The 230686-nt window shown below is 49.6% G+C and carries 203 protein-coding genes, 1 tRNA gene and 1 riboswitch (1 of these 205 only partly in view); of the genes, 156 read left to right on the top strand and 48 right to left on the bottom strand.

Features of this window, described 5'->3' with window-relative positions; translation table 11 throughout:
- From AC0YN0_RS16765 to AC0YN0_RS16750, 4 genes are all read left to right on the top strand, one after another.
- Positions 1–1248: the 3' portion of a Glu/Leu/Phe/Val family dehydrogenase gene (locus tag AC0YN0_RS16765; protein ID WP_475822280.1), read on the top strand. It extends 24 nt beyond the left edge of the window; only the last 1248 of its 1272 coding nucleotides appear in the window; its start codon lies off the left edge, out of view; it ends in the stop codon at positions 1246–1248.
- 46 nt (positions 1249–1294) lie between these two features.
- Complete coding sequence (locus AC0YN0_RS16760; protein WP_475822279.1) at positions 1295–2272, top strand: diaminopimelate dehydrogenase; 978 nt, start codon at positions 1295–1297, stop codon at positions 2270–2272.
- A 407-nt stretch (positions 2273–2679) separates the two neighbouring features.
- Complete coding sequence (locus tag AC0YN0_RS16755) at positions 2680–5649, top strand: choice-of-anchor I family protein (RefSeq protein ID WP_475822278.1); 2970 nt, start codon at positions 2680–2682, stop codon at positions 5647–5649.
- 223 nt (positions 5650–5872) lie between these two features.
- Positions 5873–7057, top strand: a complete 1185-nt coding sequence (locus AC0YN0_RS16750) for an acyltransferase family protein (RefSeq protein ID WP_475822277.1) — start codon at positions 5873–5875, stop codon at positions 7055–7057.
- A 56-nt stretch (positions 7058–7113) separates the two neighbouring features.
- Here the strand turns inward: AC0YN0_RS16750 and AC0YN0_RS16745 are convergent, their stop codons facing one another.
- A complete protein-coding gene (locus AC0YN0_RS16745) occupies positions 7114–7998 on the bottom strand; it encodes a helix-turn-helix transcriptional regulator (protein WP_475822276.1) in 885 nt (294 codons plus the stop codon).
- 175 nt (positions 7999–8173) lie between these two features.
- On the opposite strand from AC0YN0_RS16745, the gene AC0YN0_RS16740 reads away from it, so the two are divergent.
- From AC0YN0_RS16740 to AC0YN0_RS16730, 3 genes are all read left to right on the top strand, one after another.
- Positions 8174–9577 carry an MATE family efflux transporter gene (locus AC0YN0_RS16740; protein WP_475822275.1) on the top strand — a complete coding sequence of 468 codons (1404 nt, stop codon included), beginning with the start codon at positions 8174–8176 and terminating at the stop codon, positions 9575–9577.
- A 49-nt stretch (positions 9578–9626) separates the two neighbouring features.
- Positions 9627–10124 carry a translation initiation factor IF-3 gene (gene infC / locus AC0YN0_RS16735; RefSeq protein ID WP_475822274.1) on the top strand — a complete coding sequence of 166 codons (498 nt, stop codon included), beginning with the start codon at positions 9627–9629 and terminating at the stop codon, positions 10122–10124.
- A gap of 427 nt (positions 10125–10551) precedes the next feature.
- Positions 10552–12285: an ABC transporter ATP-binding protein gene (locus AC0YN0_RS16730; RefSeq protein ID WP_475822273.1), complete on the top strand. Its 1734-nt coding sequence runs from the start codon at positions 10552–10554 to the stop codon at positions 12283–12285.
- Between the two features lie 1247 nt (positions 12286–13532).
- On the opposite strand, the gene AC0YN0_RS16725 is transcribed toward AC0YN0_RS16730, so the two are convergent.
- The 3 genes from AC0YN0_RS16725 to AC0YN0_RS16715 are packed head-to-tail and all read right to left on the bottom strand — an operon-like array spanning position 13533 to position 15688.
- Positions 13533–14774 carry a cation:proton antiporter gene (locus tag AC0YN0_RS16725; RefSeq protein WP_442051880.1) on the bottom strand — a complete coding sequence of 414 codons (1242 nt, stop codon included), beginning with the start codon at positions 14772–14774 and terminating at the stop codon, positions 13533–13535.
- A gap of 2 nt (positions 14775–14776) precedes the next feature.
- Positions 14777–15268, bottom strand: coding sequence for a cation:proton antiporter regulatory subunit (locus AC0YN0_RS16720; RefSeq protein WP_442051881.1), 492 nt, complete (start codon positions 15266–15268; stop codon positions 14777–14779).
- Between the two features lie 48 nt (positions 15269–15316).
- The gene (locus AC0YN0_RS16715) at positions 15317–15688 is read right to left on the bottom strand and encodes a hypothetical protein (RefSeq protein ID WP_475822272.1); all 372 of its coding nucleotides are present in this window, start codon (positions 15686–15688) and stop codon (positions 15317–15319) included.
- Positions 15689–15917: 229 nt separating this feature from the next.
- Here AC0YN0_RS16715 and AC0YN0_RS16710 point away from each other — a divergent pair, with 229 nt between their 5' ends.
- Complete coding sequence (locus AC0YN0_RS16710) at positions 15918–16379, top strand: cupin domain-containing protein (RefSeq protein ID WP_475822271.1); 462 nt, start codon at positions 15918–15920, stop codon at positions 16377–16379.
- Positions 16380–16441: 62 nt separating this feature from the next.
- On the opposite strand, the gene AC0YN0_RS16705 is transcribed toward AC0YN0_RS16710, so the two are convergent.
- A complete protein-coding gene (locus AC0YN0_RS16705) occupies positions 16442–17968 on the bottom strand; it encodes an HD domain-containing phosphohydrolase (protein WP_475822270.1) in 1527 nt (508 codons plus the stop codon).
- Between the two features lie 220 nt (positions 17969–18188).
- A riboswitch (cyclic di-GMP riboswitch) is annotated at positions 18189–18276 on the top strand.
- A 53-nt stretch (positions 18277–18329) separates the two neighbouring features.
- Here AC0YN0_RS16705 and AC0YN0_RS16700 point away from each other — a divergent pair.
- The gene (locus tag AC0YN0_RS16700) at positions 18330–20237 is read left to right on the top strand and encodes a choice-of-anchor A family protein (RefSeq protein WP_475822269.1); all 1908 of its coding nucleotides are present in this window, start codon (positions 18330–18332) and stop codon (positions 20235–20237) included.
- Positions 20238–20319: 82 nt separating this feature from the next.
- Here AC0YN0_RS16700 and AC0YN0_RS16695 read toward each other — a convergent pair whose 3' ends face one another.
- A complete protein-coding gene (locus tag AC0YN0_RS16695; protein WP_475822268.1) occupies positions 20320–22098 on the bottom strand; it encodes a 5'-nucleotidase C-terminal domain-containing protein in 1779 nt (592 codons plus the stop codon).
- A gap of 395 nt (positions 22099–22493) precedes the next feature.
- Positions 22494–23321: a purine-nucleoside phosphorylase gene (locus tag AC0YN0_RS16690; RefSeq protein WP_475822267.1), complete on the bottom strand. Its 828-nt coding sequence runs from the start codon at positions 23319–23321 to the stop codon at positions 22494–22496.
- Positions 23322–23530: 209 nt separating this feature from the next.
- Here AC0YN0_RS16690 and deoC point away from each other — a divergent pair, with 209 nt between their 5' ends.
- Positions 23531–24220, top strand: coding sequence for a deoxyribose-phosphate aldolase (gene deoC, locus AC0YN0_RS16685; protein WP_475822266.1), 690 nt, complete (start codon positions 23531–23533; stop codon positions 24218–24220).
- 88 nt (positions 24221–24308) lie between these two features.
- Here the strand turns inward: deoC and AC0YN0_RS16680 are convergent, their stop codons facing one another.
- Positions 24309–25181, bottom strand: coding sequence for an aldose epimerase family protein (locus AC0YN0_RS16680; RefSeq protein WP_475822265.1), 873 nt, complete (start codon positions 25179–25181; stop codon positions 24309–24311).
- A 272-nt stretch (positions 25182–25453) separates the two neighbouring features.
- Here AC0YN0_RS16680 and AC0YN0_RS16675 point away from each other — a divergent pair, with 272 nt between their 5' ends.
- Complete coding sequence (locus tag AC0YN0_RS16675; protein WP_475822264.1) at positions 25454–25711, top strand: hypothetical protein; 258 nt, start codon at positions 25454–25456, stop codon at positions 25709–25711.
- An 81-nt stretch (positions 25712–25792) separates the two neighbouring features.
- Here the strand turns inward: AC0YN0_RS16675 and AC0YN0_RS16670 are convergent, their stop codons facing one another.
- Entirely contained in the window at positions 25793–25963 is a 171-nt protein-coding gene (locus AC0YN0_RS16670; RefSeq protein ID WP_475822263.1) for a hypothetical protein, read from the bottom strand.
- Between the two features lie 236 nt (positions 25964–26199).
- Between AC0YN0_RS16670 and AC0YN0_RS16665 the strand changes: the two genes are divergently transcribed.
- The 6 genes from AC0YN0_RS16665 to AC0YN0_RS16640 all read left to right on the top strand — a co-directional run bounded on the left by AC0YN0_RS16665 (position 26200) and on the right by AC0YN0_RS16640 (position 34354).
- Positions 26200–27819, top strand: a complete 1620-nt coding sequence (locus tag AC0YN0_RS16665; RefSeq protein ID WP_475822262.1) for a response regulator — start codon at positions 26200–26202, stop codon at positions 27817–27819.
- Complete coding sequence (locus AC0YN0_RS16660) at positions 27816–29588, top strand: cache domain-containing sensor histidine kinase (protein WP_475822261.1); 1773 nt, start codon at positions 27816–27818, stop codon at positions 29586–29588. The genes AC0YN0_RS16665 and AC0YN0_RS16660 overlap by 4 nt, the downstream gene beginning before the upstream one ends.
- A gap of 13 nt (positions 29589–29601) precedes the next feature.
- A complete protein-coding gene (locus AC0YN0_RS16655) occupies positions 29602–30585 on the top strand; it encodes a substrate-binding domain-containing protein (protein WP_475822260.1) in 984 nt (327 codons plus the stop codon).
- Positions 30586–30733: 148 nt separating this feature from the next.
- On the top strand, positions 30734–32242 hold the full coding sequence (locus AC0YN0_RS16650) for a sugar ABC transporter ATP-binding protein (RefSeq protein ID WP_475822259.1): 1509 nt from the start codon (positions 30734–30736) through the stop codon (positions 32240–32242).
- Between the two features lie 28 nt (positions 32243–32270).
- Entirely contained in the window at positions 32271–33269 is a 999-nt protein-coding gene (locus AC0YN0_RS16645; RefSeq protein ID WP_475822258.1) for an ABC transporter permease, read from the top strand.
- 50 nt (positions 33270–33319) lie between these two features.
- Entirely contained in the window at positions 33320–34354 is a 1035-nt protein-coding gene (locus AC0YN0_RS16640; RefSeq protein WP_475822257.1) for a substrate-binding domain-containing protein, read from the top strand.
- A gap of 79 nt (positions 34355–34433) precedes the next feature.
- Here the strand turns inward: AC0YN0_RS16640 and AC0YN0_RS16635 are convergent, their stop codons facing one another.
- The gene (locus tag AC0YN0_RS16635; RefSeq protein ID WP_475822256.1) at positions 34434–35600 is read right to left on the bottom strand and encodes a peptidylprolyl isomerase; all 1167 of its coding nucleotides are present in this window, start codon (positions 35598–35600) and stop codon (positions 34434–34436) included.
- Between the two features lie 295 nt (positions 35601–35895).
- On the opposite strand from AC0YN0_RS16635, the gene AC0YN0_RS16630 reads away from it, so the two are divergent.
- The 7 genes from AC0YN0_RS16630 to AC0YN0_RS16600 all read left to right on the top strand — a co-directional run bounded on the left by AC0YN0_RS16630 (position 35896) and on the right by AC0YN0_RS16600 (position 48784).
- On the top strand, positions 35896–37794 hold the full coding sequence (locus AC0YN0_RS16630; protein ID WP_475822255.1) for a putative bifunctional diguanylate cyclase/phosphodiesterase: 1899 nt from the start codon (positions 35896–35898) through the stop codon (positions 37792–37794).
- A gap of 144 nt (positions 37795–37938) precedes the next feature.
- Complete coding sequence (locus AC0YN0_RS16625; protein WP_475822254.1) at positions 37939–39384, top strand: HD-GYP domain-containing protein; 1446 nt, start codon at positions 37939–37941, stop codon at positions 39382–39384.
- A 101-nt stretch (positions 39385–39485) separates the two neighbouring features.
- A complete protein-coding gene (gene mgrA / locus AC0YN0_RS16620) occupies positions 39486–40481 on the top strand; it encodes an L-glyceraldehyde 3-phosphate reductase (protein ID WP_475822253.1) in 996 nt (331 codons plus the stop codon).
- A gap of 198 nt (positions 40482–40679) precedes the next feature.
- Positions 40680–44549 carry a response regulator gene (locus tag AC0YN0_RS16615; protein WP_475822516.1) on the top strand — a complete coding sequence of 1290 codons (3870 nt, stop codon included), beginning with the start codon at positions 40680–40682 and terminating at the stop codon, positions 44547–44549.
- 101 nt (positions 44550–44650) lie between these two features.
- A complete protein-coding gene (locus tag AC0YN0_RS16610; protein WP_475822252.1) occupies positions 44651–45379 on the top strand; it encodes a response regulator transcription factor in 729 nt (242 codons plus the stop codon).
- A gap of 284 nt (positions 45380–45663) precedes the next feature.
- Entirely contained in the window at positions 45664–47001 is a 1338-nt protein-coding gene (locus AC0YN0_RS16605) for a putative bifunctional diguanylate cyclase/phosphodiesterase (RefSeq protein ID WP_475822251.1), read from the top strand.
- Positions 47002–47047: 46 nt separating this feature from the next.
- The gene (locus tag AC0YN0_RS16600) at positions 47048–48784 is read left to right on the top strand and encodes a methyl-accepting chemotaxis protein (protein ID WP_475822250.1); all 1737 of its coding nucleotides are present in this window, start codon (positions 47048–47050) and stop codon (positions 48782–48784) included.
- 312 nt (positions 48785–49096) lie between these two features.
- Here AC0YN0_RS16600 and AC0YN0_RS16595 read toward each other — a convergent pair whose 3' ends face one another.
- The gene (locus tag AC0YN0_RS16595) at positions 49097–49315 is read right to left on the bottom strand and encodes a hypothetical protein (protein WP_442048130.1); all 219 of its coding nucleotides are present in this window, start codon (positions 49313–49315) and stop codon (positions 49097–49099) included.
- Between the two features lie 604 nt (positions 49316–49919).
- Here AC0YN0_RS16595 and AC0YN0_RS16590 point away from each other — a divergent pair.
- Positions 49920–50831, top strand: a complete 912-nt coding sequence (locus AC0YN0_RS16590) for a serine/threonine protein kinase (RefSeq protein ID WP_475822249.1) — start codon at positions 49920–49922, stop codon at positions 50829–50831.
- Here the strand turns inward: AC0YN0_RS16590 and AC0YN0_RS16585 are convergent.
- The 3 genes from AC0YN0_RS16585 to AC0YN0_RS16575 all read right to left on the bottom strand — a co-directional run bounded on the left by AC0YN0_RS16585 (position 50797) and on the right by AC0YN0_RS16575 (position 52908).
- Positions 50797–51432 carry a TraX family protein gene (locus AC0YN0_RS16585; protein WP_475822248.1) on the bottom strand — a complete coding sequence of 212 codons (636 nt, stop codon included), beginning with the start codon at positions 51430–51432 and terminating at the stop codon, positions 50797–50799. The genes AC0YN0_RS16590 and AC0YN0_RS16585 overlap by 35 nt on opposite strands.
- Positions 51433–51574: 142 nt before the next feature.
- A complete protein-coding gene (locus AC0YN0_RS16580; RefSeq protein ID WP_337104054.1) occupies positions 51575–52471 on the bottom strand; it encodes a manganese catalase family protein in 897 nt (298 codons plus the stop codon).
- 134 nt (positions 52472–52605) lie between these two features.
- A complete protein-coding gene (locus AC0YN0_RS16575) occupies positions 52606–52908 on the bottom strand; it encodes a hypothetical protein (RefSeq protein WP_475822247.1) in 303 nt (100 codons plus the stop codon).
- 200 nt (positions 52909–53108) lie between these two features.
- On the opposite strand from AC0YN0_RS16575, the gene AC0YN0_RS16570 reads away from it, so the two are divergent.
- A tRNA-Thr gene (locus AC0YN0_RS16570) sits at positions 53109–53183 on the top strand.
- Positions 53184–53221: 38 nt separating this feature from the next.
- On the opposite strand, the gene AC0YN0_RS16565 is transcribed toward AC0YN0_RS16570, so the two are convergent.
- Complete coding sequence (locus tag AC0YN0_RS16565; RefSeq protein ID WP_475822246.1) at positions 53222–54643, bottom strand: recombinase family protein; 1422 nt, start codon at positions 54641–54643, stop codon at positions 53222–53224.
- 55 nt (positions 54644–54698) lie between these two features.
- Positions 54699–55373 carry a stalk domain-containing protein gene (locus tag AC0YN0_RS16560; protein WP_475822245.1) on the bottom strand — a complete coding sequence of 225 codons (675 nt, stop codon included), beginning with the start codon at positions 55371–55373 and terminating at the stop codon, positions 54699–54701.
- 856 nt (positions 55374–56229) lie between these two features.
- Between AC0YN0_RS16560 and AC0YN0_RS16555 the strand changes: the two genes are divergently transcribed.
- Genes AC0YN0_RS16555 through AC0YN0_RS16545 form a run of 3 tightly spaced genes read left to right on the top strand, consistent with a single transcriptional unit; the run spans position 56230 to position 57194 of the window.
- Positions 56230–56706, top strand: coding sequence for an accessory gene regulator B family protein (locus AC0YN0_RS16555; RefSeq protein ID WP_475822244.1), 477 nt, complete (start codon positions 56230–56232; stop codon positions 56704–56706).
- Positions 56703–56825 carry a hypothetical protein gene (locus AC0YN0_RS16550; protein WP_475822243.1) on the top strand — a complete coding sequence of 41 codons (123 nt, stop codon included), beginning with the start codon at positions 56703–56705 and terminating at the stop codon, positions 56823–56825. The genes AC0YN0_RS16555 and AC0YN0_RS16550 overlap by 4 nt, the downstream gene beginning before the upstream one ends.
- Before the next feature lie 9 nt (positions 56826–56834).
- Positions 56835–57194 (top strand): hypothetical protein, encoded by a 360-nt coding sequence (locus tag AC0YN0_RS16545; RefSeq protein ID WP_475822242.1) that lies wholly within the window; start codon positions 56835–56837, stop codon positions 57192–57194.
- 238 nt (positions 57195–57432) lie between these two features.
- On the opposite strand, the gene AC0YN0_RS16540 is transcribed toward AC0YN0_RS16545, so the two are convergent.
- Positions 57433–57654 carry a helix-turn-helix transcriptional regulator gene (locus tag AC0YN0_RS16540; RefSeq protein WP_475822241.1) on the bottom strand — a complete coding sequence of 74 codons (222 nt, stop codon included), beginning with the start codon at positions 57652–57654 and terminating at the stop codon, positions 57433–57435.
- Positions 57655–57872: 218 nt separating this feature from the next.
- Positions 57873–58268 (bottom strand): helix-turn-helix domain-containing protein, encoded by a 396-nt coding sequence (locus tag AC0YN0_RS16535; protein WP_475822240.1) that lies wholly within the window; start codon positions 58266–58268, stop codon positions 57873–57875.
- A gap of 151 nt (positions 58269–58419) precedes the next feature.
- Here AC0YN0_RS16535 and AC0YN0_RS16530 point away from each other — a divergent pair, with 151 nt between their 5' ends.
- From AC0YN0_RS16530 to AC0YN0_RS16485, 10 genes are all read left to right on the top strand, one after another.
- Positions 58420–58644 carry a helix-turn-helix transcriptional regulator gene (locus tag AC0YN0_RS16530; RefSeq protein WP_475822239.1) on the top strand — a complete coding sequence of 75 codons (225 nt, stop codon included), beginning with the start codon at positions 58420–58422 and terminating at the stop codon, positions 58642–58644.
- A gap of 49 nt (positions 58645–58693) precedes the next feature.
- Complete coding sequence (locus tag AC0YN0_RS16525) at positions 58694–59359, top strand: Rha family transcriptional regulator (protein ID WP_475822238.1); 666 nt, start codon at positions 58694–58696, stop codon at positions 59357–59359.
- Positions 59360–60014: 655 nt separating this feature from the next.
- Positions 60015–60251, top strand: coding sequence for a hypothetical protein (locus tag AC0YN0_RS16520; RefSeq protein WP_475822237.1), 237 nt, complete (start codon positions 60015–60017; stop codon positions 60249–60251).
- Positions 60248–60436, top strand: a complete 189-nt coding sequence (locus AC0YN0_RS16515) for a hypothetical protein (RefSeq protein ID WP_475822236.1) — start codon at positions 60248–60250, stop codon at positions 60434–60436. The genes AC0YN0_RS16520 and AC0YN0_RS16515 overlap by 4 nt, the downstream gene beginning before the upstream one ends.
- A complete protein-coding gene (locus AC0YN0_RS16510) occupies positions 60433–60609 on the top strand; it encodes a hypothetical protein (protein WP_475822235.1) in 177 nt (58 codons plus the stop codon). The genes AC0YN0_RS16515 and AC0YN0_RS16510 overlap by 4 nt, the downstream gene beginning before the upstream one ends.
- Complete coding sequence (locus tag AC0YN0_RS16505) at positions 60599–60895, top strand: hypothetical protein (RefSeq protein ID WP_475822234.1); 297 nt, start codon at positions 60599–60601, stop codon at positions 60893–60895. The genes AC0YN0_RS16510 and AC0YN0_RS16505 overlap by 11 nt, the downstream gene beginning before the upstream one ends.
- A gap of 177 nt (positions 60896–61072) precedes the next feature.
- The gene (locus AC0YN0_RS16500) at positions 61073–61558 is read left to right on the top strand and encodes a siphovirus Gp157 family protein (RefSeq protein WP_475822233.1); all 486 of its coding nucleotides are present in this window, start codon (positions 61073–61075) and stop codon (positions 61556–61558) included.
- Positions 61559–61568: 10 nt separating this feature from the next.
- Positions 61569–62324 carry a hypothetical protein gene (locus tag AC0YN0_RS16495; RefSeq protein ID WP_475822232.1) on the top strand — a complete coding sequence of 252 codons (756 nt, stop codon included), beginning with the start codon at positions 61569–61571 and terminating at the stop codon, positions 62322–62324.
- A 916-nt stretch (positions 62325–63240) separates the two neighbouring features.
- Positions 63241–63531 (top strand): hypothetical protein, encoded by a 291-nt coding sequence (locus AC0YN0_RS16490; RefSeq protein WP_475822231.1) that lies wholly within the window; start codon positions 63241–63243, stop codon positions 63529–63531.
- 135 nt (positions 63532–63666) lie between these two features.
- Positions 63667–64314, top strand: coding sequence for a hypothetical protein (locus AC0YN0_RS16485; RefSeq protein WP_475822230.1), 648 nt, complete (start codon positions 63667–63669; stop codon positions 64312–64314).
- A 258-nt stretch (positions 64315–64572) separates the two neighbouring features.
- Here AC0YN0_RS16485 and AC0YN0_RS16480 read toward each other — a convergent pair whose 3' ends face one another.
- Positions 64573–64764: a helix-turn-helix domain-containing protein gene (locus AC0YN0_RS16480; RefSeq protein ID WP_475822515.1), complete on the bottom strand. Its 192-nt coding sequence runs from the start codon at positions 64762–64764 to the stop codon at positions 64573–64575.
- Between the two features lie 173 nt (positions 64765–64937).
- Here AC0YN0_RS16480 and AC0YN0_RS16475 point away from each other — a divergent pair, with 173 nt between their 5' ends.
- The 38 genes from AC0YN0_RS16475 to AC0YN0_RS16290 all read left to right on the top strand — a co-directional run bounded on the left by AC0YN0_RS16475 (position 64938) and on the right by AC0YN0_RS16290 (position 94301).
- Positions 64938–65081: a hypothetical protein gene (locus AC0YN0_RS16475; RefSeq protein WP_475822229.1), complete on the top strand. Its 144-nt coding sequence runs from the start codon at positions 64938–64940 to the stop codon at positions 65079–65081.
- A gap of 3 nt (positions 65082–65084) precedes the next feature.
- The gene (locus tag AC0YN0_RS16470; protein WP_475822228.1) at positions 65085–65924 is read left to right on the top strand and encodes a phage replisome organizer N-terminal domain-containing protein; all 840 of its coding nucleotides are present in this window, start codon (positions 65085–65087) and stop codon (positions 65922–65924) included.
- A gap of 11 nt (positions 65925–65935) precedes the next feature.
- A complete protein-coding gene (locus AC0YN0_RS16465) occupies positions 65936–67240 on the top strand; it encodes a replicative DNA helicase (protein WP_475822227.1) in 1305 nt (434 codons plus the stop codon).
- On the top strand, positions 67237–67560 hold the full coding sequence (locus tag AC0YN0_RS16460) for a hypothetical protein (protein WP_475822226.1): 324 nt from the start codon (positions 67237–67239) through the stop codon (positions 67558–67560). The genes AC0YN0_RS16465 and AC0YN0_RS16460 overlap by 4 nt, the downstream gene beginning before the upstream one ends.
- A 184-nt stretch (positions 67561–67744) precedes the next feature.
- On the top strand, positions 67745–67999 hold the full coding sequence (locus AC0YN0_RS16455; RefSeq protein WP_475822225.1) for a hypothetical protein: 255 nt from the start codon (positions 67745–67747) through the stop codon (positions 67997–67999).
- Positions 68000–68212: 213 nt separating this feature from the next.
- Positions 68213–68686 (top strand): YopX family protein, encoded by a 474-nt coding sequence (locus AC0YN0_RS16450; protein ID WP_475822224.1) that lies wholly within the window; start codon positions 68213–68215, stop codon positions 68684–68686.
- The gene (locus AC0YN0_RS16445; protein ID WP_475822223.1) at positions 68683–68832 is read left to right on the top strand and encodes a hypothetical protein; all 150 of its coding nucleotides are present in this window, start codon (positions 68683–68685) and stop codon (positions 68830–68832) included. Before AC0YN0_RS16450 ends, AC0YN0_RS16445 begins: the two co-directional genes overlap by 4 nt.
- Positions 68829–69197, top strand: coding sequence for a RusA family crossover junction endodeoxyribonuclease (locus tag AC0YN0_RS16440; protein WP_475822222.1), 369 nt, complete (start codon positions 68829–68831; stop codon positions 69195–69197). Before AC0YN0_RS16445 ends, AC0YN0_RS16440 begins: the two co-directional genes overlap by 4 nt.
- On the top strand, positions 69194–69352 hold the full coding sequence (locus tag AC0YN0_RS16435; RefSeq protein ID WP_475822221.1) for a hypothetical protein: 159 nt from the start codon (positions 69194–69196) through the stop codon (positions 69350–69352). The genes AC0YN0_RS16440 and AC0YN0_RS16435 overlap by 4 nt, the downstream gene beginning before the upstream one ends.
- 71 nt (positions 69353–69423) lie before the next feature.
- Positions 69424–69558, top strand: coding sequence for a hypothetical protein (locus AC0YN0_RS16430; RefSeq protein ID WP_475822220.1), 135 nt, complete (start codon positions 69424–69426; stop codon positions 69556–69558).
- 38 nt (positions 69559–69596) lie between these two features.
- Positions 69597–69776: a hypothetical protein gene (locus AC0YN0_RS16425; RefSeq protein WP_475822219.1), complete on the top strand. Its 180-nt coding sequence runs from the start codon at positions 69597–69599 to the stop codon at positions 69774–69776.
- Between the two features lie 86 nt (positions 69777–69862).
- Positions 69863–70018, top strand: coding sequence for a hypothetical protein (locus tag AC0YN0_RS16420; protein ID WP_475822218.1), 156 nt, complete (start codon positions 69863–69865; stop codon positions 70016–70018).
- Positions 70019–70107: 89 nt separating this feature from the next.
- Positions 70108–70320, top strand: coding sequence for a hypothetical protein (locus AC0YN0_RS16415; protein ID WP_475822217.1), 213 nt, complete (start codon positions 70108–70110; stop codon positions 70318–70320).
- A gap of 164 nt (positions 70321–70484) precedes the next feature.
- Complete coding sequence (locus AC0YN0_RS16410; RefSeq protein WP_475822216.1) at positions 70485–71528, top strand: hypothetical protein; 1044 nt, start codon at positions 70485–70487, stop codon at positions 71526–71528.
- Positions 71528–71713: a hypothetical protein gene (locus AC0YN0_RS16405; protein WP_475822215.1), complete on the top strand. Its 186-nt coding sequence runs from the start codon at positions 71528–71530 to the stop codon at positions 71711–71713. Before AC0YN0_RS16410 ends, AC0YN0_RS16405 begins: the two co-directional genes overlap by 1 nt.
- A gap of 233 nt (positions 71714–71946) precedes the next feature.
- Positions 71947–72420 (top strand): sigma-70 family RNA polymerase sigma factor, encoded by a 474-nt coding sequence (locus tag AC0YN0_RS16400; protein WP_475822214.1) that lies wholly within the window; start codon positions 71947–71949, stop codon positions 72418–72420.
- A 395-nt stretch (positions 72421–72815) separates the two neighbouring features.
- The gene (locus AC0YN0_RS16395; RefSeq protein WP_475822213.1) at positions 72816–72980 is read left to right on the top strand and encodes a hypothetical protein; all 165 of its coding nucleotides are present in this window, start codon (positions 72816–72818) and stop codon (positions 72978–72980) included.
- Positions 72981–72992: 12 nt separating this feature from the next.
- The gene (locus AC0YN0_RS16390; RefSeq protein WP_475822212.1) at positions 72993–73271 is read left to right on the top strand and encodes a hypothetical protein; all 279 of its coding nucleotides are present in this window, start codon (positions 72993–72995) and stop codon (positions 73269–73271) included.
- Between the two features lie 329 nt (positions 73272–73600).
- Positions 73601–74020: a hypothetical protein gene (locus tag AC0YN0_RS16385; RefSeq protein ID WP_475822211.1), complete on the top strand. Its 420-nt coding sequence runs from the start codon at positions 73601–73603 to the stop codon at positions 74018–74020.
- Positions 74017–75348, top strand: coding sequence for a PBSX family phage terminase large subunit (locus AC0YN0_RS16380; RefSeq protein ID WP_475822210.1), 1332 nt, complete (start codon positions 74017–74019; stop codon positions 75346–75348). Before AC0YN0_RS16385 ends, AC0YN0_RS16380 begins: the two co-directional genes overlap by 4 nt.
- Positions 75345–75647 (top strand): hypothetical protein, encoded by a 303-nt coding sequence (locus tag AC0YN0_RS16375; protein WP_475822209.1) that lies wholly within the window; start codon positions 75345–75347, stop codon positions 75645–75647. The genes AC0YN0_RS16380 and AC0YN0_RS16375 overlap by 4 nt, the downstream gene beginning before the upstream one ends.
- Positions 75644–75877, top strand: a complete 234-nt coding sequence (locus AC0YN0_RS16370; protein ID WP_475822208.1) for a hypothetical protein — start codon at positions 75644–75646, stop codon at positions 75875–75877. Before AC0YN0_RS16375 ends, AC0YN0_RS16370 begins: the two co-directional genes overlap by 4 nt.
- An 11-nt stretch (positions 75878–75888) precedes the next feature.
- A complete protein-coding gene (locus tag AC0YN0_RS16365) occupies positions 75889–76194 on the top strand; it encodes a hypothetical protein (RefSeq protein WP_475822207.1) in 306 nt (101 codons plus the stop codon).
- A gap of 16 nt (positions 76195–76210) precedes the next feature.
- Positions 76211–78367, top strand: coding sequence for a portal protein (locus tag AC0YN0_RS16360; protein WP_475822206.1), 2157 nt, complete (start codon positions 76211–76213; stop codon positions 78365–78367).
- A 98-nt stretch (positions 78368–78465) separates the two neighbouring features.
- A complete protein-coding gene (locus tag AC0YN0_RS16355; RefSeq protein WP_475822205.1) occupies positions 78466–79269 on the top strand; it encodes a hypothetical protein in 804 nt (267 codons plus the stop codon).
- Positions 79270–79281: 12 nt separating this feature from the next.
- The gene (locus AC0YN0_RS16350; RefSeq protein WP_475822204.1) at positions 79282–80466 is read left to right on the top strand and encodes a phage major capsid protein; all 1185 of its coding nucleotides are present in this window, start codon (positions 79282–79284) and stop codon (positions 80464–80466) included.
- Positions 80467–80536: 70 nt separating this feature from the next.
- Positions 80537–80923 carry a 2,3-dihydroxybenzoate--AMP ligase gene (locus AC0YN0_RS16345; protein ID WP_475822203.1) on the top strand — a complete coding sequence of 129 codons (387 nt, stop codon included), beginning with the start codon at positions 80537–80539 and terminating at the stop codon, positions 80921–80923.
- Positions 80920–81492: a phage adaptor protein gene (locus AC0YN0_RS16340; RefSeq protein ID WP_475822202.1), complete on the top strand. Its 573-nt coding sequence runs from the start codon at positions 80920–80922 to the stop codon at positions 81490–81492. The genes AC0YN0_RS16345 and AC0YN0_RS16340 overlap by 4 nt, the downstream gene beginning before the upstream one ends.
- 4 nt (positions 81493–81496) lie before the next feature.
- Positions 81497–83056 carry a right-handed parallel beta-helix repeat-containing protein gene (locus AC0YN0_RS16335; protein WP_475822201.1) on the top strand — a complete coding sequence of 520 codons (1560 nt, stop codon included), beginning with the start codon at positions 81497–81499 and terminating at the stop codon, positions 83054–83056.
- Positions 83057–83076: 20 nt separating this feature from the next.
- On the top strand, positions 83077–84489 hold the full coding sequence (locus AC0YN0_RS16330) for a hypothetical protein (protein WP_475822200.1): 1413 nt from the start codon (positions 83077–83079) through the stop codon (positions 84487–84489).
- A 4-nt stretch (positions 84490–84493) separates the two neighbouring features.
- Positions 84494–85159, top strand: coding sequence for a hypothetical protein (locus AC0YN0_RS16325; protein ID WP_475822199.1), 666 nt, complete (start codon positions 84494–84496; stop codon positions 85157–85159).
- Positions 85160–85215: 56 nt separating this feature from the next.
- A complete protein-coding gene (locus tag AC0YN0_RS16320) occupies positions 85216–85746 on the top strand; it encodes a hypothetical protein (protein ID WP_475822198.1) in 531 nt (176 codons plus the stop codon).
- 35 nt (positions 85747–85781) lie between these two features.
- Entirely contained in the window at positions 85782–87173 is a 1392-nt protein-coding gene (locus AC0YN0_RS16315; RefSeq protein ID WP_475822197.1) for a hypothetical protein, read from the top strand.
- A gap of 11 nt (positions 87174–87184) precedes the next feature.
- The gene (locus tag AC0YN0_RS16310; protein WP_475822196.1) at positions 87185–91585 is read left to right on the top strand and encodes an LPD38 domain-containing protein; all 4401 of its coding nucleotides are present in this window, start codon (positions 87185–87187) and stop codon (positions 91583–91585) included.
- A 126-nt stretch (positions 91586–91711) separates the two neighbouring features.
- Positions 91712–92242 carry a hypothetical protein gene (locus AC0YN0_RS16305; RefSeq protein WP_475822195.1) on the top strand — a complete coding sequence of 177 codons (531 nt, stop codon included), beginning with the start codon at positions 91712–91714 and terminating at the stop codon, positions 92240–92242.
- Positions 92205–92957: a peptidoglycan recognition protein family protein gene (locus tag AC0YN0_RS16300; RefSeq protein WP_475822194.1), complete on the top strand. Its 753-nt coding sequence runs from the start codon at positions 92205–92207 to the stop codon at positions 92955–92957. Before AC0YN0_RS16305 ends, AC0YN0_RS16300 begins: the two co-directional genes overlap by 38 nt.
- Positions 92958–93203: 246 nt before the next feature.
- The gene (locus tag AC0YN0_RS16295; RefSeq protein ID WP_475822193.1) at positions 93204–93590 is read left to right on the top strand and encodes a hypothetical protein; all 387 of its coding nucleotides are present in this window, start codon (positions 93204–93206) and stop codon (positions 93588–93590) included.
- Between the two features lie 549 nt (positions 93591–94139).
- A complete protein-coding gene (locus AC0YN0_RS16290) occupies positions 94140–94301 on the top strand; it encodes a hypothetical protein (RefSeq protein WP_475822192.1) in 162 nt (53 codons plus the stop codon).
- Positions 94302–94496: 195 nt separating this feature from the next.
- On the opposite strand, the gene AC0YN0_RS16285 is transcribed toward AC0YN0_RS16290, so the two are convergent.
- Together AC0YN0_RS16285 and mscL are read right to left on the bottom strand one after the other, a co-directional pair.
- The gene (locus AC0YN0_RS16285; protein WP_475822191.1) at positions 94497–95132 is read right to left on the bottom strand and encodes an NUDIX hydrolase; all 636 of its coding nucleotides are present in this window, start codon (positions 95130–95132) and stop codon (positions 94497–94499) included.
- Positions 95125–95556 carry a large-conductance mechanosensitive channel protein MscL gene (gene mscL, locus AC0YN0_RS16280; RefSeq protein WP_475822514.1) on the bottom strand — a complete coding sequence of 144 codons (432 nt, stop codon included), beginning with the start codon at positions 95554–95556 and terminating at the stop codon, positions 95125–95127. The genes AC0YN0_RS16285 and mscL overlap by 8 nt, the downstream gene beginning before the upstream one ends.
- 327 nt (positions 95557–95883) lie before the next feature.
- Here mscL and AC0YN0_RS16275 point away from each other — a divergent pair, with 327 nt between their 5' ends.
- From AC0YN0_RS16275 to AC0YN0_RS16265, 3 genes are all read left to right on the top strand, one after another.
- A complete protein-coding gene (locus AC0YN0_RS16275) occupies positions 95884–96654 on the top strand; it encodes a sporulation protein (protein WP_475822190.1) in 771 nt (256 codons plus the stop codon).
- 447 nt (positions 96655–97101) lie between these two features.
- Complete coding sequence (locus AC0YN0_RS16270) at positions 97102–98211, top strand: DNA alkylation repair protein (RefSeq protein ID WP_475822189.1); 1110 nt, start codon at positions 97102–97104, stop codon at positions 98209–98211.
- Between the two features lie 2 nt (positions 98212–98213).
- Entirely contained in the window at positions 98214–99254 is a 1041-nt protein-coding gene (locus AC0YN0_RS16265) for an FUSC family protein (protein WP_475822188.1), read from the top strand.
- Positions 99255–99317: 63 nt separating this feature from the next.
- On the opposite strand, the gene AC0YN0_RS16260 is transcribed toward AC0YN0_RS16265, so the two are convergent.
- The 6 genes from AC0YN0_RS16260 to AC0YN0_RS16235 all read right to left on the bottom strand — a co-directional run bounded on the left by AC0YN0_RS16260 (position 99318) and on the right by AC0YN0_RS16235 (position 103240).
- Positions 99318–99614: a transposase gene (locus AC0YN0_RS16260; protein ID WP_337104062.1), complete on the bottom strand. Its 297-nt coding sequence runs from the start codon at positions 99612–99614 to the stop codon at positions 99318–99320.
- A gap of 24 nt (positions 99615–99638) precedes the next feature.
- Complete coding sequence (locus tag AC0YN0_RS16255; RefSeq protein WP_475822187.1) at positions 99639–99782, bottom strand: hypothetical protein; 144 nt, start codon at positions 99780–99782, stop codon at positions 99639–99641.
- 79 nt (positions 99783–99861) lie between these two features.
- Entirely contained in the window at positions 99862–100221 is a 360-nt protein-coding gene (locus AC0YN0_RS16250; RefSeq protein ID WP_475822186.1) for a hypothetical protein, read from the bottom strand.
- 19 nt (positions 100222–100240) lie between these two features.
- Positions 100241–100846, bottom strand: a complete 606-nt coding sequence (locus tag AC0YN0_RS16245) for a TVP38/TMEM64 family protein (RefSeq protein ID WP_475822185.1) — start codon at positions 100844–100846, stop codon at positions 100241–100243.
- Between the two features lie 14 nt (positions 100847–100860).
- On the bottom strand, positions 100861–102054 hold the full coding sequence (locus AC0YN0_RS16240; RefSeq protein WP_475822184.1) for an MFS transporter: 1194 nt from the start codon (positions 102052–102054) through the stop codon (positions 100861–100863).
- Between the two features lie 16 nt (positions 102055–102070).
- The gene (locus AC0YN0_RS16235) at positions 102071–103240 is read right to left on the bottom strand and encodes an MGDG synthase family glycosyltransferase (protein ID WP_475822183.1); all 1170 of its coding nucleotides are present in this window, start codon (positions 103238–103240) and stop codon (positions 102071–102073) included.
- A 133-nt stretch (positions 103241–103373) separates the two neighbouring features.
- On the opposite strand from AC0YN0_RS16235, the gene AC0YN0_RS16230 reads away from it, so the two are divergent.
- Complete coding sequence (locus tag AC0YN0_RS16230; RefSeq protein ID WP_337104068.1) at positions 103374–104351, top strand: aldo/keto reductase; 978 nt, start codon at positions 103374–103376, stop codon at positions 104349–104351.
- A 93-nt stretch (positions 104352–104444) separates the two neighbouring features.
- On the opposite strand, the gene ilvA is transcribed toward AC0YN0_RS16230, so the two are convergent.
- On the bottom strand, positions 104445–105713 hold the full coding sequence (gene ilvA, locus AC0YN0_RS16225; RefSeq protein ID WP_475822182.1) for a threonine ammonia-lyase IlvA: 1269 nt from the start codon (positions 105711–105713) through the stop codon (positions 104445–104447).
- A 114-nt stretch (positions 105714–105827) separates the two neighbouring features.
- Between ilvA and AC0YN0_RS16220 the strand changes: the two genes are divergently transcribed.
- Positions 105828–106391 carry a hypothetical protein gene (locus tag AC0YN0_RS16220; protein ID WP_475822181.1) on the top strand — a complete coding sequence of 188 codons (564 nt, stop codon included), beginning with the start codon at positions 105828–105830 and terminating at the stop codon, positions 106389–106391.
- A 57-nt stretch (positions 106392–106448) separates the two neighbouring features.
- Here the strand turns inward: AC0YN0_RS16220 and AC0YN0_RS16215 are convergent, their stop codons facing one another.
- A complete protein-coding gene (locus AC0YN0_RS16215; RefSeq protein WP_475822180.1) occupies positions 106449–107300 on the bottom strand; it encodes an exosporium glycoprotein BclB-related protein in 852 nt (283 codons plus the stop codon).
- Positions 107301–107695: 395 nt separating this feature from the next.
- On the opposite strand from AC0YN0_RS16215, the gene AC0YN0_RS16210 reads away from it, so the two are divergent.
- The 6 genes from AC0YN0_RS16210 to AC0YN0_RS16185 all read left to right on the top strand — a co-directional run bounded on the left by AC0YN0_RS16210 (position 107696) and on the right by AC0YN0_RS16185 (position 111664).
- A complete protein-coding gene (locus tag AC0YN0_RS16210) occupies positions 107696–107878 on the top strand; it encodes a hypothetical protein (protein ID WP_475822179.1) in 183 nt (60 codons plus the stop codon).
- Between the two features lie 59 nt (positions 107879–107937).
- Positions 107938–108741: a hypothetical protein gene (locus AC0YN0_RS16205; RefSeq protein WP_475822178.1), complete on the top strand. Its 804-nt coding sequence runs from the start codon at positions 107938–107940 to the stop codon at positions 108739–108741.
- Positions 108742–108762: 21 nt separating this feature from the next.
- Positions 108763–109215 (top strand): flavodoxin, encoded by a 453-nt coding sequence (locus AC0YN0_RS16200; RefSeq protein ID WP_475822177.1) that lies wholly within the window; start codon positions 108763–108765, stop codon positions 109213–109215.
- Between the two features lie 25 nt (positions 109216–109240).
- Complete coding sequence (locus tag AC0YN0_RS16195; protein ID WP_475822176.1) at positions 109241–109915, top strand: hypothetical protein; 675 nt, start codon at positions 109241–109243, stop codon at positions 109913–109915.
- Between the two features lie 149 nt (positions 109916–110064).
- On the top strand, positions 110065–110916 hold the full coding sequence (locus tag AC0YN0_RS16190; RefSeq protein WP_337104075.1) for an AraC family transcriptional regulator: 852 nt from the start codon (positions 110065–110067) through the stop codon (positions 110914–110916).
- A gap of 76 nt (positions 110917–110992) precedes the next feature.
- A complete protein-coding gene (locus tag AC0YN0_RS16185) occupies positions 110993–111664 on the top strand; it encodes an SOS response-associated peptidase (protein WP_475822175.1) in 672 nt (223 codons plus the stop codon).
- Positions 111665–112148: 484 nt separating this feature from the next.
- On the opposite strand, the gene AC0YN0_RS16180 is transcribed toward AC0YN0_RS16185, so the two are convergent.
- On the bottom strand, positions 112149–113144 hold the full coding sequence (locus tag AC0YN0_RS16180) for an electron transfer flavoprotein subunit alpha/FixB family protein (RefSeq protein WP_475822174.1): 996 nt from the start codon (positions 113142–113144) through the stop codon (positions 112149–112151).
- 27 nt (positions 113145–113171) lie between these two features.
- Positions 113172–113993: an electron transfer flavoprotein subunit beta/FixA family protein gene (locus tag AC0YN0_RS16175; protein ID WP_475822173.1), complete on the bottom strand. Its 822-nt coding sequence runs from the start codon at positions 113991–113993 to the stop codon at positions 113172–113174.
- A 303-nt stretch (positions 113994–114296) separates the two neighbouring features.
- On the opposite strand from AC0YN0_RS16175, the gene AC0YN0_RS16170 reads away from it, so the two are divergent.
- From AC0YN0_RS16170 to AC0YN0_RS16105, 14 genes are all read left to right on the top strand, one after another.
- A complete protein-coding gene (locus AC0YN0_RS16170; protein WP_475822172.1) occupies positions 114297–116549 on the top strand; it encodes a heterodisulfide reductase-related iron-sulfur binding cluster in 2253 nt (750 codons plus the stop codon).
- Between the two features lie 360 nt (positions 116550–116909).
- Positions 116910–119339 (top strand): 3-hydroxyacyl-CoA dehydrogenase/enoyl-CoA hydratase family protein, encoded by a 2430-nt coding sequence (locus AC0YN0_RS16165; RefSeq protein WP_475822171.1) that lies wholly within the window; start codon positions 116910–116912, stop codon positions 119337–119339.
- Between the two features lie 33 nt (positions 119340–119372).
- On the top strand, positions 119373–120596 hold the full coding sequence (locus AC0YN0_RS16160) for an acetyl-CoA C-acyltransferase (protein ID WP_475822170.1): 1224 nt from the start codon (positions 119373–119375) through the stop codon (positions 120594–120596).
- Between the two features lie 31 nt (positions 120597–120627).
- Positions 120628–122430 (top strand): acyl-CoA dehydrogenase family protein, encoded by a 1803-nt coding sequence (locus AC0YN0_RS16155; RefSeq protein ID WP_475822169.1) that lies wholly within the window; start codon positions 120628–120630, stop codon positions 122428–122430.
- A gap of 15 nt (positions 122431–122445) precedes the next feature.
- Positions 122446–124269 carry a long-chain-fatty-acid--CoA ligase gene (locus AC0YN0_RS16150; RefSeq protein WP_475822168.1) on the top strand — a complete coding sequence of 608 codons (1824 nt, stop codon included), beginning with the start codon at positions 122446–122448 and terminating at the stop codon, positions 124267–124269.
- Between the two features lie 12 nt (positions 124270–124281).
- On the top strand, positions 124282–124710 hold the full coding sequence (locus AC0YN0_RS16145; protein ID WP_442048162.1) for a PaaI family thioesterase: 429 nt from the start codon (positions 124282–124284) through the stop codon (positions 124708–124710).
- Positions 124711–124846: 136 nt separating this feature from the next.
- The gene (locus tag AC0YN0_RS16140) at positions 124847–125065 is read left to right on the top strand and encodes a hypothetical protein (protein ID WP_442048163.1); all 219 of its coding nucleotides are present in this window, start codon (positions 124847–124849) and stop codon (positions 125063–125065) included.
- Between the two features lie 180 nt (positions 125066–125245).
- Positions 125246–125434, top strand: a complete 189-nt coding sequence (locus tag AC0YN0_RS16135; protein ID WP_307206031.1) for a hypothetical protein — start codon at positions 125246–125248, stop codon at positions 125432–125434.
- Between the two features lie 374 nt (positions 125435–125808).
- Positions 125809–126561, top strand: a complete 753-nt coding sequence (gene map, locus AC0YN0_RS16130; protein WP_475822167.1) for a type I methionyl aminopeptidase — start codon at positions 125809–125811, stop codon at positions 126559–126561.
- A gap of 798 nt (positions 126562–127359) precedes the next feature.
- A complete protein-coding gene (locus AC0YN0_RS16125; RefSeq protein WP_475822166.1) occupies positions 127360–129444 on the top strand; it encodes a hypothetical protein in 2085 nt (694 codons plus the stop codon).
- Positions 129445–129846: 402 nt separating this feature from the next.
- On the top strand, positions 129847–130770 hold the full coding sequence (locus AC0YN0_RS16120; protein WP_442048166.1) for an ABC transporter permease: 924 nt from the start codon (positions 129847–129849) through the stop codon (positions 130768–130770).
- A 12-nt stretch (positions 130771–130782) separates the two neighbouring features.
- Positions 130783–131676: a carbohydrate ABC transporter permease gene (locus tag AC0YN0_RS16115; RefSeq protein WP_475822165.1), complete on the top strand. Its 894-nt coding sequence runs from the start codon at positions 130783–130785 to the stop codon at positions 131674–131676.
- A gap of 65 nt (positions 131677–131741) precedes the next feature.
- The gene (locus tag AC0YN0_RS16110; protein ID WP_475822164.1) at positions 131742–133340 is read left to right on the top strand and encodes an extracellular solute-binding protein; all 1599 of its coding nucleotides are present in this window, start codon (positions 131742–131744) and stop codon (positions 133338–133340) included.
- Between the two features lie 326 nt (positions 133341–133666).
- Positions 133667–135499 (top strand): AbfB domain-containing protein, encoded by a 1833-nt coding sequence (locus AC0YN0_RS16105; protein ID WP_475822163.1) that lies wholly within the window; start codon positions 133667–133669, stop codon positions 135497–135499.
- 81 nt (positions 135500–135580) lie between these two features.
- Here AC0YN0_RS16105 and AC0YN0_RS16100 read toward each other — a convergent pair whose 3' ends face one another.
- Positions 135581–137824 carry a helix-turn-helix transcriptional regulator gene (locus AC0YN0_RS16100; RefSeq protein WP_475822162.1) on the bottom strand — a complete coding sequence of 748 codons (2244 nt, stop codon included), beginning with the start codon at positions 137822–137824 and terminating at the stop codon, positions 135581–135583.
- Positions 137825–138165: 341 nt separating this feature from the next.
- Between AC0YN0_RS16100 and AC0YN0_RS16095 the strand changes: the two genes are divergently transcribed.
- The 4 genes from AC0YN0_RS16095 (at position 138166) to AC0YN0_RS16080 (ending at position 145689) form a co-directional block, all read left to right on the top strand.
- A complete protein-coding gene (locus AC0YN0_RS16095; protein WP_475822161.1) occupies positions 138166–139293 on the top strand; it encodes a glycoside hydrolase family 88 protein in 1128 nt (375 codons plus the stop codon).
- 33 nt (positions 139294–139326) lie between these two features.
- Positions 139327–141213 (top strand): DUF2264 domain-containing protein, encoded by a 1887-nt coding sequence (locus tag AC0YN0_RS16090; RefSeq protein WP_475822160.1) that lies wholly within the window; start codon positions 139327–139329, stop codon positions 141211–141213.
- 15 nt (positions 141214–141228) lie between these two features.
- On the top strand, positions 141229–144270 hold the full coding sequence (lacZ, locus tag AC0YN0_RS16085; RefSeq protein WP_475822159.1) for a beta-galactosidase, LacZ type: 3042 nt from the start codon (positions 141229–141231) through the stop codon (positions 144268–144270).
- Between the two features lie 159 nt (positions 144271–144429).
- Positions 144430–145689 (top strand): molybdopterin-dependent oxidoreductase, encoded by a 1260-nt coding sequence (locus AC0YN0_RS16080; protein WP_475822158.1) that lies wholly within the window; start codon positions 144430–144432, stop codon positions 145687–145689.
- 254 nt (positions 145690–145943) lie between these two features.
- On the opposite strand, the gene AC0YN0_RS16075 is transcribed toward AC0YN0_RS16080, so the two are convergent.
- Positions 145944–147056: a metallophosphoesterase gene (locus AC0YN0_RS16075; RefSeq protein WP_475822157.1), complete on the bottom strand. Its 1113-nt coding sequence runs from the start codon at positions 147054–147056 to the stop codon at positions 145944–145946.
- 445 nt (positions 147057–147501) lie between these two features.
- On the opposite strand from AC0YN0_RS16075, the gene AC0YN0_RS16070 reads away from it, so the two are divergent.
- From AC0YN0_RS16070 to AC0YN0_RS16010, 13 genes are all read left to right on the top strand, one after another.
- Positions 147502–148248 carry a DUF975 family protein gene (locus tag AC0YN0_RS16070; RefSeq protein ID WP_475822156.1) on the top strand — a complete coding sequence of 249 codons (747 nt, stop codon included), beginning with the start codon at positions 147502–147504 and terminating at the stop codon, positions 148246–148248.
- A gap of 106 nt (positions 148249–148354) precedes the next feature.
- Complete coding sequence (locus AC0YN0_RS16065) at positions 148355–149926, top strand: ABC-F family ATP-binding cassette domain-containing protein (RefSeq protein ID WP_475822155.1); 1572 nt, start codon at positions 148355–148357, stop codon at positions 149924–149926.
- A gap of 122 nt (positions 149927–150048) precedes the next feature.
- Complete coding sequence (locus tag AC0YN0_RS16060; RefSeq protein ID WP_475822154.1) at positions 150049–152097, top strand: LuxR C-terminal-related transcriptional regulator; 2049 nt, start codon at positions 150049–150051, stop codon at positions 152095–152097.
- A 142-nt stretch (positions 152098–152239) separates the two neighbouring features.
- A complete protein-coding gene (locus AC0YN0_RS16055; RefSeq protein ID WP_475822153.1) occupies positions 152240–152926 on the top strand; it encodes a stalk domain-containing protein in 687 nt (228 codons plus the stop codon).
- A 260-nt stretch (positions 152927–153186) separates the two neighbouring features.
- Positions 153187–153870, top strand: a complete 684-nt coding sequence (gene biuH / locus AC0YN0_RS16050; protein ID WP_475822152.1) for a biuret amidohydrolase — start codon at positions 153187–153189, stop codon at positions 153868–153870.
- A 47-nt stretch (positions 153871–153917) separates the two neighbouring features.
- Complete coding sequence (locus AC0YN0_RS16045) at positions 153918–154928, top strand: ABC transporter substrate-binding protein (protein WP_475822151.1); 1011 nt, start codon at positions 153918–153920, stop codon at positions 154926–154928.
- A 12-nt stretch (positions 154929–154940) separates the two neighbouring features.
- Entirely contained in the window at positions 154941–155765 is an 825-nt protein-coding gene (locus AC0YN0_RS16040; protein ID WP_475822150.1) for an ABC transporter ATP-binding protein, read from the top strand.
- Positions 155762–156514, top strand: coding sequence for an ABC transporter permease (locus AC0YN0_RS16035; protein WP_475822149.1), 753 nt, complete (start codon positions 155762–155764; stop codon positions 156512–156514). The genes AC0YN0_RS16040 and AC0YN0_RS16035 overlap by 4 nt, the downstream gene beginning before the upstream one ends.
- Positions 156511–157584 (top strand): cyanuric acid amidohydrolase, encoded by a 1074-nt coding sequence (atzD, locus tag AC0YN0_RS16030; protein WP_475822148.1) that lies wholly within the window; start codon positions 156511–156513, stop codon positions 157582–157584. Before AC0YN0_RS16035 ends, atzD begins: the two co-directional genes overlap by 4 nt.
- Positions 157585–157628: 44 nt before the next feature.
- Positions 157629–158060, top strand: a complete 432-nt coding sequence (locus AC0YN0_RS16025) for a cupin domain-containing protein (RefSeq protein ID WP_337100498.1) — start codon at positions 157629–157631, stop codon at positions 158058–158060.
- A gap of 17 nt (positions 158061–158077) precedes the next feature.
- Positions 158078–159685, top strand: a complete 1608-nt coding sequence (locus tag AC0YN0_RS16020; protein ID WP_475822147.1) for a PucR family transcriptional regulator — start codon at positions 158078–158080, stop codon at positions 159683–159685.
- Between the two features lie 17 nt (positions 159686–159702).
- On the top strand, positions 159703–161454 hold the full coding sequence (gene atzF, locus AC0YN0_RS16015) for an allophanate hydrolase (RefSeq protein WP_475822146.1): 1752 nt from the start codon (positions 159703–159705) through the stop codon (positions 161452–161454).
- A 167-nt stretch (positions 161455–161621) separates the two neighbouring features.
- A complete protein-coding gene (locus tag AC0YN0_RS16010; RefSeq protein WP_475822145.1) occupies positions 161622–162476 on the top strand; it encodes a sulfurtransferase in 855 nt (284 codons plus the stop codon).
- A gap of 294 nt (positions 162477–162770) precedes the next feature.
- Here AC0YN0_RS16010 and AC0YN0_RS16005 read toward each other — a convergent pair whose 3' ends face one another.
- The 3 genes from AC0YN0_RS16005 to AC0YN0_RS15995 form a co-directional block, all read right to left on the bottom strand.
- Complete coding sequence (locus AC0YN0_RS16005) at positions 162771–163523, bottom strand: hypothetical protein (protein ID WP_475822144.1); 753 nt, start codon at positions 163521–163523, stop codon at positions 162771–162773.
- A gap of 103 nt (positions 163524–163626) precedes the next feature.
- Positions 163627–164127: a site-specific integrase gene (locus AC0YN0_RS16000; protein ID WP_475822513.1), complete on the bottom strand. Its 501-nt coding sequence runs from the start codon at positions 164125–164127 to the stop codon at positions 163627–163629.
- A gap of 661 nt (positions 164128–164788) precedes the next feature.
- Positions 164789–165661: a hypothetical protein gene (locus tag AC0YN0_RS15995; RefSeq protein WP_475822143.1), complete on the bottom strand. Its 873-nt coding sequence runs from the start codon at positions 165659–165661 to the stop codon at positions 164789–164791.
- A gap of 772 nt (positions 165662–166433) precedes the next feature.
- Here AC0YN0_RS15995 and AC0YN0_RS15990 point away from each other — a divergent pair.
- Entirely contained in the window at positions 166434–167582 is a 1149-nt protein-coding gene (locus AC0YN0_RS15990; protein ID WP_475822142.1) for a hypothetical protein, read from the top strand.
- 397 nt (positions 167583–167979) lie between these two features.
- On the opposite strand, the gene AC0YN0_RS15985 is transcribed toward AC0YN0_RS15990, so the two are convergent.
- Entirely contained in the window at positions 167980–168684 is a 705-nt protein-coding gene (locus AC0YN0_RS15985) for a MerR family DNA-binding transcriptional regulator (RefSeq protein ID WP_475822141.1), read from the bottom strand.
- Positions 168685–168842: 158 nt separating this feature from the next.
- On the opposite strand from AC0YN0_RS15985, the gene AC0YN0_RS15980 reads away from it, so the two are divergent.
- The 11 genes from AC0YN0_RS15980 to AC0YN0_RS15930 all read left to right on the top strand — a co-directional run bounded on the left by AC0YN0_RS15980 (position 168843) and on the right by AC0YN0_RS15930 (position 177373).
- The gene (locus tag AC0YN0_RS15980; RefSeq protein WP_475822140.1) at positions 168843–169337 is read left to right on the top strand and encodes a DUF6022 family protein; all 495 of its coding nucleotides are present in this window, start codon (positions 168843–168845) and stop codon (positions 169335–169337) included.
- Between the two features lie 14 nt (positions 169338–169351).
- Complete coding sequence (locus tag AC0YN0_RS15975) at positions 169352–169570, top strand: nuclear transport factor 2-like protein (RefSeq protein ID WP_475822139.1); 219 nt, start codon at positions 169352–169354, stop codon at positions 169568–169570.
- A gap of 89 nt (positions 169571–169659) precedes the next feature.
- Positions 169660–170496, top strand: coding sequence for a VOC family protein (locus tag AC0YN0_RS15970; protein WP_475822138.1), 837 nt, complete (start codon positions 169660–169662; stop codon positions 170494–170496).
- Complete coding sequence (locus AC0YN0_RS15965; protein WP_475822137.1) at positions 170496–171332, top strand: helix-turn-helix domain-containing protein; 837 nt, start codon at positions 170496–170498, stop codon at positions 171330–171332. The genes AC0YN0_RS15970 and AC0YN0_RS15965 overlap by 1 nt, the downstream gene beginning before the upstream one ends.
- Positions 171333–171506: 174 nt before the next feature.
- Positions 171507–172760: an FAD-binding protein gene (locus AC0YN0_RS15960; protein ID WP_475822136.1), complete on the top strand. Its 1254-nt coding sequence runs from the start codon at positions 171507–171509 to the stop codon at positions 172758–172760.
- A gap of 296 nt (positions 172761–173056) precedes the next feature.
- Positions 173057–173482, top strand: a complete 426-nt coding sequence (locus tag AC0YN0_RS15955) for a MarR family winged helix-turn-helix transcriptional regulator (RefSeq protein ID WP_475822135.1) — start codon at positions 173057–173059, stop codon at positions 173480–173482.
- A gap of 139 nt (positions 173483–173621) precedes the next feature.
- Positions 173622–174380: an SDR family NAD(P)-dependent oxidoreductase gene (locus AC0YN0_RS15950; protein WP_475822134.1), complete on the top strand. Its 759-nt coding sequence runs from the start codon at positions 173622–173624 to the stop codon at positions 174378–174380.
- 47 nt (positions 174381–174427) lie between these two features.
- Positions 174428–174829, top strand: a complete 402-nt coding sequence (locus AC0YN0_RS15945) for a hypothetical protein (protein ID WP_475822133.1) — start codon at positions 174428–174430, stop codon at positions 174827–174829.
- Between the two features lie 387 nt (positions 174830–175216).
- Positions 175217–175921 carry a DUF5713 family protein gene (locus AC0YN0_RS15940; RefSeq protein WP_475822132.1) on the top strand — a complete coding sequence of 235 codons (705 nt, stop codon included), beginning with the start codon at positions 175217–175219 and terminating at the stop codon, positions 175919–175921.
- A gap of 22 nt (positions 175922–175943) precedes the next feature.
- A complete protein-coding gene (locus AC0YN0_RS15935) occupies positions 175944–176693 on the top strand; it encodes an immunity 51 family protein (protein WP_475822131.1) in 750 nt (249 codons plus the stop codon).
- Positions 176690–177373 carry an imm68 putative immunity domain-containing protein gene (locus AC0YN0_RS15930; RefSeq protein WP_475822130.1) on the top strand — a complete coding sequence of 228 codons (684 nt, stop codon included), beginning with the start codon at positions 176690–176692 and terminating at the stop codon, positions 177371–177373. Before AC0YN0_RS15935 ends, AC0YN0_RS15930 begins: the two co-directional genes overlap by 4 nt.
- A gap of 328 nt (positions 177374–177701) precedes the next feature.
- On the opposite strand, the gene AC0YN0_RS15925 is transcribed toward AC0YN0_RS15930, so the two are convergent.
- From AC0YN0_RS15925 to AC0YN0_RS15915, 3 genes are all read right to left on the bottom strand, one after another.
- The gene (locus tag AC0YN0_RS15925; protein WP_475822129.1) at positions 177702–178076 is read right to left on the bottom strand and encodes a hypothetical protein; all 375 of its coding nucleotides are present in this window, start codon (positions 178074–178076) and stop codon (positions 177702–177704) included.
- A 201-nt stretch (positions 178077–178277) separates the two neighbouring features.
- Positions 178278–180266, bottom strand: coding sequence for an ABC transporter substrate-binding protein (locus AC0YN0_RS15920; protein WP_475822128.1), 1989 nt, complete (start codon positions 180264–180266; stop codon positions 178278–178280).
- A 146-nt stretch (positions 180267–180412) separates the two neighbouring features.
- Positions 180413–182389 (bottom strand): AraC family transcriptional regulator, encoded by a 1977-nt coding sequence (locus AC0YN0_RS15915; RefSeq protein ID WP_475822127.1) that lies wholly within the window; start codon positions 182387–182389, stop codon positions 180413–180415.
- A gap of 426 nt (positions 182390–182815) precedes the next feature.
- Here AC0YN0_RS15915 and AC0YN0_RS15910 point away from each other — a divergent pair, with 426 nt between their 5' ends.
- Entirely contained in the window at positions 182816–186340 is a 3525-nt protein-coding gene (locus tag AC0YN0_RS15910; protein ID WP_475822126.1) for a cadherin-like beta sandwich domain-containing protein, read from the top strand.
- 229 nt (positions 186341–186569) lie between these two features.
- The gene (locus tag AC0YN0_RS15905; protein WP_475822125.1) at positions 186570–187340 is read left to right on the top strand and encodes a class I SAM-dependent methyltransferase; all 771 of its coding nucleotides are present in this window, start codon (positions 186570–186572) and stop codon (positions 187338–187340) included.
- A gap of 81 nt (positions 187341–187421) precedes the next feature.
- Here AC0YN0_RS15905 and AC0YN0_RS15900 read toward each other — a convergent pair whose 3' ends face one another.
- On the bottom strand, positions 187422–188435 hold the full coding sequence (locus tag AC0YN0_RS15900) for a zinc-dependent alcohol dehydrogenase family protein (RefSeq protein ID WP_475822124.1): 1014 nt from the start codon (positions 188433–188435) through the stop codon (positions 187422–187424).
- A gap of 115 nt (positions 188436–188550) precedes the next feature.
- On the opposite strand from AC0YN0_RS15900, the gene AC0YN0_RS15895 reads away from it, so the two are divergent.
- Positions 188551–188949, top strand: coding sequence for a winged helix-turn-helix transcriptional regulator (locus AC0YN0_RS15895; RefSeq protein ID WP_475822123.1), 399 nt, complete (start codon positions 188551–188553; stop codon positions 188947–188949).
- 176 nt (positions 188950–189125) lie between these two features.
- Positions 189126–191162: a prolyl oligopeptidase family serine peptidase gene (locus AC0YN0_RS15890; protein ID WP_475822122.1), complete on the top strand. Its 2037-nt coding sequence runs from the start codon at positions 189126–189128 to the stop codon at positions 191160–191162.
- Positions 191163–191453: 291 nt separating this feature from the next.
- Here the strand turns inward: AC0YN0_RS15890 and AC0YN0_RS15885 are convergent, their stop codons facing one another.
- Complete coding sequence (locus tag AC0YN0_RS15885; protein WP_475822121.1) at positions 191454–192908, bottom strand: MDR family MFS transporter; 1455 nt, start codon at positions 192906–192908, stop codon at positions 191454–191456.
- A 527-nt stretch (positions 192909–193435) separates the two neighbouring features.
- Here AC0YN0_RS15885 and AC0YN0_RS15880 point away from each other — a divergent pair.
- The 5 genes from AC0YN0_RS15880 (at position 193436) to AC0YN0_RS15860 (ending at position 199239) form a co-directional block, all read left to right on the top strand.
- Complete coding sequence (locus AC0YN0_RS15880) at positions 193436–196507, top strand: glycosyl hydrolase family 95 catalytic domain-containing protein (RefSeq protein WP_475822120.1); 3072 nt, start codon at positions 193436–193438, stop codon at positions 196505–196507.
- Between the two features lie 176 nt (positions 196508–196683).
- The gene (locus tag AC0YN0_RS15875) at positions 196684–197454 is read left to right on the top strand and encodes a class I SAM-dependent methyltransferase (protein ID WP_475822119.1); all 771 of its coding nucleotides are present in this window, start codon (positions 196684–196686) and stop codon (positions 197452–197454) included.
- Positions 197455–197466: 12 nt separating this feature from the next.
- Positions 197467–197874, top strand: coding sequence for a VOC family protein (locus AC0YN0_RS15870; protein WP_475822118.1), 408 nt, complete (start codon positions 197467–197469; stop codon positions 197872–197874).
- 61 nt (positions 197875–197935) lie between these two features.
- Positions 197936–198286 (top strand): VOC family protein, encoded by a 351-nt coding sequence (locus AC0YN0_RS15865; protein ID WP_475822117.1) that lies wholly within the window; start codon positions 197936–197938, stop codon positions 198284–198286.
- Positions 198287–198381: 95 nt separating this feature from the next.
- Complete coding sequence (locus AC0YN0_RS15860) at positions 198382–199239, top strand: alpha/beta fold hydrolase (RefSeq protein WP_475822116.1); 858 nt, start codon at positions 198382–198384, stop codon at positions 199237–199239.
- 51 nt (positions 199240–199290) lie between these two features.
- On the opposite strand, the gene gntI is transcribed toward AC0YN0_RS15860, so the two are convergent.
- Entirely contained in the window at positions 199291–200154 is an 864-nt protein-coding gene (gene gntI, locus AC0YN0_RS15855; RefSeq protein ID WP_475822115.1) for a guanitoxin biosynthesis pre-guanitoxin N-oxide kinase GntI, read from the bottom strand.
- Between the two features lie 250 nt (positions 200155–200404).
- Between gntI and AC0YN0_RS15850 the strand changes: the two genes are divergently transcribed.
- The 11 genes from AC0YN0_RS15850 to AC0YN0_RS15800 all read left to right on the top strand — a co-directional run bounded on the left by AC0YN0_RS15850 (position 200405) and on the right by AC0YN0_RS15800 (position 215459).
- A complete protein-coding gene (locus AC0YN0_RS15850; protein WP_475822114.1) occupies positions 200405–202504 on the top strand; it encodes a GMC family oxidoreductase in 2100 nt (699 codons plus the stop codon).
- An 84-nt stretch (positions 202505–202588) separates the two neighbouring features.
- On the top strand, positions 202589–203749 hold the full coding sequence (trpB, locus tag AC0YN0_RS15845) for a tryptophan synthase subunit beta (RefSeq protein WP_475822113.1): 1161 nt from the start codon (positions 202589–202591) through the stop codon (positions 203747–203749).
- A 178-nt stretch (positions 203750–203927) separates the two neighbouring features.
- Positions 203928–204509: a TetR/AcrR family transcriptional regulator gene (locus tag AC0YN0_RS15840; RefSeq protein WP_475822112.1), complete on the top strand. Its 582-nt coding sequence runs from the start codon at positions 203928–203930 to the stop codon at positions 204507–204509.
- The gene (locus AC0YN0_RS15835) at positions 204506–204736 is read left to right on the top strand and encodes a hypothetical protein (RefSeq protein ID WP_475822111.1); all 231 of its coding nucleotides are present in this window, start codon (positions 204506–204508) and stop codon (positions 204734–204736) included. Before AC0YN0_RS15840 ends, AC0YN0_RS15835 begins: the two co-directional genes overlap by 4 nt.
- 174 nt (positions 204737–204910) lie before the next feature.
- Positions 204911–205933 carry an ABC transporter ATP-binding protein gene (locus AC0YN0_RS15830; RefSeq protein ID WP_475822110.1) on the top strand — a complete coding sequence of 341 codons (1023 nt, stop codon included), beginning with the start codon at positions 204911–204913 and terminating at the stop codon, positions 205931–205933.
- Entirely contained in the window at positions 205930–206739 is an 810-nt protein-coding gene (locus AC0YN0_RS15825; RefSeq protein WP_475822109.1) for an ABC transporter permease, read from the top strand. The genes AC0YN0_RS15830 and AC0YN0_RS15825 overlap by 4 nt, the downstream gene beginning before the upstream one ends.
- 1 nt (position 206740) lies before the next feature.
- Positions 206741–207544 (top strand): ABC transporter permease, encoded by an 804-nt coding sequence (locus AC0YN0_RS15820; RefSeq protein WP_475822108.1) that lies wholly within the window; start codon positions 206741–206743, stop codon positions 207542–207544.
- A gap of 327 nt (positions 207545–207871) precedes the next feature.
- Positions 207872–209686 (top strand): family 43 glycosylhydrolase, encoded by a 1815-nt coding sequence (locus AC0YN0_RS15815; RefSeq protein ID WP_475822107.1) that lies wholly within the window; start codon positions 207872–207874, stop codon positions 209684–209686.
- Positions 209687–209837: 151 nt separating this feature from the next.
- Entirely contained in the window at positions 209838–213950 is a 4113-nt protein-coding gene (locus tag AC0YN0_RS15810) for an S-layer homology domain-containing protein (protein ID WP_475822106.1), read from the top strand.
- A gap of 154 nt (positions 213951–214104) precedes the next feature.
- Positions 214105–214710: a DUF1349 domain-containing protein gene (locus AC0YN0_RS15805; protein WP_475822105.1), complete on the top strand. Its 606-nt coding sequence runs from the start codon at positions 214105–214107 to the stop codon at positions 214708–214710.
- Between the two features lie 194 nt (positions 214711–214904).
- Positions 214905–215459, top strand: coding sequence for a hypothetical protein (locus AC0YN0_RS15800; RefSeq protein WP_475822104.1), 555 nt, complete (start codon positions 214905–214907; stop codon positions 215457–215459).
- Between the two features lie 372 nt (positions 215460–215831).
- Here the strand turns inward: AC0YN0_RS15800 and AC0YN0_RS15795 are convergent, their stop codons facing one another.
- A complete protein-coding gene (locus tag AC0YN0_RS15795) occupies positions 215832–216716 on the bottom strand; it encodes a TetR/AcrR family transcriptional regulator (protein WP_475822103.1) in 885 nt (294 codons plus the stop codon).
- Between the two features lie 125 nt (positions 216717–216841).
- Here AC0YN0_RS15795 and AC0YN0_RS15790 point away from each other — a divergent pair, with 125 nt between their 5' ends.
- The 5 genes from AC0YN0_RS15790 to AC0YN0_RS15770 all read left to right on the top strand — a co-directional run bounded on the left by AC0YN0_RS15790 (position 216842) and on the right by AC0YN0_RS15770 (position 223997).
- A complete protein-coding gene (locus AC0YN0_RS15790; protein ID WP_475822102.1) occupies positions 216842–217624 on the top strand; it encodes an MBL fold metallo-hydrolase in 783 nt (260 codons plus the stop codon).
- A 224-nt stretch (positions 217625–217848) separates the two neighbouring features.
- The gene (locus AC0YN0_RS15785; protein ID WP_475822101.1) at positions 217849–220137 is read left to right on the top strand and encodes an AraC family transcriptional regulator; all 2289 of its coding nucleotides are present in this window, start codon (positions 217849–217851) and stop codon (positions 220135–220137) included.
- A 279-nt stretch (positions 220138–220416) separates the two neighbouring features.
- Positions 220417–221379, top strand: coding sequence for an ABC transporter permease (locus tag AC0YN0_RS15780; RefSeq protein ID WP_475822100.1), 963 nt, complete (start codon positions 220417–220419; stop codon positions 221377–221379).
- A gap of 14 nt (positions 221380–221393) precedes the next feature.
- Positions 221394–222293, top strand: coding sequence for a carbohydrate ABC transporter permease (locus tag AC0YN0_RS15775; RefSeq protein WP_475822099.1), 900 nt, complete (start codon positions 221394–221396; stop codon positions 222291–222293).
- A 39-nt stretch (positions 222294–222332) separates the two neighbouring features.
- A complete protein-coding gene (locus AC0YN0_RS15770) occupies positions 222333–223997 on the top strand; it encodes a type 2 periplasmic-binding domain-containing protein (protein WP_475822098.1) in 1665 nt (554 codons plus the stop codon).
- Between the two features lie 60 nt (positions 223998–224057).
- Here AC0YN0_RS15770 and AC0YN0_RS15765 read toward each other — a convergent pair whose 3' ends face one another.
- The 4 genes from AC0YN0_RS15765 to AC0YN0_RS15750 all read right to left on the bottom strand — a co-directional run bounded on the left by AC0YN0_RS15765 (position 224058) and on the right by AC0YN0_RS15750 (position 230049).
- Entirely contained in the window at positions 224058–226367 is a 2310-nt protein-coding gene (locus AC0YN0_RS15765) for a helix-turn-helix domain-containing protein (protein ID WP_475822097.1), read from the bottom strand.
- A gap of 143 nt (positions 226368–226510) precedes the next feature.
- Complete coding sequence (locus tag AC0YN0_RS15760) at positions 226511–228094, bottom strand: extracellular solute-binding protein (protein WP_475822096.1); 1584 nt, start codon at positions 228092–228094, stop codon at positions 226511–226513.
- A gap of 127 nt (positions 228095–228221) precedes the next feature.
- Positions 228222–229106, bottom strand: coding sequence for a carbohydrate ABC transporter permease (locus tag AC0YN0_RS15755; RefSeq protein ID WP_475822095.1), 885 nt, complete (start codon positions 229104–229106; stop codon positions 228222–228224).
- A 31-nt stretch (positions 229107–229137) separates the two neighbouring features.
- Entirely contained in the window at positions 229138–230049 is a 912-nt protein-coding gene (locus AC0YN0_RS15750) for an ABC transporter permease (protein ID WP_475822094.1), read from the bottom strand.
- Between the last annotated feature and the right edge of the window lie 637 nt (positions 230050–230686).

Raw genomic sequence — 230686 nt, 5'->3', positions numbered from 1 at the left:
ACAACGAAAGAAACGTTAAACCCTTACGAAATTGCTCAACAGCAAGTCGACACGGCTGCTGCTCTGCTGCAGCTTCCCGAGCATGTTACGAACATTTTGAAGCACCCAAGAAGAGTATTGTCCGTAAGTTTCCCGGTAAAAATGGACGATGGTTCGGTTCGTGTATTCGAAGGCTATCGCTCCCAGCATAATGACGCAATCGGACCAACAAAAGGCGGCATCCGGTTCCATCCGGACGTAACGCTTGACGAAGTAAAAGCGCTATCGATGTGGATGAGCTTCAAATGCGGCGTAGTCGGCTTGCCTTACGGCGGCGGCAAAGGCGGCGTTATTTGTGATCCGCGCACGATGAGCAAAGGCGAGCTTGAGCGCGTAAGCCGCGCATTCATGGAATCGATCGCTGACTTCGTTGGCCCGGACAAAGATATTCCGGCTCCGGACGTATACACGACTCCGCAAATTATGGGATGGATGATGGATACTTACAGCCGTCTTAGCGGAAAATATTCTCCAGGCGTCATTACGGGCAAACCGCTTATTATCGGCGGCTCCAAAGGACGCAATGAAGCGACGGCGCAAGGCTGCGTCTACACGATATTGGCTGCGCTTAAGGACAAAGGTCTTGCTGTTGAAGGCGCGACTGCGGCTATTCAAGGCTTCGGCAACGCTGGACGTATTGCGGCTCGCTTGCTTAGCGAAGCAGGATGCAAGATCGTAGCGGTGAGTGATTCCAAAGGCGGTATTTATAACGCAGAAGGCCTTGATGTAGAGTACATCGGCCAACTGAAGGATACGGCTTCGATTAGCGATTACGGCCAACAATATGCGATTTCGAATGAACAGATTTTGGAACTGGACGTTGACATTCTCGTTCCGGCTGCGCTGGAGAACGTGATTACATCCGCGAATGCAGACCGTATCCAAGCGAAAATTATTGCCGAGGCTGCTAACGGACCAACGACGCCTGAAGCGGATCGCGTACTGCATGCTAAAGGCATTACGGTCATTCCTGACGTGCTTGCGAATGCAGGCGGCGTAACGGTATCTTACTTCGAGTGGGTTCAGAACTTGATGAATTACTACTGGAGCGAAGCCGAGGTACTTGAGAAGCTGGAGACGAATATGATCTTGTCCTACGTAGCTGTTCGCGATTTGGCAGCAGAGCACAAGACCGACCTTCGTACGGCAGCATACATGATTTCGATTAAACGGATTGCGGCAGCAATGGAAGCTCGCGGCTGGATCTAATAATAGGCATCTTTTTACTCGAACATAATGAAGAGGTGAAGGCATCATGAAACAACAAATCCGTATTGGTATTGTAGGTTACGGTAACCTGGGCCGCGGGGTAGAGATGGCGATCAAGCAAAACCCAGACATGCGTCTGGACGGCATATTTACACGCCGCGACCCTGCAACGATTCCTTCCGAGGTTAAAGCTTTCCATATTGACGATGCTGAGAAGCTGACAAGCGAGTTCGACGTTATGATTTTGTGCGGCGGATCGGCTACCGACCTGCCTGAACAGGGGCCGCAGTTCGCCAAACTGTTCAACACCGTCGACAGCTTCGATACGCATGCGCGTATTCCGGAGTATTTCGAACAGGTCGATTCGGTTGCCCGCGCGAACGGTAAGGTGAGCGTGATCTCGACTGGCTGGGATCCGGGCTTGTTCTCTCTGAACCGTCTGCTGGCGGAGTCGATTCTGCCGGAAGGCAATGAATATACGTTCTGGGGCAAAGGCGTCAGCCAAGGCCACTCCGATGCGATTCGCCGCGTGAACGGCGTTAAGCATGGCGTGCAATACACGATTCCAAGCGATGAAGCGGTAGATCGGGTACGCAGCGGCGAAAATCCGGAGCTTGCAACACGCGAGAAGCATCTTCGTGAATGTTACATCGTTGCGGAGGAAGGCGCGGATCAAGCGGCGATTGCCGAGGAGATTCGTACGATGCCGAACTATTTTGCCGATTATAACACGACGGTAAATTTCATCGATGAAGCGACGATGAAGGCGGAGCATTCGACTATGCCTCACGGCGGCATGGTGCTGCGCAGCGGCAAAACAGGCGTGAACAGCACGCAAATCATCGAATTCGGCCTGAAGCTGGACAGCAACCCGGAATTTACGGCGAGCGTGCTCGTTGCGTATGCACGGGCAGTGTACAAGCTGGCCGCAGAAGGACAAGCAGGAGCAAAGACGGTATTCGACATTCCGTTCGCTTATTTGTCGCCGAAGTCCGGCGCAGAACTCCGCAAGGAACTGCTGTAATATTTTATAAGTAGAAACGAAGCGATTCGAAGGGAGCCAATTCACCTCGGGTCGCTTTTTTCATTCTTTACATAACGAATCCAGAACATCTTATTTGCATATTTCAACGGTTATTTGCTTTCTAACGAACTCAGTAAACCTTATTTAACCGAAATGAAGCGTAATGGAAAGGATTGAGGTGAAATAACAATACCCTGATTCGTAATTAATCGTTTCTGAGGAGGAAACAGTAAATAAGGGTTTGAGGATTCCCGGCGCGGCTTGAGTCTTTTACAAAAACTCTAAAAATCGCTTACATAGGCTTAATAGTTGGCTTGTACGATGGTATCGACCTAGGATGCGCTCGGCTCTAATCGGAGAGTATCGGATAGGTACATTCAGATCGGGAGATCGTAGGGGGAACTATTGTGAGCTTCGTACGCAATACTAACAGCACAAGCATTCGCAAAGCACTGCAGGTTGCTGCTGCAGGACTTATGGCATTTACATTAATCGGACCTGTTAACTTGAATAAGGCGGAAGCAGCCGCTGCAACGTTCTCGATGGCGAAAATCGCAGGTTACGACAGCGGAGCCGGCTATCTGAATGCCGGTACGGAAATCGTCGTATATGATTGGGAAGGCAAACGGGCATACTCGACTAACTCGGCTGAGAAAGCAATTGATATAATCGATCTCTCCAAACTCGGTCAAGAAGAAACGATTGAACGTCTTAACCGTGTAACGGTAGAAAGCTTCAATATTGAAGGCTTCACACCGGACGGCGTAACGAGCGTAGCTGTTCATCCATCAGGTAATTATATTGCGGCATCCGTGCCGGCAAGCCCTAAGACCGATCCGGGCAAAGTTGTATTCATGGACATGGACGGTACTCAGATTACTTCAGTGACGGTAGGCTCACTGCCGGATATGCTGACGTTCTCGCCGGACGGCAAACAACTGTTGGTCGCTAACGAAGGCGAGCCGAACGGGGATTATACGATTGACCCGGAAGGTTCGGTATCCATTATCGACGTAACAGGTGAAGTTGGAGCATTGACGGATGAGGATGTAGCAACGGCTGGTTTCGGCAGCGTTGCAATTCCTGAGGACGTGCGAATTTTCGGACCAGGATCTAGTGCAGCACAAGACTTGGAGCCCGAATATATCGTTGTGTCGGCTGACAGCAAGAAAGCATACGTATCCCTGCAAGAAAACAATGCAATGGCAGAGGTTAATCTGACGACGAAGCAAGTTACAAGTGTTCACGCTCTTGGCTTCAAAGATCATTCGTTGCCAGGGAATGGTCTAGATGCTTCCGATAAAGGCGGAGCTATTGATATTAAGCCGCAGCCAGTGCTGGGCATGTATTTGCCGGATGGAATGGCGATTACTAAATATGGCAGTAAGTCGTATATCCTTACAGCCAACGAAGGCGATGATAGAGAATATGATGGTTTTGCCGAAAAGAAAAGAATTAAAGCGATCAAGGACAATATCCACCTAGACGCGCAATATTACGAGGGTTTCACGCAGACGGAGCTGGATGCGTATGTTTCAAGCAATGCCTTCGGTACGGACAGCATGCTGGGGCGATTGAATGTCTCCGCGGTTGACGGTCTGAACGATGAAGGCGTCTACGACAGGCTCTACAGCTACGGCACGCGTTCGTTCTCCGTGTGGGATGCAGAGACAGGCGCTCTCGTATTCGACAGCGGCGATCAGTTCGAGCAGTTGACGAAAGATCATCCTTTCTTCAATGCGAATAACGAGGAAAGCAACGATAAAGACGTACGAAGCGCGGCAAAAGGACCTGAGCCGGAATACGTGGAAGTCGGCACAGTCGAAGGCAAGACGTATGCGTTTATCGGACTTGAGCGCATAAGCGGCGTCATGGTTTATGACATTACAAATCCGAAGAAACCGACTTACGTTACTTATATGACTTCCCGTGTGGATGGCGACATTGAAGCTAACGAAGCCGGCGATATTGCGCCGGAGGGATTGAAGTTCGTCCCGGCTGCGAAGAGCCCGACGGGCAAGGCGCTGCTGCTGGCGGCACATGAAGTGTCCGGCACGATTGCCGTATACGAGATTACGGCGCCGAAGCAGCCAAGCACGCCGTCAGTGCCGGAGGTAACGCCGGAGCCTAGCCCAAGCGCAACTCCGGAGCCAACTCCGACACCAACGCCTACGCCGGAAGTTAAGCCAGGCGAGTTGAACGTTACGGCAGAGCAATTCGCGGATAAGCTTGCTGGGCTTCCGGCGGGAACGAATGAACTTACGTTCGATGCGGGTACACCTGGCGATAACGGGATCTCGGTCGTACTGCCAGCGGGCGTGAAGAATGCGGCAACTGCGAATCCGAACTTAGTGATCGTCATTGAAGGCGATAATGTCAGCTATGAGCTTCCGATCTCGGCAATCAATTGGAGTGAGGTTAGCAAGCAGCTTGGCGGAGATGCGGCGAAAATTATCGTATCCGTTCGTCCGGCAAGCGGGGGTGCTAGCGAGCAGATCGAGCAAGCGGCCGTGGGTCAACAAGTTGATTTGCTCACAGGCGCATTGGAGTTCACTGTAGTTGCTGAAGGCGCTAATGGCAGCAAATATACGATTGCTTCTTTCGGAGCAACATATAACGATCGTACGATTACATTAGACGGTACTTCGGTTAACGGAAATACAGCAACAGCTGTACGCTTCGATGAAGCGACAGGCCGACTCGTATTCGTGCCATCCACGTTCACGGCGGCTGGCGGCGATACGATCGTTAACATGAAACGTAACGGAAACAGCGTATATACAGTCATTAACGGCAGCAAGACATTCGACGACGCGGCCTCCCACTGGGCGAAGCCGGCAATTGATTCGCTCGCATCGAAACTTATCGTAAGCGGCGTGGACGAGAATCATTTTGCGCCGAACAAATCGATTACGCGTGCAGAGTTTACAGCCATCATCGTTCGCTCGCTCGGTCTAAATGAAGCAGCGGCCGGCACCAGCTTCTCCGATGTATCGGCAAGCAAATGGTACGCGGGTGCGATCCAGACGGGCGTGCAAGCAGGCGTTATCAGCGGCTACAACGACGGAACATTCCGTCCGGAGCTGACGATAACAAGGCAAGAAATGGCTTCGATTCTGATGAAAGCCGTTCGTTACGCAGATGCCAATACGGCGGCAACGATAGCAGCGAAAGCTGAATCGCTGAACCCATTATCTGCTATTAAGGATGCTGGCTCGATAGCGGCCTGGGCGAAGACAGCTGCAGCTGAAGCACTGGCTGCAGGCATCGTGGAAGGCAAAGCTGTAGATACATTTGCGCCTGCTGCGAAGGCTACCCGCGCAGAAGCGGTAACGATGCTGCAACGAACGCTTAAACAGATCGGATTTATTAACTAACCATGGAATGAGTTAGACCTGAGACTCGGTCACCCGGGCAAGCGGATGAAGCTTGCTGCGGGTGACTGGGTCTTTTTTTAATTTGCCTCATGATTGCATATATGATCAGCGATTTCCAAATCGAGTGAAGGCAGGAAACAAAAAAATGCGGACAAACCCGCGCCAATCCGATATAATCGTCTAAGTCGATAATAAGAAGAACTGGAAATTGAGGTGCAGTCGTTTGCAGCAAAGGTATGACCAATTGGATTCGCTTAGAGGGTTGGCCGCATTGGCCGTCATGATCGGACATTTTTTCCTCGTATTCATGCCTATGGCTCAGAATACATCAAGTATGAGTTATTTGGAGTATCCGCTAAACGTGCTGAAATATTCGCCGCTGCATGCTTTTTGGGGCGGTCATGAAGCAGTGATTATGTTCTTCCTGCTCAGCGGCTTCGTATTGTCGCTTCCGTTCTATAGCAATAAAAAGCAATCCTACCCGAAATACGTCGTGAAACGGATTTGCCGCATTTATTTGCCGTTCGTGGTCGCTTTGTTTATCGCTATTTTATTCCGTGATGCGGTATTTCTGAAGAAGCTGTCGGATTTGACGCCTTACTTCAACAGCCTTTGGACGCGGTCGCCGGATTTTGCGTCGATTGGAGATCATTTGCGTTTCATTACCAACTACAACACGACAAAATACAATCCGATCATATGGACGCTTGTCCATGAGATGCGGATCTCGCTTGTATTCCCGTTCGCTATGTTCTTTGTGGCAAAATGGGGCTGGAAGGCTGGCGTGCCGCTCGCGATCGGGCTTTCGCTCGTAAGCATATATTTGCTGGGAGTCATCGAGACGCGCTACACAACAAACTATGTCATTTCGCTGCATTATGCTTCCTTCTTCGTCATTGGGGCGATGCTGGCCAAATATAGAGAGTCTCTTAAGCAATTGTATAACCGGATGAATGGTTGGTTTGCGGCCGCAGTCTTAGTCGCAGCGTTATTCAGCTATTCGTACAAATGGGTCATTTACAGCAAGTCGTTCGCTAAGCATGTTACAGAGATCCAAGGCGATTGGCTCATCGCGCTGGGCGCATCGATCTTTATCGTGGCAGCTATGTCATCGGCTCGCGCATTGAAGCTGCTGCATCTGAAGCCGCTATTATTCCTTGGAAAAATCTCTTACAGTCTCTACTTGTATCATATGATCATTTTGCTCACATTCTTGCATAAGTTAAACGGAACGATGGACCCGGCGTTTATCGCGATGATTGCATTCGTTGCTTCATTCGGAGCTGCGGCAGCCAGCTACTATTATGTAGAGCTGCCTTCGATCCGGCTTGGCAGGCTGCTTACTACTTCTCGCAAACAGCAGCAGACGCAAGTAGCCGCGAAAGGCAATACCTCGGCAAGCATGTAACTAAAATAAGAAAGCCGTCCTTCTCGTTTGAGGGGACGGCTTTTATTATTGTCCATTTAACCGTGCGAGAACTGCTGGCGGTATTTGCGAGGCGAGATGCCCTCGTATTTGGCGAAGCAGGAAGTGAAGTAAGCGGCGTGATTGAAGCCGACTTCCTCGGCAATGCGGGCGACCGCAAGATCGGTTTGCAGCAGCAGCAGCTTCGCTTGCTCGATTCGGAAGCGCAGCAAATAGTCGAAGGGCGCGCAGCCGAATTCCTTTTGCATGCAGCGGGCGATATAAACGGGGTGGAAGTTGATGCTCTCGCCGAGCTGCTGCGCCGTAATGTCCGAGCGGTAGTGCGCGCGCAGATAAGAAGCCGCCTTCTCCGCGCAGAGCGCTTGAGGGGACGGTCCGCTTAGCTCGATCGAGGCCGAGAGGTGCTCAATTACTTCTTGGAAAATAAGCTGCTGCTTCCAGCGGACACTCGGAATATGATCGTTCATATTAAGCTGGACGAGCCGTTGCAGCGAATCTGCCATTTTCGTAGGCTGAAGCAGCTTTGTGAACTGAGGGAGCTGCTTAATGAAGGTTTTTGTAGTGTAAATATTAGTTGTATGCGCTGTCATGGCAGGACTGTCTTCGGCGGGTCTTTCGAGTGCGTGCTCGACTACGCTCCAATCTCCTGCGGTCTGAAAATGAATCCAATAATACGTCGTATGCTCCTTATTCGCGTTTGTCGCATAATGGTGGGCATCGGGACGGAGGATAAGCGCGTGTCCGGCCTCCACGTCGAAATGGTTGTCCTCTTCCCCCATATAGAGACATCCATTAGTAACAATAAGCAAATCAAACACGCCAATGTTGCGTCTGCTAGGGTGCTTTCGCCCTGCGGGAGATACGGCCGGCCCCCCTGTAATGTAGTGGGGAAGCGGTGGAATCGTCATCTGAATAAGCGGCATAAGGGGGCGAGCCTCCTTGAATGTAATTGTTCGTGATCGAGGTTGGAATTTTTATAGTTTCGGTTGTAAAACTGATACATCAAGCTCAGTATAGCATCTATAATTTGAAAAGACGATGGTTGAGACTGATGAGGATGAGACCGCAGAAGGGCGGCTCGTGCAGGGGGATTATAGGATGGCGGATCACGGAAAGAAAATATCGTTATGGGTGCTTGCATGGCCTATTTTTATTGAGTTGTTTTTACAGTTTTTGCTTGGAGCGGCGGATACGCTCATGGTCAGCCGAATATCGGATGATGCGGTAGCTGTTGTCGGTTTCTCCAATCAGTTATTTCAAGCGGTAACGACGCTGCTTGTGACGGTAGCAAGCGGGGCGGGTATTTTGATCGCTCAGAAGCTTGGCGCCCGTCAAACCAGCGATGCGAGGACGATCGGCATTATGTCGGTAACGGTCAGCGCGGGTATCGGAATATTGCTCAGCGTTATGCTATACACTTTTCCGACGGAGATTGCTGCAATGCTGAAGCTGCCTGACACACTGCTTCCGCTTGCTCAGACTTATATATCGATTGTGGGCGGGGGCATGGTTCTTGTGGCGCTTATGTCCTCGCTGAGTACGGCGATTCGCAACACGGGCAACACCAAAGGGCCGATGTACATTGCGATTGGCATGAATGTGGTCCATGTTATTCTCAACTATGGATTTATCTTCGGAGCACTTGGTTTACCGAAATGGGGCTTGCTTGGCGTAGCGGTATCAACGTTGGTCTGCCGACTGCTTGCGTCAATTGTATTGTTCATTATGTTCCTGTATACATTCGAGCGCCGCATAGCGATTAAAGATTTCAAAACATTCAACGGCAAGCTGTTTCAGGAGATATTGCGCATCGGCTGGCCGCTGGGCATTAATATGTTCTGCTGGGTGTTCACGCAGCTGCTCATTTTCTCCTTCATAGCGATGCTCGGCACTAGTGAGTTGGCTGCAAGAACTTATATGAACACGCTCGAATCGTTTTGCTTCATGTTAGGTTATTCGATTGCGCTTGCCGTACAGATTCAGATTGCCCATCTGTTCGGTGCGGGCAAGATCAAAGAGGCTTATGGTACAGCTTATCGTGCGTTATGGATTGGGCTTGTTGTCGTCACCGTAAATGCTTTCGTCATTTATTTGTTCGGAAGGCACTTGCTTGGGCTATTCACGTCGAATGACGATATTATTGCGATCGGCGCATCGCTGCTTGGGATGAACCTGCTGCTGCAGCCGGGTAAAATGATGAATATGGCGCTTAGCAACTCCTTGAACGCGGTAGGGGATACGCGTTATACGATGTGGCTGGCCGTCTTCTCCATGTGGCTGATCGCGACGGCGCTTGCTTATTGGGTGGGCATCGAGCTGGGCTGGGGATTAATCGGCATTTATGGCTGCATGATTCTCGACGAGTACGTTCGCGGCATCTTCTCGCTGTTTCGCTGGCGCGGACGCAAATATTTGCGAATGGCCGAACAGAGGGAAGCGGACAAAGCAGCTGCAGCCTCGGTCGCGCCTGCGATTAGAAAACAAGCCGCTCCCGGCGTATAATAGACGTTAATAGATGATATAGATGAGGCGAAGGGGAGAACGTCAGCTTATGGCTACTGGTTTAGTAATGAATGAGAAAATAAGAGCATCCGAAGTTCAACTTACGGGACTGGACGGGGAGAATCTCGGCGTTATGTCGAGAGATGAGGCGCTGGCGCTCGCTCGTGAGCTTAAAGTCGATCTTGTGTGCACGTCGCTTATGAGCAGTCCGCCGCCCTGCAAGCTCGTCGGCAGAGGGCAAGCGAAGCAGCAGCAGAGCAAGGATGCCCGCGCGGAGCGCGTGAAGGAGCAGCCTGCCAAGGTGAAGGAGCTACGTTTGACGCCGCATATCGAAGAGCATGATTACGATACGAAGCTGCGCCAAGCGGAGAAGATGTTGCAAGCAGGGAATGCCGTTCAGCTAGTCGTTCGTATACAAGGCAAAGAGGGCGCGCAGGCGAAAGCGCTGCTGGAGCGTCTTGTAGCGGATTTGAAGACATCGGGCAAGAAACAGTCAGGCATTCAAACCAGCGGCAAGCAAGCGCAGGTACAACTGCTCCCTGTATAGGGATACGATATGCACGATGCATACGAATCGCAAACCGAGAGTGAGGAGACTCATTGTTATATGAGGCAAAACTCATTGATTAGAGCAGATTGACGCAGTTGTACGGAATTAGTGAGTCAAATCTCATTCGTCGTGAAGTTAGGTTCATGGGGAGTGAGGTTTGGCTCACTATTTTGTTATTCAGACATGAAATGATGCCGAAGATATGAGGTCAGCTTCATACTTAATGAGCTTAACCTCATTATTGATGGGCTGCAGTAACTTTTGTGAGTGTAGGGGATAATAAGGGGAGCGTGAGGCTTAGTAGGAGGAGTGAAGTCCGAAGTAAATAGGTTGACAGTATTGGAATCATTTAATATCATTTTTATGAAAATCATTATCAATTACATAAGCAATTAATGCTTATTCGACAGAAAAGGAGTTTCCGATGCTTCGTAAATTTTTTGCCTATTATAAGCCGTATAAGAAGCTCTTCTTCATCGACTTTTTCTGTGCGGTGCTGCTTGCTGTCCTTGAGCTTATTTTTCCGCTTGCGGTCAGCTATGTCATCAACACGCTTTTGCCCGACGAGAATTGGGGTCTCATTGTAACGGCTTGCGCGGTGCTGCTCGTCGTATATGCCATTAATACGCTGCTCTCTTATGTGGTCACCTACTGGGGGCATATGCTTGGTATCAACATTGAGACGGATATGAGGAAGCAACTGTTCGACCATATTCAGAAGCTTAGCTTCCGTTTCTTTGACAATACGAAGACGGGTCATTTGATTTCTCGGATGACGAACGATTTGTTCGAGATTGGCGAGGTTGCGCATCATGGTCCGGAGGACATGTTCATTGCCGCTATGACGCTCATTGGCGCGTTCGGTATTATGCTCTTCATTAATCCAGAGCTCGCTGTCATTACGTTTATCATTGTACCGATCATTATATGGCTCGTGCTGCTGTTCAATGGCAAGATGACGAAAGCTGCGAATCGACTTTTCTCGGATATGGCCGACTTCAACGCGCGGGTCGAGGATACGGTCGGCGGCATTCGCGTCGTGCAGGCGTTCTCGAACGAGAAGCATGAGAGAAAGTTGTTCAAAGTGAACAACTTGCGTTTCCGCGAGGCGAAGCTGATCTCGTATAAAATCATCGGCATGAACTCCTCCATCACGTATATGCTTATGCGTCTAGTTTCCGTATTCGTCTTGATCGCGGGAACATGGTATGTGTTGAAGGGCAGTCTGAATTATGGCGACTTTGTTGCGTTCGTTCTGTTGACGAATATTTTCTTCAAACCGATCGAGAAGATCAATGCCGTCATCGAGAGCTATCCGAAAGGCATCGCCGGCTTCAAGCGCTACACGGAGCTGATGGAGACCGAGCCTGATATTGCGGATAAGGCTAATGCGGTTGAAGTGGATGGGCTGCAGGGAGATATCGTCTACCGTAACGTATCGTTTGGTTACGAGGGCGTAGCGAAGGTGCTGGAGCATATCGATCTTACGATTCGTGCCGGCGAGACGGTTGCTTTCGTTGGTCCGTCTGGCGCAGGGAAGACGACGCTTTGCAGCTTGCTGCCGAGGTTTTATGAGATCGATGGAGGCAGCATTTCCGTTGATGGGTACGACATTCAGGATATTAAGCTGGAATCGCTGCGCAAGCAGATCGGGATTGTGCAGCAGGATGTCTTCCTGTTCGCGGGAACGATACGCGAGAACATCGCTTACGGCAAGCTCGGCGCATCGGATGAGCTGATCATGGAAGCGGCGCGGCGCGCGAAGCTGGAAGAGTTCATTCAGTCGCAGAAGGACGGACTGGATACGGTTGTCGGGGAGCGCGGCGTGAAGCTGTCCGGCGGGCAGAAGCAGCGTCTCGCCATTGCGCGGATGTTTTTGAAGAATCCGCCAATCCTCATTCTTGACGAAGCGACGTCAGCGCTGGATACCGAGACGGAAGCAGCGATTCAGCAGTCGCTGGCTGAGCTGTCCGTCGGCCGCACGACGCTCGTTATTGCTCATCGATTGGCAACGATCAAGAATGCGGATCGTATCGTCGTCGTCACCGAGGACGGCATCACCGAGCAAGGCCGTCACGACGAACTCGTGGAAGCGGGCGGCATCTATAGCCGCCTCCACAAAGCGCAGTTCGGCGGCGCAGGCGTAGGCGCCAGGTAATGAATATTAGGCAGTTCCGACGGGTCATAGACCGCGTTGGAACTGCCTTTTTTGATTGTGAGCATACGGCTGGGCAACTGAGCGGAATAGAGCTAATAAATAGCTCTATTCAACAAACCGTGGTGTGTTAGGGGCAGATAGAGATAGAAAGTATCTCTATCGGCAAGGGAGAGCGGCGAATGTGAGCATACGGCGGGTCTGCTGAGCAGAATAGAGCTAATAAACAGCTCTATTCAACAAATCGGGGTGTGTTAGGGGCAGATAGAGATAGAAAGTATCTCTATCGGCAAGGGAGAGCGGCGAATGTGAGCATAAGGCGGGGCAACTGAGCGGAATAGAGCTAATAAACAGCTCTATTCAACAAACCGAGGTGTGTTAGGGGCCGATAGAGATAGAAAGTATCTCTATCGCTAAGGGAAAGCGGCGAATGTGAGCATACGGCGGGTCTGCTGAGCAGAATAGAGCTAATAAACAGCTCTATTCAACAAATCGGGGTGTGTTAGGGGCAGATAGAGATAGAAAGTATCTCTATCGGCAAGGGAGAGCGGCGAATGTGAGCATACGGCGGGTCTGCTGAGCAGAATAGAGCTAATAAATAGCTCTATTCAACAAACCGAGGTGTGTTAGGGGCAGATAGGGATAGAAAGTATCTCTATCGGCAAGGGGGAGCGGCGAATGTGAGCATACGGCGGGTCTGCTGAGCAGAATAGAGCTAATAAACAGCTCTATTCAACAAACCGAGGTATGTTAGGGGCGGATAGAGATAGAAAGTATCTCTATCCGCAAGGGGGAGCGGCGAATGTGAGCATACGGTGGGACTGCTGAGCAGAATAGAGCTAATAAATAGCTCTATTCAACAAACCGAGGTGTGTTAGGGGCAGATAGAGATAGAAAGTATCTCTATCGGCAAGGGAGAGCGGCGAATGTGAGCATACGGCGGGTCTGCTGAGCGGAATAGAGCTAGAAAACAGCTCTATTCAACAAATTGAGGTGTGTTAGGGGCCGATAGAGATAGAAAGTATCTCTATCGGCAAGGGGGAGCGGCGAATGTGAGCATACGGCGGGACTGCTGAGCAGAATAGAGCTAGAAAACAGCTCTATTCAACAAACCGAGGTGTGTTAGGGGCCGATAGAGATAGAAAGTATCTCTATCGCTAAGGGAAAGCGGCGAATGTGAGCATACTACACAAGCACAAAGAAGAGGCAGGCGCGGCAGTCAACCTGACCTGTCGCACCTGCCTCTTTAGTTACCCGTTGCCGCCTTGCGGGGCAGGCGGGTCGGGCTCTTTCACGAGCTTTCGCTTCTCCCAGCGGAATATCATGTTCAGCCCTTTATAGATGAGCTTAGACTCCTTCGTGAGCAGCGGGCCTAATATGGCTAGGATCAGCACATATAGCGCAGCGAACGGCTGCAGCAGCTCCATCAAGCCGCCGGCTTTGCCCAGATTAGCCATAATGATCGAGAACTCGCCGCGCGACACAATCGTTAGTCCGATGTTGGACGATGCCTTAGGCGACAGTCCAGCGCTCTTGCCTGCGAACATGCCTGCAACGAAGTTGCCGAGCAGCGTAATGCCGACAGCGCCGAGTGACAGCCATACCGCGCCGCCGAGTGCGAGCGGGTCGATCGTGAGACCGAAGCTGAAGAAGAACAAAGCGCCAAAGAAGTCGCGGAACGGCAAAATCATATGCTCAATCCGTTTCATATGCGTCGTCTCCGCTAATACTAGACCAACGAGCAATGCGCCGATCGCTTCTGCGACATGAATCGTCTCGGAGAAACCGGCGACAAGGAACAAGAAGCCGAAGACGAGCAATAGGAATAATTCGTTGGAGCGAATATTGAACAGCTTATTAAGCAGCGGGGCAGCCTTCCTGCCGATAATGAGGAATAACAACATAAATCCAAGCGCATAAGAGGCCGAGAGCAGCACACCGCCAAGCGACGAAGAGTCGCTGAGCACAAGACCTGACAATACGGATATATACACCGCGAGGAAAATATCCTCGAACATTATGATCCCGAGAATCATCTCTGTCTCCGGGTTCGCCGTCCGTTTTAAGTCGACGAGCACCTTGGCTACGATTGCGCTGGATGAGATGGTTGTTATACCTGCAATGACCATCGTTTCCTCGATAGGAAAGTCGTTAACCCATCCGAACAATAAGCCGAGTGAAAAGTTGATTAAAATATAGATCGTTCCGCCAACCGCGATCGCTTTGCCCGACTTCATGAGTCGACCGACCGAGAACTCGAGACCTAGATAAAATAACAGGAAGAGCACGCCGAGGCGCCCCATGAATTCGATTAATTCAGCGCTGTGAATGAATCTGAAGTCTAGTATGCCGAAGTGCGGCGCATGAGGCCCGACAGCCATACCGATCAATATATAAAAAGGAATAACCGAAAAACGAATTTTTGAAGCTAACAGCCCGACCAAGGCGATGAGTATAACGGCGAGACCGATCTCCAGCACCATGTGGTCCATAATTAACGACTCCCGTTTTGGAGCATGAGCTTAAGCTGCTTAAGGTTCTGCCGTTCACCAGCCACAATAAGGGTCGAGTCTGCTTTGAAAACATAGTCGGGACCTGGATTAATATGCTTAGCTTCCTTCTCGACGGCAGCAATAATCGTTGCGCCGGTCGTTTGGCGAATATCCGCTTCGCCGATCGTTTTGCCGATGCAAGCGGCGTTTGGCTCGATTTTGTACCATTCGATCGTTAGATCATCCAGCGCTACTTCAATCGTCTCGAGCGCCTTCGGCTTGTAAGTCATTCCGCCGATAATAGCGGCAATCTGACGAGCTTCTTCATCCTCAAGCGTTACCATGGAGATGCTGTCATCCGGATCCTCGTAGTCAAAATGGTACATTTCACGTCGGCCGTCATCATGAATGATAATGACGAACTTATCGCCTCCGCGCGTAATAATCTGGTATTTGCGTCCGATTCCAGGCAAATCAGATTCTCTAATATTCATTGGGTTTGCCTCCTCATTTTTTTGTAGTTTGTACCAAAAAAATGGGTTCTAACCAATGTAGACCGATGTATATTTAATAGGCTTAAGCAGTAAACGCTTCAAGCGCTGCAGGATGGTCAGACTTAAGGGGGATAAATAAGCGGGCCGTCCATATAAGACGGCAAGTGATGCCTTATAAGCCGCGGGCTTGCGGCGAATAGGCTGAAGCAGCTTGCTCGGGGAGCGCCCGTTCAGAGCAGCGCAGGTCGTTGCGCGGGCAACAGGATTGAACCGGCTGGAGCCGGCCGTCAACTCGAAGTTGTTGCCTGCTTGGTAAGCAAACAGTGCAGTGAGCAGCAATGGCAAAATAATAAGCAGGTTAAAGAACCGTTTGCGAAACGCGGGTCTTTGGTTGTGCTTCATGCTTATCGTCAATCTCATCTGCTCACCTCCTGCGGCTATATTTATAAGTATATCTTATAAATGACCAAAATCATAGACAATTCCATTTTTTTGTTGGTCGAATAAGTGAACAATTCAAGGCTTATAACCGTGGGATCAATTAGCAACGATCTTTTTGCTATTAATCAGCGAACCGGCATTTCCGATATGATAGAATGAATGAAAGTTTTCAAATAGAATAGAGCATAACAGAGAGAGGTTGATTGGGATGGGAGCAACAGTGAAGGAGCTGTCGCCGCTTGTGCATGCGCTTGATCTTAAGCCGCATGTCGAAGGCGGATGGTACAAGGAAATTTGGAAAGCTAATTTTGAAATTCCGCAGCAGGTGCTAGGCGATCCGTATTCGGGACCGCGTTTTGCCGCATCGTCGATTTATTTCTTGCTGCATCCCGAGGAGTTCTCGGACTGGCATACGGTTTATTCCGACGAAGTATGGTTCTGGCATTCGGGAAGCCCGTTGCTGCTCACGCTTGGCGGAACTGAAGCTGACCCGCATACTCGCAAGGAGATTATTGTGGGCCCGGACATTGCCGCAGGACATCAACCACAGGCGCTTGTGCCGGCTAACGAATGGCAGATGGCGAGAGCGCTCGGCGACGAGCCGGTACTCGTATCTTGCGTCGTTGCGCCAGGCTTCCACTATGATGATTTCCGTCTGATCAAAAAATAGGCACGTTCCAATAAATAAGAGCTTCGCGCGTGGCATTATGCCCGGTCGCGAAGCTCTTATTTTTATGATTCGTTTTGCCGCAGCGAATTGATGAACAGCTCGGTTAAGGCGGGATCCCACTGTGTTCCCTTGCCTTCCTCCAGAATCGCGAGAGCGTGCTCGCGGGTCATTCCTTTACGATACGGCCGATCCGATGTCATCGCATCGAAAGCGTCGGCAATGGCAATAACTCGGCCAAGCAGAGGAATGTGCTCACCTGCGAGCCCGTCGGGATAACCGCGTCCGTCATAGCGCTCATGATGGGAGCGAACGCCCGGAAGCAGATCGGCCATCGCGTCGGCAGGCTCAATCTGCTTCAAAATATTTTCGCCCAGTCCCGGGTGCGCCTTAATCTGATCGAACTCCTCGTCCGTCAGCTTGCCATCCTTCAGCAGCACCGCGTCACGAATGCCGATTTTGCCGATGTCATGAAGCAACGCCGACTTGCGCAGCAGTTCAATCTCGGTTTGCGGCCAGCCAGCCTGCTCGCCGATCGCGACGGAATATTCGGCAACGCGTTCCGAATGACCCGCGGTATAGGTGTCGCGCGCGTCAAGCGCGGCAGCAAGCGTGAAGAAGTAGCTTTGGTGAAGCTGCTTATTGCGCTCATCCCTTTCCTGCAGACCTTCGATCATATGGTTGAAGCCTGCGACCAGCTTCGAGAATTCATCGGAATGAATATCTTCCGCGCGGGTGTCGTAATGGCCGTTCTGCACGGCAATCATCGCAGCTTGGAGCTTATGGATCGGATCCTCGATATTGCGGGATAGGAGCGAGGCGCCGAACAAGGAGAAGAAGACGCCGATAACGAGAATGATACCGGCCCATTGCCAATAAGCGGAGGTGCCCCCGCCGTCCAGTCCTTCAAGCCTGATCTGAGCCGCAAGACTATGCAAGAGCAGTGGAAGCGTACCGATTAAAAAAGCGCTTAGCAGAAACTTCGTGCGAATCGAAGCGAATACTTGGCCGCCGAGCGACAGATCCTGCCCATAGAGCTCTACATGTTTGTTGCGCATATAGGTGACAACAGGTCGAATGGCCCGTGCGGTCAGGAAAAATTCGATCATGGCATGCATGCTGGCAACGAGCAACGCGCCAACGGAAGCAAGTCCGATATAATAATAAGGGAACGAGAGCCATTCCATTCGGATGAAAAGATAGCTCATTGCAATAGCCGGCACCGATATGCCGAGCAAATGAGGTCCGAAAGTCCGCTTCAAAGACAGTACCGGAAAGCGGTGCGTTTGTATATAAGCTTTGCGAAGCTGCTCCGCTGTAGGCTGATCGGACAGGAAAGCGGCCTGAATCGGCTTCGCATGCCGATAGAATACGAACAGCTCGCAGGCAAGCATAATGAGCAAAGAAGCGAATAAGATGACACCGAGCACGAGGCCTTCGCCTTGGGGCAGCTTAAGCGTGGAGAAAATGATGATGCCCCCGACTCCGAGCACGGCGACGGCCGATCCAAATACATAGTTGTAGACGAGCTGGAGGAGGAAGGCGCGATATACGCTTGCGGGAGTTTGTTGGTGCGGATCTAGTAGCTTCAATGGGATCATTCCTCTTTTCGCAGCTTCATGATGTAGTTCCTATTACCTATATTAACAATCGGCATATGGAGAGCGGAATTGAAGTTCATTTCCATGTACATACATGGGTATATTTTACATGGGGTTAGATAATTTAGCGGATTGCGGTTGCGACCAAAATTAGCTAAAATAGGTATAGTTCCTTTTTGATAGAGTCATAGATTACGAACGAATTGTTCGATTATGCCAATAGCAAACCATTTGAAAGAGTGGGACGCAAAGTCTGGAGTCTACAGCGCCTAAGGCGCTATGATCGTCCGACCGCCATGAATCTCGTATTCGTGTGTGGTCTTTTTTATTTTTTTGATAGGGAGGGTATATCATGAGAAAAGCATTTCGTAAGAGCGCATCACTAGTCGTGACTGGGGTCATCGTTTTCGGCATTCTATGTAACGCTTTCGTATTTGGAGCAGGCGGAGGCAACAACTCTGTGCTCGGTACGGCAGGCAGTTACAACGTGTTCATGCTGGGTGACTTTAAGCTGTATTACGAGCAAGTCGAAGGTGGACTGGCGGCCGGAGGAGATATTGATATAACCGGATTTGGCGTCAATCGAGCGAATGCATCGGGAGACATTGGCTTAGTAGCGGGCGGAGAACTGAAGTTCACGAATGGTCAAATTGATTATGGCGATGCCTACTACGGAACGCTTCACTCAACATCGGCCTTCACGCTCGTAAGAGGCAAGAAGCATCAAGGGGCACCTATTGATTTTGAAGCAGAAGCTGAATATTTGTTGAATTTGTCCGCTGAGCTGGCAGCTTTGCCGACCAACGGCACAACAAGCAAAGATCAAAACAATTCGAATAAAACGACTTTGAAGGGAACAGACCCTCAGCTCAATGTATTTACAGTAGGTTATGATCTGAATGAGGTATGGCTGGACGTTCCGAATGGCTCGACAGTGATTATTAACGTTACGGGTGCGACTCGATCAATGGGGTGGCAAGGTTATTTTGGCTTTGACGGTAAAGACCGCCAGTCGAAAATATTGTTTAACTTCCCGGATGCTACGGCGCTGACGCTCGGCTATAGCGGGGTCAAAGGCAGTCTACTAGCCCCGCAGGCTGATATTACGGCAACGAGCGGCAATATCGACGGCATATTAATAGGCGCTTCGCTCACGAAAGGCAGAATTCAGCCGCATTGGGTACCTTTCGAGGGGGAGATACCGCTAGCGACGCCAACACCTAGCCCGTCGGCGACGCCTTCTCCGACACCAACGCCGACAGCAACACCGTCGGAGACACCGGCATCAACGCCGACGGCAACACCGACACCGTCGGAGACACCGACACCAACGCCGACAGCGACACCAACGGCAACACCGTCGGAGACACCGGCACCAACGCCGACAGCGACACCAACGGCAACACCGTCGGAGACGCCGACAGCAACACCGTCGGAAACACCGGCACCAACGCCGTCGGAGACACCGGCACCAACGTCGACAGCGACACCAACGGCAACACCGTCGGAGACACCGACACCGACACCAACGCCGACAGCGACACCAACGGCAACACCGTCGGAGACACCGACACCAACGCCGACAGCGACACCGTCGGAGACACCGACGGCAACACCGACACCGACAGTGATACCGTCGGAGACACCGACACCAACGCCGACAGCGACACCGTCGGAGACACCGACACCAACGCCGACGGCAACACCGACACCGTCGGAGACACCGACGCCGACACCAACGCCGACACCGACACCAACGCCGACGGCAACACCGACACCGTCGGAGACACCGACGCCGACACCAACGCCGACACCGACAGCGACACCGACAACAACACCGACAGCAACGCCGACGGAAGAACCGACGTCGACGCCAACGTCGACACCAGTCGTAACGCCATCACCGGCACCGACGCCGACGGGAACTCCAATACCGGAGGCAACAGTTACTCCTGAGCCTACTGTGTCACCTGATCCAACGCCGACGCCTTCCGATGAAGTAATTATTGATGAAGAAGAAGTGCCGGGCGGCTCACCGGATGAAGGCGGAGCGCCTGAAGATGGCGAGGAGCAAACTACGGATGACGAAGAAGTAACGGTAGACGATGAAGAAATAGGCTTAGGGACACCGGATGATGGTTCAGTGGATGTTGATACATTGCCTAAGACAGGCGATAGCAGCACTATGCCGTTCTACATGGCTGGATTGGTAATCGTAATGCTAGGATTTCTGATCCGCTTTTCTGCACAGAAGAAATAAGAGTAACGACTAATAATCAAAGGGCTGTTCCTTAAGCGGTTATCCGCTCGTGGAACAGCCCTTTGCATTTGTATAAGCTACATTATGAAGGCAATATGATCTTTTGACCCGGGAAGATGAGGTCTGCGTTCGTTAACTTATTAAGATCGCGAAGCACCTGCCATGTCGTTCCGTATTTCTTGGCAATCGCCCATAGCGTATCGCCTTTTACAACGATGTAGGCCGGAGCTGCAGGCTCGGGTTTTGGTTCAGGCTTCGGCTCTGGTTTCGGTTCAGGTTGCTCGGGCTCGGGCTTCGGCTCGGGTTCAGGGGAAGGAGTGACGGGTTTCACTCCTTCCGTAATGCGTCCCTCAATGGTTGGATTTGCTTTGCCAAGCTTCTGAATATAAGCGATGAGCGCTTCATCCAGCGCGCCGTACATGCCGGCTTGCGGATACTTGCCGAACATGGTGTATTCATCGCCGCCCGCAGCTATGAAGTCATTCGTGGCAAGGGTGTATGTCGCAGCTTCATCCAATGGTTTGCCGCCGATTGTGACGGAATGAACGCGCTCCCCTTTGACTGCTTCCTTGTCGATTTTGAAAGCGACGCCGGACACTTGCGGGAAAGCGCCCTTCGGATTCGGATAATCAGAGACGCCGTTCTCGAGCGCGGCTTTGATGTCTGCGCCGGTTACCTTAAGCGTCACAATCTGATTCCCGAACGGCAATACCGTAATGACTTCTCCTTTCGTAATCGGGCCTGCATCGATAGAGGCGCGAATGCCTCCGCCGTTCGTAAGCGCGACATCAGCTCCCGAGATGTCGGCCAAAGCGTCGGCAATCAGATTGCCAAGGTTCGTCTCGCTTGCGCGTACTTTCTCCCTTGCGCCTTCGAGAGCAACGGATGTTTCGCCAACTTGCTCTGCGAGAATCGTCTCTTGGCTCTTCAGCGTGGCTGCAACAAGCTCAGCGACTTCGGCGTTCGGTGTGATTTCCGCTGCCTCGGCTTGGTTGATAAGCGTCGCTTGCTTCTTAACGACAGCACCATTCTCGACCCAAAAGTCAACGACGCCGACGTATTTGGTATACTCGCCCGCGCTGACAATCAATGTGCCATTGTCGCCTACAAGGCCGTCTTCAAGAACAGTGTGACTATGTCCATCGACAAAGATATCGATGCCCGCTACGGCTTTGACGACCCGAAGACTCGTATCATAGCTGGACTTATCCTGTCCGAGGTGGCCGACCGCAATGATGACGTCGGTCTTGTCCTTTAGCTCGTCGACAATAGCTTGCGCTTCCGATGCGGAGTCGGTGAAGTGAAGTCCCGCCACGTTCTTCGGATGCGTCTTGTACACCGTCTCTGAAGTCGACAGACCGAAGATGCCGATCTTTACGCCGTCAATTTCTTTGATGATATACGGCTCGAAGATCCGTTTGGCGCCTAATCCTTTGATATTCGCGCTCAGCATTGGAAACTTCAGCTTGCCGGCAAGCTCGATCAATCTCGCCGAGCCGTAATTGAACTCATGGTTGCCTGGCACCATAGCGTCATAGCCCATCTTGTTCATCGCGGCTACGACACTTTCTCCGTTGACCAAAGTAGCGAAGGTCGTGCCGTGAATGGCATCTCCGGCATCAATGGCCAATGTATTCGGATTTTTGCTCTTGTAGTAATCGATTATGCCGGCTACCTTGGCGAAACCCATCTCGCCGCTCGTGGCCTCGACGGCACGAGCATGCATGTCGTTCGTGTGCAGCAGCGTGATATGTTTCCCTGTCTGTTCCGTCGCATCCTCTGCCGCAGCGCTGCCCATAAGTCCAAGCACCAAGGCGCTGGCGAGCAGTGCTGACGTCAACCATTTGAACCTTTTACGCATGATTTGCTCAATCCTCCATATCTATATATTTGGTTAAAGCCCACCAGTAATATTCTACATATTTCCACTAATTCCTTCGTTATTATCTGAAAATTCTGATTTATAAGCATGCCAATCCTATAACGCAAAGTGTTTGCTCTATTTTGAACTGATCGGATGTGTCGGGGCGGAATAGCGAAAACATATTACGTTATTTTTCTAAAGCGGAGGTGGACGGGGGACATTATGGCGGATCGGACTATAAATAACGAAACTTCTTTGCGTTATTTATAGGAAGGGTGACCGGACGCAAGCAATAGCGACAAATTTTTGCGCTATTTCTCCAAGCAGACAACTGAAAAAAGCGCCTCGGCCGCTCGAATGAGCAGTCAAGGCGCTTTTCAATCAAGATCAACCTACACTTGGAACGCGCGAACGGATGCTCTAACCAATGAAATGAAACGCGGGCGGGCTTGCTCGGCTACACGAACGACTTGCTCATGTGTGAGCGGCTCAAGCTCGTCGCTGATTGCCATATCCGTGATGCATGTAATGCCTACTGCGCGAATGCCGCAGTAGTTGGCTGCGATAACCTCTGGCGCGGTCGACATGCCCACGGCATCGGCTCCCCATCCAGCCATCATCGCGAGCTCAGCAGGGGTGCAATACGTTGGTCCGGATATGCTGACGTATACGCCCTGCTGCAATGGAATATCCAGCTCGGCAGCTTGGGCAGCAACGATGGAACGGAGCTCCCGGTTGTACGCTTGCGACATATCGGGAAAACGAGGACCCAGCTCGCCGATATTTGCTCCCATTAAAGGATTACTGCCTGTATTGTTAATGTGGTCGGTAATTAACATGAGATCACCGGCAGAGAAGGCGCGGTTCATGCCGCCGGCCGCATTCGTAACGAGCAGCGTTTCGATTCCGAGCTGCTTCATGACATAGACAGGGAAGACGACTTCTTTCATCGAATAGCCTTCATAATAGTGGAAACGGCCTTTCATGACGAGAACGGCTTTGCCTTCCAGCTCCCCGATGACAAGCTCGCCGGAATGCCCCTCAACCGTCGAGACCGGGAAATGCGGTATTTCACCATAAGGAATGACGATGGCGTCTTTCACTTCATCGGCCATTACGCCTAGGCCGGAACCAAGAATCATGCCGATCTGAGGCGGTGCTTGCAGCTTGCCGCGGATGTAGGCAGCCGCTTCTTTTATTTTGACTAACATATTGTCCATAGGGCTATAATGCCTCCTTACTCGATTTGGAATGCTTTGACAGCATCATTATCATAGCGTAACGCGCGAGTAAAAGTAAACCGCGGAGGAATGCAGGCCAGCCGCGTTGTTGTTTCGCTGAATCGTTCGTATTATGATAAGTAGCAGAAGTAGCAGACGTATCGAAACGCCGCCAATAGGGACAGGCTAGATGAATCGGAGGAATGACGATGAGCATACAAACGAATTATACACCGGAGCAAGTAGCTTCAATGATTGACCATACGCTGCTGAAGGCGGACGCGACTAGCAATGAAGTGGTTCAGCTATGCAAGGAGGCCAAGCAATATCAATTTGCAACCGTATGCGTAAATGCGGGCTGGGTGTCGCTTGCGGCTAGCGAGCTAGCCGGATCGGGCGTTGGAATTACGACGGTAGTCGGTTTTCCGTTAGGCGCGACAAGCACGGCATCCAAAGCGTTCGAAGCGAAACAAGCGATTGAGGACGGAGCGACAGAGGTCGATATGGTTCTTAATATCGGGCTGTTAAAGTCGGGGGACAACGATGGCGTGCGACGCGACGTTGAAGGCGTCGTCGCGGCATGCAAGGGGAAAGCGAAGCTGAAGGTGATTCTGGAGACGGGCTTGCTAACGGATGAAGAGAAGGTTACCGCATGCGAGCTGTGCAAGCAAGCGGGCGCTGACTTCGTGAAGACGTCGACGGGCTTCGGCAAGGGCGGAGCGACGGTGGAAGATATTGCGCTTATGCGTCGTACGGTCGGTCCGGATATAGGCGTTAAGGCATCCGGGGGAGTAAGAGACCTGGAAACTGCATTGCAAATGTTCGCGGCAGGAGCAACAAGAATCGGCGCCAGCTCGAGCATTGCCATTGTAACCGGCGGCAAGGGCGAGGGTTACTAAGATTCCAATCAGCGAATAATCAAAAAGGCAAACCGTCTCTATTCGAAGCTTGCTTCGAGAGAGCTCGGTTTGCCTTTTTTTCGTTATATTACGATTCGCAAGCGAACGTCAGATTAGCGTGAAGCTCCTGTCCGGCCTCCAGCAGCACAAGCTCCTCTTGGCGGTTAAGCTCACCCGTCATCGCCATCCAAGGTTCGACGCAGATGAACGGCTTGCCGTTCACCGACCATAGTACGACGTACTTGAATATATCGTCGTACGTCATTCTCACGCGAACATCGCCGGCAACCGGGAAGGCGATCTCGCGTTGCTTCGCATCGAGCAGCGTGACGGATTCAACCAAACCTTCCAGATCGAATTCGCCCTCGAACGGTTTAGTAACATTGTCATTATAGTCGAGATATTGCGTAGCATCCGTATCATATACAAGCGACTTGCCGCCCTCGATTGCAAAGTACGGGTGGAAGCCGGCATAGAACGGCATCGTTCTATCCGTGCTTAGATTGCGGTATTGCTGGCGCGTATGCAGCTTGCCGTCCTTGAGCGCATAAGTGAACAGCAGCTCGAATTCGAACGGGAAGGAAACAAGCGTCTGCTCATTGCTGCGCAGCCTGATCGTAATGGAGGCTTCGCCTTCCTCGCTCGTGCTGATAACATCCCAGGGGGACGTACGCGCTACGCCGTGATTGGCCATGCTGTAAGCTTGTCCATCCCACTCATAGGATTGATTCTCCAGTTGCCCGCAGATCGGGAATAAAATAGGGTTGCCGCCCCTAATGTTAGCGGTCGGATGCTCGAAGGTTGCTTTGTCCAAATAAAACAATTCATGGCCGTTCAATTGACAGCCGATAACGATTCCGCCTCGCTCCGGGCATACAATGATGCGCGATACCGTGCTTTGCTCTGTCAGCTCATAGATCGTATAGGTGTCCACGTAGCTGCGTACTCCATAGTTGCTCACTAACATAACCTCCATATGTACATGCTTAATGGGATAAAAAACGTATAGACAAAGCATACCATAGCATTGTTCTTGAACACCACATCACTCATGCAGCGAATGGCGGCTTCGCCTTCATGGACAGGAAACCTTCCCCTCTATTAGTCTGCATAGCTCTCACACATGGAATAAGGGTTTGAGATTGGACGTTTCTATTAAATCATTCATCTACGCCATTCCGAGTTACGAGAATAGTATGTTATTAGCTTCATGAGAAGGGCAGGTGAAAGATTATGTCAAACTGCAGACAATATGGTAACTCCGTCGCCGGCGTTGGTTCGAACAACTATGGATCTAACTCCAAAGTTAATTCGATTCTAGCTATTCTTCGCAATGTCAGCTTGGGACAAACGATCACAGTTGGAACAGACAGCGGCAACTTTACAGGCAGATTCGCTGGTATCGAGAACGGAAATGTTCTTTTAACAACTACAACTGGTGCTCTCGTTTTTATCCCTCTTCGCCAAATTAACTTTGTCTCTATCCCGTAATGATAACAATCGATCCCTGCATCTGAAAAAAACGGCATCCGTGCCGTCGCCCCTCCGAGCGACGGCGCGGTTGTTCGCCGTTCATACCTTAATGGCGGTAATCGAGGCCAAGCGTACATAAAATATTGCGTTTTTATCCGTTACGATCACGACCGTATCGTCTCGAACGCCCTGATATTTCCCTTCTACCGACGTTTTGCCGAAATAGACCCGTATCGTGCTTCCGAGCTTTACCCACTGCAATATTCTCACCTTAAGGCCTCCCGAGAAGGCATACGAGACAAGTGAGAGTATTTCGCATGCCTATTTTCATTTGTTGTATTGTATGCAGGCGGAGCCCGTATGCTCTTAGACGCTACGCTATATCGCGACCTCAGGAAATAATTCAACTAAAAAGCGATAATTACAAATGGGCAGAAGCGGGGGGACGGCCTTATAATGAGCTATAGAAGCAGAAGATACCCCTGAGACATTGAGGTGACGGCTCCATGTATAAGCTATTGATTGTGGATGACGAGGCGCTCGTTCGCGAAGCGATTCAGGAGGGCATGAATTGGGAAAGCATGGGGCTCGTCTGTGCGGGTACTTGCGAGGACGGCATTGAAGCGCTGGAATTCATCGAGCGCGAGAAGCCGGATATCGTCATGACCGATATCGGAATGCCGTTCATGAACGGCATCGAGCTGACGCGCGAGCTCTCCGTTCGTTACCCGGACATCAAGGTCATTATTCTAACCGGGTATGATGAATTCGAGTACGCCCAGCAGGCGCTTAAGATGAAGGTTGCCGACTATATTATGAAGCCGGTTACCGCTATGGAAATGGAAGAAATACTCGTCAGGATTGCCGGACTGATGGACATGGAGAATAAGCAAAAAAGAGATTACGAACGATTAGAGCAGCAATTGAATGAAAGCATGCCGCTCTTGAAGGAGCGGTTCCTCGAGCGGCTTGTCACCTCCTCGATGACGGCGAAGCAGAGAAGCGAGAGCTATGACTATTTTCAGATCGCTTGGAGCGGACCGTTCTTGGTCGAGCTGGCCATCGACGTCGACGAGCTTGAATTGAAGCTGCCGGCGACGCCTTCCGACGATGAGCTGTTCCGATTCGCCATCTATAATATTACGAAGGAAGTCATGGAGAGATATGCAGGGGCGGAGGTGTTTCGCGACCGCGAAAATCGTGTGCTTGTCTTGTTGGCGGGTTCCGATTCCGAGGCGCTCTGCGAGGAATCGGGCGCAGCGGCGGAACAGATTCATGCCGCAATTACCGCTTATTTGCCGCTTAAAGCGTCAATCGGAATCGGACATATATGCAAGCAAGAGAACAACATCGCGCTCGCCCATCGATCGGCGTTGTCCGCGCTCGTCTACCGCTTCGTTATCGGGACGAACGAAATCATTCGCATCTCGGACATGGAACGGCGGGAGAAGCCGGCGATGCTGTCCGCCGTCGCATGGGAGAATGAGCTCATTACGAAGCTGAAGACGGGGACGCCTCAGGATATGGAAGAGTGGATAAGCAGGCTGTTCGGCACGTTCCGGAGCCAGATTTTCTCGCTCGACGTTTGTTATATTTATTTGCAGCGCTTCGTGCTTACGCTTATGCATACGCTCTACGAGATGGGAGCCGATACCGATACGTTATTCGGGGAAGCGGGAAATCCGATTGCCGAGATGGGGCAGATTGCTTCATTGAATGAGCTCCAGAGCTGGATGAAGGAGCTGTGCGGCAAGTCGGTAACGATCATCCGCAGTATGCGGGAGGATCACAGCATGCTGCAGATCGAGAAGGCGATGGCCTACGTGAAGCAGCATTATACGGAACCGGAGCTTTCGTTAAAGACGGTATGTACTCATATTTCCATGAGCACGAGCTATTTCAGCACCCTTTTCAAAACAAATATGGGCAAGACGTTCGTGGAATACGTCATTCACGAGCGAATGGAGAAGGCGAAGGAGCTGCTTAAGCTTACCGCCATGCGAAGCTATGAAATCGCTTACGCGGTAGGCTACAGCGATCCGCAATATTTCAGCAGCGCGTTCAAGAAACATACGGGGGATACGCCGACGGAATTCCGCGGCAAGATGTCGGGAGGCGAAGGATGAAGCTCGCGTCCTTCTTGCGTTTTCGAAGCATGCAGACGAATATGGTGCTCGCGTTTGTGCTGCTCATTCTGATGACCATCGTGATTATGAGCGTTGTTTCTTATTTCCTGTCGGAGGATGCCGTACAATCGAATGCGAAGACCTATACGACGGAACTTGTGAAGCAAGTGAACAACAATATTAAATCGTACGTGAACAGCATGAAGTATATTTCCGATCTGGTCGACGGCAACCCGTATGTGCAGCAGTATATGTCGGGGCAGGCAGAGGACGACCCGGAGAAGGAGCGGGAGCACAAACAGGCTGTTGCCGATTTCCTCGAATCGATGGCTGTATCGCGCGCCGATATTTCGTCGGTGAGTCTATTCGGCTACAATGGACAATTCGTGCCTGGCAACAAGGAGCTGGAGCTCAACCCGTTCATAGATATTCCGAGTCTTACCTGGTACCGCAGCGCTCAGGAAGCGGGAGGCGAGTACGTCATTTCTCCTTCGCATGTTCAGCCGGTATTCAAGGATAGATATCCATGGGTCGTCTCATTGAGTATGGAGCTGACGAGCAGAAAGAGCGGAACGAGGTTCGGCATCTTCTTGATCGACCTGAACTTTAGCGTCATGAACGATATGCTGCAGGACATTCGACTGGGTCAGCGAGGGTATTTGTTCATCGTTAATTCGGAGGGACAGATCGTCTATCACCCTCAGCAGCAGCTTATCTACAGCAAGCTGAAGACGGAGAAGATTCAAGAGGTGCTCCAAATCGAGAACGGCACGTTCATGAGCGGAGAAGGCGGCAGCCGCAAAATGTACACGGTGCAGGAATCCGATTTCGGGTGGAAAATCGTTGGCGTCTCCTATGTCAGCGAGCTGGTCGGCAATCAGAATAAGATGCGGCTGTCCATCATTGTGCTGGGGCTCGTCTGCATTGTGATTGCCATCATCATTTCCTTGTTCGTGTCGCAGCGGGTAAGCCAGCCGATCAAGCAGCTGCAGGGCTATATGAAAGAAGTGGAGAAGGGCAACTTCGACATTCAAGTCCCCGTCCCGACGACAATCGAGATAGGCAGGCTGGCGAGGGCGTTCAATATGATGGTTGGCCGAATCAAGGAGCTGATGTCCCAGGTCGTCAGGGATCAGGAGCTGAAACGAAGAAGCGAGATCAATGCGCTGCAAGCACAGATCAATCCTCATTTTCTCTATAACACGCTGGATTCTATCATTTGGATGGCCGAGAGCAAAAAATCACAGGAGGTCGTGCTCATGACCTCTGCGCTTGCCAAGCTGTTCCGGGCCTCGATCAGCAAGGGGGAGGAGCTCGTCACGATCGAGACGGAGCTTGAGCATATTACGAACTACCTGAAGATCCAGAAGATGCGTTACAAGAACAAGCTGGACTATCGTATCGAGACGGATGAATCGGTGAGCCAGTACAAGACGATTAAGCTGATTCTGCAGCCGATTGTCGAGAACGCGATTTATCATGGGATTAAGATGAAGCGCGGTCCTGGACTCATCACCATATATTCGGAAGAGACCGCTACCGATGTGCTTCTGATCGTTGAGGACAACGGGAACGGGATGGAAGAGGAGAAGCTTGCTAAGCTGTTGACCCAGCAATACGAGGGAGAAGCGGGCAAAGGGGTTGGCGTGGGCAATGTACACGGGCGGCTCAAGCTTTATTTCGGCGCGCAATACGGGCTTTCGTATACGAGCAAACCGGGCGAAGGTACAACGGTAACGATACGGTTGCCTAAGCATCCCCCGTTATAGGAGGCAGCATAAGATGATCTGGAAGTATAAACGAACATTGGCCATTATTTTGCTGCTGCTGATAGCCGCAGCTGGTGTGGCTTACTGGGGGCAAGGATTGTCGAGCAGGGATCCGGTCGATATTACGGTCATTATTAAGTCGACGGACGCTTCGATTGAGTTCTGGGAGGTGCTGATCGACGGGGTTCAGGAGGCAGCCCAGGAATTCGAAGCGAATGTGAAGGTGACCGGTTCCAAAACGGAAACAGATGTCGATGAGCAGATTGCGCTCGTCGAGCAGGCGATTGGGGAAAAGCCGGATGCGATCGTGCTTGCCGCCAATGATTTTGACCGTCTAGTCCCTATAGCCGAGAAGGTCAGGAGCAAAGGAATCAAGCTCATCATTGTCGATTCGGGAATTAATTCCGATGCGGCCCATAGCAGCGTTGCGACGGACAACGTGAATGCCGGCCAGAAGGCAGGCGAGATGATGCAAAGCCAGATTAACGGGCAAGCCAAGGTCGCTATCATCAGCTATGTCAAAAATGCCGCCTCGCACATCGATAGGGAGAAGGGTGTCCGTTCGATTCTAGGGAACAATTCGAATATTGAATTGCTTCCTACGTATTATGTGGAGGGATCGGAGCAGAACGCTTACCTCATGGCCAAGGAAATCTTGCAGTCGCAGCAGGATGTCGTCGGCATCATTGGGTTGAACGAGCCGACGACGGTTGGTGCGGGCAGGGCTATCCAGGAAATTGGAGGGAAGGACAAGGTTACATTGGTCGGCTTCGACAGCTCGGTTAACGAAATTATGCTGCTGGACGAAGGCGTTATGAAGGCGACGGTTATCCAGCGGCCTTTTCAAATGGGATATTTGAGCATGAAGACGGCCATTGACGCGGTTAGAAATAAATCGGTGCCGAAGTCTATCGATACAGGCTCTTTGGTTATTACGAAACAGAATATGTACGAGGAGGAAAATCAGAAGCTGCTGTTTCCCTTCGTTACGAACTAGCAGAACCTTTTTTGGGGTTCTGTTTTTTTGTTTTTAACACCCAAAATTATTCGACTTTTACAGGAAGAAATCACATGTAAGGGGACGGTGAAGATATGCAAAAATAGAGACACATCAGGAATCAATTAGCGATAAGGAGGGGGCAGGGATGGAGCAGACGATTGTTCGCATGGAAGGCATAGAGAAGCATTTCGCCGGCGTTCATGCTTTGAAGGGCTGCCGATTCGAGCTTCGTGCCGGCGAGGTTCACGCGCTTGTCGGCGAGAACGGCGCGGGCAAGTCGACGATGATGAAGGTGCTGACCGGCGTCTACCGGATGGATGAAGGGAGCATCGTCTACAATGGCCAGGACGTGCAAATCGCCGATACGAGAGCTGCCCAGAAGCTGGGAATCGGAATGATTCATCAGGAGCTTAATCTGGCTCAAGATTTGACGGTAGCCCAGAACATTTTTATCGGCAAGGAGCCGCGAGGGAAGCTTCGCTTTTGGCTCGATGACAAGGAGATGAATAGGCAGACCGCCTTGCTGCTGAAGCAGATGAAGCTGGACATCGATCCGACGACGCCGGTGTCGAAGCTGACGGTAGCCAAGCAGCAGATGGTGGAGATCATCAAAGCGATCTCTTACGATTCTCAGGTGCTTATAATGGACGAACCGACGGCCGCGCTGAGCGACTCCGAGATCGATGAGCTGTTCCGCATGATTGCGCAGCTGAAGGAGAAGGGCGTAGGCATCGTCTACATCTCCCATCGGATGGCGGAGCTGAAGCGGATTACGGACCGGATTACGGTCATGCGTGACGGCACGTATATCGACACCGTCGATACAGCCGCTGTCAGTATCGACCGAATCATTGCGATGATGGTCGGGAGGGAAATCTATCAACCTGCGAGGCCAGACAAGCAAGCCGCAGAGCAGCTTGAGAAAGTGCTCGAGGTTAGGGGACTGTCGCGTAAGAACGTGCTTCATGATGTCAGTTTCTCGCTGGCTAAGGGAGAAATTCTGGGCGTCGCGGGACTGGTCGGAGCAGGCCGAACGGAGACCGCCCGCGCGATCTTCGGCGCTGATCCGATCGATGCCGGCGAAATCTATGTGCACGGCCGCAAGGTGCGCATAACCGGTCCGCATCAAGCGGTAAAGCACGGCATCGGTTATTTGTCCGAGGATCGGAAGCACTACGGCTGCCTGCTTGATATGGATGTGAAGACGAACATAGCGCTTGCGGCGCTTGGCCGATTCAAGAATGCGCTCGGCTTCATGAGCGACAGGTGGATGGCTCGAATATCAGATCAAGTCATCGACGATTTGCGCGTGAAGACGCCGGGAATCGCACAGAAGATGAAGTTCCTGTCCGGCGGCAACCAGCAGAAGGTTATTATCGGCAAATGGCTGACGCGGGATTGCGATATTCTCATCTTTGACGAGCCGACACGAGGAATCGATATTGGGGCCAAAAACGAAATTTATAAGCTGCTGGAAGGTCTAGCGGCGGAGGGCAAGTCGATTATTATGATCAGCTCGGAGCTGCCTGAGATTCTGCGGCTGAGTCACCGTATTGTTGTGATGTGCGAAGGCAGAATTACGGGAGAGCTTATGAATGATCAACATGCCTCGCAAGAAAGGATTATGACGTATGCGACAGATCGAGTCAGCTAAGCGCCAGGCAGAAGGGGGATATCTTGCAATGAGAAATGCTACAATGGCCGGCGGTGTCAAACCAAAGTTCGCCATTCAATCCGGACTGCAGCAATTATTGGCATTCGGCAGCTTAATTCTATTAATTGTTTTTTTCTCCATCGCGTCGAGCAATTTCTTCGTATTCTCTAACCTGGTCGGCATTCTGCTATCGACTGCGGTAATCGGTGTACTCGCGCTTGGATCAACGTTCGTTATCGTTACAGGCGGCATCGATCTGTCGGTAGGTACGGTAATGACGCTCTGTTCGGTCATGACAGGGGTATTCATTACGATGTGGGGGCTGCCGGTGTGGGTCGGCATCCTCGGCGGATTGCTTACCGGAGCCGTATGCGGAATGATGTCCGGGCTCGTTATTGCGAGGTTAGGCATACCGCCTTTCATTGCCACGCTGGCGATGATGATGATTGCCAAAGGGCTGGCGCTTGTTATCTCGGGCACGAAGCCGGTGTACTTCACGGAGACGCCTGTATTTATGAAGATTTCGCAGGGCTCACTGCTGGGAGCCATCATTCCCGGCTTCGATATTCCGAATGCCGTTCTTATTTTCTTCCTCGCCGCGATTATCGGAAGTCTTCTGCTCTCCCGAACGATTGTCGGCCGCTACAACTTCGCAATCGGCAGCAACGAAGAGGCGACGCGCCTCTCGGGTGTCAATGTGCGCAGTTGGAAAATCGCCATCTATACGATTACCGGCCTGTTCACAGGTATAGCCGGCATACTGATGGCTTCGCGCCTCAATTCGGCGCAGCCGTCGCTCGGCATGGGCTACGAGCTGGAAGCAATCGCGGCGGTTGTCATCGGCGGCACATCGCTTAGCGGCGGGAAGGGCACGATCATCGGTACAGTCATCGGAGCATTAATTATGAGCGTCCTGACCAATGGGCTTCGCATTCTGTCCGTACCGCAGGAGTGGCAGACGGTCGTTGTCGGCTTCGTAATCCTGCTCGCTGTCTACGCGGATAACTTGCGCCGGCGCAAAGCTTAACGGCAACAACCATTCAATAACCATTCATTCAAACAAAGGGGTAGTGAACAATGAAAAAGGGTTTGTTTATGTTGGTACTCGCGATTGTTATGGTCATTAGCGCATGCGGTTCGAACGGCAATGGAGGCAACAGCGGGAATAACGGCAATGAGCCGGCGACAACGACCGCACCGAAGACGGAGACGGATAATGGCGGCAAGGATGCGCAAGCGGAGAAAATGTACATCCCGATCGTATCCAAAGGCTTTCAGCATCAATTCTGGCAAGCGGTGAAGAACGGAGCGGAGAAGGCTGCCGCTGAACTGGGCGTAGAAATCACGTTCGAAGGACCGGAAACAGAGTCGCAGGTCGATAAGCAACTGGAAATGCTGCAGGTCGCGCTGGATAAGAAACCGAGCGCAATCGGTTTCGCTGCCCTCGACAGCCAAGCTTCCATTCCGCTGCTGCAGAAAGCGAAGGATGCCGGTATTCCGATCATCGCATTCGACTCGGGCGTGGACAGCGACATTCCTTCCAGTCTCGTCACGACGGACAACGTTGCCGCAGCGGGCATGGCCGCTGACAAGATGTCTGAGCTGATTGGCGGAGAAGGAGAAATAGCTGTTATCGTTCACGACCAAACGAGCCGCACAGGCATCGACCGCCGCGACGGCTTCGTGAACCGAATCAAGGAGAAATATCCGAACATCAAGATCGTCGACATTCAATACGGCGGCGGCGACCATCTGAAGTCGACCGACCTTGCGAAGGCGATTATGCAGGCGCATCCGAATCTGAAAGGGTTCTTCGGGGCTAACGAGGGATCGGCAATCGGTGTCATCAATGCGGTAACGGAAATGAAGGCCGAAGGAAAAATTACCGTTATTGGCTACGATTCCGGCAAAGCGCAAATCGACGCGATCAAGAGCGGTTTGATGGCTGGGGCCATTTCGCAGAACCCGGTCGGCATCGGCTATGAAACGGTCAAAGCAGCCGTGGCAGCGTCCAAAGGCGAGACAGTGGCGGCGAAGATCGACAGCGGTTTCGTCTGGTTCGACAAGACGAATATCGATAGCGAGGAAGTAAGAGCCGTTATTTACGAGTAACCCAGATAATCAGAACTACAGCAAAGAAGCTGCAGACACGCGCCCGATGCGCGGTTCTGCAGCTTCTTTCGTGCTGTCTTTATTGTTGAGCGGCTGCGTCTGCTGCTGGAGCAGGCGGCGGCGTCGGCATTGTATTCGAGATCTTCGCTTTCTCGCGAATTTCAGTCATCCATGCTTGGGACAGGCCGCTTGCTTCTTGAGCGACAAGCGTCTTGCGAATTTCTTCTTTCTTCTCGTCGAGCGTAGGGTAAGTACCCACTTTCTCGTCGGTTTTCTTAATAATATGGAAGCCGAAGCTCGATTGAACAACGCCGCTCAGCTCGCCGACTTTCAGTGCGTAAGCTGCTTCGCCGAAGGCAGGGTCCATGTCAGCCTTCTTGAAGAAGTCAAGGTCGCCGCCGTTAGCTGCCGATGCCGTATCCGTCGATTTCTCCTTTGCAATTGTTGCGAAGTCTGCTCCGCCTTTCAATTGGGCAAGGATCGCATCCGCTTCCTCTTGCGTCGCTACTAAGATATGCGATGCGCGAATCGTTGTCGGCGTATCGGTGAACGTATCTTTGTTCGCTTCGAAGTATTGCGATACTTCTTCATCGGTTACGTCTGTTTTTGGCTCCAAAATCTTCGAAATCGTCAATTGGAACTTCGTATCGCGGGCAAGGCTTTCTTCCGTCATGCCGTATTGCGACAATACGGATTGGAATTCCTCAGGCGTGCCGAAGTTGGCTTTGATTTTCTCGATTTCGGCCGTGATTTCTGCGTCCGTCACACTTACGCCGGCTGCGTCCGCTTCTTGCTGAATAAGCTCTTCTGTAATTAGGTTGTCGAGCGTGGTAGGACCTCCTGCTTCTACGAGCGCGTCATAAAGCCTGCTCTGCGGGATATCTTGTCCATTGACGGTTGCGACAGCGCCGCCGTTGCTTCCGAATGGAGGCTTGATCAGAACAATGACGAGCGCAACAGCCAATATGGCCGATACGATCATCCATCCTTTGCCGCCGCCAGCTTTTGGCGCATCCGATACTTGTCCCGCTGCGTTCAGAGGTACAACTTCTGCAGTTGCCGCGGCTTGTTGCTCTGCATCAGCCTCATAGGCTTCCTCCGCTTCTTTCTCCAGGTCGATATCCTCTTGACCTTCGGCTTGCTCGAACAGCTCGTCCTGCTGTTCGTTCTCTTGCGTGAATTGCTCTTCCTTCGCAGCCGTTACTTTTTCTTCGTCTTTTTTGGACTGCGATTCATTGTTATTCATTGGATAAACTCCCTTCAATCTTCCTGTCATTTACCTACTATAACAAATCGTTTAGCAAAATACCTTAATCTAAAATAAAAATATTGCTTGCAACAATTGTCGTTTCATATTAATTGTATAGTATGTAAGACATGCTGTTGTCGAATTAACAGCTTTACGGAGGGATCAATTGTTCATACTGCGAGGGTATTATGACGGCTGGATTGTAACATTGTCATTTTTGATAGCGCTATTCGTAGCTTATTCCGCGCTTAATCTCACTTTTAAAATAACGAGTACCTCAGGGAAATCCCGATTGGGTTGGCTTGTTGCGGCTTCTTTCGTCATGGGCAGCGGCATTTGGGCGATGCATTTCGTCGGCATGCTTGCCTTCCATTTAGAGCTTCCTGTTCATTATGATGTCCGCGAGACTAGTATTTCCGTTTTTGCCAGTATTATCGGTTCATTTGCCGCTTTTTATTTGACGATGACAAGGCAAGCAACGAAGCGGCGGCTAGCGCTTGGCAGCCTCATCATGGGGGCTGGCATTGTTGCGATGCATTTCATCGGTATGTCCGCTATGCGCGCGCCGGCCACTACAATTACCTATAAGCCGCTTATATGGGCGGCGGCGGCTTTGTTTGCCGTCGTTGCTTCGTACGCTGCGCTATATATTTTCACGAAGTTTCGCCGAGACACGAACCGGGGCTGGCCGAAGTGGGGGGCTTCCGCATTAATGGGATTGGCGGTTTGCGGGATGCACTATACGGGCATGAGCGCGGCTGAGTTCTGGTGCGGCGACGATGAACTGTTAATGAGGGTTTCGAAAGTTGGAGTCGACCTCGTATTGCTTATTTCGATTACCCTTGTGATGCTTATGATTATGATGGTTACCTGGATTGCGCTTTACTTGGATCGGACGCTGCTGGAGCGAATGGCATTCAGCGATCCGCTGACGGGTTTGCATAATCGGCATGCGATGAATCATCATTTTGACCAAAAGCTCGGAGGTTCATCTCAAAGCGCGGTGCTCTTCCTCGATCTCGATCAGTTCAAGCTCATAAATGATACGCTTGGCCATGACATAGGCGATCTGCTTATCCAAGAGGTGGCTTCTCGTCTGCAGAAGTTTCTTGGACAGGACAGATATGTGTTCAGGCTTGGGGGCGACGAGTTTCTGCTGTTGGTTAATGAGATGAAGCAAGAGGCGATAGAAACGATGGCCCTGCTTATATTAGAAGAAATACGAAAAGTATATGTTCTGGATGGCAACGAACTGTACATCACAGGCAGTATCGGTATCAGCTACGCGCCGCAGCATGGCAAGGATCGTTCGACCCTGCTGAAGGCAGCCGACACGGCGATGTACCAGGCTAAGCGTCTTGGCAAAAATCAATTCTGCTCCTTCAATATCGACTTGGAACAGAAGCTGATCCGCAGAATGGAGATCGAGAAGGGGCTTCGAAGCGCGCTTGCTTCCGAGCAGCTCGCCTTGCATTACCAGCCGAAGTGGAATTCGGAACGCAATTGCCCGGTTGGCTTTGAGGCGCTTCTGCGGTGGAATCATCCGAAGTATGGCCTCATTGCGCCGAATGAGTTCATTCCGATTGCGGAGGAAACGGGCCTTATTGTCGGCATGACGCGGTGGGTACTGGAGCGGGCTTGCATCGATTGTAAAGAGTGGAATACGCGAACGGACAATAAACTGGGCGTATCCGTCAATCTGTCAATCAACGTATTCGAGAGCAAGAACTTAATGGACATGATTACGGCTGCCTTGCAGCGTGCTGCACTTGCGCCGGATATGCTTGAGCTGGAAATTACAGAATCGATCGTAATGAAGGATGCGCCCGATGTTATACGCCAGCTGCTCCCGCTTCAGGAGATGGGCGTGACGATCTCGATGGATAACTTCGGTTCGGGCTATTCGTTCCTCGGGGCGATTGATCAGATTCCGTTCCATACGCTGAAGATTGACAAGCATTATATGCAGGAGAGCGACTCTCCGTCTAAGCGGGCGATCGTCAATACAATCATTACGCTCGCGAATCAACTGAATTTGGAGCTGGTGGCGGAAGGAGTCGAAACGGAGCAGCAGCTCGACTTCTTACGGGCGGCAGGATGCACAGTCATGCAGGGCTACTATTTCAAGAAGCCGATGCCCCGCGAGGAGCTTGATCGCTGGCTGTTCAGCTTGAAGCAAGAGGCTGTGTAATCTTTTGTTTATCGAATACGACAGGGATGGTATGATAACCATATCTAGGTAAAATATGTTCGCAATTTGCTGAAAGCTATCGATTTGGATTGAAATGCGCCTTGCCACTTAATAGACGACGATTGAAGTGTAGGAGGTATCAGCTTGCGCAAAAATGCGGGGGTATTCGCAGGTCTCTTATTGTCGATGCTTGTACCGTGGCTTGGCTATTTATGGCTGAGGTCAACGGCGCTCGACAAATTATTTCAGGCGCCGAATGAGCATTTTTACATGGTTAGTCTCGTATCCTTGTTTGCGCTGCTCCTAGCGGTTGCAGTCGGCATCGTCGCGATCAGGCAGAGAAACATCAAGATAAGCTTCCTTTCCTTATCCTATGTCTCGCTTGCCGCGCTATTCGTCTTGCATGGCATGTCTACGCCCGGCTTTCTTATGCATCATTCCACCATCGCCGGCAATGCCGCGCAACTGAGTGTTTTAATCGCAGTAATATGGCTATGGCTCTCCTCCTTGTCAGCAGATTTATTCATTATAAAATGGTTTGCGAAGTGGCAGCGCTGGCTGCTTCCTGTATGGGTTGTTGTTCTGGCAGCAATCTGCTTTACGATATGGAATTACCCTGATCTGCTCCACGCTGCCCACTTGAAAGAGAATCCCATCAAATGGGTTGTCAGCGCATTTATTGTGGGTATGAATCTATGGACCATGTATCGCTATCTTCAAATTTACTTATCCTCGCGTTTTCCCTTACAGCTTGCTATTGTGTACAGCGCCGGTTGGATGATCATTGCGCAGCTCATTATCGTGACCGGCGAAACATGGAAGGCAAGCTGGTGGCTCTATCACTTCATGCTGCTCGCATCCGTCATCGTAATGGTAGGCGGTATTGTTAAACAATATATGAGCTCCAAGTCTATTACGTCGTCGGTGAAGCTGTTATTTCGGGCAAATCCGAGAGATTGGATCAATACGCACATGTCGCCCAGCGTCAAAGAGTTGATTATGACAACAGAAGCGAAGGACTCCTATACAGCAGGTCATAACTATCGCGTTGCGCTCTACGCGCTCAAGCTTGCAGAAGAGCTTGGCCTGTCAAGAATTGAGCTGCGAGCTATCGCACAGGGCGGACTCGTTCATGATGTGGGCAAGCTTCGCATATCCGATCGCATCTTGAATAAGCCGGGTAAGCTGACGCCTGAGGAAAGACTCGTTATCGAGCAGCATCCCGTCACAGGGTACGACTTATGCAGGCGTCTTGGCTTTATGCCCGAGGAGCTGGGTATTATTCGGTCTCATCATGAGAAGTGGGACGGCAGCGGCTATCCCGATCAATTGGCCGGCGACCTCATACCGCTGTTAGCTCGCGTGACAGCTGTTGCAGACGTATATGATGCGTTAACGTCCTCCAGGTCTTACCGGAAGGCAATGACCCATGAGGCGGCAATGAAAATAATTGAAGCGGAGAGCGGCATCCATTTTGATCCAAAATGCGTGCAGGCATGGGTTAGACTCGTTGCCGAGCAACCTGAATTTTTCAAAGAAACGCTTCGCAATACGCCTCATCTGAAGCTTGATCGCAAGCTAGCGAAATAATAGATTACATACCGCAGACCTATTTGACCTGCTTGGACGCGGGAGATATGCTATTCATGTAGGATCAATATTCCAATCAGCCGGATGGAGGAATACAGAAAATGACTTATGTTCCAGCAAGTAACCGATATGAAAGCATGAAATATAACCGCGTAGGGCGAAGCGGCCTGAGGCTCCCGGCAATATCGCTGGGCCTATGGCATAACTTCGGCGGAGGCGACCGTTACGAGAATGGACGGGCGATGGTTCGCCGCGCATTCGACCTCGGCATTACGCACTTCGACCTGGCGAACAACTACGGACCGCCGCCGGGCTCGGCGGAAGAGACTTTCGGACAAATTCTGAAGCATGACCTGGCTGCTTATCGCGATGAGCTCATTATATCGACGAAGGCAGGCTATCATATGTGGGAAGGCCCATACGGGGATTGGGGATCGCGCAAATACATGCTGTCGAGTCTCGATCAAAGTCTTAAGCGGATGAAGCTGGATTATGTGGATATTTTCTATTCGCACCGTCCAGACCCGAATACGCCGCTCGAAGAAACCATGGGCGCGCTCGATCATGCGGTACGTCAAGGCAAAGCGCTGTATGTCGGCATCTCCAATTACAGCGCTGAGCAGACGGCCCGCGCTTCAGCCATACTGAAAGAGCTCGGAACGCCTTGCCTCATCCATCAGCCGTCGTACTCCATGTTTAATCGCTGGATCGAGAACGGGCTGCAGGATGTGCTTGATGAAGAAGGGATCGGCTCAATCGTGTTCTCGCCGCTTGCCGGCGGCGTATTAACGAATCGTTATTTGAACGGTGTTCCTTCAGATTCGCGCGCGGCTGGTCCAAGCGTCTTTCTGAAGAGCGATCAAATTACGGAGAGCAAGCTGCAGAAGGTTAAGCTGCTTAATGAGATTGCTGGAGAGCGCGGTCAGACGTTGGCCCAAATGTCGCTTGCATGGGTGCTTAGAGGCGGAAGAGTAACGACTGCCTTGATCGGCGCCAGCCGTACCGAGCAGATTGATGATTGTGTTGCAACGCTTAATAGACTGGATTTCAGCGATTCTGAGCTTGATCGTATCGAATCCATATTAGCTGCCGAATAGAAAGAAAACATATGAAGCCGGGAGGCCTGTCTGATCAATTGGACAGCTTCCCGGTTTTTTTGTGGAGAAGTTGTTATCCTTTCATTTCTAAAACTCTTTATATAGTTCAATATCCTAATTAAAGGTATAATGAGATTGTGCATTTCTGGGCGTTATACATAAGCAGACGGGTTGAGAGGAGAAAGACACTTGAATAAAATGTCTTTACGGACCAAAGGGCTATGTTTAATCATTCTGATTTCATTATTTCCGTTGTTGTTGGCAGGGATAGGCAACTACTCTGCAGTGAAGCAGTCAATGATGGCATCGGCGTTCGAGAAGGCGAGCAGCCAGCAGAGCTCTCAAGCGAATGACTTGGCTTCGTGGATGGCGATCCGCAAGGCCGAAGTGCTGGTGATGAGCCGCACCGACGCCGTAAGGTTCGGCAAGGACGACACACGTCTGCCCTATTTTGAGCGTGAGCTGATTAGGAGCGGATTCATTTATTACTCGATGGGTTATGCGGACAAGGATGGTCTTGTATTGCGTACGGATGGCGAGCGGCGGAATATTAATAATGAGCCCTTCTTTCAGGAGGCTATCAGAGGCAAGGTAGTTATTACGGATCCGTATACGCCTTCCTTCTCCGACCTGAAGCAAGTAATGATTGTCGTACCCGTGTATGGCAGGCAGAACGAAGTGCAGGGTGTAGTCTATGCCTCGATCTTATTCTCGTCCATTGATCATTTTCTGGAGAAGAACAGCGATCAATCCGTTCTCTATTTGTATAACGACAATGGCAGCCTTATATATAATTCGATCTCCGGCGTTACCGAGAATGTATCGCTCTATGATAAAGGCGGAAGCTTGGAGTCTGTTGCGGATGAGCTTACCTCGTCTAATCAGGGCTATGTGCAAATAAGCGAGCAAGCGGAGCAGTATGCGCTATTCTATACCAAGGTTGAGGAGACGCCATGGCGTCTAGCGCTTCGAGAGCCGGCGTCCAAGCTTGAGGCTATGCTCAGCCCTATCTTCTGGCGCATCTTCATGACGATTGCTGTTTCGGAGGCTATTATTGCCATATCGTTTTACATGTATTTCGAACGCATTATTAAACGGTTGGAGCGTATTCTTGTCGTGACGGAGCAAGCCGCGAGCGGCAACTTCGAATCGAATCATTTGGCCGCAACGCCGAACGACGAGGTCGGTCAGTTAGCCCATTCAGTTAATGGCATGATGGAGCATCTGCAGGAGATGTTCGATCGTCTTGAGGCAATTATTAATCAAAATCAGTATTCGTTTATCGTGCTTGACGATCAATACCGCGTCACTTATCTCAACAAGACGGCAGAGGATATGCTTGGTTACAAGACGGAGGAGTTAATGGGCTGGGCTACGCCGCTGCTGTTCATGGATATGGAGGAGATCGAGAGGGAAGCCGCCATGCTGACGGAACGGTTGGGACGAGAGGTACAGCCCGGGATGGAAGTATTCAAGGAGCTGCGGAATGAAAACTTCTCTTATGAAAGAGAGTGGACATTCATCAGCAAGGACGGCAAGCGTATTCCGACTGTTCATAGCTCGAACGGCTTGCGCGACCGCAATGGCCGATTCTCTGGCGTCGTAGGGATGGTATCTAATATTACGGAGCGGAAGCAAGTGGAGAAGTCCCGCAATCGGCTGCTTGAGATCGTTGAATCGGCTAAGGACTTGATCGCTTCGGTTGATACGGAAGGTAACGTCATTTACTTGAATCGTGCCGGAAAGGAAATACTCGGGATCACAATCGAGGATGATTCTCCTGAATTAGTAGAGGAGCATGTAAAGCCCGCCATATACGAGGAATTGACGCGGGGGGCTGCTCTTGCCGCTGAACACGGCTTTTGGGAGGGCGGCGCGCAATTGACAAGGAAAGACGGCGAACCGCTTCATGTATCGATGGTCGTTGTCGCGCATCAGGATATTACGACAGGGGAGAGATTTTTCTCCTGTATCGCCCGTGATATATCGGAGCAGATACATGTGCAGGATGAATTGATTCGGGCAACGGAGGAAGCAGAAGAGGCGAATCAATCGAAAAGCCGGTTTTTGGCGCTTATGAGTCATGAGATTCGAACCCCGCTAAACGGCATTGTAGGGCTCACCCATCTCATGAGGAAGACAGGGCTGTCTTCTTCGCAGAAGGATTATATGGACAAGATGCAGACGTCTTCGGAGACGCTGCTGCGCATCATTAATGATATTTTAGACTTCTCCAAAATTGAAGCAGGCAAAATCGAGGTTGAGCGGCTGCCCTTCCAGCCGGATGAGCTGTTTAGCCGACTGGCGGACCAGCTTAGCGTATTCATGGGCGGCAAGGAGCAGTTCGAATTTATTATTGAGTCGTCCGAGCATATGCCGCAGACGGTCATTGGCGATGCGATGCGACTTGAGCAAGCGCTGCTTAATTTATGCATTAACGCGATTAAGTTCACAAGCAAAGGCCGTGTGAAGCTTGAGGTCGAGCAGCTGCAATCGACGGGAGATACCGTGCAGCTCAGGTTTGCGATATCGGATACCGGTATCGGAATGTCGAAGGAGCAGCTCGATAAACTATTCATGCCCTTCACGCAAGCAGACGGATCTACGACGCGTAAGTTCGGAGGGACGGGACTGGGGCTTGTCATTTCGAAGAGCTTCATCGAGCTGATGGGCGGCAAGCTGAAGGTTGAAAGTACGCCGGCAGTTGGCAGCCGCTTCTACTTCACTTTGTCGTTCCCTATCATTCATCATTATGCGCAGAGCACATGGCAGCTTAGCGCCGACATGGTCGAGCAGCCGGTATGGATTGTTGAGGATGACGCAGAGATGCTGGCGCATTGGAGCGGCATGATGGAGGCATTCGGAATGGCGCCGGTAGCTTTCGATTCATGGAAAACGACGAAGGAACGGCTTCTGCGGACGGGGGCTGGCGCGCTTCCCAAGCTCATTATTCTTGATATGGAAATGCCGGATATGTATGGGGTAGAGACGTGGCTGGAGTTCCACCGTGTCGCAGAAGAAAGAGGTGTAAGAACCATTGCCATGACGACCTCTTACGGGCGGGATGAAATGCTCCAATTACCGGATTCGCAGCGTCCCGTTACCTTGCTTATCAAGCCGTTGACGCGCGAAAGCTTGCAGCGTGCGCTTAGCGGACTTGATGAGAAGCGTGATTCAGGCACGGAGCTATTGCCGTATCGCAGGGAAGTCGCGGCTGCAAGCGAGGCCGTAAGGGTGGGCAGGGCGAGAATATTGCTGGCCGAGGACAACAAAATCAATCAGCTCGTCGCCCTGGAAATATTGAAGGCCAGCGGCTATGAAGCGGGCTTGGCCGAGAATGGGCAGGAGGCGCTGAATAAGCTGGACGAAGAGCATTGGGATCTTGTTCTGATCGATATTCATATGCCGGTCATGGACGGTTCCGAGGCGGTGCGGATTATACGCGAACAGCCTAGATTCAGTAAGCTTCCGATCATTGCGGTAACGGCCAATGCGCTCAGACAAGACCATGAGCAGTACTTGAAGCTGGGAATGAACGGGGTTGTGACGAAGCCGATTGATGCCGAGCGTCTGCAAAATGTAATTACGTATTGGCTGGCGCAGGCCGGCAAAGACAAGCTACTGCCTCCCGGCATATGGGAAGAGGATTTAATTGAAGCAGAGAACAGCAAGAGCAAGCAGGAGAAGACCCAGCTGGTGCTGCCGGAAGTGAAAGGAATGGATGTGCCGAGCGCTTTGGCCCGGGTGAACGGCAAGCTTCCTATCTTTATTCATATGTTAGAACAGTTTAGAAGGGATTACCTATCATTCTGTGAACAGTTGCGGTTAATGGTATTGCAGGAAGATCTATCCACCGCGAAGAGAATGGTTCATACGTTGAAGGGAGCGGCTGGTTATTTGTCGGCGGGGGAACTGTCGGCATCTGCGGCCGAGGTTGATCGCATTTTGAAAGAAGGGCAGCCCGAACCGGGCGAATTACATGCTTCCATTGCCATACTTAATAGGGATCTTACAACTCTTTTGGAAGAGCTTCAAGACGTTCCGGCTCTCTTCGACAGTAAAGCCTAACATTTTTCTAACAAGTTATTGTCCAGATATAATTGGTATTGTATAGTAGAGTTACAAAATATATTCGACAGAAATCTTCAATCCTGAAAAAGGGTGACGACATGTATAAAGTTCTAGTTATTGAAGATGATGTCATGATGAGTGATATGTTGTCTATGTATTTGTCGGAGGAAGGCTACTCCGTTGCGCAGGCGTATCGCGCTGACGATGGGATTAAGCTGGCAGCAGAGTTCGACCCTGATCTTGTGCTGCTCGATCTTATGCTCCCCGACCTAGACGGCATGGAAGTGTGCGCTGTTATTCGCAAACGGTCTAATGTGCCTATTATGATCCTTTCGATGAAGAGCGAGGTGTCTGAGCGTGTACAGGCGCTCAAAGCGGGGGCTGACGACTATATGTGCAAGCCCTTCAGCATGCACGAAATGACGGCAAGGGTGGAAGCGTTAATCAGGCGTTCACAGACGACGATATCCGAGACTGTGATGCAGGTAGCTGTAACGAGCGAGATTGCCCTCGACCTTGATCCCATTCAATTGGATTTTGAGAGAAGGCTGCTGCTCGTGCGAGGGCAATTGGTGGAGACGACTTTTTCCGAGTATGAACTGATGAAGCTGTTTTTGGCTTATCCAGGCAAAGTGTTCAGCAGGGAAGAACTGATTAACACGATTCGAGGCTTCGACTCCTTTGTTACCGATCGCGCTATAGACGTACACATAGTCAATCTTCGGAAGAAGATTGAGCAGAACCCGAAGGAGCCGCGTCTCATTCGAACCGTATGGGGATTTGGTTACAAATACACGGCAGATCACTCGAACATAGGCAAGGAATAAGTTCCCATCTTCTACTAATCACCGAAATTAAATTAGCAAAGAAACCATTCTGCGATTCAAGCGGGTGGTTTCTTTTTTTATCAATATAGTTATTTTTGCTCAAGGGCTATTAGCATGCGGACGGTTATTCGATAGCAGCGGAGGACCTATTGGAATAAGTCGTTAGGCATGTTGACGCGTTTGTTAAAATATCTAACGAAACTCTAAACCCTTCCCATAAATTTCCCTAATAGTTATATGGCAAGATTGCCTTAACGAAAAAAATGTTGAGGCGGTGACACTGGATGGAGGCATTAACCGGCTTATCTGGACGCAAGGAAGCATTTGCGCAACTGGAATCAGCTGTTCATCTTGCTCGAGTGGCAGACAATAGATTGCTTATTGCACTTGTCGATCTGGATCGGTTTTATCGGTTAAATGAAACAAGAGGACATGAATTTGGCAACGATGTGCTTGGCATCGTTGGGAATCGGCTGTTAGAAACAGGAATTGCTCCTACAACAGTATGCAGAATCGGAGGTAATACGTACATGGTGGCTATGCAACTTGCACATGGTACGGATACTTGTCTACATGCTGTGGAAGCAATCAAGCACGCAGTCGAACTCCCTATCGAGGAGAATGGGCCTGAGTTATACCTGACCTCCAGCATAGGCGCTGCCATATTCCCGGAGGATGGGCTAACGAGCGAACAACTTGTATGCCGTGCAGAATCCGCACTCCATCAGTCAAAGAATGAAGGCGGCAATCGCACACAATTTTACAACTCGGACCATACAGATGGATTGCAACGCAGAATTGACATTGAGGCTTCGCTCAGACCGGCATTGTATATGAGGCAGTTTTACTTGGCCTATCAGCCTATCTTCCGTTTAGAAGATGGCAAGATGAGAGGTTTCGAGACGCTCATTCGCTGGAAGCATCCCGAGCTTGGTACGATTAGCCCAGCGGAGTTTATTCCGATTGCCGAACATAACGGGCTTATTGTGCCGATTGGTGAATGGGTGCTGCGCGAAGCGTGCAAGAGACTTGCCGGCATGTACAAATACGGCTTGGGCCCGCTCATCATGTCCGTGAATATATCGCCGGTGCAGCTTCAAGATCCAACGTTTCCGCAGACGGTGCTTCATATTCTTGACGAATACAAAATCCAATACAGCTCGATTGAGCTGGAAATCACGGAGAACGTGACGTTGAAGCATTCCGATACGGTGCTGTCCTCCTTAAGCAAGCTGCGCGGCGCAGGCGTACGTATCGCGCTGGATGATTTCGGCACGGGCTATTCCTCCCTCAGCAATCTCAAACAGCTTCCGATTCATTGCTTGAAAATCGATAAATCATTCATTAAAGCGATCGATCTGCCAAGCGCGGAGAGATTAATCGTAGAGTCTCTGATTGAGCTTGTTCATAAGCTTGGCCTTGAGGTTATAGCTGAAGGCGTCGAGTACAGAGAGCAATACGATTTGCTTAAGTCTTGGGGCTGCGACTACGTTCAGGGATTCCTGTTCGGCAAGCCTATGGAGCCTGAGCAGCTCGATCTATCGATGATCAAGACAAATGACAAACAAGATCTGCCATATGGCGAGGGAGATGTTCATGTTGAAGCAGGGGCTATCAAATAAGACAAAAGGTATTATGAAGGGGAGGTTTCCTATTCGGGGCAAGCTCATGATGTTATGCTTGTCTTTGCTTCTCATTCCAAGCGTTATCGTATCGGTATTAAGCTATCAGGCTGCAACTGATTCATTGAACCACAACGGCGAGGTCATTCTTAAAAATAATGTCAAAAGCACGATACAGTTGATCGCCATGCTGGACGCGCAAGTTAAGGCTGGCGTAGTGGAGAAGGCTGGCGCTGAAGAATTCGTCCGCATGACGATGCTGGGGCCAAAGGGCGAGGATGGCAAACGGCCGATTAATAAAGCGATTGATCTGGGCGAAAGCGGATATCCGTTCATTATCGATGATAACGGCCTGACGCTGGCGCATCCTTCGATGGAAGGAACGAGCCTTGACGGACTTGAGAACAATAAAGGCGAGCTCGTCCTTGATACCGTGAACCATCTGCCGGTTACCGACGCCTTCGTTGAGACGGCGAAATCCGGCGGTGGTTTCGTATATTACGATTGGCAATTGCCGGGACAGACGGATAAGTACGCATCCAAGGTTACATACATAGAGAAAGATCCGAACTGGGGCTGGAATATCGCGGCCGGCACCTATATGCAAGATTTCAACAGCGGCGCAAGCAAGATCATTAAGGTAACGATTATTACGCTCATCATTACGAGCCTTCTAGGAGTAGCGGCGGCCAGCTTGTTTACGATTAGATTGACGAAGCCGATCAAGCAAGTGTCACAGCGCGCGTCTGAAGTCGCGAAGGGCAACTTGAAATTAGAGCCTATCGTTTGCAAGAGCGGAGATGAGCTTGAAGCGCTCGCAGGCAGCTTCAATGAAATGGTCGTACAGCTGAAGGGCCTCGTCGTCGAGGTTGGTCGGAGCGTCGATCAAGTGGCTGCGTCATCGGAAGAGCTGATGGCAAGCGGCGAGCAGACGAGTCAAGCAAGCGAGCATATTGCTCATACGGTTCAGGTGGTTGCCGAGGGTGCTGAGAAGCAGTCGGCAAGCGCAGAGGAAAGCTATCAAGTCATTCATGATATGTCGGCTAGCATTCAGCAGATCGCATCCAGTACGGAGCATGCTTCCCATGCGGCCAAATACACGTCGGAGCGTGCGACTGCGGGCAACGATAAGCTGGAGCAGGCGGTTACACAGATGGAGTCGATTCAACAGTCCTTCAACAGTCTTGCCGTGGCGGTGCGCGGATTAGGTGCGAGATCGCATGAAATTGGCAGAATGGTTCAGGTAATTACCGATATATCCGCTCAGACGAATCTTTTGGCGCTTAATGCTTCCATTGAGGCGGCTAGAGCGGGCGAGCATGGCAAAGGCTTTGCCGTTGTGGCGGGCGAGGTAAGGAAGCTTGCTGAACAGACGAAAGTGTCCAGCGGTCAAATCGCCACTGTTATTCATGCGATTGGCATTGAAACAGAGCAAGTTGTCAAAGCGATGGATGAGGCAGGCGAAGTATTAACTCATGGTATTGTCGTTGTCGAAAATGCCGGCGAGATGTTCGATTCAATCCGCGTAGAGGTACTTCAGGTAGCTCAGCAGATCGATGAGGTTTCTATAGCGGCTGGTAGTATTGCGGCCGGGACAGAGCAGGTCATGCAGTCCATCAAAGAGGTTGCAAGAGTCGCTGTAGAAGGCGCATCCGGCTCCCAGTCGGTCGCAGCGGCAGCGCAGGAGCAGACGGCTTCGATGGAAGAGATCGCGGCTGCCTCAACGATGCTTGCGCGAATGGCCGAGGATTTGCAGCTTCAAATCAATCGATTCCAAGTGTAGTTTCAATAGGGCTGTCCAGCCGGCGATTGCTTGCCTGCTTGGACGGCTCTTTGCGTTCCTGGGCAAATACGCAACCAGTCCCGTAACACGCCGAAGTAGTGCTGTAAGGACATATGTGTTCTTACGTGGAGTAACAAGTGTGTGGTTGGTCTGTGTAAGAGCGTATACGCGCTTACAGGCTTCAATGGGTTGGGCGGAACGCAAAGAAACCGCCTTGGCGTCGGCGGCTTTCGCGGATTCGGCATTATAGGAAAGAGAGATGATGACATCAAATGCGGTTAATTATAAAGGGTATAAAGTATTGTGAAAATGTTAAGAAACTTCCAAATAAAGCTTTGTGCCGTCCGTGTATTGGAAGATAGCGACGTCGCGTACCATTTCGACGGATTTGATCCGTCTCCACTTTTTGCGGAAGTCGAAATCGAGCTCCATTTGGTGCAATTTATGGTTGAGCTGTTCTACCAATGCTGATTGTTCGTTAGGGTAATAGACGGGAACAGAACGTTTTTTGAAGTTAATGATTCGCATCATAACCTCGAACACCTCCGATCATTTTTTCCCATTCTAACGTACAATTTTTAGCGCCTTATGAAACTGCCGTGAGGATTTTGTTTATTTTGCTCATACTTTCCTAATACATTTACGAGCTGGAAAAACTGCTATATTTTTTCTTGTAATAGCCATGCCCGTAATGGCGCTGACTTGGCGGTGGATAGTGCGGTGGACGGTTATGACTTCTTCTATGGTCGCTGCTGCTGTAGTGGTGATGCCTATGGTTTTTTCGGCCGATGAGGGAGTAAAACAAACGCTTTAGCAAATGTCTAATCATCATTATGACCTCCTGTTCATGCATTTGAAAAGTAGTACGGCGGGGCTGCTCCGAAGTTTCCTGCGAATGGCGGATTTCTCCTCGACAACAAAAAATAGGCGATGTAAGCTGAGCTTACGGCATATATATAGGCTAACGCATACGCTTACGAAGTAGGTTTGCATTCGCAAACCTTAGGATACGCTTACGAAGTAAGTTTGCTACGCAAACTTAAGCACACGCTTACGAAGTAGGTTTGCATTCGCAAACCTTAGGATACGCTTACGAAGTAAGTTTGCTGCGCAAACTTTTGAGGAGGTAGTCACCATGCTGCATGCAATCGCTCACAAATGGAGGGATATGCTTAATCATTGGCGAGATTATCCGCTCCGTGAAGGGAAGAAGTGGAAGGGACGCTACCTTATCGAGCGGTTCCTCGGAATGGGAAGCTACGGTCAGGCGTATGCCTGCCTGGATTTGCAGAGCGGTCAATCCGTATTGCTGAAGCGCAGCAAGCCGAGCAAGGGGGAGCTGGGCAGGCGGCTGCTGGAGCGGGAAAGTTTTATTTTGCAGGAGCTGCTTCATCCCCAAATTCCGCGCTGGTACGGCTTCGAGAGAATGGCGGGTGAAGACGGCCTCATTATGGAGCTCATCGACGGCAGTTGCCTGGAGGACGAGTTGCAGGAGCACGGCCGCACCTATTCGGCGCTTGAGGCGTTGTGCGTATTGCAAAATCTGCTTCAGCCGCTTAAAGAGCTGCACAGAATGGGATTCGTGCATCGTGACGTCCGCGTACCGAATGTGCTGTATAAGCAAGGCGTCATGTATTTGATCGACTACGGCTTAGCCTGCCGCATCGGTGAAGAGCTCCCTCAGGAGCTGCGTGAGCAGCTTAAGGAGATACCGGCGGGAGATAAGGAGGCGTCCGGCAGTTGGGCGGCGGTGAAGCGGCGAATGCGTGAGCCGAACCCGACGAGCGACCTGTACGGTCTCGGCCACCTGTTCCTTTTCTTGATGTACGCCGGCTTCGAGGCGACAGACGATCTCGAGGAACGCGGCTGGGAGGAGGAGCTGGCGCTTCCCGCGCAAGTCATATCCTTCATTCGCAAGCTGCTTACGTCAGGAGAGGACGGCTATCTATCAGCGGAGCAGTGTGAACAGGAATTAGAGCAGCTCATTGCAGCGCTTAGAGGGCCAAGCAACGTCATCCGGAAGTTAACAAGTAGTAGGCGGCGGTAAGCAGCAGAAGGTGGAGCGGGTAGAAACTTCGCCAAACGATACGCGGTATTTTGATCCGATCGGCGGCTTGAACGAATTCGGGCAAGTAGACGAGCAGCATCGTCGAAGCAAGACTGAATAGTTGAATATACCAGCCCTTATAAAATACGAATATCGCATTCAGGGCAAAATGCCAAGCTATCATCCAATAAGGAGACGAGTAGCGATATAGGATTACTAGTAATAGGCAATAAGCGCCATAGCTGAAGGGTAATAGCTCTAAGAGCAGGATAGCTGATGCAATGACGGCGATCTGCGCAGGCAGCCTTCCCTTCCATCGATCCAAGAGCATGAGCAGCAGCAGGCTGATGAATAACGTGCCGACCGTATTAACTTCCGTTTGCTTGAACAGCATCATATAAGGAATTTGAGAGAGTAGAGCGATAAGTCCGGTACGCTGCAAATAACGATTCACGCTGCGGGTGCGGAAGTAGCCAAGCACAAGCGCATAGGCATAGAAGGGCAACGCAAGTCTGCCTAACATCCGCCACTTGGAGTCGTCTGGGAACCAGACGATGCCGATATGATCGATTAACATGGTCAGCATGGCTAAAAATTGCATGGGAACCACCTTTAAACATGAGGTTTTTCCCAGTATAGCATAACCTTGATCGGAATAGAGGGGTTAGAAAAGCCCCCAGCTTCGGCAGTTGGAAGCGGGAGGCTGCGAATCCTATGGAATCTGATCAACGAGCGGACAAGGTTCACAGCCCGGCGTTTTTCTGCAGCCGTCTAGCGATCTCCCGAAAGTCCTCGGCAGAGATACCTGGCGCGAACTCTTCTGGGATGGGTGCTAGATCAGGCATAGGCGCCCCTTGCGGAGCTCCTTGAATGACTTCGAGCTGTGCGCCCGTTTGCGGGTTCTGTCCGTTCCATATAAGCACAATATCTTTGTAATCGTTCGGGCTGAACGTATACAGCTTGTTGCCGAGACCCATCGCCTCGAACTTCCGTGCCGCATCGAAGGCGTTATTGCTTAGATCGGGGATCGGAATGAGCTTCTTCACATCCACGCCTGTCGCAATCTCCAGCGCCTTCGCATAGGCAAGCACATGAACCCCGCCTCGTACGAGCAAATATCCGATCATCTCCCGCGCTGTCGGGTGATCGGTCATTTCGTATACACGCATCTTATGAGTCCTGGCACCGCATTCCAGGAAGAAGTTATGCAGCAGGTCCAGCACAAGATTGCCGCTGCTGAACACATTGTCGCCAGTCCATGCTCTGCCCATGGAGTCCCCGGCTAGAGAAGTCTGCGCCGTAGCAATAAAGTGATACGTATTGCGCTTATTCACGCCTTCTCTCAGCGGCGTAGAGTCCGGCGGACCCGGCTGGGTGGAGCCGGTCAGCACCATATTGATAGCCGTCGATACGAGCTCGACGTGGCCAAACTCTTCCGCCGTAATGCTGGAGACGAGATCATAGAACGGCTTAAGCCGTTTACGATCACGGAAGTTGAATGATTGATACATGTAGTTGTTCAGCGTCGACATTTCGCCGAATTTGCCCCCGAGCAGCTCTTGTACGGCTGCCGCCGCATTGGCGTCTGCGTAGGGGGAGGGAGGCAGCTCGATTTGAAGCTTATTGATCCTCTCGAACAAGGCAGCGCACACCTCTTTCCGTTGCGAATTCCTTCCTTGTCATGTGTATGACAGCAGGCGTCGTCGTAGACCTGCAATCTGACAAAATAGGACACGCATTGTCGAATGGCAGAGAGTGAGGGTGTGCACTCTAGCTATTTCAAAGCGATAACGAGCAAGTCGAATAGGAGCAGTGGAAGAACGGTTTTGAATGGACTGTGGAACACGCGAGGATCGTGCATTGTGCATTGCAAATGAACGAAGCACGAGTCAACGTGTATAATGACTCCCTCGTAGCAACGGCCATCGGCCATTTTGACACAGACGTATTTATGCATATGGCTGCCGCACAGGCGCGTGACCTTGTCTCGAATGTCGCTAACCGTCGCGGTATGCGCCTTATCGGCCTTGTAGACGATCGTATTGCTTGCCGCCGCTTGCTGTTTTTTGTCGGACAAGGAATTACCCCCATTCGAATCGATTTGACATATAAGTATGCGTTCGGCCGGCATGTCATGCAGACAGGATGCGAAAGCTCGGACGAAAAATCGACACAATATAGGAAGCGAAAACCAGCTGCAAATCTATTGACTTTTGTTCAGAAAATTATTATTCTAATAAAGTTGTTTCTTGAAATTGCGAGAAAAACAAATGATTTGCTGATGTAGCTCAGGGGTAGAGCAACGCACTCGTAATGCGTAGGCCGGGGGTTCAATTCCCTTCATCAGCACCAAATTACCTACATCGTCCACTTAGTGGGCGTTTTTTTGTTTATACGGTCTTCAATTCATCAATTATCCACCGGTGCCCGTCATGATGTATCGTGATACTCCTGAATATGCTCTGAACGATTTCCTTCTGCGTTTCCTCACTGAATAGTTCCCAATTCTGCTTTAGTTCCGAAACGACCTTTAGCAGCTCATCAGGCGATATCTCTTTTTCGTACTCTTCAATGGGGGCAACGATTGCAAATATGCCGGCCATTCTGCTTTCTTCATCCTCAATTAAAGCTGCGTAATCGGCAGAGGTTAAGTTTCCATCACCGAGAGCTAGCATCCAATTCTTTTTACGGCGGTTCGATGTTTCTATTTCTTTGTGGACATCGATCTTCGGTCTCTTCTTAGTCACTTTAGGTTGGATAGCTCCACCTTCGAAAATAACCTGTGATAAGATCAGCTCGTTTAGGATCTTCTCAGATATCTTAGGAGTTGTGCAAAGCTTGTGATGGATGTTCTTATGACATGCATAGTTCTTATACTTCGCGATTCCGTACGATCGGGTTACAGTTGTAGCCGTCCCGTTAAAGTTAGCACCACACAACCCACATTTAAGAATCCCACTATATGCGTACAAGTAAGATCCTCGAGACATTTCGGAATTGAAGCGCCGTTTAACGATCTTCTTGGCTGCTTCGTAGTCCTCTCTCGATACTAGCGGCTGATGAGATCCCTCAGTTATGATACGTCTATCCTCAGTCCATGACTTTGGCTTAAAGTGGTTGTAACCGGCATACCGTGGGTTCGTAATGATTTTGTCGATCTTATCCGCATCCCACAGGCCACCTTCCTTGCCCGTTGATTTTTCATTCATGTGCCGGGCAATCTTCAGCTTCCCCCATCCACCCAAAAACAACCTGTACACTTCACGTACTAACTCCGCTTCTTCTTCCTTTACCACAAGCTCCATATCGTCGTTAAATGTGTAGCCGAGTAGGGGGCGACTTCCATACCTGCCGCCTTTCTGCGCTTTCTTAATAAGCCCCTTGAGCGTCTCCTCACGCAAGTTGTCTAGGTACACCTCTGCCCATATACCTGAGAACATTAGAAAAGCCTTACCCATCGGGGAGCGTGTATCAATCTCTTCCGATCCTTGAGCTGCGATTATTAACCGCACGTCGAGTTTATTAATGAGCTGAAGGAAGTTGTATAGGTCGCCTTGGTTACGGGATAACCTGTCTAATTTGTGAATTACGACAGTATCGAACCTACCGGCCTTCATGTCTTCAACCATAGCTTGTACACCAGGGCGCTTGAACGTCTTACCGCTGACTGCTGGATCGGAGTAGACACGGTAGAGTTGTAGGCCTTTCTTGTTAATTAAGTCCATTAATATGTCATGCTGCGCTTCCATCGAAAAGCCCTCATCGGCCTGCATACGGCTCGAGACACGAATGTATATAGCTGCTCTGTTCATATGTTCCTCCTTATAAGAAAAGCCCCTATAGAGGGGCTGATAAATTAATAATAATCTATTTAGAAAAACGTTCAACGTTCTTAACTCCAAAAGTTCCATCAAAGCGAGAATCTAATGTTGTATGGAGTATATTCATTGATGACTTAGCGCTCAGAAAATTATTGAATGCGTTGGAAGTATCTCCTTTAACGAGGTAATTCTTAGCGCGTTCAATTATGTTAATTATTTGCTCAAAAGAGTATGCGTCAGGTACGTCATTTGCATTTAAGATAAACAACCAATCATCCAACCCTGCAATATTAATTCTTTCTACTACATCTTGTGCTTGGTTATATTGTTCTTGGTTAGTAGCCTGTCCAACGAGATCTAATGAAACTGATAATAAATCCATTTGATCCATGAAATATATAAACGCACGATTTGATTGCATTAATTTGTTCATTTCAACGAATTCTTTTTCATCTACAAATGACTCCGGCTTTTTTAAATCTACTGTTTGGTTCTTACCATCGACAGAATATGAAATTCCAGCTTGTTTCAAAAGATATACTGGCACCATCGTACGGTTATCATACACGAATGCAGGAACGTCCGTTTTAACGGCCGCACCGTCCACCGTAATACGAATGATGTCAAACCCTTTGTATTTACCCCAAATAGAAGCTGCACTCACAACACCGGTTAATAAGATCATTAAAGCAATGGATAAGAGCATAACCTTCTTCTTCATTTAGACACTCTCCCTATATTATATATATGTATTTTATCGGCATCCAAGTGGAAAAAACAAGAAAAACCTCTGATGGATGTCGCAACCACCAATAGTTCCAAGTTTTGGTGGCTTCAATCCTTATAAATACCTTACATATCCGTAGTAGTAAAACCAGCGTAATAGTATAATTTAAATAATTCGATTAATAGGAGAATGGTCATGCTATTGTACGTATTTCTAAGCTTTATCGAGACTGCAACGGTTATCTCAATGATATTTTCGTTGTACCGATGGCCGCATTCAGAGTACCGACTCGAAATCGCAGCTATGGCTATTTGGAGCGCTGTATCGTCTTACATTATGAGAGAAGTTGTGGGGCTGCCGTTATTTGATCCTTTATTGCAAGTGATGCTCTTTATTTTCTTCCTTCGTTATGTGATAAAAGTGAGGTATCTACAATCTTCCTTGGCTACATTATCGGTCTATGTACCTTATATTTTTTTGCAAAGCTTTGTGATTACTACATATACGACTATAGGACTAATTACAAATGAACAAACTACACAAAGTAGAAGTTACGGAGCGATCTTGGTACAAGGTTCTTCTATCGCTATTGTTATAGTTGTTATCTATATAATGTACAAGTTCAACCTTGGATTCCAGTTTATCAAGAGGCCACCCCATGATATAAAGGGGACTGAGCGAAATATTGTAGTAAATCGGTACTTGTGGATCGCTGTAGGAATTGGAATGATAGTCGTTACAGTATCAACAGCCCTATTACTAAATATGTCTCCGTTATTCATTATTCCTTTATGCCTCCTGTCATCTTTAGTGCTTTACTACTTGTCATATCGGAGGGAGCTGCTGGATCGTGATCGAATCATTATCCCGAAAAGTATCAATAACAATAAGACGATGGGACAGTGATATAAAAACAAGCGAGGATGTATTGAGCTATTACTTAGGATATTACATCAATTTTCTCAGTATTGTTCTAATACCACTTGTCATTGGGCTGCTAACAAATGAATTTTTAGGCACTGTAATTGCAATAGGAGGGTTCGCATTACTTCGAAAGTTCTCAGGTGGTTTTCACCTGTCTCTAACACCTTGCGCCATCCTTTGCATATCAATGTTTTCTATCTTTCCTCACATGCCAATCGCACCAAATACTGTTATAATAGTAAATATGGTGGCTTTGCTAATAGTTAGTTTATTCGCGAAAAACCGACTAATAGCGGCAGTCATTGTTCTTTCTAACTTCATATTCATGTCTGAGCCACTAGCTCTTACGTTTCTAGCTCAAGCGCTTACACTAATCAAATTTAGAGGAGGTGACAACAAATGAAGAAGTTCATCGCTAGTCAAGTTAATAAAGTTGTCTCTGCAAAAGTATCTAAGACTGATGTAGAGCCATTCAAGCTATTCGTTGGCAGTCAACCGGTGCCACAAGAACTTAAAAAGTAGTGATTTCATATGATGTTACCTTGCGAAAAAATAATCGATGGAAAACGAACCGGCATATACGAAGTCGTAGACTTTAAAAATGAAGTTTTTTTTATCGATATTTTTAAACCAAGTAAGCGTTGGAACGCAACATACCCTCTTTTCCATACGAGAAGAGGGTTTTTCACAACAATACAGACTTTGGAGGGGTACGAAGTAGCTCTTCAGGACGAAGGATACGCAAGTCTGGATTCAGTTAACGTTGTGAATTTAAGTATGATCAGAGGGATAGATGAGGTTGAATGTTCGCTTTCCTTTGATGGTGAAGAAAAAACTAGTGTTGCGAAGATTCATCACAAAACAATACGTGAAATGTTAGAAGAGGACTAAGCTGATGGGAATTAGCAGTCCTCTTTTTGTTACATAACATATCAATTACGATATGTAAAGAAAAATCGAGCCTATGTTTGAAAGGGCATACTTAGCGCAAATTTCGACATCGTTCTACGTTATGTACGTGTTAATATACAGATATCTTCTTGAGTCGTCAACATTTGGAATTTGACTATAAGAGAGTGATATGTATCATACCAATGCTTTGAGGGGCGAAGGATAAAATCCTTCGAGCTTACGAATCAACTAATTTCCAATCGTAGAGGTCATCGATCCTGCAGCCGAGTTTTTCGGCTATCGATTTAGCATCTGCCAAAGTCATCACATACCTGTTGTTCTCATACGCTGAAATTGTCGATCTAGATATGGAGGTGAGGTCAGCGAGGGTCTGTTGTGTAATTCCTTTGGGAATCCGTAGTTGACTCAGTAAGCATCGCCCGGCCTCGATATGAGCCATAACGATACTCCTCAATTATTATTTTATTTAGCTTGTAACGCGAACACTAGTTCGTATAAAATGAGTTATAATACTAACATGAGACGGGACGGTGCCGCTGGTGGAAAAGATTAATTTTGAAATAACATATGAACAATTGAAAGCGCTAGGTATTGATCCGAGTGAAGGTATAGATTATTTAGAAAGTAAAGATGCCAGTACACTTACTCCCGCTCACGTTAAGAGCCTTCATGTTTTGCGCCAGTCGACAGTTGCTTCTTCATGAGCCTTTTAACGCGAACGAAATCTACAAATTCGTTCGCTTCTTCCTCTGATAGAGTCATTCCATCCACAGTAAAGTTCATTCTTTTAAGAATGTCCTCGTTAGTTAATTCCATTTCTAAAAATTCAATAAGTGCTGCAGCTGAACTTTTTTCTTTTCCGGTTAGTAGCCAATCAAGACTAACGTTGAAGTGAATTGCAATTTTATTAGACATTTCATGTGATGGTTCTCTTTTATCTGTTTCATACATACCTAATGTGCTTTTTCCTATCTTTAATACCTTCGCAAATTCCTCTTGAGAAAGTCCTTGCTTATTACGCAAATGAGCTATTCTAGATCCCAACGAACTCATAATTAACTATCACCTCCAATATGAAATTATATCACAAAACGTGATCACTAAACTTTTGATCACAAAATGTGAAAATTATGCTTGACGATCACATTTCGTGAGTGTATATTGTTAATAGGCGGTCACGATACGCGACTGAGGAGGTGAATATATGAAGAATACTAAGATGGCTGAACTAAGAGGAGACCGCTCCCTACGCGATGTTGCGAGAGAGTTGGATATTCCTTACAGCACTTACGCAATGATTGAAACTGGTCACAGATTTCCACGGAAAGAACTTGCTATGAAACTTTCTAAGTTCTATGGTGTGACAATTGATGAGCTTTTTTTTGACCAAAACGATCACGATACGCGATCGAACAAGCAATCTGCCTAACATCATTAGTTTACACCATTAAAACCCAATCAGAAAGGTGGAAATATCAATGAAACTCAATGTAGTAAACCAAAATGGGAAGTTTTTAGTGGATAGTCGCGAAGTTGCAGATATGACAGACAAGAAACACAAGGATCTAATGAGGGACATTCGCAATTATAGCGATATCTTACTAAGCGCAAATCTGCGCCCAGTGGAATTTTTCGCTGAAAGTACTTACCAAGATGCTACCGGCCGAACATTACCTTGCTTCCTATTGACACGGAGAGGTTGCGATATGGTTGCAAATAAAATGACCGGTGAAAAAGGTGTTCTCTTCACAGCTGCTTATGTAACGGAATTTGAAGAAATGGAAAAACGCCAACAAAACAATGTAGAGATTTTAGATGAAAGAAAGCAACGTATCGCTCTAATGAAAACAATGATCGACCATGATGAGCGCCTGGATACGGTTGAAGACAGAATGAACCAAATTGAAGCAAAAGTTGATGAGCAGATCACGCTGGATAGCGGGCAGCAACGGCAAATCCAAAAGGCAATATCTCGAAAAGTGTACAGCATCGAGCAAGATGATAAGATTCGCCGCCTGTTGTTCCAGCAGCTTCACCGCGAAATCAAGGATCGTTGGGCAGTTCCGAGTTACAAGGACGTTCGCAAAATCGAGTTAAACGGTTTGATGGACTATATCGAAGCTTGGCGCCCAGTGGCGGCATAAGGAGGCATAACTATGGAAAAGCCCATCGTATCCATATCTGTATTCTCTCGGGAGCTACTAGAAAAGATGTACCACGAAGTAGAAGCCAACAAGGACAAGCATAAAAACCGCCGCAAGCCAGCATGAAACACGCCCTCTACGCCTCTATACAGGCACTACAAGCCTACCGGAGCGCGAGTTGGCATGAGCGTTTGAACATCATGACGAAATATTTCGAGAGTGAGCTGCCTATCGTGATTGAAGAGATGAAGAGAAAGCTGGAGGAGGAACGGGAATGAACAAGAAAGTCGAATCAGCTCTAGTGGCAATTATGATCGAGCTTGCATGCGTCAATACAATTTTAGCAGTTATCGTAATCATTCTATCGGATAAGTTATAGGAGGCCTAACCATGGAAAACCCAGTCATAGCAGCAGCTGAGCGCCACAACAACCGCATCACGTACCGTCGCCCCATTGACCTATTTGACCCATGTGAGTGTGGTAGAGCTGAAGCAGCTGGCATCTACCAAGGCAAGCAAAGACTATGCGAATCGTGCCTAAAAGGCATATTGGAGGTCGAGTTGATATGAACAGAGTAACAGCCCCATGTCCACCGCAGCCGGTTAGAAACCCAAGGAATGGCGATCCATTCGCACGAAAAGGAGGCATTCGAGTATGACCCGTATCCCACACCCTGACAAGCCTTGCGAGGCACAAGAAATACGCGAACATCTACAAGGGCTGCTTAACTGCAACATTAAAGGTAAATGGGACTTAGAAGGAGTGCTGTACTGGCTCAAGTATAAGTCACCGCTGATAACAGAAGCCGCTGACATCATGGTTGAGTTCATAGACGAACAGTATCCCGATAAGGTGATTGACTTGGTTAAGAGAGAGGATGAAGCAGCGTGATAAAAGCAGACCATATCAGCAATGCAAGAATGTTCTACAACAACTACCCCGATACCACCGTTATCAAGATCGAAATTGATGATTCAGTAAGTGTAAAAACTGAAATCAACATCGCTGAAGCTAAGAAATTACGGGACGACCTGACAGACCTTATCCGGTGGATTACGGAGGATGACGAAGCATGAACAAGCCAATCCTCACTGAAAAGCAACTAGACGACATATGGTTCAAGCTCGCTGATGGTGAGCCGCTAGACAACGAGACAGCTACATTGTTATTCAAAGACAACTGCTTCTACTCCGGCGAATACTACAAACGCCAATATGAGCAAAGAAGGGAAGAGTTATATGCCTCTTAATCCACGATATCAATTTGGCGGCGACAAGTACCAATCCACTCGAGACGATGACCGCCGATCCTTTTTCGAACGAGTCCAAGCTGAGAAAGACGACATCTTATCAGCGCTGAAATCTGTTGTAGGCAATTGGGCAGAGAACGAGATTGACGAGGGCAACAACCCCACATTTGAAAACTTTCGGGACGAGTACCCTGAGTGGGATGTTGAAGAGTTGTACGCAACAATCGGGGAGGAAATGGAGAGGGTGAGAGCTTTATGCGGAAAAGAATCGAATATCGCGATCTAGCAAAACAAGCACTCTCTGATGGAAAGAACCATCTAATCATGATGTACGCCAAAAACCACGCTAGGGAATACCGCAGACAGCAAGAGGAAATGAAAAAAGGCACTGCGTCAACAGTGCCAATAAGCCAATGAAAAAAAGTTTATACAGCCATTCTAACTTAAAAGGAGACGATTTTCAATGTCACTTACATTATACGAATTATCCGACTCTCTAAATCAAGTAGCTCAAATGATGGAGGACGGTGCAGAAGGGCTAGAGGGCATCTTAGAGACGATTGACCTCACGTTCCAACAAAAGGCTGAAGGGATTATTAAACTGCACCACAGCAAGCTTAAAGAGGCTGAAATGATCGAAAACGAGATCAAGCGCCTTAAACAACGGTCGGACAAGCTTCGGAAAGATGGTGATTGGCTGCATGACTATGTTGAACGGGAAATGTTGAAGGCCAACGTGACTGAGGTTAAGTCATCGCTGTTCAATATCAAGCTTGGCATGAACCCTCCGCGCGTTGAGGTTACCAATCAAGCGTTGCTGCCGTCACAATACACTCGCACTTCAATATCAATCGTGCCGGACAAGATCGCCATTAAAGAGGAACTGCAGAAGGGCAAGACAATCCCCGGCGCAGAGCTTCGGCAAGATATGAAACTAAAGGTCAAGTGAGGTGACCGAAATGAATGAAAACATGAAGGTGTACGAGCAGGTACGCGCTGTACCTCCTGAAGCTCTGAAACCAATCGTTGGCGGCCGGCTAAGAGGCATGAGCGACATTAACCCAATGTGGCGCATTAAAATGCTTACCGAAGTCTACGGGCAGTGCGGTATTGGTTGGAGGACAGAGATCACGGAAAAGAGATTGGAACACGGTGCCGGCGATGAAATCGTTTGTTTCGTTGACATCAATCTATACGTGAAGGTAGATGGTGAATGGTCTTACGCAATACCCGGAATGGGGGGCAGCTCATTTGTAACGCTTGAAAAAAACGGACTGTATACGAGCGATGAGTGCTTCAAAATGGCATACACCGATGCGATAAGCGTTGCTTGTAAGTCGCTAGGATTCGCAGCTGACGTTTACTTCGAAAAAGACAGAACCAAATATACAGACCAACAAGACAAGCAACCACAAGCTCCACAAGGCTCACAGAGCAATCACAGCAACCAAACGAACCAAACTACTCAACAGCAACCGCAACAGCCCACAGGACTTCCGGCAGCGTCTAGCAATAGTAACGGAAGCGGTAGCGTGAAGCTGGCAACAGAGAACCAAGTGAAGCTTTTACGGAGTAAGCGAAGGGCAGCAGGATTTGAAGGGAATGTAGAGATCAATCGGCACCTCGGACTTACTATTTCAAGCCTAACTGAGCTTCCAATGTCGAAAGTCAATGAGCTTATTAAATTCTTGGATGATAACAAGAAGACAGCATAGGAGGTCAACGTGGATCTCTCCAATCAACCGGTACGGGCTGTTACTAAAGCAGCCCAAACCTACAACAAGCGTGTAAAGCTCACACAACGCCAAATGGGCGACATTAGCACAAAGGTAGACAAACAGTTGAAAGAAAGGTCAGGACACGTATGTGAGCATTGTAGCGCGGCTAGAGCGACAGAGAGAGCGCACATCACAGGTCGCAAGCATTTGACGCACAAAACGACCGTTGAAGACCTGTTTCATCTTTGTACGCCTTGTCACGATTGGCTGGACGAAACACCTGAAGGAATCCGCTATAAACGCAAATTGAGAGGGATTGACCTATAAACAGCAGCCGGCCGCAATTGGCTAGCTGACTTCAAGCGACAGTTGGAGGACGGAAAATGATCAGGTGGGAAGATATAAAAATAGGACACACCTACGGAAATGGCAAAGGACAGTTCCGAAAAGTGAGGAGTTTCACTAATACATTGGGTCAAAAATCGAATGAGCCGATTGACATTTGGTATGTAAGGTGCACAGAAGGCGGCGCACTGATCGGACAAGGAATTGAGAAAGTATGCTACGTTACGACATTTACACAATGGGCAACGGACTCTTATGGGGATGTCGGGAACGTCAAGGAGGACAAAGCGTCATACGCCCTCTCCACCCTCCAATGCCCTACAGAATAACCCTCTACGACAGCACAGGCAAGGCAATCAAACGCAGCAAGCCCTTGCCTGAGCGTCCAACGGAACGTTTTATCGAGATAAGTTACGAACTTTGGCCTAAGACAGTTAGCCATGAAATTGAGGTGGATGCGGAGTGAGCAAGCCTTATAAAGGATGCGTGTTTTGCAACGGTACAGGTAAGTTTCAGCATGTAAGTGGTAGATGGTATAGATGCTATTGCGTGAAGGAGGATACCAACAATGAGTGAGAAGAGAGATTTGCAGGTTGATCGCCAACTGATTGTACGCCGTCTTGATGGTTGGATTCTCAACTATATGGAGGCAGAGAAGATAGCTTTACACGCCATAGACAGAGCCATAGCAGCAGAGAAGGAACGGGACGAGCTACGGAATCGGGTGGAGGTATATGCCGATTCCGTAGAAGGGCTGTACCAAATCATACAACGGGATCCGCTCACTTCACTTGATCGAGATCAAGCAGAGGAAACTATGGCGATATTGAGGAGGCTGAAGAACAATGAGCCATCCTAACGAAACGGGAGAAGCACAGAAGTGGAAACCCAGCCTATGGTTCCGCATTAAAACCAATATTGAAGCTGCTTGGTGGTATGTGAGGCATCATAAATGACCTTTATACGGATAGATCAAATTTGAGGAGAGATGAAGATGAGCGAAATTAATTTAATTGAGGAAAATACTGACTTATCACAACTGAAAAAGCCAATCGGCTGGGACTTGGAAGTTAAAGGTGTCCCATATGATGTATACCGCGTTGATGGGCACATCCATACAATAGGCGGGAAGATGGGCGAAAACAACTATTGGGCTTGTCCTGCAGACGAAAAACCTACTTTCGAAAACCTTATTGAATTCAATGGGGATGCTCCTACTTGGGGCGTTTCCTTTGAAAGAAATAACTATATCAAACACAAGTGGGGCGAAACATCGGTTGAATGTAACGGTGATTGCTGGATTACCCGAAACGGGAAGAAATTCTATCAAATTCCTGCTCGGTATATGGACTATGGATTAGCTAAAGCGCAACATTTATTAGTCACTCTACTTGAAGAATGTCCACTGTATCTTTCTGAACGGAATTGGAAGGAGCAAGCGATCGGCAGGAAGATTTGGTACGAAGGTCAGCCCGCCAAGATAACTCGAATCAATCAGGATAATGAGTTATGGATTGAGCCTGATGGAATTGACAAGTTTATAGCACCACCACACTGGGGCGACGACTTTGATTATGACGATTATGAGGATGGTTTGCGAGTGGATTTACTGTCCAAAAACATTTACTGGTACAGGGATTAGGGATGATGGAACGCTCAGCAGAAGAGACATTAAAAATATTTAAACAAGTCATGTCGCAACGAGAAAAATACGTCCGAGAAAAGTTCCGATCCATTGAGAGTAAAGGACGAGACGTTCAGCCGCAGCTAAGTAAAATGTTGCGTGGTGGAATGTTAAGCGAACATACGACTATGAAAGGCGTTCTACAGATGATCGAGAAAGGCGAAGAGGACGTGTCGGACTACTGGAAGTAGCCAAATGGAAGGAACAGAAGGGCAGCTATTCGCCCTTCTCCTCCGGAACATATTCGAGTAAGTCGCCAACTTTGCAATTGAAATAAGCACAGAGGGCGTTGAGAGTATCGTAATCGATTCCTCCGCCCTCACCATTGTAAATCTTAGCTAGGGTACGACGAGAAATATTAGTTTCCTTTTCCAGTTGGGAGAAGCTTTTCACCTTATGCTTACCCATCATTTCAGATAAAAGTGGACGTATCATATCAATCACCTGTCAAGTTATTAGTTAATTCTATCATAACCATAGTTCTCAATAAGTAAACGTTATAAGCCTAATTGGTAAATATATATACCAAAACGGTAAATATATGATACAATGACGTCAATAAGAATTTAAGGAGTGATGAAATGATCAAACACAAAAACATTCCTTATCGGATGGCAGAGAACGATCATAAAAATTTGAAAGTATTCTGCGCCGAAAAGGGTATCTCGATGCAAGAGTTCATGGATCGAGCTGTCAGAGAGTATAAGCAAAAATGGGTGGTGTAGTGAATGTCAGATGTGAAATGGATTAAAGTCGCGGTTGATATGTTTGACCATGACAAAATCGACTTCCTGCGCAGCCTGCCTGAAGGAGATTCAATCATCGTAACTTGGATTCAGATGCTTACTATAGCTGGAAAGAGCAACAACGGTGGTTATCTGATGGTCACCGATCGTATTCCTTACACCGAGCAGCTTCTAAGTAATAAGCTCAGACGGCAGCCGGTATTCCTACAATTCGCGCTTAACACGCTTGAAAATCTCAATATGATCAATGTTGAAGATGGCCCTTATCATATCACCAATTGGGAAAAACATCAGAATACAGACGGCATGAAGAAAATTAAGAGCAAGGCTGCAATAAGGCAGAAGAATTACCGCGAAAGAAATAAAACAAACGCATTATCCATAACGGAAAGCGTAACGCGTGACGTAACGGATGACGTAACAGTGACGTCACGTAACGAAACAGAAGTAAGAAGTAAGAATAAAGAAAAAGATACTACACTACTAGACGACTTTGAAACTGTAAAAGAAGCCTACGAAATCATACATTCCGTTGCTGAAATGCCATATTCGAACAGCTTAATCCTTCAAAACCTGTTAAAAGACGGATTCACATCTGACACGATTATTGGAATCATGCGGGAGAAATTCAAACCCAGTGTCAGAACTCTTAAATTTTACGAAAGCGCAATTCGAGAAACTGCTGAAACGGCTCCAAGCGGACGGAGTAGAGGGCAACATACTTATTACGTAAAACCAAGTGAGCTAGAAGCACAACAGGCGGCTAGAATGGCTGAGTTGCGGAAGCAAGAAAAACCAATGTATTATGAACCACTGATTTAGGAGGAATCCAGTTGGACTATATACCTCATACCAATTACGAATACGAAGCTTTTACCGTTGGAGCGATCATAAAAGTGCCGGAATTGATAGACGATGTGACGACCATTGTGACTGACAGTGACTTTTATTACGAGAACACGCGGATCATATATGGCGCTTGCAAGGATCTTCACGTTTCCAACCGGCTGGACTCGAGAACATTAATCGAATGGTTAAGAGAGAAAGGCAATGAGGGCGTAACGGATTATGTTTATGAGTTTGTAAACGGCGTATCAGCTCCACGACTAGCCAAAGAGTATGCGCTGCGCGTGGCAATGCTCAGCATGAAACGAAAGGCCGTAAGGCTTTCCGAGCAAGTCCTCGAGATGGTCGATGACTTTGAAGGTAATGATGTTGCGAAGTTCATGAATCAGATAAGCGGCTTTGTTGGGGATATGGACAGCAATCGCGGCGGTAACATGGTTCGCATGAAAGAATTCTACAAACGCCATATCAAGGACAAGGAAGATCAGAAAGTTATTCATTATCCGAAGACTGGATTGTCAGACATAGACGTGTGGTCAAGAGGGATCGTTTCTAAGCAGCTCATTATCGTTGCAGGACGCCCAGGCACAGGAAAGACAGCCTTTGCCCTTCAAGTTGCAGAGAATGTCTCACATCAGAATTTCGGGGCTGTACCCGTGTTCTCAATGGAGATGGGAACGGACGAGCTAACCGATCGGGTAACAAGCAATAAGACCGGCATTCCATTCCTAAAGTTAAAGCTCAACGACCTAACGGATGATGAAAAAGAGATACGCCGAAGGCTAGCGGACAAACTGAGTGACCATTTCTACGTGGATGATAAGCCGAGGATGGATTTAGGCTATATCGTTTCACAGTGTCGCAAGCTTAAGCGGAGTGACGGAAAGTTGGGCATGGTGGTAATTGACTACTTAGGATTAATAAACATGAATCGAAAGCCAAATGAAAGCCTGAGTGAGACGATCGGCAGAATGACACAAGCGCTTAAGCAGTTGGCTCGAGAACTGGATACATCGATTTACTTATTGGTTCAGATGAATCGAGAGATTGAGAAGCGCGGAACAAAGCGTCCAGTGCTATCCGACTTACGAGACAGCGGCAGTATAGAGCAAGATGCGGATATGGTCATCTTCTTGCATAAGGACGAAGAGAAGTCCGATCCGAAGATGTCGCACATTGATTTAATCGTCGCAAAGGGAAGGAATACAGGCGTTCGAGACTTTGAACTGGCGTTCTTGGTCGAGATTCAACGGCTAGTGACCAAGTCGGTACACGCTCCAGTATCACGATGACAGAGACAGAAGAGTTTCTGCTGGAGCAGTATAAGTCGTTATTGACGGTCGCGAAGGACAACAAGGAACTGACCGAAACCCATTACAGCGCATTTAAAGCAAAGGAACTAAACACGCTGGATGATCTAGAAACGGCGTATGCGGAACTAATACACTTCATAACCAATCATGAATTTTACGACACGCTAGACCGCATCGAGAAAGGCGAAGCGCTGCTAAAGGTAGAGAAAAACCCTGACAAGGCGCGGAAATATCGAACAAGACTGAATGAACTGTACGTCAAACTTGAGCGGCTAAGACCGCAGGAGGCGATCGCGTGATGGATGGCAACGCATCGATAATTCAGAAGATTCAGCTAATTGAGGCGAACCTAGAGACTGCAAGGGACAACATGGAGCGTCAAGCAATGAGGTCAGTCATACGCAAGCTACAGTTTCAGTTGGAAGGTAGAGAGGGCAATAAGAGCCCTTGGAATGTGAGATAAAACAGGAGGAGTGAGGAAGTGTGAGTGAAGCGGAAACGGTAACAGTTAGGTTCGGATACGGTGCATTATCACCAAGCCTTGAAGAACAAGCGAATGAGCAAGGGTTTACATTGGGCGATAAATCGGACTTTTTGGAAGGTTTACGCAAAGCGAGAACGATGCTTATGTTCCATGTTCTGACGGAATCGCAAAATAATTCTATCACGCAGAAGATACACAAACTCGTAATGCGCGAATTAAAGCCGAAGGCCAACGACACGACCGAATCCGCTTAACGAAGTGGAGGCCGTATAGGGTTTGGGTGGAATGTGAGATAGAACAATTTGAGAGAGGAAGTGTACCCATGAAATCAAACAGACCAGAAGTAAGAGTAAGCCATAGTGAGGTAGTGCCGTTTAAGCGTCCGAGTAAGCCGGTTATATCGCCTGATGATCGCAAACGTCAGAAAGACTCGTTGAAAATCACATATGTGGGTGGAGGGAATGACATTGCCTAGAGAGATTAAGTTCCGCGCATGGCACAAGGGACATGAATATGCGCCAGCACAAATGATATATGACAAGAACCCTGGGGATTGCTTGGTTTGGAAACAACAAGGTCAGAACATCGAAGAGGTCATGCAATACACCGGCCTAAAGGATCGCAACGGAGTGGAGATATACGAGGGTGATGTTGTGCAAATCGTCGAAAGCGGGTTTGACAATGTGAATGACATTGATTATTTCGATCAGTGGCTAATAAACGAAAAGGTCACGTCGTACACGATTGATGAAGAGGGCGATATTAATTATCACTATGCCCGCTATAACGACACTGTCGTAATGGATAGATTCCCATGCTACTGGCTAAAGAATGAATACTTCGGCTATGAAGGAGAGGATTTAGTAAGCCCAAGCAACTGCGAAGTAATTGGAAACATATACGAACACCCTCACCTCATATCCAAGGAGGAATCACAATGAGAGCAATTTTAAAAGTTAATGGGAAACTAATATACAGAAAGCCAAAGGGGCTAGTGGCTGTGGTGTTGGAAGCGTTCCGACTCGACGATGCGTACCGGCAGGTTGGAGAAAATAAAGTGAGTGTTGAGGTGGAGGTGGTTGGGTGAAGATTGTCATACCTGGAACTCTACCGAGTCTAAACGAGATCATAAACGCAAGTAAGAGAAATAAATACGCATACGTAGCTATGAAGGACAAAGCAATTTATACAGTTGGTTGGCATTTCAAGTTCGTTATGCCAGGAGACGATATGCCGGATAAGGCGAATTACACTTTCACATGGTATTGCCCAAATAAACGGAAAGATAAAGACAACATCATGGGAGGCCAGAAGTTTGTTTTCGATGCATTACAGAAAATCGGGTATATCAAAAATGATGGCTGGGGACAAATCGGAGATATCATTCACCGTTTCGAAGTCGATAAGGCGAATCCGAGATTAGAGATTGATATAGAGGAGGTTGGAGCATGACAAACCCACTAGAGGAATTACTCGAACAAGCTCAGCGAAATAAGAAAAAAGGGTTCGCAGTTATATCGAATGAGTATGTGCTCAAAAAGTTAAACGAGCATAACAAGTCTAGTGAAGTGTTTAAGCCACCTGAGCGCCTCGTAGAACGATTCTAGTAGCAAGTTGGCATAAAGAGAAGGGTAGAGTGAAATAGGCGCTTAAATGGGCGTGCAGGAGGTTGTAAATATTGGACAAACAGAAGATATTGGAATACATCGAAAACGAGACACGACTATACAAAGAACTAGGAGAAGATTTTGCAGATCGGAAATGTGAGTTAGAAGCTTTGCGTCAAAAAGTAGTGGATGGAGAATTCGATTAAGTATCTGAATGAATACGATTGAACATGGGGGCGACATTATGAATATTTTCGAAGCTTTTGCTGAAATCATTAATGGGAAGATCGTTAAAGACTTAGAAGAAGTTTGGTATAAATCCGACAACGGTAAACTGATTGAGTCAAATGATAAAGGCATGTCGTGGAGAGAAACTAACGAGTTTAAATATGGCGATATCAATATTGAGTGGAGATTGGTTTAAGTTAATTCTATCTTTTTTTGGATAATCTCAAGCGTTACAAATTCAAAAAAAAGTAATTATGAGCATCAATCAAGGGAGTGATAAAAATGACAAAAGTTGAATTGTTAAAAGCGATTGAAAATATGCCAGATGAGTGCGAAGTGGTTTGGCATGATGGAAAAGGTGGGCACATTACTTTCGAGAGCGTGGATACTGACGGAGTGTTGATTTACTTGGAAGAGCAGAGCGAAGTAATTCAATGAATATTGAGGAACATAAGGAGCTAAACACCCATGGAGAGAGCACCGCCATATAGGAATGAATAGCACAAGACAATACGAGGAGGAAACGTATGAAAATTCATTATGCTGTAGCAGCATTCAATCAATACGGCGAAGAGTATATGCAAAAGACGCACGGAGACGATTGTTTCACTGATGATTTAGGGCATGCGATCCTATTCGAAACCAAAGAAGAAGCTCATAAACATTGCAGTCCTGAAGATTATGTTGCTCAGATCGAAGAAGATGAAGAAGGTGGATTAGCTCGATCTGTCAGTGCATAATATAGCACGATATTGATATTTGTGAGTGGTGGAAGTTACTGCGAAATTATAGTGCTACAATTGCGTAAAAACGTTGATTTATAAGGGTTTAACACTGGTTATTGTCGCTCAAAAATGTTATAATTGAGTATAATTATATTGATATATCGGAGGCGAGAAAATAGATGGATCAACGTGAACTTATCCAACAGCAAATCAGAGATTTCGATGTGCAAATTAGCTTGTTGCAAGACGAAATAGCAGCGATTGAAAATGGCGCGATTACGGATACGGTGGCATATGAGCAGAAGCGAAGCAGTCTTGCCGAGATCGTCAGCAAGAGGGAAGCGAAGATTTTGGAGTTGAACGGATCGGCTGAGACGGCGCAAGTTGAGTTATACGACTTGTTTGAATCGCTGGTCATTCCTGGAACGGACAGAATCATTCCAATCTCGTATCTACTGATGACGGACGACATTACCTTGGATGATAAGATTACGATTTTAACATCCAACTTAGAACAAAAGCTCGTTAATGCCGCGATTGTACAGAAGAGCCTAGAGGGCGAGAATGAATCCCTTAAAGGGCGTAACGAAGAACTGGAGAGCGAAAATGCTCGCCTAGTTCGTGAAAATGACCGAATTGGTATGCTAAACGCTGATTTACAAGTAAAGCATGACAACGCTGGCGAACAGATCCGTGAAAAAGATGCTGAGATTAAACGGATGAACGAAGAGACAGCTAAATTGCGGGAGCAGTTAACGAACACTGCCACGGCAACACGGACTCATTTTACCGCTGCACAAACCGAAAGCATTGCTGAAAAGCTGGCTAAACGTCCGGCAGTGTACAACGTAAGGTGGGCAGATGATCTTAAACGCACACATTACATAGTCACACTCGCTGAAACAGGCACAGACAAGACGATTTCAAGATTGGAACTCGGATTGTACCGGGAGGTAAGTGCTGAAGAAGCAGATCGATTTCGAGCTGAAAGGGCTGCTAAGGAAGCTGAAGAGGCTCGTCTCAGCGCCATTGTACCGGATTCGCCACTGGTAACAACGTACGAAGTGCCGCCCAGCCTTACGCCGTACGAAGGGAAAGTCGACGGAATGGCTGAAGGACACACATCTTTGGAAATGGCAGGAGAGCATCCTACACGGAAAGAGTTCGAAGCCCTTGCCGCAAGAGTGGCACAGCTTGAACAGTCGAAGGTGAATGCAGCGTAATGGAAAGAGAGCATATAGATGAATTCGATAAGCTTGACGTTGAAGTGAGGATAAGGTACTTATTGGAGTATATAAAGGCTCTCCGAGAAGGTATCACTAACACAGGAAAGTTGATGGAGAACACTGATACGTCATTAGCCTTGAAGAAAGCTTACGCTAAGCTTGAGAAGGAAATGAACTTATAACCGCATATCAGAACCAAAAGGAACTAGCCGTAAAAAGCGATGTTCCTTTTTATATCCAAATAATTAATGTCGTTAAATAAAAGGAGTGGTAATGTGAACGTTATTTTGATGTTCATAGCCTTAACGCCGATGTTGTTCGGGGCTTACCTCGTTATCGCGACTAGGTTCATGGGGAAGAAAGAAGTAAAGATTGGTCCAATAATAATCACTTCGAGAGACGGGGAGGAATCAAAATGAACCGAGAACAGATCACAGAAGCTCTCAAATCGCTACCAGCATACAAATACGCCATATCTCGATATGAGCGACATATAATCGTTCCAAGCGCAGGGATAGCTAATTACAGCGGAATGCCTGGAGGATCAGGAGCGCCGGAGAGATTCTTTGCAATGGTGGGTAAAGCGGCAGATATGGGGACTACCTCATACGAGGATTATATGGATTACATGGACTACAAACGTATCGTTGAGGATGTGGAAGGCGCATTGGAAGTGCTTACCGATGACGAGCGGATCGTAATTAAGCTCAAGTGGATCCACGATATTACATTGCGGCAGATAGCCGACCAACGACACTTAAGCGTTACGACCGTAGAGCGCCAACACAAACGGGCATTGTCGATACTGACGGAGGCGCTAAGATTCACACGAGTTAAAGCCCCATATATCGAAAAGCACAGCAAATGCAGAGAATTGAGTGTTTCGTGACGGTTTTTTGACGGTTTTTTGGTGGGTAACACGGTATATAATCGTATTATAGGAAACTGGCGAATGAGCAACAGGTAGCTGGATGCGCAGCCGCTGTTCACGCCGTTTCCTCGTTTTGGTGATTAGCGCCCCTTGCGCTTTTCATATAGGGATCGGGTTTCCCGGTCGATACGTGGTGGCGGAAGAGAGACGCTTATGGCATAAGTCGAATAACGACGTGACCTGAAATCGCGCTCGTTGCGGAGTGTCGGCATTCACAGGAGAATGGCCTGTGACCACGTAATAATTTTGATCTAAAGCTGACCCAATAGGGTGTAAGCACAGCAATAGATATTCTATGTGACCTGACAGGGCGCTCTTATGAGCGTCTTTTGTCTGTTTAGGAGTCGAGATCGATGGATGGAAAAGTATCGCTAGGCATCAGCAATTATTACGGTGAAGTCTTTGCATACGAGAGTGGTGGAAAGTTCTACATTGAGTTGGAAGACTACAGTGGGCTGGACACGAAAGAAATAAGCAAAGAGTTTTACGATGCGATAGTGAAGGAATTCAAGTCGTAGGAGGTGATTGAAGTGAAAGCAACGATTAACGGTATAGAAGTGCATGGAACGCCGGAGGAGTTAGCAACCTACCTAAAACTCATGGACGATATGCGTAGAGACGGTATCCACATTAAGCCGCCACTAGGAAAGATGCCAGACTGGCTTAAAGGGAATAAAGATCAAGACGGATTGGCGTACACAACGATAACCTGCGGAGTAGGCATGAAACCGTTAAAGACTCATGCGAACGATAAATGTTTTGCAGCAATGAATGGCGGCTGTTATTGCACAGGAGCTTGCCACAAATGAAACGAGCATTCAAACATCTGCTACGTGAAATGTTCAGCAAAGAAGTATTACTGATGACCGCGGCTATAACGGCTGGGATGATACTAGGTAAGCTGCTATGATCGCACTCACTATCACAGTATGGGCGATAGTAGCTGTAGCGGTGGTTGGATTTATGCGTGGGGCTAAGTGAGAGGAGGGATATTGATGGAGCGGTCTGAGCCAGTAATGAGGGAAATGACTGAAGAAGAACAACAATACTACGATTCGGGTGAGTGGAAGACACTGCCGAAGATAGAGGATTGGAAGCCGGTCGGAGACTAAGCACTAGTGGAGAGAGGAGGGATAGTATGGCACGACCGAGTAAGTATGATACCCATGTAAAACCGAAACTATTGCTTATTGAAGCATGGGCTCGGGACGGGCTGACAGTTGATCAGATATCAGAAAACCTTGATGTAGCACCTGCAACCTTTTATGAATATCAAAAGCTTTATCCAGAGTTAGTGGAGGCCTTAAAAAACGGGCGTGAAGTTATCGATGCAATGGTCGAGAACGCACTGCTCAAAGCTGCATTAGGCTATGATTACCGCGAAGAGGAACTAAATAAGATCACAGGAGAGCCGATTGAGTTGAGGAAGGTAGCACATCCCAACACGACAGCTCTTATTTTTTGGCTGAAGAACCGCAAGCCGCGTGAATGGAGAGATAAACAAGAGCTCGAACATAGCGGTAATATGGGCGTTACGATCGTAGATGATATCAAATGACGCAGCTATCCAGCGTAATCGCTCCATCGTTCCATTCAGTTCACCTCGACATTAAACGAGATGGACACACGCATTACTGGTTAAGCGGTGGACGAGGAAGCACAAAATCATCATTCGTAGCGATCGAAGTCATACTTGGTATCATGTCCGATCCTAATGCAAACGCCGTAGTGTTGCGTAAGGTAAAGGATACGCTCAAGGAGTCAGTGTTTGAGCAGCTTACATGGGCAATAGAGGCGTTGGGCGTTGAGGATTACTGGAACATACCTGAGGCGAAGTTAGTTATCACCTACATCCCTACAGGGCAAGAGATACGATTCAGAGGCGCAGATAAGCCGAAGAAGATCAAGTCCATGAAGTTCAGCCGAGGGTATACAAAGTTCATATGGTACGAGGAGCTTGACGAGTTCACAAGCATGGAAGAGGTACGGATGATTAATCAGTCTCTTATGCGTGGCGGTAAGAAGTTCACTGTATTTTACTCGTACAATCCACCTAAGAGTGCTAATAACTGGGTGAATGCAGAATCCAAGTTTACACGGCCTGATCGTTTGACGCATCACACAAGCTATTTAACGGTTCCGCGTGAATGGTTAGGTGAACAGTTCATTGTCGAGGCTGAGCACCTTAAATCTATAAAGCCGCTGAGTTATGAGCATGAGTATCTTGGATCAGTGACCGGCACAGGCGGCGAGGTATTCGCGAATGTCCAATGTAGGAAGATCAGCGATGAAGAGATTGAGGACTTTTACAACGTTCGACGCGGGTTAGACTTTGGTTATGCGATCGATCCGCTGTCTTATCTGGTCATGCACTATGACAGGAAGCATAAGCGGTTATATATCTACCATGAGCTATACAAAGTCGGTATGTCTAACGTAATGGCATACAGGCACATATCAGAAGAGAACAAGGACAATCAGGAAGTTATAGCCGATTCAGCAGAGCCTAAGAGCATTAACGAGCTCCTGCAGTACGGTATGCGGATACGCAGCGTGAAGAAGGGCCCCGACTCAGTAGAGTACGGGGTCAAGTTTTTGCAGGATCTTGAATCAATCATTATCGATGATACCCGATGCCCTGAGACAGCGCGTGAGTTCTTGACATACGAGCTCGACAAGGATGCTAACGGTAACTTCAAAGCTGGCTTCCCTGACAAAAACAATCACTCCATAGATGCTGTACGGTACGCATTAAATGATGAGTGCATGTTGTTCATTGAGCGCATGAAGAAGAAGCCTGATTATGACAACAGTCCTGAAGCAAGGGTAAGACGCAACATCGCAAATCAAGGTAAACCAAGCAGAAAGGGGATGCAAGCATTATGAACGAGCAGTTAATTCTTGATACTGCCAAGGAATTCATGGGAGACTCTGAATTTACAAGAAGTCATGATATCTCAGTGAGCCTTATGGATTTTGAAGGTCACAGAGAAAACCCAATACCTACTGATGATAAGACAATATTGGTTTATGCAGAGAACAAAAAGAATTCAACGAAAAGTATCGCATGGCACATAAGAGATTTCAGCAACTTATCTGCCCGTGAAATTGGGCTAATGGCTGCGTCGAGCTTGATGACACTGTTCGCAGAAAGAGAGATGACTGCAATGGTGAGAACGTCATGAACGAGACACTACTCGCCGCAGTCGCTATTGCCATACTCTTTGCTTGGTTGTACTCCATGCGAGAAAAGGAGCGACAGTACAATGTAGAGCGTGAAAGGTGGCAGGAGGAGCGCAAACAGCTTCTCGATCGCATCCAAGCTCCAAGCTTTGGAGAGCTCAAACATGCTGAGGTGAAGGTAATCAAGGCTCAGCATGGCGTTAAAGAAGCACCAACACTAGAACCCATGTAAGGAGGATGAACATGAAACTATACAAATACACCAGCGGCCTTGATGAAAAGTTTGGAGTGGCTGCTGACGAGCAAGACGCTTACGAGCGACGAGAAGAGGTAGATCCGACATTCCACTTTCTACCCGCACGAATCGAGGAGGTAGTCATACCAGGCTACGTAATTACGATCACAAAAGCGGCTGGTGGCGATCAGTTCGATGCTATGGACCTCACTAAGCTGCGCGAATGGCTAGACGCTAACGGCGTTGAATATGCTTCGCAAGCGCGTGAGACGAAGTTGCGCGATATGGCGAGAGCATCATTGAGAGACAAGTGAGGAGTGATAGTGAGCCGTGGCTAAACAGAATACGGATAAGGTTGCCGACGCGGTAGGTGAAACGGAGTCTAAACGGCTCACACCTGACCGCGTTAGTACGTTAATTAAGAGTGCCGAGAACTGGACGGACATCAGGCAGCAGTTAGTAAATGTCAGTTACTTTGTCGGCAATCAGTGGATTGGTTGGGATCGAGCTGCTAACAGCGTCCGCGAACTCCCAAGGGTATCGGGTGAGGAGCGAGTAACGCGCAATAAGATTAGGCCGCGTGTCATAACGCTACTTGCTAAGCACATCAAAAATAAGTTGAAGTACGATGTAATCCCTGGCAGTAAAGAGCAGGTAGACATTGACGCAGCTAAAGGTGCTGACAAGTACCTCCACGTGCTGTGGCAAGAGCTTGACCTGAGCAGCAAGACAAAGGACTTATTTCTGTACATGCTGACACAAAAACGAGCTTGGTTAAAAACGTGGTTCGACGCTGAGGCTGGTACTGAATTAACTCCCGTAGAGGGAGAGGATGCCTATGAAGAGTGGGTGAAAGGCGATAAAAAGCCCATCTACGAGGGTGTTATACGAGCAAGAGTATGCGATCCTCTGACGGTTTTTGCTGATCCTGCCGCTACAACTGAAGAAGAGATACGTTGGATTATTGAGCGTAAGGCTCGAGACGTTGACGATATCTTCGAGGAATACGGGGTAAAGGTCAATCCTGATAAGAATATCGGTTATCTTAGCCGGTATGACATTACGAGGATGGGCTCAGAGGGGATTGGTGCAAGTGGGTCGTCTAAGACGCAGAATCAGGCGCTTGTTGATGAGCTATGGTACAAACCGTGTAAGAAGTATCCTAAAGGCGCTAAGATAACGGTTTGTGACGGCAAGGAGCTCGATTATAGCGAGGAATCAGGCGAGCTACCGTATCAGTTATTCGGGTACATTCCGATACCGGGATCATTGCTGTACGATGCGATCGTTACTGACCTAATAGCGCCGCAACGTGAGATCAACATTCTTCGCTCGATGGTGGCGACACACTCACGTAGGATGGGGAATTCGATTTGGCTCAATCCTATCGGCAGTGGTGCAGATGAAGAAATGATGACGAATGAGATTGGCGGCATTATGGATTACGTTCCGAACCAAGGAGCTAAGCCTGAAAGAGTACCGGCGCCTGACATTCCATCATTCTACAATAACGAGCTCGCTAACAATGCGATCGACCTTGATGATATGTCGGGCTCGAGAGAAGTCAGCCAAGGGCGTATGCCAGCTGGATTGGATACACTAGGCGGATTGGAGCTCATGGTTGAGCAGGAGAACGAGAAGCTATCAGTTGCCTCACAGAACTATGAGAACGGTATGAAGAAGGTCATGCAGCGCATCCTAAGGCTTCTCAAGGCACATTACACTGAGGAACGACAAGGGCGCATACTTGGCGAAGATAACGAGATTGAGCTAATCAGCTTCAACGGCTCTGATCTCACCGGATTCGAAGACGTCAACATCGTTCAGGGGTCTAGCTTGCCTGAAATGAAAGCCGCTCAGCAAGAACGTATCATGGTCATGTGGAAATCAGGAGCGATCGTAAAGAAAGACGGTACGCCTGATCCCGCTAAACTGCTACGGCTTATGGGTATGGGTGACTCGACGGAGCTATTCGAACAAGAGGCATTGGATAACAACAACGCCAAAATGGAGAATAAGAAGTTCGAGGACTTGGCAGAGGATCAAGAGTTCTTGCAAGTGGCTGCGGAGTACGCCCAAGCAATTCAGTCAGCAAAGGCAGCGCAACAACAGCTACAAGCGGCAGGAGCTCCACCTGATCAATTAGCGCAATTGGAGCAGTTAATGCCTCCTCCGCCTCCTGGCATCCCTCATATATGGGATTCTGACGACGACGAGGTTCATATTCTCGTTCACAACACGTTCCGCAAGTCTAGCCGATACCGTGAAATGCCGCCAGAAATGAGGGCTCTAGTGGATCAGCATTATCAGGAGCATGTAGACCGCTTGGAAGCTCCTATGAGGGCTCAGCAAGCCGCACAGGCAGAGCAGCAAGCACAAGCACAGAAGACACAGGTCGAGATGAAGCAACAGGATCAACAGGCAGCTATCCAGCGTGACAGCATTAAGGCTCAAACGCAAATAGCGGTAGCTGCTATGAAACAATAGATTTCTAACGGGCGTTGGGTGAGAATCCTAACGCCTATTCTCTTTCCATTCGCGGGCGTTGAACCGTTATGGCCGCCGCATAACAGGAGGTAATGAGCATGAGTAAGTACCGCAAATTCCGTTTCGCACTAAACTTGCAGCAGTTTGCCGAAAATGGCGGCTCTGCATCGGGCGTTGAAACAGCTTCTGTCGCCGGGGAGCAATTGCAAGGAACAGAAACCCAAACGGGCGATCAAGGTGCTGCCGCCGAGCAGGGTAAAGAAGACGTTGCATTCTCTAAACGCTTAGCTGCTGCTCAAGAAAAGTGGAAAGCGGAGAAGGATGCAGAGATTCAGAAGCTGCGTGACGAGTACAAAGACTTCGATACGCACAAGAAATCGACCGAGTACCTGCTTAAAACTACCGGTCTATCTGATGCCCTGTCGCTTAAAGAGCAGATCGAACTGATTGAGCTCCAAGAGCGTGCAGAGGAATCAAACGTACCGCCTGAAGTGCAGAAACGCCTTGAACAATTAGAGGCAAAGGCAGCTAAAGCGGACGAATTGGAAGCAAAGGGAGCGGCTGAAAAGGCAGCTCTAGAGTTCGAGGGTACGCTGAAGACCTTCTGCGAGGGAAAAGAGATCGACGGCAAGGCTGTTGACCATCTCGAACTATGGAAGTACATGCACGAAAACGAAGTATCTAAGCCGGAGATCGCATTCAAGGCAATGAAAGCCGATGCGTTAGAAGCCAAATTGGCTACGGTGAGCAAAGACGCTGTTACCAACTATCTCAATTCCAAAAAAGGAATAAAAACAGAAGGAGCGCCCGGTGCTGCAGCTCAGTCCATACCTTTAGGTGGTGGATTCAAAGGAGCAGAACAACGAGCAATTGCTCGGATAAAAGCCCGGACAGCCGAATAAGGAGGAAACAACATGCCAGCAGATTTGACAACAATTGGTGACGCACTAAAGATCGATTACCTTCCCGAGGTACAGGAGCAGGTTAACAACGGCTCTAACTACTTCATCATGAAACTGAAACAGAAAGCTGAAAAGATCGATGGCGACGGCAAGAACTTCTACATTGCTCATCACTACGGACGTAACAGCGGCGTGGGTGCCGGTACTGAAATGGGAGATCTCCCAACGGCCGGACAACAAGGATACAAGGGCTCGACAGGTAACGTAGCGTTTGTACATGGTCGCTTGCAAGTATCCAATGCGACGATTCAAGCATCCAAACGTGATGAAACAGCTTACCTTCGCGCTCTAACGTCTGAGGTTAAAGGTCTAACGACTGATCTGCAGCAATACATGCGCCGTGTGTCCCTTGGTGATGGTAGCGGTAAGCTTGCTGTATTCCCGACTCAAGCAGCGGCTACGACGCTCACAGTTGACGATGTGCGCCTGTTCTTCGTTAACCAACAAATCGACATTTATACACTGCCGAGTACGTCTGTAGCGACTGCTAGAACGATTACAGCGGTTGATTATGACGCTAAGACGATCACAATTTCGGGTGCAGCTGTTGCAACTACGGCTAACGATATTGCAGTAACAAAAGGCGCGCTGAACCTTGAGCCTATGGGGCTTGCGGGTATCATCAGCAAAACAAAAACGCTTCAAACGCTTGACCCGGCAACATACGGATGGTGGAAAGCAACGGTAATGGCGAATGGTGGCACAGGCCGTGCGGTTAGTGACCAACTTATTCGCTCCCTTATCGACCGTCTAGATATCACATCGGGTAAAAAGGTGGAATGGCTGGCAGGATCGCACGGTATCCGGGCTTCCTATGAAGGCGTACTGACTTCCATGAAGCGTTTCGTTAACCCGATGGACTTGGAAGGTGGATATAAAGCTATCGAGTTCGATGGATTGCCGCTTATCGTTGACCGTTACATGCCGTCGAAACGGATTTGGGCTGGTAACTGGGATGATCTTGGACTGTATTACACTTCGGAGCTTGATTTCATGGACGAGGACGGCAGCATGTTCTCCCGTGTCGCTGGAAAACCAGCGTATGAAGCGACCGCATTCAGCTATGAAACGATGGTTTGCCACGCTCGTAACGCTTTCGGCGAGTTGGGCGACCTTAACGAACCGGCTGGATACTAATACTGCACTTATCGAGAGGGGTCTTCGGACTCCTCTTTTTTTCTATTATCTCAGAAAGGCAGGAACACTTATGAATCGGCACTATCGAAATGGCTTTACTCGCGTGATGATTAATGATTTGTACGATGTTGAGCCGCAATTACAGGCGTATGACGAACACCTATACCTCATGTGGAATCCCCATACAGGAGAACACTTGATTATGGACGGAATGACTGAGTTAGCGGTCATGAAGCTGCCACAACCAGGATGGCCAGTGCTTACAAGCGACATTGTTGACCATATACGGAAGATCCACACTGCTAACGGATTCAGCGCAACAGCAGTCGTCGAAAGAGCTGATGATGAGCGTGAACGCCACATAGAAGCGAAGAAAGATCTATTAGCTCATGACTTTGCACGTGAAATGTACCGAGGCGATAAACGATCGGTGATGATGGGAGGAGTGAGCGCATGAAAACAGGAGAGCTGCTTGAACGTGTCCGGCTTGAGATCGACAATGACCTGACCGACGCACAAATAGTCGGCAGGTTCAATGAGCTCTCTAAGCGGCTGTTTCGTAAGTTCGTACTGCCTGAAACTATATATGGCTTTACGACAGTGGAGATACCTTATTATGACCTGCCCGACGACTGCTCAGAGGATCGAATACGGTGTGTGGTCATTGATGATTTGGAATACCTAAAAGTAACTCCTGAAATTCAGAGCCCCCCTAGTCACTTCTGCACTGCTTTTGAAGGTGCTTTGTTCATTAATCCAGCACCAGCAGCAGGTAAAGAAGCTTTCATTTACTATCGTTCTCGACCTATTGCGCTAAATTATAGCGACCTTAATTCAATTCCTAACTTTCCTGAAGATTACCACGAACTGTATGTCTATGATGCCGCGGCATGGATTGCGGGAATACAGCGTGATGTTGATATGAAAAACAATTTCCAATCCGACTATGATGCAATTTTCAAAGATGCTCAGCGTGACCTGAAAAAGATGGGATTGCGAAGAGTTAAAGAAACGACAAGGTGGTGAGTTTATGGGGCAAAGTGCTTACTCAATAGCCATGCAACAAATGAGTGAACTAATACAAAAAGCTAACTTAAACCAAGTAGCCTTTGAAGCTCAATTGAAACCGTACCTCAATGAACGCGGGGTAAGTGTTAAAGATTACGGCGCTAAAGGTGACGGCGTAACAGATGATAGAGCAGCGATTCAATATGTGCTCGATAATTTTAAAAGCGTGTTTTTCCCAACCGGCAATTACATCATTAATGGGCAGTTGCTTATAGACACTGGTCACGTATTAAGCGGATTCGGGACGCACGTTAACAGTGATACAAATTCAACACTCGGGAATGCCAAGTTAATCTTCACCGGCACAGCAACATCGTGTATTCGTAACCGAAATATGGGCGCTATGATCGTGCATTTTGGTTTTAATGCATTAAGTATCCGTGCAACTGGAACTTACGATTACATTTTCGACTTTATTGAGCCGGTCGGAATGAATATGTACTTCGTCCGCGCTGAAACAACGAACTTAGCTGGCGGCGTAATGAGGACACGTAAACTCGCATCAGCTAACCCATCATGGACAGCATCGATGCATGGAACGCAGTTAAGAGCGCCGGACGCATCGACAGCGTATATCTTTGACACTGAAATGGGTGACTCTGATATTGTCGGCTGCGGATTCACTGGTGGTAAGGGAATCAACCTCATAGGAACGGGTGGAATGAAGTTTACCGGCTGCTTGATTGACCGTTCAAACGGGTATGGAATCACGATCAATAAAGCTACTGAATCGGGAACAGAACACATTATTACCGGCTGTCAGATAGAGGTTAACACGTTGGGTGCTATTCTAATCAATGGTGACTACAACAACGCTTTGACGAACAACATTTGCGCGCCGACAATCGTCGGAAACATGTTCAGAAACTCTACAAATGCTGTAGATATCAAGTTTGTAAACACGGCAGGATCGGTGCTGAGTGGTGGCTTAATATCCGGAAACACTCATGCTCAAGCAGTTTGTACGCCGTTGCAATATGACCCAACACGATGGACTAACATTGCTCTCGGGCCAGCTTGGACGGATCGATCGCAGAAAAAAGTTGATGTTGCTTCATACGGTCTCCAATACAGCAATCAACCTGCAATTATACATTGCCTAAATGCTCCGATCATACACACGGGAAACACGTCAACGACCGTCATAAAGACTTTCACAATTCCGGCTGCGACGATCGGTAAAAATGGCAGAGTCCGAATATATACCAACTGGTCAATGACCGGTTCAACCAACAAAAACATAAGAATCCACATCGGGGCGCAGGATCTTTTTAACGAATCTGCAACGACTGAATTGAGTGCAAGGTATTTGACGGACTTCTGGAATGTCAACTCATGGACTGCACAGAAAGCTCAACCGGCGAATTCCTACAACTTTGGAAAGACCGCTTCTGCAGCCATTACGATGGCTAACGACACGCTTAACAACGGGATGCAAATTAGCTTTACAACAACGTTAAGCAACGCAGCTGATTCCGTCACACTAGAAAGTGTATTGATAGAGCTATATCCTGCTGATTAGTGAGAGAAAGGAGGCAACGAATGTCATACTGGGGGTCAATTAGAGGCGTACAAGAGCCTATACCGATTCGAAAGTTTGACGGTGTATACAAGCCTGATGACGAAGGTTTCAATTTACCCGACGAATTATTCACCGAGCTGATAAACTTCTCTCCAGATAACTACCCAGCCATATCAACGAGACCAGGATACAGCGTTGTAGGGCAATTCGGATCTTCTGCTGTCCTCGGCTTGGGAGCTTGGAGGGACAGTGAGCTTCATGGGATTTTTAGTGATGGAACATGGCGGCGGTTGAATGGTGACGGAACATGGACGCAGCTAGCAACAGGATTAAATACAACGGCTGAATGGTCGTTCACCAATTTTAAAGGCAATCTGACTGGTATTAACCTTATCGGAGCAAACGGTGTAGATACGATCAAACGATATGATGGAGCTACGGTTCAGAATCTAACTGGTGCTCCTGCAGGTGGTAACTTTATCGATACACAAGCCAATAGGCTCTATTGTGCCAAAGACAACATCGTAAAGTACTCAGCGCTAAGCAAAGCTGACGATTGGACAACGGTCGATGATGCTGGTGAGATCGCGTATGAGACACCGAACGGAGAGAATATTAACGGATTGAGCGCTGGAACAGGTCACGTCACCGTGTTTAAGCCATCATCGACCGCCGAGCTCTACGGAACGGGCCCGACAAGCTACAAACTAGATACTGACGTTGCAACTGATATAGGCGTAACAAGCAATAAGGCTGTAGCGCTCCATGATGCCATTGTACCGTTTGTATCGAGAGACGGTATCTATCAGTACTCAGGTGGACTAAGACCGAGTAGAAGCTTCTCAGACGCTATACTGAGGACTGTACTAAGCATTAGCGCAGCATCATCGATAAAATGCGTTGCCGGTTCGGATGGAGAGAGGATGTACTTCGGCATCCCAGCAAACGGCACTGCTCAGAACAATATGATCCTTCAGTACAATGTTCGTACAGGCGGCTGGTATACATGGAATAACATCGCTGTAACTCAAATGATTCGCGTCGGCGTTAAGTTCTATATGGGCGATGCTACAGGGCGCGTATTGCTCATTGGAGGCACGACAGACAACGGAACACCTATCACAGCCACAGCGATTACTAAGCCGTTTACAGCCGCTTCTATGGCGCGTAAACAGCAATGGTATAAGCTGTGGCTGTCTGCTTCTATTCCAACAGGCAGCAGCTTGAGCATTTATATAAGCGGTGAGCCATCGGGCAACAACTGGACGCTATGTAAGACAATCACAGCCAACACGAACATGTTCTATAAGCAGATACTCGTCCCTACGAACTCGATCGCTAACGTAAATGCGGTACGTCTGAAGATCGTAGCTACGGGCCCTGTAACGATACATGAAATCACTCGCCAATTGCGCGAACTTCCAATGAGGTGAAGAGATGGCACAAGCAAATATTAACGTTGCAAAAGAAGCTATGTCGTTAGAAGCACTAAGCGAAGAGGTTGCTAAGCTTCAGAAGATTCTTCGCTGGCTGTTGAACGGAAATATTGATTTTGAAAACCTGAGAGTGAAAGGGATCATAGCCGAAAACATATCAGTAGATGAATTGTCAGCCATTACCGCCGATATGGGGAAGCTTACATCCGGAGAGATTTACGGTGCTTATATAGCTACTGCGGAGGGGACGTATCCACGTAGTGAAATGAGCTCAACGGACAACTTATTTAGGGCAGCTCAAGCAGCAACAGGTTATGTTTCGGTTGAACCTGTAAACAGCTTTAGTGATTCACCGGCAGTTAATATTGTTCAAGGAGCAGAAAGAATCGTGATTGGGTTTGACGCAGCTAGTACAAGTCCAGCGGGGATCTACAGTTCAGCTGAATTTGAAATATTTTCTCCTGACGGTTTGATGATGCCTCCTAGTACAAATTTTACTAACTGGACATACTTGAAGAATATTAATAATGGCAGAAATCTACAACAAGAATTAAATTTAAAAGCTAATTCCTTCATTGGGGTAAGTGGTACGGTATATGTGGCTTCTAGTTCTGGCGGTGCAGCAACAACTCCAATAACCTTTTCCAATGGTATTCGTACTTCTTAATTCTATTAATTAGTCAATGTGTTATACTAGGCTAAAAATGGAAATGAGGTTGTGGAATGAAAAAGTTTGTCGTTGGTGTTGTGGTTGGCGCATTATTAATGGCTTCAGGTCAGGTTATGGCTGAGACGGTCTCGAAGATAGGTAAGAAGATTCAAGGCGAAGCCACTGTTAAAATAGATGGAAAAACAATGAGTTCCGCAATTATTGTTGACGCTAAAAGCTATGCTCCTGTACGTGATGTTGCAGAAGCGCTAGGCGCGGTGGTGTCATATGAAAAGGGTGTGATAACAATAGAGGAGAAGGCTTCGCTATTGACGCAATTAAATATTAAAAAGCAAGAGATTGAAATACAAATTTCTCTTGTGCAGGATTCCATCGACAGTTTAACAGCAGACGACAGTATGATTGCAAGACTAGAAAAGTTGCTGGAAGAGAAAGAGACAAATGAAATTATTAAGAATGAAAGACTAAGAAGACTTGCAGAATTAAAAACAGCTTTAACTGAGCACGAAACCAATCTTGCAGATCTTCAATCCCAACTAACCGAAATAAATAATCAAATAGCAGAACTAGAGTCGGCTCAATAGCCGGCTCTTTTTTATGCTCAGAAAGGGGAATCATTATGGCCGTACCTGATCCATACGCAGCAGCGAAGAAGAGCCCGGTCAAGTCCGCAGTCGTCAATACGCCTGTACCTGCACCTCCAAGTGCGGGGGGAGTGAATACACTTGGTGGATCTACTGCCGCAACAAGCACCACAAAACAAGCAGCAGGTGCTTCAAGCGGTTATGGAGTTCCATCCTCACAAACCGTACCTGAGCCCAAACAAACGTCTACATCTAGCTATTCAACGCCAGCGTATAGCGATTGGCAGCAAAAGCAGCAGTCAAACTATGACAATCTGCAAAGCATGCTAGACTCGACGTTCAGTTATGACCCTAATACTGATCCGCGCTACCAAGCTTATCAGCAACTCGCTCAAAAGAGAGCTGGTGCGGCGTCACAATCGGCTATGGAGGCACTTAATTCACGCGGCATCCTGAATAGTAGCGTGACCGGTTCACAGCTTGCACAGATCCAACAGGGAGCGGAGCAAGAAGCGTTGTCGGCAATACCTCAGTTCTACGATCAAGCTCGCGCAGATTATCAGGATAAGATCCGTAATGCTGCGGATATGCTCAACTTCTCAGCGAATAGGACAGATGCTGACCGTAATTACGGATTAGCTGAAGGTGAGTTGACGGGAATGTACCTTTCTCCTGAAGCCCGCGGCTTAATCAATCAAGTTACACAGTTAGGCGAGGCGTGGAAAACGGGCACTCCCGAACAGAAAGCGGCTTATCACAAACAAGCTAATGCGTTACGTGCGCAATTGTCGGGAATGGGTGTTGATTCTTCGTTATTCGGGGCAAATGTCAGCACAGAGGACAGACTTGCGAATGTCGGCCGTGCAGGAGCCCAAACACTGGCTGCTAAGGATATGTCATTCAATCAAGGAGTCACTACTCGCCAGCTTGATCGCGCTGATTTCGAATCAGATCGGGATTACAAATTCGCAGTTGGACAGCAAGAGTGGGAAAATAACTTCAACTCTGAACAGTTCGATTGGCAGAAGGCTCAGCAAGCTTGGGAAAATACGTTCCAAGAGAAGAACTTCCAGCAAGAGATCAAGGAAGCAGCAGCGGCGAGAGGATTACAATGGGCGAGCTTAAGCCAACGCGATAAGGAATTTGTAGCTGATCAGGCATTTAGGAATAAACAGTTTGAGTATCAGAAAACACAGGACAGTATTGCGAATGATTTAGCAAAACAAAAGTCATCCGCAGGATCCGAGCCGACCAAAAATGAAATTGAAGCAGATTATTATTCTAACCTGGATAGGATGGCGGGATCAGGACAGGATTTGAAAGGCTTCTTTAAAAATGAAAAATCAAACATTATAGCTGATTTGGGTAAGTCAGGATTTGATTCGTTATTGAAGTCGTATGGATTATCTGAATATGATTTGAAATAGGCGGTGATGGTATGGCAGTAGATTGGTCTAAGTACGGTGGTGATAAGAAGGAAGAGCGTCGAAAGTCTGCCTCCCGTGTAAACTGGGATAACTATGATCCCGAAATACAGCAAGAAAAGAAACGTGTTGAAGGAGTGGCGGTACGTGCTGCTGCTCCTGATGCGTTCAATCCGTTCCAACAGAATGAAACCAATATGACGAAGTTTAAACCAATTGGAACTGATCGTGTCACTTCTCCAACAGTGGCGCTTCCTTCTGCCTCACAAATATTGCAGACAGATCGGGAGCGCTTCAAATCTGATCATCAGCCTACACGATCAGAGTACATTACAGATAAATTAGAGAAGGATAGACAAGCAAGCGAGGGTAAACCCTTTCTATCCACTATCCAACGCCTTACAGAGCCTGTAATGACCGCGATTTACGGACTAGAGACATTGCCTGGTGTTCCTGCTTTCCAAAAAGGAGCAAATTCCGCACTTAACATTTCAGGGGGCAATCCGGCACCGTTCAAAGCGCCAGGCATTTTAGATAAGGCCGCCGAGTTTACAGGCATGTTGGCTGGATCATTAACGAATCCAGCTGCGATAGAACAAGGACTTGTTACTCTTCCTTATCAAATTGGAAAAGGACTGACCAATGCAAAACATCTTCAGCCGTTAATAGGTGTCGGTGAACGAGGGATAGTTAGAGCAACAAACGCCGTTAATCCTGTACTAAACCAAGCAGGAATAAACATAGGCTCTAACTTGACCAATCAAGCTGTCAGAAAAGGTGTTGAAGGTGCTACTGCAGGGGCTATCCAAGGCGGCATTATTTCAGGTGTTCGCGGTGAAACGGATGCGAAGGACATGGGTCGTAATATATTGTATGGGGCTGCATTAGGCGGTGCAGGTGACATCGCTATTGGATCACTAGGTGAGTTGGCAAAGTCGGTTATTAGCAAATATCGCCCACAAGCATCGACGGCACAGAACGTACAATCACTTCCTGCACCTCGTCAGCGTGGAAACGTGAACACGGTTGAATCAGTGGAGACAATTACACCGGATTATACATTTAAGTTACTTACAGCTTCGCCAGAGACCACAAGAAGGGTGGGTAATGTATCGCAAGCCCGTGATGACTTAAAGATTATTGATGACGAGATCCGGCAGCTAAATAGCAGTTACGACCGTGCAATAGTCGATGAATATAATTATCTTAAACAGTCATTGAATGAGCGCGGCGGAGTTCAGCAAGGACAATTGCAGACGGACGCTGATGGGAATGTTTTAAGTAGAGCAGGACGAATATCTCAGAATCCACTTTGGTATCAAGAATTCTATGCTGCTAAAGGCAAATTCCCTTCTAACAAGGAACTATACCAGTTAGCTCGAGAACGCGTAGATAACGGATTTAAGGATGAAGCAGGTAATGTTCCGTCATGGAAGTCGCAGAATGGTTTTGATGACAACATGGCAGCATTACAGGACGTTCGCACGCAAATAAATGGATCTTTGAGAGAATTAGATCCGGCCATTAACGTTACTGATGCTAAATTGAAGACTGAGGAGATATCATTCCCCGTCAAAGGGCAGATTCAGCCTTCAGCAAGTAAAACTCAGTCTATCAGCGAATCAGTTGAGAATATTAAAGCTCGGAAGCTGGCGCCTGAAGAAGACACTGCTCAACTCGTAAGAGAAATAAATAATCCTCGTCAGCGTGACCGAGTTTATAACTGGCTGGATCAAAAAGAAAAGAATGCTCGTCAACGGATGGCTAAGCGAAGAGGAAACATCAACTCGAACCCATTGCCTGAATGGGGCGATATGTCTGTCATTATGGCAGCCAAAATGGGCAAAGGAACAATTAAATTAGCTGATTTTACGGAAGAAGCGGTTAAAGAGTTTGGAGAAAGCGTACGTCCACATGCTCAGAGACTATACCAAGCGGCTAAAGAGCAACTTCGCAAGCAAGAGCGGATAGCATCTAAGGAAGGTCAAGACGCGGACACGTTCAATAATAGCGGCGTAGGCGACGCTTCAACGTTCGAAGGAAAGATTTCTCGTGGTAAAAAGGCTGATCGTACATCAACAATCGACAAATGGGAACGGTTCAAGACGCAATTTACTGAGGATATAGCGCCTATTAACCGTCTCGAGCGTAATGTAACAGGGGAAATCGCATCAGCTGAAGACAGTATTTATAAATCTGCTCGGATGTATAAAGGTGTGCCTGAGAAGATAAACCAATTTATCGATAACCGTTTAAAGCCGATCGTAAGGGGAGTAGAGAAAGCTGGCTACAACTCAGATGACTTAGGACGGTATGCGCTCGCTGTTCACGCCAAAGATGTTAATGCAGCAGGATACAAATCAGGATTCACCAATGCTGAGATCGATGATGTTATTCGTAAATTAAATACGCCTGAAATGGAAGCAGCGCGTAAATCTCTAGTAAATATTAACCGCGAATTGCTGGATGACCTCGTTGAATCGGGTGTCGTTAGCGCTCAGCTTCGGGATGTATTGAATGAGCGTTGGCAAAACTATATTCCTTTATTCCGTGATGTTGATGATGTTGCCGGTCATAACAGTGGGCTTTCAGAAGCGTTGGCTAATGTCGCTAATCCTTTGAAAAAACTAAAAGGTAGCGAGAAAAATGTTATTGAACCACTTGAAAATATGGTGCGAAACATCACAAAGAACATTAGCGCTGCAGAAAGAAACAAGGTTGCCTCGCATATCTCTAGACTTTCTAAACTTGATCCTGAGAACAAGTACATTAGAAAGCTTAATGATGGCGAACAGGTTCAAGGAAAGAACGTAGTGAGCGTTAAGGAGAACGGAGATAACGTACATTACGAGGTAGACAAAGATGTTCGTGATGCGCTACTAACGCTTGATAAGGAATCAAGCACATGGCTGATGCGTTTCTTATCTACTCCCGCATCATGGCTACGCGCCGGCGCAACGTTGACACCTGAGTTCATGATGAGAAACCCTATCCGAGATTATCGAAATGCTAAAATCATTTCCGATTCAGGATTTAGACTTGATGATTACGCGGTTGGTCTAGCGTCCTCCATCATGGGTAAATTCGGTAAAGGTAAGCTCTATCAGGATTGGGTAGATAACCTTGGAGCGTATGGGAATATCGTTTCTGAGGATAAAGGTAACTTTGCTGCTGCTCAAAGGAAAATACTAACCCAAAGCCCAGGGAAGAAGTTCGTCAATGTTGTAGACCCTCGTAATTTTATTGCCTTGTTACGCGGTATCTCAGACATTACGGAGTCGTCTACAAAGGTCGGAGAGTATAGAGCTGCATTGCGAAAAGGCGCATCAAAAGAAGAAGCTGCATATCGCTCTAGGGATCTAATGGATTTTGCTCGTGCGGGTTCAAGCATTAGGCAAACAAACAAAATCGTAGCGTTCTTGAATGCTAATATTCAGGGTAAATCAAAGACGATCCGTGCATTTAAGAATCATCCAGTGAGGACTACTGTTCGTGTGGTCCAACATATGGCAGTACCAACGGTAGGTATCCATTTCTACAATAAACAGTTTGCTAATGATACGCAGAAAGAGACAATCAGAAACGCCCCTGACTGGCAGCGAAACACGTTTTGGTTGGTTGCTGTGCCGGGAACGGATATGGTTGCTCGTATACCAAAACCATTTGATTTTGCAGTAGTGGCTAATGTTGTCGATCGTGCTTTGGATTTTTGGGCAGATAACGACAAAGAGGCGTTCGAGGGGTTTGGAAAGGGCGTATTAGCTGATAATGCTCTGCCGATGATGATTACTGGACTGCAGCCATTGCTTGAAGGGGTAGCAAACTATTCAGGTTTCAAACAAGGTCCTATCATCCCGCAGAGAGATCAAGGATTGAAGTTTGAAGATCAATACGATCCGATTAAAACATCTGAAGCAGCGAAGGCGATAGCCGGAATCGTAGATAGTCAGTTAGGAAGTGTAGGGGGTAATTTCCGTTCTCCATACATTATTGACAATACTATTCAAGGGTTGTTTGCTGGCGGCGGTAAATATGTAACGGACGCGGTAGATGCAATATTAGGCAAGACCGGTGCCGTTGATCGCGTTTCAACTCCTGAAAAACGAGCAGAACAAAAGCCGGTAGCTCGATCATTCCTTGTCGATCCACTTCAAGGCGGTAAAGACACGGAGAAGTTCTACAATGAACTGGAGAGGCTTGAACGTGAAAAAAGATCAGCAAGTATCAACGAAAGAGCGTTCAGAGAAGAAGCTCTGCACAATAGATTAAGCGATGCTTCTGAATCGATGAACGAATTGAGCACGAGAATACGACAAATAGAAAGAAGCGATTTGACTGCAGCTCAGAAACGAGCTGAAATCGAACCGCTGATTAAGCGACGTAACACATTAGCTCAACAGGCTATAGGAAGGTGAAGCCCATGATTGTCATGGATACAACCGAATACTGTAACTCGCCATTGAGCGATGAATCACTACGACTTATCGCTCTTTTTGTTGATCGTGATACTTATGACAAATTGCTCTACAAGCGGGTGAAATATGTACGACTTAATACTCGATATCGCCCAAAACTTATGGAAGTACGGAAAAGAGCCTTCAGCCATAATCCTGTCCGTTATCGCCATCATGCGGACAAAGATGTTCAAGAAGAAGCTGAAGAGGTATATGCCCTATTTGTTTCCGGCTGACGGGGATATCAATCAAACGTACGTTAACAATCAGCTCCTAATCATGGAGAATCAACGATTAATGATGGAAAGGATGGGGCTGGAATGTTCAGTCGCAAACCAAACCTCAGCTACAGTACAGAGTTACAGCAAGCCATCAAAATTATACTGGGGGAAGATACGAATGTTAAACAAGTTGAAGTCGAGAAAGTTTTGGGCAGCAATAGCCGGCGCAGTCATTCCAGTACTAAATGAAACTTTAGGATGGGGGCTATCAACTGAAGTTATAACTGCTATTACAGCGTCCCTCGTTGGTTACATCTTAGGCGAAAGCTTTGTCGATGCCAAAAGAGCTGGAGGTAAAAATGAGGGGAATACAACTAACACCGAACACATGGAGTAACATACCGCCGATCATTGATATAACTGATAAGCTGCCTCGTAAGTCTCCATGGGAATCGTTGACGAAGAAGAACATCGTCAAGGGCGTATGGGACGGCACATATCACACTGGCTTTCGCAATCCCGCTGATATAGACACGATCATCATCCACCATTCAGGGCCACCAAACGGGACGCTGGAGTCTCATGCGAATTATCATGCAAGCAAGTGGGGCGCCGGCATCGCATACCATGTTGCGATCGATCAAGGACAGATAAAGCAGCTTAATGATTTGCGGTCGTTCACTTATCATGCTGGCGGCAATAACACCTACACAGTCGGCATTGTCGTCAATCGAAACATAACCAAAGACAACGACTTAACAGAGCAAGAGAGAAAGCTTCTATACGCCGCTATACTGGCGGTTAAGGCTGCTATTCCTTCAATTAAGTATATACTCGGTCATAATCAAGTATCGCCTACCGCATGCCCTGTAACGTCAGTAGATCGTATAAGAGAGGATGTAGCTACATTGGAACTTAGATTAGAAGTAGAAGCAGCACCTAACGAGAAGGTAGTAAAAGCATTCGCAGCTAAGACGCGACTCGATGCGATTTATAAAACGGCGACGACACCGGGTAAGAATCAGGAAGAAGGACTGAGGAAGATGGGGATGTGCTATGATTGGCTGGTTGCAAATGGTTTATTGGTAATAGAATCTTCCAATACCAATTAGGATATGGTAATATTTAATAGCACTTCACGACCCCGCCGTTAACATTCGATGGTCTTGGGCTTGCCCAGACTGACGATTGTAATGGGAAGGAGGTGGAGTTTATGCGAATCGATATTCGTATAAACTTCAACGCCGCTGACGCAGCTGTTCTTATAGAACTCATCCGTCTCGTCGTAGAAGTCGCAACTAGCCTCCAGTAGGGGGCTTTTTTTTGTTATTATAGAGGAAAAACAATCGAGGACTAACATGCCTAAGAAACCTCTACCTCAATTTAACTCCATAGAAGAAGCAAGAGTCTATTACGCTAAGTACGGCAAGCTAATCCATGGCGGTCGAGTTGAAGATAAGCACATCTACACCTATAACGTAAAAGATGGGCGTGTGCTGCATCTCTACCTATATATTGACGGACGAGTCGAGGAGATCACTTTTGATAAAAAAGCGATGCCGACATATATTTCTCACGAAGAGGCTGAGAAAAAGGTTGAAACAAATCGCGAAGTACTGACCGAGTTTTATAGCAAAGGGATATGCGAGTGTAAAGCGGAAGGCCGCTTCAGGTGGAGGGTGATCGGAGGCGCGCGAGTGTACATGTGCGTGAAGTGTGAGAAGCCGGTGTATTATAAAATGTAGCAGCCCCTCATTAAGAGGGGGTTTTATTTGTCCAAAACAGGTACTTTTGTAGGTACTTTCACTATAGTAATGCCCTTCATCAGCATACCTCTTAATGCGAAGGAGTCTTCTGCGATTAACGCAGGGGGCTTTTTTTATTTTCCGGCAGCTGCCGTTCGATTAGACTATTTTTTGATCAGATCGCCAAGGAATCCGAGAAGTTCGGTCATGAAATTGAAAAACGGTCCAAGCCAGTTCCCGCGCTTTCTTTTTGCTCTTCTTGCCATATGCATTCTCCTTCTATGTATAGATTTTCTAATGACGACAGTCACGGCCGCCGCTTCGGGCGCATACCCTATTACAGCAAAAATGAGCTGGGATAAACGATTTCCTGAGCAGCGAGGAGTGACAATATGCCGCGCATACCGAATTTCCCTCCGGCATTGCTGGAGGAGCATCGCATATGGCATCATACGAACCATTTGGCGCCCGGTTCCATGCCGCCGCCAGGTTACGGGGAACGGTTTCTGCGATTTCACCGCGACTATATTAATCGAGTTGCCGGCTGGTATGCCAGCCAGGGCTACGATACGAGAGCGATTGCCGGATGGAACGGAATACCTGACGCCATTAGGCGTGCGCCTTGCTACAATGCGGAAGCTGAACAGCGCGTTACGTATCAGCCGCAATCGTTCCGATCAGCCGATGAGCTGGGCAGCTTCATCGAGATGAATCTGCACGGCTGCCTGCATCCGATGGCAGCGCAGCTGTGGAACAATCCGGAGCTGAACGACTTCGATCTGGCGCCGCGCAATACGGAATTTTATAATATTCATTTTTTGATTGACGGATGGTTTCAGAACTGGGAGCGGGCATGGGGAATGCGCGATTCGGACTCGAATCGCGCAGATGTGAAAAAAGCTCGCTCTACGTGCAATTGCGGAGCGAGCGAAGGACGTTCGTATAATAAGAAAGCTCGCGCGGAACGAACTGATCTGCTTTCACTACAACATGGGAAGCCAGCAGCGGACCGCCGCCAGGAGGCAGCGCCACGCCAGTCGCCGGCAGCTCTGTCAGCGAGCCCTCGAACAAAGCAAGCAGCATCTCCAGGTCGGCCTCATACACCCCGGCCACTTCTTCGGGCTGCAGCCGAAGTTCGCTCAGAGGCGTCTCGCACACGAGACCGAATACATCGCTGACCTCACGGTCGATGAACGGAACACCGTTCACGATGCCCTCGCATTGCTCGCGTACCTGACCGAGCGGGATGAGCTGCTCGAGAGGAGCTTGAACGCCAAGCTCCTCATCCAGCTCGCGCACCGCTTCCGCGAGCGTCTCTCCTGCCGTTAAATGACCGGCTGCCGTTATATCGTAGCAGCTTGGGTTCGTATCCTTCGTCACTTGCCGAAGCTGGAAGCGGACGAAGCGGTTGTCGCCTTCGCGGCGTATCAGCCAGCAATGGATCGAGCGATGCCAATAGCCCTTCGCATGCGTTTCGGATCGTGTTGCGGTACCGAGCGGATTCATCTCTTCGTCATAGATGTCGAACAGCTCATCAGCCATGCTGTACAGCCTCCAGCTGCGAAGTGCATTGCTTGCAGCGGGTAGCCTTAATCGGAACCATGGACAAGCAGTACGGGCATTCCTTCTCCGTTGGCGCAGCAGGCGCTTCATCCTTTTTCTTCTCCGTACGCCGTAGAACATTAATGACCTTAACCAGCATGAAAATACAGAATGCAACGATTAGGAAGTCAATAAGTACGTTGATGAATTGCCCGTAGGCGATGACTGGTGCGACGAAATCGGCAGGTTTATCATCGAGTTGCTCTTTCGTATACAGCGGAATCTTCAAATGCTTGAAATCAACCCCGCCCAATACTCTCCCAATCGGCGGCATAATGACATCGTTGACAAGCGACGTAACGATTTTGCCGAACGCTCCCCCTATAATAACACCGACAGCTAGGTCGATAACGTTGCCGCGCATGGCGAACTCTTTGAACTCTTTGACGATTTTCACGTAAGCTTCCTCCTGCTCCTATTTAACTATAGTTTGCCCTGAATCTAGCAAATGTATTCTATCATTCTAGCGAAAATGTCCGAAAGTGAAAAGTGCCCTAGAGAACCTTATCACTAAATATAGCGGTCATTCATGTTCGAAGTGCTCACATGGACGATTTTATAATATAATTTACATAAACGGGATGAACGGGAATGAAACCTGTTCCGAACGACGCACGTATAAATCCTCACCATACACAGTAGAAGCACCTGGAATGAAAATTGGAAAGCTAATTTATAGGAGGATGTTCACATGTTCAATCGTTTTCTAGCCAGCATCGGGATTGGGAACGCAACGATCGATACGGTATTGGAGAAGCCGCGCTATATGCCGGGCGAGGAGGTTCGCGGTGTCGTCCGTATACGGGGAGGCAATGTGGAGCAGCAGATCGAGACGATTCATCTGTCCGTTATGACACAATATGTTCGCGAGAGCAACGACCAAAAGTACAATCAGAATGCCGAAGTCGGCCGTTATCATGTTAGCGCGCCTTTCTTGCTGAAGGCAGGAGAGAATCGCGAGGTGCCTTTCTCGTTCAACCTTCCGCATCAAACGCCGCTTACTTTCGCGCGTACGCCGGTATGGGTGAAGACGGAGCTTGATGTGCGCGGAGGCGTTGATCCAGGCGACAACGACAAGATCGAGGTTGTGCCGACGCCGCAGATGAATACGATTCTTGAAGCGATGAACCGCCTCGGCTTCCAGCTGCGCAAAGCGGACTGTGAATACGCATCCCGTCTCGGCGGCAAGATGCCGTTCGTACAGGAGATCGAATTCGTGCCTACGACCCAATTCCGCGGACAGCTGGATGAGGTTGAAGTGATGTTCTTCCCGTCGGATCGCGAGCTCGAGATCGTGCTCCAGATCGACCGCCGCGCGCGCGGGCTTGCAAGCATGTTCGCGGAAGCGATGAATATGGACGAATCATTCGTGCGAGTCAAATATACGAATGAGCAGTTGAATCAAGGAGCAGCGACGGTATCGCATCAGCTCGCTGACATTATTGCTCGTTTCGCTCGTTAATAGCGATCAGAGACCGCAGCCGCAGCCTGGAAGACGTTCCGCTTGGAGCGCCTTCCGGGCTTTTTTTTTACGATTGACCAATCAGCATACGAAAAAAACACCTTGAACGAAATAACTGGAATTTTTCCCGCTATTACTGAGCTCCCCGACTACTTTTTATCAAATAGATGGAATAACTCCCGTTAAAATCATCTATTTTCAATCAGAAGGGTCATATCACTGAAATTAACTGGAGTAATTCCAGTTATTCTACATTTCCGTTTGGAATCCAAAAAAATAACTGGAGTAATTCCCTCTATTCCAATACAAAGAAACTTGTATGTTCGTTAATCGAGCCGTCGTAGTTTTTTTTTGCACGTACGCCTCGTTTACGGCGTAGGCTTATGTCATTTGCTGCGGACAAACGGTATAATTCATCATAGTAGAGCAATAAGGGAGGAGAACCATTTGGCCGAACCGTTAAAAGCGTTATACGACGGATTATTTATTGAACAATTCGCCGCCAAGGTGAAGGAGGCGTGGCAGCCTTTCGACGAGCGCTCCTTCGCAGAACGGGTGCGCGGCGGAGAGTGGGAGCGTCTCGAGCTGAAGGCGCGGGCAAGAGCGATTACGCTGGCGCTTGGCGCAGAGCTGCCGAGTAAGTACGAAGAAGCGATAGCCGTATTGTTCCAGATCGATGAGCAATGCTCGGGCTTGCCGTATATTTTCTTCCCTGATTTCGTAGAGGTGTACGGACTCGAGCAGCCCGATTGGGAGCTGTCGTTCGCGGCGCTCGCAAGATTCACTCAGCGTTCGACCGCGGAGTTCGCCATACGGACATTCATTCTGACCGATCAAGAGCGTACGCTTGCCCAAATGCATGCGTGGGCAGACGATTCGAATGAGCATCTAAGAAGGCTGGCAAGCGAAGGGATAAGACCGCGTCTGCCATGGGCGCAGGCGCTTCCGCTGTTCAAGCGCGATCCATCGCCGATCCTGCCGATTTTGGAGAAGCTGAAGCAGGATCCGTCGCTGTATGTGCGCAAGAGCGTGGCCAATAACCTGAACGATATCGCCAAGGACCATCCGGAGCTAGTCATAGAGCTGGCGGAGAGATGGCATGGAGAGCATGAATGGACGGACTGGATCGTCAGACATGGCTGCCGCACGTTGATCAAGCGCGCAGAGCCGCGCGTCATGCATCTGTTCGGCTACTCGGCTGCCGCAGACGAAGAGACGCTCTTCACATCGGCGATGCTTAACGTAGAGCCGTCCGAAGTGGCGATCGGCGGGGAAGTGGCGCTGAGCTACAAGGTGCAGCTTCGCGATACCGCGCGGACGAAGGTGCGAATAGAGTACGGAATCGACTTCGTGAAGTCGGGCGGGAAGTCGTCGCAGAAAAGATTTCTTTTGTCGGACAAGGAATACGCTAGCGGAGCTGTCGCTTCAGGGACGAGGACGCATCGATTCGCCGATCTGACGACGCGAAAGCATTATGAGGGCGCTCATCGGTTAACCTTATGGGTGAACGGCGTTCAGGCAGCGAGCGGCGAACTGCTCGTGAAAGGGGAAATATAGTGGTGACTATTGGAGGAAGAGTGCTTAAGACGGGCATGGCCGTCGCGCTCTCGATCTACTTAAGCAGCCTCTTTGGCTTTGTGACGCCGCTTATTGCCGCCGTCGCAGCGATCTTCACGATTCAACCGTCGATCTATCGCTCCTGGCAGCGAGTGGCGGATCAATTGCAGACGAACCTGCTTGGCGCGCTTATCGCGCTTGCAGCTGTCAGATTGTTCGGCCATACGCCGATTGCGGTCGGGCTTGTCAGCATCGTCGTCATCCTCATTAGTATTCGGCTCAAAATGGAAAGTACGATCAGCCTGACGCTCGTCACAGTCGTGGCAATCATGGAGGCGACCGGACAAGGGTGGGATGTGGCGATCGATCGTTTCCTTATGGTACTTACCGGCATCGGAGCTTCCTTTGCGGTTAATGTGCTCGTCTTCCCGCCCCGTCCGAAGCGCCAGTTCAATGAGCAGGTAAGCCAGGCCTATACGCAGTTATCGTTGCTGCTGCGCACGGCCATATCGAACGAGATGAAGGAGCAGGTGTTCCGTCAAGAGAAGGACAAGCTGCATGGGACGCTGCGCAAGCTGGAGGAGCGCTACCTCGTCTTCGAAGAGGAGCGCAAAATATTAGCTCGCGCGAAAACCAGCCACGCCCGCAAGCTGCTCGTATCCAAACAGATGATTAAGACGCTGCAGAAGGGCGCAGATCTGCTTGATGTCGTCGAGGAGCACTATTTTGCTTCGCCGAGCGCGAATGAATGGGCTGCGCGGTTCGACCGTCAGATCGAGGATATGACCAAATACCATGAGCACATCTTATTGAAGCATGAGGAGAAGATAAAGCCGAATGCGCAGATTGAACCGGAAGAGGAGCGCGAAGGACGCCTAGTGAAGGATCTGACCGCATATATTATGGATGATCCGGATGAGAACAAGCGCCTCGTCTTTGTTGCTTCCGCTTTGTTCGAATACGCTTATCACCTTCGCCGATTGGAGAAGCTGATCGATCAGGTGCAGCAACGCACGGTGTCAGTGGAGGAGAAGGAAGGCTAAAGCTCAGAAAAACGAAGCAGGCTTCAGGCGTCTTGATGACGTTCTAAAGCCTGCTTCTTCTAGTTACTCCTCGTCCGTCTTATTGCTGCCTTCGTGACGACGCGGATGCTGCATATGAGCTTCTATGTCGTCGTCATCATCATGCGGTACCAGCCTAGGATCGGTCTTGCCTTGATGATGATTGCTAAAGTCAAGCTCAACCAGCTCCCACTCGGTCGTGCCAAGCATCTCGTCGGCGGGAAATACGTCACCGCGTTTCATCTTCTCTTCGCGGCCCCATTCGTTCTTATAGACGCCGTCTACCTCGACCGGTTCGCCAGAGAGCGGATCCATTGCATTATGCTTCTCATTGTCGCTCATTGCCTAATACCTACCTTCCTATGATCAAAGTCCGTGCTTCGGCACTGCGGCGCGGTCGGCGGTCGATTGCTGTTCACTTGCAGCTTGCTTGCTGGCGAGATTGCGATCCGCTTTCGATTGCGCTTTGCTAGCAGCTACTTGCTGATTGGACGGTTGTGTACCGGACATGGCGGTATCCTCCCTTCGACAGAAGATCATCAACAGTTTGCCACAAAAGGAGGAATTGTATGAGTGCAATAAGGAAGGCTTAGAGCAAGCGGAGATCGCAAGAGGGACAGTGGACGTCGTTCTCAGTAACGGTCTCACCGCAAGCCGGGCAAGGCTCCGAGAAGGAAGCCGCGGGTTTCACGAGCGGTGAAGGGGAAGAAGAGGAAGGAGAGGCGTCGCTCGGCGGTGCAGCTCGAAGATGAGCGGGCGTGCCGAATAACGTCTCGACCATCTCCCGTATTTCGGCATGCTTGTCTTCGCCGCTGGAAGCGATGCGAATGAAGAAGATCATCCCCGCTAGCAGCAGAAACGCCACCAGCAGAACGATTGCCGTGGCGCCGAAGCCGAACCAGGAGAACAGAAGCTGCGTATGCAGTGCCGCTGCTGCCAAGGTTATCATTTTCGTTCACCTCAACTCATCAGTTAACTTGATAACGCGACTCCAACTTTTTGCCGCCGAACCACATCACGAGAACGGCCGTAATCGTAACGAATATGCGCCATGGCTCATCGATTAGATTGCCGATATCGAAGCTGATAAGCGATATGCTGAAGATCATGACCGCTTTGCCGAGCAGCGTTGCGAGCATGAACGTCTTGAACGGCACATTGCTTATACCGGATACGACGGTAATGATAATGGAAGGCGTGAACGGAAAGCACGCAAGCAGGAAGAGAGGCGTGAAGCCGCGATGCTCGACCCAAGTGAAGAAGCGCTCCGACTTCGGAAAGCGGCGCATGACCCAGCCCTTGAATCGTCTTCCGATCTTTCGGCTTATCCAGAATACGCATAATGCACCGGCCGCCGCGCCGATCCAAGAAAATAAGAAGCCGAAGCCTAAACCGTAAATGTTGGCATTGGCAGCTACGATGACGATTAGCGGCAAGAAGGGCAGGAAGGACTCGAGCATCGGCAAGAGCAATCCGGGCAACGGCCCCAACTGCGAGTAGCTCTCCAGCGTTCGTTGAATTTGATCCAAATCCATATGTTTCAAATTATGCAGCCATTCTTGCCATTCGTTCATAAGTTAACTCCGATCTACTTGTTTGTAGCAGTTCCGCTTGCCCGAAGACCATGGAACGGAAACCATAGGTAAAAGAGGCCGATAAGGCCGAAAAGAACGGCGCTGAACCAAACGACGGACGTTTCGCCATTCCAGGTGGCAATCAGTCCCCCGGCTACAGGGCCGATCATGACGCCGATTCCTTCAACGGTGGACAGGATTCCCCAACCAAGCCCCTCCTGCTTCGGCGGCACATAAGCCGCAAGCAGCGCATTCCAGGAAGGGAGTACGGTAGCGTAGGACAATCCGAGCGCCATCGCTATAAGTAAACAATACCAAAAGGATAGTCCCCATGCCAGCATGTACAAAGCGAAGGCGAAGAAACCGAAGCCGAACACGAGAAACCATTTCCTGCCGCCCAGCTTGTCCGACAGCTTGCCCATTGGAATAAGGCCTGCGGCGGCGCATGCGCCGCCGACTGTCAAAAGGACGGAATATTGCGTGCCCGATATGCCGAGCCTGCTTTCCGCGAAAGCAGGCAATATCGGAACGAGCATGCTTGCCCCCATCGTCTGCAGGATCATGCCCGGCAGCAGCAGCTTCATTTGGCTCATTCTGCTCTTAAGCACGCCAAGCTGTTCGCGCATCGGCAGAAATTCGCGTTTCTGCGCGCGCTGCTTGCTCATGAACATGGAGAGCAGGCAGGCGAGCACCGATAGGCTGACAAGCAGCGTGTAAGTGAACGAAGAGCTGTAATCGAGCAAAATATTGCAAACAATCGGTCCGCTTCCAAGGCCAACGAACCAAATCGTATACAGGAAGCCCATCTGCGTGCCGCGATTTCCCTCGGTTACTTTGGTCAGGCAGACGATCCAGATCGGCGACATGCCGATTCCGTAGATGGCGGCCGCGCCAATGAACATCCAAGGGAGATCGGCGAATTGCAGCAGGTAGACGCCAATAAGCGATATGAAGAGTCCGACCTGCACGATGAGACGCATGGAGAATCGGTCCAGCAAATAGCCGATTGCAATCTTGAGCAGCGTGTCGGTAATGTAGTGAGCGGATATGGCGACGCCAATCACGTCAGGGGAGAGCCCCAGCGTCTTCGCGCCGTAGATCGGCAGCAGGCTGACAAGCACGGCGCCCCGGACGAATTCGACGAAGAACATAATGATGGAGATGAGAGTCATCTCCGCTCCAAACCAGCGGGTTTGTTTTGTCGGCACGGATAAGCTCCTTATATTACAAGATAGAAGCTCTGCCCACTATAGAATGTCTCGCCAAAATATCCGAAACAATGCTGTCCGCTGCCGTTTGCGCCGTCTGAAGCTGTTCGATTAATATCCTGCTGTTAGTTAAACGTATCGGATCGTCAATCAGTTTCATAATTTGCGCGCAAAGCTCGGCAGGGTCGCGTGCTATAGTGGCAGCGCCCTTCGACGATAAGTATTTCGCATTCTGTTTCTCTTGTCCGGGAACCGGACGATAGACGAATATGGGCAGTCTGGCGGCAATCGCCTCGGAGAGCGTGACGCCGCCGGGTTTCGTGACGATGCAGGAAGCGAGCGACATCAGCTCGTGAATCGTATCGATGAAGCCGAACACCCGCAGCCGGCTGGCCTCGGGGTGGAAGGCGAACTGTTCCAGCGCAGCGGCCCTAAGCTGCTCGTTGCGTCCGCAGACGAGCGCGATCTGCAGTCGCGGATGCCGCAGCAGCAGGCTGCAGATGTCTCCAGTATCGGCGGACGTGCCTTGTGCGCCGGGCATCATTAAAATGACCGGCCGATCGGGGGAGAGGCCGTAACGGGCATACAGCGTATCCGATGCGTCCAGCATGCGGAAGCTGCGCCGCAGCGGAATGCCGCTCACTTGCACCCGGCTGCCCGGAATGCCGATATGGCCGAGCTCTCGCTTCAAGTCATCGGTAGCGACATAATAGCGGTCGATGCTCGGATGCACCCAGCGGCGGTGCAGGTCGAAGTCGGTTATGACGGCATAAGAGGGCGGGTGAAATACGGCCCGACGCCTGCGCGTAATAGGCGGAACGGCCAGCAACGGGAACGTATGAATAACCGCGTCGGGCCGCTCGGCGGCGATGATCCGTCTTATTTTTTCACTGCCGAACGAATGAAGCAGCCCGCCAAGCAGAGAGTTGTGCTTAATCGGCTTCGTAACGTCGTACATCCAGCCATAAAGAGAAGGCATGCGGGTATAGCTTTGTTGATAGAAGCGCCGTGTTACCTCATTGAGCCAAGGGTGCGATTCGGCCATCAGGTCAATCATAGCGGAGCGATAATTGCCCCTTTCTTCGAGCGCGCCTTGAATAGCGCGGGACACCTGCAAATGTCCATCACCGTAAGAAGCGTATAGAATCAACAATTTTGGATGCCGATTATAGTCGAAACGAAGCATAGGCACACCTCCTGCCGTTAGTGTAGCGGGCATTTGTCATCACAGCGTGAACTACGGTTGGTTTCCTTTATATTATTTTTGTATAATGGATTTAATATCCGCCTATCTAAAATTTGAAGGAGCGATAACGAAGATGGAGTATACGAAGCTAGGTCGTTCAGGTCTAAACGTAAGCCGCTTATGTCTCGGGACAATGAACTTTGGAGTAGATACGGACGAAAAGGAATCATTCCGAATTATGGATGCCGCTTTGGAGGCGGGCATTAACTTTTTTGACACCGCTAACATTTATGGCTGGGGCGAAAACTCGGGGCGTACGGAAGAAATCATCGGACGCTGGTTCAAGCAAGGCGACGGCAGACGCGAGCGCACCGTGCTAGCAACGAAAGTATATGGCGATATGCATGACGCCCATGACGGACCTAACCGCGAGGCGGGACTGTCCGCATACAAGATACGCAGACATTTGGAGAGCTCGCTGAAGCGTCTTCAGACCGATCATATAGAGCTTTATCAAATGCACCACGTTGATCGCAGCGTGGATTGGAACGAGCTGTGGAGAGCGTTCGAGAATGCGGAAGCGCAAGGAAAGATTGGCTACGTAGGCTCAAGCAACTTCGCAGGTTGGGATATTGCAGTAGCTCAAGGAGAAGCGAAGGCGAGAGGGCATATCGGCCTTGTATCCGAGCAGCACAAGTACAATCTGCTGTGCAGATTGCCTGAGCTCGAAGTGCTTCCGGCATCGCAGGCGCTTGGCCTCGGCGTAATCCCTTGGAGCCCGCTGGACGGCGGCTTGCTCGCCGGCAACCATCGCCGCAAGGACGGCGGCCGCCGCAGCGGCGACTCGAAGCGCCTGGACCAGCACCGGGAGAAGCTGGACGCGTATGCCAAGTTCTGCGACGAGCTCGGCGAGCCGGAGGATCTTGTATCGCTCGCGTGGCTGCTCGCGAACCCTGCCGTGACGGCGCCGATCATCGGCGTGCGCACGCTCGACCAGTTCAAGCGCTCGCTGCGCGCGGTTGAGATCAAGCTCGACGAGTCGGCGCTGAAGCGCATCGACGAGATCTTCCCTGGCCCGGGCGGCGACGCGCCTCGCGCCTACGCCTGGTAAGATCGCAGCCCCGGAATGCCGAATAGCGCAACAACTCTGCGCTATTAACAAAAGCGCCTCCGCCGCAAGTCGGCGAAGGCGCTAAATAACCAATCAAATCAACAGATTAAACAATACAGGGTCCTTGTTCAACTCGACGAACTGGAAGCCTTTGCGCGACATACGCTCCACGAGCGGGATGTAGTCGTCGCGATGCTTCAGTTCAATACCGACGAGAGCGGGACCATTGTCCTTATTATGCTTCTTCGTGTACTCGAACCTAGTAATATCGTCATTCGGTCCAAGCACTTGATCTAGAAACTCGCGCAACGCGCCGGCCCGCTGAGGGAAGCTCAACATGAAATAATGCTTCAAGCCTTCATAGATGAGCGAACGTTCCTTAATTTCTTGCATTCTGTCGATATCGTTATTGCCGCCGCTAACGATGCATACAACCGTCTTGCCCGCGATCTGATCGCGGAACGCTTCAAGCGCGGCAATCGGCAGCGCGCCAGCAGGTTCGGCGACGATTGCATTCTCGTTGTAAAGGTCGAGCATCGTCGTACATACTCTGCCTTCGGGAATAGCAACGACGTCATCCAGAAGTTCCTTGCATATCGCAAACGTGAGATCGCCTACCCGTTTGACGGCAGCGCCGTCTACGAACTTGTCAATTTGATCGAGCGGCGTAACTTCGCCATGGTCAAGCGAGACGCGAAGCGAAGGGGCGCCTTCGGGCTCGATGCCGATGAGCTTCGTCGTAGGCGATACAATCTTAATATAAGAAGCAACGCCCGCCGCCAAGCCGCCGCCGCCGACCGTTAGGAAGACGTAATCGGGAACCGAATCGGCGGCTTCCATAATCTCTTGGCCGATCGTACCGTTGCCTGCGATTATCTTCGCATCGTCGAACGGATGAACGAAGGACATGCCGCTGCGCTCGCTTTCGGCGACCGCTTCTGCGTAAGCGTCATCGAACGTATCGCCGGTCAATATGACCTCAACCTGTGAGCCGCCGAAGAAGGACACTTGGCTCACCTTTTGGCGCGGTGTCGTGCTTGGCATATAGATTTTGCCGGGAATACCGAGCGCCTGACAGGAATAAGCCACGCCCTGAGCGTGATTGCCTGCGCTAGCACAGATAACGCCTTTCTCCAGTGTCTCAGGAGACAGGGAGCGGATAAGATGGTAAGCACCGCGTATTTTGAACGATCGGACGATCTGCAAATCCTCGCGTTTAAGCAGTAGGTTGCAGCCGTAACGCTCGGAGAGCACACGATTGTATTGCAGCGGCGTACGTGTAATGACATCTTTCAAATGCATTTGGGCATGTACAATATCTTCAAGCCCGATGCGGGGTGAAGGTTCAACGTGTTGACTCATAGCGTCCATCCTCTCGATCTGTATAAATATCCATAATTATCGGTCTATTATAGCACCTTCATTGCCGAATGACCGCATTCTCTATCGAAGAAATTGACGAATAGGAGGCAAACCATGCGCAAAGCTCTCAAAAGATTAGCTATCCTAATCGGTATCCTTATCTTGCTGCTCGCCTGCGGAGGCTGGTGGCTCGTATCCTACGTCGAGCCGGATGAGGAGCTCACGATGTCGTATGAGGCAATCAGCGTGAAGGACAAGGCGCTCGATATGATCAAGAAGCTGAAGCCGGAGCTTGTACTGACCGAAGCGGATATTAACAACTTGGTCAAAATGCATATGTCATCATCCACCGAGCCGCTCGCTCCGGATACGACACTGGACGGCGCCGCGTTTGAGTTGGACGGCGATCGTCTGATTGCAAAGCTGAACGTTACTTACAAGGATCGCTTGCCCGTACAATTGCAGGCGGAGTATAAGCTGGAGTGGCAAGCGCCGAACATCGTGCTGCGGCCTAGGGCGCTGACCGTCAAGGATATCCATTTGCCGCTGCGGATGCTAGAGACGCAAGTCATTCCGCTAGATTTGCCGCAGCAGGACGTTGTGACCGTACAGGATGTCCAGTTCAGCGGCGAGCAGATAAGTATACTTTTCAAGCTGCAACTTAAGCTGAATTTATGATGGAAATAAAAGAAAGGCCGACTCCTGAGAGTCGGTCTTTCTTTTATACTAGTAAAATTAGTTGATCGTAATGCCCGCGCTGCCGAAGCCAGTTGCGGTGAAGAGTTCGATAAGAGCATCGCCTGTAATAGAGTAAACCATCAGCAAGCGAGTAGTAGCCGTTACCGGAACAGCTATAGGAGAAGTGATACCGCTGAACGTGTCGCCGATATTAAGCAGACCAGCAGGTAGTGTCATATTAACGAGGGCGCCTGGAACAGGAGAGAATACGTTATTGGTTAAATCTGTGTTGCTATAGAGCTGCGCAGTTACAGTTGCCGCACCCGTGAGCGTGATAGAAACTGTGTTGCTGAACGTAGCGGAGATCGAAGTGATTGTGCCATCGCGAGGAACGGAGAATGCCATATTTGGACCGAGAAGGGCGATATTGGCAAGGCTTGTTAAATCGATTGTCCCACCAATCAAGGATACTCCCGGAAGGGCTATGCCAAAACCGACTAAACTTACGGTAGATACTAAGCCTAATGCCGATACAAGGATAACAGGAATACCGGAAGCGTACGGAATGATCGAACCGGTTGTTCCAGGTTCGCCTGTAGCGCCCGTACCGCCAGTAGGTCCGATCAAGCCTTGAATCCCTTGAATGCCTTGAATGCCTTGTGCGCCTGCAGGCCCTACAGGTCCAACGGGTCCAGCAGGTCCTTGCGGTCCAGGAGCGCCGCTTCCAGCAGGTCCGACAGGACCAGTGAAGCCGCGGGGACCTCTGCGTCCCGTTGGGGCATTGACTTGAATTTTACCCGTTACGATTTTTTTCTTAATGACGATACAATCATCTTTTTTTCTTTTTGGATGGCAGCCAGAGATTTTAACACTACGTTTTTTCTCATAAAGATTACCCAGATGAAACACCTCCTAGTATTTGCTCCTATCTTATGCGTGTCTTCTAACAGTGGCTTGGGGATTTGTCTGCTATGTTAAGAGAATTAGCCTTATTTCTTAAAATTAGATGTTTGCTAGCCATAGATTCACCTATAAAAAGTAGAGAAAGTGCCTATCTTCCTTGTTTAGAGGGGGCCGTTGTACGTCAAGTAGAGGTCAAAGTACTCTATCAATTAGGTACATTTGGAGGAGGAGGGCAGATACCGGCGCAGAGCAATAAAAGTTTGGCAGTTATAGGAAGAAGATGAGGTAGGTATATTGACATCGGGATTGAGAATGGTTATCATATATACGAAAGTGATAATCATTATCAATAAATCAACACAACAAAAGTTGTTGCGTTAACCAGGCAGGAGGTTTCATGAGTGGGCTTGCTTTACGAGATGGTAACGAATAAACGGGAAATAAGCGTTTTGCTGCATGAGGAGAACCGAATTGCCGGAGACGAAGCAGCAATTGCACGGACGCCAAAGGGAGAAGTATCCCTAGAGCATAAACAGGCAGATAACAATAATCCATTGACGCGGAGCGTATTCGCGGTTGAATAAATAACGTGATGCAGCATCAGCACATCAAGCGAACAACTGAGAATAAAGGAGAGAAACTTATGCAAACGGAAACGAGCAGGCCCTGGAATTGGCTGCTGTTCCCTTTTTCATCGATCAAGGCAGGTCCGGACTTTTTGTATGCGGCTTCGGTTGGTCATGGTATCTACGCGATCGATGCTTCAGAGAAATGGGTGAAGCTGGGGAACGGGATGCCGGAAGGGACATCGGTTAATCGACTGCAATTGCAGCACGACCTGCTTCATGCTTGCACAAGCGACGGCTTGTATGAATGGGATGGAAGCGAGTGGGTGAATGATGGTCTAACCATTCCCTGCTATCAATACCGAATGATCGGCGGAACTTCCTATGCGGCAACGGAGTACGGGTTGTGGGCGAAAGGCGCGGGGGGCTGGGAGAAAGCGGCTTGCTCGGATAAGCGAGTGTACGATTTCATCAACTTACCTCAATATCTTGTTATTGCCCATGAGAGCGGTATTTCGCTATATGATCGCTTTATGGATGATTGGACGCATTTCGAGCTGGAGGCGAGCGTTACAAGCTTGGCCGTCTATAGAGGTCATCTAATTGGAACAAGCGATAAAGGCGAGCTGTTAATCGGCGATAAAAAGGGGCGTTTCAATCGGATTCGCTTCGGTAAGCCGTTTATATTTTCCGTGCAAGCCAAAGGAAATGACATTTTTGTATGTACCGATAAGGGATTATTCCGACTTGCGTATATGAGACAGCAGGTGACGCTGCTTTCGGTGAAGCTGGGTTGCCCGGTTACGGACATCGATCTGCAGGGTGACAGTATTTATATGGCGACGTTGTTCCAAGGGATTCAAACGTTGAATAGAGGATAGAAGAAGACGGAGGCTGATACGGTGCCAAAAGTATTGGTAGTATATGCAAGCATGACGGGCAATACGGAAGAGATGGCGGAAGCGATTGCCGCTGGGGCTGCCGAGGCGGGAGCAGAGGTCGTGTCGAAGGAAGCATTCGATGCTTCCGCAGCAGAGCTGCTGGAGTATGACGGTATTATTATCGGCGCATATACGTGGGGAGACGGAGAACTGCCCGACGAGTTCATCGATTTCTATGAAGAAATGGAGGGACTTGATCTGTCAGGTAAGAAGGCAGCCGTATTCGGCTCAGGCGACACGTCGTATCCGATCTACTGCGGAGCAGTCGATACAATCGAAGAGAAGCTTAAGGAGCTAGGAGCAGACATCGTCGCTGAAAGCATTAAGTTCGAATATAACCCTTCGAACGAAGAATTAGAAGCAGGCAAGAGCGTCGGACGCCAGATCGCAGGCCTCGTTGCAGTTGCTGGTTAACTAGGGCAGAAGGGCGGCCGTTCCGATGAGTCAGACACATGAGGTATTGCGGTTAGAGGATTACAAGCTGGAGGAGCTGCTTCGCAATCCTCGCCGCAACAGCGAGCGGGAGCGGGATGTGACTTGGCAGCAGTTGGTCCAATATGCGGCCAGTCATTGCGTGAACGAGTTCTACACGCTTCCAATAGAAGCTCGAACAGAGCAGTCGATAGCGGCTATTATTGAGCGGCGGTGGAGTAATCGCAATTATAAGTTCCATTCCAATGAGCATTTTTTGCAAACGAAGCAGCAAGTGATTTCGCAACTAGCAGCGTTTCTCACAGGAGAGAACCGAGCCTGCGAACCGATCGTTTGTTTCGAGCAGTTTAGCGTCTATATACCATCTATAGACATGGAGCTCTCGCAAATTATTCAGCTTATTGTCGAGGAAAATAGCCTTGATTCGGCTGCGAACGGCTACAAGGTTCAAAAGTACGTTTTTGAAGCAAATGAAGCAACGGTCTCCACGTTCTTCCACATGACAACGGTGTTATGTGCGCATGCATTCGAGTGTCTTCCAGCTTCAATTGAGATTTTGTCTTTGCATAACGGAAAAAAACACGTGTATCATCCCGATAAAGCTACACTCTTGCAATCGCTAGACTACATGAGCCTAGCCAAAAGTCTGTTGCCGCTGATAGATGCGGGTCAAGCTAATTGAGGATACGAGAAGAAGCAGGTTAAGAGCAATCCCGACGGGATAATTCTTAACCTGCTTATTTGTTGTTTGTTATAGACAATTGAATCCGATTTCAAGTAACATGGCAGTAGTTGCAAGGGTCATATAAGAAGCTAATGGGAGAGATCAGGTTGACAGAGGAATTATTGCTAACATTTCGTTCGCCGCCGCTGCCATTTTTTATAGAATCGAATCGATTAACCTATCGAGTTGGCGAGGAGCATCCGAATCGTTCCAACTTAGGCGTATTTGATTTGTTATTTGTAAATGAGGGGTCGCTTCATGTAGCCGAAGAAAATCGCAGATGGACGCTAGGTCCGGGAGACGTGCTCATCTTGCGCCCCGATCGTTGGCATTATTCAACGAAGCCTTGCTCGGAAAATACGGTGTTTGACTGGGTTCATTTTCAGACAGTCGGCGCGTGGGAAGAGACGGAGGGCAGTCAGTCGGGCTCGCTCCGAGGCGACTATTACACTTATGCAATCAGGCTGCCGAAGCATATGAAGCTTACGTATCCGGATGAAGCTAAGGTTATATTCTCCCAACTGCATGAGGCGGCCAAGAGCTCGTCGCATGGCGCTTTCTGGGATCGTCAGCAACGGTTTCTGCATTTGCTGCAAATGCTTGACGAGGGCTGGCGCTCGGATGCGGCGAAGGCTGCTGTGTCCGTCGCGGAGAGGGCTGCCGCATATTTGAAGCTTAATTATCGCAATCCGATCAGCAATACGATGCTGAGCGAGGTGCTGCAGCTTCATACGAATTACATTACACGCTCCATGACTGAGGTGTTCGGCTGTACCCCGCAGCAATATTTGCTGTATTATCGCTTGGATCAGGCCAAGCTGCTGCTCATTAAGACGGACTGGACGATCGCTCGCGTAGCGGAGGAAACGGGCTTCCGACAGACGCCGCATTTCTCGCGGCTGTTCGCCTCCAATACAGGCATGCCGCCGCTCAAATTCCGCAAGCGATTCACAATGTAGTAGTTAACGATGTTCATGAATAATTTTCCTTCAGCTAACAAAAACTGGTTTCAACAACGCTGAAGGAGAGTGCTCGATGATTGAACGGTTTTCGTTAACGGGAGAAATTGGCGAAATGGTGGAGATGTTTCAAGTAAGTAAAGTCGTTCGGGGGTATACGAATCGGTTCAACGTGTCGCCGACGCAGAACGTGTCGATTGTGATGAACGATCGCTTTGGACAACGCACGATGCAGGAGTCGAGATGGGGGCTATTTCCGTTTTGGGCGAAGGATTCGGTGAATGCCGATCATACGACGTTGTCTCAAAAGCCGTTTTTGGACCGGATGCTTCGCAAGCAGCGCTGCGTCTTGCCTTGCAGCGGCTTCTTCGGCCGCAAACAAATCGGGCAGGAGCGTGACCCCAGGGCGATGCATGTTGTCCTCCCGAATCAACCGATATTCGGCGTCGCTGCTATATATGATTCGTGGAAGGATACGAGAGGACAAGAGGTTCGCGCCTTCACCATCATTACAGCGGCCTCTTCGGGAGCGATGTCAGTATGGCAGCCCCGCGTTCCCGTTATTTTAGATGAAGAAGGAATTGAAGATTGGCTCGATCCGAAGCTGACGGAATTCGCCGGCTTACGGAAGCACTTGGAAGCAATGGATACCTATCTGATGCGCGCTTACCCCGTCACTAACGCGGTCCACGACGAATATTTCGAGTCACCCGACTGCATCCGGGAAATCCGAATCGATTACGCATAAACAAACGAACGAACGAACGATACGAAATATGAAACGGCAAATCTAGCTGTTCCTTGTACGAAAGCCAGAGCTCAATCCGAGCCGGCATCTCAAGGGAATACCTAGCTTTGCTGTTTTTTTGTTTTGTAGAGTCTAGGGCTGTGGAAATGAAGGAAGCTCTAAAATCGGCTTTATCGCACTCTCCCGTTAGGTCAGGAAGAAGAGGAGGCAAGGCTAAAATCGGCATTATCTCACTCTCCCTTTAGATCAGGACGAACGTTAGAAGGGGCAATAAAGATGGGACGGAAGCAGGCAGGCGCATGGTTTCTGAGTAGAAGGGAGAGTGTGATAAAGGGATAAAAGCGTATAGTTGACCAAGCATAGGGAGTAGGCGGAGCAGTGTTACGGTGATGGTAAGAGGGAGCACTCTCCCTTCTAGTTCAGGAAGATTTCTATTCCTGAGTAGAGGGGAGAGTGTGCTAAAGGGGTTAAAAGGTGTCGATGTTTATGCGCGAGCGCGTTGGAGTTCGGCGGTTAGCAGCGGCACGACTTCGAAGAGGTCGCCTACGATGCCGTAGTCGGCGACGCCGAAGATAGGCGCGTCGGGGTCTTTGTTGATGGCGACGATGACGCGCGATTGGCTCATGCCGGCCAGGTGCTGGATGGCGCCGCTGATGCCGCAGGCGATATAGAGCTGCGGCGTGACGACTTTGCCGGTCTGCCCAATTTGCTGGGCATAGTCGCAATAGCCTGCGTCGCAGGCGCCGCGGGAGGCACCGACTGCGCCGCCGAGCACGGACGCGAGCGCATGCAGCGGCTCGAAGCCCGCTGCGCTGCGCACGCCTCGCCCGCCGGAAACGACGACGTCGGCTTCGGCGAGATCGAGCTGGCCGCTCGTGCGGCGGACGAGTCCGCGCACGGCGGTATAAAGCGGCGGCACCGTGAAGGGGAGTTCCTTCACGGCAGCCGTATGGCCAGCGGCCGCATCCAGCGGCTCGGCCGCAGGCAGGTTGTTCGGGCGGACCGTGACGACCCACGGTCTGCCCGGCACGAAGCTGCGCCGCTCGAACGCCTTGCCGGCGTAGAGCGGGCGGATGAAGCTGACGTCGCCGCCATCGAAGGAAGCCTCGATGGCGGTGACGTCGGCGATGTGGCCGGCGCCAAGGGCCGCGGCCACTCGGGGCGCGAGCTCGCGCCCCATGGCGGTGTGGCCGAGCAGCACCGCATCCGGCCGCACAGCGGCAATGGCGGCGCCGATGGCGGCGATGTACGCCTCGGGCGCATAAGCGCGGAGGGAAGGATCGTCGGCAATGTGCACGACGTCCGCCCCCCGCGCAGCGAGCGCGGCGGCTTCTTCCGCCGCGCCGCCGAAGCAGGTGAGAACGGCGTGGACCTCGCCGTCCTTGCCTGCCAGGCGCCTTGCGGCGCCGAGCGCCTCAAGCGCGACGCGGCGCAGGCTGCCGCTGCGGCTCTCGGCAAAAACGAGTATCGTTCTAGACATAGGTAGGCAACTCCTTTGCACGATAATTTAAAGCAGCTTCGCCTCTGTCCGCAGCAGCTCGGTCAGCGCTGCGGCTTGCTCGGCGGGAGTGCCCGCGAGCGTCTTGCCCGAAGCACGGGGAGGAGGAGCGGATAGCCCGGAGCGTACCGTCCTTGCCTCAATACTTATAGCCAGCTCGGACAGAGCCACCGTTCGGAGCGGCTTGCGCTTCGCCTTCATAATGCCCGGCAATGACGGATAGCGCGGCTCGTTCAGTCCTTGCTGGGCTGTAATAAGCGCCGGCAGCGGGATCGTTATCGTCTCGGTGTCGCCCTCGACGTCACGCTCGACTAACGCGTAGCGCTCGGCCTCGCAGTCAACTTCATTGAGCGCTGCGCGTAAGCCCGCACGCTCCGCCGCGGCGATAATGCTTACCTTGACCGCCGCGGAAGCGTGCGGCAGGCCAAGACGCTCTGCGACCTGCAGCGCTACGCTGCCGGCGCCGCTGTCAACCGCGAACAAGCCCGCCAGCACGAGATCGGGCTCAAGCGGCTGTACAAGCGCAGCTAGTGCGGATGCGGCCGCATAGCCGTCATCGCCCAAGCTTCCGTCATCGCTTAAGCGGATCGCTTCGTCTGCACCAACGGCAAGCGCCGTACGCAGCGCATCCTGCGTCCGTTCTGGTCCGCAGGTGACGGCGATGACCTGTCCGCCATGCTGATCCCGCAGCCGAATGGCCTCTTCGAGCGCATACTCGTCGTAAGGATTAATAATGAACTTGGCCGCGCTGTCATCGATGCCTCCGCCTGTTACGATGATTTTTTCCTCGGTATCGAATGTTTGCTTGAGCAGCACCACGATCTTTAGCATTGAAGCTCCCCTCGCTTATTCCTGTATTAGACACGCCGCTGCCGCATGAGGACGGCAGCAGCCGTTCATATGCAAGCGGCAAAGCCGAACATTGCTTATCCCATATCGGCCCTCGGCATTGTCCCATCATTGCTACCATATGTATTCGCGAAGATGAATAGACCGCAGGCAAATGACGTTTCACCTGCATGTTCGCGCCGTGAGGCTCATATACATGGAGCACCGCGGCTATTTATGTAAGCGCTTTATTACTTGTCCCATTTCATTGCGCTAAGCTGTACCGGAACAGAAAGGGGGCGACTTATGACGCTAAACGGCGCTTGGGGCTGGGAGCAGATTGCGACCGCCTCGAGATGGATCTTTTTTGCAGCGCTTGTCGTATTGGCGGTTGCGATGTTCGCTGTCGTCGTATTAAGGCGCGTAGGCTATATGAGGCTGGGCGTCCCGTACCATTTCATTCGTTACCGTCCGAGACGAGACAACGACAACAACAACAGCTTCTTTGCTCACGTATTTGGACATCGCAGGCTGCTGGGGGACTTGCGGAGCGGCTTGATGCATCTTGTTTATTTTTACGGCTTCATCTTGCTCCAATTCGGAGCTGTCGACCTCATTGCCAAGGGGCTGAGAGGCGGCGAACCGCTGCCGATCCCAGGGCAGGTGTACGGTCCATTCTCATGGATGCAGGAGCTGACGGTGTCGCTCGTGCTGCTCGCTGTTTTGTACGGAGCGTTCAGGCGGTATGGAGAGAAGCTTCCGCGGTTGAAGCGGGGCTGGAAGCCGTCGCTGGTCATGTGGTTCATCGGGTCGCTTATGCTGTCGATCCTGCTCTCCTTATCGTTCGAGAGGCTGGCAAGCGAGGGACACGTCGTGTCCGATGTGTATGCGCCTGTAAGTGAGCCGTTATCCATTGCGTTGCAATGGATGGGGGTTCAGCCGCACAGCGCGATGGCGGATGTGGGGTTTGAGCTGTTTTGGTGGACGCATCTTCTAGTGCTGCTGGGCTTCCTTGTTTATGTGCCGCAGTCGAAGCATTTTCACCTGTTGACGGCTCCTGTTAATTTGCTTTATCGGAGAGGAGATGCGCATGGACGGCTGACGCCGCTCAATCTGGAGGACGAGGAGGCGGAATCGTTCGGCTCGGGCAAAATCGAACATTTTACGCAAAAGCAGCTGCTCGATCTGTATGCCTGCGTCGAATGCGGAAGATGTACGAACGTATGCCCCGCTGCCAGCACCGGCAAGCTGCTTTCGCCGATGCATTTGATCGTAAAGCTAAGAGATCATTTGACCGAGAAGGGAGCGGCCATTACGTCCAAATCGCCTTGGATGCCTGCTGGGCTGTGGCAGTCTAGGGAAACGTCCGCTGCGGCTCATACGATGGGGGCGGTTCTCCCTTCCTGGGACGATGCTGCTCTGTCGGTTGGCGCGACGACGATTGAGCCGACGATGGCGGCACAGGAGCAGGCATGGGTGAAGCGCGACGGCGTGAAGCCGGAGGACGCGGCGTTGATCGGGGATGTGATGACCGAGGAGGAGCTATGGGCCTGCACAACTTGCCGCAATTGCGAGGAGCAATGCCCGGTTGGCAACGAGCTTGTCGACAAAATTATCGATATGCGCCGCTATCTTGTATTAATGGAAGGAAGCTTGCCGTCTGACGGTCAGCGAGCGCTACAAAATATCGAGCGGCAGAGCAATCCATGGGGGCTGCCTCGCGCCGAGCGCGCTGCCTGGATTGACGAATGCGAGCGAAAAACCGGCATTCGCGTGCCGACGATGCAGGAGCTGAAGCGGCAAGGCCATATGCCGGAAATTCTTTTATGGGCGGGCTCGATGGGGGCATATGATTCACGCAGCAGGCGCGTGCTGTTCGATCTCGTAAGGCTGCTGCACGCTGCAAAAGTAGATTTCGCGACGCTTGGCGCGGAGGAACGCAACTCGGGCGATACGCCAAGAAGGATTGGCAATGAACTGCTGTTCCAAGAGCTGTGTCAGGGCAATATTGAGACGCTGGCCAAATACGGCATTAATCGAATCGTAACGGCATGCCCGCATACGTATAACACGTTCAAAAACGAATATCCCGACTTTGGCTTAAGTCCAAATGTGAAGGTCGAGCATCATACGGAGCTGCTGGCGCAACTAGTGGAAGAGGGGACGATCAAACCCGTATATGAGCTTGATGAGACGATAACTTATCATGACTCCTGCTACCTCGGACGTTATAACAATACGTATGAAGCGCCGAGAAATGTGCTGCGCGCCATACCTGGCGTTGCGTTAAAGGAGATGGAGCGTTCGCGAGCGAACGGAATGTGCTGCGGCGCCGGCGGCGGAATGATGTGGATGGAGGAACGCTCAGGCACTCGCGTCAACTATGCCCGCACGGCGCAGGCGCTGGCGGTAAAGCCTACCGTCATCAGCTCGGCATGCCCGTATTGTCTGACGATGATGGAGGATGGGCTCAAGTCGCTGACGGACGACGATGACGGTGGAATTGTGCGCGCAAGGGACGTGGCGGAGCTGCTGGCGGAGAGTGTGTTCGGCGAATAAAGGAAATTTGTTGAAATGTGCGCTTCCGCGGAAAAAAGTGGGCTAGTTCGTCTATGGTTAGGTGCTCTGCTCGATGGACACTCACTGATCGCTTGATTGTCGTTCCACGTTGCAGAAACTGCAACAGAACGGGTTTGAGGAGCGTGATTTAGTCGGCGTCGTTGCAGTTTTTGCAACTGACCCATGCGTTAAGTGCTGCATTCGAGCTGATATCGGAGAATCAGTTGCACTTTGTACAACGGAGTCAATCACTGGTGGCGATGGTAAGCCATTCTGTTGCATAATCTGCAACGGAATATGGAGCGAATGTGATCTGCTGCTAGTTACAACTTTCTGAAGCATGAGGGGAGGATTCAGGCTATGTCTACAAAAGGGCAAGGGCTGCCAAAAACCGCCGCATCCATCCGTTCCGCGGCCGTTATCGGCTCAGGTGTAATGGGGGCAGGTATTGCCGCCCATCTGGCGAATGCGGGCATGCGCGTCCTGCTGCTTGATGTCGTACCGCGGCAACTGACGGCGGAGGAGGAGCGGCAGGGGCTTACGCTTGCCGATGCTAAGGTGCGCAGCCGATTGGCAGCGGCTGCCGTTGCCCGCATGGCGAAGGCACAGCCGGCACAGCTCTACGATGCCGCTTGGGTAACACGGATTAAGCCGGGAAATCTGGAGGATGATCTGGCGGCGCTCGGAGATGCGGATTGGATCATTGAGGCCGTTGTCGAACGGCTTGATGTGAAGCGTGAAGTGCTTGCAGCCATTGCTTCGGTACGCAGGCCTGGCACGCTGGTGAGCACGAATACGTCCGGTTTGTCGGCAGGGGCGATGGTTGCGGGACTTAGCGAGGAGTTTCGCCGTCACTTCGCGGCGACTCACTTCTTCAACCCGCCGCGGTATATGAAGCTCGTTGAAATCGTGCCAACGGCAAGCACGGATGCCGGCGTAGTAGCGCTGCTTAAGGACATATGCGAGAAACGGCTGGGTAAAGGCGTCGTCATTGCGAAGGATACGCCTAATTTTATTGCTAATCGGATCGGCTCCTATGGCATGCTCGTCACGCTTGAGGATACGCTCGCCTTTGAGCTGACGGTAGAGGAAGCGGATGCACTCACCGGACCGGCTATGGGGAGGCCGAAGACGGCGACGTTCCGCATGCTGGACCTCGTCGGACTCGATACGCTCCTCCATGTCGTCGACAATGTGAGGGAGCGGAGCGAGGATGCGGCGGAGCAAGCGGTCTTTGCACGGCCGCCGTTGCTGGAGAAGCTGGTTGCCGTTGGTCGGCTTGGCGAGAAGTCGGGAGCGGGCTTCTACCGCAAAGTGAAGGGGGCGGGAGGCAGCGTTATTGAATCGCTGAATCTTAGCACGATGGAGTATGGAGCACAGCGATCGGTGAGCTCGCCGATCATTGATGCGTCGAAGTCGGCCAAGGGAGCAGCGGCGAAAGTGCGCGCGCTGCTGCGCACCAATCCGTCCGACCGTTATGCGAAGTTCGCGTGGTCAACGGTTAAGCGGACGTTGCTATACTCGGCGGCGCAGCTTCATGCGATCGCCGACTCCATTGCAGACGTGGATCGCGCGATGCGCTGGGGCTTCAACTGGGAGCTCGGGCCGTTCGAGTTATGGGATGCGATCGGACTGCGCGAGTCGGTAGCGCGCATGAAGGCGGAGGGGGATGACGTTCCTGCTTGGGTGACGGAGCTGCTGGAAGCCGGACATGAGAGCTTCTACAAGGAAGAGGACAATATTCGGTCATACGCAGCGGGCACATCCTATAAACTGGAAGAACGGGAATCGGAATCGATTTCCTTAACCGCGTTAAAAGCGTCCGGTCGAACGATTCTTGCTACGTCCGGCGCGAGCTTGATCGACCTTGGCGATGATGTCGCCTGTCTGGAGTTTCATTCGCCGAACAATGCGATCGGCGGCGATATTTTGTCGGCGATCCGCCTTAGCGCGGCGGAGGTCGCCAGCAATTGGCGCGGCCTGGTCATAGCTAATGAAGGCCGCAACTTCTGTGTCGGCGCCAACCTCATGCTGCTGCTGATGGAGGCGCAGAACGGGGAGTGGGATGAGGTGGAGGATATCATCCGCTATTTCCAAAGCAGCATGCTGCAGCTTAAGCGGCTTGATCGTCCTGTCGTCGCGGCTCCGCATCGGATGACGCTAGGCGGAGGCGTGGAGGCGTGCTTGCCTGCCGACCGGATTATTTACTCTCCGGAGACCTACTTCGGACTCGTCGAGACGGGGGTCGGCCTCATTCCCGCTGGCGGCGGCAGCAAGGAAGCGGCGGCGCTTGCAGCTTCGCGAACGGCAACCGGAGCAGATTTGCAGCCGCAATTGAACGCGCTGTTCGAGACGATTGCGCTGGCCAAAGCTTCATCGAGCGGCTTCGAGGTCGGCAAGCTCGGCTTCATGCGGCCGCAGGATACGGTCATTATGCGGCAGGATGCACGCATCGCCGAGGCGAAGCGGGCGGTGCTGGAGCTTGACCGCGCCGGGTACGTCGCGCCAGCCGAACAGAGCATACGGGTTGCCGGGCGGGAGGGCAAGGCGGTGCTCAAGGTAGGCGTGCAGGCAATGAGATTAAGCGGTCATATTAGTGAGCACGACGAGCTGATTGCGAGCAAGCTTGGCCATGTGCTGGCCGGAGGAGACGTTCGGGCAGACGCTGCGGTGAGCGAGCAATATTTGCTCGATTTGGAATGCGAGGCCTTCCTCAGCCTGTGCGGCGAGAGGAAGACGCAGGAGCGGATGAGCCATATGCTGCGAACAGGCAAGCCGCTTCGCAATTAAAGGAATTATACGAAGTGAAAGGGGAGGGGAACGATGTCGGCTGATTCACCGTTGTTTGTCAATCATGACCGCGATGCGGTCATTGTGTCCGCTGTGCGCACGGCGGTCGGCAAGGCGAAGAAAGGCAGCCTTGCCGAGACGCGGGCCGAGGATATGGGCCGTGCGGTGCTGCAAGCGGCTCTGGCCCGTGCGCCCGGCGTAACGCCTGAGCAGATTGAGGACGTCATTATTGGCTGTGCAATGCCGGAAGGAGAGCAGGGACTTAACGTTGCCCGCGTTCTATCGCTATATGCGGGGCTGCCGGTGACGACGCCTGCTGTCACCGTCAACCGCTTCTGCGCGTCCGGCTTGCAGGCTATCGCCTACGCGGCCGAGCGCATTCGGCTCGGCGAGGCGGATGCCATCGCAGCCGGCGGCGTCGAAACCATGAGCCATGTGCCGATGACCGGCTTCAAGCTCTCGCCGCATCCGGGCATCGTGGATTCGATGCCCGAGGTATACATGGGCATGGGCCACACCGCCGAGGAGGTGGCCCGCCGCTATGGCGTGACGCGCGAGGCGCAAGACGCATTCGCCGCAAGCAGTCATGCGAAGGCCTCGGCTGCGATCGCGGCCGGCAAGTTCAAGGACGAGATCGTTCCGATCTTCGCAACGAGATCGGGCGTCAATGACGCGGGTCGGCCGTGGGAGAAGAGCTTCACCTTCGATACGGACGAAGGCGTCAGAGCAGAGACGACGGCCCAGACGCTCGCCCCGCTCAAGCCGTCCTTTGCCCGCGAAGGTACGGTCACCGCGGGCAATTCGTCGCAGATGAGCGACGGCGCTGCTGCCGTCATCGTCATGAGCCGAGCGCGGGCCGCCGAGCTTGGCCTTGCGCCGCTCGCTGCTTTCCGCGGCTACAGCGTAGCCGGCGTTGCGCCGGAGGTGATGGGCATCGGCCCGATCGAGGCCGTGCCGAAGGCGCTTGCGAAAGCGGGCATTACGCTCGAACAAGTCGATCTGTTCGAGCTGAACGAGGCTTTCGCCGCGCAATGCGTTCCGATCATCGAACAGCTCGGCATCGATCCCGAGCGGGTCAACGTCAACGGCGGCGCGATTGCGCTCGGCCATCCGCTCGGCTGCACGGGAACGAAGCTGACCGTCTCGCTTATTCATGAGCTGCGAAGGCGCGGCGGAGGAATCGGCGTCGTAACGATGTGTGTCGGCGGCGGGATGGGTGCCGCTGGCGTAATTGAAGTGTACGGCGAAGCGGAATAAGGAAGAAAACGATTGAGGGGAGGCCATCGGCATGACGGAAACGATACGTTTCGGCGGCAGATTCGTCGTCGAAGACAGCACGCCGGAATCGGTCGTGACGCCCGAGGATTTCAACGAGGAACAGGTCATGATGGGAGACGCTGCCCGGCAGTTCATGGAGGCGGAGCTTTTGCCGCGCGATGCGGATATCGAAGCGCTGAACTACGAACTGACGGTAGAGCTCATGCGGAAAGCGGGCGAGCTTGGCTTGCTCGGCGCGGACATACCGGAAGCGTATGGCGGTCTCGGCCTCGACAAGGTAAGCACGACGCTGCTCGCCGAGACTTTGTCTCGCGCTTCGTCCTTCGCTTTGTCGGTCGGCGCGCATACGGGCATCGGCACGCTGCCGATCGTGTTCTTCGGCACGGAGGCGCAGAAGCAGAAGTATTTGCCGAGTCTCGCTACGGGCGAACGGATCGCGGCGTATTGCTTGACCGAGCCGTCTTCCGGCTCGGACGCATTAGGCGCTAGGACGACGGCTCGGTTGTCGCCGGACGGCAAGCATTTCATCCTGAATGGCTCGAAGCTCTACATTACGAACGCCGGCTTCGCCGATTTGTTCATCGTATACGCGAAGGTAGATGGTGAATATTTTACGGCGTTTATCGTCGAGCGAGGGATGAAAGGCTTCAGCATCGGGCCGGAGGAACATAAGATGGGCATCAAAGGCTCGTCCACTTGCCCGCTGTTTTTCGAGGATGTGCCAGTGCCGGTTGAAAACGTGTTAGGCGAGATCGGCAAAGGCCACCGCATCGCGTTCAATATTTTGAACATCGGCCGCTTCAAGCTTGGCGCGGGCTGTCTAGGCGCTTCGAAAGAAACGATTGAGCTGGCGTCCAAATACGCGAATGAGCGCAAGCAGTTCGGCAAGCCGATTTCTTCGTATCCGCTTATAGGCGCGAAGCTGGCGGACATGAACATTCGGACGTACGTGCTGGAGAGCATGGTGTACCGGACGGCGGGTTGGATTGACGGTATGCTAAGCGGGGCGTCGGCCGAGGAAGTTGCTGGAGAAGGCGCTGCCGACGCGGGCAGCCGGATTGCGGCGGCAATCAGCGAATATGCGCTGGAATGCTCGATCGTGAAGGTGTTCGCGTCGGAAGCGCTGGACTTCGTGGCGGATGAGGGCGTCCAAATTCATGGCGGCTACGGCTACATCAAGGAGTACAAGGTCGAGCGGATATACCGCGACTCGCGAATTAATCGTATTTTCGAAGGGACTAATGAAATTAACCGCATGCTCATACCGAGCACCCTGATGAAAAAAGCGCTAAAAGGCGAGCTTCCGCTCCTGCGCAAAGCGCGCGCCTTGCAAGCCGAGCTGACACAGCCAATGCCGCTGCCGACATTCGACGAGCCGCTCAGCAAGGAAACGTACCGCATCGCTCAAGGTAAAAAAGCTTTTCTCGCCGTTGGAGGGCTGGCTGTACAGAAGCTTGGCATTCGGCTTGAGGAGGAGCAGGAGATCTTGTGCTCGCTGGCCGATATGATGATCGAGCTGTTCGCGATGGAGAGTGCGCTGCTTAGGACGAAGAAAATGAACACGGCAGGAGGCGCTGGCGTATCGGACAAATTCGAGCATGCAGCGGCAATGACGGAAGTGTTCGTGCAGGAATCAATGGAGAGGCTCGAGTCGATTGCGAAGCTTGCCCTTGCAGCAATGGAGCAGGGAGACGGACTGCAGATGCAACTATCGGTCTTGAAAAAACTGATGCGTGCGCCGCTTGCCGATACGATCGCGCTGAAGCGGGGAATAGCGGGACGCGTCATCCGAAGTGAGCACTATGTCGTATAAAGGGGGAGAGCGTCAATGGAACCGCTCGGACCGCAGGACCCGCTACTACCAAGTGAGCAGCCGACTGTCGATCAGGCAGATGCTGAATCCGTCCACTCCGCCGTATCCGAACCGCTTCCGCGTCCATGGCTGCGTCACTATCCCGAGGAAATACCTGCTTCGCTCGATTATCCGGACCAAAACATCGTCCAATTTCTCTTAAACGCCGTTAATCATTATCCGAATCATACAGCCGTTCATTTCATGGGCAAAACGATGACGTACCGCGAGCTGCATGCCGATGCCGTTAAGCTTGCGCAAGGTCTGGTCGGACTCGGCATCTCGCCGGGCGAACGCGTGGCGATTATGCTGGCCAATTGCCCGCAGGCGGTCGTTTCGTATTACGGAGTCCTGCTCGCAGGCTGCGTCGTCGTACAGACGAATCCGCTGTACGTGGAGAGGGAGCTCGAGAGCCAGCTTGCCGACAGCGGCGCCGTTGCGCTAATTGCGCTCGATCTGCTGGCGGGGCGTATTGCCCGCGTTCGCGGCGAGCAACCGGAGAGCGGACCGTTGCCGCAGCTGCGGCATGTCATCATTACTTCGATTAAGGATGGACTGCCATTTCCAAAAAATCTACTCTACCCGCTCAAGCAGCGCAAGGACGGTATTCGCATCCATATCGAGTATGGCAAGGATGGCGTCATTGCCTATCGCAAGCTGCTTAGCTCGGTGTCCTCTACGGTATTGCTCCCCGAGCTGCCGAAGGGGGATGAGCTTGCCGCGCTTCAATATACAGGCGGCACGACTGGAACGCCGAAGGGCGTTATGTTGACGCATCGCAATCTGGTCGCCAATACGATGCAGACGTCAGCCTGGTGCTATAAAGCCCAGGACGGCAAGGAGCGTTTTCTCGCGGCGCTTCCGCTCTTCCACGTATTCGGCCTGACCGTCCTTATGAATATGTCGGTCTTGCGAGCTGGAACGCTCGTGCTGCTGCCGCGCTTCGAGCCGGATACCGTGCTTCGGACGATCAAGGAGCAGCGTCCGACGATCTTTCCCGGCGCGCCGACGATGTACGTCGCCCTCATTCACCACAAGGATGCTCCGCGGACTGACCTCTCTTCCATCAATGTGTGCATCAGCGGCTCGGCCGCCTTGCCGCTTGAGGTGCAAGAGCAGTTCGAGGCGCTGACCGGCGGGCGCCTCATCGAAGGCTACGGTTTGACGGAAGCGTCGCCCGTCACCCATGCCAATCCGATCTGGGGGCTGCGCAAGATCGGAACAATCGGACTGCCTTTTCCCGATACGGAAGCATCGGTCATCGATCCGGCGACAGGCGAGCACTTGCCGGCCGGTTCGCTTGGCGAGCTGGTCATACGCGGACCGCAGGTCATGAAGGGCTATTGGAACCGCCCGGAAGAGACGTCACAGACGCTGCGGGATGGCTGGCTGTATACGGGCGACTTGGCGACGATGGACGAAGAGGGCTATTTTACGATTATGGATCGCATTAAGGACGTCATTATCGCGGGCGGGTTCAACATCTATCCGCGCGAGGTGGAGGAGGTGCTGTTCGAGCATCCGGCCGTGAAGGAAGCGTCGGTTGTCGGCGTGAAGGATGCGTATAGAGGGGAAACGGTTCGAGCGTATTTGGTTCTGAAGGAAGGCTGGAACATTTCGCCGATGCAGCTGGATCGCTGGTGCCGTGAGCGCTTGGCCGCCTACAAAGTGCCTCACCAATATATGTTCCGGGATAGTTTGCCGAAGACGATGGTGGGCAAAGTGTTGCGTCGCAGGCTGTTGGAGGAGGAAGCGGAAGCGAAAGCGGAGGCAGAGGCAGAGGCAACCAATAAGGAATGAAGGGGGAGCGTCATGGATGAGGATTGGTTCGTGCAGCAGGCAGGCGATGCCGGTCTTTTGACGCGGCTGGCCGCGCGTGCGCAGGCTACCTTCTGGGGATTGCTTGGCTGCGAGGTTGTGCAAGCGGACGGCAAAAAAGCGACGATCTGTTTGGATGCGGGTGATCAGCATTTGAACTTGATAGGCATCGTTCATGGCGGCGTGCTGATGTCGTTAATGGACAATGCGATGGGGCTTGTCGTTATGCTGGCTCATGCGAATGAACGAACGGTGACGGCGACGATGAACACGCATTTCCTATCGAGCAGCAAGGGCGGGTTATTGATATGCGAAGCGGAAATGCTGCATCGTACGAAGCGCACACTGACGCTGCAAGGGCAGGTTAAGGATGAAGACGGCAAGCTGCTCGCTTGGGCAAGCGGTGCTTATCGACTCGTATAGGGGCAATGGCGATCATTTGCTTACCATTGTGGCATTCGTTATAATACCTAATATATGGAAGCGTAAACATTTGGGTTTTCGATAATAATTTGGACCGTTTTATCCGATAAATAATATATAGGAGGGAGGCGGGATCATGGTTGAAGGTTGGGTAACGATGCTGGTGCTGGCGTTCGGGCTTGCAGTTGCTATCATTGGCGTTATCGCTTATTTAAGAATGTTTCGTAAAGAAAAGTTCGCTTCGGCTGCCCAATCATCGGCTGAAATCCCACCTCCTGTAAAGATTTCGGCCCGTACGGCGGATACGGAGCTCGCTGCCGAGCCGATATCCGAACAAGCCGATCGCATAGATTAATAATTGTTCACTTTCATAATTGTTCCCAAAATGTTATAATAGTAAGAAAAGTTAAAACATTGTGACTCATTGGCCATGGAGTTACCTGCACCGAGGGGGGTCTTGCGGTGGAATAAGCCGCATGCGTTCTCGTACATTGCTGTTTAGGACGACCATCCATCGTATAAGGGAGGAGATTTCATGGCGAAACATAGCCAGAATGAAGTCAAGGAAAGCCTGAAAGAACTCACGAGAATTTTTCAACCCAAGGACCCGCGGAAATTTGTGAAGGATTACATTCGAAAGTACCGGATCACAGGTGGCTACGAGGATGAATTGACGACATTGGTTGAAGACGAGTTAGGCAGAATGAACTCCTCGGTCAGTTGAGCACACGTATCGAATATATAGCTTTGTCCGTTCCTGCTGGGAACGGGCAAGGCTTTTTTGTTGTTTGTCGTAATTTTTCACCACTCCACCTCCCCCAGTCGCCCAACCGCCTAACCCCACGCTGTAAGGCTATATTTGACCTTACACGCCGAAGTAGCCAGTTACTCCACCGCTGTAAGAGCGCATACGCTCTTACAGCCCCAGGACTCACTCTTCAACTTGCCCCGTTATTTGTCGCATCCTCATAACCTTTGGAGGAAGCGGGAAATGTTCACGAATAGACGTCATGGGGGAGCGTTTCAACGAATATCGTTTACATATACACACGCTTACATGCTTCGTTTCGTTTTTATAAACTTTAAGGAGGCACAGTCATGTCACTGGAGTTGAAGTCCAAGGAGCATATTCGAGGCATTCGGAAAGCGGGGCGCATCGTCGCCGCATGCCACAAGGCGATTGCAGGGCGTATTGCGCCAGGCGTGACGACGCAGGAGATTGATCGGTTCGTTGAAAGGTTTATGCTGGATCGTGGAGCGACACCTGCGCAGAAAGGCTATAAAGGATATCCGTTTGCCACTTGCGCCTCCGTTAATGATGTTGTATGCCATGGTTTTCCCGATAGCGTTCCGCTTGAGGCAGGAGATATTGTGACCATCGATATGGTTGCCGATGTAGACGGATGGAAGGCCGACTCGGCATGGACGTACGTCCTCGGCCGCACGACGGCTGCCGTAGATAAGCTTCTTAAGGCGGCGAAGCTATCGTTGATGGATGGCATTCAGCAAGCCTATCCAGGCAAGCGGCTCGGCGATGTCGGCTACGCCGTTCAGTCCAGAGCGCAGCGCGAGGGCTTTCAGGTTGTTACATCATTCGTCGGACACGGTATCGGCAGACATATCCATGAGTACCCGACCGTCGAGCATCGCGGCGTACCGGGTACAGGTGTGATGCTGGAGGAGGGAATGGTCATTACGATCGAACCGATCTTAACGGCGGGCCGCGATGATGTGTACATTGCGCAAGACGGTTGGACGGCACGCACAAGGGACGGAGCTTGGTCTGCGCAATTCGAGCACACGGTAGCAATCACTAAGGAAGGGCCGGTTATCCTTACACGTTGGGAATAAATATTCAGTCTATCTGTAAATCAAAGCCATGAGGCTTACTGTGGGGTTAGCCAAATCGTCGATAGGAGTAATTTTCAGCCGAGTACCATAAATTTGGTGCTGCGGCTTTTTGTTTTTCAGGTGAGCAAGTAAATGGGAAAGGATAGCGTTAAATAAACGGACAGAGGGGGCGTGTTGAGTTAATATAGAGGATTTTCTGAATCAAATCTATAAAGTAATAGTAGTAAAGACAATTTAGCAGCAGAGGCGGCTCTAGTTATGAGGAAGGGGCGAGTACAATTCGAAAGATCATTTTGATTGTTTCGATAATCTTATCGGTTCCATTGTTGATTTTTGAATGTTTTTTATTAATCTGGATGTTGAGTAGCGATTTTTTTGCATTAGTCGCAACTCCAATATTTTTTATCGTAAGTGTAGTTTTTCATATATGGCTGATTAGAAAACACAAAGAAAGAATGATAATGAAAACGATTTTAATATTTTCTGCGTTTCTATTATCTCCTTTAATTACAGCGATATTAGTGTTAATGTTAGCACGCTTACTTCAAATTGAAATTGTTATTCAATAGTAAGTCTCTTAGGTGGAAGGGGCGAGGTTGATTTGCTACCGAGAAAAGGCGGGTATACCCCGGATAGATAGCCACATGCGAGTGTAACAACTCCATGTGGTTTTTTTTATATCGACATGGTTCCCTAATATCGGCGAAATACCGAAAAAATGAGAAAACATGACTATAATATTATCCATTTGAGATTACGATAACTTGAGTATCACGCCAATCGGAGGCTCAACATAATATGAAAAGAAGATCTAAGTATAATCGCAAGGGTATACTAACGTTCTTGCTAGCAATTGTCGCCACAGCCATTTTTGTCCCAATCGATAAAATTAAAGGGGAAGGCATCATGCTGAAGACAGGGAACTATCTTCATAGCCCTGCTCCGAACGGAGGGAACTCTCCCGACTGGAATGGGTCCGGGGTTATATCCGCGGCGGACGGCGTCTTGTTCGACGGAACCCCGGCTTATGCGGGCTGGATGGGTAGCGCAACCTCGCATTCAACCGTAAATGTAGTTATTGATTTGTTGAAGGACTACCCTTTGAATCAGATTCGCATCGTGTTGAATTCACCCAACAAATATTGGGGATTTAAGGACATTACCGTAAAGTACCGTCCCGAGTCGGCGACCGGGTATTACATTGCAACCAGACACGTAAGAACGGGAACCGACTTGAACTATTCGGTCACCGTCCCGATGTCGAACGTGACGGCCAGGTTCATCGTGCTGAACATTAGGCGTACCCAAGCTTATCAACATATTCCGCTGACGGAAATCGAGATTTATAGAGGTTCGGGCGTTGAGGGGCAAAATCCGAGTCCTGCACTTATTCAGGAAGGATTGCAAGCCGAACTGAAGAAAGAGGCCCTGCTGGCGGACAGGTTCGGTCAATGGATGAATGAAACCTGGCCGGGAAAGGTCGCAACCGAAACACAGTTGCGGACGGAATATGCCAATGAGGCCGCTGCCTTGGCGAATATTTCTCTGGACGCCACGAAATATGATCAATATGGAGGCCTTAAAAGCTTAGGAAAGCAAACAAGCACCGGTTACTTCAGGCTTCAGGCCATCAACGGAAAATGGTGGTTTATTACGCCGGACGGATATCCCTTTATTGTTAAAGGAGTGGATGCAACAAGTTTGTGGGAGGCCGGGTATAAGACGCCGATCCTGAAACCGGACGGCACCCTCAAGCAGATTTTCGAGCAATTGCCCGATCGTACCGCTTACGCACCTGCCTACACCAAAGATGCGGGCGGCGAATACGTCAGTTTCGTCGTCGCCAATGTCATGAAAAAATACGGAAGCGACTTTGAGTCGAAATGGGAGGATATCACGAAGAAGCGTTTGATTCAGTGGGGGTTTAACACGTTCAGCAAGTGGACCAAACCGAAAAACGTGACGTTCCCGTTCATTCAATCGCTGCAGGACCCCTCGAATTTGAGAAGGATCCTATGGACGTACGACGTATTTGATCCGCAGAGCGGACCCATCATCGAGAACGCACTGAAGGCGCAGCTTCAAAATGCGAGAAACAGCAAATGGTTGATCGGCTATACCTACGATAACGAAGCGGGCTGGACTACCGATATCGTAAAAGAGGTTCTGTCCTACTCATCGTCCTCTCCGGCGAAAAGCGCATTCGTTGATTTACTTGCGCAAAGATATAATGGCAGCTTAACCTTGGTAAATCAGAAGCTGGGCACGAACGCTGCATCATTCGACGCTTTAAAGGATATCCCGGTCGATATCGCCAAAGTTCCCGCGGCCGACGTATCGGAATATATCAGGCTGGCGTCCAGAACGTACCATTCCATGATCAAAGACATTATTAAAAAATACGATCCTAACCATCTGTTCCTGGGCACGTCCATCGTTCCAACTTGGCGTACCAGCCTGGATTGGGATCATGCGGCTATGGATTATGTTGACGCCTTTTCCGTTGACAGTTATTCAAGAGACGGAAGCTGGATTTCCAGATACGAAGGTTACGGTAAGCCCCTATTGAATCTGGAGCATACTTTCGGCTCGTCCGAACGCGGACTTTCTTATTTCAGCTTGGCTACGATGACAACAAGCATAAGGGAAAGAGGATTGGCATACCAAGCTTTTACGGAAAGCCAGGCTGTGCATCCATTGTTTGTCGGCTCGGGCTGGTATTCCTACTATGACCAGCCGGTTACCGGGCGTACGGACGGAGAAAGCTATAACGTGGGCCTAGTCAATCAGCAGGATCAGCCGTATACGGAAATGGTCAACATCATGAGGACGACGCATGCCGGATTGGAAAATGTTCACCTTAAGGGGCTAACCTCTCCTTGAGAGGAGAGAACAGGAATTTTCATCATTGAGGTTAGAACTAAGCAATTGATAGATGAAGAAAGCCCTGTGAACATTACGTTCACAGGGCTTTCTTCATGCTGCACAAAAGTGAGTGAACAGCCGTTTTGTATTGCACAAAGCTGCTATTGTGCAGAAATGTCAGATTCGTTCACTGTCCAAAACTGCGAAATGTTCAGCAGTGAAGCGGATTTTCACTATGTAGAACATTGTCGGTCAACTATAGTAGGTCTCAGGGCCAAGGCGTCGACAAGATTCACGGTCAGACGCCACATAAGGCAGACACGCTAGATAAGCACGTAAGGAGAACACGCAGTTGAACACGCAGTTGAACACGCAAGTACAGTCACAAGCTTCAGAACCAGTAGGAGGGAGTAAACAAGCATGTTAAAGAAAAAAGGAGTTTTGCGGGAGCTATACACGAACCGGATATTGTTTCTAATGTTATTGCCGGTGTTATTGTACTTTCTCATCAATAACTATCTACCAATGATCGGGATCTACTATGCGTTCGTACAATTCGACTTCAATACGAGCCTTTTCCAAATGGAATTCGTCGGGCTGAAAAATTTCGAATTTCTATGGAAGTCAGGCAAGCTAACCGAGCTTACGCTCAATACGGTCGGATACAACGTCGCTTTCATCTTATTAGTAAACTTTTTATCAATAACGGTTGCGGTACTGCTTAGCGAGGTCAAAGGGAAATGGTTCAAGAAGATTACGCAATCGGCACTGTTCCTTCCTTACTTCGTATCTTTCGTTATTCTAAGCGTTATCGTATTCAACTTGTTCAACTACGAGCAAGGGGTTATTAACACCGTGCTCCAGCAGTTTGGAGCAGAGCCGGTAGACGTATACAGCAAACCGAAGCTGTGGATTTTCTTGATTATCATGTTCTTCTTATGGAAGAACTTCGGTTATAGCATGGTTATCTACTTAGCTTCCATTACGGGAATTAGCGAAGAATATTATGAAGCCGCGAAGATCGACGGAGCGAACATCTTCCAACGCGCTTGGCATATTACCGTTCCAATGCTGAAGAACACGTTCGCGATTCTGCTGCTGTTCTCGCTAGGAAGCATCATGAAAGGTCAATTCGACCTCTTCTACCAAATGGTCGGCAACAACGGCCTGCTGTTCAGCACAACGGATATTCTGGATACCTATGTATACCGCTCCTTGCGTGTAACGTTCGATATGGGGATGGCGACAGCTGCCGGCGTGTACCAATCGATCTTCGGATTCACGCTCATCATGGTCGTTAACACCATCATCCGTAAAATCAACAAAGATTACGCACTGTTCTAGGAGGGAGCTTATATGAAAATTAGAGAAGATAGCGCCACAAAGTGGTTTCGGTTAATCGCCTATACAGTCGTTCTAGTGGGCAGCATCTTATGTATTCTGCCGTTCATCCTAATTCTGTCGGCATCTCTTTCAAGCAATGCATCTATTCTGCAAAATGGTTACACGATCTTCCCGTCGGAATTCTCGCTCGAGGGCTATAAAGTCATCTTCCAGGTGCCGGACGAGCTGTTCCGCGCTTACGGCGTAACGACCTTCGTAACGATCGTAGGTACGGTGCTTGGCTTGCTGCTTATGACAATGGCGGGTTATGTCCTACAGCGCAAAGATTTCAAGTACCGCAACCTGTTCTCGTTCCTGATCTACTTCACGACATTGTTCGGCGGCGGACTTGTTCCTTATTATATGCTGATCACCAACTACTTGGATTTCGCGAATACGATGTACGCGCTCATTTGGCCGTCGTTAATGACGCCGTTCCTCATCATCCTAATGAGGAGCTTCATCAGCTCCGCCGTACCGGATGAAGTCGTAGAATCGGCCAAGATCGATGGGGCGAACGACTTCTTGATCTATTACCGGATCGTATTGCCGCTCGCCATTCCCGGACTGGCAACTGTAGGCCTGTTTCTAGCGCTTCACTATTGGAACGACTGGTTCTCGTCAGCGATGTACATTAACGACGCAACGAAATACCAGCTCCAATTCTACTTATATAACATCATTAATACTTCCGCCTTCTTGAGCAACATTGGAGCGGGCGCAGGCATCGTATTGTCGGAGGGCGTTCCAACCGAATCGATGAAGATGGGCATGGCCATCGTCGTTACAGGACCGATCCTACTGCTGTATCCATTCATTCAGCGTTATTTTGTCAAAGGCTTAACGATTGGCGCGGTCAAAGGTTAGAACCGTTGTTTGGGCAACCAGATTTCGGCTAACATAGATATTACACATGAAAAGGGAGGATTCACATGTTAGGAAAAACAAAAAAAGCGGCAGGTATTATGCTTTCATCTGTATTGCTCCTATCTACAATGGCCGCTTGCAGCAGCAATGGCGACGGCAACAACAAGAGTAACGACACTGGCAATACAGGAACGAACAATACGGCGGCAACAGACGCACCGGCAGACGGCGGCGAAAAAGCGGGCATCGACACTTCCAAGAAGGTAGAACTGCAGTTCTACATGCTCGGCAACGCACCTAAAGATTTGCCTAAGGTTGAAGCAGAGATTAATAAAATGGCACTTGAAGATTTGAACGCGACGGTTAAATTCAACTTCACGACTTGGACAGACTGGGATCAAAAGTACAAGCTGCTCCTCTCCACGGGCCAAGACGTTGACTTGATCTTCACAGCGGACTGGACGCAATATCAGCAATACGCGAAAAAAGGCGCATTCTTAGATATTGAGCCGTTGCTTCCAACAGCAGCTCCAACGCTTAACTCCTTCGTGCCGAAGGATATGTGGGATGCCGTTCGTATCGATGGCAAAATCTTCACCGTTCCTGCAACGTACAAAGAGTATGTAACGAACGGCTTCGTATGGCGTGAGGATCTGCGCAAGAAATACGATCTGCCGACTCCTGTAGATATGGCTACTTTCGAAGCATACCTGGATGGCATTAAGCAAAATGAGCCTTCGATTCAACCAGTAACGATTGGCGGAGCAATTGATCAAGCTTTGTCCGATGCCTATCTGGATTTCCAACGCAAAATTGTTGGAGCATTGCCTTACGGCGTATTCGCTACGTACCAAAAACCGGGCGAAGTCACTTCGTACTGGGGCTCCCCTGAGCACTTGGAAGATCTGAAACGTTTCAAAAGCTGGGCAGACAAAGGTTACTTCTCCAAAAACGAGCTGAACGAAAAAGAAACGTCCCAAGATAAGCTGAAAAACGGAACGGCTGCCGCTATGCTAGGCGATAACCCGACTCGTTACAACAGCACGCAAGAACAAATGAAGTCGCTTCACCCGGATTGGGAGCTGGGCTACACGCCTTACGGCCGTACGAATGGCTATGCAACGCCGGTTCACCCGATCCACAACGGTTTCGCTATTCCGAAGAGCAGCGACAACGCAGAGCGCGCGCTTGCATTCTACGAGAAGCTTGTAACGGACAAACGTTATAACCTGCTTGCGCAATACGGCTTTGAAGGCGTGAACTACACGGTAGAAGACGGTCACTACAAAATGGTTGGCGACGCGAACACGAACGGCTTCCCTCGTGAAGGCATGCAAGGCTGGGCATGGCGTAATCCAGAATTCATGCTGTTCGAGCCAAGCTATGACGGCGTGAAAAAGATTTTTGACGAGTTGGACGCTATTCAAGTACCAGACATCTACACGGGCTTTGCAGAAGACTACACGGAATATCAAGCAGAGAGATCCGCGCTTGAGCAAGTAGAGAAACAATATCTGTTCCCATTGATGGCTGGACAAGTGGCAGACGTGGAAGCAGGATTGAACACATTCATGGAGAAAGCGAAGCAAGCTGGTCTTGAGAAAATTCAAGAGGGCTACAAAAAGCAATGGCTTGCTTATCTCACTGAAGCAGGTATTCAATAATAGCATTTAACTAAGAATAAGGGCTGTCCCATAAGGTTATTAACCTAGGGGCAGCTCTTGTTCTATATGTGAACAACAGCCGAATAACGCGCCGTTGCACTTTTTTACAATGTACGAGATTTGTTCAACTGGGCAAAATGTGATTAGTTCACGCTTACTCAGATTGTTCACTGTCATTGTTTGTATGATTATGGTAGCAATATAGATGTAACCACATGCTTGCAAGAATAAGGGAAGAAAGGAGTTCCGTTATTCATGTAGACGCTTACAAAGGTCTTCGGTTTTTGATGCTGAGTTAGTAACGAACCAAGAGGAGATGATTTGTTATGAGCAAGATATTCAAATTATTATTGGCTTTCGTTTTTGCAGCTAGTATCTTCAACTTTGGCGCGACTTCCACTGAAGCAGCTGCGCAAACCATTACGAACGGAACACCTTGGAAAGACACGAGCGGCGCTTCGTTGCAAGCGCATGCCGGTTCGATTCTTCAGGTCGGATCTACTTATTATTGGTACGGCGAGGACAAGATCCATAACAGTGCGAATCTTAAGGCAGTGTCGATCTATTCCTCGACCGACCTGAAGAATTGGACGTTCCAAAGCAATGCTCTCACGACGGCATCCGCCCCGGAGCTTGCCAGCTCCAAGATTGAACGTCCTAAAGTCATCTATAACGCTACGACAGGCAAATACGTCCTGTGGGGACATTATGAGAACGGAACGGACTATTCCCTTGCGCGGGTAGCTGTTGCGTCATCCTCCTCGCCGACTGGACCGTTCACTTACCATGGCAGCTTCCAGCCGAACGGCATGCAGTCCAGAGATATGACGATCTTCAAGGATACGGACGGTACGGCGTATCTCATCTCTTCTTCCGACAATAACTACAATCTCAGAATCTACAAGCTGACTGCTGACTACTTGGCCATCGATTCCGAGATGAATATGATTTACGAGGGCGATCATCGGGAAGCGCCGGCAATCGTGAAGAAAGGCTCGGTCTATTATTTGATTACTTCAGGCGCTTCGGGCTGGTATCCGAACCAAGCGAAATATTCGACAGCCACTAGTTTGAACGGACCTTGGTCGGCGCTGCAGCCGATCGGCAACTCATCTGCCTTCTATTCGCAATCCGCCTTCATTCTGACCGTGCAAGGCAGCAGTGCAACTAACTATATCTATGTAGGTGATCGCTGGAACTCAGGCGCTTTGGGCGATTCCAGATATGTATGGCTTCCTTTGACGTTGAGCGGTACGACGGCGTCGATGGATTACTACGAGAAAGTTAGTATAGATGCCGCTACGGGAGCCGTATCCGGCGTATCGAACGGCACGCTCATCTCCCAAGGCAAGACGGCAACGGCTCAGTCCGCTTTAGGGACCAATCCGGCAAGCTACGCGAATGACGGCAATTACCAAACGGAATGGGTCGCGACAAGCGTAACATGGCCGAATTGGTGGCAGGTAGACCTTGGAGCGAACTATACGATCAAAACGGTTGATCTCTCCTGGTGGATGATGAACGGCTCCGAAGGCTTCTACCAATACAAGATCGAGACGAGTCTCGACAATGTGAATTGGACGGTAGCGCTGGATCGTACAAGCAATACGACTTACGGGTTTACTTCGGACTCGCTCTATGCAACGGCGCGGTATGTACGGGTTAATATGGTGAATGCCGATCTGTGGAATAACCCTGGCAACTGGTATACGCCAAGACTTTGGGAAGCCAAGATCTATGGAACTCCAGCGACAACAGCGGTGACGACGAGATGGACGTCGCATAACTTCCCGACGAGATATATCTCCAATGATGCGGGTAACGCAAAAATTGTAGAAAATCCGACGCTTGCGAATTCCGAGTGGATCATGGTTCCCGGCTTGGCAGATCCGTCGGGCGTTTCGTTCCAATTGAAAAGCAATCCTGGCATTTTCTTGAGACACTACAACTACGTGCTCGTTGCACAGACGAACACGGGAGGTGCATTCGCTGCCGATGCTACGTTCTATAAAGTAGCGGGGCTTGCGGACAGCAGTAAGTTTTCGTTCCAATCCTACAACTATCCTACCCGGTATATTAGGCATTCCAGCTATAACCTAAGAATTGATCCCGTCTCGACGGCTACCGAGAAGAGCGACGCTACGTTTAGCCAGCAATAATCGTTAGATGTACAAATGAAATGCGGCAGCCTCGCGGATGTATTCCGACTTGGCTGCCGCATTTTTTGCGGGCACTATCTATTACGATTTCTTCTTAGGGTGAGCATTACGGAATTCGGACGGCGTGACGCCGTATATTTTCTTGAACATGCGATGGAAGTACGAGCTGCTCGTATAGCCGGTCTTCTCGGCGATGTCGGATACGGAGCATTCCGTCGTCGTCAGCAGCTCCTTGGCTTTCTCCATACGGACATGATTAATCATGTCGACGATGGTGGTGAGCGTCTGCTGGCGATAGACGCGGCTGATGTGATAGGAAGACATGTTCAGCTCGTCCGCGACGTAGTTCAAACTAAGGTTCGGATCAGTGAAATGGGTTTCAATAAGATGCGTAATCTTCCGTATGAGATCCTCTTGCTTGCCGCTGCGCTTCTCGACCAGCTTGGATTTCAGTAAGTCGAAAAACGTGAAGTACGCTTCCGTCATCTCTTCCAGTGTTTCGAAGTCATCGATCTTCGGCACGGCGAGCTCCGCGTTAAAGCCTAGCTGCAGCGAGCCGTTTCGCTCGATTTCCTTAAGCATGTTGCCTAGCGCGACGGTCATATGCGTAGCCGCCGAATGGACGACGCGGACCGGATACGGCGCGGTCTCGCCGATGATTTCCGTGAACAGCGATTTGGCCTCGTCGGTCTTGCCTGCGATCAGCGCATCGATCATACGTTTCTCCTTGCCTACCGGGAAGGAGTAATCGACGCCCTCGGAGAATTGAAGCGACTCTGTCTCGATCACCGCGCTTCTGCCTTGGAAGAAGCGGTGGAAGGAGGCTTCTTTGGCTTGCTTATACATGGCATGTAGTTGGTGCGGGTCGTCGGTAATAGGCGTTACTGCAACAGAGATGCCGATATGAATGTACTCGAGGCACGCAGCCTGCACTTCACTGAGCATCGCATGAAGCGGCTCTGATTCCGCTAACGCAGGATCTACGACATTGAGCAGCATAAGGATACTGTCATCCTCTAGCTCGATAGAATCGACGCGGAAGTTCTTGGAGCAAACTTCCGTCGCGATATTCATGATCGCAAATTTGTAAGTGAGCATATCTTTGGAATTATATTTCTTCAATTTCTCGAACTGATCGATGCGCAGATAAATGAGCAGATAAGGCTTTGTGAAATCGAATGAGATATCTGCCCGTCGCAGCTTGTCCAGCTGCACCTGCGGGTCGAACTCTTGAATCTGAACAAGCTTGTGCAGAATGTTCTGGCGTATCGTATAGCTGCTGTTTCTTCGTTCGGACTCGAGATCCGCCATGCGGCTCTCAATCTTGTTAATCGGCACGTACAAGTAGCGGGAGAGCAGCCAGGAAAGGAACAGGCCCGCGAGCAGGACGGAAGAGGCGATAAGCAGCGTTGTAACCCTCACCGACTTCATTTCCTTAACGATCTCTCCGTATGGAGAAATGCGGACGTAGTGCCAGTCGTATTGCGGAGAAGAGGTGCGTGAGATTAACGATTTGACGCCTTCGAACGAGGCGATCGTGTATCCGGTATTCGGCTCCTCTTGCGCTGCTTGTATAAGCTCGAAGTCTTGCTCGCTTAGCTGCAAAGGCTTAAGATCGCCCACGGAACGCACGATATTCCGGTCATCCAATAGCAGCGTGCGTGCAGAGCCGTCAGTCGTTTTTCTCGCCAGCTCGCCAGTGATCCAAGAAGCCGAGATGTTGACGACTACGGCGGAATTCATTTGTTTGTTGGAGCTGATGGCATCGTAGCAGAGATACGTGTATACACCTATATCCTCCGCATTCGATTTGACTGCCTTGATGATCCTTGGAATCGGCGTGAACGGCTTATACTCCTGATAGTGGTCGAGAATGTCCATAATGCCTGCATCATTCACTTCGCCTTGTTCAAGAATACCGCTCTGACCGGTTTGCGCTGATATATAGAAGAGATCCTCAGTCGGATTATATACATATATAGATTGGATATAAGGCATGGTCGCTAAGTAGTTGCTGATATCGATCATGACGGCCTGCTCGTCAAAAGCGCTCGGATTTTGATAATAGAGCACTTTGGCAATCGCGCTGTTCCGATAAATTTGGAAAGCAACCGATTGTGCGCTTTCCGTCGTTTTGGCTACGGCTTGTCCGGTCTCCCTTAGATTACTGAGATCCGACTCATACGCTTTATCCTGAAGGATGCGGGTGAATGAAAAGTAATACACGGACGAGCTGATCAGCAGCACCATTACGATGCTGAGGGTAATACCGAGCAGTAGTCTGACGTATAGTTTGCCGTTTCTTCTGATCCTGTTCAAACGCAATGAATACTCCCCCTTAATCTCTATAATGTTTCATTGCTGCGTGTGTACATTTCTGCTCAATTATAGCTTGTGCACAGTGCATACGGTAGTAGAGCGTTCCCTACTTTATGCATAAATTCCACTTTCGGCAGTGAACAAAGTTGATATATGTGAACAATTCTGTGAAAAGAGCCGCGCTGTGCGGGTGTTTGTCGAATATTGAACGATGCACACAACCGTTCACATGAAAACCGCACCTTTGTTCACTAAGTACAGCATGTTGTTATAGTCCGGTGAAGTTTTCGATTATAAACTGGTTGGAGAGAGGATGCAATAGAAAAAGATTGGAGTGGGTAGAAGCAATGGAAACTCAATTGGATTGGCATGTGGAAGCTTGGTCGCAGATTGCGAAAAAGGTTGCAAGCACCAGCTTGCGGATAGGTGACGGATTTCCTCATGCAAGCGTCGAGGGGATGTACAAACTCGAGCCGGCTTCATGGTGGACGGCAGGCTTCTGGCCAGGTCTGCTTTGGCTCGTGTATCGAGATACCAAAGATGAGCGTCTGCGGCAGCTGGCCGAATCGTGCGAGAATCAGCTGGATCAAGTCATTCTTGACTATGAACGGCTGGATCACGATATCGGTTTCATGTGGACGCTGACAAGCGTGGCGAGGTATAAGCTGCTTGGGGATGAACAGGGCCGGCGGAGAGGCTTGCTTGCTGCTAATCTGCTAAGCGGACGCTTTAACATGCAAGGGAAGTTCATACGTGCCTGGAATCCATGGAAGCCGGGCGATCGCAACGAAGGGTGGGCGATTATCGACTGCATGATGAATCTGCCGCTGCTTCTATGGGCGACGGACATTACGGGAGATCCCAGGTATAAGCATATGGCGCTGGCGCATGCGGATACGGTGCTCCAGCATTTCATCCGGCAGGACGGCTCGGTCAATCATATCGTCGTGTTCGATCCGGAGAGCGGAGAGCGCCAGAGTGTTCATGGAGGACAGGGCTACGCGCCTGATTCCGCTTGGTCGCGAGGGGCGGCGTGGGCGCTATACGGCATGAGTCTGGCTTTTCGTTATACGGGTGAAGAACGCTTCCTGGATGCTGCTAAGCGCGTGGCTCATTTCTTCATCGCGAATCTGCCGGAGGACTATGTGCCGCATTGGGATTTCAGGCTGCCGCCGGAAGTCGTCAAGTACCGCGACTCTTCTGCCGGAGCTTGCGCCGCTTCGGGGCTGCTGCTGCTCGCTAGGCTGGTGCGCAAGGAAGAGAGCTCGCTCTATCATGATGCCGGAGAGCGCATGCTGCATTCGCTGTATACGAATTACGGCGCATGGGACCGCAGCGATGAGGAAGGGTTGATCCTGCACGGCACGAGTCATTATCCGGAAGGCAGAAATATTGATGTGCCGCTTATTTACGGCGACTATTTCTTCGCCGAAGGCATTGCGCAATTGAACGGTCATGAAGAGCTGTTCTGGTAAGAACAAGTAGTTAGGGAGAGGAGAGACAGGATCATGACGAATAATGGGAAGCCATTGCCGATTAAGTCTAATCCACTCGCGACGAGAGAGGATATGCAGGATGCGCTGCGCCAGCTATGCGAGCCGTTGGTTCCTTATTATAGCGAAGGGATGGCGCATCTGAAGCTTGGGGAGACCGGTTCAGGCTGCACGAGCGAAACCGCGGAGATGGAAGGTTTTTCGCGCGTGTTATGGGGACTAGCGCCGCTCGCTGCCGGAGGCGGCGATTCGGAGCTATGGGACATCTATAGGGAAGGAATCCGAAACGGAACGAATCCCGAGCACGAAGAATATTGGGGAACCGTGAATGATTACGATCAGAAGCTGGTAGAGATGGCATCCTTCGGCCTTGCAATGGCATTGGCGCCTGAGCAAGTGTGGCAACCGCTGAGCGACGTGGAGAAGGAGCGGTTCTTCGACTGGATCAACCAAATCAACGAACGTCCGGTATACGACTGCAACTGGCTGTTCTTTCTCGTCATGGTCAATCTCGGCTTTAAGAAGCTTGGGCTTCCGTATGACCGGGAGCAAATGAACGCGAATTTGGATCGGATCGACGAGTTCTATTTGTCGGACGGCTGGTATTCGGACGGCATCGGCGGTCATTGCGACTATTACGGGCCGTTCGCGATTCATTATTACGGCTTGATCTATGCGGAGTGGATGGGGGAGGAAGATCCGAAGCGGGCAGCGCTTTATAAGGAAAGGGCGTCGGCTTTCGCGAAGGACTTCATTTACTGGTTCGCAGGCGACGGCTCCGCGCTGCCTTACGGTCGGAGCTTGACGTATCGGTTCTCGCAGGCGGCCTTCTGGAGCGCGCTCGCTTATGCGGGCGTGGAGGTGTTTCCCTACGGCGTCTTGAAGGGCATTGTGCTGCGGCATTTGCGTTGGTGGTTCGCGCAGCCGATCTTCGAAGCGGACGGCAGACTGTCGATCGGATATGCGTATCCGAATCTCGTCATGGCGGAGAACTACAATGCGCCGGGATCGCCGTATTGGGCGTTCAAGACGTTTCTGCCGCTGGCGCTGCCGGAGCAGCACCCGTTCTGGCAGGCAGAGGAACTGCCGCTGCCGGAACTGGACGAGCGCTCCTTGCAGCCGTCGCCTCATCTAATTATTCAGAGGCAGGAAGCCAGCAATCATATTGTCGCTTTCAATGCAGGACATTCCTCTACGAACGAGCATACGCATACCGCTGCCAAATATGAGAAGTTCGCTTATTCCAATCAATTCGGCTTCAGCGTGCCGCGAGCGGAATGGGGACTTGCGCAAGGCGCATACGATTCGATGCTCGCGCTTAGCGAAGGCGACCGAATCTATCGGGTGAAGCGAAAGGCGGAGCGGTCGACGATCGAGGATGGTGTTATCCATACCGTATGGAAGCCGTGGCTTGATGTCGAGGTGCAGACATGGCTCATCGTCGGCGCGCCATGGCATGTGCGCATTCACCGCATCGCGTCCAGCAGATATCTCGATGTGGCCGACGGCGGGTTCGCGCTCGGCCATGAAGATCGGCAAGGGAAGAGAACGCTGCAACTGGGCAAGGAGCAGGGCGAAGCGCTGGCCGTATCCGCTCTAGGTGCAAGCGGCATCCGACTGCTCTTTGGCAGCGGGCAAGCTGAGCTTGTTCATCCTAACGCGAATACGAATGTGTTGTACGCACGGACGGTCATTCCGACGGTGACGGCCAGCTTGCAGCCGGGCGTCCATTGGATGGCGATCGGCGTATACGGCAATCCCGGAAGCGAGACGGGCGACTGTGCGGAGGAATGGGAGACTGTGCCTCAAGTGGTCTATGAGAACGATAGCTTTAACGTGTATATAGGCGAAGAGAGCATTTATAAACTAACGAATGTTGGCATAGAGAGGATTGAAGCATAAGCAATGGGAGCAGAAATGAAACCAACAAACAGTTGGCTTAGCGACGTAAGCGTATTTCGGGTGAACCGTCTCGATGCCCACTCGGATCATCGTTATTATCGCACGATGGAGGAAGCGGAGGCGGGAGCGCCGATGGCGCTTAGGCATGAGCTGAACGGAAGCTGGAAGTTCAGCTATTCAGGGAGAGCGGAAGCGAGAGAAGCTTTATTTTATGACGTAAATTATGATTATTCGGGTTGGTCGGACATTCAGGTTCCGGGTCATATTCAGCTGCAAGGCTTCGCCTCGCCGCAATACGTCAATACGATGTACCCGTGGGATGGTCTTGATGGCGTGCGTCCTCCCGAGCTTCCGAAGGAGAACCCTGTCGGCAGCTATGTGAAAACGTTCGAGCTGCCTGCTAATATGGCTGGCCAGCCTGTATATATTTCGTTCCAGGGCGTCGAATCGGCCTTCTACGTTTGGTTAAACGGCGAGTTCGTCGGTTATGCGGAAGACAGCTTCACGCCGTCGGAGTTCGAACTGACGCCATATGTGCGCGAAGGAGAAAACAAGCTTGCCGTAGAGGTGTATCAGCGGAGCACGGGAAGCTGGCTGGAGGATCAGGATTTCTGGCGGTTCTCCGGTATTTTCCGCGATGTGTACCTGTATACGATTCCTGAACTGCATGTGCAGGATGTGCGCGTTCGGGCGGAGCTAGACGATTCCTACTCGCAGGGCGCGTTAACCGTGGATTTGCAGTTGATGGACAAGATCCATCCGGCTGCTCAGGCGCGAGTGGAGCTGAAGGATGCAAAGGGTCTTGTTGTGGCTGCAGTAACGGGACAATTCGGGAACGGTTCGCTGACATTGACCGCTGCTGCGGGTAAGGTTCAGCTATGGAGCGCGGAGAAGCCTTATTTATATCGGGTCTGTATTTCGGTATGGAATGCCGAAGGAGAATTGGTAGAGGCGATTGTGCAGAAGGCCGGCTTCCGCAGGTTCGAGATGATTAATCGGTTAATGTGCTTAAACGGTGAGCGGATCGTATTTAAGGGCGTTAACCGCCATGAGTTCAATTGCCGCAGCGGCAGAGTCGTGACGAAGGAGGATATGCTATGGGATATTGCGACGCTCAAGCGCAACAACATTAACTCGGTGCGTACATCCCACTATCCAAACCAGACGTTATGGTACGAGCTGTGCGACGAATACGGCGTGTACGTCATCGATGAGATGAACCTGGAATCGCATGGCTCTTGGCAGAAGATGGGGGCAGTCGAGCCCTCATGGAATGTGCCGGGCGATAAGCCCGAATGGCAGCCCATCGTTATGGACCGCGCGATATCGATGCTGGAGAGGGACAAAAACCATCCGTCCATTCTTATCTGGTCATGCGGCAACGAATCATATGCGGGTGAAGTTATCCTGAACGTATCGAACTATTTCCGCGAGAAGGATCCAAGCCGATTGGTGCATTACGAGGGCGTGTTCCACAATCGGGCGTACGACGACACGAGCGACATGGAAAGCCGCATGTACGCAAAGCCGGCGCAAATCGAAGCTTATTTGCAGAGCGATCCGGCTAAGCCTTACATTAGCTGCGAGTATATGCACGCAATGGGCAACTCCGTTGGCGGACTGAACAAATATACGGAGCTGGAAAGTAAATACCCGATGTATCAGGGTGGCTTTATCTGGGACTATATCGATCAGTCGCTAGTGAAGAGTAATCGGTACGGTCAGGAGTACTTGGCGTACGGCGGAGACTACGATGACCGTCCAACCGACTATAGCTTCTGCGGCAACGGAATCGTGTTCGCCGATCGGAAGGAAACGCCGAAGATGCAGGAGGTTAAGTTCCTGTATCAAAATATAAAGCTGGAAGTGTCGCGCGACTCGGTTGCCGTTAAGAACGAGAATCTGTTCGAGAGTACGGAGGGATTGAGCCTCCAATACCGCTTGTATCGGGAAGGTACGGAAGTGTTTGCCGGTGAAAGCGATATCCTTGTAGCGGCGCAGCATACGGATGTCATTCCTTTCATATTGCCGGAAGGAGTCGATAGCGTGGCAGGCGAATACTGCTTGCACGTTTCGTTAGTATTGAAAGAGAACGAGCTGTGGGCAGAAGCGGGGCATGAAGTCGCGTTTGGACAACGCATTTATATGGTAGAGCCGCAAGCTGTCGTTGCAGGGCAGGCGTCCGGGGAACTGACGGTTATCGAGGGAGACGTTAATATCGGCGTAACCGGGGAAGGCTTCGCTATGTTGTTCTCGAAGCAAGCGGGCTCGATCGTATCGTTGCGGTATGGCGACGGAGGCGAGATGATCGCCGCCCCGCCAATGCCGTTGTTCTGGCGGGCGACGACGGATAACGACAAGGGCTACAACCAAGGATTCCAAGCGGGGGCTTGGTATGCGGCAAGCCTGGCTCGCCGTTGCGAGAGCGTCGAGCTAACCGAAGAGGCCGGATCGGCAACAGTTGCTTATGAGTACTCGTTCAGTGTTAGCCCGGATGTGCGGGTGAACGTAGCTTACACCGTATTCGCAGACGGACGTCTTCGTGTTCGCTCGCGGTACAGCGGAGCCGAAGGCTTGCCGAACTTGCCGATTTTCGCGTTAACGTTCAAGATCCCGGCTGATTATGATCGTTCGCAGTGGTATGCGATGGGGCCGGAAGAAAACTATGTCGACCGAGCTTTCGGTGCGCGTCTCGGCGTATTCGAGCGATTTGTTGCCGAGCTGCCATCCAGCTACCTCGTGCCTCAGGAATCGGGCAATCGGACGGGTGTGAGAAGATTATCGATTACCGATGCTTCCGGAGCGGGCCTGAAGATGAGCGCCGATCCGCAAGCCCCTGTGGAATGCACGCTGTCGCCATACACCGCCTTCGAACTGGAGAATGCAGCCCATGCATGGGAGCTGCCGAATGTCCATTATACGGTCGTGACCATTGCTGGCAAGCAAATGGGCGTCGGCGGCGATGACAGCTGGGGAGCGCCTGTGCATGATGAATACTTGATTCCGGCAGATAAGGAAATAGCGTTCGAGTTTACTTTGAGCGCTGCCGGAAAGTAATTGCCTTACTCGGCGTGAAGGATCTCATTCACCACCTAATCGTGGCGGACGAGGTCCTTTCGTTTCGTAATCCGTCATGTTATAGCATATCGAATATGTTCTATCGAGGCGCTATAATAGAAGAAGGATATAAATCGGAAATGAGGGAGCGGCAGCCGTATGGGAAAAATGCTTGCAAGCCTGCGCAAAGGATTTGGCAAAAAGCTCGTGTCGCTGCATACGTGGAACGGATGGATCGTCGTCCTATTGGCGCTTACGGGGCTCATTCTAGTGGGCGGCTTCTGGCGCGGCATTCTCGGCGAAGGACGCGTATGGATCAAGTGGCTGCATATCGTTGTCGGTATCGCCTCGATTCTGCCGGTAATCTATTATTTGCTGCTTGCGGGTAAGCACTGGAAGCAGCTTAAGGATAAGCCTGCCCAGCGGGCAAATGTAATCGTTGTGCTGGTTCTGCTGCTGGGCTGGTTTTTTTCTGGTGTACTGCTATGGCAGTTCCGGGCAGTCGGGCCGCGCGTCTCTAATGTCGCGTTGGTCGTGCATGATCTGCTTACGTGGGTCGGACTGCCGTATATCATTTATCACTCGCTCACTCGGGTGCGATGGCTCAAGGAGCCGAACCGCCGGACAATTAAGCGAGGCGACGAGAAGGAGGCGGCTGCGGCTGCAGGAGCACTGCATCCCGCAGCGCCCCAGCCGATGTATACGCGCCGCTCCTTCATACGCGGCGCAATCGGCGCGGGGCTTGCGGTCACGATCGGGCCTTCCTTCCTGAAGTGGGTCGGCGATTCGCTTGGCAACTTCGGCGTAGGCGGCAGCGAGTCGCTTGAGAAGCTGATCGAGAACGATGGCAACAGCCTCGTTCCCGCGCCGCAGCCGCTTCCGGCGTCGTCGCCTCCGCTCGGCGGAGGAGCGCAAGGCCAATTCCGCGTGTACACCGTCACGCCGATTCCGACTTTCACGAACGAGAACTGGTCGTTCACGATAGACGGACTCGTTGACCGCAGTTTCAAGTGGGACTGGAAGCAGTTCGTCGCGCTGAAGCGCGAGGTGCAGGTGAGCGATTTCCACTGCGTAACAGGTTGGTCGGTGTATAAGAATACGTGGGAAGGCATCAAGCTGAAGGATCTGCTGAAGCAGGCAGGAGTGAAAGCATCCGCCCGTACCGTGAAGTTCTATTCCGGCGACGGCGTATACACGGATACATTGACGCTTGAACAAGCGGATTTGGACGATGTGCTCGTCGCCGTTATGCATGATGGCAAGCCAATCCCAAGCGATCTTGGCGGTCCCGTAAGGCTGATCGTGCCGAAGATGTACGCCTACAAGTCGGTCAAGTGGCTGAACCGGATCGAGTTGATCGACGGCGAGCATGTCGGATATTGGGAGCAGCGCGGTTATTCCAACGATGCTTGGGTGTAGTGTAGTTCAGGATGCCCCTTCTTCGGGCCTCTCCTGGTGATATGACGTTTTGCCTGTATTTCATACAGTCTATTCGGCCTCAATCACCTGTTAAGCGACTTTTGAGTGGAAAACATACAGTCAAAACGGGCATTTGAGCCCTCAGCAGGGTTCCTCCGTCCGTTTGATTGTACAAAATCCAATCAAACTCGGATATCGTATCGTTTCCAGCCATTTGACTGCACAAAATCCACTCAAAAGTCCAGGACTAGGCGTTAACTTTCCGAATTGGAGAAACGGACATGAATGGACACGATTTCCGCCCGGGAGCCGATGCGGATCGGAGGGCCCCAGAAGCCGTAACCGGATGATACGATGGAATGCAGCGATCCTTTCTGCAAGTACCCCCAATCGTTCTCAAACAATCTGTCGGTTATTAAATTGCCGGGCGCGATTTGTCCATGATGGGTATGGCCGGATAACATCAAATCGATGCCTTGCTCCTCCGCGATACCCAGCTCGACCGGTTGATGCTCCAGCATAATGACCGGCCCGGAGCGGTCGATGTCTTCCATTAAACGATCAAGCTCCGCTCTCTCCGTATCGCTGTAATCCTTCCGTCCGACCAGCGTGAGCCAGTCTCCAACCTGGGTCGTCTCGTCATAAAGCACCTGGATGCCGCTTTCCTCTATAAGTGCGACTAGCTCCTCCGTCTCGCCTTTGAACCGGTCATGATTGCCCAAAGAAGCGAATACGCCGAGAGGCGCCTCGAGCTCCGATAAAATATCGCCAATGCCATTTTCTTTATAAGGTAAAATATCGTCATCCACAATATCGCCGGGTAACAAAACGATGTCCGGTTTCAACGCGTTAATTTCCTCAACCATCCGCTGCGCATGGCCTTTCCCCGACAAATAGCCAAAATGCATATCGGACGCCATCACAATATGAAGCTCGCCATTGGCCGGACCCTCTTTGGCGATATGTATGTCATAGGATCTTACTGTCGGACTAAAGGCATTAAAGCTTCCATAACCGAGCAGAGTCACCAACAGGAGCAAAGTGACGATTCCCGACCACTTCTGGATGGCATGGCGCGGCAGCCGTGTCAGCTTCGTTAACCAGACCGTAAGGTGAACGAGCGGGAGCAGCATGATCAATAAACTGAATAGGGCCAGCCAGTAGCTGCCGATGACGCTGAGGATGGTCGACCCCGCGATAATTCTGGAGAGAAAGAGAGAGCTTGCCAGAAAGACGAGCGCAATGATATAGAAGAGCCGGAATCTGCGCGATACCGCCGGCTTTATCCACGTCCAACCGCTCCAACCGATATAGAATACGATGAGGGCGTACAAAACGATAAACACAAGCCCGATGATGATAAACATAGTGGTCCTCCTTAATAATGTTGCCTTCTATTATACATCTGATTGACCGATCAGTGGTCAGAAGACCTTGCAGCCGCAAAATAGACGAATGAATCAGGTACAAACGACGTGCCATGACCTATCCCCCGAAAATACACTGTTAGCCGGATAGTTATATATCCAACGCAATGGTAGGAGGGAATAGGGCTGGCTACAGCTGCAGGAGACGCAGGGGGAGCGATAAATACCCGGGCTGTTACAGCTACGATTATTAATACGAATGGTACTATTTAATTTTCAAATCCGATGATCGTCATTTAGGCCGGATGCCTCTTTAGCGGGGAGACTTACGGCCTTTTTACGATTCATGCTGCCGTTATATGCATATTTCAAGGCTTGTCATACTATATTTAACATGGTACATATTGTAAGGTGTGAAATAAGGGATGAAGGGAGATGTTCAGCGATGTGGGAACGGAAAGAGCTGAAGCAGAGAGCCAAAGAGGTGCTGCGCACATCGTATTGGAAGGCGTTTCTCGTAAGTATTATTCTTGCATTTGTCACTGGAGGCGGAGGCAGTCCGTCAACCTTTAATCTCAACCTTGGATCATCCCCTTCCTCCGGCATGGATGTAGACTGGGAGGTTATCGGTCCTTTCATTGCGATCGCGATCATCATCTTTATTATTGTTTTTGTATTCGCTTTAGCGTTTCGTATTTTTCTCTGTTTTCCCCTTGAGGTCGGCTCGATGCGATACTTCAAGCAAGCTGCGGAACATGAGGTGAATCTCAACCATATTGGCTACGCGTTCAACAAACACAGGTATTGGGATGTCGTGAAAGCGATGCTGTGGAGAACGTTTCTGAACTTCCTATGGTTTCTGCTCCTTATTATCCCGGGGATCGTGAAATCGTACGCCTACAGCATGGTGCCTTACATTTTGGCGGACAACCCGAACATTGGGTATCATCGCGCAGTGGAATTAAGCAAGGAAATGACACGGGGACATAAATTCCGTATCTTCGTGCTTGATCTAAGCTTTATTGGTTGGATTCTTCTCGGTATAGTCGTATTATTCGTTGGTGTTCTATTCGTAATGCCGTATATATACGCCACAAAGGCGGAGCTATATCTGGCCTTGCGTCAACAGGCGCTGAAGAACGGACTAACATCGGAAGAAGAGCTGCGGCTGAATCAGACGCCGGTATTCTAAAAAGGGAGCAGCAGGACTTGACGTCTGCTGCTCTGTTTTTTTAAACCCGAAATAGGCAGTAGTGGTATAATCACCTTAGACTGACGGAGTTAGAAGGGTGATCGTGATGAGTGTAATTCGTTTGGAGAATGTAACAAAGAAGTATGAAGACTCCTTGATTATTCGAGATATTTATTTTCGCTTGAGCCAAGGGGATCGCATCGGGCTGATCGGACGCAACGGTGCCGGCAAGTCGACGGTGTTCAAGCTGATCATGGGCAAAGAAGAGCCGACGTCTGGCAAAGTGGATATAGATCCGAAGGTGAAGATCGGTTACTTCTCTCAATTCTCAGAAATGACCGGCAGTCTGTCGGTTCAACAAGAGCTGGAGCTGTGCTTCGAGCAAGTAGCAATAATCGAACGAGAGCTGCAGGAAGTGGGGGAGAAGCTGGGACTGGTGACCGATGATGGCGAGATGGAACGGCTGCTCGCGAGACAAGCGGAGCTTTTTGAACAAATGGACCATTTGGATGGCTGGAATGTTTCCGTCGAGATTAACACGGTACTTACGAAGCTGGGGTTCAACGATAGATCCCGCAATCAGCCTATCGATGAATTGTCGGGAGGCTGGAGAAACCGCGCGGCTCTAGCCAAGATGTTAATCGAACTTCCTGATGTCGTCTTGCTTGACGAGCCAACGAACTACCTGGATATCGAAGGGATAACGTGGTTGGAGCAATGGCTGTATCGGTTCAATGGAGCTATGATTCTGGTGTCGCATGACAGGCAGTTCATAGATAAAGTCGTTACGCGCACGATCGAGATCGAGAACTATCATTTTCAAGAATACGAAGGCAATTATACCGATTACGTCCGTAAAAAGAAGATGCGCAAAAAAGAGCTGGATCGCCAGTTCGAGTGGGAGGAAGAGCTTCTGCTCATGGAGTCCGAAGCGATTGACAACCGTGCGAGCAAGAAGACGTCGAAGGACCGGCTTTCCCGTCAACTGGCTGACAACAAGAAGCGGATCGAGCCGCATCCCGTGAACGTGCTGATTACCGATATTTACGAAAAGCTGCGTTTTCCGGATAAGTTATGCGAGGTGAAGAGCATCGGACAGACCTATGACGGTCGGACGATCTTCGAGAACGTCAGCTTCGATATCCAGAAGGAAGACCGCTTAGTCATCGTAGGGCCTAACGGAAGCGGGAAATCGACGCTCATTAAGGTGCTTACCGGGCAGGAAAAACCGGAGTCCGGCGAGGTGACCTGGGAGAAGGGTGTCGGCTACGCCTATTTCAACCGGATGTGGGACGAGCTCGATCCGAAGGATACCGTTAGCCATGCGGTCAATACGTACGGTTTGGGACTGGATGCGCCTCGCAAAAAGGTGAATAAGTTCTTATCCATGCTGCAATTCTCGGAGATGGATCTAAGCAAAACGATCGGCAATCTTTCCGGCGGACAGAAGGCAAGGGTTGCCCTTGCTAAATGTCTTCTCTCCGGCGCCGCAGTCATAGTATTGGATGAGCCGACCAACCACTTGGATCTAACGAGCATTCAGGTGATGGAACAGGCGTTGATCCATTTTCCCGGCGCCGTCATTACGGTTAGCCATGACCGGTTCTTCATCGACAAAATCGGGACGAAGATGCTGAGCTTCGACCCTGTGTTAGGTATATCAGAACAAAATCTGTAGGGACGCAGATACAGCTCCATCATTCTACACCTTTCGAGAAAAAAGTATTATAAAATAGGTGATAAATAAAGGAAGAGTATGATTCGATCTTCCAGGTGCGATCGGGAGTGAGGCGGAGTCCTATGTCCAGAGAACAGCGGTATCTAAGATTGGCCGGCGAGAGCGATGTGGCGATGGAGCAGCAAGATTTGCTCGGCAGAGAGCAAGAGATTCTATTCTTCACGAAGCAATTGTCAGAAGTAACGAACATAAGACGAATTCTCAGCATTTACGGAACGGGGGGCGTCGGGAAGACGACGCTGCTTCATGAATTCCGGCGGCTGTCCGAGCTGGCGGGCATCCCGTTTCTGCTCCTGGATTGCCGTGTGTTTTCACGTACGCCCACGGACTTCTGTTTATTTCTGCTGCGCATGCTTCGCTACCCTATGGCTCGACTAGACAACACGCTGGACCTCGTGTCCTTAACGGAGTTATGCCGGGAGGCGATTACGGAAACGTCGACAAACGGGAAATGCGTTATCGCGCTGGATACGTTCGAGGAAATCGGGGAGATGGAGCATTGGCTTCGAGAAAGCTTTCTGGAGCGCATGCTCCCGCAGGTGCTATTCGTCCTAGCCGGGAGATCTCCTCTGCAGCCGTCGTGGTACACGATGCCCGTATGGAGGCAGGTGGTCTATCGCATGCCGATTGCAGACTTGGACTTCGCTGTCACCAAGGCTTATCTGCAGCGGTCTGGAATCGCTAACGTGGATACAATTCATCACATCTGGAGTCGAACAAGAGGGCATCCTCTGTCTTTGGCGCTGCTCGCTTCAACTACCATATCCCAAGTGGACAGCGCACCGCTTGCGGCGGACCATGACGAATTGTTCGTACATATCGTGCGTACATGGTTAAGAGAGGTTCCCGATTCGGAAATGAGAGAGCTGGTGGAGTCGGCGGCCGTCGCTCGCAACTTCAATCAAGAGCTGCTGAGCATCTTGCTCGGAAGATCGGTCAAGACGGAGCAATTCCAGCAGCTGGTTTCGTTATCCTTCGTCCAACGGATTGATCGCGGGTGGCTGCTCCATGAATTGCTCCGGGAAGCCATCGCTAACGATTTGCGTCATCGCATGCCCGAACGCTATAACGGGTTGTGGAAACGCTGCGTGTTGTATTATTCGAACAAATTGAAGCAGTCTGCGAGGAAAAAATCAGTATCTTGGGAAAACGCCGAGTTTCTCTATTATATTGGCAATCAATTCGTTCAATTTTTATTGCATGGTCATTGGATTTCCTATAGTGTAGAGCCGCTTAGCCTTGCGAATTGGATGGAGGCAGAGCAGTATATCGAGCGTAGGAGACTCACGGCGAAGGATGCCGAAATTGTATTCGTGAATCAAGAGACTCGCACGCAGGAGAGCTACTTGCTATCTGTGCGCGAAAGCTTGCAAGTGCTGAACCAAATCAAGCTTGAAGAGCTGTACGAATTGGATGCGAGCTGCGTGAAGCTCATTCGGAATGCTAAGGGAGAAATTAACGGAATCATGGAGATTATCCCGATCAACGAGCAGACCATGGATTATTTGTTAACCGGTCCGTTGTCCGGTCCTTATTTCAATGCTTTGTCGGAGACGGTGAAGCAAGAATTGATGGTTACCGAGAACCGGAAATCCGGATTTTTCGTTAAGACGCTCGATGTATTCGATTTCTCCGATGTTGCGATGATGCATGCCTCCTTATCAACGTTGATCAGTCATATTCTCACAACCGGCTATATCGTTGCCGCCCCGATCAGCAATCCGATCTCGCACGCCATCTGCATGAGTTTGGGGCTCGATGAGGTAGAAGGCATCTTCCATCGCGATTATGACGGTATAACGCCTACTCCTTATTATTTCCTAGATACTCGCGGGCACAAAGTGATTCATTATGTGAATAAAATGATCACTTCGTTCGGCTTGCAGGAAGATGACGAAGAGAAAGAAAGTATTCTGGAAGAATTGACCCAGCGGGAGAAAGAGGTCGTGGAACGGCTAATCATGGGACGATCTAATCTCGAGGTCGCGATGGATCTGGTCATAAGCGAGGTTACCGTGAAAAAGCATCTTTCTAATATTTTCCGAAAGTTTGACGTCAAAAGCCGATCCCAGCTTATTCACAAAGTATCGGGCCGCTCGACCCTCCAATAATGCAGCATACGTCCGTGAGCCTCCTTTCAAAGGGGGCTTTTTTTTGCGCAATAAATACGATATCTACTTCTTTCGAGTAATAGGCGCGTTCGTACAATCATGCTAAATTTGGGAAGAATCAAACCAATAGGAGGCGTTCATAGTGAAAAAATGGATTTTGTCGCTGCTGATCGTTGCGATGGCGGTTTTCTTCCTTGCCACCGGGGCATTCGCGGCCACGAAAGTTACTGCGATTAAAGCTTTCTTGAACGGGGAGCTTACGCTCTTGAAAGATGGAGTCGTGTGGAAACCGACCGATGCCAATGGTAAACCGGTGGTGCCAGTCACTTATAACGGAACGACCTACCTGCCGGTTCGGGCTATCTCGGACGCCTTTAACATTCCCATTGAATACGAGGGCAAGTCGAAAACGATTCGGCTTGGAGAAGGGGACAACGTGAATTTCTACTCGTCCGGAATTAAGCCGGAGACTTCGACCTGGACCTTCCAGGATATTATTGATAAGAAGCAGCTTGTGTTCGGAGGCAAGCAATATAATGGGGCGTTCGCTATGGTGGCGAGTGATACGGAACGTTATTCCTTGAACATTGATTTGGGGAGAAAGTATGCAACGCTGCATCTGATGATCGCGGGCGACGAAGACTTGAAATTCAAGCTGTATAACGACAAGCAACAATTGCTTACGGAGGAATTGACGGTGAGCGAGGGCCAAGTGACGGTGTATGACATCGATCTGCAAGGCAGCAAGTCAATTACGATCCATCCTTATGGCGCAGCGATCGGAGCCTCTCCGCGGATTTATATTTTGAAAGACAGCTATCTCAAATAATTACTGGATAGCATAAAAGCGTCGCATTTCCCTATGGGGAAAGCGGCGTTTTTTGTTGTGAAAATTCGTCCATATGTAATAAAACATGACACAAAATTGTTCTTTTGTATAAATCCACAATCAAACATCCTACATATTTGTGAAATTCACAAACAAAAACCGAATTACATGTGATATAATGTGACACATAAACAAAAAAGAAAGCATTCATCTTGTGAAATACGACAAACATGTGAGGTTTGAAAGGAGTTGAGTCAACGATGCAGATAACAGCTAACCCTTATGCGTGGCCCTTTGACGGAAGCGTTGATCCTTCAAAAACGGCGCTGGTCATTATTGATATGCAAATTGATTTTTGCGGCAAAGGCGGATATGTGGAGCAAATGGGGTATGACTTGTCGCTGACGGCAAAGCCTATCGAGCCTATCAAGAAGTTGTTGAACCGAGTTCGGCAAATAGAAGGCATGACGGTTATTCATACGAGAGAAGGCCATAAGCCGGATCTATCCGATCTGCCTCCCAACAAAAGGTGGAGGAGCAAACAGATCGGCGCGGAGATCGGCTCGCACGGACCAGCCGGACGCATCTTGGTTAGAGGAGAGCCCGGCTGGGAAATCATCGAGGACCTTCGACCGATCGAAGGCGAATGCATTATCGATAAGCCGGGGAAGGGAAGCTTTTATGCAACGGACCTGGAGCTTGTATTGAGAAACAAAGGCATTACGCATTTAATATTGACCGGCATCACAACTGATGTGTGCGTTCATACGACGATGAGGGAAGCAAACGACAGAGGTTATGAATGCTTGATTCTAGAGGATTGCACGGGGGCGACAGACCCGGCCAACCATCAAGCGGCGCTGAACATGGTAACAATGCAGGGCGGCGTATTCGGAAGCGTAAGCAGCTCCGAACATGTGTTGAAGGCACTGCAAAGCTATTAATCTACTAAAACCAAAACATAGAGAAGAGATAAATGGAGGGAACTATTATGTGGAGAAATTCAAAGAAATCATTGTTTATCGTATTGGCGGCTATCATGCTTGTTGCGACGGCATGCGGTTCTAATCAAGCACCTGCTTCGTCAGGGGCGTCGAACGGAGAGACGGGTGAGCTGAGGAAGGTCGTGCTGAGGCTGAAGTGGATTCATCAAGCGCAATTCGCCGGGTATTATGCCGCGGTGGAGAAAGGCTTCTATAAGGAAGCGGGTCTGGACGTCGAGATCAGACCAGGCGGAGCGGATTTCCCTTCCGTGCAGATGATCGCTTCGGGAAGCGAGCACTTCGGCGTTACCGGTGCCGATCAAATCTTGATGGCGCGGGAAAAAGGCGTGCCGGTTCAAGCACTGTCGGCCGTATATCGCAAGACGCCTTTCGTCTTGTTCAGCTTGAAGGATTCCGGCATAACGAAAATGGAAGATCTGATCGGCAAGAAGGTCGGCGTGAAATTAGGCGGCAACGAGGAATTGACTTACCGCGCTATGGTGAACAATGCCGGCATCGAAGCTTCGAAGATCGAAGAAATGCCGGTGAAATACGATATGAGTCCGCTTCTTAGCGGACAAGTGGCAGCATGGCCTGGTTATGTGATTAACGAGATGCTTGCCGTTCAAGAGCAAGGACATGAAGTGAATGTGATCCAGCCTGGCGATTACGACATTAATTTTTATGCGGATACGCTGTTTACGACCGAGTCTATCATTAAGAAAGATCCAGAGATGGTGAAGAGCTTTGTCCAAGCCTCGATGAAGGGCTGGGAGTACGCGATTGCTAATCCGGAAGAGGCTGCGGAATTCGGGTTGAAGTACGGCAGCAAGCTGAATCTCGAACATGAAATAGGCATGATGAAGGCTAGCGTAGAGCTGCTTGAGCCGGACAATCTGCCGCTTGGCAAGATGGATACGGAAGCTTGGAGCGAGCTGCAGAAGAGTCTGATCGACTTGAAGTTTTTGAAGGAAGAACAGAACCTGGAAGAAGCGTTCACGAATGAATTTATCGAATAGGGAGTGATTTGAATGCAAGCGACAATAAGTGAATTGGGGAATCGCGCAGCACAACTGAATGACGTGAAAACATCAGCTTCTTCGAGGAACGAAATCGCGGTTACATTGAAAAATTGTTCCCTTTCGTTTGGCGATGTTCAGGTGCTGAACAATGTATCCTTGGACATTTATAAAAACGAGTTTGTTTCCATACTTGGTCCGAGCGGTTGCGGAAAATCAACGCTATTGCGGCTCATGCTGAATCTCCTCCAGCCGAACGCTGGAGGGGAGGTCAGCTTCGCATCGGGCGATCTATCCATCGGGATGGTATTCCAGAAGCCGGTCCTCATGCCATGGTTGACGGCTATCCAGAACATCGTCTTGCCGCTCACGATCGGAGAGAAGCGTTTCTCCAAGAGCGTCGCGAGGGAAAAGGCGGAGGGCGCGCTGCGATTAGTCGGCTTGCAAGACTTTATCAATCACTTCCCGCATCAGCTAAGCGGCGGGATGCAACAGCGAATCGCGATCGCGCGCGCGCTTGCCGCCGACCCGACGGTGCTGCTGATGGATGAGCCGTTCGGAGCGCTTGACGAATTTACGAGGGAGAAGCTGAATTTCGAGCTGCTTCGCTTGTGGGAAAGCCCGGATACGAGCCTCAGCACGGTCGTCATGGTTACCCATTCCATTCAAGAGTCCGTTATTATGTCCAACCGCGTGGTCATGATGTCGCCTAGGCCTGCCGGAGTCGATGCGATTATACCTGTTCCGCTGCCTTCGCATAGAGAGGTGGGCATGGAGGAGCTTCCTGAGTATCATCAAACGGTCAGCGAATTAAGAAAGAGGGTCAAGCATCTATGATGAAAAAAATACAAGAGATCATGTACCCTGTCGCTTTTGCATTAGGCTTCGTTTTGATATGGGAATTGGCCGTGCGTCTGTTCGATATTCCGGTTTATTTGCTTCCCGCGCCATCGGCTGTTCTGACGGTAATCGACGGCTCCTTGGCGTCTCATATGTTCGTTACGCTAATGGAGGCTTTGATCGGCTTTGTGCTTGCTAACATTTTGGGGATGATAACAGCCGTTATTTTCGTACACTCCAAACCGATCGAGAAGGGCGTATTCCCGCTGGCGATTGCGCTCAAGACGACCCCGCTCGTTGCTCTGGCGCCGTTGCTAGTGGTGTGGATGGGAACCGGCTATTCTTCGAAAATCGTCGCGTCCATGCTCATTTGCTTCTTCCCGATTCTCGTTAACAGCGTTAAAGGCTTAAAGGCCATCGAGCATGAAGCGTGGGAGCTGTTCTCGACGTATAAAGGCACGAAGCTGGAAATATTCTGGAAGCTTCGTCTTCCGACGAGCTTGCCTTATGTGTTCTCGGCTTTGAAAATATCGACGTCGCTCGCCATTGTCGGCGCTATCGTAGGCGAATTCGTCGGGGCGAACAAGGGGCTTGGCTATGTCGTGCTCGTATCTTCCTATCATATGGACACGCCGATTATGTTCTCGGCTATTATTGCTTCGGCGTTATGCGGGTTGGTGCTCTTCTGGGGCATCAGCTGGCTAGAGAAGAAAGTCGTATTTTGGCAAAGGACGGATGAAATATGATGAAATGCTCGGTTGTTAAAGTTCCAACTCGTTCACCTAACGATACCCATACATTGAAACAGCGCTTTGAAGATTCAACGATAAATCCGAATGATGTCGTCGCCGTGCTCGGCAAGACAGAAGGAAACGGCTGCGTGAACGACTTTACCCGCGGTTTTGCCGTTCTTGCCTTGAAGAACCTGTTCGCTGCCCATAGCGGCGAGAAGGCGAAGTCCATCTCGTTCGTCATGTCAGGGGGAACCGAGGGCATATTGAGTCCTCATTTCTCGGTCATCAGCCGCAGCGGAACGGTCGATAAGGATTCGGTTCAACAGGAGCAGAAATCGCTTGCGATCGGCGTTGCGAGAACGCCCGACTTCAAGCCCGAAGAGCTCGGACGCATGACCCAGGTCGATCAAGTCGCGGAAGCGGTCCGCCGTGCGATCGGCGAGGCAGGCATCGGCAGTCCTGCCGACGTTCATTTCGTGCAAATTAAGTGTCCGTTGCTGACGGCGGAGCAGATTCAGGATGCGCATCTTAGAGGCATGGGCATTGTCACGGAAGATACGTACAAATCAATGGGCTTCTCCAGAGGCGCCTCGGCTCTGGGAGCTGCAGTGGCACTTGGGGAAATCGACCGTGAGCAGCTGCAGGAATCGGATATTTGCCATTCGTGGGGGCTATACAGCGATGTCGCTTCGACGTCTGCGGGAAGCGAGCTGCAGTATTGCGAGGTTATTGTGTTCGGCAATTCCGTCTTTGCGGAAGGGCCGTACTTTATCGATCATGATGTCATGAAGGATGCGATAGACGCCGCTGCATTGAAGCGGATATTGGACAAATACCCGAATGCGGAGATGGTGCAAGTGCTTGCGAAGGCCGAAGCCGATCCGACGGGGTATGTGCGGGGGCAAAGGCATACGATGCTCGATGATTCGGATATTAACCACACGCGCCATGCCCGCGCGGTCGTCGGAGGCGTTCTTGCTTCCGTGTGCGGCGATCCGATGATCTATGTATCCGGCGGCGCAGAGCACCAAGGGCCGGCGGGCGGCGGACCGGTGGCGGTCGTCTTTCGTCGCAAGGAATGATCTTATTTTATCAAATAAACAACTGAAGACAGGAGACTAACGATATGATCAACGCAAACAAGACAGAGGTAATGGTAGGAGAAGAGATGGCTTGGGGGCTTATGCCGGATCATATCCATCTCTATCACCGCGAAATCGTTTCTGCTGCTCAGGCCGATAAGCTGGGCATTCGTTCAAGCTCGATTCTATGGGAGAAAATCGGCGTCGGCGGGCAAGTGCTGCCGCATTACCATGATGTCGCTGAAATTATATATATTACGGTCGGCAAAGTTAAGCTCCTATGCAATGGCGAATGGAAAAGCTACAAAGCCGGAGATACGTTCCACGTACCTGCGGGAGTCGTTCATTCCGTAGCGAATGACGATGATCAGCCGACGGAGCAGATCAGCGTGTTCCTGCCTGTTGAGCAGGATGTGCCGGCTAACTCTTTCTTTAACACGACTCTCGTGGAAGACGTCTATTCCATTAAGAAATAAGATTGCGGGGAACAGCCATGGCGAATAACAATCAGGCGGGTATTACATGCGGGGACATTTTGTTAATGCCCGGTTTCAAGGAAGCGGTTGTATTGGCCGGAACCGGAGGCATGCATCGGAGCATTAACCGGGTGAACGTGATGGAAGTGCCGGATGTTATTGATTGGGTTCGACCAGGGGAATTTCTGATCACGAGCGGATTCCCTTTCCGCGATCAGCCGGAGGTAATCGCCGACATCATTCCGCAGTTGGCCGAGAAAGGCGTTGCGGCTCTTGGCATCAAAACAAAACGGTTTATCGAGCAAATACCGCCGCGGGCGCTTGAGCTTGCCAACCAGCTGGACTTTCCCGTGTTCGAGCTCCCGGCTTCGACGGTGTTCTCGGATGTTGTTCGGGACATTATGGAGCGGGTGCTCGTTACGGAGGCGAGGGAGCTGTCGCTCCTGCAAAGCCGATTCCAGAAGCTGTCCCAACAGCTCCTCTATGGTAAAGGAATCGAGGAGTTCATGCAGACGCTGGACGGCATGCTTAATAATCCGATTGTTCTTCTCGATGATTCCGATCAGCTGTTTCTGTCTCCACAAGCAGAGCGATTGGAGCAGGCTAAGGATACCGCGTTGTGGTCTCGACTGCGGCTTGAATCGAATCTCGGAGTCAGCTTCATCACGATAGGCGATCGCCGCATTCGCGTATATGTATCCGAAGTCAACGATAAGCGGCATGAGAAATGTTTGCTGATTCTATTAGAGTGGAATCAGGAGCATTCCGTGGTCGATCAGTTGACGATCGATCGTGTAGGCATTCTCGTCGGGCTGGAGATGATCAACGCGAACGCTAGACGAGAGGTTGAATTGAAATATATCGATCAGTTTCTCCAAGATTGGATTTCGGGAAGAATCGTGACCATGGAGGATCTGAGAATAAGGGCGGAAGCGTCGGGCAGTTCGCTGGACGATTATCAGAATATGTACGTGGGGCTTGTACGCTGGATAGTCGGGAAGCCTCCTGCTAAGCAGTTGCTGCAGGCCGTCAGACGTCTTCGAACCAAGTCGCCGTGCGAGGGCTTGCAGGCCACTCTGTTGGAAGGGGAGCTAGTCATCCTCATTCCAGGTTCTCCGCAAACCCCGCAGCGAACGACGCTTGACCGAATCGCGGAAGAGCTGCGATCCCAATTCGGCTCGCAGGGCTTCTCGCTATGCGTTGGCAAGACGGTCAATCGTCCGGACCGGGTATGGGAAAGCTACGATGATGCCAAGAAAATTAACCATATTAGCGCTATTTGCAACTATGACGAGCCTTATATTGATTACAAAGGACTTGGCGTTTATCAGCTGCTGTATCATCTCCCGGACACGGAGGAGGTCATGAGCTTCCGCGATCAGTATATCGTACCGTTGCTCGAATACGACCAGAAGCATAATTCGCAATTTTATGAAACGATCAAGGTGTATTTCAAATATAACCGCAATCTGAAGAAGACGGCCGCGGAGCTTATTACGCATTACAATACCGTTTCTTATAGAGTCGACCGGGTATGCGAAATATTGGGCATTAACATCGATGACGGCGATGATCTATTTCAGTTGTATTTGGCCGTCAAGCTTAACGAGATGAGGCCCAAATGACGGGGGAGAGTGAAACGATGAGCAAGCCGACTATTCCATTCGAGCTAACGATCGGTGTGCTTCAGGAGCTATATGCGAGTAAAGCGATTACGCCCAGGGATGTCATCCAAGAGATTATAAACCGTGTCCAAGCGGATTCGGCTATGAATATTTGGATTACCCCTCCTACTATCGAAGCGTTGGAGCCGTATCTAGCGCGATTGGAAGGAACGGAATCACGAGATCTGCCTTTATGGGGCATACCGTTTGCGATTAAGGATAACATCGATGTGGCTCAAGTCGTAACGACGGCAGCCTGCCCTGCCTATTCCTATGAGCCGACCGAGCACGCGACAGTCGTACGGCGAATGATCGACGCAGGGGCGATTCCGCTGGGCAAAACCAATTTGGACCAATTCGCGACGGGTCTAGTAGGCGTTCGAAGTCCATACGGAGAAACGCATAACGCTTTGCGTCCCGAGCTGATTAGCGGCGGTTCGAGCTCGGGCTCGGCTGTCGCGGTCGCACGCGGCCATGCCGCCTTTTCTTTCGGCACGGATACGGCGGGATCCGGACGTGTTCCCGCCGCGCTGAACAATCTTGTCGGCTATAAGCCGAGCCTGGGGGCTTGGCCGACCAAGGGCGTCGTCCCGGCATGCGCCAGCCTCGATTGCGTGAATGTGTTTGCCCATTCGCTGGAGGATGCGCTTAAGGTTGATACGTATGCACGAGGCTTGGATGCATCCGATCCTTGGTCTCGCAGCGTGGAGCGAGCGGCGTCTAGACTGCCGCAAAAGGTTTATTTGCCGGTCGACCCGCCACAGTTCTACGGACCTTATGCGGCTGAATATAGCGATGCATGGGATGCGGCGGTCGATCGCATTACAAAGCTTGATCTGCCAATTGCCTATATCGATTATGAATTATTCGGCCGGACGGCGGCGTTGCTGTACGACGGTCCGTGGGTGGCGGAGCGTTGGGCAAGCTTGAGCGAGTTTGTGGAGGCCAATCCGGAAGCGGTGTTCGGGACGACAGAGCAAATCCTGCGCTCCGGGGCGTCGGAGAAGCAGACTGCCGCTTCCGTGTTTAAAGCGATGCATGAGCTGCAGCAGTATAAGCTCGCTGCAAGGAAGCTGCTGGACAACGCCGTGATGATTATGCCGACATGCGGCGGTACGTATTTGCGCGAGCAGGTGAGATTGGACCCGATCGGCACGAACTCGAATATGGGGCGATATACGAACCATTGCAATTTGCTTGACCTATGCGCCGTAGCCATTCCTGCGGGAGAAGCTGCTCCGTCGCTGCCGTTCGGGATCACGCTGTTCGCGCTGGCAGAGGAAGAATCTCTTGTTACCGGTACGGCGGAGATGATTATTCATGGACGGATAACGCCTGCGAGCAGTCCGGAGCAGGCTATGATTTCCGTTGCGGTATGCGGCTTGCATATGCGGGGATTTCCGCTGGAGAAGCAGATGCAAGAGCATGGCGCCCGGTTCGTGCGCGAAGCGGCAACGGCTGCCAAATATGCAATGGTGAAATTGGCGACCGCGCCGCCTAAGCCAGGCTTGATTAAACGGCAGGAGGGCGGACATGCCTTTCAGTTAGAAGTGTGGGAAATGCCGGCCGCCGCTTTCGGGGCATTCGCGGCGCTTATACCTGCGCCGCTCGGCATCGGGAAAGTAGAGCTGGAGGATGGGACGCAAATTCCCGGTTTTATATGCGAAGGCTATGCCGAGCAGGATGCCGAAGACATCTCGGCTTACGGCGGTTGGCGGCATATTGGTTGAGGGGAACCTTGAAGGCATCGAGCCCGAAGCGCGTTGACGCTTCGGGCTTTTTGTCGTTCAATCCAAGATGTGGGAGGATAGGAAGAGGAATCGTTCCATTGAAGATTGAATCTGTAAACTATACTATAGATATAGGTGAAATTTTTGAACGAAAGAGGAGAAGCAAAATGAATAATATCGTATCGTTGGAATGGCTGCAGGAGAAGATGGGGGATACGAATCTCGTTATTACGGATTGCCGTTTCCGATTGGACGATCCCACGGCAGGGAGCAAAGCTTACGAGGAGTCGCATATTCCGGGAGCTGTCTATATGGACTTGGAGAAGGATCTGTCCGGGGAGGTTGAAGAGGTCGGGGGACGCCATCCGCTGCCGGATATATTCGCAATGACGGTTACGTTCGGCAGGGCTGGCATAAGCAACGATTCGGTTGTGGTCGCTTATGACGATCAAGGCGGAGCAATGGCTTCCCGCTTATGGTGGCTTCTGAAGTATCTCGGTCATGAGCAGGTCTATGTGCTGGACAAGGGGTTCTCGGCTTGGGTAAAGCAGGATCTGCCGGTATCGTCCGAGCGGACTGAAGCGCAGCCTGCGACGTATCTCGCAACGGTACAGCACAGCATGCTGATTGAGATGGATGAAGTGAAGGATTTGCTCGGCAGCGAAGGCGTGACGCTCATCGATTCGCGGGAAGCTCCGCGCTACCGCGGCGAAGTCGAGCCGATCGACCGCGTCGCCGGTCACATTCCCGGAGCGATCAACCGCTTCTGGAAGGAAGGCCTCGCTGAGTCCGGCGCTTGGAAGGACTCTGCGGCTCAAGCCGACCGCTTCGCCGATCTCGACCGCGACCGCGAGTTTATCGTCTACTGCGGCTCAGGCGTAACCGCGACACCTAATGTTATCGCCCTGCAGGAAGCGGGCTTTAACAAGGTGCGGCTGTATGCGGGGAGCTGGAGCGATTGGATCTCGTATAGTGAGAATCCGATTGCCATTGGAGACGAGGAAGGTCAAATAGACGTATAATAATGGTTTATCGATGGATACATCGCCATTTAGGCTCCGTGCCTTAGGCGATGTATTTTTATGCTCGAAGTCAACACGGAATAACGCTTGCTCCTTATAAGCGTTATTATGAAGCTTCGGACCGAGTTATTTGTATGATCTCAGGTACGTCTTATAGCTCATTGTGACCGTACATCCTTGCTACTGTACGCACACAATGAAGGCCGGTCAGCCCCTCCTCTGGAAAGTGGCTAACCGACCCTGATTATGAGTATATCCTCATAATCAACAAATAGATAACGATTCAACGAATGATCAACTCATTATTTTATTGAATTGATTAATCAGCTTTTCTTTCTCCTCGTTTCGTGTAACGAAAGTCAAGAATTCTCTTGCTTGCAATGTTCTTGTATTCTCTAGTTGTGGATCAAGAAGGTCTTTACGTTTTGTGGAATTATATTGCTTTTGTCTAAAGCGTCTAATTCGTTTAAATTCAGAGTTTCTATAGAATGTATTTTGTTTGAAATAACGAGTATATTTCATTATTAATAATGATTTATCAATTTTTTTCGTGTAGAACAACATCATAAACCAAATGTAGTAATTTGTTTTGGTTTTAATGATACTTCTAGTGGTGCCTTCATCAAATATCTTTAGTTTGCGAGACAATTTATACAAATCATCAAGTAACTCTACGAATAGGCGAATTGTGTTTACTTCTTTAAAGAATTCCGAATCTCTTATATAATCATAGCTTTCCAATAAACTTAGAACTTTTATAGTTCTATTGGATAAATACATTTGGTTTTTAATTACATGTTCAAGAATATCTTCTTTAAGTTTTTCAGGCTTGACTGTATCGAGAATCTTATCATCACGGTTATTTGTACTTAACATCAAATAAAACTCAAGCTTGTGTTGAATGTTTGAATATAGATTTTGATAAATTTCTCTATTAGCTTTCTCTGTCTCCCTTTTACGAGAGAAATAGTGAGAGATGATTTGAGCGAAAATAGCGGTCAAACTTGCGATAGTTGTCGCTATCAATGTTGACTCAATTGATGTCATATTGGATTTTTTACTCCCATACAAAAAGATTTAAATTAAGTATATCATGATTAGATATATTGAATAGATGAATAGCAATTTATTAAGCACATATCTTATCGATTTATATTTTATTCATTTCATCTGCAGTGTTGTAGTCGATCCCATACGTATGGCTGTACCCATCCAAAGTGATACCGACGGATGCATGACCAAGCCTCTCGCTTACAATTTTAGAGCTCATACTCTTTAATATCAATAAACTGGCATGGGTGTGTCTGAGGTCGTGAAAGTGCAGCTTAGGAAGCCCTAACTTTCGAAGCATAACCAGCCAACGAGATTCGAAGTAGTAGGGGCTTACAGGGCAACCGAATTTGGTTTGCGTGACCAGACCATGGTCGTTGTACTTGGCTCCAGCAGCGAGTTTGTCCTGCGCAAGCAGGACTTTTTGTTTTTTCAGTGCGTCGATTGCGATCTGTGGCAACGCGATTGTACGGTTACTGGCTTTCGTCTTAGATCTTGGGAGATATGCCCGCGCTCTCCACGAGCGTACGACTGCACGATATTGATTGTGCGTTTGACTAGGTCTACATCTTCCCAGCGAAGATCGATATCTTCGCCCCACGCAAGCCGCAAGTGGCAGCAAGTAGAATAATCATGAAGTAGCGATACTGCTTAGCATAGTTAAGGAACTCTACGAATTGCTCGTCCGTCCAGATGTTCATCTTTGTCTTGGGAATAAAGGTACAAGAGTTCTAAAGTGTTGAAGCTCAATGTCCCGCAGTTCTCTATGGCTGCGGAACAACTACAAATTGAAAAGTGAGGGTGGTGACTATGACCAAGTATAGAACTTATTTGCATTCCTATTGCAGCACCATCTCAAGAACGCTGTGTGCTACAAACTCTCCTAATTGTAGCGGTGAACTTATGTCGATCGACGGTGTTAGCGGGTCTACTGGAATTTCCGCTGGTAACTACGAAGTACTTATATGTTTTGAGGTCTAGGAAAATAATGAATTTAATGAGCATGTAACAGTGAAGCGAACCATAAATCTTATTACAGGTGACAATAACGTGTTTATCGTTTTGGGAACTACAGTACCCAATGTACGCCTTTTCTGTCGCAAATGCAGGACAATAGCCTGTGGCGGTTTCTCAAAGAATCATTGCTAACCGCTAGGCTGGTCATGCGTTGACAATGGAATGGGAATCACCTTATAGCGAACTCCAAAGCATAAAAAAGCCAGCAGTCCTAACTAACTGCTGGCTTAAAGGTGGTAATGTCATCAACACTTTAGGTTGTAGAGGCTTTTAAATTCTTCAAGTCTCATTTGTTGATGTGGTAATGTGCTATATTTGTATATATTATCAACTGATACAATAATATCATGTTCACCTCTTAGATATAAAAGATGGCCCAAATCAGTGTAGTCATTTCGTTGTGATTCTTCGCCCTTTTTACCTCGTTTGCACGCATAAAAATCAAGACCTAAGTAATATGGTGTCAAACTTCCATCATATTTATTTAGATGATCTTTCAGATCTTCCTCAGAAAACTCAATCCTAAAAGTCGTCAATATGTTTAGCAAAGTTTTCTTTAATTTCTCATTAGAAAGGTCATTCCCAATTTCTAAACTAAGTAGGTATTCTGGTGTTATCGAAAAGAATTCTGGTTCTATTAATCTTCTTTCTTCCTTCTCTTTAAGAAATTGAGCCTGCTGCCTATTTAAGAAACTTAAACGAAGTCGAATTTCTTCTTCTTGATTTTTCTCGAATTCCATAATCTTTTCGATTTCAATATCATTTCTTTTTAAATTAATTTTGTATTCTTCATATGACTCACTTTCTAGAATAATTTCAACTCGTCTCCAAAGCTCTTTCTTATATTTCAATACATCTGGATGATCCGATATATCGAGACTAAAAGCTAGAGCTATGCACTCAACCTTTAGGTAAGGATATATTTTCAATCCACTCATTTTAATTTTTTGAACTGCTGACTTTCTTCGCCTAAAAGTATCGTCACTATTTACACCTGAAACCATTTCCCAAAACACCAATAAAGATATAAATACCTCATTTTTATTGAATTTGTCTAAATGATTAATTAGACTGTATACAATATTTGTATCTAAGTAATACTTTTTTTCTATTCCCAAAATTACCTCCGTTAATTTTGACTGTTATACTAGATGGGGAAACAAACATTATCTGAGAGTGACCTGCAGGTGGCTTCTTGTACAGTTGCGGCTTCGTCTCGCTGATCGCTCAGACTTTGTTAGTTCTCTCGTGCGATAGTACAATGATGACGGCCGAGTTGCTTACCGATGGCTTTCATTGAAAACACTTCCAGAGCATAACCGACAGCTGGAGTAATTGGATTTCTTACTCTGACAACGCGATAGCCGTTGGAAATGAATAAGCGCCGAAAGTCGAATAGCAGTATAAAGGTCCTGAATACATCGCCATCAGGTTCGTATGCCTTGCAATGTATTTGAATGGACTGCAGGTCAACACGGAGTCAACACTTAGATCGTGAAAATACTTTCAGTATGGTTGTACCGGATGCACGTTTGCATGCTTCACAATGCTCTGCATAGAAAAACAAATGGCCAGTCTTCCCCTCCTTCCGAGGTGCTGACCGGCCTTCTTTTTTTCCCATTAGTTAACTAGCATTGGACGAACAAAATATCAGAATTTGAAATCACCAACTTGAAAATTCATAGGGTTCAATCAACAACAAATCAACTTGAAATAAGAAATAAAGGGTTTCTGTGACAATGATCATCTTATTTCTTGTTCCATATCCTGGACTGCTTAAGGTGGCATATGCGTTCTTCGTAATACATTCGCCCTGTTTATGAATCGAATGAAGTGTTAGATTAGTTCTAATATTTTTCAATAATATATTTTGGGAAGGAAGATTCTAATATGTTTAAAGCATTCAAGAAAAAGAAAGAGATCGAGAATACTCATAAAATATATTCAGTTGAGGATTTTCTTTTAAATGAAGACGACATCAAAGAAGTGAATAGAATGCTGGGTCAATTTCGTTGTGACTTTGAGCCTGAACAAAACGATTCAAAAACAGCAACGGATTTAGGCATGATGACATATACATTACCGTTATTTTGGGAATTGAAGGACTACTATAATAATGATTTTTGCATGGCTATGGCGCAGTCTCTGACCGTATCGAAAAAAAAGCATATTGATAGGAGGATGAAGGCATACTACTTTGAAAATTCGGTAATTAGAGTGGCCTCTATTTGGGAGTACTTGTGCCTAATTTTGCACGAATATTTACAAGCGGGCTTAGTAGTAGGGGTAGATGCCAGAAAGCAATTAATCGAGGCAGGTTGTCATCATGTTGAGTTTATTCCAAAGGGCAGAGGTTTTGAAGTGAAGTATACCCCTGTTGATGATGAGGAAAGAAAGAAGATTGAACCAGAGTTAATGAAGAAATATAAGTTGTTTAAGATAGCACCTAAAAACTCAAACAACAACTTCCTGAAGGCCGTTAAGAAACAATATTGGATGAAGGGTAGAATGCAGCTTATATTTGATATTTACAACTGTAATGAAGTCAAAGAAATGATTAGTTTAAGGAATGAAATCGTGCATGGACGTCCATTAGCGGCAAGATTTTCTCTTTCATCAAATGATATTATTCCAGGTAATGCAGTGAGTATAAATCCAAGAGGGTGGTACGATCTTACTTCCTTGCCGCTGCTATTTGAGAAAAATGTTGTTGCTGTAAGAGATGCTATACAGCTACTATACGAGATTATTTTTTATAATGATGTGCCAAACTCTAAAAAGAATGAAAGTGAAAGGTTCGAGGCAGAAGAATTGAGATGCGAAACATGCGAGAAAGATATTCTAATTAATAGTTGCTCCGCTGACTTCTTTTTAAAGAGTGGCAAGCGATTAATTTGTCCTTTATGTAAGCAAACTAATACTACTATAATAGGAAAAAGGGAGGTAAACGAGAGGTACTTCTTCTCCAATCTATTCGACTATAGTGATTTTTTATATAAGTATTGGGAAAGCAATGCCGATGGAGGGGGACGGGAATGAAATGAAAGAATACACGAACGAAGGTCAAAGCAAACTTTATTGATGGAGCGGTACTTACTAATGTTCTAGCTCTCTCTTACTTTTAATTTAATAGCGTAGACAGTTTGCCATGCAGATCGTGCCTGCGGGCTGTGGCAATGATGGATGGTATAATCGGGCAACAGCTCAATGAACATGATGGATGAGCGGCAGTGCCACCCGATACTTCTCAATGTACCTCTGAACAACTTCAGAAACCAATCCGACAGCTGGAGAGAATCCGATCGCGAGCGAGGATGAAGAAAAAACGAGTAAGGCATAGCAGTATGCAGATTTTGAATACATCGCCAAGTGGCCTATGCGCCATGGCGATGTATTTTTTTAGACAGAGAAGTTAACACGAAGTCAAAAATTAGCTTTAGAAAATAGCTTTTGTAAACTGAATCAACCGGTATAAATAAGATATCCCACACATCTGGTATTCGATAATCGTATCAAGATAGGTCCTGACATTCTCAGCTACATTCATGAGCCCCTGCAGATCCGTATGCTCGGTAGCGGCGATGGATTGCTTGAAATTCACGGTATCTTCTGAATACACGGAGCTTTGCAGCACTTGAATTAGTCTAATTTTTAACAAATGAGATCCGCTGTATCTACGATATCCGTTTTCAGGGTTCCGATCCGCCGTTACATATCCTGCTTGCTCCCAGTAGCGGATCGTCGATTTGGGAATCTGCGTTAGTTCGGAAACTTCGTTGATGGTGAACGGCTCGTCGGCATACGGAGATTTATTTTCGATAGCGTATAGCCGGATATCCGTGATCAGCTTCTCTAATTTCTTTTTTTCCTCGTACAGAGCGACTTCTTTTTCCCTGATGATCCACATTGCATCTTGCGGCTTGTCCCGTTGGAGACAACGAAGCAACTCGGTCGTCACCTCCATTCCGAATGCAGGGGCCATGGCTTGGATACATGACAGATAGGCGGCGTGCTGGTCCGTATAAATACGGTAGCCATTCGATGATCGTTCGGCTGGAGGGATTAGGCCTTTAGCTTCGTAATTTCTTATCGTACTGGCGCTAATCATGAATTTCGCCGCCATTTTTTTCGGGCTCGTCAACTCGCCATCCCTCTCCACATTACATTAGACCAAGATTAAACATGCTTATAAGGTTTTCCATGAAAATAGTTAAAAGTCCTCCTCATTATTCGCTTAACCTTCTAATTGGCTTACAAGTTGTAAAATGGAATTGAAATGAAGAGGAGGAGGCGTTGCTTGTGAGGAAAGGATTACCGATTTTCCGGCAAGACATGGAGATCGAAGAAATTAGTGAAGTGGCAAACCGTTATATCGAGTCCGAGTGGAGGTCCATGTACGAATTCATGTATGAACAATTGACGGCCGCTTTTGCTGAAATCGAAGATGCGGCTTATGGTCTTTATTTGGATCAGCTTATGCCGTGCATATTCGAACAGCTGGAAGATGCCGCTTTCAGCACAATGGAGAAGCTCGAAGAGGATGATTTCGTTATCGCCAAGCGCTTGATTTTCCGAAACTCTCTAGAAAAATGGGGTGCGGAAGACAACAGATCGAGAATATTTTGGAACGTAATCCATGACCGGCAAGGCAACCCGATCGGCACCATGCTAACGGAAATTCCCCACTCCCATCTGAAATTCGATATCCCTTCGGCACCGGTTACGTACTCGCTGCGGGAAATTCTCAAGGAGCAAATCGTGCAGGGGATCAGGCGAATGAAGGAATCTGACTAGGAGGAAATTGAATAATGAGCGAGCACGGAAAAGAAATCATTGAACGTTATGTGGAGGCCTACAATTCATTCGATATTGAAGGTATGCTTAAGCTCCTGCACGAAGGAGTTCTGTTTAGAAATTATTCCAATGGCGTAATGGATACGGAGATCCGAGGAATACAACCGTTTAGAGAATTGGCGGAAAAGTCTGCTAAGATTTTCTCTAGTCGGTCAAACGATTACTCACTATAGCGCTATTGCCGACAAAGTGGAGGTCCAAATGGATTAGGAAGCCATATTAACGTGAAATAGCTCTTGACCTTAAAGTAACTTTAAGGTGTATGATGATCTCACCTGAAATATTCCAAAAAGTGGGGGATGCATATATGGAGACACCTAATTTTAAGTTTGACGGCGGTTTTATTATGGTGCCATGGGATCAGTTCGATGAGGCAGTAGAATGGTATGGCGATAAAATGGGTTGGAAATTATTAGGTACGGGCGTTGGGCCGGTCGGCGGGAAGGCTTTCTTCAAAATGCCTGGATCTGGACAAGCCAATCTGAAATCGTTCGAAAGCGAATTAAGCCACTTTACGTCCGAAGATTATTTTGAAGGGAATTGTAGGTTCTGTTTTCGCACGGCCAATCTGGATCAGACATTAGAATACTTCAATAATCAAGGCGTCAAGTGCAGCACTCCGGTGAAAATGCCCGATGGAACGCGGTCTGCCGATATTATTGCATTCGGTAATGTACGCCTGACGTTAAGCGAAGACAGGAAGTTGGAAGGTAAATTCCCTGAATCGCGCGTCATTCAATACGCTGCTAAGCCTTTGTGGTTAGGTGTCACCGATCTGGAAGCTTCAATTAATTGGTATTCGCGTATATGCGGTTGGGAAAGTTCGAAGAAAAATTTTCAAGACAAGGGATTTGCGTTAATGCGTGAAACATGGGATTCCGTCTGGCTGGAGAAAGTGAACGCCGAGCAATCACCTAAAAAAGCCAATCCCGGAGCTAGGTTATATTACAGGATCAAAAAACAAGAGGATCTGTATAAGGCGAACGATTGGCTCAAAGGACAGGGAATCGAAGTATCTGAAATAGTAGGCGAGCGCTGGAAAGGATTCCACTTCTATGATCCGGACGGCAATCGGTTGAATGTTTGGAGTTACTATTGATGAAGCAGCAAGGAGGGGATCCGTTGTTAGCTGACATGACCATCCAGAGCTTTTCCGAACGGACGGGTCTTCCTGCCAGCACGCTTCGTTATTACGAAAAAGAAAGTCTGCTCCAGCCGAACCATCGGGCGGATAACGGGTATCGATACTATCGGGAGGATCAGATTCCGAGTGCCTTGAAGATACATACGCTGCGCCAAGCGGGAATTGGCCTAATCGAGATCCGTCATTATCTTGCTGCGGATGCTGAGGGGCAGGCAGGATGGCTGCGCAAATGGAGGCAGGATGTAGATGCGAAGCTGTTGGCGCTGAATGTAGCCAAACAGTACCTAGATGGTGTAGATTCCGTTGATGAGCATATCCAGTTGGTTAGATGGTCCCAGTCTACGAGGATGCTTTGGTTTCGGCATCGTGTCAAGCGCCAGCTTCATCCGTTTGCACAGGCTATAGATGAGAGTTCGGCTTACTTAGAAAAGCGAGGGCTCTTGCATGCGAAAGAGGCATATGTACGGCAGGAACGAATAATCGGAGATGAGATGCTCGGCAAAGTCGGTTTTCGCTTGCCTTCGAAGTCAGCCATACCGGATGATTGGAAGCAGGAAACCGAACTTGAAGTTGAGCTTGAAGTCTTACAGCCCACACTGTTCGTTACCCTGGATTGCTTGTCTACCGATCCTTACGCTTGTTTTAGTTTAATGCTCGTTTTGCAGTCGTTCGGATTCGAGCCGGCAGGTCCGAATTTGGAGCGGTATCAGCTTCATGACAAGCTGCATTACCAATGGATGATTCCTGTGGTGCATGGTGAAGAAACTGGACCTTATACATCAGACCAATGAAATAACAATTCTACAGCTGGCGCTATTGGGTCTATTACGGTAAAAATCCGGTTGCGGTGTGAGAGGGTTAAGCGCTTAGAAAGCGAATTTAAATACAGAGCCCGACGAGAGGGATGTCGTGGCTCTGTTTTTTTATGTCAGCATTGCATAACGTGGAATGGAGTGAAAAGTACAATGATAGAGGAACGCAATTGGGCGGGAAATTACAGATACAGTGCATCGGAGCTATTCGAGCCGGACAGAATGGAGCAGCTCCAGGAATGGGTGGCGAAACGTCATAAAGTCAGAGCGCTTGGTTCGCGTCACTCGTTCAACAGCATTGCCGATACGTCCGGCAGTCTGGTTTCGCTGAATAAGATGAATCAAGTATTGGAGCTTGACCCCTCGCGAGGGACCGTCACGGTGGAAGGCGGTATCCGGTACGGAGAGTTGGCCCGTTATTTGCATGCAAATCATTATGGTCTGCATAATTTGGCTTCTCTTCCGCACATTACGATTGCCGGCGCTTGCGCAACGGGGACGCATGGTTCGGGGGACCGGAATGGCAATCTCGCTACCGCCGTACGCTCGGTTGAGATTGTTACTGCAAGCGGGGAAGCGGTCAGTTATACGCGCGGTGAACAGCCGGAAGCAGATGGAGCCATCGTCGGTCTCGGGGCGCTAGGGATCGTGTCGAAGCTGACACTGGACATCGTGCCGAGCTTTGATATCAGCCAGCAAGTGTTTGAGAACCTGGCTCTATCTAGGCTGGAAAGTCATTTCGACGATATTTTCTCGAGTGCGTACAGCGTCAGCCTATTTACAGATTGGAGCAGCGATCACTTTAATCAAGGGTGGTTGAAACGTCTTTCCGATGTGGATGATAGTTTTGCTGAGGGTGACTTCTACGGGGCGACGAGGGCTACTGTGCCGTTGCATCCCGTGCCGGGTATTTCTGCAGAACCATGCAGTGAGCAGCTTGGAAAAAAAGGGCCTTGGCATGAGCGGCTGCCGCATTTCCGAATGGAGTTTACTCCGAGTGCGGGAGAGGAGCTGCAAAGCGAGTACTTCGTGCCGCGAAGCCAAGCCTATGCTGCGTTAGAGGCAATTAACAAGATAAGGGAGCATATCGCTCCGCTTCTTTATATTTCGGAAGTGCGCTCGATTGCCTCCGATCAGCTATGGATGAGTCCAAACTACAACCGGGATTCGATCGGCATTCATTTTACATGGAAGCCCCATTCTGAGGCGGTTGAACGTGTGTTGCCGATCATCGAAGCAGCGCTCGAGCCATTCGAGGCGCGCCCGCACTGGGGGAAGGTGTTCACAATGGCGCCTGAACGTTTGAAGTCGCTCTATGAGAAGCGCCTAGCATTCCAAAGTCTCGCAGCTAGCTGCGATCCGCAGGGGAAGTTCCGCAATCCTTTCTTGGATTCGTATCTGTGGTAAAGAAGTGAAGGATATGTGGTAATTAGGGATAATATAGGTTTAAAACTTGGCGTTATAGGCAGTGCGGTGAAGCGCATCATAAGCCAATTCTACAGTTGGAGCGATTGGATTTCGTATAGCGACAATCCAATCGCAATCACTTACACCCGATTTGCAGACGCGCACGTTAATTCATCGGTTCGATTGCCGTTATGTTGGCTTATAAAGCGAAGTCGTTTGACATTCTGGAAATTCCTGATATATAATTAGGATGCTAATTATATGAACACGATCTTAGAATGGAGCCATACCGCCACATGTCTCAATCCGTCCTTTACTTGAAAAGAACTTATATTATTATGCGCAAAGAGCTTGACGTGCGGTTAAGCACATTCAATCTGACGACTTCGCAATTCGAGATCCTGGGCTACTTGGCTCAATCCGGAGGGTTGGAGCAGCAGAAGCTCCAGCATCATAGCGGGATTACATCCGCGACGTTGACCGGAATATTAGATAAGCTGGAGGCTCGGTCATACATCTCCCGTAAGCCTAGCCATACGGACGGAAGGGCTAACGTTGTGACACTTACGCAGAAGGGCAACGAGGTGTTCGGTAAGCTGGTTGATCTTATTCTGCAATTCGAGAACGAGATGCTTAAAGGGTTCACGCAAGCCGAGAGAGATTTGTTGGGACAGTGGCTGCAACGAGTGGCCAAGAACCTAGGGGATAAGGAATATTATTAATAAGGGCTTTTAGCCTTCACTAATAGCTAGCATCCTAGCAATCGGAGAGGAGGTGAGTGCAATGGTGCATTTATTAATGAAGATGGAAAATCAATTGCCACATAGCTAGGATCCTAATTAATAAGGGGGCTATTCTATTATGCGAATCGTAGTTACGGGAGGAACAAGCGGAATCGGTTACGGGACGGCGCGCTTTGCCGCGGAACGCGGTTGGGAGGTAACGATTGTCGGTCGTAATCGAACCCAAGGCGAGAAGATTGCCGCAGAGCTGGGGGGAGACTACCTCTATGCAGATCTGTCCAAGATGTCGGATGTACGTCGATTAGTGGAACAGCTCGAAGGGCCGATTCATGCTTTGGCGCTGTGTGCGGGAGGGATATCTACCGATAAAGAGGCACGGCTGACCAATGAAGGGTTGGAGACGACTTTCGCGACAAACTATTTGAGTAAATTCGCGTTATCGGAGATGCTTCTTCAGCAGAATAAGATCGTACCTGACGGATGCATCGTTATGGTAGGAGGTAACGGTGTCCACAAGAATGCTTCGACCTCTTGGGCTGAGCCTCAAGCCGGTCTATCATCGGCGATGAAGGCAGCGCTTGCGGTCGATCTCTATGCTTCCGAGCTCGCCAAGCGACATCCGCAGTTGCGCGTGCATACTTGCTATCCGGGAATGGTTCGAACGAATTTGTTCCAAGAGGCGCCGTTGCTGTTCCGATTGTTGTCTCGAGTGTTCGGCCAACCGATAGCCAAAGGCAGCGCTTATCTGGGTCGGCTGATCTTGGAGAAGCATTCGGGGGTACATTGGAAGCAGAACCGCTCCATGCGTTTCCGCGTTCCTTTACCCGAAGGCCAAGAAGCTGAGGCGCTTTGGGCATATAGTCGACAATATATCTAACCATATAACAAAGGGGGTTAAGTATGCGTTATAAAGCAGGGTGGCTGGTGCATAATCATATTTTGGCTTTGACGCATTTTGAACCGGTGGTAACGATGGAGGATTTCCGGGATATCGCTGCGGATGCGCACATGGCATTGCAAGAGGCGACGCAGCCCTTTCACCTTCTGATCGATAATCGGATTATCGCCGAAAGGACGGTCGCCACTCTGGATTCGATGTTGAAAGCTCTGCCGATCCTCCAACATGCGCACCTGCGATGGATTGTTGTCGTGCTGCCCGAAGCCGTCAAAGAGACTGCAGCAGCTAGACAAGTCGAGCGGCATGGATCGATTCAATTAAAATTTGCGGACAGTCTGGCTTCCGCATTCCAGCATCTTGCCCGTGAAGACGACCGTATAGACGAGGTGGCTGGCATGGAATCGAGTTGGAGTGATTGGATCTCCTAGGAGGGGAATCCGATTGCGGTTGGGGAAGAGTAGAACGAGGAAAAAAATAATAGTACGCAGATTTTGAATACATCGCCAAGTGGCCTATGCGCCACGGCGATGTATTTTTTTTACAGAGTAGTTAAAATGCTTGCTCAGCCGCATTTTGCAATCCTGCTTCTTGCCGGATTGACTTAGCCGGTTGAGGCGTATTTGCACGGATTGCATGAAAATGAAGAACAGTGAATCTATCACCTGTGTTTATATTGGAGTATAATTGGAAGAATAGGAATTCGGAATGATCAGACTGTTAGGATATGGTGCGGATTTCCGGTCGTTATGGAAAACGCGATAATTAAGTTGGGGAATTGTGCTAAACACATTATCGGACCGAAAAGAGGCAGAGTGATGGAACGACACTCCTTCGCACAACTTATTATTTGGCATCAAGAAGATGAACATCAAAAAATAGTAGATAGAATTATGGAAATTCCTGAATTAGATAGAGATTATGATACAGCCAGTTTATTGGCAAGAGCTATGAATAATCTGGAACGTTACGATGAAGCACTTCAACAGCTTTTGACTATTGCAAAACAAGGTGAGGATGACCCTCTCTGGCATTTTCGCGTGGGTTACTCCTACTATTATCTTGAACAATATGAGGAAGCATTAAGAGAATTTGAAATTACAGATAAGTTAGACCCAGGAGATAGATCTACTTTGACCTTATTAGATTGGAGCCGAGGTAAACTCGAACAAAAGAAAAAGAAGCTTAAGCAGACTGCCACAGATACAATTAAACCAATTGAATATTTGAAAGATATGTACATTGATAGATATTTCCCGGATTTTCTTGTGGATAAAGTCAAAGCTGAACTAGTTAAAGTTGTTGGATTCTTGGAACAAGGAAATCAAAATATCGAAGAAATTCAGGCAGAGCTTGATTTGGCTATCCATGCAATCAATGATTTGGCAGAAGAGTTTGACGAAAATGACAGTGAAATTGAAACAGTTGCGAGAGAATCTATTGCACAGACTGTTGTAGATATTTTAGCCTTTTTTGGTATCGAGATTGATATAGAAGAAGCCATTCGTGAACGTGATTGGTAGTAGTGATGGGGAGGGAAATAGTATGGATAACGATCTATTGGAACAGCTCACTCTTTGGCATAACAAGAACCAGTATAAGAAAATCATTAACAAAATTATAGAAATACCCGAAGCAGACAGGGACTATGAATTGACTTGCCATTTGGGAAGAGCATTGAATAATCAAGATAATTATAATGAAGCTATCAAATGTTTTTTATCTGTTCAAGAGCAAGGTGAGAACGACCCTCTTTGGCATTTTCGAATAGGATATGCTTATTTTTACCTTAAAGAATATAAGGAAGCATACGTTGCCTTTGAACAATCTGTAGCGCTTGACCCTGAAGATTCACAAGCCAGTATGTTTTTAAAAATGAGTCTCAATGCCGTTAGTAGAGCAGGAAATGAAACTATCCATATAGCTAACGTTGAACAGGATGAGGGTTTGTTAGAAGTTGAAGAAAAAATAAACCCATTTGGGCTAGTTGCTCATCATAATGGAAGCATATCAATGATTTTAGGTGTTGGAAAATATAAGCGTGAAATTTTTCAAACACGAGCCGAAGAAGGATGCGAAGGCAATGGCTATGATTGGGGTTCATTAGCAGCCGTGTTTCTTGAAGAAAAAATGCCTCACTTAGTTGATATCATACGATTTGACCCGGAAGCCGATACGTTCTGCGTTTATTCAGACAATAGAGAAGCCATACTTAGTTTTGCAACTGCTTTTAAGGAAGCATGTGAAGATGACGCATTAATAAAAGACTTATTTTCACGAGCTGTATTAGATTGATTGGAAATATCAAATTACAACGACATTTATCACTAAAATTAGTGTACCCCAAAAGCATAGCAACAAAGAGGGTTAAGCCACCTACGCAAGTTGAAAGTGATTATCACAATGGCAGCTGCCTTGCTTTTCAATATCCCAGTGGCTTATACGGCGGCATTAACATTCTACATCAAAAGAAAGTGGAGATGAACATGTACATAAGCAAATGGTGGGGGGATTTGATTGGCGGTTCCGATGACTCCCTTACATTAATAGACTATTTGGAACAATTGGACTTCAAGGATGTGACGCTCAATCAGATTTTACGGGACTTTGGTTTCGATATTCTGCTTGCTGAGGGAGATTTGAAAAACGGCGGAAATATTGGATTTGATAGGAGAAGTGCTAACGGTATGTTTCGAGTAGAAATTGATATTGCCTGCAGTGCTCTAATCGATCTTTCAGCCATTGTATTGGAGAGTCTTAAATCAGGCTATGTCGATTTACATGATTTGGATGAGGCTAGGCAGCCGCAAAAACTTTATATTGATGCCTTCGAAGAAACAAGAAGCCTGCTTCGGGATGAATTGAACAAGTTTTCCCGTAATCCACTGTCCTACGATTTAGCTAAGCTTGTTCCGGCCGATGATATGAGGAAGCTTGCAGAACAAGCAAAAATGATAGCAGATGAGCTGTTATAATTTGGTCATCGCTCAATTCTTGAAAATACTTATGGAGTGAAAAAAATCTAACGGACACCAGAGACGCGTATCGGGCAAAAACCGCAAATCCGGATTTCTAACGGACATCAGCGACGCTTAAAACACCAGATGAATGGTATTCCGCCACTTTGGGCGCGCTAAGCGTCACGTATGTCCGTTAAAATGAAGGAAGACGGTAAAACACTTTTTAAGGTGCAGCTATGTCCGTTACAATCTTTCCCCCGACCGCGCTCCAGCCCTTTTGTCCCTAGTATAGCTGTTCTGTCGCAGGAATTGACCCGACGGGGGAAATAGATCCCTTACGAAATTAGAGGAAAGTAACCTTGATTACATCCCTGCCGATGAGAGTCCCCGAACTGTTGTAAACCGATGCGAGAATATTGAAAGTTCCGCCTGCCAGCGTGATCTTCGTACTGTTCGATAACGTATGACGAATGTCGTATCCGCTGGACGGCACGTTGAGCATGCCCGAATAGTAGGATAATGACCCGTTGTTCGTCTCCTGAATGCGGAGCTCGTACTTGTAAGCCCCGGTCGGCTTCGTAATGCCGATATAATTCGGAACCGCGCCGATGCTGTTCGGATACGGGTTGAATACGTAAACCCCGTCGGCCGCGCTCGCTTGGGAAGCGATTCCGAGCAGCAAACCGATGACCATGACAAGCGATAATATTTTCTTCATTATTCATTCCTCCTAATAAGGTTCGTTTTACCCGTTCCGGCCGAAAAGGGCATGTACCTTTGCAGAGAGCTCTCGCGATGAATATAACATCATTTAGCAGAGGTTACTATATTTAGAACGTTGGATTATATGTCTATTTCTATCGGAATCTTTTCTATAAATACGTAAAAAGGCGAGGATTGCTCCTCGCCTCTCACCATTTCACTCCGGTTTAGTTAAGCTGTCCACGACGAATTCAAGCTGGGCTTCCAACGAAATCGGATCACTGAATACGAAGCCGCGGCTGTCCTCGTGATAAACGCGATTGTTCTGGACAGCGGGGAGGCTATCCCAAATGCTGCCCTCAAAAACCGGAGCCGCATTTTCTTCGCCTGTCCATCCGCTTATGAAGATATAATCTCCCGCGTATTCCGGCAACAGCTCAAGCGATAGCTTGGCCCAGCCCTGGCCGCTGTCGATGGCTTCCTTCTGAATAATCGGCGGTGCCTTCAGGCCGAACTCTCCGTAAATGATGTCGCCACCTCGGCCAAAGCTGCCGTAGGCATAAAATTCCTTGGCGCTGCCCGAATCGAAGATCGAAACGGTGCGATCACCTACCGCTTGCTCCACGAGTGGTTTGTATTCGGCGATTTTAGCGTCCCACTGTGCAATCCAGGCCTTCGCTTGCTCTTCTCTGCCTGTCATCTTGCCGAAATCCCATAATTGCTCCCGTAGAGGTATACCGTATTCAACGGCGACGGTCGGCGCGATTTTGGATAGCTTCTCGATCGTTGCAGGGTCGTTCCAGACGACAATTAAATCCGGCTGGAGATCCACTATTTTCTCGTAGGATACATCGTTGCCAATGTTCGCAACGTCGTCCAGCTTTCCTTCCGTATAGTTGTTAAAGGACTCATCACCGGCTCCGACAGGCTTAAGGCCAAGCGCGAGCAAATGTCCGGTGAAGGCTCCTGCTACCATAACGATCCTTTGAGGGTTTTTGGGGATTTGCACCTCGCCGTTAACGGCGGAATATGCGACCATCTCCGAGCTGCTGGTTGTATTGCCGATTGCTGCGTTGCCGGAATTGTTGGCATTGCTCTCTGACACTGCCGCTTTGCTTGCCGCAACGTTAGAGCCGTTCCCGCCATTCGTGTTCGCTGGTCCGGAGCATGCGCTGAGCAATAAAGTTAGGCACAGCAGCAACGTGACGCCAACAGGTAATTTGCTTCTGAACATCTGTAAATCTCCTTTGTCGCTATATTGATAATGATTATCATCGCTCATATCAATATAACGACGAAGTCTGCGAGGAACAATGGACGATCCAAGCCTAATGATAGGACGATAGGAGCTTCGCGCAGCTTGTTCGGACGTATCCTTGAATTGTTTGGGTGTCACTCCGACGTGCTTTTTGAACGTTCTGATGAAATAGGACACGTCTGCATAGCCGACGGTTGCCGCGATTTCTTGCAGAGATAAATCGGTCTGTTGCAGCAGTGAGCTTGCTTTGTTCATTCGAATGCGGATTAAGTAATCGATTATACTTGCGCCGGTTTCGCGTCGGAAATGCTTGGACAGGTAGGGCACGCTGTAGTGAAAGGTGTGCGCGAGTGATTCCCGGGTTAATGGCTCGGCATAGTGCTCCTGCATATAGCGAATAAGCTGAGAGGCGAGATTAGGCTTGATGATGCTGACCTGCTGTTGATCCATTTGCCTGAGCAACTCATATACGAATTGATAGAAAAGTGTTTTGACATGGAGTCGCTCCAAACGTCCTTGAACAAGCCATTCGCTTAGCATTTGCTCGGCCAGTTCGTAGAGTATGGCAGGGTGGAGCGGAATAAACCCGTACTGGAGGTGGAAGGGCAATTGTTGATCCACAAGTCGAAGTGTATGCTGCTCGGCAGATAGCGGTAAGGAGGCTTTATAGAATATCAAGTAATATTGAAAGGATTCATCCGCTAGAATAATATCCAGACGGGCACCTTTGCCTCCATGAAGCATATAGAAACGTTTTGCGGCATGCTCGTTTCCGTCCAATATGAGGGTAGCACTGCCATGCGTTACGTACAGAAAGGCGCTGGCAGGGAACAGGTAAGGTTGCACGGATTCGCCGGCCTGCAGGCCGATCTGTCGGATATCCATGATTTTGAGCGCTGCCTGGTTCCAGATGAGTATGTGCTCTTGTACGTTCACGGTTGCTTTCAATGAAGTGTTGTCTTCCTTCCGCGAGCTGCTGAAGCCAGCCTTTTATAGGTGAGGTTATTATAATAATAGTACTAGATATTTGCAAAGAACAACAAGAAAAGGCAGACTGCTGTCTGCCCCTCCGAAAGCTATTAGTAAGACGACCCTTACGGCTGGAATAAACGAACCGCATCCTCCAGTAGGCCATCCGCGGAAAACACGGTATACGACCACCACTTGTCGTACGGCACTTCATACACTTTGTTGTTTTTGACGGCCTTAAGGCTCTTCCACAATCCTGATTCCTGCATCTTCTTAAAGTTGTCGTCCGCACCCGCATCTACGTCCGATACCATGACCACCAGACGATCCGCATCGTATTCCGGAAGCACTTCCATTGACAGGTGATCCGTGAATACCAACTCGCCCTTGTTCTCGTCGATCAAGGATTGAATGTTAGGCGTTGGCTTCATTCCGAGCAAGCTATAGAGCACATGGCCTACATTGCGATTGCCGACGACTTGGAAGGAGTCTTTGGATATCCAGAGAATCGCTGTCGTCTCATCGGCTCCGACAAGCTGGGAAGCCTTCTCCTTCGCCGCGCTCGCCCGCTCTTTATGTTGCTCGATCCACGCCTCGGCCTCATCGGCTTTGCCCACAATCCCCGCCACTTGAGTAAGCTGATCATAGATGTCCTGGCCTGCCCATTGGAAGGTTGCCGTGGGTGCGATCTTCGCAAGGTTCCCGTATACTTCGCTATCTATGTAGTCGGAAGCGATAATGAGATCCGGATCTAGGGAGATGATCGCTTCGTAATCCGGCGGATAGTCGCCTACGATCGTAATGGGATTCTCATAATGGCTTAAATAATAATCCGGCTCGACTTCGTACTTCGGAGCTCCGACCGGATGGACGCCTACCGCCAATAGCGGCGATGTGGCTCCGATAGAATAGATTCTTTGCGGATTAACGGGGATATCGCGCGTGCCGAATTTATCGGTATACGACTTAACGCTTGCCTCGCTTTCTTGCGCGGTTGCGCTCGGGGTCGGCGTGACCGAGGCCGAAGGCGAAGGATCGGCGGTTGCTGCTTGTGATGAATTACCCGCATCGCCTGAATTACCGCATCCGCCAAGCAGGACCGTGAATGCAACGAACAAGACGGCAGCTATGCTGGGTTTGGAACGTCTGAACATCTGTATGACTCCCTCTCGATTATATTTCAAATGATTGTGATAACCATTCTCATTATAGCACTCAGAAAATAAACCGAGAACGACTTCATCGGAACTGTTCGGTGACGATTTCGGAACCCTATCGGCTTTTTCCATGCTGTTGCGCCTGTACGACAAGGGGGTCACGCCCAGCTCGTTCTTGAACATTCGGCTTAACGCACGCGCGTCCGAGTAGCTGGTGCTTTCGGCGATTTCATGTAGGGTCAGATCCGTGAGGGTCAGCAATCGCATGGCATTTTCCAGCCGGATTCGGGTCAACACGCGTACAGGACTCTCTTGAAGCTTGCTGTTAAACAGCTTATTCAAATAGCGGGTGCTGCAGTTTACCGCTTTTGCGACGGATTCTACGGTAATCGGTTTGCCGTAATGATCATTCATATAGCGTAAGGCTTGATCGAGCAGGCTCGGCCTCAATGGAACGATAACCTGACGCTGCATCTGCCAATGCAACTGGAAAACGAAATGATAGAACAACGACTTGGCATGCAATCGTTCGATCTCGGCGAATGCCTGCCAAGCTTTGAACATCTGCTCCGCTGATTCCCTCAGTTCGGCAGGATACAACGGAGTGAAGGCGTAGGCTTGCAAAGACGGATCGCCATTAAGCAAGGCTTCACGACGCTCCGGCGGTGCAACGGCACGATATAAAATGATGAAAAACTCCAATGGCACCGGCGCCTCGATGCACAGACGCATACCTTTGCAGCCATGCAGAAGATCGTTGCCGCTTACCCTGTAAGCCCGATCATTGAGCCAAACCAAGGCGCTTCCCTGCGTAAAATAGAGATAGCTGCCCGCAGGCAACCGATACTCGTATCTGCCGGCGTCCTCCTCGATTCGTATTCGGCGTATATCGTGTATTTTCACGTTCGCTTGGTTCCAGAACATCACATCGTCGTGAAGACTCATAAGTAAGCTCCTTAAATGTTTGAATTCCATATGCTTATGACTACATTCGACATCAGTCGATAAAAATCCTATAAGTGGGAAGGCTTAACCGTCTATAAATGAAGATACACCGCCACGAAGTCTCCTACTCATGCTATCCCAAATGCTGCCCTCAATACCGGAGCCGCATTTTCTACGCCCGTCCATACGCTTATGCAGATATCGCAAAGTTTTGAAGCTCACCGCTACCTCAGCGGTGAAGAGAAACTGAGTTGCTTTCATTTAGAAATGAGTTCCAAAAACGAAGAGGGTAGTGTCGCTAACCTACCCGCCGGGTAGCTAGGCATCCGATCATCTTGTATGTAAAATAGGGAGGATGAGATAAACAATTAATTCCAGCAACATGATGAGTTGCAACTATTATGATAAAGGTGAGTGAGAGAACTCATGTCCAACCGTGTTTTGTCCTTTATTATTGCTTTAACCTTGCTGCTTGGCCTCATCCCGACTGCCGTGACGGCAGCAGCAGCTGAGCCTTGGGAGCTTCAGACTCAGTTGCCTACTAATAGCGAAATAAACGATGTTGCCTTTGTGAATGGCGCGTTTGTGGCGGTAGGAACCGGCGGATTAATTATGAACTCGAAGGACGGCGAGAGCTGGAGAAACAGCCCTTCTGGAGTGTCAGAGCATTTGAACAGCGTTGCCTACGGCAACGGCGCCTACGTAGCGGTAGGAACCGGCGGTACGATTGTTACATCCTCTGACGGAGAAAAGTGGACCAGTGCCGTCTCGGGTACGACACTTTTCTTGGAAAGCGTCGCTTACGGCAATGGCCTGTTCGTAGCGGTTGGGGGCAACCGGTATGAGCAGCTGCTCATTCTGACTTCAACAAACGGCAAAATGTGGAACGTCGGCTTGTCCGGCGCAGCTGTGTCATTGCTTGATGTTGCTTTCGGGAATGGCCTGTTTGTAGCGGTCGGGAATAACGGGAAAGTATACACATCCCCCGACGGTGCAACATGGACGAACCGCAATCTCAAAGAGCCTAGTCGATTAACGGATGTTGCCTATGGCAACGGCAAGTTCATTACTATCGGTTCCGGCAAGTCGGCGATATCCAGTGACGGCATTAGCTGGACGCAACAGAACGCAAGCGGCGCAGGGACAATCATGAATCTCGGCTATGCCAACGGTCAATATATTGCGACGGGAGGAACGTATGGAGCATTCAATACTTCCGCCGACGGCATCACATGGACCGCTTCCAAAATTCCCGATGCGACAGGTGTGATATATGCCGTGGCTTACGGCAACGGCATTTATGTCGCAGTCGGAATGAGCGGATTAGTCGCAACCTCCGCCGACGGCTTGAATTGGAGCGTTCGTTCGTCGACAGGAGGCGGCATGATTCAAAGCGTCGCTTACGGCAACAATGCATACGTGGCGGTCGGAACCTACGGTGCCATCCTATCGTCCGTTAACGGTGGACGTTGGGTAGCCCGCAATCCTTATAAGGATTTAACCTCCGCGCAATTGCTGAGCGTCGCTTACGGCAACGGCACATTCGTAGCCGTCGGGGAGGTTGGCACGATTGTTACCTCCAAAGATGGCGTGAACTGGGCACTGGCTTCGGCGGGGCATACGAAAAAAATGAGGGGAATTACGTTCTCCAACGGCAAGTTCGTTGCCGTCGGCGAAAAAGGCTCGATTCAGTATTCGACGGACGGTTTGACTTGGACTCAGGTCGTGTCCAATTCGACCGCTGATCTTTATAGCGTGACCTACGGAAATGGGGCGTTCGTCGCCGTCGGAACGGCGACGGGGCGGGCAGAAGTCGTCATTTCTAACGATGACGGCATCACATGGAGCGCCAAAGCGTTTACGAATATTTACTTTCTTAAAGGAGTAACTTACGGCAACGGTAACTTTGTCGCGGTTGGCGGGGCCGTAATCACGTCGATCGACGGGAAGACCTGGTCGACGATTAAAGTCAATCAGAATTACGCAGCCGTCGCCTACGGCAACGGCACCTATATGGCAGTAAGCGCCAGCGAACCGGCTCAAGCATCTCGCGACGGGGTCGTTTGGAACAGCGTCGGACCGGAAGGCTCATTCGACTATTCTGTCGCCTACGGCAAAGGTCAATTTATCTTGGCGAGCCATGGCGGAGCGATTCGCATGTACGGCAACGCCGATCTAAGCGGGTTAAGCGTGTCGAGCGGCAAGCTGAGCCCGGCATTCGAGCCTGGCACGACCTCGTATGAGGTTAATCTGCCGAATGATGTTAGCAGCATCACCCTGACTCCTGCCGTCATGGACGTGACGTCCGCTGTGACTGTGAAGAACGCAGCGCCGTCGCAAGCGGTCGCGCTAGGCATAGGCCTTACGCAGATTCCGATCGTCGTAACTGCGCAAGACGGCACCGTGAAGAGCTATATCGTCAAAGTGTTCCGGGCTGCTGCTGATGCCGGCAATCCCAACTTGTCCCAATTGCAATTATCGAATGCCACATTGAATCAGACGTTTTCTCCTAATGCGATCAACTACACGGCGAGTGTGCCCAATACAAGCAGCAGCATAAAGGTAGTACCGTACGTAACGGTGGCAGGCGGGACGGTGAAAGTCAATGATGTGGCCGTCGCAAGCGGAACGGCTTCAAGCGATATTCCTTTAAACGTTGGGGTCAATAAGATAAGTATCTTGTCCACCGCACCGAATGGCAAGACGATTAGGATCTACACGGTGTCTGTCACGCGGCAAGCACCCGCAGACAGCAATGCCGATCTGCTGGGAATTCATCTCGACAGCGGCACTCTCAGTTCGGTATTCGCGCCAGCAACGACTGGCTATTCTGTCAACGTTGCGAGCGGGGTGAGCAGCATGGTCGTCACGCCTTCCTTATCCGACCCTCGCGCGAACGTTAAGGTGGGCGACACGGTCGTGGCGAACGGCTCGTCATCCGGGGCCATTCGTTTGAACGCTGGAGAGAATGTGGTCACGCTGACAGTTACGGCATACAACCGTACGACGACCAAGAAATACGTTCTTAAGATTACGCGGGCGACTGCGGGGAGCAATGCCCTCTTGTCGGGATTAAAGCTTTCGAACGGAGCGGTCAGTCCTGTCCTTGCTCCCGGGACGTTGACCTATGCGGCCGGTGTCAGTTCCAATGTATCCACCATTACGATTACGCCGACGGTCGCTGAGACCGGCTCGAAGGTTACGGTGAACGGCACGAGCGTTGCGAGCGGAACGGCCTCTGCTCCGATTAGCTTGAAATACGGGCTGAACGTCATTGCGGTAAAAGTCACTGCCGCTAACGGAACAGCCAAGGCATACACTTTCAATATCACGAGAAACGCCGCTACTAACGCCAACCTTTCCGAGCTAAGCTTGGACAGCGGGACGCTTCCGGCATTCAACCCGAGCGCAACGAATTACACAACGATCGTTCCGAACGGCGTCAGCAAGATTAGGGTCACGGCGGCAACAGCGGACAACTATGCCACGCTATCGATCAATGGCGCGACAACGTTGAGCGGCAATCCATCGGCGCTTCTGGATCTGGCCGAGGGGAGCAATGCCATTGCGCTGAAGGTAACCGCTCCGGACGGAGTAACGACAAAAACGTATCAACTGAACATTACCCGCGCTACCGCGGAACAGAGCAATGCCCGACTGAGCTCGTTAACATTATCGAGCGGGTATCTGGGATTCGCGCCTAATCGACTCTCCTATCCGCCTGTTATTGTGGACTCTGCGGTCAGCAGCATCACGGTAACGCCAACGGCGGCTGTCGCAGGCTCGACTATAAAGGTGAACGGCGTGCCTGTCGCGAGCGGAAAGGCATCCGGCGCAATTCAGCTAAGCTACGGGCAATCCACCTTCATAGTAGATGTAGTGGCGCCGGATGGCATTTCGACGAGGCGCTATGAGGTAGTCATGAATCGGGATACTGCGAATAACAACTAGTTGACAGGCATTCTATAGGCAGCAACGTCATTGCCGTCGAAGTTACTTCGGCGGCTCTTTTGTATTTAAATCCTCGTAAGCCAGCCTAGCGGGGAAAAGAAGTAAGGGTTTCAATTCAGGTCCAATTTGATGATAGGCTGTAACTATAACTAATATAGATTTTATATATTTAACTTATAAAATGGACTGTGCCATACTATCCCTAACACAAATGTCGGGAGATGATTCCATGAGTATTAATCAAGTTTGGCAATCCGATCATTATGACAGCAAGCTTGGATTTGTATCGGAATTGGGCAGGGACGTTGTTCGGCTTTTGAATCCAATCAAGGATGAACATATTTTTGATTTGGGCTGCGGAACCGGAGATTTAGCGAATGAAATAAGTCAAGCCGGCGCACAGGTTACAGGGATGGATTTATCGGAGGCAATGATCGGGCAGGCGCAGCGCAAATATCCCCAAGTCCAATTTTTTGTCGGCGATGGCGAACATTTCACTGTAGATTCGGTGTTCGATGCCGTCTTTTCCAACGCAGCTCTGCATTGGATGAAAAACCCGCAGTCGGTACTGTCAGGTGTATGGAATAGTTTAAATCCTGGCGGCAGATTCGTTGCAGAGTTGGGAGGGAAAGGAAATGTGGAAACGATCGTTCAGGCCATTGGCGAAGTGCTGCAAGAGGACTTCGGCATTGATGCGGGCAAGCTGAATCCCTGGTATTTCCCAAGCACAGCCGAATACAGCACATTGTTGGAACAGCAGGGCTTCCGGGTCACCTATGCAGCGCACTTCGATCGACCGACCAAGATCAAGGACAATGAGGAAGGCCTACATCATTGGTTGAGTGGCTTCGCCGACAATTTCTTCACGGCGCTTTCCGAAGCAGAGCGTCAAGCCGCTTGTGCGAAAATAGCTGCTAAAGCCCGGAACGAATTGTTTCATGATGGATCATGGTACGCGGATTATAAACGATTAAGAGTGATGGCGATTAAGCCAAGATAAAACAGTATATAAATGATGAATACACCGCCATAAAGTTCAGAACTCTTTGGCGGTGTATTCGATTCGCTAACCAGCCGTGGTTTAATATCGAATGACAATCTTGCCAAAATACGAGCCTTCCGCGAGGTGGGCGAGGGCCTTAACGGCCTGCGAGAACGGATATTCCGAGTCGATGACAGGGTGAAGCCGATGGTGTTCGATCGCAACGTTCATGTTCTCGAACATGGCCCGGCTGCCTACGTTTATGGCTTGAAGTTTGGCTCTTCGGAGAATGGCCGGGACGATGGCTAAACCTTCGACGCTGGTTCCAGACAGAATGCCGACGATACTGATTTGGCCGCCTACTTTTAAGGCGGAGATAGAACGATTAAGCGTTGCCCCGCCTCCGAGATCCACGATATGATCAGCCCCTTTTCCTTGCGTATACTCCAGTATGGCTTTGTCCCATTCAGCCGTTTCCTTATAATTAATGCCGTAATCGGCGCCTAAGCTTTTGGCTCGTGCAAGCTTCTCATTGCTGCTAGACGTTACGATAACTTTGGCGCCTTGGAGCTTAGCGAACTGAAGGGCGAACAGGGAGACGCCGCCGGTGCCTTGGACGACAACCGTATCTCCTGCTTTGACTTTGCCTTCTTCCACGATCGCATGCCAGGCCGTGACCCCGGCGCAAGGCAGAGACGCTGCTTCGACATCGCTCAAATGCTGGGGGACGCGAACTAACCCTTCTTCAGGCAACACGACATATTCCGCGAGCAGCCCCTGGAGGGGGCTGCCTAAAGTCGTAACCCAATTCTCCTGCGTAGCCTCGCCTAACTTCCAGCTTTGAGTAAAGATCGCGCTCACTCGTTCTCCCATAAGGAACTTGCCGGCATTTTCTCCTAAGGCAACGATCTCGCCTACTCCATCGGACACCGGAATGAGGGGCTCTTTTAGTTCGGGATTGTAGAAGCCGTCTATGACTCCGATATCGCGCGCGTTCAGCGATAGGGCTTTCATTCGAATGAGGACTTCACCTCGGCCTGGAGCTGGGATGGGGCGATCGACTTCGGCGACGTGATCGAGTCCGAAGCCGCCTTGAAGGACGTACGTTTTCATTGAGCATCTCTCCTTATCTTCGGTATAGACATACAATAATCCACACACTAAGATGTAGCTAGACGGCACTTTAAAGTCGGTTGCGAACCTTAAGGTGCGTAAGGAGGCGAGGCATATGAAGTCGCGGGATATCTCATTGGAAGATTGCAGCTATACCCATGTGTTGGAGATTATTTCAAATAAATGGACCGCATTGGTTATCTACTCTTTGGAGAACGGTACCATCAGATATGGCGAGATAATGAGGCGTATCGAAGGCATTTCGCAGAAAATGCTGACGCAAACGTTGAGGCGACTGGAGCGGGATGGCTTGGTCAGCCGGAAAGTGATGCCATCGGTACCACCGATAGTTGAGTATACCCTAACCCCACTTGGAGAGACATTGATTCCATATATGAAAAATTTAGTAGAGTGGTCTTCCAATCACTACTCCGCAGTAAGGAAGGCAAGAGAAGAATATGATCTCGGTGACGCGGATACCATCGTGAATGAAGGGGAACGGAAAGATGCATAGCAATATAAAAAACATCGCCATGTGACTATACACTTTGGCGATGTTTTTTTGTCTTCAGAGCAGTTGGCAAGGAATGAGTAATAATACACACGATAACCCGAGGAAAAGCCATGTTTGGGGACAAATCGGTATTATAAAATAATTAATATTAAAGGATATTTTTGGGAGGTTTACCTATGAGGCGTGGGCTCGTGTACGTTCTTCCGATTTTCATAATTGTTGTAGTTATGGGGCTGCTGATTAACCGACAGGGGAGCAAAGAAATGCCCATTAAAGCTGCCTTAAGCAGCGAGCAGAGCGAAGCGCGGTATTTGGCTACCAATTACGACGTAAATGTACACAACGATATTGTCTATGCGAGCAAGGTGAATGAATCAGAAACCGAAGAGCCGTTGAAGTTGGATGTGTATGAGCCGATCAACGATAACAATAACCGAAGACCGGTATTTATCTTTATTCATGGAGGAGGATATAAGGAAGGAAGCAAGTCCGATGCGGCTACCATTTCCAATGAGCTCGCCAAGCGTGGGTACGTCGTGGTGTCCATGGATTACCGCTTGAAAAAGGACCCGTTTGTCCATTTTCAACGCACCTTGTCGGACGCTTACGAGGATATATCCGATGTGATCGGCTGGATTAGCCATAACGCGGAGGCCTATAGAATGGACGCAGAACAACTGGCTATAGGCGGGGATTCCGCCGGGGGTTATTTATCGATGAATGTTGTCAATGAATACTTGAAACGCGATCCGTCAATCGTTCATTCCATATTTGCCATTGTGGATATATACGGTGGTAAGCTGGAAAATAGCGTGGATGAACAATTGCCTCCGATTTTGATGATCCATGGAACGATTGATCAATTGATACCCTACCAACAAAGTGTAGTCTTGAAGGATACGTTGGAGAGACAAGGAATATATCATGATCTGTTCACCATGGAGGGTGTGGGACATGACTATAAGAACGAAAAGTATATAGACGAGGTTATCGAGACGACCTTGCATTTCCTGTGGAATGTCATGCGTAATTCCGAGAGCGGATGGCTTCCGGCGAGCACGGGGGTCGAGGCCGTGTCGGGGGATTCATTCGACATTAAGTTGCCTGATTCGAGTATCGGTCATTCGGCAGAAAGACAGATTAGCGTTGCCCTGCCGGAGGGATGGTCGCAGGATAATGCCGATAGCGATGAGTCTCTTCAGGTGCACATCCCTGCAGGTTTGGATCGCGGCAATCGTTCGATCTTCATCACTCTGGATCAAAACGGGGAAGCTGTTCAAAGCTTTGCGATCAATGTCCATGTCGTTGACCCTTTGGAAGAGAGCTTTGAAACGTATTTTGATGCCACGGACCATAAAATAAAAACCCGAATGCAAATCACCAACCGATCCAATAACAAGTTCAGCGGGACTATTCAGGTGGATTACGAAACGGAGCAATCGTCTCCAGGGAAATTCACGACGAACGTGGACCAGTTAGAGCCGGGGAAAAGTGAATCCTTCCATATCCCGGAGCTGGCAAGAGGGAAGCGGGTCATCCATGCATACAACCAAGCGGGCGCTTTGCTTCAGAAGACGGAAGATCTATTTCATGCGCTTGTCCTTCAGAAGTCCGAAAAGCCGATCCATATCGATGGAAATCTGGAGGAGTGGAAAGGTCAGACGCAATTCGATGTTAATAAGGTAATGATCGCCGATTGGAAAGGGATTGAAGATTTAAGCGCGATCGGTTATATGACTTGGGATGCCGACCATGTGTACCTAGCGCTTGACGTTACTGACGATAAACATACCCAAGAAGCAGAGGGGTTCGGGATCTGGAGTGGTGACAGCCTTCAATTGGCGATCGGTTTGGCGAATGAGGATGGCAGCCTTCCTCTCGAGTATCACGAATTAGGCGTCGCGCTGACCGACAAGGGACAGCTGTCCAAATGGCGTTGGATAGCTCCGAGGGGTTTTAGAGCCGACGATTCAATAAAGCTTGATTATGCCATCGTCCGCAAGAATCAACATACGTTCTATGAAATGGCCATCCCCATGAGTGAATTAACCCAAGACATCGCAATGATAAAGCCAGGATTGAAAATGAAATTATCATTGCTTGTCAACGACAATGACGGTGCGGGGCGAAGGGGATGGCTGGAATACAATAGCGGAATAGGAACGGCAAAGGATATTAACGCATTCGGCGATGTCTTTCTGGCAGGGGATTGAATTTCCTTCCGATAAGCATTCAGAATGGATTCTATACAGGCTAATGGGCCAAATGGCATCAATTAAGCGGTTTGAATGGATTTCATACAGGCAAACGAGACACTTTTAGTAGAAATGAGCAAATTGGGCGAATTAGGCTGTATGTTTTCCAATCAAAGGTACGAATTCGTCTGCAACGGGCTATTTGATTGGACGATATCCACTCAAACAAGGATAGAGCTCGAATGAAGGAGGACCTCGTGGCTGAGGTCCTCTTCGTAGTAGGTATTTGTTCTAAGCAGGGCTTTAAACTTAAGATTCATTTTGTGCTTCTAATGAATCGTTCTCATTTTGAGTAGGCGACTTTTTGATAAACCAACCTAGCATCAAAACAAGTATGGCGAGAATAAATGCAATCCAAAAAACGGTCTGCAAACCGGCTACCATGCTTTGTGTCTTCTCATGCATAGCTGTAGGGTCGAGCGTTTGGTGAAGATAACGCTTGGCTCTAGACGACATGATGCCGACGAACAAGGCAATGCCGATCCCTCCGGCAATCTGTTGGAGCGTGTTGTATATGGCTGTGCCGTGGGAAACCAGATGAGGCGGAAGCTGATTCAGGCCTGTTGTCTGAGCCGGCATGACGATGAACGATATGCCCAGGAATAAGAGGATATGATTGAAAAGAACGGAGCCTTGCGCCGTATCGCTGTCCATGCCGGCAAATAACCATAGCGATATGACGATCATGAGCATTCCGGGCATGATGACGAATCTCGGCCCGAATTTATCGAATAATTTTCCCGTCACCGGCATCATGATTGCGTTTAAAATCGAGCCCGGCATTAAGAGCATGCCTGTCGCGAATGCAGTCAACTGCATCACATCCTGTATATAGATCGGCAGCAACGTCGTGGTGGCGAATAAGATCATCATCAGGACGACCACCAATACCGCAACGATCGAAAAAGTCGATTGACGGAATACGGAAAGATCGATCAAAGGCTCTTGGAGCCTCAGCTGGCGCCATACAAAGAAGAGCAAGAAGAGGCTGCCTGCGGCAATTAAGCCGTAACCTTCGGGCTCAGTCCAGACATGGGTACGGCTGAAGCCGTAGATGACGCTGCCGAAACCGATGGTTGACATGACTATGGATAATAGGTCGACTCTCGGCCGGGTCAGTTCTGTCACATTCTTCAAGTACTTGAGCGCATAAAGGATCGAAAACAATACGACGGGAATGACCATATAGAATAGCCAGCGCCAGTGCAGGGTGTCAATGACCAGTCCCGACAAAGCCGGTCCGACGACGGGGGCGACCATTATGACCAAGCCCATGAGCCCCATGGCCGCACCCCGGCGTTCCGGAGGATAGAGGGCAAGAATCGTATTCATCATTAACGGGATCAATAATCCCGTTCCGCCAGCCTGAACAACCCTGCCCATAAGCAAGATCTCGAAGCCGGGAGATACCGCGCACAGGCAGGTGCCGGCTAAAAATAACCCCATCGCGGACAGAAACATTTGGCGAGTCGTAAACCATTGCTGCAGCAATGCGGTCACCGGCACGAGTACGCCGATCACGAGCATATAACCGGTCGATAGCCACTGTATGGTCGAAACCGCAACGCCATATTCCCGCATTAATACTGGAAATGCATTGACAAGCAAATTTTCGTTAAGAAACGCAACAAATGCACCGACGAGCAGCGCGGTTAACATCGGCCCTCGCTTTATTTCGCTTGCCGCTTGAATCCGTTTATTCATATTTTACCTCCCTCATTTTCTTTGCGTTATTTCCTTTGCGTGCAACGCCTATCTCCTTGTCTGCCTGAACAAAATTTTACGTGAATTCGAATGAATTGGAAAAAGCGATACTGCTCCTCCTACGCGGGCATTCATTCCGATTTCGAAGAAAATAGGGGGAGTCGCACGTTTTTTTGCATATTTGCACATTATCTCTTGACGGGATGCGATTAGAGGATTATAGTATCGTGCCGATGCCAAAATACGAATAGCAGAAGCTAACGCAGCGGGGAAAAGACTCCCGCTGCGTGTTTTTTTCGACTATTTGTGGAAATTATTCCATTGTTTTAAACGCGCCGAAAACTATGATTAAGGTATAACTCCATGAACCTGCAATCAGACGAGAGGATGCTCAGACACGCATAAACTAAAAAGCGAAGCAAAGGAAGGAGAGACGTTGATGTAGGAGATTTAAATCGTTTCGAAATGTAAGCGTTTTACTTGAGGTCCGCTATGCCAATATGATATTAAACGGAGGTTATCGGTCAATGAAGATGGTTCGGAAGAAAGGCTCGAGAAAGCTTGCCATTCTGCTGGTAGTCGGCAGTCTTGCATGGTTGCCCGCAGTACCGGGAACAGGAGGCGTAGCTTCGGCGGCGGATCACGCCATGTCCCAGGCGTTCAATACGTCGACCGGCGTGCTGGATGTAGATTATGCAACGTATTTGTCCAAGCATGACGTGGTATACCAGTCGCCGGTATCAGACCCGAAAGGCGCTTTGACCGTCGGCAACGGACGGGTCGGAGGCATGGTGTGGGACACGCTGGGCGGCATCACGATGCAGGTGTCGGGCGTGGACGCTTCCCAGGAAGGCTTCGCTTCGCAAGGGTTGGTCAATCTGTATACGAATCCGGGGCTCAATGCGGGCTATACGTCGTACAAGCAGCGGCTATCGCTGTATGACGGCGTGCTCACAACCGAGTATGACAGCAACCGTAAAATTACGATTATGGGCGCACCGAACTCCGAAGTCATGGGCATCCATGTCGAGGACAGCCGTACCGGCTTGTCCAGCGTCTCCCTGGATTTAAGCCTGTGGGATGTCAGCAACTTCAGCGGCGGCGACGTGCCGGACATCAACACGTGGAGAACGGTCTCTACCTTCGTCGACCCGACGGTCGTCGGACTGAGCAGGGGACAGACGGATGCGAATAACTTCGGCTATACGCTGGCGGCTACCGTCGAGGGAGCGAGCTTCACCACCCAGGCGGTCGGAGGCAACAAGGTCAGGCTGAATATTACCCCATCTTCAAGCTACACGATCTGGATCTCCACCGCGAGCCGGCTGAACGCGCCGGGCCACAACTCCGTAACCGCCGCCAAAAACCAACTTACCGGTGTCAAAAATACCGGCTACAACGCTACCTTGGCCAGCTACAAAAACTGGTGGCATAACTTCTGGGCGAAATCGTTCGTGCAGTATTCCAATGCATCCGGTGACGCCGACTATATGGAAAGCTTCTACTACTTGAGCACCTACATGATTGCGGCCGGCTCTTACGGCAACTATCCGTTCCACTTTATTAACGGCGTATTTAGCGCCGTTAACGACAACGACAGCGGCAAGTGGAGCAATGCCTATTGGTATTGGAATCAGCGTGACATCTACCATTCCTTCCTGGCTTCCAATCACGCCGATATGGTTAACGTCTTTAACAATTTATACAGCCGAAATTACAATACGCTGAAGGCGTATACGATGACCCGTTACGGAATCGACGGTATCTGGGTACCGGAGACGATGGGCTGGAATGCCAGCGCGGCGGGAACGATCTACAGCGATTATACGCAGGATACGCTGTCGACGGCGGCGGAAGCGGCTCTGAACATGTATGCGCAGTACAAGTATACGAACGACGCTAATTACTTAAGCGGCACTGCGTATCCGTTCATGCGCGAGGCGGCGAAATTTTATGCCGACATGGTTTCCTACGACAGTGCGACAGGTAAGTATTATATGGCTTCCTCCAACGCTCACGAGCAGCATTGGGACGTACGGAACGCGATTACCGATCTAGCCGCGATTCGCGCCTTGTTCCCGGTTGCTATACAGGCCAGCGCCAGCCTTGGCGTAGATGCGGATTTGCGCGCCGAATGGCAAACCGTGCTTAACAATCTGGTCGCTTATCCTATTGACCCTAGCGATCCGAACAAATACGCGCCGCATACGCCGCCGATTTCTCAGAATCGGAACAACGAGAACGTCGTACTGGAGCTGGCATGGCCGTATAGCGTTAGCGGAATCGGCTATCCGGATTATCAGAAGCTGGTTAACAACTACAACGCACGGCCTTATCCGTATAACTCGAACAACGTATGGGATCCGGCTCCGATTCAGGCCGCCCGGCTTGGTCTCGGCGATGAAGCGTATCTCGGCATGCGGATGATGCTGCAGCGCTATCAGCATTACCCGAACGGAAGAACGACCAATTCTAACGGCGAATTCGAGTATATGGGCGTACATTTGTCGGCAATGAACGAATCGCTGCTCCAGAGCTATAACGACAAAATCCGGGTATTCCCGGCGCTGCCGACCGATTTAGTCAGCAAATTTACGCTGCTCGCCAGCGGAGGTTTTCTGGTCAGCTCCGAGAAAGCGGCTAACGAGATCAAGTACGTCGGAATCAAGAGCCTGAACGGAAAGCCGGCTACCGTCGTGAATCCATGGGGAACGCAAGCCGTGCAGGTCAGAAGAATGTCCGACAACGCCGTTATTACGACGTCCTCGAGCAGCGAGTTTACGTTCAATACCTCGGCTGGGACGGTGTATGTGGTGGAACGCACGGCCAAACCTTTTGCCAACTTCGAGCATACGCAGCTGACGGGAACGGCCAATCAAGGCGTAAAGTCGCTGAGCGGCACGAACTCCAAGCTGGGTCTGGACGCTAATGGCGGCAGAGCGACGATTACGACCTTCTTCGAAGACTCGAATTACGGAGGCACCTCCAAAACGCTTGCGACAGGAAGCTATACGACCGCACAGCTTACCGCGGCGGGCATTCCGAATAACTGGGTATCTTCCGTCAAGGTTCCGCTAGGCTATACGGTAACCGTCTATGACAACGACAACTTTACCGGCACGGCCTGGTCGTTCACGGCGGACACCGACTTCCCAAGCAGTACGAATCCGAACGCCAACGATAAAATGTCCTCGGTCGTGATTGTGGGGAGCGGCGGAGGCGGTGGCAGCGTCGTGAAATACGAAGCGGAGAACGGAGTCAGAACGGGAGCGGTAGGCATCTATAATGATGCGAGCGCCTCGGGCGGCCAAGCGACGGATCATTACTCCAATGTTGGCGACGCCGTGTCGGTCGCTAATGTGCAGGCGGGCTCCAAGCTCGTGATCGGCTACTGCACCGCCAACAATCCTGGACGGCTGAGCCTGTACATTAATGGGGTAGACAGCGGCAACGTTACGTTCCCGTCCACGTCCAGCTGGAATACGACGTATTCGACCGTTACGGTGACGATTCCGATACCAGCGGGCGCTACGATTAAGCTGCAACGCGACAGCGGCGATGACGGCGCGAATATTGACTATGTGGGCGTGCAGAACTAGAAGTATTGCAGTATGTGAGATTTGTAGACATCGCTCAAGGTTACTTACCTTGGGCGATGTTTTTTTATAGAGCTGCATGATAGGTTAGGGCTATAATGTATATAGATTTTATATATTTAACTTATAAATAGGACTGTGCCATACTATCCCTAACATAAAAGTTGGGAGATGATTCCATGAGTTCCAATCAAGTTTGGCAATCCGATCACTATGACCGTAAGCTTGGATTTGTATCTGAATTGGGTAAGGACGTTGTTCAGCTTTTGAATCCGATCAAGGATGAACATATCTTTGATTTGGGCTGCGGAACCGGAGATTTGGCGAATGAAATAAGCCAAGCCGGCGCACAGGTTACAGGGATGGATTTGTCAGAGACGATGATCGGGCAGGCGCAGCGCAAATATCCTCAAATCCAATTTTTTGTCGGGGATGGAGAACGGTTTACCGTAGATTCTACGTTCGATGCCGTATTTTCCAACGCGGCGCTGCATTGGATGAAGAACCCGGGGGCGGTACTGGCCGGTGTATGGAATAGTTTAAAACCTGGCGGCAGGTTTGTTGCAGAGTTTGGCGGGAAAGGAAATGTGGAAACGATCGTTCAGGGCATTGGCGAGGTGCTGCGAGAGGACTTCGGCATTGATGCGAGCAAGCTGAATCCCTGGTATTTTCCAAGCATCGCCGAATACAGCACCTTGTTGGAACAGCAGGGCTTCCGCGTCACCTATGCGATTCACTTTGATCGACCGACAAAGATCGAGGACAACGAGCAAGGCTTGAACCATTGGCTTCGGGGTTTCGCCGACAACTTCTTCACGACACTGTCCGAAGCTGAGAGGCATGCCGTTTGTGCGAAAATAGCGGAGAAAACGCGAAACGAATTGTTTCATAACGGTTCATGGTACGCGGATTATAAACGATTAAGAGTAATGGCGGTTAAGCCGGGATAAGGGAGAGATTCCATGATGAGAGTGCAATTAGAAGGTATTACCGTATTGTCGGACGATGTTTCACGATTAGCTAAGTTTTATCATGAAGTGCTTGGATTCCATATCGTTGTTGAAGAGGATCATTACGTTGAATTTGCAAATGACGGAGTTCGTCTTGCGATTTGTTCTAAACCATTAATGGCTGATAATACGAACAGTCATTACTCTTTTATAGAAGAACGCAAGGGGCAGGCCTTTGAACTGAATTTTCAATGTGAATCTCCTGAGGCTGTTCACGAGATGTACGATGCTTTTGTCTCGAAGGGAGCTACTTCGATTACGGAGCCCAAGTCCATGTCTTGGGGACATACAGCGGGCTTTTTCGCCGACCCGGATGGCAATATTCATTCACTCTTTGCGGTAAACCCAATAAACGCTTGACCTTCCTTATACTGTATCCTTTATACTATTTCTGTAATGAAATTGGTAGAGGAGTGAGGATATGAATCGCGTCGTTTTGTTTGACTTAGGTTCTCAGGATCCGGAGGGGGCATCTCGGTTTTACTCCAATGTGTTTGATTGGAAGATAGGGGATCCTAATTGGGATTACTGGCCTGTAACGACAGGATCAGGTGATGCGGCTGGTATAGACGGCGGTATTACACGATCCCCGAAGGATATTTCACAACGAGTGCAAATTACAATACAAGTCGATTCTATCGACGAAACCATCTCAAGAGCGGTGGAAAACAGCGCGAAGCTGGATAGGGATAAAATGGACTTCGGCGATTTCTATCTTGCCTACTTGTACGATCCGCAGGGTATTCGTTTTGGACTGATCCAGTACAAATAGAAGGGGATGTCAACAGCAACAGCACTTGTCCATTCTTCTTCCGTCACATACAATACTATTGATAATGATTCTTAATGGATGGGCGGAAAACGAAGATGCCGGACAAGAGATCTCATACGCTTGGAAACAGCCATTATATTCAGACCTCAGACGGGCGCCAGCTGCATTATATGGAGAAAGGCGCAGGCAAACTAACCGTCGTATTCGAATCGGGCATGGGCTTGTCGCGTTCCAGTTGGGGTCTAGTGCAGCCGCTTGTTGCCGAGCATGCACGCGCTGTCGTCTACGACCGAGCGGGTAGCGGAAGAAGCGAGCCGGACCCAGGGCCAAGGACGCTTACTAGAATGGCAGATGATTTGATATGCTTGTTGAACCATCTGGGTGCAGGTCCATTCATCCTTGTCGGACATAGCTGGGGCGGACCGCTCATTCGCACGGCGGCTGCAAAGATGGGTTCTGCGCGAATACGCGGCCTTATTCTGGTTGATCAGACGGATGAGCATTGCGGACTGTATTTCGAACAAGCGTCCGCGAAGCATTACGCGAGAATGAATAAACTTATACCGCTTCTTGCTAGAGTTGGCCTATATCGGCTGATGGGAAGCAAGCCCGGAAAGGCTCTTCCTGCGGATGTCTATAAGGAACATTACAGGGAAGATTTCACTCTGCAGGCGGCAGGAACGATGGTAGCCGAGGGAATGCCATTCCTTGAGGACTTGAGGAGGCTTCGCGACCGTCCGCTCAAGCTGGAGGGAACAGAGGTGACCGTCATCTCCGGAACGTTAATGTCTCGAATGGAAAGAAAGTTTCGGCCCGCGCTTCACGAAGCCCATCGGCAGACGGCAAGCTTGTTAGCGGTAGGCCGCTTGGTCGAAGCCCCGCAATCCGGGCATATGATCATGTACACCGAGCCTCGTCTGATCGTGGACGAAATTAAGCGGATGATCGAATAAGCTGGGTATGAATACATCGCTCATGTGGCGGTGTATTTTTGCGTTTAGCCATTATTGCTGTTCCAAAACGTTCTCCATCTTATGAAATAGATAGTTGGCCAGGCCAGAGTAATCAAAGCCCTGGTGTGACGGTGACGATGTGTCAAGCAAAGTGACAGCCCACATCGCATTCCAAAAAGAAACGACATAGTCCATATCGTGAAGCGCTCGTAAAAGTTCAATGGATGTATGCCCGAAGTAGGCATGCAACAGCTCGAGCTGCTTGTCATGCCCCATCGATTGGCTGATACAAGCAAGATCATACATGATGTCGCCCATCCCTGCGAACTCCCAATCCAATAGCCGAAGCGATCCATCTTCCATAAAATTATTGGCGAAAGGGTCATTGTGGCAAAGCCCTCGGAAGTTGTCCGAAGCTGCCGCTCGCAAAGCTTGTATGCGGTGAAGCCATTCCAACATTTTGTCTAGCGAGTTAGGCAACTGCTGGCCGCGGCTTTTCGCTTTTTGAATCCATGACTCAATGTCTTTGTAAGGCGAAAACTCAAAGTCAATCTCAGCAGCCGTATGTACCTTTTTGAGCAAAACGCATATACGGTCCACATTCATGTCCAAGTCGCTCGATTCCCACGTACGCCCTTCGATGAACCGAGTCATCATGTATTCTTGTTCAACGTCAAAATACAAAAGCTCAGGCGCAGTTTTTAAATCGCTCACAGCCTCTATCGCAGCTAGCTCTGCCTGCCGGTTAATGCCTAACAATCCGGTATGAGCTCCATTCACTCGGACAACCACTTTTTCTAAACCGTTCGATACAACATAGTTCTGGTTCGTCAATCCTCTTTCTTGAAATTTCATCTCTAGTGATTCCGGCATCCACCCCAGCTTATTTGCCACTAAATCGAGTACTAACTCCAAGGCTTTTCCTCCCAACGAATCATATCGGTATGTTCATTTGCATTGTACCAATTAAGAAGCGATGCAAGGATAGACAATACTAACAAAGAATTATATATAATTAACATGAAATGGGTATCGGACATATGGACAACATCCAATGGATGGCTCTAATACTTGCCGTTGCCAGACAGTTGTAGATAGGACTTGAACAAGCCGGTGAAAAGGTTAATATGGATATGAAGCTATATTGGGAGGGGCGATCGGGAGAATGAGTCAACATGATGAAACTCAAGTTTTGAAGGCGGTTACTGATCGAATGATACCGAAGGATGAGTGGCCATCGGCGTCCGAAGGGGGAGTCCTGACTTATTTGGAGCGCTACGCCGTTCAAGATGCTGCTACCTGGACGGAAGTGATAGAACCCGGCCTTCGCGCATTAAATGCAGAAGCAGTCAAACTTCATAACCAACCCTTCTCGGAACTGTCGGCTCAAGAGCAAGATCGATTGCTTCATGATGCAGAGCTCGGTTCCTTTCCGGCGTCTAAACGTTTCTTCGATACTCTATTGAGTCTAGTTGCCGAAGGGTATTATGGAAGTCCGGAATCAGGCGGGAATATCGGAGGCAAGTCATGGGATATGATTGGCTTCCGTCCTGGCCCCGTATCCGAAACGGATACACAAACTCCGGAAGTCGACTTGCCGCAAATATCGTTGGGTCAGCTGAGAGACCGATATGACGTTATCGTTATTGGAGCTGGCGCTGGCGGTTCGGTAGCGGCAGCGGTATTGGCTGAAGCAGGGCTGCTGGTTCTCGTTGTGGAGCGCGGCAGTTGGCTTCGATACAGTCAGGTCGGCAGAGATCACTTGCGTAATCATCGGTTTAACAAATATGGACATAACACTGGACCAGATACAGAGGGCAACCCTCGTACCATTGTATTGGCAGGCGGGGACGAGCGAATCACGGTGCCTTTTGAAGGTGAATACCACAATAATGCGATGACTTTGGGTGGAGGAACGCGGATCTATGGGGCCCAGGCATGGCGTTTTCACCCGAATGATTTCCGTATGGCGAGTCGCTATGGGGTACCAGAAGGCAGTTCGTTAAGTGATTGGCCGATTCAATATGAAGATCTCGAACCCTACTACAATCGGGCTGAGTGGGAGGTTGGCGTCTCCGGTGATGGGGATGCCCATTCTGGAAGGGGAAAGCGGGAACATGCTTATCCAATGCCGGCATTATCGCCTACGTTGGAGGCAGAACGCCTAGCCCGTGCAGCAGAGAAGCTAGGATGGGAAGCAGGGGCGGTGCCGCTCCTCATCAACTCCGTTCAGCGGGATGGTCGTCCGGCTTGTGTTCAGTGCGGCCAATGTGTCGGATTTGCTTGTCCAACCAACAGCAAGAATGGCGGGCACAATACGATGTTAGTAAGAGCCATGGCTACCGGCAACTGCGATCTGATCTGCGATACGACGGTGGAGCGCATTGATACCGAAGGAGGAAAACATGCTACCGGAGTTCATCTCGTACAGCAATCGGAGGGCTCCGTTCAGCGACGGCAAGTTCGGGCAGGCCATATTGTAGTTGCCGCTGGAGCTATCGAAAGCGCACGGCTTCTTCTCAATTCCGCAAGTGATTCGGAACCGAATGGCATAGGCAATCGGAATGGGCAAGTAGGAAGAAATCTGCAAGGCCACGTCTACGCCGGCGCTTACGGCCTCTTCGACGAGCGGGTTCAAGATGGTCTAGGCCCAGGCGTGAGTATTGCGACCTTCCGCTTCGACCATAGTAGCGAAAGCGGGATTATCGGCGGAGGACTTCTTGCTAACGAGTTCACTCGATTGCCGCTCATCCATTGGTATCGGGCACTTGCGCCGAATGCGGCGCGATGGGGGAGCAAGGGCAAGGAAACGATGCGCGAGAGCTACTTGCGAACGAGCCAAATTCAAGGGCCGATCCAAGAGATTCCGAATCCGGAGTCCAGAGTGCGTCTATCGAAGTCGGTCAAAGACCGTTTTGGCATACCCGTAGCTAGCCTCTCCGGGGGCGTTCATCCCGAGTCTCTTCGTGCTGCTGACATGTTGGGAGAGCAAGCGGAGAAGTGGCTATGGGCGGCTGGAGCGCGTGAGGTGTGGCGAACCCGGCCGGGCAGCGGGCTAAGTGCCGGTCAGCATCAGGCGGGTACGCTGCGTATGGGGAACGACCCTGCGACATCGGTCACTGATCCCTTGGGCCGTGTTCATGGATACGACAATCTTTGGGTGAGCGACGGCTCTGTGCATGTGACCAATGGCGGCGTTAACCCGGTGTTAACGATTCTTGCATTGGCTTTCCGCACCGCAGAAAACCTGGCGAAACAAGGATAAGCAGAACAATAGTAATGATAGGCTGAAAATTATGGTAATATAGTTTCGATAGATTACTATTTCTATTTATGGAGGCGCTTACTTATGGACCAACAAGTACAGCAAGAAGGATACTTCGGAGAATTCGGGGGCAGCTTCGTCCCGCCGGAATTGCAGGAAGTGCTGAACTATTTGAGCGAGCAATTTAATAAGTTCAAAGACGACCCGGAATTCAATGAAGAGCTTAGCTATTATCTGCGCGAATATGTTGGCCGCAAGAGCCCGCTGACGTATGCGGAGCGGTTGTCCAAGGCTTGGGGCGGACCCAAAATCTACTTAAAGCGCGAGGATCTGAACCACACCGGAGCTCATAAGATCAACAACGCGATTGGCCAGATTCTGCTCGCCAAGCGTATGGGTGCCAAGCGGATTATAGCCGAGACCGGTGCTGGACAGCACGGAGTCGCTACGGCAACGGCTTGCGCTATGTTTAATATGGAATGCGTCATCTACATGGGAGCCGAAGATACGCGCCGCCAAGCGCTTAACGTGTTCCGGATGGAACTGCTTGGCGCTACGGTCGTACCGGTTGATAAGGGCCAAGGACGACTGAAGGACGCGGTGGATGAAGCACTGGGCGATCTCGTTCGCAATTATAAAAATACGTTTTATTTGCTCGGTTCCGCGGTTGGACCGCATCCGTTCCCGACAATGGTCAAACACTTTCAAGCGGTCATCAGCGAAGAGTCGAAGCAACAGATTTTGGAGAAGGAAGGCCGTTTGCCGGATGCGGTGGTAGCCTGCGCGGGCGGCGGCAGCAATGCAATCGGCGCATTCGCCCACTATATCGACGAGCCAAGCGTCCGCCTGATCGGCGTCGAACCCGATCAAGCGCCAACTTTGACCGAGGGCGTTCCCGGCATGATTCACGGCTTCAAGTGTTTGGTGCTGCTGGACGAGGCAGGCGAGCCTCGGAAAACGTATTCGATTGCCGCGGGGCTCGATTATCCGGGCATTGGTCCGGAGCATAGCCACTTGAAGGTGACGGGACGTGCAGAATATGCCACCGTTACTAACGACGAAGTGCTGAAAGCGTTCCAGGAACTATCCCGCACGGAAGGGATTATCCCTGCCTTGGAGAGCGCGCACGCGGTTGCATACGCGAAGAAGCTTGCACCTACGATGGATCAGGATCAGATTCTCATCATCAATCTGTCTGGTCGCGGAGATAAAGACGTTGAGCAAGTGTTCCAAATGATTAAATAGTAACACCATGAAATACACCGCCAAGTGGACCTCGTGCCATGGCGGTGTATTTTTATTATGCGTTTTAATAATTAGCTCGGTCGTACGAAAACAACTTGTCATTTTAGCTCGATCGTACTAAAATGATTGTAATACGAAAATGACTACCTGCTTGGAACGAAAGTGAAGGTGAAAGAGCATGAAGGATACGCGTGAAAAAATACTGTTGGCCGCACAGGAGCTTATAGCTAAAATCGGCTATGCCGGCTTTTCTCTAGGTGCGATTGCAACACATCTGAACATCAGCAAAGGAGTGGTCACGTATCATTTTTCACGAAAAGATCTTATTTTATCTGAGCTTGTAGGGGTCTACTTTCACGATGCGGCGGAATATATGGCTAAGCATATGGTCATTGATCAAACGGCATCTAAAGCGTTGGAGTCGTATATTGATGCTAATTTGCGTTATGTGGCTAACAATCGAATCGGGACATTAGCCATCATGCACATTATTGCTAATCATAGAGACCAAGACGGCAGTTTAGCTTTCTCCGATAAAGACAATCTCATAAATCAGCCGCTCATCGAAATTTTCCGATATGGACAAACTGAAGAAAAAAGCTTCAGGTCTTTTTCTCCTGATATGATGGCGATGTTCGTCAGGAGCGTTATAGACACATTAAGCGGCCGGATCGCAATGAACGAAATCGAAGATTTTGAAGGCGCTGTTCAAGAGATGATCGGCGTATTTACTATTGCGACAAGGAGAGAAGAACAATGAAGAAGATTCAAAATGACGGGTTGCAGATACTTGGAATTATCTTAAGTCTTATCGGTCTTGCAACGGTGGCACAGCCTCTGATTAAAGCCATCTTCGGCAAACCGCTATCTTATCAATTCCTCGGACTGCTGCCGGAAGGTTGGGCTTCTTTTGCCGCGTGGGCGGTAATCTTGGTAATCGGGCTTGTACTCGTATCCATTACGAAGAGTCTTACATCCGACAAATAGGAAAGTAATTTGACCATTAGTAGAAAAAAGAGTACATCGCTTAATGAGCGATGTACTCTTTTTGTTTCAGCGACATGAAAGTCAAAGCAACCCTGCAAAAGACTATATTTCCATATACCTATATCTTTTTCCAGCTTCTATAATAGTTGGATACGGTATGAGGGAGGGTCAGCCATGCCGCTGATTCATGTAGAAAATTTGCGCAAGGAATTCAAAAGGCAGAAGCGTGAAGACGGCTTCTGGCCGTTAATGAAAAGTCTCGTATACCGGGAATACGAGCAGAAGATTGCGGTTGAGGACATCTCTTTTACGATCGATCGAGGTGAGATTGTCGGCTATATCGGGCCCAACGGAGCGGGGAAGTCGACTACGATCAAAATGATGGTAGGCATTCTCGTGCCAACTAGCGGGGATGTGCGCGTGAACGGACTTGTGCCTTTCGAGAACCGCATCGAGAATGCGCGAAAAATCGGTGCCGTGTTCGGCCAGAAAAGCCAGCTATGGTGGGACACGCCGGTCATCGAGTCGCTCCGGCTGACGAAATATATGTATGATATTCCGGAGGATCGTTTTGTTCAGAATATGGCACTGTTCGGCGACATTCTTGGATTGGACGAATTCAAAAACGTGGCTGTCCGATCGTTAAGTCTTGGCCAACGGATGCGAGCGGATCTATGCGCGGCGCTGCTGCATGATCCTGATATCGTATATCTTGACGAACCAACGATCGGGCTTGATGTCGTGGTGAAAGAGAGAATCCGTGAGTTCATCCGCGAGATTAATCGGGAAAGAGGAACGACGGTCATACTGACGACGCATGACATGTCGGACATCGAGAAGTTGTGCAGCCGCGTTATGGTTGTCGATCACGGCAAGCTTATGTATGACGGCAATCTGCATACGCTGAAAAACGATTACGGCAATATGGAGACGATGGAGCTGGATACGGAAGAGGAATTTGTGATGGACGATGCGCTTCTGCGCATGGGGATTTCGTTCAGCCGAACGGAAGACGCTCGCAGCCAGCTCGTCTACGACAAGAACCATATGAACTCCTCTGCGGTCATGAAGTGGATTATGGATCGTTATTCCGTTCGCGATTTCAAGGTTAAGGAAACGGAGATCGAGGAAATTATTCGCAAGCTGTATGCCGGCTTTAGTCAGAAGGAACGTCAGCAGCAGGAAGTGAACGTATGAGAGTCGCACTCTATCGGGAAATGACGCTGAACGCCTTCCGCTCACTGCTTGCTTTTCGGGCCGAGGTACTGCTGTTCCTGTTCGGGCAGCTGTTCAAAATATTCGTGCAGGTATATATTTGGCACGCTTTATTTGGCGATTCGAGCCACTTGACCTCGCAAGCCGGAACGATTTCCATACAAGAGATGATCACGTATGTGGTCATCAGCTCGGTCATTTCGGTATTCGCAACGAATGATGTCATCTTCAGAGTAAGCTCGAAAGTGTCTTCGGGCGAGATTGCGATGGATCTCATTAAGCCGATGAGCTTCCGATCCGTTATCTTCTGCCAGGCTTTCGGCACGAATATGTACCGGATGCTGTTTGAATTAATTCCGTTAATAACGGTCAGCTTGCTATTCTTCCATGTACAACTTCCCTCGCTGGCAAACGGCCTTGCTTTCCTACTTCTTGTCATCAATGGTTTGATTCTTAATTTCTTAATTACGTATACAATCGGATTAATTGCCTTCTGGTACATTCTTGTCTGGCAGGTCAATACGGTGCTGAACGGGCTGATCCGGCTATTTTCCGGAGCGTTTATTCCGATTTGGTTTTTCTCGGACTCGCTGGTGCAGGTCTCGTACTTTTTACCATTTCGCCTCATCTATTTTGAGCCGATTTCTGTCTTCTTGGGAAAAGTCACAGGCTGGCAGGAGCTGCTTGCAATCGTTGTCCAGCAACTAGCTTGGATAGCCGGGTTTCTGCTGTTGCAAAAATGGATGTGGTCGAGAGCTGTTCGCCGGCTAGTCGTTCAGGGAGGCTAAGATGAGATACTTGAAGCTTTACGCGCGGTTTATTCCGATTTATTTCAAAAGCAAAACCGAGCACGGTTTTGGCTTTTATATGGATTTTGTCGGCTTCGCCCTCACGCATATCGTCAGTTATATGGTCATATGGGCGTTAATGAGCCGCTTTCAGACGATTAACGGCTGGAATATGTATGAGGTCATGCTGATTTACACGCTTAATATGCTTACTTATGCGGTGGCAGCTGTGTTTTTCTTGTTCCAAATGAATGATGTTGAAGAAGATGTGCACAAAGGCTCCTTCGACAGCTTGCTGGTCAAGCCGATCAACCCGTTCATCCATATGATTATTCGCAGCTTCGGCCACTTCTTTCTCGGCGACATTGTTATCGCGATCATCATGCTGGGGTTCTGTTTCAGTCGGCTGGATATTCATCCCGGCTTCGGCTCCTATGTCAGCTTCGTGTTTATGCTGCTCGGAGCGGTGTTCGTTCAGGCTTCCTTCATTGTCATAACCGGCTCGATGTGCTTCTGGATCGTTCGCGCCCGATCGATTATGAATGTCGTTATATTCGGAATTCGGGGTTTTGCCGATTACCCGATATCGATCTACGGCAAGCTTTTGCGAATTATATTGACGTTTATTATCCCATACGGATTCGTCAATTATTATCCGTCTCATCTGATCCTAGGTAAGGAGGGGGGCTCGCTATTCGCGCCGTGGCTGCCCTACGCCACTCCAATCGTCGGCCTTCTTCTGTTCTTCATTGCTTATCGGGTCTGGAATGCGGGACTGAATAAGTATCAGGGCACGGGGAGCTAATCTTCAAAATGGTTGAGTAATCAAGTGAACACATCGTCATGTGGAGAGTAAGTCCATGGCGGTGTGTTTTTGGTATGCAATCAAAAATATAGGCTACGCAGCTAAGAATGATAGGGAAAAGTTTAATAATGCCTCACTATATTAGAGGTTACCTATACGTTAAGCTATTAATGGTCCTTATATTTACAGTTTTACCATTATGGTTATCGAGGGGTGATAATGGGGGCATTTTCACTGTCTGCTTATCAAGCAGTTAGATGGCATGGTTATGAAAGCGTTTACCGACGTAATGCTCGGAATTCATGTAATGGGGAGGCAACAATAATAATGAAAAAAAAGGTTTTAAGCTTGTTCTTATCAGGTACAATGCTTCTGTCTATCTTTTTCGGATTAGCATCCTCTTCTTCTGCCGCAGATCCAGTCATCAGCTCTGGTAATCCAATTTTCACTAGCATCTTCACTGCCGATCCTTCTGCGCGCGTGTGGAATGACGGACGTATTTATGTATATGCGTCACATGATATATTTCCTTCCAGGGGCAGCGATCTGATGGATAAGTATCACGTTTTCTCGTCGGATAATATGGTGGACTGGGTGGACGAGGGAGAGATCCTGCGAGCGGATGATGTGCCGTGGGGACGACCGGAGGGAGGCTTTATGTGGGCCCCTGACGCGGCTTACAAGAATGGAACGTATTACTTCTATTTCCCTCATCCAAGCGACACGAACTGGAACAACTCTTGGAAAATCGGCGTGGCGACAAGTGACAAGCCTGCCGCGGACTTCGAGGTTCAAGGCTATATACAGGGGCTTCCGGGCAGTAACTTAATAGATCCTAACGTGTTCCGTGACGACGACGGCACCTATTATCTTTATGCCGGAGGCGGTGGAACAAGCTACGGTATGAAGCTTGCTGCCAACATGACGTCGATCGACGGTCCCGTCAAGCAGTTCACCGAGCTGGACGACTTTCACGAGGCTACTTGGGTGTTCAAGCGGGGAAGCACGTATTACTTAACCTATTCCGATAATAACGCAGGCGGCAACCGGATGCGGTACGCGACCAGCAGCAGTCCGCTTGGTCCGTGGGTGAATCGCGGTATTCTGCTGGATCCGGTAAGCAGCGAAACGTCCCATGGCTCTGTTGTGGAGTATAAGGGGAACTGGTATTTGTTCTACCATAATGCCCAAATTTCCTCTAACGGTACGCTGCGTTCCGTCGCCGTGGACCGATTGTATTTCAATTCCGACGGCACGATCCAGAAGGTTATTCAGACGACCACGGGCGTCCCGGCGGTCGGCTCGCGTTCGCATGCCACGGAGATCAAGTACTACGACTTGATTAACGAGAGCTTCGATGAATATACCCAGAAAACGGAATATGCCATGAATAGCGGCAACGTCGCCTTTGGCGGAGGAGCAACCCGTTCGGGCGACAAAATTGAAAATATGCATACGTCAGGTTCTTATATCCAGTTGAATGGTATTAACGGCGGCACTGGGGGCAAGGCGCTTCTTACTGTGCTATACGCTTCCGCTGACGGCGGCTCAGCCTTCAAGGTAGACGCCAGCGGCGATACGGCCGGAGACGGATATTTCCTTTCCCTTCCCGGTACAGGTGGCTGGGGAAGCTACATCGGTCGGACCAATCGCCTGATCGATCTAAACGCGGGCGCGAATAATATCATTCGGCTCAGCGGCGGTATGGGGGGAGCGAACGTGTCCCGTGTCATTGTATCGTTGATTCCGCAATCTGCCCAGCCAACGGAATATCCGATGAGCGGAGCCAATGTGTCAGTGGGGGGCGGGGCGGTTAAATCGGGCGGCACCATCGAAAATATGCACATTCCCGGCTCTTACTTCGAGGTGACTGGCGTGAACGGCGGTGCGGGCGGACAGTCGACGCTTACGGTCATCTACGGTTCGGCGGACACCCAAACAACGTTTCGGGTGAACGCCAGCGGCGACCCGACCGGGAATGGCTATTCGCTCACGCTGCCTGGCACGGGGGGCTGGAGTACGTACACCGGACAGGTCAGCCGTGCCATTGATTTGAATGCAGGCTCCGGTAACGTGATTCGGGTGAGCGGCGGTCTGGGAGGAGCGAACGTAACGCGCATCATCGTCTCGTCGACCCCGTAAAGCCAAGGACGGTCCATTCATTGATGAGTGGGCCGTCTTTCTGTTTTCTTAGAATAATAAAATTTCTTAACAATTTATGTGAATTCACATTACAATGCATTGATAAAATCCTTAATGACACGATGAATCTGTGATCAGAGAGGATGGAAACATGAATATTATTACAAAAGAATCGCGCAAAACATTAATAATCGCGTTTGTATTAACGTTGCTAGGAGTAGAGCTACTGTCGGGATTCGGGCCGAATCCGTATGTCCAAGCCGCAGATGGCACCGCATCCGTTATCGTTGAAGATTTTGAGGATGGCATTTCCGACGTTAAATTCAATCCTAAACGTATGTATGAAGCCACGCTGCACCTGGAAGACAACGCGAAGTACGTAAGGAATGGACAATACTCTGCCAGAATCGATTATGACATGATCGGGATCGTAGACAATCCGTCCCAAATCGAGGTAGGTTATCAAAGCTATATGCCGGTAACGGGCTACCCCATCAAAGTAGGAATGTGGGTTTACGGCAATAACGAGGGACATTTGTTAACGACGAAATTCAGGGAGCAAGGAGGGAGCGGCTCTTCCTTCCAGTCCGAATTCTACGATGCGGCTACGAACGGTATCAATTGGACGGGATGGAAATATATCGAGGCCGATGTTCCGCAAGGTAAAACCGGCCCTATCGTTCTTGAGTTGTTTTTCCAATTGAAGCAGTCCGATATGAGCAAGAAAAACAAGGGCTCCATATGGGTGGACGATATTCGGTTTATTTATGAGGAGGCCGATGAGGATCATGACGTGCCGGTCATTAAACCGATTGCTCCTGTCGAAAATGCCGAATTAACTGCTCCCCTGGATGAATTGAAGGTGGAGATGGCCGACACGGAATCAGGCCTTAATATGGATACGTTGTCCGTTTATTTGGATGGGACGGATATTACGGCCGACGTGCAGTATGCTTCCGACTCCCATCTATTAACCTACCCAGGCGAACGTATTGACGGCGGGTATCATGTTCTTGCTATTCAGGTGAAAGATAATAACGGCAACCCGGCAGAGAAAACCTATGCCTTCACGATGAATGCTGGCGAACGTCTATTCATGAAAGCCGCCGAAGAGGCAGTTAGCAATGAAATATATGCCGTCAACGTAAATATTAAGGATTATGCGAATGCAGAGTCGGCACAGTTCGAATTAAATTACGACCCGAATACGCTGCAAGTAGAAAACGTTGACGAAGTTAACGGCGTTACCCAAACGTCGGATATCGATAATGAGAACGGAATCGTCCAAGTAAACCTTGACGGGCTATCTGCGGCAGTTGCCGGCGATATCGCGACAGTCAACTTCAGAGTCAACTCCGAGGCTGTGCTGGCGCGAGGCGAGGCTTATAAATCCATAACGATGAGCGGTTCGGAGCTGGCATCGGGCGGAGTTCAAACGAGTTCGCCGCTCGCTACGCCTATCCGCTACACGATTGCTTTTCCGTTCCATCTGGAGATGACGGGAGTTGGAATAGGGACTACCACTACGTTCACGGTTACAGACCGTAATCATCAACCGTATGAGGGCGCCGATATTTATTTTACGGGCTTATTGAAGCAAAGCTCGGTCGTAACGATTGACGCCGCAACGACTAATGTATACGAGGATGACGATGCTTCCTCCGAGGTGCTGATGGTTGCAACGGCCGGCCAACGCTACTATGCGTCGGGAGAAGCCGATGACGGTTGGTTCGAGGTTATATTTGCCGACGGCCAAACAACGGGCTATATCGCCGAAGCCGATGTTAGCAGCCAATCGCTGGACGGCAGCTTGGGCCAGACGGATGCCGAAGGACAACTGACTTCGGATTTAACGACACTGGCGCTTGGAACCTATCAGGTTCAAGCCGTCTTCGGCGATCAGAACAGTAAGGTTGTCGACTATGAGGTCGTGGAGCAATACGGCACGAACGCCCCGGAGTTCGTTCAAACATATGTCGCGGAAGACATGTCCACGCAGTTGAGCGCGGCATGGCAAACGAATTCCGCAACTAAAGACACGTTCATTCAGTACATCGCTGCGAGCGATTGGGGGACGGAAGAAGAACCTAATGCCTCTTATGTAAAGCAGCAGCAATCCGAGAGCGAGCTTCAGGTGCTTAGCATGAAGGAGAAGGGCACCAAGGGCGAGATCCGCTTCCATAATGTACGAATAGAAGGCTTGAAGGCAAACACGGCTTACAAATATCGCGTAGGCTATGACGGCCACTGGTCGGCATGGTATGCCTATTCCACGCTTGATCGGAACAAAGCTACGCCAACCTCTTTCTTGTACGTTACGGATTCGCATACGAAAGAAGATGACGGATTGGAAATCTATCAAGAGCTCATGACTAACGCGTTCGCGCAATATCCGTCTACGCAATTTGTCATGCACGGCGGAGATATGGTGGACGTAGGCGGAGCCCTCGAAGAATGGATGCAGTTCTGGAAAGCTTCTTCGATCTATGCCACAACGTATCCGTCCGCGCTAACGCTCGGGAATCATGACGTGAAGAGCGAAGGGAAGGACGTGTTTACCAAAGGCGCCAATTTCCCCGAGAACGGACCGGAATCCCAAATGCAATATGCCTATGCTTACGATATCGACGATACGCACTTTGTTGTATTGAACTCGGAAGGCACGGAAGAGCAAATGATGGACCAAGCTGCCTGGCTGCAAGACGATCTGGATAAAAACGACAAAAAATGGACGATCGCGATGTTTCACCGTCCTGCCTACCATACAGAGGAAGGCCGTGACACGCTCGTAGAGTACACGCAAACGTATTTCGCGCCTATATTAGAGAAGATGAAAGTCGATTTGGTCCTGGTAGGCCATGATCACGTGTACGCACGCACTTATCCGATGCAAGACGGAAAGCCTAACAAAAGCACGAATAAGGGCACTGTTTATTTGGATGGCGGCGCCGCTGGCTGGAAATTCTACGACGGCATTAAGTACGACTATTTAAATCACATATTCGACGAGGATGTTCCCGTATATTCCGCTATCAAAATTACGCAGAACGAGATTCGCGTCGAAGCGCGCACGAGCGCGGGCGATTTGATCGACGAGTTCTCGATCACGAAGCCGAAGACCGGCGGGCCTTCGGTGCCGGGTCCAATCGACGAGCCGTCGCCGGAACCGTCTCCTGAGCCGACGCCAACTGCGGATAAAGTCATTTCGGATAAGGAAGTAACGGCAGCGATCCAATCCGGAAGATTGGTCATTGATCTAAGCAGCGATGGCGGTACGATTCAAATTCCAACCGAGCTGGCCTCCTTGATCAAACAATTGGAGAACGGAGAAATCGTCATCACCGTGCCTAATCAACCGAACATCGTGATAAGCGGACAAGAGCTGAACAGATTGTTGTCGGACAACAGCGACGCGGAGTCGGTTGAAATCACGGTGGAGTATGCAACGCCGGCCGAGCAGCAAGCCTATGTGGAGCAAATCCAAAGCTCGAAAAAGACGGCCAGCGCTGCAAGCAAAGCATTCACGGTTACAGCAACTTCAAGCGCTGCAACGGCCGCGTTATCTTATGCGCTTGGCATGCAATCCGATGGAATGTCTGCATATACGAATCTATATGAAAAAGGCAGCGATGGAAAGCTAACGCTGGTCCAAGCGAATGTCGCTCTTTATGCGAATCGTCTTGCATTGCTGGCCGGCCACACCTACGTAGCCATTGAAGTGGTAACGAATTATTCTGATATGAACAGCAATCACTGGGCGTACGATTACATTCAAATGTTGTCCGCAGCAAATTTGGTTGCCGGAGTAGATGCCGAGCGGTTCGCGCCTAATGCATCGATTACTCGTGCGGAGTTTACGGCAATTATCGCTAGGGCATTGCAGCTTTCCGCAACCGGAGAAGGGCAGTTCAATGATGTGGACGACGATGCTTGGTATGCGGATGCAGTCATCGCTGCCGCTGAAAAAGGCATTATATTCGGTCAAAATAATCAACAATTTAATCCGCATGCGCAGATTAGCCGTCAAGAGATGGCGGTCATACTAAATCGGGCGTATGCGTACATGAATGGCAAAAATACGGGGAATACCCCAACCGCAAGCTTTAACGATATGGATGACGCGCAAAGTTGGGCAATCGAAGCGATTGCGAATGTAGAGCGGCTTGGATTAGTTCGGGGCGGAGGAAACGGGAAGTTTAATCCTCAGAGCTCATTGACCCGCGCCGAGGCGGCAACGGTTTTTGCGAAGCTGCTCTCTCTATAACATTAATAAAGTTAGCTTATCCGCAGCCTGTGCGGATGAGCTAGCTTTCTTTGTTTTGATGTCATTCAGATTGGCATAACGTGCAAATGCTAGAAATTTTGTAGTATATTTGAATGGTTCGAAATCATATATCCACTTACTAGGAGCGAATACGATGAATTTATTTGAAGGCTGTTACAATCAATCCCTATCGTCCCGTTTGCATTGGATAAACGAACCTGTCAATTGGACGTTTCAGAAGGATCATAGCTTATCGGTGGCTGCGCCCGCAATGGCAGACTTCTTTATCGATCCATCTGGAGAAACGAACAAAGCGTCCGCGCCGTATCTGTACACTTGGGTAAAAGGCGATTTCAGCATCGTAACGCGCGTCAGCGTGGAGATGAAGCAGCAATACGATTCCGGTTGCCTAATGATAATGGCCGATGACCGTAATTGGGCAAAAGTATGTTTCGAGTTTTTTGAGAATCAGCCCTCCATCCTAAGCGTTGTCACTAGAAACACATCGGACGACTGCGTGTCCAGCCCGGTAGAGGTAAGGCAGCCTTATTTGAGAGCAGCGCGTTCCGGAAACTGCTTTGCCTTCCATTATTCGTTGGACGGGGAGCATTGGAAGCTGGTCAGATATTTCGGAATGGACTGCCCCGAGGAAATAAAAGTAGGCGTCGTTGCCCAAGCGCCGATCAGCGAAGGATCGCATGCGAGATTCGAGCAGCTCACGATTGGAGAGGCCGGTTCGGGAGATATCAGGAACGTTTAAGCCGGAGTCTTTAACAGTATTAAAGTAAATCATAATGTGAACTGTCGCATAGGGGTTAAAGCAGACCATTGTCGACAGGAGGACTTGAAAATATTTCTGGGGAAAGTATTCAGTCTTAAAAAGCATGCAATCTTTTATTAAATTAATATGTTATGCACTAAACTAAAATGAAATGTAGAGGCGATGTTACAGTCATGGGAAATACACAAATCATTGTTTTTATTTGTATAGTTGTAGCAACTTTGTTATTTATCATTCTTTTCGCAATTCAATGGAATCAGATGAAGTGGGTTAGTAAACAATTGAAAAAGCCTGTAAAGTTATTTGGGAAATCTTATTTAACCGTTACACATACAGGTAATTATAACTTAACTACAGAAGGTCAAATACTATTTAACTATTATATGCAGAAATTTGATAGGCAAAGTTTGGTTGACCTTCAATTTGATATTGATCTAAAATCTCACAAAAACAATGGTAACGGACATTTGGGAAGTTATTTAACAACAGGTATTGTACCATTACTCGCCTTATTGATCTCTCTTATTGCATTGTATTCTAATACACTCGATGGTGGCCAATTATTTGATTTTGTTTTTATGTGTTTATTCTTTATCGTCCCAGTATTACTTAGTACACTACTTAATTTATTTACACAATCTTATATACTGGACCCATTGGGCTTGCACTTGAAAGTAATAAATAAGGTTCTATTTGAAATGGATAAGAAGGATGAAGTATTGGAATAGGGGACAAAGCGGATTATTATTTGGTGCGTAAAACTAAGTTGGCACCTCTCAGTTAAATTTTCGATGATGTGTCAGGATTGTTAGATGCAATTCATCGTCCTGTAGAGGATAGCGCACATGAGCATCCAAAATGAGATTCCAGTGCTTTGAAACCCATGAAAATGGATACCCATTCAAAAGAGAAAATAAACGCGGTTATGAGCCAGTGCTAGCAGCATCTTGATTAATTTTAGTCGCGGCCGGGGAGGATTGGCTGGGAATTGAGATTCGCTCGGTCCAATATTTCGAAAGAAGGAAGCAATAATTATGACATGAGTAAAAAAACGAAAGCCGTGTTCCTTCTTTGTCGAAGGTCACGGCTTTTTCTATGGATTAAGTTAGCAGCAGCTTAAGCTGCCGCAAATACGAGCGCAGCTCCGGAACCGCCTCTAGATGCGCCTTCAGAACCCGGAGTAAGGTGAGGTTGGGCTGCTCCGCCTGCACTTCCGCGCGCAGAAGACCGACAACTTCACTTAACTCCTTGAGGGAGGCTGACGGCAGGGGAAGGGTCTGAATCCGCTCCTCCATCGCCTTAAGAAATTCCGCGACCGTTCCTTTTCGCGCCGATTCGTCGTTAGTGTTCATGAGACGCGGCTCAACGATCCATTCGCCGATTATCGGCTTCGGTGCTGTGCGGATCATATCCTGTACGATGGCTTCCATGCGATCGACGATAAAGTCCGCAAGGGCAGGGAGCGGCTGTGAGACCACTTTCTGCAAGACGCCGTTCGTATATTCGCGGAGAATGCCGCGGAAGATCATGACGGCATCCCACACATGCGGTTCGAGCTGCTCGCCGAAGGCTTCAATCAACATCTCCTTCCGCCAAGTCAGCAGGGCATTGTTGATCTTCTTCGCTGCTTCTATGTAAATGTCATTCTCCGTAATAGGAGATTCGTTGAATTCGATCATGAACAAGTGATTCTCAAGGATATAGTATAGATAAAATTCGATCAAACGGCTGAGCTTCTCCTTAGGAGATACGCCAAGCGGCATTCCGGAGCGGTCAAGTTCGGCGGCCTGCTCAAGCAACGTCTGATGGCAGGCGACGAAAGTCGCTGTGAACAGAGCCTCTTTGGATGTAAAGATTTTATAGATGCTGGCTTTGGCCATCCCGCACGCTTCAGCGATATCTTGCATCGAAGTTGCGTTGTACCCCTTATTTCGGAACAAATCCATAGCCGTGTCGAGAACTTTCGCTTTCTTTAAATCCGTCATGTAGACAATCACCCCACCCTATATTGACATGAGATTCGAAAGAGGTCAACGTTATAGCGTTGACAATGAAACTTTATAGTTTTATATTGAACTCATGAGTTTTATTTTATACCTATAAGGGAGGTGTGCCGAAGCTTGGCCCTCGCGCAAGCTCGGCAACAATGATGCGTATTGCAGAAGGACTAGATATGTTGGAGCTTGAGATGAAGCTTGGCGACCGTACGATGATCATTCATCCTATGATCGTTCATGACCAACACACTTGGACGTTGATCGATACGGGAATGCCGGGAATGGCCGAGGCAATCCTCGCGTACGCCAAGGAAGCAGGGATTTCCGAAAAGACGCTTCAAACGATTATTCTGACGCATCAGGACATTGATCATATCGGAGGTTTGCCGCAATTTCTAGGCGATAATGGCGAAGCGGCATTCGAGATATACGCCCATGAGGACGATAGAGATACAATCGACGGACAAGCACCGCTTCTGAAATTCCCTCCAGAGATGCTAAGCGCCGAGCTTGCTTCGTTGCCGGACCATGTGCGCTTGAAGTTCGAGAGCACTTTCGTTCATCCTTCCAAGCCGAATGTAACAAGGCTGATATCGGACGGAGAGACATTGCCGATTGGCGGCGGGCTAACGGTTATCCATACGCCGGGCCATACGCCGGGCCATATCAGTCTGTACCACCAAGCAAGCAAGACGCTTATCGCGAGCGATGCTTTGGTTATCCATAATGGCGAATTGCTGGGTTCCTCTCCTTATTCTACGGTTAACATGGAGCAGGCAATCCGCTCGCTCGAGAAGTTCAAGCCGTTCGAGATTGTAACCGTCGTTTGCTATCACGGCGGACTGCTGCGGGGAAACATTAATAAGCGTATTGAGGCATTGACCGTGAATCCGTAAAGCCTTTATCTAATCATATCTGACCATATAGCCTGATAGGGAGGTTAATCTTCCATCAGGCTTTTTGCATGGGTGTTACTTACAAAAATTCCTTTTAAATTATAGATCTTACAGGTAAAATATTTGTAGGTTAGGACAGCTCATCGGCTTCCTATTCAATTGATTTTGTAAGCGCTTTTTTGCGGCAATGCAATACGAATGCAGAGGCGACAGGGAGAGAATCCATGAAACGAATTCCAATGATGCTGCAGTTGGCACTGATTCTGTTCTGCGTTATGGCCATTCCAATGGCTATCTTGACCTGGTATAGCGGCGGACAGATTTTGCAGAACTCCGAGAGCGCTATCGCTGAATCCTCATTGGCGGGTCTGAATGCGAACCGCAAGCTTAATGAGAATGCGCTGAACAATCTGGCTCAGGATGCAGTGAGGCTTGCTGCCACGAATATTTTCGACCGCATTCGCGTGTTCGAGACGTTTAACGAGCTTAACGTGAACTATAGCAATGTGAGCAAAGCGCAAGCTGTATTGCTGGAATTGCTCAACTTGAATCATAGAGTAAACGGCGTGTATTCGTCCTACTTCTACCTGGAGGATTCCGACTATGTCATTTCCACCGACAAGGGCATTACGACGCTGGAGAGGTATGAGTCGATCGATTGGACAGAGGAAGCGTTTGTCGGCAGAAGAGGGATAAGCGGCGTATGGTATCCGCGTACATTGGACTCGGGGGTAAAAGTGGTATCTTACGTGCTGCCTCTCAACAGCTTGTTGACCACGACTCGCGGTTTTCTAGTCGTCAACCTGCGAGAAAGCCAAATTGCGGAATATCTTCGCAGTACGGAGCCGGGTAAGCATAATTATCTCCTCTTGGGAGCGGATGGGACGATCATATCTCATGATGACAAGAGCTTGTTGCTTACAGACGGGAGGCAGCAGCCTCATATTGAAGAGATATTGGAGAGCGGCTCGAAGGAAGGTTATGCGTTCCATGAAATCGCGGGTGAACGACTGATCTATACGTGGTCCCGTTCTCCGCTGTTTGGGTGGTGGAATGTTAACATTTATTCAATGGACGAGTTGATGACCAAGACTAACTCCCTGCAGAGCAACATTATTGTTATTACGATTATGATTATTGTCGCAGGAACCGTGTTAACCGTCTTTCTTGCAACCTGGCTATCCAAGCCGCTAAGGGAGCTGGTCCGTGTTGTCCGCGCACGCAGTAAAAATCTCGTTATTGGGGACAAGAATGAGCTTGTTTTCCTAGATGCGGCATTCAGACGTATGCAGGACGAGGAGGAAGGGCTCTACAAGCTGCTGCAGGAACGGGAACAGGATACACGCAGCTTGTCTATTCATAACTTGCTGCGGGGCGAAGTGGCGAAGCAGATTAACGAGCTATTTCCGGAGCCCTATTCCTTCGTAGCCATTGTCTCAATTGATCAATATAGAAGGTATGTGAGCAAAACCAATCCGGAGACCCGTAATTACCATCGTTATTTGCTCATAGCCAAATGCGAGAGTTCATTCGCGGACGGCGTACACGCGCGAAGCGTCTATCAAGGGGAAGGCTGCTTTGCCATTGTCATCAACTTTGGTTCAGCGGAGCTTGAAAGCCAATATGAGGGCATCAATCAGGCGCTTGCCGTAATCAGGGATGCGGCAGCCGAATTGCTGGGTCACACTGTTACTGTTGGGGTCAGCAGCCAAACGATGGAAAGCGCCATGATCGCCGATCGAGTGGTAGAAGCGATGGAAGTCATCAAGCATCGCATGATTGAAGGCAGCGGCGGTATTACGTATTGGAAGCAAGAGGCCGAGCAAAGCAAAAAATATGTTTATCCATCGAACAGCGAGAGGCGTATACTTAACTTTCTCGATAACGGGGATCAGGTCAGCATTATGAAAGAACTGGCGCTCATTCGGGGCGAGATCCAGTCGGTCGACTACATCTCCTACGATAATATCCTGTTCATCTACACCCAATTGGTAGGCGTTACGATCAGACATCTCAGGGAGAACAATATTAGCACTTCGCGTTTCTTCGCCCGGCAAGGGAATATATATTCCGCCATTGCATCCTTTGATACGCTGGATGAGCTTGAAGAATATTTGCATGGCTTCTTTGGCGAAATTATTCAATATGTTACGCGCAGCTCAGGTGAGGTCAACTACGGAGAGCGGATCATTCGGTACTTGGAAGAGCATTTCAGCGAAGAGATCGTATTTGAAGATATGGCGAAGGAAATCGGCATCAGCTATTCCTACATGCGTAAGCTCGTTTATGAGTTATCGGGCAAGAGCCTGATCGACTACACCAACCAGTTGCGAATCGAGTACGCCAAGCATCTGCTCTTGGAATCCAAGCTGAACATCGCACAGATTGCCATCGAGGTCGGCTACATGAACGTTCAAAGCTTTAATCGTTTTTTCCGCAAGTACGAGGGCATGCCTCCGAGCAGCTACAAGGCACTGAAGCATGGAAGAGCATCAGAACAGGAATTGCTGTAGCAGGCTGACCGAATAACAGATAAGCAAGCGGCGTGGAGCTGTCCTTCCGGTCTCTAAAGACAAACGGAGGCTGCTCCATTATTTTTGCTCATGCTAATCAGAATTGATTATTTAAGACTCGAAAACCGCGGAGTGACGCGGGAAAATCAAAAATGAAAGGGGCAATCAATAGTCACGATTTACGGAATGGATGAGGGAAGGCTATGATGCTGTCATAACCCCGCCAATGTCCGAACAAACCGTCGGCCGTGGAAGCCCTAATGTGGAGGAGGTGTAACCATGAACATTGAAAGCGCTTCACTTAATAATGAAACCGCTTTAAAGAAACAAAAGGGTAACCGGAGAATGACATATTATCTTCGGCGGGACTGGCAGCTTTATTTACTGCTTCTGATTCCACTATCCTTTGTTGCCGTTTTCAAATACGCGCCGTTGTCAGGGCTCGTGCTTGCCTTTAAGAACTATAAGATCGCAAGGGGGTTCTGGGGCAGCGAATGGGTCGGTTTTCAAATCTTTCAAGAGATATTCGATAAACCCGACTTCATTCGCGCTGTCCGCAACACGTTGATGCTTAACAGCCTCGACCTTGTATTTAGTTTCACAATGCCCATTGTGCTTGCGCTGTTGCTCAACGAGATCAAAAGCGTCAGATTTAAACGCGTGAATCAAACGCTGCTATATCTGCCGCACTTCCTGTCCTGGATCATTATTGGCGCGATTGCTTATCAGCTGCTCGGCCAAGGGAGCGGAGCGGTCAATAATCTCTTTGAATTAATGGGCTGGAATCGTGTCCCGTTCCTTCAAGAAGACACGCATTGGCTGTTCAGTTATTTGGCTATCGGGGTCTGGTACAGTATGGGGTGGGGCACCATCATCTACCTTGCTTCGATTAGCAGCATTAACCCTGAGATGTACGAAGCTGCTACCGTCGATGGCGCAGGGCGGTGGAGGAAGGTGTGGAACGTCACGCTGCCGTCCATCCGCGCCACAATTGTAACTTTACTGATCATGAACCTGGGCAAGGTGATGGAGGGCTCATTCGAGCGGATTTTTGCCTTGCAGAATAAAGCCACTACGGAATACACCACTACGATCCCGGTACTGGTCTACCGATGGGGGATCGAGAGCGGCAACTTCAGCCGTGCGACGGCGCTTGGGTTGTTCCAGGCACTCATTGGACTTGTGCTCGTGCTGCTCGCTGATCGTATTGCCAAGAAGCTCGGCGAAGACGGATTGTTATAGAAAGGAGGCGAACCATGAAAACATCCAATGGCACTCTTGCCATGCATCGCAAAAGGCGCTTCGACATCTGGGATGTGCTGATCCGCCTCACCGTGATGATCTCTTCGCTGGTCTGCTTGCTGCCGTTCGTGCATGTCGTATCGAAATCCCTTAGCAATGATGCATACGTAATCGCGAATAAGGTTTTTCTTTGGCCGCAAGGCGTCACAATTGAGGCGTACAAAAAAATTCTCCAAGATGAGAGCATTCTGCGGTCGTTGTATGTATCCATTATCGTGACCGTGCTTTTCACGATTCTAGGCATGATCATCACGATTTGCGCGGCCTACCCTTTGTCTCGCATGCAATTGAAGGGCCGTACGGTGCTGACTTTTATCTTTATGTTCACGTTGTACTTTCACGGCGGAATCATTCCTGAGTACATGTTGGTCAACAATCTAGGCTTGCTGGATAGCATGTGGTCGATTATTTTGCCTCCGGCGTTCAGCGCATTCAACCTGTTGATTATGAAAACAGCTCTCACCAGCAGCATTCCGGTTAGTTTGGAGGAATCTGCGCGAATCGATGGAGCCGGACACTTCCGCATCCTAGTCAATATCGTTTTACCGCTGTCCAAACCGATCATGGCAACGATGGCGCTTTTCTACGCGGTCGGGCGCTGGAACACCTACCAGGATGCGCTGTTTTACATTAAGCAAAATGTAGATATGCGGCCGTTGCAGCTGAAGCTGTATTACTTGGTTATTCAAGCCAGCGAGAGCTTCCAGCTGGAAGCGACGCAAGTGCAGCTAAGCAATCCAGAGGTGCTCAAAGCTTCATGCGTTGTATTCGCAACGCTGCCGATCTTATGTGTCTATCCGTTCATTCAGAAGTATTTTGTCCAGGGCGTTATGCTAGGAGCTGTCAAAGAGTAATAGGGAGCATTAAAAAATACGATAGCGGAGGAATAAGAGATGAGCAAAATGAAAGTCTTCACATCGTTGTTGATGACTTTAGTTGTGGGAACCACTCTTCTAGCAGGCTGCTCGGATAATAATAAGGGGAGCAACAACGCGACCAATGCGCCCGCGGCAACCAATAGCAATAAGGCAACCAATGCCCCTGCGGAAAGCCCGGAAGGCGCCTTTGCCGATTACTCCAAAGGCTTCCCGGAGAAGGTCAATCTCGAGATTCCGGTATATGAACGCGCATTCGAGGGATGGAACGTAACCGACAACTACTATACACGTTGGATTCAGAAGGAATTCGGCGACAAGTACAACGTAAACGTAAAGTTTATCCCGATTACCCGCAGCAGCGAAGTCACGGACTTCGAGCAGCTGCTCGCTTCCCACAAGGCGCCGGACATTCTATTCCACTACGACATGCCGCAAGCGCTTGCATACTATAGCGAGGACGTCATGCAAGAGCTGAATTATGAGGAAATCGCTAACTATGCCCCTAACTATTGGAAAAACATGAGCGCAACAATCGAACAATACGGCAAGGTAGACGATAAAAATGTGTTTTTCTTCGCTGCTCGTCCGGCTGTAGATAACTTCACGACTTTGATTCGTAAAGACTGGGTGGAGAAGGTCGGCATGAAGTTGGAGGATCTGACCTCCCTTGAGAAATACAACGAGATGCTGACGAAATGGAAAGAAGCCGGTCTTGGAGCTGGCGCCGGCAGCCTGCTGCAGAACAACTATACGTACAACTATGCATTCCGCGATTGGCCGGTTGACGCCAAAGAGCGCGCGCTCTATTCCGATCTCGGCGTAGCGGATTTGACGACGCCGGCAAGCGAGCGCTACTTGCGCAACCTGAACGATCAGTACAATAAAGGTCTGATCGACAAGGAATTTTATCTGCGCAATGACGATGGCAAAATCAAGGCAGAGTTCGTTGCGGGCAAGACAGGTACCTATGGTCTGTATCTTGCCAGCAATACGGATGTCATTACGGCTACGCTTGCCAACAATCCGGACGCGCAATTCGCTGTTCTTCCTCCGACGGCAGGTACTCCTGAGGGCTACAAGCCGCAGGGACGCGCGTACTGGCCTTTCGGCTTTATCATGGGCATCAACTATGAGTCTACGGAAATGGAACGCGCAGCTGTATGGATGTACCTCGAGTGGATGAGCCAGCCGGAGAACCTGTTCTTCCTGCAGAACGGCGTCGAAGGTCAGAACTATACGCTTGACGGAGAAGGAATCGCCGTGAAAAACGCAGATTTCAAAGGCGAATCCGTTCTGTCCCAGAACAACAACAAGGACTACTGGGCGCTTGTCATCGAAAGTCCGCAATATGCCGATCCTGCTGTAACTCGCAAAGCTTACCTTCGCAACTGGTCGCCGGCAGGCTATGAATATTTGGCTGAGGATCTATTGAAATATTACGATCAAACGGCGGAATTCCGTACGCCGGACGCAATGTTCAGCGTAGTGCTGGAGAAGGTCAGCGAGTACAAGGCCGATCTGAACTCGCTGTTCCAAGAGCTGTATGTAAAGGTTGTTCTTGCACCGACGGACCAGTTCGACGCCATGTATGAAGAGGCTAAGAAAACGTACCTTGAGGCGGGCTATCAAGAGATTCTTGATGAGAAGCAAGCCGCAATCGATGCGGGTAAATTCAACTAATCACTCAAATAAACTGCTTCCAAAGCCTCTGCGTCTCGCAGAGGCTTTGAATCATCGAACCTAATCCTTCTCGGTCAGCGCGAATTCCCGATAGGCCGACGGGGTCATGCCGACAACCTTCTTGAAGGCGGAGTAAAAGTGGCTGCTGTTGATGTAGCCGCATATTTCCGCCACGTCGCTTACTTTATATTCATCGTTCTTCAGCAACTCCTTCGCCTTGCCGATACGGACTTTGCGAATGTATTCGCCGGAATTGATGCCGGTCATTTCCTTGAATAGCTTGGAGAAATAGTTGGGCGTATAACCGGCTACTTCGGCGAGCATTTCGACGCTCAGATTGCTGTCGGAATAGTTGTTCTGGATGTATTGGATCGTTTCCTCGATTTTACGGTAAAATTTATTTTCCTTGAGCTGTTGAATATTTTCGAGGCTTTTCCGGTATTCGTCGAACTGATTCAGCAGCCAATGCTTCGCTTGGCCGAGCGTTTCCATCTCCGTGAAAATTAAGTTCAGCTCTCCGAACCGCATGCCCAGCTTCTTATTCTCATCATTAAGCATTTGATTCATCTGCGTAATGCAGACGAGCAGCACGTGAAACAGCGACTGCATCGCGTCTGCATAGACGTATCCCCGCAGCAGGTTAGCCATATTCTCCAAGCATTCCACGAACCGTTCACGGTCGTTGCGCTTAATCGCGGACGTCAGGCTTTGTTCAATCTCGGTAGGGAGGTCGTAGCTATGCGTCAGCATCTCCTCTACGAATTGCGGATAGATGATTCGGTTTAGTCCCAATACGAACCGCTGCTTGGTCATCTCCTGAGCTTGAAGGTAAGCGTAAGGGCAATCTCCCCATGCGTCGATCGGGCTGCTGATGCCTATAGTAACGGTTATGCCTAACGTAACGGCAATTGAATCTTTGACGCCAGCCAGTTTGGTCAGCAAATGCCGGAAGCTGTCCGGGGCGCTTTCCGATTCATTGATGAGAAGCACGATTTCGCCCTTGGGCATCTGCAGCGACTCGTATCGGAACTCGTCACTCAACAGTTCCGTCACGCTCTGGAACAGCATGGATTCGAATACCGTTACGCTTGCTCCATCCAACTGCGAGTACCCATCAATCTTAATGACGCACAGCAGCAACCGGTCGAAGTCGATGCGCAGCTTAAAGTCGTCCGTGCTCTGGCTCGCGGCGGCCTCGGATTCATCGGCTATCAACTTCCGCCGGAGGAAGTTGTTTTTCATTAACTGCTGGCTGTCGCGATTTTTGTCCTCGAGCGACTGCATGTGCTGCAATGTTTCCGTGTAGACCCGGCTAATCAAGGAAATGTCGTTCGAAGCAGTGCTGCCGACATTGAACTGCGATCGCTTGAACAGTTCCGTGAGCCGTTGTACGGGATTGTACAGCTTCTTCGAGATAAGAAAAGTTAGAGCCAGGCAGAGCAAGAGAATAGACAGACATACTCCAAGCAAGGCGTTTCTTTTGTCTTGAATCGGTTGTATCAGGCTTTGATAGGGAGTGGAGCCGAGAACGTACCAACCAGTGGTCCGGTTGATGACGAACGTGGTCAGCGTTCGGTCATTTCCATTCTTGTTGATGACATCGCCCGACTCGCCAACCGAATTCCTCACGGCTTGGAACGAGGCCGTATCCTTCATGCTTTGGCCAATCTCATCGATATTGCTGTGCGCGATCAAGTTGCCGTCCACGTCGACGAGCATTAGCAGGTCGCCGGATTTGGACAAGTAATCGCGGACGAGCAGATCGTCGTTCAAATTAATGACCACCGTTTGCTGCTCGCCGTTCACGCTGCGGTTCGTGTATTCCATGCTAATGACGTAATTTGCTTTTTTATCGGTAAGGAAGGGCTTGGCCACATCCGTTTCTGTCAACCGGGTCAAATAAATGGCACGCGAGTCGTTCACGCTTTTCTGGAACGAAGCGTCCCGTTGCAAATAGCTTTCCACATCGAAGCCAGGCTCGCCTTCGACAATATGCTCGTGAAGGACGGAGTTGTAGACGAAGATGGACTGGATGTAAGGATTGATCTGACGTATGTTGGAAATCTGAAGCCGGGCTTTGTTGGTTACCAAAGCATCGCTTGTTCGGGAGGCCAGAAAGAGCTCAATATCCATGTTGATCTCAAGGTTCAAGTAAATCTGGTCCATCTCTTTGAACAGGTTGTCGATATTTTCGCTCAACATTTCCAGACCCTTCACCTGTTCGCGGGAGAGCTGGTTGTAGAGCGTCGTGGAATACAAGTTGGAGAAGATCAGCGTAATGGTCACGATAACGATCATGACCAGAATCGTGAAAGACAGGAGAGTACGAACGAATAAGGAATTATACTTGAGTTTGACCAATGAAAACATCAATTGCCCTCCTCCCTCGAGAATTAAGCGCTGCCATAATACGTTTAATAAGTATAGACAAAAACGATCGCGAATGGCTAGTAAAAAGCTGCCATTCGCGATCGTTGCAACTATTCGTGAACGTCCGATGTAAAAAATTCGTTTTACTTCGCCAAGTAAGCGTCCAACTGTGTTTGGACCTCGGTCACGATTTTGTCGGTGCCCGCATCTTGCTCTTTGGCGATGAAAGTTGCGACATCCTTGTCGACGTCTTTAATGTTGATGCCCGTCATCAAGAGCAGGCCAAGCTCGCTCAGTACTTGCTCGCGCTTCGCGCTCTCCGTCTTGATGCTCGCTTGATCCGGAACGAAGTAGTTGATCGTCGAGACGATGTTGTTCGGACGGTTGATGAATTCGTCGTACTGCTTGTAGTAGTTGGCTGTGCGCGAGGAGTCTTCCTTTTGGAACTCATTGCGCCAGAATCCCCATTGGCCCGCCCAGTCGAGATAGTTCGTCGGCTGGCCGTTGCCTTGGCCCTCCATGTAGGACACTTTGCGTCCATCAAGCTTGTACGTTTTGTCTACGATGCCATACATGACGGCATCGTACAATTTCTCGTTCGTCGTAAGCTGCTCGAGGAACATAATCGCTCTTTCCGGATTCGCGGCATTTTTGTTGATCGCCACTGCGTTGCCGAGAGGGGATTCAAGAACCCATTTGTTGTCCGGATAGAACTCGGACCATGCTTTGACCGCGCCTTGTTCTGCGACCTGCGGTTTGAACGTATTCGGGTTTTCCAGAATGCCGCCGTCGATTTGGTTGATGGCCGAGCCCATAGTACCCGCGCTGAAGTCGCCTTCCGTTCCTTTTGTTGCCAGCAGGTTTTTGGGAATGATGCCGTTTTCGTTCCATTTTTTCATGTAAGTGACGTATTCCTTGAACGCTTCCGTTTGTTCCCATGGGATTACGGTATGCTTCGGATCATCGATTTTGACGACGAGACCATGGAAGTTCAAATCCTCATAACCGTATTTCTCCTGGAACACGCGGCTGATGTCGCCGAACCAGTTGTCGGGACGGAACGAGATCGGAAGAATCTCCGGAGCTGCCGCTTTCATCGCGTGAAGCATGGCGTCCAGGTCTTCGACGGTTTCGACTTTATCCTTCGCGTAGCCGCCTTTGGCTGCCAGATCACTGCGGTACCATACAATCGGCTTGCTCGTCTTCTTGATTGTCCATGGAGCTGCATAGACACGGTCATTGACTTTGATTGGATCCAGCAAGTTATTGTCGGTGTATTGCTTGTACAGCGTTGGCGCGTATTCCGGCAGCAGGTCGGTGATGTCCAGGTAACCGCCGCGGTTCATCGCATTCGGGAAATCGAGCCAGTTGCCGTCAAAGTTCAAATCATAATTGTCACCGGACGATTGAAGCAGCTTCATTTTGTTTTTGAAATCGTTCCAGTTGACATAGTTGATTTCGAATTTGGCATTCAGCGTGTCTTTCGTCAATTCGGATACATAATCCCATACTTCATCCGTAGCTTGCGGTTTATCGCCAGGGAAGTAAAAGCGGAGCGTGACGGGCTTTAGTTTCTCCCCTTGTGAAGCGCTGTCATTATGGGCGTTCGTTCCTTTCGTGCCGGAAGCGTTGTTGGCATCGTTATTGCTGTTGCCGCATGCGGCCAGCGAAAAGGCGATGACGGTAGCGAGCACACCGGCTGCAATTCGTTTCGTGTTGATAGTCATGTGAAATCCCCCTGTTCGTTCTTATTATTATGTGCTTCACGGCTGCCGCCGATCAAGCCGAGAGTTAGGGACGGGCATCGCACCTGGAGTGAACGGTCCGATATTGCCCATCCGGCGGGGCGGCCGGTTAACCTTTGACCGCGCCCATCATAAGACCTTTGACAAAGTACCGTTGCAGGAACGGATAGAGGAAGATGATCGGCCCGATCGTAACGATGGTGGCCGCCATCTTGACGCTCTCGCGAGGAACCATCTGATCGGTACTCGTCGACAGCACGCTGGAATTAGCGAGGTAATCGACATTGGATACGATCGTCCGCAGCATTAATTGCAGCGGCTGAAGCTCGGTTTTGTCGATCAGCATCAGTCCAAGCCACCAATCGTTCCAGTAGGCAAGACCGATGAATAGACCGACCGACGCGAACACGGGAACCGACAGCGGCAAAATAATGGACAAGAGCGTACGCACTTCGCTGGCTCCGTCGATTTTGGCGGATTCGTGCATTTCCTCAGGTATAGATGAAAAGTAGTTACGCATTAGGAATATGTTGAAGCCATTCACCATGGATGGAAGAATGAGCGCCCACAAGTTGTTATGGAGATGCAAATATTTGACGTTAATGATGTACCAAGGGACCATCCCGCCGTTGAACAGGAGCGTCAGCAGCACGTAGCCGGAAATAAAGCGGCGATACTTCAGCCGGCGCAGCGAGATCGGATACGCGATCATGGCGCTGATGGTCAAGCTGGCAATGGTGCCGATAATGGTTACGAGGCTGGTAACCTTGTAGCCGGTCAGAACGACGTCCAGTCGTTGGAACAAGAAACGATAGGCGGTAAAGTCGAAATTTTTTGGGAAAAGGTTGTAGCCGTGCATCAGAATGTCCGATTCGCGCGTCATCGAGCTCGATAAAATGATGATGAACGGGATGATGCACAATAACGAAATGATGGAAATAAATGCGTACAATATAATTTCTCCCGCTTGAACGGTTGAACGTCGGGTGTTCATAGTAGCACCTCCATAAGGGCAAGTTTGTCTTTTAGAATAGGGTGGAGTCGCTTTCGTACTTGCGGGCAACGCGATTGCTGACGTATACAAGCACGAATGCCAGCACGGACTGATAGAAGCTCGCAGCCGCCGCCATGCCCATGTCTCCGGAACCTTTCAAGCTGCGGAATACGAAGGTATCGATAACATCTACGGTCGAATATAGCTGTGCACTGTCGCCAACAAGCGAGTAGAACATGCCGAAATCCGAATTCATAATGTGGCCGATCGCGAGCAGCGTCAAGACAACGATGGTCGGTCGAAGCAACGGAATCGTGATGAACCAAATTTGCTGCATCTTCGTTGCGCCGTCGATACGGGCGGATTCGTACAGCGTATGGTCGATGCCGGTCAGCGTAGCGAGATAAATAATGCTGTTGTAGCCGACGCCCTTCCAGATGAAAATAATCAGAATGAGAAACGGCCATGCGTTCGGATTCGAATACCAGTCAATCTTGTCCATACCGAACTTTGTGAGCAGCTCGCTCAGCATGCCGTGCTCGTAGCTCAAGAAGTTGTAAGCGAACACGCCGACGACGATCCAGGAGATGAAATACGGCAGCAGCGTCAGCGATTGCGCCGTTCGCTTGAACCAGGTTGATCGAATTTCGTTGAACAAAATGGCGATACCGACGTTCACGACCGTGCCGACGAGGATAAACATCAGATTCAATAGAATCGTATTGCGAGTGACGCTTAACCAGTTATCGGAAGTGAAGAAAAACCGGAAGTTCTCATAAATAGGGTGCATCCAGGGGCTGGCAAAGATGCCGTTGCTCAAGTTAAAGTCTTTGAAAGCGATGATGATGCCAGCCATCGGAAAGTAGTTGAACAATAATAGAAGGATCATGGCTGGAATGGTCATTAGGTAAAGTACTTTGTGTTTGGATAGTTCACGTAACAATGAATCTTCACTCTCCGTTCATAGATGGCATGCCTTGCTGTTATGAATCCGTTTACAATTCAACGGTATCATGCAGGGGAGACGTTTTAAACTTCATGTTTCGATGATTTTATTGGATTTTCTAAGATTCCGATTGTTTCAATTGCTACGATTTAGTTGTTTTATTACTCTGAAAATGCGCCAAAAGGGCGGTGCGACAGCGTTTTTGATAAAGAGCGCATACGGTTGCCGCCGTGCGGGAGGAGTATGAAGAATTGACAATCCGATCTTAAGAATGTTGTCTATCTGCCTCTAAGGGAAGGGAGCTGGCCATGTCTATCGAGCGGGACACCGACGGGGCGGTAATGGCATTCGCTTCCCCGGAGCCCGGTGTATATGAACTGTCTGCGGACGCGAAGACGTCGTATACGCTGAGATTTAACGGGTAAGGCGGAACAACAGTCGGAATCAGGCATTGGATTGCATGGGCGTGCGCCGAAGAAGGCGTACGCCTTTCGTTGTGAATATGGATGGAAAGGAATGCTTCAAATTATATAAAGCCATAAAGCTGTAACAATTCGCGGTGGAACAAAAAATGGCTGGATTCATTTCATTGACAGCCCGCATTATTGCAGATATAATAACACTCGTATGAAAT

The sequence above is a fragment of the Paenibacillus sp. J22P218 genome, assembly GCF_056269195.1.
This window is presented reverse-complemented; position numbering and strand designations above follow the sequence as displayed.

Bases quoted from the DNA above. Each gene is read 5' to 3' on its own strand.
- AC0YN0_RS16205 (WP_475822178.1), top strand. From the start codon at position 107,938: ATGCAAACGGAAACGAGCAGGCCCTGGAATTGGCTGCTGTTCCCTTTT.
- AC0YN0_RS16260 (WP_337104062.1), bottom strand. From the start codon at position 99,614: ATGAGCGACAATGAGAAGCATAATGCAATGGATCCGCTCTCTGGCGAA.
- AC0YN0_RS15765 (WP_475822097.1), bottom strand. From the start codon at position 226,367: ATGTTTTCATTGGTCAAACTCAAGTATAATTCCTTATTCGTTCGTACT.
- AC0YN0_RS16105 (WP_475822163.1), top strand. From the start codon at position 133,667: ATGAGCAAGATATTCAAATTATTATTGGCTTTCGTTTTTGCAGCTAGT.
- AC0YN0_RS16370 (WP_475822208.1), top strand. From the start codon at position 75,644: ATGAACGAGACACTACTCGCCGCAGTCGCTATTGCCATACTCTTTGCT.
- AC0YN0_RS16475 (WP_475822229.1), top strand. From the start codon at position 64,938: ATGATCAAACACAAAAACATTCCTTATCGGATGGCAGAGAACGATCAT.
- AC0YN0_RS16005 (WP_475822144.1), bottom strand. From the start codon at position 163,523: ATGACATCAATTGAGTCAACATTGATAGCGACAACTATCGCAAGTTTG.
- mgrA (WP_475822253.1), top strand. From the start codon at position 39,486: ATGACTTATGTTCCAGCAAGTAACCGATATGAAAGCATGAAATATAAC.
- AC0YN0_RS15890 (WP_475822122.1), top strand. From the start codon at position 189,126: ATGAGGCGTGGGCTCGTGTACGTTCTTCCGATTTTCATAATTGTTGTA.
- AC0YN0_RS16235 (WP_475822183.1), bottom strand. From the start codon at position 103,240: ATGCTTCGTTTCGACTATAATCGGCATCCAAAATTGTTGATTCTATAC.
- AC0YN0_RS16315 (WP_475822197.1), top strand. From the start codon at position 85,782: ATGGCCGTACCTGATCCATACGCAGCAGCGAAGAAGAGCCCGGTCAAG.
- AC0YN0_RS15780 (WP_475822100.1), top strand. From the start codon at position 220,417: ATGAACATTGAAAGCGCTTCACTTAATAATGAAACCGCTTTAAAGAAA.
- AC0YN0_RS16760 (WP_475822279.1), top strand. From the start codon at position 1,295: ATGAAACAACAAATCCGTATTGGTATTGTAGGTTACGGTAACCTGGGC.
- AC0YN0_RS16145 (WP_442048162.1), top strand. From the start codon at position 124,282: ATGGATGAGGATTGGTTCGTGCAGCAGGCAGGCGATGCCGGTCTTTTG.
- AC0YN0_RS16660 (WP_475822261.1), top strand. From the start codon at position 27,816: ATGAAGCTCGCGTCCTTCTTGCGTTTTCGAAGCATGCAGACGAATATG.
- AC0YN0_RS16665 (WP_475822262.1), top strand. From the start codon at position 26,200: ATGTATAAGCTATTGATTGTGGATGACGAGGCGCTCGTTCGCGAAGCG.
- AC0YN0_RS16725 (WP_442051880.1), bottom strand. From the start codon at position 14,774: ATGGACCACATGGTGCTGGAGATCGGTCTCGCCGTTATACTCATCGCC.
- AC0YN0_RS16375 (WP_475822209.1), top strand. From the start codon at position 75,345: ATGAACGAGCAGTTAATTCTTGATACTGCCAAGGAATTCATGGGAGAC.
- AC0YN0_RS16325 (WP_475822199.1), top strand. From the start codon at position 84,494: ATGGCACAAGCAAATATTAACGTTGCAAAAGAAGCTATGTCGTTAGAA.
- AC0YN0_RS16180 (WP_475822174.1), bottom strand. From the start codon at position 113,144: ATGTCTAGAACGATACTCGTTTTTGCCGAGAGCCGCAGCGGCAGCCTG.
- trpB (WP_475822113.1), top strand. From the start codon at position 202,589: ATGGACCAACAAGTACAGCAAGAAGGATACTTCGGAGAATTCGGGGGC.
- mscL (WP_475822514.1), bottom strand. From the start codon at position 95,556: ATGCGCGGCAACGTTATCGACCTAGCTGTCGGTGTTATTATAGGGGGA.
- AC0YN0_RS16460 (WP_475822226.1), top strand. From the start codon at position 67,237: ATGACAGAGACAGAAGAGTTTCTGCTGGAGCAGTATAAGTCGTTATTG.
- AC0YN0_RS15965 (WP_475822137.1), top strand. From the start codon at position 170,496: ATGAAGCAGCAAGGAGGGGATCCGTTGTTAGCTGACATGACCATCCAG.
- AC0YN0_RS16410 (WP_475822216.1), top strand. From the start codon at position 70,485: ATGGATCAACGTGAACTTATCCAACAGCAAATCAGAGATTTCGATGTG.
- AC0YN0_RS16175 (WP_475822173.1), bottom strand. From the start codon at position 113,993: ATGCTAAAGATCGTGGTGCTGCTCAAGCAAACATTCGATACCGAGGAA.
- AC0YN0_RS16635 (WP_475822256.1), bottom strand. From the start codon at position 35,600: ATGAATAACAATGAATCGCAGTCCAAAAAAGACGAAGAAAAAGTAACG.
- AC0YN0_RS16075 (WP_475822157.1), bottom strand. From the start codon at position 147,056: ATGTTTATCATCATCGGGCTTGTGTTTATCGTTTTGTACGCCCTCATC.
- AC0YN0_RS16720 (WP_442051881.1), bottom strand. From the start codon at position 15,268: ATGAATATTAGAGAATCTGATTTGCCTGGAATCGGACGCAAATACCAG.
- AC0YN0_RS15850 (WP_475822114.1), top strand. From the start codon at position 200,405: ATGAGTCAACATGATGAAACTCAAGTTTTGAAGGCGGTTACTGATCGA.
- AC0YN0_RS16730 (WP_475822273.1), top strand. From the start codon at position 10,552: ATGCTTCGTAAATTTTTTGCCTATTATAAGCCGTATAAGAAGCTCTTC.
- AC0YN0_RS16565 (WP_475822246.1), bottom strand. From the start codon at position 54,643: ATGAACAGAGCAGCTATATACATTCGTGTCTCGAGCCGTATGCAGGCC.
- AC0YN0_RS15820 (WP_475822108.1), top strand. From the start codon at position 206,741: ATGAGATACTTGAAGCTTTACGCGCGGTTTATTCCGATTTATTTCAAA.
- AC0YN0_RS16165 (WP_475822171.1), top strand. From the start codon at position 116,910: ATGTCTACAAAAGGGCAAGGGCTGCCAAAAACCGCCGCATCCATCCGT.
- AC0YN0_RS16140 (WP_442048163.1), top strand. From the start codon at position 124,847: ATGGTTGAAGGTTGGGTAACGATGCTGGTGCTGGCGTTCGGGCTTGCA.
- AC0YN0_RS15800 (WP_475822104.1), top strand. From the start codon at position 214,905: ATGGGAAATACACAAATCATTGTTTTTATTTGTATAGTTGTAGCAACT.
- AC0YN0_RS16695 (WP_475822268.1), bottom strand. From the start codon at position 22,098: ATGCGTAAAAGGTTCAAATGGTTGACGTCAGCACTGCTCGCCAGCGCC.
- AC0YN0_RS16365 (WP_475822207.1), top strand. From the start codon at position 75,889: ATGAAACTATACAAATACACCAGCGGCCTTGATGAAAAGTTTGGAGTG.
- AC0YN0_RS16640 (WP_475822257.1), top strand. From the start codon at position 33,320: ATGAAAAAGGGTTTGTTTATGTTGGTACTCGCGATTGTTATGGTCATT.
- AC0YN0_RS16650 (WP_475822259.1), top strand. From the start codon at position 30,734: ATGGAGCAGACGATTGTTCGCATGGAAGGCATAGAGAAGCATTTCGCC.
- AC0YN0_RS16550 (WP_475822243.1), top strand. From the start codon at position 56,703: ATGAAGAAGTTCATCGCTAGTCAAGTTAATAAAGTTGTCTCTGCAAAA.
- AC0YN0_RS16615 (WP_475822516.1), top strand. From the start codon at position 40,680: ATGTCTTTACGGACCAAAGGGCTATGTTTAATCATTCTGATTTCATTA.
- AC0YN0_RS16510 (WP_475822235.1), top strand. From the start codon at position 60,433: ATGAACAAGCCAATCCTCACTGAAAAGCAACTAGACGACATATGGTTC.
- AC0YN0_RS16285 (WP_475822191.1), bottom strand. From the start codon at position 95,132: ATGGCTGATGAGCTGTTCGACATCTATGACGAAGAGATGAATCCGCTC.
- AC0YN0_RS15770 (WP_475822098.1), top strand. From the start codon at position 222,333: ATGAGCAAAATGAAAGTCTTCACATCGTTGTTGATGACTTTAGTTGTG.
- lacZ (WP_475822159.1), top strand. From the start codon at position 141,229: ATGAAACCAACAAACAGTTGGCTTAGCGACGTAAGCGTATTTCGGGTG.
- AC0YN0_RS16070 (WP_475822156.1), top strand. From the start codon at position 147,502: ATGTGGGAACGGAAAGAGCTGAAGCAGAGAGCCAAAGAGGTGCTGCGC.
- AC0YN0_RS16065 (WP_475822155.1), top strand. From the start codon at position 148,355: ATGAGTGTAATTCGTTTGGAGAATGTAACAAAGAAGTATGAAGACTCC.
- AC0YN0_RS16275 (WP_475822190.1), top strand. From the start codon at position 95,884: ATGTTCAATCGTTTTCTAGCCAGCATCGGGATTGGGAACGCAACGATC.
- AC0YN0_RS15970 (WP_475822138.1), top strand. From the start codon at position 169,660: ATGATGATCTCACCTGAAATATTCCAAAAAGTGGGGGATGCATATATG.
- AC0YN0_RS16290 (WP_475822192.1), top strand. From the start codon at position 94,140: ATGCCAGCCAGGGCTACGATACGAGAGCGATTGCCGGATGGAACGGAA.
- AC0YN0_RS15960 (WP_475822136.1), top strand. From the start codon at position 171,507: ATGATAGAGGAACGCAATTGGGCGGGAAATTACAGATACAGTGCATCG.
- AC0YN0_RS16405 (WP_475822215.1), top strand. From the start codon at position 71,528: ATGGAAAGAGAGCATATAGATGAATTCGATAAGCTTGACGTTGAAGTG.
- AC0YN0_RS15925 (WP_475822129.1), bottom strand. From the start codon at position 178,076: ATGAAGAAAATATTATCGCTTGTCATGGTCATCGGTTTGCTGCTCGGA.
- AC0YN0_RS16505 (WP_475822234.1), top strand. From the start codon at position 60,599: ATGCCTCTTAATCCACGATATCAATTTGGCGGCGACAAGTACCAATCC.
- AC0YN0_RS16355 (WP_475822205.1), top strand. From the start codon at position 78,466: ATGAGTAAGTACCGCAAATTCCGTTTCGCACTAAACTTGCAGCAGTTT.
- AC0YN0_RS16195 (WP_475822176.1), top strand. From the start codon at position 109,241: ATGAGTCAGACACATGAGGTATTGCGGTTAGAGGATTACAAGCTGGAG.
- AC0YN0_RS15815 (WP_475822107.1), top strand. From the start codon at position 207,872: ATGAAAAAAAAGGTTTTAAGCTTGTTCTTATCAGGTACAATGCTTCTG.
- AC0YN0_RS15990 (WP_475822142.1), top strand. From the start codon at position 166,434: ATGTTTAAAGCATTCAAGAAAAAGAAAGAGATCGAGAATACTCATAAA.
- AC0YN0_RS16535 (WP_475822240.1), bottom strand. From the start codon at position 58,268: ATGAGTTCGTTGGGATCTAGAATAGCTCATTTGCGTAATAAGCAAGGA.
- AC0YN0_RS16605 (WP_475822251.1), top strand. From the start codon at position 45,664: ATGGAGGCATTAACCGGCTTATCTGGACGCAAGGAAGCATTTGCGCAA.
- AC0YN0_RS16110 (WP_475822164.1), top strand. From the start codon at position 131,742: ATGTTAGGAAAAACAAAAAAAGCGGCAGGTATTATGCTTTCATCTGTA.
- AC0YN0_RS16220 (WP_475822181.1), top strand. From the start codon at position 105,828: ATGCGCAAAGCTCTCAAAAGATTAGCTATCCTAATCGGTATCCTTATC.
- AC0YN0_RS16060 (WP_475822154.1), top strand. From the start codon at position 150,049: ATGTCCAGAGAACAGCGGTATCTAAGATTGGCCGGCGAGAGCGATGTG.
- AC0YN0_RS16520 (WP_475822237.1), top strand. From the start codon at position 60,015: ATGACCCGTATCCCACACCCTGACAAGCCTTGCGAGGCACAAGAAATA.
- AC0YN0_RS15900 (WP_475822124.1), bottom strand. From the start codon at position 188,435: ATGAAAACGTACGTCCTTCAAGGCGGCTTCGGACTCGATCACGTCGCC.
- AC0YN0_RS15835 (WP_475822111.1), top strand. From the start codon at position 204,506: ATGAAGAAGATTCAAAATGACGGGTTGCAGATACTTGGAATTATCTTA.
- AC0YN0_RS15905 (WP_475822125.1), top strand. From the start codon at position 186,570: ATGAGTATTAATCAAGTTTGGCAATCCGATCATTATGACAGCAAGCTT.
- AC0YN0_RS16080 (WP_475822158.1), top strand. From the start codon at position 144,430: ATGGGAAAAATGCTTGCAAGCCTGCGCAAAGGATTTGGCAAAAAGCTC.
- AC0YN0_RS16645 (WP_475822258.1), top strand. From the start codon at position 32,271: ATGAGAAATGCTACAATGGCCGGCGGTGTCAAACCAAAGTTCGCCATT.
- AC0YN0_RS16345 (WP_475822203.1), top strand. From the start codon at position 80,537: ATGAATCGGCACTATCGAAATGGCTTTACTCGCGTGATGATTAATGAT.
- AC0YN0_RS15795 (WP_475822103.1), bottom strand. From the start codon at position 216,716: ATGACGGATTTAAAGAAAGCGAAAGTTCTCGACACGGCTATGGATTTG.
- AC0YN0_RS16485 (WP_475822230.1), top strand. From the start codon at position 63,667: ATGAGCGAAATTAATTTAATTGAGGAAAATACTGACTTATCACAACTG.
- biuH (WP_475822152.1), top strand. From the start codon at position 153,187: ATGCAGATAACAGCTAACCCTTATGCGTGGCCCTTTGACGGAAGCGTT.
- AC0YN0_RS16295 (WP_475822193.1), top strand. From the start codon at position 93,204: ATGCCTAAGAAACCTCTACCTCAATTTAACTCCATAGAAGAAGCAAGA.
- AC0YN0_RS16120 (WP_442048166.1), top strand. From the start codon at position 129,847: ATGTTAAAGAAAAAAGGAGTTTTGCGGGAGCTATACACGAACCGGATA.
- AC0YN0_RS16135 (WP_307206031.1), top strand. From the start codon at position 125,246: ATGGCGAAACATAGCCAGAATGAAGTCAAGGAAAGCCTGAAAGAACTC.
- AC0YN0_RS16025 (WP_337100498.1), top strand. From the start codon at position 157,629: ATGATCAACGCAAACAAGACAGAGGTAATGGTAGGAGAAGAGATGGCT.
- AC0YN0_RS16150 (WP_475822168.1), top strand. From the start codon at position 122,446: ATGGAACCGCTCGGACCGCAGGACCCGCTACTACCAAGTGAGCAGCCG.
- AC0YN0_RS16530 (WP_475822239.1), top strand. From the start codon at position 58,420: ATGAAGAATACTAAGATGGCTGAACTAAGAGGAGACCGCTCCCTACGC.
- AC0YN0_RS15910 (WP_475822126.1), top strand. From the start codon at position 182,816: ATGTCCAACCGTGTTTTGTCCTTTATTATTGCTTTAACCTTGCTGCTT.
- AC0YN0_RS15940 (WP_475822132.1), top strand. From the start codon at position 175,217: ATGGAACGACACTCCTTCGCACAACTTATTATTTGGCATCAAGAAGAT.
- AC0YN0_RS16745 (WP_475822276.1), bottom strand. From the start codon at position 7,998: ATGCCGCTTATTCAGATGACGATTCCACCGCTTCCCCACTACATTACA.
- AC0YN0_RS16540 (WP_475822241.1), bottom strand. From the start codon at position 57,654: ATGGCTCATATCGAGGCCGGGCGATGCTTACTGAGTCAACTACGGATT.
- AC0YN0_RS15865 (WP_475822117.1), top strand. From the start codon at position 197,936: ATGAATCGCGTCGTTTTGTTTGACTTAGGTTCTCAGGATCCGGAGGGG.
- AC0YN0_RS16655 (WP_475822260.1), top strand. From the start codon at position 29,602: ATGATCTGGAAGTATAAACGAACATTGGCCATTATTTTGCTGCTGCTG.
- AC0YN0_RS15805 (WP_475822105.1), top strand. From the start codon at position 214,105: ATGAATTTATTTGAAGGCTGTTACAATCAATCCCTATCGTCCCGTTTG.
- AC0YN0_RS15840 (WP_475822112.1), top strand. From the start codon at position 203,928: ATGAAGGATACGCGTGAAAAAATACTGTTGGCCGCACAGGAGCTTATA.
- AC0YN0_RS16480 (WP_475822515.1), bottom strand. From the start codon at position 64,764: ATGGGTAAGCATAAGGTGAAAAGCTTCTCCCAACTGGAAAAGGAAACT.
- AC0YN0_RS15825 (WP_475822109.1), top strand. From the start codon at position 205,930: ATGAGAGTCGCACTCTATCGGGAAATGACGCTGAACGCCTTCCGCTCA.
- AC0YN0_RS16600 (WP_475822250.1), top strand. From the start codon at position 47,048: ATGATGTTATGCTTGTCTTTGCTTCTCATTCCAAGCGTTATCGTATCG.
- AC0YN0_RS16445 (WP_475822223.1), top strand. From the start codon at position 68,683: ATGAGAGCAATTTTAAAAGTTAATGGGAAACTAATATACAGAAAGCCA.
- AC0YN0_RS16740 (WP_475822275.1), top strand. From the start codon at position 8,174: ATGGCGGATCACGGAAAGAAAATATCGTTATGGGTGCTTGCATGGCCT.
- AC0YN0_RS16350 (WP_475822204.1), top strand. From the start codon at position 79,282: ATGCCAGCAGATTTGACAACAATTGGTGACGCACTAAAGATCGATTAC.
- infC (WP_475822274.1), top strand. From the start codon at position 9,627: ATGGCTACTGGTTTAGTAATGAATGAGAAAATAAGAGCATCCGAAGTT.
- AC0YN0_RS16425 (WP_475822219.1), top strand. From the start codon at position 69,597: ATGAATATTTTCGAAGCTTTTGCTGAAATCATTAATGGGAAGATCGTT.
- AC0YN0_RS15975 (WP_475822139.1), top strand. From the start codon at position 169,352: ATGAGCGAGCACGGAAAAGAAATCATTGAACGTTATGTGGAGGCCTAC.
- AC0YN0_RS16500 (WP_475822233.1), top strand. From the start codon at position 61,073: ATGTCACTTACATTATACGAATTATCCGACTCTCTAAATCAAGTAGCT.
- AC0YN0_RS15870 (WP_475822118.1), top strand. From the start codon at position 197,467: ATGATGAGAGTGCAATTAGAAGGTATTACCGTATTGTCGGACGATGTT.
- AC0YN0_RS16435 (WP_475822221.1), top strand. From the start codon at position 69,194: ATGACAAACCCACTAGAGGAATTACTCGAACAAGCTCAGCGAAATAAG.
- AC0YN0_RS16045 (WP_475822151.1), top strand. From the start codon at position 153,918: ATGTGGAGAAATTCAAAGAAATCATTGTTTATCGTATTGGCGGCTATC.
- AC0YN0_RS16040 (WP_475822150.1), top strand. From the start codon at position 154,941: ATGCAAGCGACAATAAGTGAATTGGGGAATCGCGCAGCACAACTGAAT.
- atzF (WP_475822146.1), top strand. From the start codon at position 159,703: ATGAGCAAGCCGACTATTCCATTCGAGCTAACGATCGGTGTGCTTCAG.
- AC0YN0_RS16415 (WP_475822217.1), top strand. From the start codon at position 70,108: ATGAAAATTCATTATGCTGTAGCAGCATTCAATCAATACGGCGAAGAG.
- AC0YN0_RS16490 (WP_475822231.1), top strand. From the start codon at position 63,241: ATGAGTGAGAAGAGAGATTTGCAGGTTGATCGCCAACTGATTGTACGC.
- AC0YN0_RS16330 (WP_475822200.1), top strand. From the start codon at position 83,077: ATGTCATACTGGGGGTCAATTAGAGGCGTACAAGAGCCTATACCGATT.
- AC0YN0_RS16385 (WP_475822211.1), top strand. From the start codon at position 73,601: ATGGCACGACCGAGTAAGTATGATACCCATGTAAAACCGAAACTATTG.
- AC0YN0_RS16170 (WP_475822172.1), top strand. From the start codon at position 114,297: ATGACGCTAAACGGCGCTTGGGGCTGGGAGCAGATTGCGACCGCCTCG.
- AC0YN0_RS16340 (WP_475822202.1), top strand. From the start codon at position 80,920: ATGAAAACAGGAGAGCTGCTTGAACGTGTCCGGCTTGAGATCGACAAT.
- AC0YN0_RS15895 (WP_475822123.1), top strand. From the start codon at position 188,551: ATGAAGTCGCGGGATATCTCATTGGAAGATTGCAGCTATACCCATGTG.
- AC0YN0_RS16675 (WP_475822264.1), top strand. From the start codon at position 25,454: ATGTCAAACTGCAGACAATATGGTAACTCCGTCGCCGGCGTTGGTTCG.
- AC0YN0_RS16395 (WP_475822213.1), top strand. From the start codon at position 72,816: ATGGATGGAAAAGTATCGCTAGGCATCAGCAATTATTACGGTGAAGTC.
- AC0YN0_RS16710 (WP_475822271.1), top strand. From the start codon at position 15,918: ATGGGAGCAACAGTGAAGGAGCTGTCGCCGCTTGTGCATGCGCTTGAT.
- AC0YN0_RS15785 (WP_475822101.1), top strand. From the start codon at position 217,849: ATGAAACGAATTCCAATGATGCTGCAGTTGGCACTGATTCTGTTCTGC.
- AC0YN0_RS15915 (WP_475822127.1), bottom strand. From the start codon at position 182,389: ATGAGTCTTCACGACGATGTGATGTTCTGGAACCAAGCGAACGTGAAA.
- AC0YN0_RS16320 (WP_475822198.1), top strand. From the start codon at position 85,216: ATGAAAAAGTTTGTCGTTGGTGTTGTGGTTGGCGCATTATTAATGGCT.
- AC0YN0_RS16035 (WP_475822149.1), top strand. From the start codon at position 155,762: ATGATGAAAAAAATACAAGAGATCATGTACCCTGTCGCTTTTGCATTA.
- AC0YN0_RS16250 (WP_475822186.1), bottom strand. From the start codon at position 100,221: ATGATAACCTTGGCAGCAGCGGCACTGCATACGCAGCTTCTGTTCTCC.
- AC0YN0_RS15875 (WP_475822119.1), top strand. From the start codon at position 196,684: ATGAGTTCCAATCAAGTTTGGCAATCCGATCACTATGACCGTAAGCTT.
- AC0YN0_RS16300 (WP_475822194.1), top strand. From the start codon at position 92,205: ATGAGGGGAATACAACTAACACCGAACACATGGAGTAACATACCGCCG.
- deoC (WP_475822266.1), top strand. From the start codon at position 23,531: ATGAGCATACAAACGAATTATACACCGGAGCAAGTAGCTTCAATGATT.
- AC0YN0_RS16305 (WP_475822195.1), top strand. From the start codon at position 91,712: ATGTACGACTTAATACTCGATATCGCCCAAAACTTATGGAAGTACGGA.
- AC0YN0_RS15935 (WP_475822131.1), top strand. From the start codon at position 175,944: ATGGATAACGATCTATTGGAACAGCTCACTCTTTGGCATAACAAGAAC.
- AC0YN0_RS16255 (WP_475822187.1), bottom strand. From the start codon at position 99,782: ATGTCCGGTACACAACCGTCCAATCAGCAAGTAGCTGCTAGCAAAGCG.
- atzD (WP_475822148.1), top strand. From the start codon at position 156,511: ATGATGAAATGCTCGGTTGTTAAAGTTCCAACTCGTTCACCTAACGAT.
- AC0YN0_RS15880 (WP_475822120.1), top strand. From the start codon at position 193,436: ATGAAGATGGTTCGGAAGAAAGGCTCGAGAAAGCTTGCCATTCTGCTG.
- AC0YN0_RS15830 (WP_475822110.1), top strand. From the start codon at position 204,911: ATGCCGCTGATTCATGTAGAAAATTTGCGCAAGGAATTCAAAAGGCAG.
- AC0YN0_RS16545 (WP_475822242.1), top strand. From the start codon at position 56,835: ATGATGTTACCTTGCGAAAAAATAATCGATGGAAAACGAACCGGCATA.
- AC0YN0_RS16245 (WP_475822185.1), bottom strand. From the start codon at position 100,846: ATGAACGAATGGCAAGAATGGCTGCATAATTTGAAACATATGGATTTG.
- AC0YN0_RS15955 (WP_475822135.1), top strand. From the start codon at position 173,057: ATGTCTCAATCCGTCCTTTACTTGAAAAGAACTTATATTATTATGCGC.
- AC0YN0_RS16380 (WP_475822210.1), top strand. From the start codon at position 74,017: ATGACGCAGCTATCCAGCGTAATCGCTCCATCGTTCCATTCAGTTCAC.
- AC0YN0_RS16115 (WP_475822165.1), top strand. From the start codon at position 130,783: ATGAAAATTAGAGAAGATAGCGCCACAAAGTGGTTTCGGTTAATCGCC.
- AC0YN0_RS16590 (WP_475822249.1), top strand. From the start codon at position 49,920: ATGCTGCATGCAATCGCTCACAAATGGAGGGATATGCTTAATCATTGG.
- AC0YN0_RS16400 (WP_475822214.1), top strand. From the start codon at position 71,947: ATGAACCGAGAACAGATCACAGAAGCTCTCAAATCGCTACCAGCATAC.
- AC0YN0_RS15755 (WP_475822095.1), bottom strand. From the start codon at position 229,106: ATGAACACCCGACGTTCAACCGTTCAAGCGGGAGAAATTATATTGTAC.
- AC0YN0_RS16595 (WP_442048130.1), bottom strand. From the start codon at position 49,315: ATGATGCGAATCATTAACTTCAAAAAACGTTCTGTTCCCGTCTATTAC.
- AC0YN0_RS16585 (WP_475822248.1), bottom strand. From the start codon at position 51,432: ATGCAATTTTTAGCCATGCTGACCATGTTAATCGATCATATCGGCATC.
- AC0YN0_RS15950 (WP_475822134.1), top strand. From the start codon at position 173,622: ATGCGAATCGTAGTTACGGGAGGAACAAGCGGAATCGGTTACGGGACG.
- AC0YN0_RS15885 (WP_475822121.1), bottom strand. From the start codon at position 192,908: ATGAATAAACGGATTCAAGCGGCAAGCGAAATAAAGCGAGGGCCGATG.
- AC0YN0_RS15810 (WP_475822106.1), top strand. From the start codon at position 209,838: ATGAATATTATTACAAAAGAATCGCGCAAAACATTAATAATCGCGTTT.
- AC0YN0_RS16310 (WP_475822196.1), top strand. From the start codon at position 87,185: ATGGCAGTAGATTGGTCTAAGTACGGTGGTGATAAGAAGGAAGAGCGT.
- AC0YN0_RS16010 (WP_475822145.1), top strand. From the start codon at position 161,622: ATGAATAATATCGTATCGTTGGAATGGCTGCAGGAGAAGATGGGGGAT.
- AC0YN0_RS16335 (WP_475822201.1), top strand. From the start codon at position 81,497: ATGGGGCAAAGTGCTTACTCAATAGCCATGCAACAAATGAGTGAACTA.
- ilvA (WP_475822182.1), bottom strand. From the start codon at position 105,713: ATGAGTCAACACGTTGAACCTTCACCCCGCATCGGGCTTGAAGATATT.
- AC0YN0_RS16560 (WP_475822245.1), bottom strand. From the start codon at position 55,373: ATGAAGAAGAAGGTTATGCTCTTATCCATTGCTTTAATGATCTTATTA.
- AC0YN0_RS16155 (WP_475822169.1), top strand. From the start codon at position 120,628: ATGACGGAAACGATACGTTTCGGCGGCAGATTCGTCGTCGAAGACAGC.
- AC0YN0_RS16185 (WP_475822175.1), top strand. From the start codon at position 110,993: ATGATTGAACGGTTTTCGTTAACGGGAGAAATTGGCGAAATGGTGGAG.
- AC0YN0_RS16090 (WP_475822160.1), top strand. From the start codon at position 139,327: ATGACGAATAATGGGAAGCCATTGCCGATTAAGTCTAATCCACTCGCG.
- AC0YN0_RS16470 (WP_475822228.1), top strand. From the start codon at position 65,085: ATGTCAGATGTGAAATGGATTAAAGTCGCGGTTGATATGTTTGACCAT.
- AC0YN0_RS16495 (WP_475822232.1), top strand. From the start codon at position 61,569: ATGAATGAAAACATGAAGGTGTACGAGCAGGTACGCGCTGTACCTCCT.
- AC0YN0_RS15760 (WP_475822096.1), bottom strand. From the start codon at position 228,094: ATGACTATCAACACGAAACGAATTGCAGCCGGTGTGCTCGCTACCGTC.
- AC0YN0_RS16690 (WP_475822267.1), bottom strand. From the start codon at position 23,321: ATGGACAATATGTTAGTCAAAATAAAAGAAGCGGCTGCCTACATCCGC.
- AC0YN0_RS15860 (WP_475822116.1), top strand. From the start codon at position 198,382: ATGCCGGACAAGAGATCTCATACGCTTGGAAACAGCCATTATATTCAG.
- AC0YN0_RS16095 (WP_475822161.1), top strand. From the start codon at position 138,166: ATGGAAACTCAATTGGATTGGCATGTGGAAGCTTGGTCGCAGATTGCG.
- map (WP_475822167.1), top strand. From the start codon at position 125,809: ATGTCACTGGAGTTGAAGTCCAAGGAGCATATTCGAGGCATTCGGAAA.
- AC0YN0_RS16230 (WP_337104068.1), top strand. From the start codon at position 103,374: ATGGAGTATACGAAGCTAGGTCGTTCAGGTCTAAACGTAAGCCGCTTA.
- AC0YN0_RS16525 (WP_475822238.1), top strand. From the start codon at position 58,694: ATGAAACTCAATGTAGTAAACCAAAATGGGAAGTTTTTAGTGGATAGT.
- AC0YN0_RS16700 (WP_475822269.1), top strand. From the start codon at position 18,330: ATGAGAAAAGCATTTCGTAAGAGCGCATCACTAGTCGTGACTGGGGTC.
- AC0YN0_RS16420 (WP_475822218.1), top strand. From the start codon at position 69,863: ATGACAAAAGTTGAATTGTTAAAAGCGATTGAAAATATGCCAGATGAG.
- AC0YN0_RS16715 (WP_475822272.1), bottom strand. From the start codon at position 15,688: ATGAGATTGACGATAAGCATGAAGCACAACCAAAGACCCGCGTTTCGC.
- AC0YN0_RS15775 (WP_475822099.1), top strand. From the start codon at position 221,394: ATGAAAACATCCAATGGCACTCTTGCCATGCATCGCAAAAGGCGCTTC.
- AC0YN0_RS16160 (WP_475822170.1), top strand. From the start codon at position 119,373: ATGTCGGCTGATTCACCGTTGTTTGTCAATCATGACCGCGATGCGGTC.
- AC0YN0_RS16020 (WP_475822147.1), top strand. From the start codon at position 158,078: ATGGCGAATAACAATCAGGCGGGTATTACATGCGGGGACATTTTGTTA.
- AC0YN0_RS16610 (WP_475822252.1), top strand. From the start codon at position 44,651: ATGTATAAAGTTCTAGTTATTGAAGATGATGTCATGATGAGTGATATG.
- AC0YN0_RS16125 (WP_475822166.1), top strand. From the start codon at position 127,360: ATGAAAAGAAGATCTAAGTATAATCGCAAGGGTATACTAACGTTCTTG.